This window comes from Micromonospora sp. NPDC048907 (assembly GCF_055586885.1).
The window spans coordinates 1-220,329 of the sequence record NZ_JBVJHI010000004.1 but is presented as its reverse complement, the minus strand read 5'-3'; the positions used below and the strand labels follow the sequence as shown (position 1 = coordinate 220,329).

Here is a 220,329-nt window from a genome sequence, read left to right as displayed (position 1 = left end):
GCGACGGCTGGTACCACACCGGTGACATCGCCTCCCGGGACGCCGACGGCTACCTCACCTACGTGGGGCGCACCGACGACGTGTTCAAGGCGTCGGACTACCGGGTGTCGCCGTTCGAGCTGGAGAGCGTGCTGCTGGAGCACGAGGCGGTGGTCGAGGCGGCGGTGGTGCCGTCGCCGGACCCGGTGCGGCTGGCCGTGCCGAAGGCGTACGTGGTCCTCGCGCCCGGCTGGGCGCCGGGACCGGAGACCGCGGCGGCGCTGTTCGCGCACTCGCGGGACCGGCTGGCCCCGTACCTGCGGGTGCGGCGGTTGGAGTTCGCCGACCTGCCGAAGACCATCTCCGGCAAGATCCGCCGGACCGAGCTGCGGGCCGCCGAGCGGGACAAGCACGGTGACGCGGAGGCGCGGCCGGCCGGCGAGTACCGCGAGGAGGACTTCCGATGAGCCTGCCGTCCTACGCGAGCGGGATCTCCGACGCGCCGCTGCTGGGCGACACCATCGGCGCCAACCTGGCCCGCGCCGTCGAGGCGTACCCGGACCGGGAGGCCCTGGTCGACTGCCCGAGCGGCCGGCGCTGGACGTACGCCGAACTCGGCCGCGCGGTGGGTGAGCTGGCCCGCGGCCTGCTGGCGGCGGGGGTGGCCAAGGGGGACCGGGTCGGCATCTGGGCGCCGAACTGCGCGGAGTGGGTCCTCGTGCAGTACGCCACCGCCGCGATCGGCGCGATCATGGTGAACATCAACCCCGCCTACCGGCGGCACGAGCTGGAGTACGTGCTGAACCAGTCGGGGGTGAGCCTGCTGGTCTCCTCGCCCGGCTACCGGAGCAGCGACTACCGGGGGATGGTCTCCGAGGTCCGCGACGCCTGCCCGGCGCTGGGCACGGTGGTCTTCGTCGGCGAGTCGAGCTGGGACGACCTGGTGGCCGGCGGGGCGGCGGTGCCCGTCGAGCGGCTGGCCGCGCGGGCGGCGGAGCTGAGCTGCGACGACCCGATCAACATCCAGTACACGTCGGGGACCACGGGGTTCCCGAAGGGCGCGACGCTGTCGCACCACAACATCCTGAACAACGGCTACTTCGTGGGCGAGCTGGTCCGCTACACCGAGCGGGACCGGATCTGCCTGCCGGTGCCGTTCTACCACTGCTTCGGCATGGTGATGGGCAACCTGGCGGCCACCAGCCACGGCGCGTGCGTGATCATCCCGGCGCCGACGTTCGACCCGGCCGCGACGCTGCGGGCGGTCGCCGCCGAGCGGGCCACCTCGCTGTACGGGGTGCCGACCATGTTCATCGCCGAGCTGGCCCTGCCGGACTTCGCCGACCACGACCTGTCCAGCCTGCGTACCGGCATCATGGCCGGCTCGCCGTGCCCGGTGGAGGTGATGAAGCGGGTCATCGACGGGATGCACATGGCCGAGGTGGCGATCTGCTACGGCATGACCGAGACGTCGCCGGTGTCCACCCAGACCCGCCACGACGACGACCTGGACCGGCGGACCGCCACGGTGGGGCGGGTGCTGCCGCACGTCGAGGTGAAGGTGGTCGACCCGGCGACCGGGGTGACCGTGCCGCGGGGCGAGCCGGGGGAGCTGTGCACCCGGGGCTACTCGGTGATGCTCGGCTACTGGGACGAGCCGGAGAAGACGGCCGAGGCGATCGACCCGGCACGCTGGATGCACACCGGCGACCTGGCGGTGATGCGCGACGACGGCTACCTGACCATCGTCGGCCGGATCAAGGACATGATCATCCGGGGCGGGGAGAACGTCTACCCGCGCGAGATCGAGGAGTTCCTCTACCGGCACCCGAAGATCTCCGACGTGCAGGTGGTCGGCGTCCCCGACGAGCGCTACGGCGAGGAGATCCTGGCCTGCGTCATCCTGCGCGACGGGCACGACACGCTCACCGTGGCGGAGATCGCCGAGTTCTGCCGGGACCGGCTGGCGCACTACAAGATCCCGCGGCAGGTACGGGTGATGGACGCCTTCCCCATGACGGTCAGCGGCAAGGTGCGCAAGGTCGAGCTGCGCCAGGCGGGCCCCGCCTGACCGTCACACCCCGGCGCGGCCCGGTTCCGGCCCCGATCCCGGGCGTATCCGGGCCACCCGTTCGTGCAGTGTCGCCAGCGCCGGGCTGACCGTCGCGGTCAGCGGCGTCGGGTCGGCCAGCCGGCGGGCCGGCTCCGGCAGCCAGGCGAGGTCGGCGTCGAAGCGGCCACGGGCGGCGCGAACCGCCTCGGCGGGGTCGACCGGGTCGAGCCGGCGGCCACCGCGCATGACCTGCACCAACAGCGGCTCCCGGCCAGCCGGTGGTGGCTCGTCGCGCAACCCCACCACATCTCCCGCCCCGCCGGTCGGATCACGGAAGACCTGCTTGGCGGCGGGCAGCGTGGCCTTGCCCGGGGACAGCTTCAGCACCGGCCGGTCGCCGTAGGCGACCAACTTGTAGGCGCTGTCCAGCGACGGCGCGTCGTACGAGACGCCCATCCTGGTGCCCACGCCGTACCCGTCGATCGGCGCGCCCTGCGCCACGAGCTCCGCGATGACGTTCTCGTCGAGGCTGCCGCTGGCGATGATCGTGGCCTGCGGCAGCCCGGCGTCGTCGAGGATGGCCCGGGTCTGCCGGGCCAGTGCCGCGAGGTCGCCGGAGTCGAGCCGTACGCCGAGCGGGCCGGTCAACCCGAGTTCGGTGACGACGTCGACGGCGGCCCGGACTCCGGCGGGCGTGTCGTAGGTGTCGACCAGGAAGATCGGGTTCGTGGGGAAGTCGGCGGCGAACGCACGGAACGCCGCCCGCTCGTCGGGGAACGCCTCCACGTACGAGTGGGCCATCGTCCCGGACGGGGTGAGCCCGTACCGCATGGCGGCCTCGACGTCGCTGGTCGCGGCGAAGCCGGCGATGGCCGACGCCCGGGCCACGCCCGCGCCGGCCTCGATGCCGTGGGTGCGGCGGAACGCGAAGTCGACCAGCTGCGCGCCGGCGGCGGCGAGCCGGCAGCGGGCCGCCTTGGTGGCCACCGTGGTGTGGAACGTGATCAGGTTCAGCACGCCGGTCTCCACCAGTTGCGCCTCCGCGATCGGCGCGGTGACCTCCAGCAGCGGCTCGTCGGCGAACACCACCCGGCCCTCCGGCACGGCCCACACGTCCCCGGTGAATCGCATCCCGGCCAGCGCCGTGAGGGCCGGCTGGTCGAAGCCGACGACGTCGCGCAGGTAGCTCAGCTCGGCGTCGTCGAAGGCGAAGCTCTCCAGGAACGCCAGCGCCTCGGCCAGCCCGGCGGCGACCAGGAAGCCGCGCCGGTCCGGCAGCCGGCGGACGAAGAGGCTGAACGTGGCGTGCTCCGTCATGTCCCGGCGCAGGTAGCTGGCCGCCATCCGCAGCTCGTACAGATCGGTACGCAGGCCCGTCATGCCACCTCCTCCACCACGCCCCCCACTGTGATCCATCCGGTGGCGGGGCGTACCGGAAACGGGAGATCCGGCACGGGCGGCGGCCGCCCGCCGCCGGCGGCTCAGCCGGGGCCGGCGGCCCGCCAGAACTGGCGGGGCGCGTAGCCCTCGCGGCGCAGCCAGTGCTCGGTGTAGACGATCCGCTCCGCCGGCACCACGACCAGCGGGCCGGCCGGGGGCTCGTCCAGCGACCGGGACCGTTCCACGTGGTCGGACTGCCACCGGTACGCCGGCCAGTGGTGGTCGAAGTCCGGGTCGCCGGGGTGCAGCACCCGGGCCCGGCCGAAGACCTGCGCGCCGCGGCTGCTGGCCTGGCCGACCAGGGGCGCGAAGATCCCGATCGAGACGCGCGGGTCGGCGGCGAGGTTGCGCATCTTCGGCGAGTCGGCGACGGCCGTGAACATCAGGGTGAGGTCCAGGTGGAAGTAGCGCACCGGGGTGGCCAGCGGGCCGTCCGGGCCGGTGGTGGCCAGCACGCACATGTTCTGCGTGGAGAGCAGGTGGAGGATGCGTTCCTGCAGGCGGTCGCGGTCGAGGCGGGCGGTGGGGGAGGGACCGGCGAGCCAGGGGTTGGTGACGGGCATGGGTGATCTTCTCATGCCCGGCGACCGGGTCGGCGCTGCGCCGTTGCCGGAGTTGATCACATGGCGTAGCGTCGTCGACCGTGAACACCGGACCGGCGCCACGCCACGCACGGATCGGCGACCCGGTGGACGGCTGATCGCCGGGCGGGTGCGGAAAAGGCACCCCCGCGGTCCGGCACGCGGGCCTCCCCGCGCCTTCGCGCGACAGGTCCCGTCCAGTGCCGAACAACAGCGAGGTCAGCCGAATGACAGTCACGTTCAACCACACCATCATCGCCGCCAAGGACCGCCACGAGTCGGCCCGATTCTTCCGGGAGCTGCTGGAAGTTCCCGAAGCCCCGTCCTGGGGCGTGTTCACCAACATCCAGCTCGACGGTGGCGTACTGCTTCAGTTCGCCGAGCCGCCGGTGGAGATCCAGATGCAGCACTACGCCTTCCTGGTCGACGAGGATCTGTTCGACCGGGCGTATCGGCGGCTGTGTGACCGCGGCATCACGCACTGGGCCGATCCGCAGATGCGCCGCCCCGGCGAGATCAACAATGAGCACGGTGGTCGCGGCGTCTACTTCAAGGATCCCGCGGGTCACGCGATCGAGTTGATCACCCGCCCGTACCTGTAGCCGGGATGCTCGCCGGCCGGGCCGACCGGGAACCCCGTCGGTCCGGCCGGTGGGTTCGCTCGCCGCACGGGGGCGACAGCCGGATCGCCGGGGCCCTCTGACGGGCACAGTGGACGCTAGGGTCTGGGTCCATGCGGTATCGACTCCTGGGCAACACCGGCCTGCGCGTGTCCGAGCTGTTCCTCGGAGCGATGACCTTCGGCGAGCAGGGTGGCGTGGGCGCACCGCTGGACGAGTGCCGCCGGATGCTCGACCGGTACGCCGACGCGGGCGGCAATGTGGTGGACACGGCGATCAACTATCGCGCGGGCGCCAGCGAGGAGTTCCTCGGCGAGCTGCTGACCGGCCGCCGGGACCGGTTCGTGCTGGCCACGAAATACACCGTCTCCCGCGACGGCGGTGACCCCAATGCCGCCGGCAACCACCGCAAGAACCTGGTGCTGTCCCTGGAGACCAGCCTGCGGCGGCTGCGTACCGACTACCTCGACCTGTACTGGGTGCACCTGTGGGACCGGCACACCCCGGTCGAGGAGACCATGCGGGCACTCGACGACGCGGTCCGCGCCGGCAAGATCCTCTACGTCGGCATCTCCGACACCCCCGCCTGGGTGGTGTCGCGGGCCAACGTGCTGGCCGAGTGGCGCGGGTGGACGCCGTTCGCCGGGCTCCAGGTGCCCTACAGCCTGCTCAACCGGGACGCCGAGCGGGAGCTGCTGCCGATGGCCGAGGCGAGCGGGATGACCGTGGCGGCGTGGAGCCCGCTCGCCGGTGGCATCCTCTCCGGCAAGTACACGCGGCGCGAGGCGGCCGACAGTGCTCGCCTGTCCACCGCCACTCTCACCGAGCGCGACCACGCGGCGGCCCGCGCCGTCCAGGAGGTCGCCGACGAGCTCGGCGCCACCCCGTCGCAGGTCGCCCTGGCCTGGGTACGTGCCCGCTCACGCGCCGTGCACCCGATCGTCGGCGCACGCTCCGTCGAGCAGCTCACCGACAATCTCGGGGCGCTCGACGTCGACCTTCCCGACGAGGCGGTCCGGCGCCTCAGCGCCACCACCGAGATCGAGCTGGGCTTCCCGGCCGACTTCATCGGGCAGACCAGCGGCTGGGTCTTCGGCGATGCCGGCGATCGGGTCGACGGCCGCCGCTGACCGGGGCGGGACGCGCGGAAACCCGGTTCGGCTAGCACTCGACCCCTGGTAGGTTCGCTCGCCGTGGCGGGGACGGCGGGGGATCGGCTCGACGGGCGGTTCGCCCGGCTCTGGACGGCGAGCACCATGTCGGCGCTGGGCAGCGGGATGGCCACGGTGGCCGCCCCGCTCTACGTGGCCTCGCAGACCGACGACCCGCTGACCGTGTCGGCCGGCGCCGCCGTGGCGTGGCTGCCGTGGCTGCTGTTCGCGCTGCCCGGCGGGGTGCTGGTGGACCGGGTGGACCGGCGCCGGCTCATGGTGGTCATCGACTGGGTGCGGGTGGCCGTGCTGGCCGTCCTGGCCGCCGCGCTGGTCACCGGCCGGGCCGGGGTGCCGCTGCTCTACGCGGTGCTGTTCGTGGTCAACACCGGCGAGGTGGTGTTCCGCACCGCCGCCCAGGCGGTCGTGCCGGCCGTGGTGCCCCGGTCCCGCCTGGAACGGGCCAACGGCTGGCTGGGCGGCGGCACGCAGATCATGCAGAACATGGTCGCCGGGCCGCTCGGCGGCTTCCTTTTCGTGCTGGCCGCGGCCATCCCGTTCGCCGTGAACGCCGGCACGTACGCGCTCAGCGCCGTCCTCGTCGGGCTGCTCGCCGGGTCGTACCGGGGCGCGCCGGGTGCGGGCGGGCGCCGCTCGGTCCGCGCGGAGGTCGCCGAGGGGTTTCGCTGGCTGCTGTCCCAGCGGCTGCTGCGCACCATGGCCCTGTTGATCGGGCTGCTGAACGTCACCCTGACCGCCGCCCTCGCGGTGCTGGTGCTGCTCGCCACCGACCGGCTCGGCCTCGGCTCGGTCGGCTACGGGGCGCTGTTCACCTGCATGGCCGTGGGCGGGCTGCTCGGGTCGGCGGTCGGCGACCGGCTGATCGCCGCCATCACCGCCACCTGGACCGTGCGGGTGGGCCTGCTGATCGAGGCCGGCCTGCACCTGGCCCTGGCCGCATCGCGCAGCGCCGTGGTGGTCGGGGTGGCGCTGTTCGCCTTCGGGGTGCACAGCGCGTTGTGGAACATCGTCGCCAACTCGCTGCGCCAGCGGCTCACCCCACCCGCGCTGATGGGCCGGGTGGGCAGCACCACCCTGTTCGTCGCGGCGGGCGGCAACTGTGTCGGGGCGCTGCTCGGCGGCCTGCTCGCCGACCGGTACGGGATCACCGCGCCGTACTGGGTGGGGCTCGTGGTGGCCGTCGCGGTGATCGGTACGACGTGGCGGGTGTTCGACCGGGCCACCGTGGCCGCCGCGTACGCCGACCCGGCCCCGGAGGGCCGGGACACCCCGGCGACCGTCGCCTGAGGGGCGACGCCTCAGGACGGTGGGGGCACCGGCAGGGTGACGCCCTGCACGGCCGCCTGGTGCGCCAGTTCGATCAGCTCGACCACCCCGACCGAGTCCATCGGGTCCACGGGCAGCGGGGCGCCGTCCCGCAGCGCCGCCACCAGCTGCGCGTAGAAGTCCTGGTAGCGGCCCGCGTCGGTGGGCACCGCCCGCAGTTCACCGTCGGCGCCGAGCCGGCCGTACCGGTCGGGGTCGACCTCGCCCCAGCCGGGCGTGCCGGGCCGGCCGCCGTCGCGCAGCGCCGCCTCCTGCGGGTCGAGGCCGTACGCGGTGTAGGCGGCGCGGTCGCCGAGCACCCGGAAGCGCGGGCCGAGCTGGGCGGTCACGGCACTCATCCACAGGTGGGAGCGGACCCCGCCGGCGTGGGTGAGCGCGACGAACGCGTCGTCGTCCACCTCGGCGCCCGGCCGGCGCCGGTCCACCTCGGCGTAGACCCGCTGCACCGGGCCGAACAGCCGCACCGCCTGGTCGACCAGGTGGGCGCCGAGGTCGAACAGGGCGCCGCCGGCCTCGCCGGGCGCGGCGCTCTCCCGCCAGCCGGGCTTGATGGCCGGCCGCCACCGCTCGAACCGGGACTCGAAGCGGGCCACCCGGCCCAGCTCGCCGGCCTCGACCAGCCGGCGCACGGTCAGGAAGTCGCCGTCCCAGCGGCGGTTCTGGAACGCGGTGAGCGGCACGCCGGCGGCGGCCGCCTCCGCGACCAGCGCGCGCCCCTCGGCGGCGGTCGGCGCGAGCGGCTTGTCGACCACCACCGGCAGCCCGGCCGCCACGGCGGCCCGGGCCATCGGCACGTGCAGCCGGTTCGGCGTGGCCACCACGACGAGGTCGAACGTGTCGGCGGCCTGCCAGAGCTGGTCGGCGTCGTCGAGCACCCGGGCGTCCGGGTGCTCGGCGTGGACCTGCGCGCGGCGCTCCGGGTCCCGGGTGACCACCGCGTCGAGCCGTAGGCCGGGCGTGGCGGCGACCAGCGGGGCATGGAACACCCGCCCCGCGATCCCGTATCCCAGCAAACCCACCCGCAGCGGCGCCTGCGCCATGCCGTCCCCCGTCCTCGATGATCCCCTGCGAATCTACGCGGCGCACCGGGCGCGGGACGGCGGGTCCCGGGCGGCGGCCCACCCGGGGGTGTGGCAGCGTGGGCGGGTGCATCCCATTCCGGTCGAGGTCGACGTCGCGCTGGTGGGCGGCGGTGGCGCCGCCTCCCTGGTGCTGGCCGCCCTGGACCGGCACGGCGTGACCGGCCTGCGGGTCGCCGTCGTCGACCCGGTCCGCAAGCGCGGCCAGGACCGCACCTGGGCGTTCTGGGGCGCCCCGGGCGGCGACCTCGACCCGCTGTTGAGCGCGAGCTGGTCGGAGGTCGACGTGGTCACGCCCGCCGCCCGCCGCGTCCTGCCGCTCACCCCGCTGCGGTACGCCATGCTCCGCTCCGCCCCGGTCTACGACCGGGCTGCCGCGGCCGAGGGGCGGCTGGGCGCGGTGCGGATCGGCGCGCCGGCCGGCGTGCTGGCCGACGACGGTCACCGGGTGACCGTCCACGACCCGGAGGGGCGGCCGCTGGTGCGGGCCGGCTGGGTGCTGGACTCCCGGCCCCGCCCGCCGGCCCGGCCCGGGCGGACGAGCTGGTTGCAGCACTTCCGCGGCTGGTGGCTGGCGGCCGACGGGCCCACCTTCGACCCGGGCCGGGCGGTGCTCATGGACTTCCGCACCCCGCAGCCCGCCCGGGGCGTCTCCTTCGGCTACGTGCTGCCGGTCGACGACCGGTACGCCCTGGTCGAGTACACCGAGTTCGGCCCGACCGTGCTCACCGACGCGGGCTACGACGCGGCGCTGCGCGGGTACGCCGGCCTGCTCGGCCTGGACCTGTCCGCGCTGCGGGTCCGGGAGGTGGAGAACGGGGTGATCCCGATGACCGACGGCCCGTTCGTGCCCCGCCCGTCGCCGCGGGTGGTCCGGCTCGGCACCGCCGGTGGCGCCACCCGCCCGTCCACCGGCTTCACGTTCTCCGCGATGCTCCGGCAGGCCGAGCAGGTGGCCCGGGCCCTGGCGGCGGGCCGGCCGCCGGTGCCGGCGCCCGCCTACCCGGGGCGGCACCGGTGGATGGACGCGGTGGCGCTGCGCGCCCTGGACCGGGGGCACGTCGGCGGGGTGGCGTTCTTCGAGCGGCTGTTCGACCGCAACCCGCCGGAGCGGGTGCTGCGTTTCCTCGACGGGACCACCTCGCCGACCGAGGACCTGGCGGTGATGCGGTCCAGCCCGCTGCTGCCGATGACCGGCGCGGTGCTCGGCGACGCGGCCGGCCGGCTGGGCGCCCGGTGGCGCCGCGGCCCGGCCTCCGCTCCCGTTCCGGAGGCCGGGCCGGGCGCCCCCGGTCAGGCCGGCTCGTAGCGGGCGATCACGACGCGCCCGGTGGTGGCGACGCTGTCGGTCAGCCGCAGCGCGCCCGGTTCGCCGTCCGGGCCGAACCGCCGCCGGGTCCGACAGCGGTCAGCGGCCGAGTTCCGCGGCGACGCGGTCGCGGACCAGCACCCGCAGCCGCTCCATCGGGTCGCCGTCACCGGCGCCCAGCCGGTTGCGCACCGCCGCCACGGTCAACCCCAGTGCCGGGTACGCGAACGCGAGGCTGCCGCCGCTGCCGGCCGTGCCGAACGACCCGTCGGCGTCGACCGCGTAGCCGAGGCCGAACGTCGCCTCCTGCCCGAACACCCACTCCTCGGCGCGCACCGCCGGCGCGGAAACCTCCCGGAGCCGTTCGGGCGAGATCAGCCGCACCCCGTCGACGGGTCCGAGCAGCGCCGCGTACATCCGGGCGACCGCGCGGGCGGACATCGTCCCCACCGCCGGCACGTCGGCGCGGAGCACCTCGGGGCGGCTGCCCGTCGTGGTGTCCGGCCGGACGTGCGGCGGGGCCACCGCGTCGAAGTTCGGCAGGTTCTCGCCCGCCCAGGCCATGAGGGCGGCCAGGCCGGCGTCCTCCAGCCGGGCCAGCCGGGGCAGGTCGGCCTCCGGCACGCCGAGGAACAGCTCGCCGGTCACGCCGAGCGGCCCGGACACCTCCTCGGCCAGCACCTGCGAGACCGGCTTGCCGGTGACCCGCCGGACCACCTCGCCGACCAGCCAGCCCCACGTCCAGGCGTGGTACGCCAGCCGCTCGCCGGGCGCCCAGATCGGCTCGGCGTCGGCGAGCAGCCCGCACATCCGGTCCCAGTCGGTGAAGTCCGCCGGGGTGATGTCGGCGGGCAGGGCCGGCAGCCCGGCCGTGTGGGTGAGGGCGTGCCGCAGGGTGATGCCGTCCTTGCCGTGCCGCGCGAACTCCGGCCACACCTCGGCGATGCGCAGGTCGTAGTCGAGCCGCCCGCGCTCGGCGAGCACGTGCACGACCGTGGCGGTGAGCCCCTTGCCGGTGGACACGGCGTGCACCGGCGTGCCGGCGGTCATGGGCCGGCCGGTGGTGGTGTCGGCCAGCCCGGCCTGCTCCTCGACGATCGGCGCGCCCGCGACGTACGCGGCCACCTGCACTCCGGCCTCCCGCCCGGAGGCGACCAGCTCGTCGACTGCCGCGCGTACCTCGGCCCGCAGGCCGTCCCAGCGTCCGTCCATGATCAGCGACCCTGCCAGACCGTCCCGCCGGTGTCCCGCGGTTTTCCGGCGCCGGCCGGCCGCCGGGCGGGTCGGGTGGTCCCGCGCCGGGGCGTACCGGGTAGGTTGCCGGCATGGTGGAGGCGGCGGCCGGCGGGGTCGTGGAGATCTGGACCGACGGTGCGTGCAGCGGCAACCCGGGCCCCGGCGGGTGGGGCGTCCTGCTGCGCTGGGGCGGGCACGAGCGCGAGCTGTGCGGGGGCGAGGCCACCCCGACCACCAACAACCGGATGGAGCTGACGGCCGCGATCCAGGCGCTGGAGAGCCTCACCCGCCCGGTCACCGTGCGGCTGCACACCGACAGCACGTACGTGCGCAACGGCATCACCGGCTGGCTGGCCTCCTGGAAGCGCAACGGCTGGCGGACCGCCGCGAAGCAGCCGGTGAAGAACGCCGACCTGTGGCAGCGGCTGGAGGCGGCCTGCGCCCGGCACGACGTGACCTGGCTCTGGGTGAAGGGCCACAACGGGCACCCGGAGAACGAGCGCGCCGACGCGCTGGCCAACCGGGGGATGACCGAGGCGCGGGCGGCGGCGGTGGTCGCTCGCTGAGCCGGGCGGGTTGTGTCGACCTCGGTCGATGGGTAACGTAGCGGATCGATGCCGTCACGGACAGTCGCCCTCCTGGAGGTGTCCGCGTGACCGTTGCTCCCCTCACCGACCTGCCGCTCTGGCCACCGACCAACCTCGACCGTGACCCGCTCGTCCCGCTCGACGCGGGGGAGCGGCGGCGGTTCGCCGGTCCGGTCACCCGGGTCCGGCTCCCCACCGACGCCACGGCCTGGCTGGTGACCCGGCACGCCGACGTCAGGCAGATGCTGCGCCACCCCGCGTTCAGCGCCGACCTGACCCGCCCCGGCTTCCCCCTGCTGCGCCGGGTCGCGCCCGGCGCGTTCGGCGACCGCCGGGGCGGGTTCATCCGGATGGACGGCGCCGAGCACGCCCGGCTGCGCCGGATGCTCACCGCCGAATTCATGATCAGGAACGTGCGGCGGATCGAGCCGCTGATCCGGCAGACGGTCGACCGGGCACTGGACGACCTGCACGCCGCCGGCCCACCCGCCGACCTGGTCACGCACGTCGCCCTGCCGGTGCCGTCGATGGTGATCTGCCACCTGCTCGGCGTCCCCTACGCCGATCACGAGTTCTTCCAGGAGCGCAGCCGCACGCTCATCGACCGCGACGCTCCGCCCGACCGGGTCCAGCGGCACGTGCGGGAGCTGCGCGACTACCTGCACCGGTTGGTCGAGGCGAAGCTGGCCGCCGGGGAGCGCGCCGACGACCTGCTCAGCCGGCTGGCCCGCGACCGGGTCGACACCGGGGAGCTGGCCGTCGACGAACTGGTCGGCATGGCGGTGCTGCTGCTCATCGCCGGCCACGAGACGACCGCCAACATGATCGGCCTGAGCACCCTGCTGCTGTTGCGCCACCCCGCCCGGTACGCCGCGCTGCGCGACGACGCCGGGCACGCCGAGGGCCTCGTCGACGAGCTGCTGCGCTACCTCAGCATCGTGCGCACCGGCCTGCCCCGCCTCGCCACCGAGGACGTCGAGATCGGCGGGCGGCTGATCCGGGCCGGCGAGGGGGCCATCGCGGTGCTGTCCCTGGCCAACCGCGATCGGACCGCCTTCGACCGGCCGGACGAGTTCGACCCCTACCGGGCCGCGCAGCAGCACGTCGCGTTCGGCTTCGGGGTGCACCAGTGCATCGGCCAGCCCCTCGCCCGCGCGGAGTTGCGGATCGCGCTGGTGGAGCTGGCCCGGCGGTTCCCCCGACTGCGGCCGGCCGCCACCGCGGGGCGGCTGCCGACCCGGGACAGCTCGGTCGTCTACGGCCTCGACGCGCTGCCGGTGACCTGGTGAGCGGGGCCGTGCGGGTCCGGGTGGACCGGGACCGCTGCTGCGGGGCCGGCAACTGCGTGGTGACCGCGCCGGAGGTGTTCGACCAGGACGACGCGGACGGCCTCGTGCTGCTGCGCCGGGCCGAACCGCCCGCCGACACGGCCGACCGGGTGCGGCTCGCCGTGGAGCTCTGCCCGGCCGGGGCGATCACCGTGGCGCCCCGGCCGGTGCCGGAGCGCTCCTCGACACCGTGAGGCGCCGGGCCGCTCACCGCTCGGGGCGGCCCTCCTCGATCTCCTCCGGCTCGTTCGCCGGGTCGGTGGTGCCGGAGACGTCGGCCACGTCGTAGCCGGCCCGGCTGATCTCCCGGGCGGAGCGGCGATCCTCGGCCGGCAGGTCGGCGAAGTCGTCGCCGGTGTCGTCGGTGCTGTGCATCGACTCACCCGGCGGGCGCAGCGACGCCTCGTACGCGGTCGCGCCGTCGGGCTCGTCGGTGGCGGCGCGGCCGAAGGACTCTTCACTCGTCATGTGGCACTTCTGCCCATCCCGGGCGGGGACAAACGCTCACCGGGCCGCGTCCGGGTGCGTCGGCATCGAGGAGCCGCCGGAGCTGCTGCCGGAGGACCCGCCGGCCACGCCGGAACCGTCGTCCTCGGTCACCTCGTCCGGTTTCGGCGCACCCGGCTCCGGCGCGGGCACGTCGGTGTCCGCCTCCACCTGGACGAGCCGGGCCTGGCCGGCCTCGTCCTCGGCGTGCGCCGGGTCGACCGGTTGCCTGCTTTGCCGTGTCTCGTATTTCACTGGCCGTGTCTCGGGCTTCACCGGTCGCCTCCCGTCCGTCGCGCGGTGACGCCGCCTACCCGGCGGGGTCGCCGCGAAACCCGGCCGCCCCGTCCCGGCGAACGGGGGTGCCGTCATCGGCGACGCCGGCCCCCGGAGCGGCCGCCCGCCGGGCGCCCGCCTCCCGCCCGCCCGCCGGACGACCGCGTGGCCCCGGGCGACCCGACCGGGGTGACGGTCAGGGACCAGTGCGCCGGACGGCGCAGGCCGCGCGGCAGGACCGTGCCGTGGTCGCCGCGGGCCGCGTCGAGCTGGGACTGGTGCACGAACAGGCAGTCGCCGAGGTCGGCGCCGCGCAGGTCCGCGCCGCGCAGGTCCGCCCCGGTCAGGTCGGCCGCGCCGAGGTCCGCGCCGCGCAGGTCCGCGCCGATGAGGCAGGCGCCGCGCAGGTTCGCGCCGGCCAGCCCGGCGCGCCGCAGGTCCACCCCGATCAGCACGGCGCCCCGCCGGTCCACGCCGGCCCGGCCGGCGCGGGCCTGTTCGCCGGCCCGGGACAGCAGCCGGTTGACCCGCTCCCGGTGCGCGTCGACGTCGACGGCGAGCAGCTCCTCCGGGGTGCCGTCGGTGAGCCGTCCCGTCTCGGTGAGGGCGGCGGCCAGCTCGTCGCGCAGCGGCCCGGCCGGGGTCAGCGCCACGGCCTCGGTCAGATACCAGAGCAGCTCGTGCAGCGGCCGCATCACCGCGAAGGTGTCGAACATCCGCCGCGCGGTCGCCGGGTCGTCCCGCCAGTCCCGCCCGCCGAAGGTGCCCTGGGCGACGTGCTGGCCGGCGCCGAAGCAGTCGAAGACGGTGCAGCCGGCGAAGCCGCGCCGGCGCAGGTCCCGGTGGATGCCGCAGCGGGAGTCGGCGCCCAGGTTCGGGCAGGGCCGCCCGGCGGGCTTGTCGATGGCGAAGTCGGCGGACGCGGCGAACGCCGGCGCGACGCAGCAGATCCCGAAGCAGCGCGCGCAGTCGGCGCGCAGCTCGCGGGCGCCGCCCGCCGCCCGCTGGTCCACCGCCTCCGACACCCGCCCGGCCTCCCGCCACTGTCCGGCGCGCCCCTCGCGCCCACCGCCATTCTCCGCCGGGTCCGCCGCGCCCGGCCGGCGGGGCGCGGCGGTGTGACGGACCCGGGCGCGGCGCCCGCGCGGGGCGGGCGCCGGCCCTCCGGCTCAGAAGTCGAACAGCACGTCGGTGCCGCGCAGCAGGTGGCACCGGTTGTCGAAGGTCCGGGTGTACGCGACCGGCCGGTCCTGCCAGAAGCCCACCGCGCGGGCGGTGACCGGGGCGTACTCCCGGGTGCAGGGGCCGGGCTGCACCTCGAGGGCGTCGAGGTGGCCGTCGACCCGGGCCACGAGCCGGCACGCGGTCGCCGGGTCGGGGTGCAGCCCGCCCTCGGGGCCGCAGGTCAGCACGGTGGCGCGGACGTCGCCGCCGCCGGCGTCGACGGTGAGCAGCAGCGCCGACGGGGTCTCGGGGCCGGGGCGGGGCGCCGCGGCGGCCGCCGTGGGCGCGGCGGTCAGGGCGAGGCCGCCGAGCACGGCGGCCAGGGCCAGCGCGGCGGTACGTGGGGCGAAGGGCATGTGTCGTCCTTCCGTCGGGGCCCCGGGGTGGGGGCCGGGCGTCGGCCCGGCCGTCGTGCGACCGGACCGACGAGAACCCTAAGTGGACGGTGTGAACGCACAGCGTCACGAAGTGTTACACCGTTTCACCCCCGGCCGTCGGTGGGTGTGACACGCAGCCTCACACCGACCGCCACCCGTCGTCGGGCAGGGACGACGCCTGGGGGCCCATCATGAGCATCCCGCCGTCCACCGGCCAGGACGCCCCGGTCACGTACGCGGCGGCCGGCGAGGCGAGCAGCGCCACCACGGCCGCCACCTCCCGGGCGTCCCCGGGCCGCCCCACCGGCACGCCCGGGCGCTCCTGGGTGAACGGGTCGACGTCCTCCTGCCCGGTCATGGGGGTCGCGATCTCGCCGGGGGCGACCGCGTTGACGGTGATCCCGTCGGCCGCCAGTTCCTGCGCCATCACCTTGGTGAGCAGTCCCAGCCCGCCCTTGGCCGCGCAGTACGCCGACGAGCCGACCCGCGGGGCGTGCTCGTGCACGCTGGTGATGCTGATGATCCGGCCGCCCCGGCCGGCCGCGCGCATGCGCCGGGCGGCCCGCTGGGAGCAGAGGAACGGCCCGTCCAGGTCCACGGCGAGCACCTCCCGCCACTGCTCCCAGGCCACGTCGACGAAGGGCGTGGCCAGCCCGGTGCCGGCGTTGTTGACGAGCACGCCGAGCCCGCCGAGCCGGTCGGCCAGTTCGTCGACGACCGCCGCGCCCTCGGGCAGCCGGGTCAGGTCCATCTCGGCCACCTCGCAGCGGCGGCCGGTGGCGCGTACCTCACCGGCGGTGCGCTCGGCGCCGTCCGGGTCGCCGTACCAGGTGATGCCGATGTCGAAGCCGGCCTCGGCGAGCGCCACGGCGCACGCCTTGCCGATGCCGGAGTCCGCGCCGGTCACGACGGCGATCCTGTCGTATTCCTCGTATCGCTGGGGCATGCTGCCGCACTACCCGGATCGGGCGGGCTGAATCGGACGGGGTGTAACCGCTCGCGACCGGGGTAGCCGGGCCGGATGGACCTGGTCGAGGAGTCGCCGTACCGGTTCCGGATCGACCGGCACGAGCCGATGCGGGTGCCGGGCGTGGTCTTCGCCTCCCGCGCGCTGCTGCCGGACGCCGGGGCGGACAGGTCGCTGGAGCAGGTGGCGAACGTGGCCACCCTGCCCGGCATCGTGGACGCCTCCTACGCCATGCCGGACGTGCACTGGGGCTACGGCTTCCCGATCGGCGGGGTCGCCGCCACGGCCGTCGAGGACGGGGGAGTGGTCTCGCCCGGCGGGGTCGGCTTCGACATCTCCTGCGGGGTGCGGCTGCTCACCGCCGACCTGGACCGGGCCGCGCTGCGCCCGCGGCTGGACGCCGTCATGGACGGGCTGAGCGAGTCCACCCCGCGCGGCATGGGCAAGGGCGCCGTGTGGCACCTGACCGACCGGGCCGAGCTGGACGCGGTGCTGCGCGGCGGCTCCCGGTACGCCGTCGAGCGCGGCTTCGGCGTCCAGCGGGACCTGGACCGCTGCGAGGACCAGGGCGCGGTGGGCGACGCGAACCCGGCCCAGGTGAGCGAGCGGGCGGTGGAGCGGGGCGCCCGCCAGGTGGGCAGCCTCGGCTCCGGCAACCACTTCCTGGAGGTGCAGGCGGTGGAGGAGGTCTACGACGAGGCCGTGGCGGAGGCCTTCGGGCTGCGCGCCGGCCAGGTCTGCGTCATGATCCACTGCGGGTCGCGGGGGCTGGGCCACCAGATCTGCACGGACTACGTGCGGGAGATGGAGAAGGTGATGCCCCGGCACGGCATCCACGTGCCCGACCGGCAGCTGGCCTGCGCGCCGGTCTCGTCCCACGAGGGCCGGGCCTACCTCGGGGCGATGGCCGCCGCGGCCAACTACGCCCGCGCCAACCGGCAGCTGCTCGCCCACGCCGCCCGGCAGGTGTTCGCCCGGGTCACCGGTTGCGACCTCGACCTCGTGTACGACATCTCGCACAACCTCGCCAAGATCGAGACGCACGACGTGGACGGGGCGCCGCGCCCGCTCTGCGTGCACCGCAAGGGCGCCACCCGGGCCCTCCCGCCGGGACACCCCGAGCTGCCCGACGACCTGCGCCCGGCCGGGCAGCCGGTCCTCATCCCCGGCTCCATGGGCACCGGCTCGTACGTGCTCACCGGCGTGGCCGGCTCGCCGGCCTGGGCGTCCACCTGCCACGGGGCGGGCCGGGTGCAGAGCCGCAAGCAGGCCACCAGGGCGGTCGCCGGGCACGACCCGCGCCGCGAGCTGGAGGCGCAGGACATCGCGGTGCGGGGCGCCAGCCGGCGCGGGCTGGCCGAGGAGATGCCGGCCGCGTACAAGGACGTCGCCGCCGTGGTGGCGGCGGCCGAGGGGGCCGGGCTGTGCCGGAAGGTGGCGCGGCTCGTGCCGCTCGGCGTGGTGAAGGGCTGAGCCGGCTCACACGTCCAGCGTCACCGCGCAGCGCCAACCGGTGGGCTCCGCCGCGAAGCGCAGCTCGTGCAGGGACACCGCCTTGGGAACCGCGCCCACCAGCTCCACCGCGTCGGTGCCGGTGGTCCGCCAGCGCACCGCCAGGCCGCCGTCGTCGGCCGGACGCACCTCGGTCTCCAGCGGCAGCTCGTCCGCCGTCTCCAGCCGGAAGATCACCTCGTCGAGGACGCCGACCAGCAGGTCCGCGTCGGCGCCCGGCGGCACCCGGAACCCGGTCTCCCCGTCGGCGACCGCCCCCGCGGTGTCCACGAAGGTGTCCACCAGCGCGGTGACCGCCTCGGCCACGCAACCCTCCCGGTCCGGCGCCCACGCCTCGATGCGCACGTCGGCGGTGTGCGGGATGTTCCGGTGCCCGCGGGCCGGTCGTCGCTCCATGCCCCGATCATGCCGCCGCCCGTCCGGCGCCCCACCGGTTTCGACGACCTGATGAGGACCGTTCCCCCGGCTGACCCGGCGGCGGGCGCGCCGCCGCGCACACCGGCCGGCGGCTAGCGGCCGGCGGCGGCCGCGCCGGTCCGCTCGGACACCACGAAGTCGGGCGCCCCGGCGGTGAGCACCGCCGTCCGGGTCGGTGCCGCCCAGTCCGCGGCCAGCGCGGCGGCCAGCTCCGCGAGCATCCGGGGCACGACCCGGGGCCCGTCGTCGTGCATCGCCTCGATCACGACCAGCACCTCGGTGGTTTCCGCGCGCACCGCCGACGCGCCGCTCTGCCGGTGGGTCCAGCGCCGGGAGTGGGCCCGGCCGGCCGCGTCGGCGAAGATCAGCTCACCCGGCTCCGGATGCTCCTCGTCCCCGCCGAGGGTCCGGTAGACCTCCGTGCCGAGAGCCGGGCGCACGGTCAGGTCACCGGTGATCCGGGCGAGATCCAGCACGGCCACCGGCACGGCGTGACCGAGGGAGAGGGCGTTGCCCAGGTCGACCAGCGGGTGCAGCCGGGGCAGCGTCCCCTCGCGGCGGAACCGGCGCAGCAGCGACTCGGCGGCGCACCGGTAGCGGGTCGGCGGCGAACCCGCCCGGGCGAAGGCCCGCCGCCAGGCCTGGATCTCGGGGAAGCCACCCTCCGTGCCGCCGGCGAGGCGGGCCCGGGCGGTGTCGGCGTACCGGGCGAGCCGCGGCGTGACGTCGACGCCGGGGGTGATGCCGGTGGCGTGCAGGACGCCGCAGGTCAGTTCGGGAAAGGTCGACCAGACCTGCGGGGAGTGCCGGAAGCGCACGGGAGGCTCCTATCGGGCGGTGAGGGCCAGGCCGAGGCCCAGGGCGAGGAAACTGCCGGCGAAGCCGTGCCGCAGCAGCGCGGTGAGCCGGGGCCGGGCCAGCACGCGGCGGCGCAGGGCGCCGGCCAGCAGCGCGTACCCGGCGAAGACCACCAGGGTGGCCGCCATGAACACCGCGCCGCAGGCCAGCATCCGGACCGGCGCGTCCGGCGCGTCCGGCGGGACGAACTGGGGCAGGAACGCCACGAAGAAGACGGTGACCTTGGGGTTGAGCAGGTTCATCAGCACCCCGTCGCGGAACAGCCGGCCGGCCGGGCGGGGCGGGCGGTCCTCGTCCACCGGCAGCGGGCCGCGGTCGCGCAGCGCTGCCCACGCCATCCAGAGCAGGTACGCCACGCCGAGCCAGGTGACCACCCGGAACGCCGGGGTGCCGGCGCGGAGCAGGGCCGCCAGCCCGGTCACCGCGGCGACCAGGTGCGGGACGAGGCTGAGGGTGCAGCCGGCGGCGGCCACCAGGCCGGCCCGCCGGCCCGCGGAGAGGCCGGTGGCGAGGGTGTAGACGACCCCGGTGCCCGGGGTGATCACCACGACGAGCGTGGTCAGCAGAAAGGCGATGCTCACGAGGTCCAGCCTGGGCCCATAATGGTCGGATGGACAGGGCCAAACCGTCGACGGTCGAGAGGTCCATAACGCCCGGTGCGGACTTCCTCCAGCTCGACGTCGGGGAGGCCCCGCCGGGCGGGCGTGCCGACTGGCTGGCCGCCCGGCTGCGGGCCGCGATCGCCGACGGCCGGGTCCCGGTGGGCGCCCGGCTGCCGGCCAGCCGGGTGCTCGCCGCCGAGCTGGGCGTGTCCCGGGGCGTGGTGACCGAGGCGTACCAGCGGCTGACCGAGGACGGGCACGTGCTCGGGCGGGGCCGGGCCGGCACCGTCGTGGTGGCCACCCCGGCCGCCGTGGTCACCCGGGCGCCGGCACCACGCCGCCCGCCGGAGGTGTTCGCCGCGCGGCCGGACACCACCGTCTTCGACGCGCTGCGCAACGCTCCGGCGGAGCTGGACCTGACGCCCGGCGTACCCGACCTGGCGGCCTTTCCCCGCGCGGCCTGGCTGCGCGCGGAACGCGCCGTGCTGCACCGCCTGGCGCCCGCCGCCTTCGGGTACGGCGACCCGACCGGCACCCCCGCGCTGCGGCTCGCCGTCGCCACCTGGCTGGCCCGCAACCGCGGCATCCGGGTGGACCCGGCCGAGGTGGTGGTCGTGGCCGGGGTGTCCCAGGCCCTCGGCCTGCTCGCCCAGGTGCTGCACACCCACGGGGTGCACACGGTGGCCGTGGAGGATCCCGGCTCGCTCGGCGTACGCCAGCACCTGAACAACTGGCGGCTGGACACCCCGCCGGTGCCGGTCGACGCCAACGGCCTGCGGGTCGACCGGCTGGAGTCCACCGGCGCCCCGGCCGTCATGCTCACGCCGGCGCACCAGTTCCCGACGGGGGTGGTGCTCGACGGCGACCGGCGCCGCCGGCTGCTGCGCTGGGCCCGGCGCGGCGGGCTGGTCATCGAGGACGACTACGACGCCGAGCACCGCTACGACCGCCCGCCGGTGCCGGCACTGCGCGGGATGCTGCCGGACCAGGTCTGCTACACCGGCAGCGTGTCCAAGCTGCTCGCCCCGGCGCTGCGGATCGGCTGGGTCCTGGTGCCGGCCCGCTGGCACGCCGACCTGGTGGCGGCCAAGCGGATGGCCGACCTCGGCAACGCCGCCCTGCCGCAGCTGGTGCTGGCCGAGCTGATGGACTCCGGCGCGCTCGAACGCCACCTGCGGCTGCTGCGCCGCCGGCACGTCCGCCGCCGGGACGCGATGATCCGGGCGGTCCGGGAGCACCTGCCCGGCGCAGTGGTGCACGGCGCCGCCGCCGGCCTGCACCTGCTGGTCACCCTGCCCGGCGAGGTCGACGACACGGCCCTCGCGGCGGCGGCGCTGCGCCGGGGCGTCAAGGTGCAGCCGCTGTCCTGGCACGGCCAGGGCCCGCAACCACCCGGCCTCGTCCTCGGCTACGCCGCCAATCCGCCCTCGGACATCGACCGCGCCCTGACCACCCTCGGCGCCGTCCTCCGCGGCCTCCGCTGACCCGGCTGCCCGCCCCGTCGACCGGGATCGGGCCGCCGGGGCAGATCGATCCGGACGCACACCTCGGGCGGGCACGCGTTCCGGAGGGGGCCGGAGGGGTAAGGAGTGGTGAGGCAGGCGGCCCTGACGGCGGGGAGGGCAGAGGGATGGTGCTGGAGCGGGCGCCCGCGATGCCGGATGTGGACGGTCGGTCGCGGGCGGTGCTCGGCCGCTACGCCACGGCCGCCGTGCTGGTCCGCCTGGCCGACGAGGGCGCCCGGGTCGCCCTGGTGCTGCTGGCGATCGAGCGGACCGGCAGCGCGGCGTACGGAGGGCTGCTGGTGGCGGCGCTCATGGTGCCGCACGTGGTGGCCGGCCCGGTGGTCGGCGCGGTCGCCGACGCGGTACGCCGGCGCCGCCTGTTCTACACCCTCGCGCTGCTCGGGTACGGCGGGGCGCTGGTCGCCGCCGTGGCGTCGGCGGCCGCGTCCCGGCCGCTGTCGATCGCCCTCGTCGTGCTGGCCGGGTGCCTCGCGCCGATCATGATCGGCGGGATGACGAGCCTGCTGGGCGACCTCGTGCCGGACCGGCTGGACACCGCCTTCGGCATCGACGCCACGTCGTACAACCTGGCCGGCATCGCCGGTCCGGCCATCGCGGCGGTCGTCGCCGGCGCGGCGGGCGCCACCGCGGCGACAGTGGTGCTGGCCGCGTTCGTGGCCCTGGGCGGCCTCGTGCTGTGGACGCTGCCGATCCGCGACCGCCCGGCGCGCGCCCGCCGCGACGCGGGACCCGGCCGGCGCAACCCGCTGGGCGGGGTGCCGCTGCTGTGGCGGCGGCCCCGGCTCGGCGCGGTGACCCTGGCCAGCAGCTTCGGGCAGCTCGGCGTCGGCGCCCTGCCGGTGGTCGCGGCACTGCTCGCCGGCCGGTTCCAGCACACCTCGTACACCGGGCTGTTCCTGGCGGCCGCGTCGGTCGGTGGGCTGGTGGGCTCGGTGTGGTCCGCGCGCCACCCGATCCGCTCGCACCCGCCCGAGCGGGTGGTCCTGGTCAGCCTGCTCGCCACGGCGGTGCCGTTCGCGCTGGTGCCGCTCGTGCCGTCGGTGTGGGCCACGCTGCCGCTGTTCGCCGCCGTCGGGCTGCTGAACGGACCGCTGTTCTGCGCGGTGCTGGCGGTGCGGGAGCGGGAGGCGCCGCCGGAGGCGCGCACCCAGGTGTTCACCGTCGGCGCCGGCCTGAAGTGCGGCGCGGCCGCCGCCGGCGCGGCGCTCGCCGGTGCCCTCACCGGCTCGGGGGTCGGCCTGCTGCTGCTCGGCGTGGCCGCCTGCCAGGCCCTCGGCGCTGCCACGGGGGCCGCCGTCCTGCGGCTGGCGGACCGCCCGTAGCGCGCGGTCAGGCCGGCGGCCGGTGGTAGAGGGCGGCCAGGGCGGTGGCGGTCTCGGCCAGCCGGTCGCGCAGCGCGGCGGGGGAGAGGACCTCCACCTCGGCGCCGAGCCGCAGCAGGTCGCCGTGCGCGTGGGTGAGCGACTCGATGGGTACGACCGCCCGCACCCAACCCGCCGCGTCGGGCGGCCCGGCGCCGGCGTCCACCGCCCCGACCACCGCGTCGCTGGCGATCTCGCGCAGCCGCGCCCGGCCCGCGGGCGAGAGCCGGATGGTCGCCTCGTCCCGGTGCAGCCCGGCGCGGAAGGCCGCCACGTGCGCCCGCCACCAGGCCGGTAGGTCGAACTCCGGCCGGTCGAACGGCTCGTCCAGCGGGGTCAGGTCGAGGATCTGGTTGACCCGGTAGGTGGCCGGCTCGGCCCGGTCCGGGCGGGCGGCCACCACGTACCAGCGGCCGCCCTTGAGCACCAGCCCGTACGGTTCGAGGACCCGGCTCACCTCGCCGCTCCAGCTCCGGTAGCGGACCCGGACCCGGTGCTCCCGCCACACCGCGTCGGCCGCGGCGGCCAGGTACGGCGACGGGTCGCCGTCGGAGTACCAGCCGGGGGTGTCCAGGTGGAACCGTTGCTCCAGCCGGGCGGCCCGGTCGGCGAGCGGCGGCGGCAGCGCGGCGCGCAGCTTCAGTTGCAGGGTGGCCACCACCGACTCGTAGCCCAGTTCGGCGGCCGGCCCGGGCAGCCCGGCGAAGAGCAGCCGGTCGGCCTCCTCGGCGGTGAGCCCGGTGAGCCGGGTCCGCCAGCCGTCCACGAGCTGGTAGCCGCCGGCGTGCCCGGCCTCGCCGTAGAGCGGGATGCCGGCGGCGTGCAGCGACTCGACGTCCCGGTAGACGGTGCGGACCGAGACCTCCAGCCGGCGGGCCAGTTCGGCGGCGGTCAGCCGGCCGTGGGCCTGGAGCAGCAGCAGGAGGGACAGGAGACGGCTGGCCCGCATTCCACTGACACTAGCTGTCAGGGGAGCGGGTCTACCGTCCGGGCATGGCTTTCCAGAACAAGGAACTGACCGTGCCCGGGACCGTCGAGGTCGCGGGCCGGCACGTCAAGCGCTACCACATCGACCAGCCGGACCGCCGCCTCGAACCGGAGGTCGTCGACGCCGCCTACGCGTACCTGCCGAAGCTGCTCCCCGATCCGGACGGCGCCACCCCGCCGGCGACCTGGGTGGTGCTGCACCGGGGCGCGGACACCGGCGCGTACCTGCTGGCGTACAGCTGGTTCTTCGACAACGTGGTGGAGTGCCGGATCGCGATCGCCGGTCAGCCCGCCCTGGACTGCCCCGACGACGACCCGACCCACTTCGTCCCGCTGGACCGGCCCGGCGTCGGCTGCGTCTGGGAACTGGGCGCCCTGGAGCACGAGCGGGCCGCCTGGGTCCGGCACGTCCTCGCCCCGGACCGGCCCGACCTGGCCGGCTACCTGGCCGACAGCCACGCCGAGGGGACGGTGGGTTTCTGATGGGCGACTTCGACTTCCTCGTGGGCACCTGGGACGTGGCCAACCGGCGGCTGCGCGAGCGGCACGTCGGCAGCGACGACTGGGACGAGTTCCCGGGCACCTCGGTGGCCCGGACGTTCTTCGACGGCGCCGGCAGCTTCGACGAGATGCGCTGCCCGACCCGCGGCTTCTCCGGCTCGACCGTCCGCATCCTCGACCCGGCCACCGGACTGTGGTCGATCTACTGGATGAACAGCAAGCGCGGGGTGCTGGAACTGCCGCCGATGGTCGGCCGGTTCGTCGACGGCGTGGGCACCTTCTACGCCGACGACACCGACGAGGGACGGCCGATCCGCTGCCGGTTCATCTGGTCGCGGAGCACGCCCACCTCCTGCCGCTGGGAGCAGGCGTTCTCCACCGACGGCGAGCGGACCTGGGAGACCAACTGGACCATGGACTTCACCCGGACGGGCTGACCGGTGGCGTGGTGGTCCGGTAGATAGCGGTCAGCCAGACGTCGAGCAGCACGTCGACCACGTCGCGCTCGGCGACCGCCGGCCCGTCCCCGGCGAAGGTCGCGTACCAGACCCGCTCGTTCATGGAGTTCAACGCGATGGCGAGGTCCCGGGCGGGCAACCCGTCCGGGGCCGCGCCGCGCGCGCGTTCCCCCTCGATGGCCGCCTCGACCGCACGTACCCAGCGTTCCAGGACCTCGGCCCAGAGCCGGCGCACCTCGGCGTTGGTGCCGCGCACCTGGGCGCAGGCCAGCACCACGTCCCGGTGGCCGCCGAAGGTGGCGTGGAACCGGGCGATCAGCTCCCGCCAGCGGGCCCGCGGGTCCTCGGCGAGCCGGACCAGCGCGTCACCCGCGGCCGCGTCCGCCTCCTCGGTCACCCGGTCGAGGAGGGTGAGCAGCACCGCGTCCTTGGACGGGAAGTAGAAGTAGAAGGTGGGCCGGGAGATGCCGGCGCCCCGGGCCAGGTCGTCGATGGAGATGTCGCCGAAGGGCCGCTGGCGCAGCAGCCGCTCGGCGGTGGCGAGGATGGCCACCTCGCGGTCGTCGCCGGTGGAGCGGCCGGGTCGCCGCCCGCGCGTCGGCGCGGTGCCGGTCGGCGTACGGGCGGGTGTCATGTCGGCCGATGTTACACCCGCTCAACACCCTGTCGATTCCACTCGACAGGGTGTTGACTGGTGTCGACGGTGGTGGATAGTGTCCGGTCCACTGCCGGCCGAACGGGAGATGTCATGGCCTCCGACCACGTCGACGTCCTCATCGTCGGCGCCGGGCTCTCCGGCGTCGGCGCCGCCGTCCACCTGCAACGCCGGTGCCCCGGCAAGACCTACGCGGTGCTGGAGGCGCGGGGCGCCGTCGGCGGCACCTGGGACCTGTTCCGCTACCCGGGCATCCGCTCCGACTCCGACATGTTCACCCTCGGCTACTCGTTCAAGCCGTGGACCAACCCCAAGGCGATCGCCGACGGCGACGCCATCCGGTCCTACGTCCGGGAGACCGCCCGCGAGCACGGGGTGCAGCGGCACATCCGCTTCCACCACCGGGTGCTGCGCGCCGAGTGGGACAGCGCCACGGCCCGCTGGACGGTGCGCGCCCGCCGCGACGACACCGGCGAGGACGTGGTCCTGACCTGCGGGTTCCTGTTCACCAACTCCGGCTACTACCGCTACGACGAGGGCTACACGCCCGAGTTCCCCGGCGTCGAGCGGTACGCCGGCCGGCTCGTGCACCCGCAGCACTGGCCCGAGGACCTGGACTACGCCGGCAAGCGGGTGGTGGTGATCGGCAGCGGCGCCACGGCGGTCACCCTGGTCCCGGCCATGGCCGAGCGGGCCGGCCACGTGACCATGCTCCAGCGCTCGCCCACGTACGTGATCTCGCTGCCCTCGCGCGACGTGTTCGCGGACGCGGCACGGCGCTGGCTCCCGGCGACGGCCGCGTACGCGGTGACCCGCTGGAAGAACGTCGCCCTCGGGGTGGCCAACTTCCAGCTCAGCCGGCGCGCCCCGGGCCTGGTGAAGAGGTTCCTCCGCCGGGCCGCCCGGGGCAAGCTCCCGGTCGGCTACGACCTCGACCGGCACTTCTCACCCCGCTACAACCCGTGGGACCAGCGGCTCTGCGTGGTGCCCGACGGGGACCTGTTCGCCGCGCTCCGCGCCGGGACGGCCTCGGTGGTCACCGACACCATCGACACCTTCACCGAGCGGGGCATCCGGCTCACCTCCGGCGAGGAGCTGCCCGCCGACGTCGTGGTCACCGCCACCGGCCTCAACCTGCTCGCCCTCGGCGGGATGACCCTGGCCGTGGACGGCGCCGAGGTCGACCTCGCCGCGACGGTCGCCTACAAGGGCATGATGCTCTCCGGCGTGCCGAACTTCGCCATGACCATCGGCTACACCAACGCCTCCTGGACGCTGAAGGCCGACCTGGTCGCCACGTACGTCTGCCGGCTGCTGCGCCACCTCGACGACACCGGCCAGCAGGTCGTCACCCCGCTCGCCCCGGACTCGGACGACCTCGTGCCGATCATCGACCTGCAGTCCGGTTACGTGCTGCGCGCCGTCGACCAGCTGCCCAAGCAGGGCCCGGCGGCGCCGTGGCGGCTGCACCAGAACTATCCCCGCGACGTGCTGCTGATGCGGCACGGCCGGCTCACCGACGCCGGTGTGCGGTTCTCCCGCGCGGGCACGCCCGCCACCGTCGCCGACCGGCCCGCGCCCGTCGCCTGACCCCTCAGGAGCGTTATGCGTGACTTCGTCTTCCCCGGCGGCACCGCGGTGCTCACCGGCGCGGCCAGCGGCATCGGCGAGGCCCTGGCGCACGGGCTGGCCCAGCGCGGCGCCGACCTGGTCCTGCTCGACCGGGACGCCGAGCGGCTGGACGCCGTGGCCGCCGCGATCCGCGCCGCGCATCCCGACCGGCGGATCGAGACCCACCTGGTCGACCTCGCCGACGCCGACGCCACCGACCGGGTCGCCGCCGAGATCCACCGCGCGCACCCGCGCATCCGGCTGCTGGTCAACAACGCCGGCGTGGCGCTGGGCGGCCGGTTCGACCAGGTCACCCTGGACGAGTTCCTCTGGGTCATCGAGATCAACTTCCGGGCCGTGGTGCGGCTGACCCACGCGCTGCTGCCCGCGCTCAAGGCCGAGCCCGGCGCGCACCTGGTCAACGTCTCCAGCCTCTTCGGGTTGATCGCGCCCGCCGGCCAGGCCGCCTACTCGGCCAGCAAGTTCGCGGTGCGCGGCTTCACCGAGGCGCTGCGGCACGAACTCGCCGACGACGGGGTCGGGGTCACCTCGGTGCACCCGGGCGGCATCCGCACCCGGATCGCGGCCAGCGCCCGGGTGGGCAGCGGCGTCCCGGTCGAGGAGTACGAGGCCGGCCGGAAGCAGTTCGAGAAGCTGCTCTCCATCGACCCGGCGAAGGCCGCCGAGGTGATCCTGCGCGGGGTCGAGCGCCGCCGCGGCCGGGTGCTCATCGGCTGGTCGGCGAAGCTGCCCGACCTGCTCGCCCGGGTCGCCCCCGCCGGGTACGGGAAGGTGCTGGCCCTGGGGATGCGGCCGCGCCCGGCCCGGGTGCCCACCCCGCGGCCCGCCGCGGAGGCCGCCCCGACGGAGACCGTTCGGACGGAGACCGTTCCGACGGAGACCGTTCGCACGGAGGCCGTTCGGACGGAGGCCGTTCCGACCGAGCCGGGACGGCCGGCGTGACCCTCGCCCTGCCGCCGGCCGACTCCCGGACCGTCGCCGGGCGCCGGATGCGTTACCGGATCGCCGGCGACGGCCCGCCGGTGGTGCTGCTGCACGGCATCGGCCGGACCATGGAGGACTTCTCCGCGGTGCAGGAGGCGCTGGCCCGCGATCACCGGGTGCTCGCCCTGGACCTGCCCGGGCACGGCGGCTCCGCGCCGCTGGACGACCGGCACACGCTGCCGACCCTGGCCACGGCCGTCGCCGAGTTCCTCGACGCCGCCGGGGTAACCGGCCCGGCGCACCTGGTCGGCAACTCGATGGGCGGGGCGGTGGCCATGCGGCTGGCCGCCGACGCGCCGGAGCGGGCGGCCAGCCTCGTGCTGGTCAACAGCGCCGGCTTCGGCCGGGAGGTGACCGCCGCGCTGCGGCTGCTCGCGGTGCGGCCCCTGGCCCGCCTGCTGCTGCGCCCGCACCCGGCGATCGCCCGCCGCACCGAGCGGGCCATCTTCCACGACCCGGCGTACGTCACCGAGGCGCGGATCGCCACCGCCCTGGCGGCGGCCCGGCAGCCGCACGCCCCCCGGGTGATGCTGGAGCTGGTCCGCAGCCTCGGCACTTGGCGCGGGGTACGCCCCGAGTGGCGAGCCGAACTGCTCGACGCGGTGGCCGCGCTCGACCTGCCCACCCTGGTCGTCTGGGGCGACCGGGACCTGATCCTGCCCGCCGCCCACCTCGCGTACGCGCGGTCGCGGCTGCCGCGGGCGCAGGGCCACCTGTTCCGCGACACCGGGCACATGCCCCAGATCGAGCGGGCCGCCGAGTTCGCGACCCTGGTCAGGCAGTTCTGGTCGCCGTCCGGTGCCGCACGACAAGCGTGACGGCCACGAGCACGACCAGCACCCCGGCGATCAGGTCGACCGGCGCGAACAGCCACGGCACCACCAGCACCAGCGCCGCCGCGCCGGGGAACAACGCCAGCCCGGCGCCGCGCTTGGCGGGCAGGTGCAGCGCCCAGAGGGCGACCAGGTAGACCGCGACCGGCACGGCGACCGCGTAGCCGGCCACCCGGCCGGAGATGTGCCCGGCGTGCAGGTCGTGGTCGACCGCCACGGCCAGCCCGGCGCCGACCGCCGCGATCGAACTGAAGGCGAAGTAGTGGCCGTAGCCCCAGAACAGCGCGCCGGGCACCGACCGGGGCGGCAGCGGGTCGGGCCGGTCGAAGTACAGCCACCAGATGGCGAAGACGATGAGCGTGCCGGACGCGGCCGCCGACCACAGCTGCCCGTTGCCCGCGTCCAGCCCGCGCTGGATCGCCACCGACGTGGAGAGCACCACCTCGCCGAGCACGATGAGGGTGAACAGCTGGTACCGCTCGGCGATGTGGTGCGGGTGCCACGTGGTCTGTCGGCGCCGTTCGCCGAGCACCGGCACCAGCAGGTCCGCGAGGACCAACAGCGCGAACGCGGGCGCCATCCAGGCGTGCGGCAGGAGGAGCCGGAACAGCCAACCGGCCTGCACCACGCCCACCCCGACCACGAACGTCAGGGCCGTGGCCCGGTGCGCCGGATCGCCGGCGGCCGCCCGCAGCCAGTTCACCATGGAGGCCAGCCGCATCACCACGTACCCGTAGGTGATCGTCGTGAAGTCCCCGACAGCGAAGGCGCGGGGCACGCCGGCGGCGAGGACCAGCGCCCCGGCGATCTGCACCAGCACGGTCAGCCGGTAGACGTCGTCGTCGGTGTCGTAGGCGGAGGCGAACCAGGTGAAGTTCACCCAGGCCCACCAGATCGCGAAGAACACGCTCAGGTACGAGAGCAGCCCGTGCCCGAGGTGCCCCGCCGCGACGTCGTGGTGCAGGCCCTCGGACGTCTGCGCGACCGCGACCACGAAGCAGAGGTCGAAGAAGAGCTCCAGCGGGGTTGCCGACCGGTGCTCCTCGTCGCGCCGGCGCGCCCGCATGGGCCGGTACCAGGCCCGGAAGGACGCGCTGTTCTTCACCCGGTGCTCCTCGCCGACGGCCGGTCAGCTGCGCCCACACGATAACCAGCTAAGCCGCCGCGGACCCGGCCGGCTGGGGAACTCCGGCGGAAAGGGGCGGCGCGGCGTCGGCGCGGGACAGCGTGACGAGCGCGGCCTCCACGTCCGCGGGCAGCCGACGCCGGTGCCGCAGCACCCAGCCGGCCTGCCGGGCCGCCTCACGCAGGCCGGCCCGTCCGGCCGGATCGCGCCAGGCGTCGGCGACCACCTCGCGGAGCACCGGCACCGGCCGGCGCAGCGCCGCCGTGAGCACCCGGTTGCGCGCCTCCACCCGGCGGCGGGCCCGCGGGTCCCGGCCGTCCGGCACCGGCAGGTGGTGGGCCACCAGCTCCGGCACGTACGCGAGGTTCCAGCCCGCGGCGGCCAGGTCCATGGCCAGCAGCGCCTCCTCGCCGTACGTCCCGAGCCGCTCGGCGAAACCGCCGACCTGCCGGTACGCGTCGCGGCGCAGCACCACGGCGCAGGCCAGGAAGCCGAGCACCGTGGGCCCCGGCGCGCCCGGCCCGGTGCCCAGCGGCGCCCGGGCCATGGCGGCCGAGACCGGGTCCCGCCGGGCCGCCGCGCCGACCCGCACCTCGCCGGTGAGCAGCGCGGTACGCGGGTGCCGGCGCAGCAGCGCGGCCGCCCGGTCGAGGGCGCCCGGCGCCCAGTACGAGTCGTCGTCGGCGAACGCCACGTACGGCGTGCGGGCCAGGCCCACCCCGACGTTGCGGGCCGCCCCGGCGCCCGCGTTGCGGCCCAGCTCCACCACCCGGACGCCGGGGAACTCGCGGGCCACGGCGGCAGGCGTGCCGTCGTCGGAGCCGTTGTCCACCACGATGACCGGGGCGGCGTGCCGGGGCAGCAGGGCCAGGAGCTGGTCGCGCCGGTTGCGGGTGGCCACCACGATCGTCACGTCCGTCGTCATGGCGGCCCTGGTACCCCCGCCGGCGGGTCTCACGCGTGGCGGGACGCGCGGCGGGAACACCCCGGGCATGGCCGAGGTGACGCTCTTCCTCGCCGGTGACGTGATGACCGGGCGGGGCGTGGACCAGATCCTGCCGCACCCCGGCTCGCCCGAGCTGCGGGAGGAACTGGTCACCGACGCCCGCCGGTACGTGGCGCTGGCCGAGTCCGTGGCCGGGCCGGTGCCGCGCCCGGCCCCGCCCGGGTGGCCGTGGGGCGACGCGCTGCGGCTGCTCGACGCGGAACGCCCGGACGCGCGGATCGTCAACCTCGAGACGGCGGTGACGGCGCGCGGCGCGCACGACCCCGGCAAGGGCATCCACTACCGGATGCACCCGGCGAACCTGCCCTGCCTCACCGCCGCCCGGCTCGACGTCTGCGCCCTCGGCAACAACCACGTGCTGGACTTCGGCCCCACCGGCCTGGCCGACACCCTGGACGCGCTGCGCGGCGCGGGGATCCGGACCGCCGGCGCCGGCCGGGACGCCGACGAGGCGTGGCGACCGGCGGTGGTGCCGCTGGCCGGTGACCGCCGGCTGCTGGTCTGGTCGGTGGGCGCGGTGTCCAGCGGGATCCTCCCGCAGTGGGCCGCGGCGGCCGGCCGGCCCGGCGTGGCGTACCTGCCGGAGGTGTCCGCCGCGGCGGCCGGCGCGCTCGCCGAGCGGATCGCCTGGACCGTGCGGCCGGCCGACCTCGTGGTGGTCTCGGTGCACTGGGGGAGCAACTGGGGCCACGAGGTGCCGGACGGGCACGTCGACTTCGCGCACGCCCTGATCGACGCCGGCGTGCACGTGGTGCACGGCCACTCGTCCCACCATCCCCGCGCCGTCGAGCGCTACCGGGGCCGGCTGGTCCTCTACGGCTGCGGCGACCTGATCGACGACTACGAGGGGATCGGCGGGCAGGAGGCGTACCGGCCGGAGCTGCGGCTGCTGTACCTGGCCACCCTCGACGCCGCCTCCGGCGAGCTGCGGGCGCTGCGCCTCGTCCCGCTGCGGATGCGCCGGATGCGCCTGCGACCGGCCACGCCCGCGGAGGCCGGCTGGCTCGCCGACCTCCTCGACAGCGTCGGCCGGGGCACCCGCTTCACCCGCACGGCCGACGGCGTGCTCACGCTGCGCTGACGTGGCCCGGGCCACGTTCGGGCCGGTCGACGGCGGTGCCGCGCCGACCGGGGCGCACCATAGATACATGACGCATCCCACCCCCGTGTCCGGGGCGCGGCCGGCCGCGCCGTCCGCCGCCGAGCGGGCGTACCGGCACCTCAAGCGGGCGATCCTGGAGCAGGTCTACCCGGGCGGGCTGCTGATCAGCGAGGGGGAGATCGCCGAGGCGACCGGGGTGTCCCGGACGCCGGTCCGGGAGGCGCTGCTGCGCCTGGAGGCCGAGGGCCTCGTGAAGCTCTACCCCAAGCGGGGGGCCCTGATCCGGCCGGTCTCCGCCCGGGAGATCGCCGACGTCGTCGAGGCCCGCCGCCTGGTCGAGCTGCACGCCGCCGAGCGGGTCTGGCCGCGCCGGGCCGCCATCCGCGACGACCTGGCCCGCCGGCTCGACGAGATGCGCCGGGCGCACGCCGCCGGCGACGTCACCGCGCTGATGGCCGCCGACCGGGCCTTCCACGCCACCGTCGTGGAAGCGGCCGGGAACGAGATCCTCGCCGAGCTGTACCACCGGCTGCGCGACCGGCAGCTGCGGATGGGCGAGGCCAGCTTCCGGCTCTCGCCGGGCTGGGCCGAGGTGGCCCTCACCGAGCACGCCGGCCAGCTCGCCGCCCTCGACGGCGACGACCCGCGGGCCTGGCTCGACGCGGTCGGCGCGCACATCGACAACGCCGCGACCGTCCTGCGGACGCTGCGGTGACCGCCGCCCTCCGTACGGTCGCGCCGCGCCGGCCCGCCGCCCTGGTCTTCGCGGTGGCCGTCACCGCGTACGTGACCGCGGTCTTCCACCGCAGCTCGCTCGGCGTCACCGGGGTCGACGCGGCGGACCGCTTCCACATCAACGCCGCCGCCCTGGCCACCTTCAGCGTCGCGCAGCTCGCCGTCTACGCGGCCATGCAGGTGCCGGTCGGGGTGCTGCTCGACCGGTTCGGCTCGCGGCGGCTTCTGCTCGCCGGCGGTGCGCTCATGGTGGCCGGGCAGCTCTGCTTCGCCGTGGCCACCGACGTCCGGCTCGCCGTCGCCGCCCGGGTGCTGGTCGGCCTGGGCGACGCGATGACCTTCATCAGCGTGCTGCGGATCGTGGCGTTCTGGTTCCCGGGCCGGCGCAACCCCCTGCTCGTCCAGCTCACCGGCACGATCGGGCAGCTCGGCGCGGTGCTCGGCGCCGTACCCCTGGTCGCGTTGCTGCACCACGCGGGCTGGACGCCGGCGTTCCTCACCGCGGCGGCGCTCGGCGCGACCGTGCTGCTGGTGGTGCTCGTCGCGGTCCGGGACACCCCGCACGCGGAGCACACCACCGCGCTCGCCCCCGACCTGACGACGGTACGCCGGCAGCTCGCCGACGCCTGGGCCCAGCCCGGCACCCGGCTGGGCCTCTGGACGCACTTCGTCACGCAGTTCTCCGGCTCGGTGTTCGCCCTGCTCTGGGGCTACCCGTTCCTGGTGCAGGGCCAGGGCTTCTCGCCCACCGCGGCGGCCGGCCTGCTCACCCTGATGACCGTGGTGACCCTGGTCTGCGGGCCGGTGATCGCGCACCTGTGCGCCCGGCACCCGTTCCACCGCTCGGCCGTGGTCTTCGCCATCACCGCCGGCACCGCCGCCGTCTGGGCGGTGGTGCTGGCCTGGCCCGGCCGCGCCCCGCACGGCCTGCTCGTGGCCCTCGTGGTCGTCCTCGCGGTCAACGGCCCCGGCTCGGTGATCGGCTTCGACTACGCGCGCACCTTCAACCCGGTGCACCGGATCGGCAGCGCCACCGGCATCGTCAACGTCGGCGGGTTCGTCGCCTCGATCCTGCTGATCCTGGCGGTCGGCGTGGTGCTCGACCTGGCCACCCCGGCCGGCCGGAGCACGCCGCCGCTGTCGGCGTTCCGCTGGGCGTTCGCCGTGCAGTACCTGCTCTGGGGGCTGGGCGCGGTGCAGGTGCTGCGCTACCGCAACGCCGCCCGCCGCCGCTACGCCGCCGACGCCCCGCGGGTGCCCGCCGGCGCGGTGGGGAGCCCGGTCACGTGAACCGGCGCTTGTGGGCCAGCGAGTCCAGGATCAGCGTCAGCCCGGCCGCCACCAGCCAGCTGTCCTTGGCCAGAGCGATGCCGGCCTGGGACGGCTTCAGGCTGTTCCCCTCCCGCATCCCGGGCGTCTTCAGGTAGAGCTGCACCAGGCCGGCCCCGAAGGCGGTCAGCCCGGCGCCGGCCAGCAGCGACGGCACGAACGGGGTGAGCAGCGCGGCGCCCAGCGCGATCTCGGAACCGGAGAGCAGCTTCGCGAACTGGTCCGGCGGGAACTGCCGCAGCTGGGGCATGGCGCCGACCGCCATGCCGTGCATGCCGGCGGCGGCCTCGCCCTCCAGGGACCGCTTGGACAGCCCGGAATTCAGGAAGAACGCGCCGATGATGATCCGTAGTGGCGCATGGGTCAACCTCATGATCACTCCCGTCGGTGCCGGACAACCGGGCCACCGCGTACCCGGCGACGCGCGGGGATAACCCGCCGGACGGCGGTGGGCCGCGCACCGTGATCGGCGGTAGGTTTCGACGCACAGCGAACGCACGGGGCGCCGTGAGCGCGAGGAGTGAGCCGGGTCTGCGAGCCCCGCAGTCGCGAACGAAGGAGGCGCCCGTGAGCGCGAGGAGTGAGCCGGGTCTGCGAGCCCCGCAGTCGCGAACGAAGGAGGCAGAGTGAGCCAGGAAGTCCGGGGAGTCGTTTCGCGGCGCAAGGGCGCGCCCGTGGAGGTCGCCACCGTCGTGGTGCCCGACCCGGGGCCGGGTGAGGCGGTGGTGCGCGTCCAGTCCTGCGGGGTGTGCCACACCGACCTGCACTACCGCGAGGGCGGCATCAACGACGACTACCCGTTCCTGCTCGGCCACGAGGCCGCCGGCGTCGTGGAGCAGGTGGGGGAGGGGGTCACCGACGTGGCCCCCGGCGACTTCGTGGTGCTCAACTGGCGGGCGGTCTGCGGGCAGTGCCGCGCGTGCCGGCGGGGCCGCCCCTGGTACTGCTTCAACACGCACAACGCCGCGCAGAGGATGACGCTCACCGACGGCACCGAGCTGGCACCCGCGCTGGGCATCGGCGCGTTCGCCGAGAAGACCCTGGTGCACGCCGGCCAGTGCACCAAGGTCGACCCGTCCGCCCGGCCCGCCGCCGTCGGCCTGCTCGGCTGCGGTGTGATGGCCGGCCTCGGCGCGGCCATGAACACCGGCAACGTGACCCGGGGCGACTCGGTCGCGGTGATCGGCTGCGGCGGGGTCGGCGACGCGGCGGTAGCCGGCGCGACCCTGGCCGGCGCGACCACCGTCATCGCCGTGGACACCGACTCGCGGAAGCTCGACTGGGCGCGGAAGTTCGGCGCCACGCACACCGTCAACGCCTCGGAGGAGGACCCGGTCGAGGCCATCCGCGCCGCGACCGGCGGGTTCGGCGCCGACGTGGTCATCGACGCGGTGGGCCGCCCGGAGACGTGGAAGCAGGCCTTCTACGCCCGCGACCTGGCCGGCACCGTGGTGCTGGTCGGCGTACCCACCCCGGAGATGCGGATCGAGCTGCCGCTGCTGGACGTCTTCGGCCGCGGCGGCGCCCTCAAGTCCAGCTGGTACGGCGACTGCCTGCCCAGCCGCGACTTCCCGATGCTCACCGAGCTGTACCGGCAGGGCCGCCTCGACCTGGACGCCTTCGTCACCGAGGAGATCGCCCTCGACCAGGTCGAGGAGGCGTTCACCCGGATGCACCACGGTGACGTGCTCCGGTCGGTGGTGGTCTTCCCGTGACCGCCCGCGTCGACCACACGGTCACGTCCGGCACGTTCTCCCTCGACGGGCAGACCTTCGACGTCGACAACAACGTCTGGGTGGTCGGCGACGACGAGGAGTGCGTGGTCGTCGACGCGCCGCACGACGTCGCCGCCATCCGCGCGGTGGTCGGCGAGCGCCGGGTGGTCGCCGTCCTGGCCACCCACGCGCACGACGACCACGTCCGGGTCGCGCCCGAGCTGGCCCGGGCCACCGGCGCACCGGTGCTGCTGCACCCGGCCGACCGGGTGCTCTGGGACCTGGTCCACCCGGACACCCCGCCCGACGGCGACCTCACCGACGGGCAGACCGTCGAGGTCGGCGGCACCACCCTCCGGGTGCTGCACACCCCGGGCCACAGCCCGGGCGCGTGCAGCCTCTACGCCCCCGACCTCGGCGCGGTCTTCACCGGCGACACCCTCTTCGCCGGCGGTCCCGGCGCCACCGGCCGCTCCTTCAGCGACTTCGGCACCATCGTGGAGTCGATCCGCACCCGCCTGCTCACCCTGCCGCCGCAGACCGTGGTCCACACCGGGCACGGCGACGACACCAGCATCGCGGCCGAGGCGCCCCACCTCGACGACTGGATCGCCCGGGGGCACTGAGCCGACCGCCCGGCCGGGTCGCGGCCCGGCCGGGCGCCGCCGGCCTCAGCGCTCGCCGTCGAGCACCGGCTTGACGTCGAGGACGGGCGTGCCGTCGAGCGCCTCCAGGTCGGCCACCCGCAGCCGTACGCCGTCCACGGCGAGCACCCGCACCCGGTGCAGGCCGATCGGGTTCGGCCGGTGCGGCGAGCGGGTGGCGAACACCCCCGTCTCCGGCCGGGACACGTCGCCGCGCGGGTGCACCGCGAGGACGTCCCGCCGGGCCCGGTCCAACCAGGTCAGCACGAGCACGTCCGCGCCGGGCCGCAACCCGTCCAGCGCCGGCGCGTACGCCTCGTCGAAGACCAGCCACGCCTCCGGGGCGCCCTCGTCGCCCTGCTTCGGCGCGGTGGCCGGATCGGTCAGGGGCGACTCGACCCGGCCGACCGGACGCAGTGTCTGTTCGCTTCCCGTCACGGGACCTCCCGGAGCATGTGCAGCCGGACCGTGGTGCCGACCGCGGTGGTGTGCAGCAGCACCAGGTCGCACAGGGCGTGCACGATGACCAGCCCCCGGCCGCCGATGCCGTCGTGCGCGGGGGTGAGCCGGCCGGCGAGCGGATCGGCCAGCCAGCCGTCGTCGTGGACCTCGCACACCAGGTGCCGGTCGGTGCGCCACGCCTGGAGAAGGCCGGCGCCGCCCGCGTGGACCACGCTGTTCGTGGCCACCTCGGTGACCGCGATCTGCAGGTCGGCCACCCGGTCGGCGGAGAGCCCGGCGGCCCGCCCGTGCTCGGCGACGAACCGGCGGACGTGCGGCAGCGTCGCCAGGTCGTAGCGGAGTACCGCGACCTGCTCGGCGGGGGTGGGCAGCGGCTTGTTGTGCCGCTCGGTGACCGCCGCCGGCGCGTAGCCGGCGATGCGGCGGCACCCACGGCCGTCGACCAGCAGCGGGTGCGTGCAGCGCGCCTCGGCGAGCACGCCGGGGTCGAGCCGGTTCGCGTCGTACGGGCAGAGGATGCTCGCCTCCCGGCCGGCGAAGGCCCAGTTGATGGCGGCCTCGTGCTGGGCGCAGGCCCGGTACTCCTCGGTGGTGCGTCCCGCCCAGACCGGCTCGCCGATGATCCGGACCCGCCGCTCGGGATGCCGGTCGGCGAACGCCTGGAGCACGCACGGGATGATCCGGCCCGGGTTGCGTCCCGCCTCGGTCATGTCGGCCCAGCCGACGGGGTCGCCGGTCGCGCCGAGCGCCGCGCGGATCAGCGCGAGCTGCGGGCCCGGCGTCGCCACCAGCACCGGCTCGCCCGCGGCCAGTCCCTCCTGGACGAACGGCACGGTGACCGCCAGGAGGCTCGGGGCGTCGGTGTAGAAGGCCAGTTCGTGGCGGAAGCCGGCCGGTGCCGACCCGGTGGGCGCGCTCACGCGGACCGCTCCGGGGTCGGCACGTCGGCGAGCAGGTGCAGCAGGCGGTGCAGCGCCGGCCGGCAGCCCACCAGCCGTACGCCGGTGGCGCTCGCCCGGTCCGCCGCCACGATGGCGGTGGCGGCGCCCACGTCGGCGAAGCTCAGGTCGGAGACGTCCAGCACCGGCGGGGGCCCCGCCGCCCGCTCGTCGGCCGTCACGTCGTCCAGCACCGCGGTGAACGCCTCCCGGTTGCTCCGGTCCACCTGCCCCACGAGCCGCAACCCCGGCGGGTCGGTCGTCCGGTACGCCCGCAGCAGCGGCGCCCAGGTCCGCGCGGTGTGCGGACCGGCCGTGCCCGGATGGGCGGCGGCCACGGCGCGCAGGCCGTCGGCCGGGAAGAGCCGCCGGTCGTACAGGCACAGGCCGGCGACCCGGGTGTCCAGGAAGAGCGGGTTGAGCGCGGTCTCGTACCGGCGCAGGTCGTCCAGGGTGATGCCGGCGCTCAGCACCCACGCCATGTCGCCGGCCAGCCGGATCCCCGGGTAACCCTCGTGCCGTGCGCGGTCGACCTCGTCGACCACGACGGCGACCATCGTCTCCGGGGCCGGCCTGCCACTGGTCGGGTAGGCGTCCACGGCCGGCAGGATGCGCAGCTGGCCGGCGGCCACGGCGGTTTCGGTCGGCACGCCGACGGCGTCGACGCGGGCGCGTACCGCCTGCGGCGGGGAGGTCTCGGTGAAGCAGACGACCTTGTGACCGAGCCGCAGGCCGGTGGCGGCGAAGCGGCCGACGACGTCGAGCGCGACGCTCTCGTCGTCGTGCGTCCAGCAGACGTGGTCACCCAGGTGGACCTGGTCGACCACGGTGGTAGCAGTCACGGTGCTGGCCTCCCGGTCGGCGCGCCCCTCACTGTAGCCCCGCCCCGGGCGCCGACGGAGCCGGCCGTGATCCGCTTGTCGACGGCGGCATTCCGGGGTAACCTGCCGATGGACCCGGATGCCGGCGCGTCGCGCCACCCGGGGTCCACTCCACCGAGCTGACAGCTCATCCGGCGACACGGCGCCGATCCTGCCGCTAGCCCGCCGCCACCGCGTCCTGGCTCGCCTGACTCGGGCCTCCGCGCGAGTGAACCCGGCCATCGGCTCCCGCGCCGCCCGGCGGCTCGCCCGCTGGGTGCGCCTCCGGGCCTCAGGCCGCAGAGTCGCTTCCCGCCGTCTCTGGCCGGCCGCTCCGGCAGAACGTTTCACCGGCGCACAGGTCAGTGCGGCCACTCCGGCCTGCGCCCTCGCCGCGCGTCCCGCGGTTCGCCCCGCCCGGTCCGGCCGACGACCCGGCCCACGCCGGTTCGAGGACACGTGGCGAGGCCCGCATGCCTCGCCTCGCGCACCGAACGAGCCGACGCTCGCTTCTCCTTCGCCCGTCCCGATCGGGACGGGCACGCCCCGAAAGGCACCCGATGACCGACACCTCCGCGCCGCTCCCGGTGAGCGGCATCGTCGACACCGTCGACGACCACGCACTGCTCCGGGTGGACGGCTATCTGCCGTCCACCGCGGACGCCCACCTCAGCGCCGGCCAGCTGCGCCGGTACGGCCTGCGCCGCGGTGACCTCGTCACCGGCGCGGTCGCCGCCACTCCCCAGCGGGGCCGGCACGCCCCGCTTCTCCGGGTCGACACCGTCAACGGGACGCCCCCGGAACAGGCTCGCCGCCGCCCGGACTTCCACCGCCTCACACCGGTCCACCCGCACCAGCGGTTGCGGCTGGAGACCGAGCCGCACATCCTGACCACCCGGGTGATCGACCTGGTGATGCCGATCGGCAAGGGTCAGCGGGCGTTGATCGTCTCGCCGCCGAAGGCGGGTAAGACGATGGTGCTGCAGGCGATCGCGAACGCGATCACCCGCAACAACCCGGAGTGCCACCTCATGGTGGTGTTGGTGGACGAGCGGCCGGAAGAGGTCACCGACATGCAGCGGTCGGTGAAGGGCGAGGTCATCGCGGCCACGTTCGACCGTCCGTCGCAGGACCACACCACGGTGGCGGAGCTGGCGATCGAGCGGGCGAAGCGCCTGGTCGAGCTGGGCCATGACGTGGTCGTGCTGCTCGACTCCCTGACCCGGTTGGGCCGCGCCTACAACCTGACCGTCCGCTCGGCCGGCCGCACCCTCTCCGGCGGCATCGACGTCGCCGCGCTCACCCCGCCCAAGCAGCTGCTCGCCGCCGCCCGGATGGTCGAGGAGGGCGGTTCGTTGACCGTCGTCGCGACCGCCCTGGTCGACACCGGGTCCGCCGCGGACAACCTCATCTTCGAGGAGTTCAAGAGCACCGGCAACGCCGAGCTGAGGCTGGACCGCGCGCTGGCCGAACGGCGCACCTTCCCCGCCGTCGACGTGCGGGCCTCCGGCACCCGCCGGGAGGACCTGCTGCTCACCGCCGTCGAGCGGGACCGCCTGCGGGCCCTGCGTTCCGCGTTGTCCACCCTGGACCGCCAGGCGGCGCTGGACCAGCTCCTCCACCAGCTCGCCGGCACCGGCGGCAACGCCCACTTCCTGGCCCGCCTCGGCGCCGCGACCCGCGGCTAGGATCGGTGCCCATGGACGCTCCCCGGGCCGACCGGCCGCCGACCGTACGCCAGTTGCGCCTGGTCGTCGAGGCCGAGGACTACGACACCGCGGTCGCCTTCTTCCGGGACGCGCTGGGCCTGCCGGAGCAGGCCGCGTACTCGGGTGGCGACGGTGCCCGGGTGGTGATCCTGGAGGCGGGCCGGGCCACCCTGGAGCTGGCGAATCCCGCGCAGAAGCGGCTGATCGACGAGGTGGAGGTCGGCCGGCAGGTCGCACCCCGCCTGCGGGTGGCGTTCGAGGTGGACGACAGCCGGGCCGCCGCCGAGCGTCTCGTCGCGGCGGGCGCCACCGAGGTCGCCCCTCCGACGGTCACCCCGTGGCAGTCGCTCAACGCCCGCCTCGACGGCCCGGCGGGCCTGCACCTCACCGTCTTCCAGGAGCTGCGCAGCCCCGCGGAGCGGGAGGCCCTGGAGGGGTTCGGCACCGACGGCTGAGAATCCGCGTGGCGTGCCGCCGGTGGCTGCGGCGATACTTCGGCGCGTGCCCGACGTGACGTTGACCCCCGCACAGGCCGCCGCCCTCCGGCACGTCCGCGAGGTCGCCCTCCGCGACCGGCCCGCGGCGCTCGCCGTCATCGCCCGGCACCTCGCCGGCTCCGGCGCCGCCTACCACGCGGAGGAGATCGTCGCCGCGGTCGCCGCCCACGGGCGGCTGACCCTCAACTTCCACCCCGACCGGCTGCTGCGCGACGGCCGGACGGTGGCCGAGGCGCTCGACCAGGAGGGCGTCTACCGCAGCCAGTTCGAGACGGGCGTCTCCAACGGCGGCCTGACCGCCTTCCCCGGCGGCGACCGGGACCGCTGGGAGGAGCGGCTGTTCGGCGGGGCGTACCAGCGGCCCGGTGTGCCCCCGGCCGAGCGCCCGAAGTACGGCGGCCTCAACCTGCTCGACCATCCGGACGGCGCCTGCCCCCGGTTCGGCTCCTGCCACCTGCGGCTGCGGCCCGCCGCGCTCGCCCGGGCCACCTTCAGCTTCGGGGACAGCCACACCGAGCCGAAGGACCTCGGCACCGTCACCGTGTTCGAGCCCGTGCTCGCCGCGCTGCTGGCGGCCACCGCCACGACCGGGACCAGCCTCGGCGTGGCCGGCATGGACACCGGCACCCTCCTGCGGACGCTGCTGCGCCGCCGGGAGCGGGCGTCCGACGCGGCCGGCCGGGCGCTGGACGACTACATCGAGGCGCAGGTGCACGGTGAGCTGAGCCTCGCCCGGGACGTCGAGGCCGTGGTGGTGGACCCGTCGTTCCGGGGCACGGCGGAGGGGCGGATCCTCGCCGAAGTGGCCCGGCGACACGGCTTCGCGCTGTGCTGGCACACCGGGTTCGAACTGCCGGTCGACGGCGTCGACGCCGAGTTCCGGGGGCCGGCCATTCCACCGCTCGCCGCCCGCGTGCACGCCGAGTTCGCCCGCCCGGGAGAGCCGGTGCATGCCGCGCTCATCGGCCGCGCCGCCGCGTCGGTGGTACGCGAGCCGCAGCGCTGGGCCGACCGCGGCCCGGCCGAGGTGACCCTGCAGCACCTCAAGCAGCTCTGGCACGTCCTGGTCCGGTTCGGGGCACCCGCGGCCGGCTAGACCGTTTCCGCCGGACCGTCCGGGCCGTCACGGGTGTCCGGAACCCCGCGTGACCTGGACCGCAGCAACGGCAGGCGCGGGCATTTCCGGAATGCCCGACAGGTCGAGCTGGTTGTGTCCCCCGTACCGCCGGAACCCAAACCCGTACCGGCGAGTAGTCCCCGAGGGGCGCTCACCCCGGAGCGCGTCGTGACGATCGAAAGGGCAACCATCGTGAAGCAGCACTTCACTCGATGGCTCCCCGCCATCGCGAAGACCGCCGTGGCAACGACCGCCATCGCCAAGACCGCCGCCGCGAGGACCGCCGGCCCCAACCGCCGCACCGCGCTGACCGTGGCCGGCGTGGCCTGCCTGGGCGGGCTGGCGTTCGGCCCCACCGCCGTCGCCGCCCCCGTGACCAGCGGCCCGCACGCCGGGGCCCTGGCCGCCATCGACCTGGCCACCGGCAAGAAGACCGGCACCGAGACGGTGAAGTCCGGCCTGACCACCGGCAGTGACAAGGTCCCGACGAAGGCCGACCGCCCCGACCGGGAGAAGCTCATCCCGCGCGGTGTCGAGGGCGCCCAGTCGCGCATCCCGCTCGACGACGCGCAACTCGACAACGCCAAGGCCATCGTGAAGGCGGCCAAGGAGACCGGCGTGGGGGAGCGGGGCGCCGTGATCGGCGTCGCCACCTCCCTGCAGGAGTCGAAGCTGTACAACCTCGGTCACCTCGGCACGTACAACGACCACGACTCGGAGGGCCTGTTCCAGCAGCGCCCGTCGTCCGGTTGGGGTACGCCCGACCAGGTCACCGACCCGGACTACGCCAGCAAGGCGTTCTTCAACGCGCTGAAGAACGTCGGCGGCTGGCAGGACCTGCCGCTGACCGCCGCGGCCCAGACGGTCCAGGTGTCCGCCTTCCCGTACGCGTACGCGCAGTGGGAGGAGCAGGCGGCGGACATCGTCCAGCAGCTCTGGTGACGACACCCGCGAAGCGGCCGGCCCTCGGACAGAGGGCCGGCCGCTCCCGTCTGCCCCCGATGATTCCGTCCCTCGACGTCCCCGACCCGGCTTCGGTTCGTGGGGCGAATGTCCGGTTGCGGCCGCCCTGGGGGCGGTGAGTGGAGCGCTATGGATGTCTCCGGCGCCCGGATACCTCCATGCCGCTCCACCGAGCGTGCTCGGGTGGGCGTCGTGTCCGTTTCGCGGGGCGACCGGCGGCATCCCGGCGGTGGAATGGCCGGCGGGTGGGGGTCGTTATACCTGGCGCACGACCGAGGACCGCGGCCCCGCCCGGCGGGGTGCCTGGCCCCCCGCGACCCGCCCGCCGACGCGGGCCCCAGCCGCCGGGAATGATGGTGGCTGGCCGGTCGTTGGACATGGTCCCGGCGCGACGAAGAGGCCTTCGCCCCGTGCGCCGGATGATCCCCCTAAGACTTTGTTGAGCGCCTGACGGTGCTTGCGCACAGCCGACCCCCGTCGGCGTGTGTGCCAACCCCCGAATGGAGCTACCCCCATGAACACGATGCTGCGTAAGAGCGTGCTGGGTATTGCTGGTCTGGCCTTCACCGGTGGTGTGTTCGCCGGTCCGGTCGCCGCCCACGCAGAGCCGGTGGACACCAAGCCGGCTGCGGTGGCGACGGTGCAGGGCGCCCAGTCGCACATCGACCTGAACGACGAGCAGACCGCCAACGCCAAGGCGATCATCGCGGCGACGAAGAAGGCCGGCCTGCCGGAGCGGGCCGCGGTCATCTCGATCGCCACGAGCCTGCAGGAGTCGAAGCTGGAGAACCTGGGCCACCTCGGCGACGCCAATGACCACGACTCGCTGGGCCTGTTCCAGCAGCGCCCGAGCTCGGGTTGGGGCACGCCGGAGCAGATCACCAACCCGGAGTACGCGACCCTGGCGTTCGAGAAGGGTCTGAAGCAGGTCGACGGCTGGGAGAAGATGCCGCTGACCGAGGCCGCGCAGACCGTGCAGGTGTCGGCCTACCCGGACGCCTACGCCCAGTGGGAGCAGCAGGCCACCGACATCGTCCACCAGCACTGGAACAGCTGACCCAACGCAAGCTGGCCGGCACCCCGGAACACGGGGTGCCGGCCAGCGGCGTCTTCACACCGGGGCGTTCTCGGCGCGCAGGCGGGACGAGCCCGTCCCCACCGACCAGCCCGCCACCCACCGGCTGCCGCTGGTGCCGCTGGTCCGGTCGGTCAGGTGGTACCAGTCCATCCGGCAGCGCTGCGGGGTCACGTCGAGCACCCCGTACCCGTGCCCGTCCAGCTCGGCCCAGCGCACGTGCGGGTTCGTGGAGCGGAGCAGCCCCGCGCCGAGCCGGCTCAGCGGGTTGCCGGCCGGCAGCCTGAGGAAGTCGTTGACGTTGTCGCTGGTCACCGACGGGACGACGAACTCCGCGGCGGTCGGGTCGAACAGTGTGGTCCGGGTGGTCACCTCGTTGGCCCACGAGGTGTGGATGTCCCCGGTCAGGAAGACCACGTCGCGGGTGCCGGTGGCCCGCAGGTGGTTGACCAGTTCGTTGCGGTCGGCGTTGTAACCGTCCCACTGGTCGGCGTTGAGCACCCCGCCGTTCTCCGGGATGCCGAGCAGCTTCCCGAGCGGGCCGAGCAGCCAGGACGGCAACGCCCCGACGTCCAGCCGGGCCATCATCACCGGGTTGCCGACCAGCTTCCAGCGGGCGGCGGAGCCGGACAGTCCCGCCTTCAGCCAGGCCATCTGCGCGTCGCCGGTGATCGTCCGGTCCGGGTCGTCGACGTCGTCGCCGGACGCCTGCGCCGACCGGTACGAGCGGAGGTCCAGCATGGACAGCTCGGCCAGCCGGCCGAACCGGAACCGCCGGTAGATCGCCCCGTCCGCGCCGACCCGCACGGGCATCCACTCCAGGTACGCCTGCCGGGCGGCGGCCAGCCGGTCGGCGAACGGGCCCTCGGTGCCCGGCGTGTGGTTCTCCGCCCCGCCGGACCACTCGTCGTTGGCCACCTCGTGGTCGTCCCAGGTGATCACCCAGGGCACGGCGGCGTGCAGCGCCTGGAGATCGGGGTCGGTCTTGTAGAGCGCGTGCCGGATCCGGTAGTCGGCCAGGGTGAGCACCTCGTGCGCCGGCTGCGTCGGCCGGACCACCCGGCCGGCGGCGGCGAACTCGCCGGTCCCGTACTCGTAGATGTAGTCGCCGAGGTGGACCACGAGGTTCAGGTCCCCCCGGTCGGCCAGCCGCCGGTAGGCGGCGAAGTAGCCGGCCTCCCAGTTCGCGCAGGACACCACGCCCATCCGCAGCCGGTCGACGGCGGCGTCCACGGGCGGGGCGGTCATCGTCCGGCCGGTCGGCGACCAGGCGCCGGCGTGGCCGAAGCGGTACCAGTAGGTGGTGGCGGGGGCCAGGCCGGAGGCGGCGATCTTCACCGTGTGGTCCCGGGCCGGACCGGTGGTGAGCGTGCCGGCGGCGACCGGAGACCCGAAGTCGGGGTCGGTGGCGACCTGCCAGGTCACCTCCACGTCCGGACCGGCGCCGGAGCCGGGCAGGGCGTCGGGGGTCGGGGTGACCCGGGTCCACAGCAGGATCCCGTCCGGCAGGGGGTCACCGGAGGCGACGCCGTGCCGGAACGCGGCGGTGGCCGCGCCCGCGGGGGAGGGGCCGGCGAGGGTGGTGCCGGCCAGTACGGCGGTGCCGGCGGAGGCGCCGGCGAGGCGCAGGAGGGTACGACGGTCGAGGGTGTTCGTCATGACCCATGTATCTACCGCCGTCTACGTGTCCGACGCACCCCTCGGGACCGCGAATTCGCAAGCTGTTCTGCGCCGGTTCTCAATTCGAGGGCGCGGCGGCACGGTGTGGCCGACGCGCCTCGGCACCCCCGGTCACGTGGTTCAGGAGGACGAGTCGGGGCGGTTCCGGCCGGCGACGACGTCGACGAGCGCGGCCACCAGCGCCAGCGCGATGATCGCGACGGCCAGCAGCAGGGAGTGCCGGTAGGCGACGGTGAAGTCGCCCCGGCTGTCGGCCAGCGTGGAGAAGAACAGCGCGCCGACCGCGGCGATGCCGGCCGCCGAACCGATGCGTTGCCCGGTCTGCAGCATGCCCGCGCCGCTGCCGGCCTGCGGCACCGGCACCTCGGAGAGGGTCAGGGTCTGGTTCGGCGCGATGACCAGGCCGCTGCCGAGCCCGGCGAGCAGGAACGGCACGGCGAGCAGCAGCGGCACGGAGTGCCGGGGCTCGTCGCGCAGCACCCACACGGTGGCGAGCAGGCCGAGGATCACCACCAGCAGGCCGGCGGCGACCAGCGGGCGGCCGTACCGGGTGACGATCCGGCCGCCCACCGCGGAGGCGGCCGCCGAGCCGAGGGCGAACGGGGTGATGGCCAGGCCGGCGACGAGTGCGCTGTAGCCGAGCCCGACCTGCAGGTAGAGCGTGAAGATGAAGAAGATCGCGGTGAACCCGGCGAAGTAGACCAGGCCGATGAGCGAGCCCAGGGTGTACGAGCGCATCCGGAACAGCCGCAGGTCGAACAGGGGCGGCCGGTGCCGGCCGTACCACAGTTCCCACAGGGCGAAGCCGGCCAGGAAGAGCAGCCCGGCGGGGATCAGCGCCCACTTGCCGGCGCCGTGCCACTGCTCCCGCTGGACGAGTGGCAGCAGCACCATGGTGACCCCGACGCCGAGCAGCACCACGCCGACCGGGTCGAGGCGGTGCCGGTCCGGCTGGCCGGCCGGGCGGGCCGGGATGAGTCGCCAGCCGAGCACCACGGCGAGGACGCCGACCGGGATGTTCACGAAGAACACCCAGCGCCAGCCGTGCTCCTCCCCGCCGAGCTGGATGAGCAGCCCGCCGAGCAGCGGGCCGACGGCGGTGGAGATGCCGATGGTGGCGCCGAGCAGGCCGAACGCCCGGCCCCGCTCGGCGCCCCGGAACAACTGCTGGATCATGCCGCTCACCTGGGGGTTGACCACCCCGGCGGCGGCGCCCTGGACCAGCCGGGCGACGACCAGCCACTCCGGCGAGCGGGCCAGGCCGGCCAGCGCGCTGGTCAGGGTGAACAGCGCCACCCCGACCACGAACGCGGTACGCCGGCCGCGGGCGTCCCCGAAACGCCCGGCCGGCACCAGCACCAGACCGAAGGTCAGCGCGTAACCGGAGAGCACCCACTGCAGGTCGCTGGGTGTGGCGTGAAGCGCCCGGTCGATCGACGGCACGGCGACGTTCACGATGCTGACGTCCAGCAGGGTCATGAACGCCGCGACCAGGCCGACGCTGAGGGCCTTCCAGCGGCGCCGGTCGTCGGATCCGCCGGTGTCCACCGGCGCCGACGACCGGTCCGTGCTCATCGTGCCTCCCGAAGACCGTCGATCATGCATCCCCGATCGCTACCCGGCCCCGGGTGGGGCAAACGACGATGTCACGCCGGCTGGCGCGCGCACCACCGCGGTCCGAAGTCCAGGCCGGCCATCGGGGAGTCCTCCCGGTGCAGCAGCCCCCGCTCGGTGAGCAGGTGCAGCGGCTCGCGGAGCTCCTCCTCGGTCATACCGGCCTCCTGGGCGATCAGGTCCGGGTAGGGGACGTGTCCCCGCACCTCGAGCGCGGTCACCGCCTGGTACACCCGTTCCTCGATAGCAGACAGCCGTACCTGCTGCATCGTTTCCCTCCTCGGCATGGACCGCCCGACCGGCGGGCGGTCTGCGCCCGGCGGTTACCCCGGCGGCGTCCGATGATGCCCACCCGATCGGGGGGTCGGAGCCGGCGCGTGCCGGGCGGCCGGTCGGCGCCGTGGCCTAGGCTGCTCCCGTGATCATCTGGGACCTTGTCGTGGTCGGTGGCGGCCCCGCCGGCCTCTCCGCCGCGCAGGCGGCGGCCCGGGCCGGCGTCCGCACCCTGGTGGTCGAGCGGGCCACCCATCCCCGGTACAAGACCTGTGGCGGCGGCCTCATCGGCACGTCGCTGACCGAGGTCGCCGACCGGATCGAGGTGCCGGCGCACGACCGCGTCGCCCGGATCACGTTCACCCGGGACGGGCGACGCGGCTTCACCCGCCGGCACTCCGCGCCGCTGGTGGCCATGGTCCGCCGGGAGGAGTTCGACGACCGGCTGCGCGCCGCCGCCGTCGCCGCCGGCGTCGAGGTCCGCGAGGGCGTCGCGGTCCGCGCCGTCGAGCAGGACCCCGACGAGGTACGCCTGCGGCTGGCCGACGGCGACACGGTCCGCGCCCGCGCGGTGATCGGGGCCGACGGCTCGTCGGGCGTGACCGCCCGGCACGTCGGGGTGACCTGGCGGCAGGTCGACCTGGGGCTGGAGCTGGAGCTGCCGGTCCCACCCGCCGAGGCGGACCGCTGGCGGGGGCGGGTGCTCATCGACTGGGGGCCGGTCCCCGGCTCGTACGCCTGGGTCTTCCCGAAGGGCGACCGGCTCACCGTCGGTGTCATCGCCGCCCGGGGCGAGGGTGAGCGCACCCGGGCGTACCTGCGCGACTTCGTGGCGCGACTGGGCCTGGCCGGGGTCACCCCGGAGCACGACTCGGGGCACCTGACCCGCTGCCGGGCGGAGGACTCGCCGCTGCGCCGCGGCCGCGTCCTGGTCGCCGGGGACGCGGCAGGCCTGCTGGAGCCGTGGAGCCGGGAGGGCATCAGCTTCGCCCTGCGGTCGGGCCGGCTGGCCGGCGAGGCGGTGGCCGGCGGCGACCTCGGCACCTACGAGCGGGAGGTCCGCCGCGGGCTGGTGCCGGAGATGCGGGCCGGGCACCGCCTCCTGGAGGTCTTCACGCGGCGGCCCGACGTGTTCCACGCCCTGCTGGCGACCCCGCCGGGCTGGCGGATGTTCGTCCGGTTCTGCCAGGGGCAGGCCAGCTTCGCGCGGGTGCTGGCTCGCCGCCCGGTGCGGGCCGGCCTGGCCCTGCTGGACCGGCTGCCGCCGCGGCAGCCGGGCGCCGCGGAGACCGCGCGGTAGTCAGGGCACGACGACCGCGCGGCCGTGGATCTCCCCGCGGCGCAGCAGCTCGTACGCCTCCGGCGCGTCCGCCAGCGGGAACGTCTGCACGTCGGCCCGCAGCTGCCCGGTCCCGGCCAGGGCGATGACCTCCTGCAGCTCCGCCCGCGTGCCCCAGAACGGCACCTCGACCGCCGTCTCCAGCGGGACGGTCGGTGGCTCGTCGGCGACCGGCCGTACCGGCAGGGTGCCGCCGGCCAGGCCGACCAGGAGGATCTGACCGCCGGTGGCGACCACCTGCCGGGCGGTGGTGACGGTGGGGTCCGCGCCGACGAAGTCGAGCACCACGTCCGCGCCGTCCGGCGGCGGGCCCACCAGCGCCCGGATCCGGTCCACGCCGTCCGGGCCGGCCTGCACGAGGTCGGTCGCGCCCACCCGGCCGGCCAGGTCCAGGGCCGCGACGCTGGTGTCCACCGCGATGATCCGCACCGCGGTGGTGGCGGCCAGGATCTGCACCGCCATGTGGCCCAGCCCGCCGATGCCGATCACCACGCAGGAGGTGCCGGGACGCAGCCGGTCCCGGGCCAGCTCGACGGCGTGGTACGGGGTCAGCCCGGCGTCGGTGAGCGGGGCCGCCTGGGTCAGGTCCAGGTCCCCGACGGGCAGCAGGCGCGAGGCGGGCACCACCACGTGGTCGGCCAGCCCTCCGTCGCGGCTGAGCCCGACGCCGCCGACCGGCACCACCCGGCACTGGTTCTCCGCGCCCCGCAGGCAGGCCCGGCAGCGGCCGCACCCGATGATCCCGTAGACCGCGGCCCGGTCCCCGGCGGACCACCCGGTGACGCCCGCACCGAGCTGGTCGACGGTGCCGGCGATCTCGTGCCCGAGGGTCATCGGGATCGGGAAGACCCCGGCCGGCGCGTCGAGGACGTGCAGGTCGGAGTGGCAGGCGCCGACCGCGCCGACGCGCAGCAGCACCTCGCCCGGCCCGGCCGTCGGCGTCGGCACCTCCACCTGCTCCAGCACCCCGGGTGCGGTCATCCGTACCGCGCGCATGGTCGCCCTCCACCCTGTCGCCGGACGGGTCGGGGCGGCTTACCCGGGCCGGATCGGTTGATGCGGCGGGTGGACGGGCTGGCGGACAATGCGGTCATGAGCGAGCCGCGCGAGTCGTTCACCGACGAGGAGTACGCGTTCCTACGGCACGTCCGCTTCGGCGAGCTGCCGCCCGGGGTGCGCCCCGAGGAGCGCTTGGAGTCGACCGAGAGCGAGACCGAGCCGCGCCGGGACCGGCCCGACCCGACGGGCGGTCAGCACGAGTGGGACCTGCGGGCCGGGGGCGGTTGAACGGCCGAGACGCCGGCGGGCCCCGGGTGCGACACCCGGGGCCCGCCGTGACCGGTACGGATCAGAAGACCGGCACGCCCTCGCGGACCAGCTTCCAGTTCGGCACGGAGAAGTCGGCCGGGCGGATGACGCCCTTGGCCTGCGCCCAGTCGATGAGCAGCTGGCGGATCTCCTGCTGCTGGTTGTAGACCTGGGTCTTCACGATGCCCGGGAAGTTGCCGCCACCGCTGCGCCGGTAGTTGTTGACCGCGACGACGAACTGCGCGTCCGCGGCGACCGGGGTGTCGGTGCCCGGCAGGACCAGGCGGGTGATCCGCTGGCCGACCGGCTTCGAGATGTCGATGTCGTAGTCGAGGCCGGAGATCACGTCGTAGTTGTAGTCCGGGACGGCCGGGTCGCTGATCGTCTCCGGGTTGACCGCCGCGCCCACCGGGACGGTGACGAAGTACTTCGCCGAGTACTCCAGGTACGCCTTCACCTCGGCGCCGGTCATGACGACCGCCTCCAGGGTGTTGTCGAAGACGTACAGCCCGGCGACGTCGCGGATCCGCACGTCCCCGGCGGGGAAGACCGCGGTCCGGCTGAACGGCGACGCCTGCGACAGCACCGGCAGGTTCGCGTACGCGGTGCCGGCCAGGGCCGCGGTGACGACCTCGGCCTGGACGTGGTTGATGAAGTCCAGGATCGGGGTGTCCTTGTACCGCGACTCGACGGTGGACAGCTCCACCTCCGACTGCGCCACGACCTGGTTGACGTACCCGACGGTCTTGGTGTGCTGGCCGCGGACGGCCGCGAGCACCGCCGGGTCCTCGACCACGGTGTTGGTGTTCAACATGGTCGAGCCCTTGCCGACGACCTTCCAGCGGCCCTTCTCCCGGGTCAGGGTGAAGTCCATCCGGGTGAGCCGCTGGCCCCACTTCGACGGCTCGGAGGTGAGCACCTGCGCGCCGGTGGCCTTGTTGGTGACGAACTTCTCCGGCACCTCGTTGTGGGCGTGGCCGAAGAGGATCGCGTCGATGCCCGGCACCTGCTCGGCGATGAGCGCGACCGGGTTCTCGTTCGGCAGCTCCGGACCGTAGCTGGAGGTGCCGCTGTCGCCGCCGTGGGCGGAGATGATGACGACGTCGGCGCCGCGTTCCCGCATCACCGGCACCCAGGTGGCGGCGGTGGCCACCATGTCGGCGAAGACCAGCTTGCCCTCGACGTTGCCCCTGTCCCAGATGGCCACGCCCGGGTTGGTCAGGCCGAGGATGCCGACCTTCAGCTTCGGCGCGCCGTGCCCGCCGAGGTCGACCTCCTTGATCACGTACGGCAGGAAGGCCGGCTTGCCGGTCTTCTCGTTGATCGCGTTCGCCGCCAGGGCGGGGAAGCCGAGCTGGCCGATCCAGGTGGCGAGCAGCGGCAGGCCGTAGTTGAACTCGTGGTTGCCCAGCGTGACGGCGTCGTACCTCAGCACGTTCATGGCGTTCGCCATCGGGTGCGTCTCACCGGTGCTGGTGATCGGCTCCTGCTTGGCGTAGTAGGTGGCCAGCGGGGTGCCCTGGATGGTGTCGCCGGCGTCCAGCACGAGGGTCGCCTTACCCTTCCGCTCCGCGCGGATCTGGTTGACCAGGGTGGCCAGCTTCGCGACGCCGACGTCGTTGTGCTTGCTGTCGTCGAACTCGGCGTCCCGGTAGTAGTCCCAGTTGTAGACGTTGCCGTGGGTGTCCGAGGTGCCGAGGACGGTGAGGTCCCAGGTCTTCGGCGGCTTCGGCTTGGCCTCGGCGGGAGCGCCGGCGATCAGGGGGGCGGTCGCGGCGGCGGCCGCGACGGCCAGCACCTGGCGGCGCGAGGCGCCGGAGGAGGAGGTCATGAGGTGCCCTTCCATGGGGGTGGACGCGCCTCGTGGGCGCCGTTGCGCACCATAACGACCTGCTGTCACAGACGCCACATCGCCCAGAGGTATCTCACACCAGCAGCGTCACGGGGCCTCGCGGCGTAACACCCACGGCCGCCGTTTCCGTCCGCGCTCCACGGGTAGGGCGGGAGGACGGATCGACGGCGCGAGGGAGACCCGGTGAGCGACGACCAGTACACCCAGCAGGACCCCACCCGCCAGTACGGTCAGCGGCAGGGCCAGCCCGGCCAGCAGCAGTCGGCACCCGGCACCGAACGCGAGATGGGCCCGAAGCCGGACCACGGCGAGGAGTCGTACCGGGGCAGCGACCGGCTCAGCGGCAAGCGGGCGGTGATCACCGGCGGTGACTCGGGGATCGGCCGGGCGGTCGCCATCGCCTACGCCCGCGAGGGCGCCGACGTGCTGATCTCCTACCTCGACGAGGAGGAGGAGGCGGACGCGCGGGAGACCGTGCGGCTCGTCGAGCAGGCCGGGCGCAGGGGCGTCGCCGTGCGGTGCGACGTACGGGAGGAGGCGAACTGCCGGAGCCTGATCGAGCGGGCCCTGTCCGACCTCGGCGGCATCGACATCCTCGTCAACAACGCCGCCTTCCAGATGTCGCAGGACCGGGGCCTGCTCGACATCACCACCGAGCAGTTCGACCGGGTCGTCAAGACCAACGTGTACGCCATGTTCTGGCTCTGCAAGCTGGCCGTGCCGCACCTGCCCGAGGGCTCGGCGATCATCAACACCTCGTCGATCCAGGCGTTCGACCCGTCGCCGCACCTGCTGGACTACGCCACCACCAAGGCGGCCATCGCCAACTTCACCAAGGCCCTCGCGCTGAACCTGGCCGGCCAGGGCATCCGGGTCAACGCGGTCGCGCCCGGCCCGGTCTGGACGCCCCTGATCCCGGCCACCATGCCCGCGGAGAAGGTGAAGCAGTTCGGCACCGACACGCCGATGGGGCGCCCCGGCCAGCCCGCCGAGCTGGCTCCCGCGTACGTCTTCTTCGCCTCCCAGGAGTCCAGCTACGTGACCGGGGAGATCCTCGGCGTGACCGGCGGCCGGCCCACCAAGTGACGCGGCCGCCCGACCGCGCCTGCGGTCAGCGCGGCCAGGCGGCCATCCGGCGGCGGACCTCGGCGACCTGGCCGGGGTCCAGGCCGTAGCGGGCGAACCGGCGGTCCGGCACCCGGTCCAGGTAGCGCCCGGCCGCCCGGACGTCGTCGTCGTCCAGCGCGGGGTCCACCTGCCGGGCCAGCTCCAGCAGCTCCGCCACCGCGTACCGGCCCAGCGCGGCCGACACGTCGATGTAGTCGCGGACCTCCCGGCGGTTGACCAGCGCGGCGGTCTTGTTGGCGATGAGGTCCCGGACGTCCATCACCGGGCCCAGGTCCATCACCACCGGGCTGCGGTACCGGTCGAGCCGGGCCAGGCTGAGCCGGATCTCCCGGCCGTCCCGGCTCACCACGAAGTCCCGCAGGTCCCGGTCGTAGCCGTCGAACAGCTCGCCCAGCTCGCTGTCCGGATCGGCGTCGGTTACCCGGTAGCCGGCCCGTTCCAGCGCGGCCCGCACCCCGGCGGCCGCCGCGGCGGCGGCGCCCTCCACGTCGGCGAACAGGTCCACGTCCTCGGTCGGGCGGGTGACCAGGCCGTGCGCGGCCCAGGCCACCCCGCCGCCCAGCACGAACCGGTGCGGGCCGGCGGCCGCGAGGGCCACCCGGGCCACCTCCCGGTAGAAGTCGTGCAGGTGGGTCACGCGGCGCGCAGGCCCCGGTGCCGGCTCTCCCACGCGAGGCGTACGCCCCGGGGCAGGTTCAACAGCGGCCACACCCGGCGCAGCGTGCCCCCGTGGATCAGCTCGCGCAGATCCTCGACGCGGCTCGTCTCGCGCAGCACGTTCTCGTACATCCAGAGCAGGTCGTCGGGGTCGGCCAGGTCGAAGGCGCGCTCGCTGCTCCACATCAGGCGCACCGGCAACTCCACGATGCCCCGGGTGGGGCCGGCGAGCTCGCCGAGGGTGCGCGCCACCACGGCGGGTCGCCCGGGACGGGCGAGGTACGCGGTGCTGGTGGCCGACATGGTGTCAGGGTAACCCCTGTCCGGCGTTTTCCCATCGCCCTGACCTGCCGCCCGCCGGCCACCGGACCCCCGAACCGACAGGCTCCGCGGTCCGCGCCGTCCCGCGCCGCCTGGGGCGGTTGTCCGGATCGGCGGTGATCGCCGGCACCCCGGTGGCGGAATGGCGGGTGGGTGGGCGTCGTTGAATCGGGGTGCGCGACCGAGGAGGGCGGCCCCCGTGGTGGGTGCCCCGGGCCTGGAATGTTGGTGGGCCGGCGGTCGTTGTACCTGGTCCCGGCGCCGCGACGAGGCTCCGCCCCGCGGGCCGGATGATCCCCCGGAAATGACGTTCTGAGCGCCGGACGGTGCTTGCGCACGGCCGACCCCCATCGGTCCTTGTGCGCCGACCCCCGAATGGAGCTTTCCCCATGAACACGATGCTGCGTAAGAGCGTGCTGGGTGTTGTCGGTCTGGCGGTTGCCGGTGGTCTGGCGGCGGGTCCGCTGCACCATGGTGAGGTGGCCCCGTCGGCGGGTCTGTCGGAGGCCGCGGTGGTGCAGGCCGACAAGCCGGATGCGGGCAAGCTGATCCCGCACGGCGTGCAGGGCGCCCAGTCGCGCATCGACCTGAACGACGAGCAGGTCGCCAACGCGAAGGCGATCATCGCGGCGACGAAGAAGGCCGGCCTGCCGGAGCGGGCCGCGGTCATCTCGATCGCCACGAGCCTGCAGGAGTCGAAACTGGAGAACCTGGGCCACCTGGGTGACCAGAACGACCACGACTCGCTGGGCCTGTTCCAGCAGCGCCCCTCCAGTGGTTGGGGCACGCCGGAGCAGATCACCGACCCCGAGTACTCCACCCTCGCGTTCCTCAAGGGCCTCAAGCAGGTCGACGGCTGGCAGGACATGCCGCTGACCGAGGCCGCGCAGACCGTGCAGGTGTCGGCCTACCCGGACGCGTACGCGCAGTGGGAGCAGCAGGCCGCCGACATCGTCGCCCAGTACTGGAACAGCTGACCCGACGACGACCGCCGGCCGGCACCCGAATCCGGGGGGCCGGCCGGCGGTGACCGCCGTCACCGACAACCGGCGGAAGAACGAGCGAGCCAGTACCGTTGTGCAGAGCGTCGGTGTGTCCAGTGTCCCCGGGCCTCACCTAAATTGCCTTCGCGGAATACCGTCCGGCTGGAGCCGCGTCGCGCCACTCGCCGAGAGGCGACCTGCACACCGACGCCCAGCGGCGCCCCGGCTGTCAGCCGGGGCGCCGCTGTTTTCCGCGTCCTGGGTCGCGAGCACCACTCGGCTGGCCTAATGTTCAAGAGGTCAGCTACCCGCCAGGCGGGAAGGGGGTGCGCCGCATGGGTGTGAAGACCTTCATCCAGGGGTGGCCGGTCTACCGGCAGCTCACCGGCACCGACCCGCTCGGCCGGGGCGCCGCGGCGCAGTCGGCCCGCTCGGCGGCGCTGACCGCCCGCACCGAGACCGCCGACAGCATGGCCCGCTCAATCTGCCCCTACTGCGCGGTGGGCTGCGGGCAGCGGGTCTTCGTCAAGGACGGGCAGGTCACCCAGATCGAGGGCGACCCGGACAGCCCGATCTCCCGCGGCCGGCTCTGCCCGAAGGGTTCGGCCAGCAAGAGCCTGGTGACCAGCCCGCTGCGGCAGACCAAGGTGCGCTACCGCCGGCCGTACGGCACGGAGTGGGAGGACCTGGATCTCGACGTCGCGCTCGACATGATCGCCGACCGGATCCTGGCCGCCCGCGACGAGACCTGGGAGGACGTCGACGACCAGGGCCGCCCGCTCAACCGGACGCTGGGCATCTCCAGCCTGGGCGGGGCGACCTTGGACAACGAGGAGAACTACCTCATCAAGAAGCTGTTCACGGCGATGGGGGCCCTCCAGATCGAGAACCAGGCCCGCATTTGACACTCCGCCACCGTCCCCGGTCTGGGGACCAGCTTCGGTCGCGGCGGCGCGACGGACTTCCAGCAGGACCTGGTCAACGCTGACGTCATCGTCATCCAGGGCTCCAACATGGCCGAGGCCCACCCGGTGGGCTTCCAGTGGGTGATGGAGGCCAAGAAGCGCGGCGCCAAGGTCTTCCACGTGGACCCCCGGTTCACCCGGACCAGCGCGCTCGCCGACACGTACCTGCCCATCCGGGCGGGCACCGACATCGCGCTGCTCGGCGGCGTGGTGCGGTACATCCTGGAGAACGAGCTGGACTTCCGGGAGTACGTGCTGGCGTACACGAACGCGGCCACCGTCGTGAGCGAGCGGTTCGCCGACACCGAGGACCTCGACGGGCTCTTCTCCGGCTACAACCCCAAGACCGGCTCGTACGACCAGACCACCTGGCAGTACGAGGGGCACGAGGGCGAGTCCGCGGAGCGGGGCACCGGCAAGGAGCGCGACAGCGCGGCCGGCCTGCGGCACGAGTCGCACGGCATGCCCGTGCCGGCGCAGACCGAACGCGACGAGACGTTGCAGCACCCGCGCTGCGTCTACCAGATCCTCAAGCGGCACTTCTCCCGCTACACCCCGGAGATGGTGGCCCGGGTCTGCGGCATCCCCGAGGAGAAGTTCCTGGAACTGGCCCGCGCCTGGACGGAGAACTCCGGCCGGGAGCGGACCGGCGCGCTGGTCTACTCGGTGGGCTGGACCCAGCACAGCGTCGGCGTGCAGTACATCCGGACCGGTGCCATCATCCAGACCCTGCTGGGCAACATGGGCCGGCCCGGCGGCGGCGTCCTGGCGCTGCGCGGGCACGCCAGCATCCAGGGCTCCACCGACATCCCGACCCTGTTCAACCTGCTGCCCGGCTACCTGCCGATGCCGCACCACGCCGACCACCCGACCTTCGACGAGTGGGTGGACAGCATCCGGCACCCCGGCCAGAAGGGCTTCTGGGGCAACTCGCGGGCCTTCGCGGCGAGCCTGCTGAAGGCGTACTGGGGGGACGCGGCGACGCCGGAGAACGACTTCTGCTACGGCTACCTGCCCCGGATGACCGGCGACCACGGCACCTACCAGCAGGTGCTCAACATGATCGACGGCAAGATCAAGGGCTACTTCCTGCTCGGCCAGAACCCGGCGGTCGGCTCGGCGCACGGCCGCGCCCAGCGGCTCGGCATGGCCAACCTGGACTGGCTGGTCGTCCGCGACCTGTTCATGATCGAGAGCGCCACCTTCTGGCGGAACAGCCCGGAGATCGCCACCGGCGAGATCGTGCCGGAGGAGTGCCGCACCGAGGTCTTCTTCCTGCCCGCCGCGTCGCACGTGGAGAAGGAGGGCACCTTCACCCAGACCCAGCGGCTGCTCCAGTGGCGGGAGAAGGCCGTCGACCCGCCGGGCGACTGCCGCTCCGAGCTGTGGTTCTTCTACCACCTCGGCCGGGTGCTGCGGGAGAAGCTGGCCGGCTCCACCAAGCCCCGCGACCGGGCGCTGCTCGACCTGGCGTGGGACTACCCGACGCACGGCCCGGACGCCGAGCCGAGCGCCGAGGCGGTGCTCAAGGAGATCAACGGCTACGAGGTGGCCACCGGCCGCCTGCTCGGCGGTTTCCCGGAGGCCAGGGACGACGGTTCCACCGCCGTCGGCTGCTGGATCTACACCGGCGTCTACGCCGACGGCGTCAACCAGGCGGCCCGCCGCAAGTCCCGGCACGAGCAGGACTGGGTGGCCGCGGAGTGGGGCTGGGCCTGGCCGGCCAACCGGCGCATCCTCTACAACCGCGCCTCGGCCGACCCGGACGGCCGGCCGTGGAGCGAGCGCAAGAAGTACGTCTGGTGGGACGCCGACAGGGGCGAGTGGACGGGCTACGACGTGCCGGACTTCGAGAAGACCAAACCGCCCAGCTACCGGCCCCCGGAGGGTGCCGCGGGTCCGGCGGCCCTCGCCGGGGACGACCCGTTCGTCATGCAGGGCGACGGCAAGGCCTGGCTGTACGCGCCCACCGGCGTGCTCGACGGGCCGCTGCCGACGCACTACGAGCCGGCCGAGTCCCCGATGCGCAACCCGCTCTACGGGCAGCAGGCCAACCCGACCCGCAAGGTCTACGAGCACCCGGTGAACTCGGTCAACCCGAGCCCGCCCGAGCCGCACAGCCAGGTCTTCCCGTACGTGTTCTCGGTCAGCCGGCTCACCGAGCACCACACGGCCGGCGGGATGAGCCGGACCGTGCCGCGCCTGGCCGAGCTGCAACCGGAGATGTTCGTCGAGGTGTCCCCGGAACTGGCCGCCGAGGTCGGGCTGACGCACCTGGGCTGGGCGCACCTGGTCAGCGGCCGCGCGGTGATCGAGGCGCGGGTGCTGGTCACCGACCGGCTCACCCCGCTGCGGGTCGACGGCCGGGTGATCCACCAGCTCTGGCTGCCGTACCACTTCGGCAGCGAGGGCCTGGTCACCGGTGACTCCGCCAACGACCTGTTCGGCATCACCCTGGACCCGAACGTGCTCATCCAGGAGAGCAAGGTGGGCACCTGCGACGTGCGGCCGGGCCGCCGGCCCACCGGGCCGGCCCTGCTCGACCTGGTCGCCGACTACCAGCGGCGGGCCGGGCTCACGCCGGGCCGGAAGGTGCCGCTCGTCACCACCGGCACGGCGGGCGGGGACGACGCCGCCGGCAGCACCGACGAGCGGTCCGCCGACGCGGCGCGGGACAGGGGCGGGGATGCCTGACGCCAACAGCCTCTACGGCCCGCTCGACCCGGCTCCGGACGCCGGCTGGGTCGAGACCGGCCCCCGGATGGGGTTCTTCACCGACACCAGCGTCTGCATCGGCTGCAAGGCGTGCGAGGTCGCCTGCAAGGAGTGGAACGGCGTCCCGGACTCGGGTTTCGACCTGCTCGGCATGTCCTACGACAACACCGGCGCGCTGACCGCCAACTCCTGGCGCCACGTCGCGTTCATCGAGCAGCCCCGCCCGGTCGGGCACGGCACCCCGCCGTTCGCGGACAACCCGACCGGGCCGCCGAGCAGCGCGGGCAGCGCGGCGACCGCCGCCGGCACGGCCACCGACACCGGCACCGACCCGGGGCTGCCGCCGGGCCGGCCGGAGGCGGCGGCGCGGATGGCCGCCGGCCCGGAGTTCCTCGGCATGCCCGGCGCCCAGCCGCCCGGGCGGGCCACCGGTGCCGACACCCGGACCGACTTCCGCTGGCTGATGATGTCGGACGTCTGCAAGCACTGCACGCACGCCGCCTGCCTGGACGTCTGCCCCACGGGGTCGCTGTTCCGCACGGAGTTCGGCACGGTGGTGGTGCAGGAGGACATCTGCAACGGCTGCGGCTACTGCATCTCCGCCTGCCCGTACGGGGTGATCGACCAGCGCAAGGACGACGGCCGGGCGTGGAAGTGCACGCTCTGCTACGACCGGCTGGGCGCCGGGCAGACGCCGGCCTGCGCGCAGGCCTGTCCCACCGAGTCGATCCAGTTCGGCCCGCTGGACGAGCTGCGGGAACGCGCCGCGCAGCGGGTCGCCAAGCTGCACGAGCACGGCGTGCCGGAGGCCCGCCTCTACGGCCACGACCCGACCGACGGCGTCGGCGGGGACGGCGCGTTCTTCCTGCTCCTCGACGAGCCCGAGGTGTACGGCCTGCCGCCGGACCCGGTGGTCACCACCCGGGACCTGCCGAGGATGTGGAAGCGCGCGGGGCTGGCCGCCCTGGCCATGGCGGCGGCGGCCGTCGCCGCGTTCGTCGGAGGTTCATCGTGAGTCCGGACCGCCCCGCCGTCGGTGACCTGTTCCGCCGGTTCCGCGAGCGGCTCGCCGCCGAGGGGCCGGTCCGCCCGGGCCAGCCGGGTGGCCACGCCCCGAAGACGGGAGCGAACGGGAGCCGGGCGACCGGCACCGGGGCCGGCGTGGCGCGCACCGACGCGGGGGCCGCCGACGCCCGGCTCGCGCCGCGGCCACCCCGCGACGTCCCGCCGACGGAACGGCGGCGGGGTCGCCGCGGGGGCGGCGGGGAGCAGCTCGCCGTGCCGCCCGCCGAGTTCACCTCGTACTACGGGCGGCCGATCCTGAAGGCGCCCGTGTGGAAGTGGGACATCGCCGCGTACCTGTTCACCGGCGGGCTCGCGGCCGGGTCGTCGCTGCTGGCCGCCGGTGGACAGCTCACCGACCGGCCGGCGCTGCGCCGGGCCGGTCGGGTCACCTCCCTCGCGGCGGTCAGCGCCAGCGCGTACTTCCTCATCCACGACCTGGGCCGGCCGGCCCGGTTCCACCACATGCTGCGGGTGGCGAAGCCGACCTCGCCGATGTCGATGGGCACCTGGATCCTCAGCGCCTTCGGTCCCGCGGCCGGTGTGGCGGCGGTCGCCGAGGCCGCCCGCTGGCTGCCGGAGCGGGGCGTGCTCGGGCTCGGCCGGAAGCTGCTGCCGCCCGCCGGGAACGCCGCCGGGCTGGCCGCCGCGGTCACCGCCCCGGCCCTGGCCACGTACACCGGGGTGCTGCTCGCCGACACGGCGGTGCCGTCCTGGCACGAGGCGTACCCGGAACTGCCGGTCATCTTCGCGGGCAGCGCGCTGGCCAGCGGGGCCGGCGTCGGGCTGCTGGCCGCGCCGACCCGGCAGGCCGGGCCGGCGCGGCGTCTCGCGGTCGCCGGCGCGGCGCTGGAGCTGTGGGCCGCGCACCGGGTGGAGACCCGGCTGGGCCTGCTCAGCGAGCCCTACGCGACCGGCACCGCCGGGAAGCTGCTGCGCGCCGGGCGGGCGCTCACCACCGCCGGGGTGCTCGGCGCGCTGGCCGGGCGCCGCAGCCGCGTGCTCTCCGGGCTGTCCGGCGGCGCGCTGCTCGCCGCGTCGGTGTGCACCCGGTTCGGCATCTTCCACGGCGGGGTCGCCTCGGCGCGGGACCCGAAGTACACCGTCGTGCCACAGCGGGAACGGGCCCGGCGACGGGAGAGCCCGGAAACAGACGTCAGCGGGCCGGGCGCCGGCCCGAACGGGGGATAGGCAGGACAGGCGCCGGCCCATGAGCCGATACGGGGGTACCGCTCATGGCCACAACAGCCGCGAGATCGCGGGGGGATCGACCACCGACACGAGGCCGCTGGGGTCTCGTCGTCGCCGCCGTGCTCGTCCAGCTCGCGCTGGGCGCGGTGTACGCCTGGAGCGTGTTCAACAAGCCGCTCCAGGCCGAGTTCGGGTGGAGCAAGGCCGAGGTGGTGCTGCCGTTCGAGGTGGCGATCGGGACCATCTTCATCGGCAGCCTGGTGGGCGGGCGCATCCAGGACCGGCGGGGGCCACGGCCGGTGGCGCTGGGCGGCGGGATCCTCTACGCCGTGGGCACCATGCTCGCGTCGCTGGTGTCGTCGAGCGACCAGCTGTGGCTGCTGCTGCTCACCTACGGCGTGCTGGGCGGCATCGGGCTCGGCGCCGCGTACATCACGCCGATCGCCATGCTCAGCAAGTGGTTCCCGGACCGGCGCGGGCTGATCACCGGGATCGCCGTCGCCGGCTTCGGTTTCGGTGCGGTGATCACCGCACCGGTGGCGAAGTCGCTGCTGAACGGCACCGACCACAAGACCAGCGTCTTCCTGCCGCTGGGCCTCGCGTACCTGGTCGCGGTGCTGCTGGGGGCGTCCTTCTTCCGGAATCCGCCGGCCGGCTACCAGGTCCCGGGCTTCACCCCGGCGGTCGGCGGCCGGGCCGTCGCCGGCACCCGGGTCTACACCTTCGGCGAGGCGCTGCGCACCCGGCAGTGGTACCTGCTCACGCTGATCCTCACACTCAACGTGACCTGCGGCATCGCGCTGATCTCCCAGGCCGCGGACGCCGCCCAGGCGGTCGCCGGGGTCAGCGCCGCCACCGCCGCCGGCATGGTCGGCGTGCTCGGCCTGTTCAACGGTGGCGGCCGGGTGGCCTGGGCGTGGCTGTCCGACCGGATCGGCCGGATGACGGCGTTCATCGGCATGCTCGCGTTGCAGGGCGTCTGCTTCCTGATCCTGCCGCACGCCTCCGCGTTCTGGCTCTTCGCGGTCCTCGCCGCGCTGGTCTACCTGGCCTACGGCGGCGGCTTCGGCACCATGCCCGCGACCGCGGCCGACTACTTCGGCACCCCGAACGCGGGCGCGATCTACGGCGCCATGATCGTGGCCTGGAGCATCGGCGGGGTGGTGGGTCCGCTGCTCACCTCGCTGCTCTACGAGGCCAGCGACAAGAGCTACACCCTGCCCTTCACGGTGATCGGCATCCTCGCCTTCGTCGCGCTGGTGCTTCCGCCCGTCACCCACCTGCCCACCACTCCCGGCAAGCCGCGGCCCCACTTCCAGACGCCGGGGCCCTGATCCGGTCCTCCCCGGGCGGCCCGAGATCAGGTGTGGTTAAGTGCTCGTGGAGGCGTTCAGGCGGCTGGTGCCCCTCCCGGTCTTCAAAACCGGTGTGGTCCGGGACCCGGGCCAGGCGGGTTCGATTCCCGTCCGTCTCCGCCAAGCCGTTCCCTGGGAGACCCGATGCGTGACGTCGACCCGCGGCGGCGCGTGCCGCGCACCGACGCGCTGCTCGCCGATCCGGCGTTGGCCGCCGCAGCCGTCACGTTCGGCCGCGACCGGGTCAAGGCCGCGATCGTCCGGGCGCAGCGGCGGGCGCGCGCCGGCGAGCTCACCCCCGGGCAGGTCCGCGACGCCGCGCTGGCCGACCTGCCCGCGCCGACGCCCCGGGCGGTGCTCAACGCCACCGGCGTCGTGCTGCACACCAACCTGGGCCGGGCCCCGCTGGCGGCCGCCGCCGTCGACGCCCTGGTGGCCGCCGCCGGGCACACCGACGTCGAACTGGACCTGCGCACCGGCCGGCGGGCCCGGCGCGGCCGGGAGGCGCTCGACGCGCTCGCCGCCGCCGTGCCCGACGCGGCGGCCGTGCACGTGGTCAACAACGGCGCGGCCGCCCTGGTGCTGGCCGCCACCGCGCTCGCCGCGGACGGGGAGATCGTGGTCAGTCGCGGGGAACTCGTCGAGATCGGCGACGGGTTCCGCTTGCCCGACCTGCTGGAGAGCACCGGCGCCCGGCTGCGCGAGGTGGGCACCACCAACCGCACCGCCCTCGCGGACTACGCCGCCGCCGTCGGGCCGCGCACCGGGTTCGTGCTCAAGGTGCACCCGTCGAACTTCCGGGTCACCGGCTTCACCTCGGCCGTGCCGGTCGCCGACCTGGCCACCCTCGGCGTGCCGGTGGTCGCCGACATCGGCTCCGGGCTGCTCGCCCCCGACCCGCTGCTGCCCGACGAGCCGGACGCCGCGACGACCCTGCGCGCCGGCGCGCACCTGGTCACGGCCAGCGGCGACAAGCTGCTCGGCGGGCCGCAGGCCGGGCTGCTGCTCGGCGCGGCGGACCTGGTCGAGCGGCTGCGCCGGCACCCCCTGGCCCGGGCGCTGCGGGTCGACAAGCTGACCCTGGCCGCGCTCGCCGCCACCCTGCACGCGCCGACCAACCCGACCCGGGAGGCGCTGCACGCGGAGCCGGGCGCGTTGCGCGCCCGCACCGAGCGGCTCCGCGACCGGCTCGGCGAGGACGGCTGCAAGGCCGAGGTGGTGCCCAGCGTGGCGGTGGTCGGCGGCGGCGGCGCCCCCGGGGTCGACCTCGACTCGTGGGCGTTGAGCCTGCCCGAGCGGTACGCCGAGCCGCTGCGCACCGGCGCGCCGCCGATCCTCGGCCGGGTGCTGCACGGCCGGCTCCTGCTCGACCTGCGCTGCGTGCCCGCCGCCGCAGACCCGGACGTGCGGGCGGCGATCCTGCGGGTCGGGGCCTGACCATGTGGGTGGTGGCCACCGCCGGGCACGTCGACCACGGCAAGTCCACGCTGGTCCGGGCGCTGACCGGGATGGAACCCGACAGGTGGGCGGAGGAACGCCGCCGGGGCATGACCATCGACCTCGGCTTCGCCTGGACGGCCCTGCCCTCCGGCGGCACCATGGCGTTCGTCGACGTGCCCGGGCACGAGCGGTTCGTGCCGAACATGCTGGCCGGCGTCGGGCCGGTCCCGGCCGCGCTCGTCGTGGTGGCCGCCGACGAGGGCTGGATGCCGCAGTCCGCCGAGCACCTGGCCGCGCTGGACGCGCTCGGGGTGTCGTACGGGCTGCTGGCGGTGACCCGCGCCGACCTGGCCGACCCCGGCCCGGCGCTGGCCCGGGCCCGCGCCGAGATCGCCGCGACCTCGCTCGGCGCGGTGGAGGCCGTGCCGGTCAGCGGGGTCACCGGCGCCGGCCTGCCCGAGCTGCGGGCCGCGCTGGACCGGCTGGCCGCCCGGCTGCCCGACCCGGCCCGCGACGCCCCGGTCCGGCTGTGGGTGGACCGCTCGTTCACCGTCCGGGGCAGCGGCACGGTGGTCACCGGCACCCTCGGCGGCGGCCGGCTGCGCGTCGGCGACACGCTCGAACTCGCCGCCACCGGGGAACCGGTCCGGGTCCGTGGCCTGCACGCGCTGAACACCGCCCACGCCCAGGTCGACGCGGTGGCCCGGGTGGCGGTGAACCTGCGCGGGCTGTCCCGCGACCGGGTGGCCCGCGGCGACGCCCTGCTCAGTCCCGGCCGGTTCCGGGCCACCGACCTGCTCGACGTGCGGCTCGCCGGTGATCCGGCGGCCGACCTGCCGCCCACCCTCACCCTGCACGTCGGCTCGGCCGCCGTGCCCGCCCGGGTCCGCCCGCTCGGCCCGGACACCGTCCGGCTCCGGCTGGCCCGCCCGCTGCCGCTGCTGATCGGCGACCGGGCGCTGCTGCGCGACCCGGGCCGGCACCAGGTGAGCGGCGGGGTGACCGTGCTGGACGTGGACCCGCCGGCGCTGCGCCGCCGGGGCGCGGCCGCCGCCCGGGCCACCGTGCTGGCCGGGCTGGACGGCCGGCCCGACCCGGCCGGGGAGCTGCGGCGGCGGCGCCTGGTCCGCGCCGGTGACCTGACCCGGATGGGCGTTCCGGCCGACGCCGCCCCGGTCGCCGGGGACTGGCTGGCCGACCCGGACCACTGGCGGGAGCTGGGCCGCCGGCTCGCCGAGGAGGTCGCCCGGTACGCCCGCGAGCAACCGCTGGCGGCCGGCGTGCCGGTGGACGTGCTCCGGCACCGGCTCGACCTGCCGGACCGGGCGCTCGTGGAGGCGCTGCTGCGCCCGCCGCTGCGGCTGCGGGCCGGCCGGGTCACCGCCGCTCCCGGCGACGCGTTGCCGGAACCGGTGGCCCGGGCGGTCGCGCGGGTCCGCGCCGAGTACGGCGACCGCCCGTTCCAGGCCCCCGAGGCGCACCGCCTCGCCGATCTGGGCCTCGGCCCCCGCGAGATCGGGGCGGCCGTGCGCGCCGGCGCCCTGCTCCGGCTCGCCGACAACGTGGTGCTGCTGCCCGGCGCCCTGGACGACGCGGTGCGGGTGCTCGCCGGGCTGCCGCAGCCGTTCACGCTCAGCGCCGCCCGGCAGGCGCTGGACACCACCCGCCGCGTGGCGGTGCCGCTGCTGGAACTGCTCGACCGGCGGGGCGCCACGCGGCGGCTGCCCGACGACGCCCGCGAGGTGGTCCGCCCGGGCGGGTGAGCCAAGCGGCACCGGCGGCCCCACCCGGTCACCTACCGTGACGCCATGGACCCCTCCGCGATCTGGCGGGACCGGAACCACCGGTGGCGCATCGAGGCGTACCGGGCACCGGACCTGCGGTTCGCCATCTTCGCCACGAACGGCACCACCGAGTCGGCGCCGCTGTGGCTGTTCGGGATGGGCGCGCTGGCCCGGTGGCTCATGACCCACGCGATCTCCCTGGACGACCTGGAGACCGACTGATGGCCGGTCAGCTCGTCCTGGTACTGGTCCTGGTGCTGGTCAACGCGGCGCTGTCCGGCAGCGAGATGGCCATCGTGACCCTGCGGGAGGCGCAGCTGCGGCGGCTGGGCCGGACCGGGCGCAGCGGGGCGCGGCTGACCCGGCTGGCCCGGGAGCCGAACCGCTACCTGGCCACCATCCAGCTGGGCATCACCCTGGCCGGGTTCCTCGCCTCGGCGGCCGCCGCGGTGTCCCTGGCCGAGCCGCTGGTCGGCCCGCTGGGCTTCCTGGGCCGGGCCGCCAACCCGGTGGCGGTGGTGCTGGTGACGGTGGCGCTGACCTTCGTGACGCTTGTCGTCGGTGAGCTGGCCCCGAAGCGGCTGGCCATGCAGTCGGCGGAACGCTGGGCGCTGCTCAGCGCCGCGCCGCTGGACCTGCTCGCCCGGGTGTCCCGCCCGGCGGTGTGGCTGCTCAGCCGGGCCACCGACCTGCTGGTCCGGCTGGCCGGTGGCGATCCCCGGGCCAACCGGCAGGAGGTGACTGAGGAGGAGCTGCGGGAGATGCTGGTCAGCCAGCGCGGGCTCTCCGCGCAGCAGCGGGAGATCCTGTCCGGGGCGTTCGACATCGCCGGCCGCACCCTGCGGGAGATCCTGGTGCCGCGCCGCGAGGTGACGATGCTGCCGGTGGAGCTGTCGGCCGTGGAGGCCATGCGCCGGCTGGCCGCCACCGGCCGCTCCCGGGCGCCGGTGACCGGCCCCGGCGGCCTGGACGACGTGCGCGGGGTGGTGCACATCCGGGACCTGGTCGACGCCGACGGGGCGGGGGTCGGGCAGCGCGCCCGGCCGCCGGTGCTGCTGCCCGGCACGCTGCCGGTCGCCGACGCCATGCGGCAGCTGCGCCAGCGCCACGAGCAGCTCGCCCTGGTCATCGACGAGTTCGGCGGGGTCGACGGCCTGGTCACGATGGAGGACCTGCTCGAGGAGGTGGTCGGCGAGCTGTACGACGAGACCGACCGGGACGTGCACCAGGCGGTCCGGGAGCCCGACGGCGCGCTGCTGCTTCCCGGCGACTTCCCGCTGCACGACCTGCCCGACGCCGGCGTGCAGGTGAGCTTTCCGCTGACCCGGGAGTACACCACCGTCGCCGGGCTGGTCCTCGCCGGGCTGGGGCACCTGCCCACCGGGCCGGGGGAGCGGATCCGGCTGCCCGGGCTCACCGTCGAGGTGGTCGAGGTGTCGGACCGGACGATCCGCCGGGTGCGCCTGCGTGGCCCGGCCGCCGGCTGCCGGGCCGAATGACCCGACCGGGGGACAGGCACGCCAAACCGGCCTTCCGTGGCGCCGGGGCGCCGTACCGTCCGGAGCGTGAAGGACCGAGGACTGCGGACGTTCATCACCGTGCTCGCCGGGCTGGCCGTGATCTACTTCGGCGCCACCGGGCACCGCAGCAGCGGTGAGGAGGGCGGGGGCATCTCCGGTGGCGTGGTGCTGCTGGCCCTGCTCGCCTCGGCGCTCGCCTGGAACCTGACCAAGCCGGGCCCGGCCAAGTGACGCGCGGCCGGCTCAGCGGGCCGCCGCGGTCCGGCTGATCTCGCCGGCCGACTCCTCGCCGAGCGCCACCCGCACCAGCGCCGACGCCAGCCGCCCGAAGTCGGCCTCGCCGACCAGCCCGGCCAGCCCGCCGGGGTTCGCCGGCAGGCCCAGCCGGCGGGCGCCGGCCAGGGTCCGCCGGTCGGCGTACGGGCGCACGTCCGGCCACACGGCCTGAGCCTCGCGGAGGAAGATGTCCGCCCCGGTCGGGCCGATGCCGGGGAACTCGGTGAGCAGCCGGCGCAGCACGGTCCGGTCGCCGTCGGCCTCCTTGTGCATCCGGCGCAGGTCCCCGTGCCACCGGTCCAGGCAGAGCCGGGCCCCGGTGCCGAGCATGGTGGCGGTCCGCTCGTCGTAACGGCGGTAGTGGCCCCGGCCGAGCGCGTCGACGCGGTCCTGCCAGCTCGCCGCCTCCATGGCCTGGGGGGTGCGCCAGCCGGCGGCGAAGAGTTCCCGCGCCGCGGCGATCGCCACGCACGCCCGGATCCGGGTGCTCAGCAGCGTGGTGAGCACCAGCAGCTGGTAGAGCGGGCCGGGCCGGTCGGCGAGCCCGATCCCGGCCTCCTCCGCGTAGGTCCGGGACTGCCGGTCCAGCAGCGCCCGCGCCACGCTCCGATCGTCTGGCATCCCTCGGTGATACCCGCCCGGCGGCCGACCAGACGCCCGCGGCCCAGCCCGAATGCGCCTCCCGGCGGCGGGTACCCAGCTCAGGTGCGCGGCCCAACCGTGCGCCGCCAGCGGAAGGAGAGACCTGTGGTCAAGCCGCAGCAGGAGGAACTGCGCCGCAACGACAAGGGCGCGACCAGCCAGGACAGCCGGGAACTCATTCCCCAGAGCGGGAGCAAGGGGCCGCACGGCAAGGGTGGCAGCTCCAACGCGGACGTGGGGCGACCGGTCCCGAAGGGACAGGTGTCGCCGTACGGGCCGGCGGGCCAGCCGGTGGCCGAGGACGAGAGCGACCGGCGGGGCTGAGTCAGCCCCGCCGTGCCGGCGGCCGCAGCCTCCGCCAGGTGGCTGCGGCCGCCGCTCCGTACGCCAGGTGCGGCACCAGGTCGGACAGCCAGTCGGCCCTGCCCCACGTCCGCGGGTCGCTGATGCGGAGCGCCGCGATGGAGCCGTCCGAGGTGGCCATGACGCCGCCGCCGAGCAGCCCCACCGCCACCGGCAGCGGGATCCGGCGGCGGGCGGCCAGGAGGCCGAACAGCGCGCCGGCCGCGATGCCGGTGCCGTACCCGATGACCGGCCCGAGGCCGGAACGGCGGTTCGCCGCCTTCGCCTCGGGCCCCAGGTCCACGTGCGCCGCGTCGGCCAGCTTGCCGGCGGTCTGCTCCGGGGTGCTGCTCGCCGGCCGCCCCCGCACCGCCATGTCCAGGTAGCTCACGACGTTCAACGCGGCGCTGCCGACGGCGCCCGCGATGGCGCCGTCGACCACGGGAGCGGCCCTCACTTCGGGTCGCCCGGTTCGCGCTCGCCCTTGGGCCCGAACGTCCGTTCGCCCCGCACCACGCCCCGCTGGCCGCGGTCGTCCTGGAGGATCCGGTTCGCGACCTGGTTCGCCTCCTGGTCGGCGGCACGCCCGGACTGCTCGATCACATCGCGCAGCCGCGCCCGTTCCTTGTCGTACGCGTTGCTGCCCGGCCGTGGTCCTGGCATCGCTGCCTCCTCCGGTCGCTGTGGCTGACCGTACGGTCTACCCGCCGTGGCCGGGGCCAACCGTTCAGCCGGGTGCGCGGACCACCGCCACCGGGCAGTCGGCGCGGTGCAGCACCCCCTGGCTCACCGAGCCGAGCAGCAGGCCGGTCAGCTCGCCCCGGCCGCGCCGGCCCACCACCAAAAGCTGGGCCTCCCGGGACGCGTCGACGAGCGCGGCGACCGGCCGGGCGTGCACCACGGCCCGGGTGACCGGCACCTCCGGCCGGCGCTCGGTGAGCCCGCCGAGCGACTCGGTCAGCACCCGCTCCTCCTCGTCGCGCAGGTCGCTCTCCTCGTACACCAGGGGTTGCATGTCGCCGGGACCGGCGGAGGCCGGGTGGGTGTAGGCGTGCACGGTGTGCAGCCGGGTGCCCCGGATCGCGGCCTCCTCGGCGGCGAACTCCACGGCCGCGCGGGACAGGGTGGAGCCGTCGACCCCGACCACCACCGGACCGGCCGGGCGCGCCGTGCCGCGGGCGACCAGCACCGGGCAGTCGGCGTACGAGGCGACCTGGATCGCGACCGAGCCGAGGACCAGCGCGGCGAATCCGCCGAGACCGCGGTCGCCCAGCACGATCATCGCGGCGGTCGGGGACTCGCCGAGCAGCACGGCGGAGGCCTCCCCGTCGATGATCTCGCCGGAGACCCGCAGCCCGGGCGCCGCCGCCTCGGCCTCGGCGACCGCCTCGGCGACCAGCTCCTCGGCCTGGTGCCGCAGGCCGCCGCCGGGTGGTCCCTCGGCCGGCGCCGACACGGGTACGCGCAGCAGCGGCCAGATGAACCCGTGCACCACCCGCAGCGGGCGCTGCCGCCGGGCCGCCTCCCGCGCCGCCAGGCGCACGGCGGCGCGGGCCGGCTCCGAGCCGTCGACCCCGACCACCACCGCCGCGCCGTTCGCCGAGTTCACGCGTACCTCCTCGCCGTGGGCGCCCGCGGCCAGTATCGCGGCACCCGGGCCGTCGCCGAGGCGATACCGCGCGAGCCGACCCGTGGGTACGCTGGCGACCGTCGCCGGAGAGAGGGAGCGTCGTCGATGGCCGAGCCCGACCAGCCGAGCACCGCCCGCATGATCGACTACTGGCTCGGCGGCGAGCACCACTACCCGGTCGACGTGGCCGCGGCGGGCGCCTTCGAGGGCGCGTACGGGCCGTGTGCGGAGATCTTCCGTTCGCTGCGCGCCTTCCTCGGCCGGGCGGTCCGGTCGATCGCCGACGCCGGGGTGGACAGCTTCCTGGTGTTCGGGGCGGGCGTGCCCACCCGGGGCAACGTGCACGAGGTGGCCCCGGACGCCACCGTGCTCTACACCGACGTCGACCCGGTGACGATCCGGCTGGGCCAGCGCCTGCTGGCCGACAGCGACCGGGCCGGCTACGGCTACGGCGACGCCACCGACATCGGCACCGTCGACCCGGCCCAGCTGCACCGGTTCGTGCCGGGGTGGGGGAGGCAGCCGGTCGGGGTGGTGTTCCTCGGGCTGGCCGCGTTCCTCGACGACGACACCCTCGCCCGCACCCTCGACGAGCTGTACGAGGCGGTCGCGCCGGGCAGCTTCCTGGCGATCGACTTCGACAGCGAGGAACTCGCCGCGTACCCGGAGGCGCTGGCCATGATGGGGCCGGCGTTCCGGATGCGGGCGCCCGCGCGGTTCGCGCCGCTGCTGGGCCGCTGGCAGCCGACGGCGGACGGCATCGTGCCGGTGGCGCGGTGGCGGCCGGCCGGCGCCCCGGAGCCGGTGCCGGACGCCTTCTACGGCGTGTTGGCCACCAGACCGGCCGGCTGACCGTCCACCCTCGAAAACGGCGCCGGCCGGAGCCGGGTCGTGCCGGTGTCGGCGGGCCTCCGTATGATGCTTGCCCTACAGCAATAGTCGTCATCGGAGGATGTCAGCATGCCGGACGCGTCCGGAGCGGTGTCGCGCGCACTGCGCGCCGCGCCCCCCGACCAGTTGGCGGAGGCCGCGGACGCGGCGGTCCGCCGGGTGTTCGGCGCGTCGCGGACCGAGGTGTTCGTGGCCGACTACCGGTTCACCGGGCTCTGGCCGGTGCTGGACCCGGACCTGCCCGAGGGCGGGTTCCTCGCCTGCCAGGGGGTCGCGCAGCGCTGCTTCAGCAGCCAGGAACCGGTGCTGGACACCGGCGAGGACGGCCGGTGCCGCGCGTACCTGCCGCTGTCGGCGTGGGGGGAGCGGCTCGGCGTGCTGATGGTCGAGCTGCCTGCCGCGCCGGACGCGGCGACGGTGGCGGCCGTCCGGGACGCCGCGGGGGAGCTGGCGGTGGCGCTGCGGGCGGCCGACCGGGAGACCGACCGCTACCGCCGCGCGCGCCGCCGGGAACGGCTCACCATGGCCGCCGAGATGCAGTGGGACCTGCTTCCCGGGCGCAGCGTCACCCACGGCGACTTCGTGCTGGCCGGGCAGCTCGAACCGGCGTACACGGTGGGCGGTGACCACTTCGACTGGTCGGTCGACGGCGACCGGCTCACCGTCACGGTGCTCAACGGCGCCGGCAGCGGCCTGGCCGCCTCGCTGCTCACCGCGGTGACGGTCAACGCGATGCGCAACGCGCGACGCTCCGGCGGCAGTCTGGTGGAGCAGGCCGAGCTGGCCTCGGACACCATCTTCTACCAGCACCGGGGGAGCCGGCACGTGGCCACGCTGCTGCTGGAGCTGGACAGCCGGCGGGGCGTCGTGCGGGCCGTGGACGCGGGCTCGCCGCACGTGCTGCGGCTGCGCGGCGGGACGGTCACGCCGATCACGCTGGATCAGCAACTGCCGTTGGGCATGTTCGCCGAGACCCGCTACGACGTGCAGGAGTTCACCGTGGAGCCGGGGGACCGGCTCTTCGTGGTCAGTGACGGGGTGTACGCGGCCGAGCCGGCCGGCCGGGAGCCGTACGGGGACCGGGCCATGGCACGCGCGATGCGGTCCACTCGGTTGCAGCCGGCGACCGAGGCAGTTGGTACGGTGATGCGCGAACTGCACGCGTACCACGTCGAGGCGGATCTCCGCGACGACGCGGTCGTCGTCTGCCTGGACTGGCGCGGTTCCGGCCCGCCGGACGGTGACGTCGGCGGGCGGTGACGGACCGGCGGAGCGAACACGAGCGGGACGATCGCAGGGGACACCGGGTGGAGCGACCTCCGAATCTTGCCGCGGCCATCGATGCGGCCGCCGAGGCGCTCATCGGTGTGCTCGACTCCGCCACCTCGCGGCACACCGTCAGCGTCTCGCCGACCCAGCTGCGGGTGCTGTCGCTGATCATGGCGCACCCGCGCACCAACGTGAACCGGCTGGCCGAGCTGCTCGACGTGGTGCCCTCGTCGGCGAGCCGGCTGTGCGACCGGCTGGAGGCCGTCGGCCTGCTGCGCCGCGTGGCCGACCCGCGCGACCGGCGCGAGGTGCGGCTGATCCCCACGGCCGCGGCGGAGACCCTGCTGCGTGAGCTCGCGGAGCGGCGGCACCGGGCGGTGCAGGCGGTGCTGGACCGCATGCCCCACCGGGCGCAGCACGAGCTGCTGCTGGCGCTTGTCGCGTTCGGCCAGGCGGCGTCGATGAACGCCCCCCAGGCGGCCGCCGACTCCACCGCCCGCACGGCCTGACCTCCCAACCGCGCGGCCTCGGTGCGCACCGTACCCCACTAGTGTCCTAGGATGCCCTAGCGGTGGTGTGGCGCCGCACACAGGCCGAACCTGAGCGCCGGCGCAACGCGGGGACCGGAGCGGGCCGGGGGAGCCCGATATAGTGGCAGCGCAACTGGCGGGCCCATGATCGACTCGTTCCTGGGCCGCGAGGGGGAGGTCCCAGCCCGGGATCGCAGAGAGGGCGCCGGCGTCTGACCGGCCGGCAACGCGCACGTTCCCGCGGCGGCCGTTCACTCGGCCGCCGGACCGTGCTGCGAAGGGAGGTTCGGTGTCGCGTCGGCCGGCTCCATCGGAGCACCCGGCTACCGGCGGTGCGGCGGAGGCCGTGGGGGACCGTGTCCTCACCGTGCCGAACCTGATCAGCTTCGTCCGGCTCGTCGGTGTGCCGCTCTTCCTCTACCTGTTCCTGGTGGTCAAGGCCGACGTGGCCGCCATCGTGGTGCTGGCCATCGGCGGCACCAGCGACTGGGTGGACGGCTGGATCGCCCGCCGCCTCCAGCAGGTCAGCCGCCTGGGCGAGCTGCTCGACCCGCTCGCCGACCGCCTCTACATCCTGGCCACGCTGCTGGCGTTCACCGCCCGCGAGGTGGTGCCGTGGCAGTTCACCGGGGCGCTGCTGGCCCGCGAGCTGCTGCTGCTCGGCTCGCTGGGGGTGCTGCGCCGCTACGGCTACGGTCCGCCGCCGGTGCACTACGTCGGCAAGACCGCCACGTTCCTGCTGCTGGCCGCGTTCCCGATCCTGCTGCTGGCGTCCGCCGCCGACAGTGTCGCCGGCGCGGCGGGGGCGATCGGTTGGGGGCTGGCCTGGTGGGGCCTGGTGCTCTACTGGGTGGCCGGCGCGATGTACGTGGTGCAGGCCAACCGCCTGGTCCGGGCGATGCGGGCGCGGCGCGCGGGAGCGGCGGCGTGACCGCGGTGCCGCCGCAGGACAAGGGCCGCGACCCGTCGGCGCGGGTGTACGCCCCGGACTTCCTCACCGAGCTGTTCCGCAACCCGCTCGATCCGGGTTACGCCGACGCGGCGGCCCGGCGGGCGGTGGCGCCGCCGTCGCGGCTGCGGCGGGTGCTCGCCCGGCCGGTGAGCGTGGTGGTGCTGCTGGTGATCGGGTTGCTGTTCGCGGTGGCCTACCGGGAGACGATGGCCGAGGAGCCGGGCCGGGCGAAGGCGCGGGCCGGGCTGATCGCCGAGATCAAGCAGCGTGAGGCGGAGACGGACCGGTTGACCGCGCGGGCGGAGCAGCTGCGCGAGGAGGTCGGCCGGCAGCGGGACGCGGCGTTGAGTGGTTCGCAGGCGTCGCGGTTGCGCACGCTGGAGGCGGGGACCGGTCTGGGCCGGGTGCGCGGTGACGGTGTGGTGGTGCGCCTGGCGGACGCGCCGAGGGACAAGGACGCGGTGACCGGGGCGGAGGCGGGGCCGTCGCAGGTGCTCTACTCCGACCTGCAGAAGGTGGCGAACGCGCTGTGGGCGGCGGGCGCGGAGGCGGTGGCGGTGAACGGCCAGCGGTTGACGGCCACGTCGACGATCCGTCAGGCGGGTGAGGCGATCCTGGTGGACTACCGGCCGGTGACGAGCCCGTACGAGGTGTCGGCGATCGGGCCGGGGTCGATGCGGGACCGGTTCGAGGACAGTCGGGCGGCGGACCTGATGCGGGACGTGGAGCGGACGACGGGCCTGTCGTTCCGGGTCAGGGACGCCGACGACCTCACCCTGCCGGCCGCTCCGCAGCCGCGGCTACGCTACGCCGAGCCTTCGGTGAGTCCGAGCCCGTCGGGTTCGGGTGTCGCCGGTTCGACCAGTCCCGGGCCGTCCGGCTCGGGTTCCTCTCCTCGCCCCTCCGGAGGTGGCCGATGATCGCGGTGCTGGCGTTGCTCGCCGGTGTGGTGCTCGGGGTGTATCTGGATCCCACGGTGCCCGCGGCGTTGCAGCCGTACCTGCCGATCGCCGTGGTGGCGGCGCTGGACGCGGTGTTCGGTGGGGTGCGGGCGAAGCTGGACCGGATCTTCGACGACAAGCAGTTCGTGGTGTCGTTCATCTCGAACGTGCTGGTGGCGGGCCTGATCGTCTACCTGGGTGACCAGTTGGGGGTGGGCGGTCAGTTGTCCACGGGTGTGGTGGTCGTGCTCGGGGTGCGCATCTTCGGAAACGTGGCGGCGATCCGCCGGCACCTGTTCCGGGCGTAGGTTTGTGGCGATGAGCGACGAGCACAGGGAGACGGGCACGGGTTGGCCGGAGCCGGCGGAGCCGGAGCGGCCGGCGGGTCCGGCCGGTGAGCCGGATCCGCGTCCGGACGCGCCCGATCCGGACGAGTTGAGCCCGTTGGCGCCGGCGGGGCCGGCGGGGCCGGTGGAGCAGGAGGACGTGCCGCCGCCGGCCGAGGAGCCGGGAGCGGTGGCCGGGGAGCCGGGGGCGGCGGAGGAGCCGTCGCCGGCCGGGGCGAAGCCCGTGTCGCGGCGGTTGACGTCGGCGGGCGCGATGATCGCGGTGTTGCTGGCGTTGCTGGGGTTCACCCTGGTGGTGCAGTTGAAGACGACGTCGACGGATCCGACCCTCGCGGCGACGCGGGAGGAGGACCTGGTCCGGATCTCGTCGGACCTGGATTCGCGGGAGCGGCGGCTTCGGCAGGACATCGAGACGCTGGAGGACAGCCAGCGGCAGTTGCGTTCGGGTGAGCAGGGTCGGCAGGCGGCGCTGGAGGAGGCGACGCGGCGGGCGGACGAGCTGGGCATCCTGGCGGGCACGTTGCCGGCGGTGGGGCCGGGCCTGTCGGTGCGGTTCGACGGCCCGGACAAGGCGATCTCGGCGGCGCGGATCCTGGACGCGGTGCAGGAGCTGCGGGGCGCTGGCGCGGAGGCGATGCAGATCGCGGGCGCGGACGGGACGGCGGTGCGGATCATCGCGTCGACGTATTTCGTGGACGGACCCGGTGGTGGCCTGGTGGTGGACGGGCGGCGGTTGAACGGCCCGTACACGATCCTGGTGATCGGTGATCCGGCGACGCTGCGTACGGCGTTGAACATTCCCGGCGGGGTGGTCGCATCGGTGGAGGAGGCCGGCGGTAACGTGACGCCGGAGGACAGTGAGGCTGTGGAGGTTTCGCAGCTGCACGCGCCGATCAAGCTGGAACACGCCCGGCCGGTCTCCTGACCGGTCGCGGCCGCGCCGGTTTCCCCCGGTGCACCGATGACGAAGGACGCAGCTGGTGATTCCTGAGGATCTGCGGTACACCGCCGAGCACGAGTGGGTGGCTGGTGGGGACGGCGGTGCCGTCCGGGTCGGTATCACGCACTTCGCGCAGGACGCCCTGGGTGACATCGTGTTCGTCCAGTTGCCGGACGAGGGCGCGGTGGTGGCGGCGGGTGAGTCGCTGGGCGAGATCGAGTCGACGAAGAGCGTGTCGGAGATCTACGCGCCGTTGAGCGGCACGGTGGCGGCGCGCAACGAGGCGTTGGCCGACACCCCTGAGGTGATCAACACGGATCCGTACGGTGCGGGGTGGTTGGTGGAGATCACCCCGGATGATCCGGCGGCGGTCGAGGGTTTGTTGACCGCTGGTGCGTACCGCGAGCTCACCGAGAGCTGAGTTCGTGCCGTTCCGGGCGGCGGGCTCCTGTCCGCGCGTCCGGTTGCCCTGTTTTTCGGCGCTGGCTAGGCTCGCCCAGTTGACCGAGAACCAATAGTTTGAGCGTTGCGGAATGCGCCTTCCCGGCACGGGGAGCCAGCCGCCGGGTGTGTTTCTGCCCGGCGGCCAGACCCGCCATTGCCCGACGCCGACCGAAACAGATCCGTGAGGTGGTCCCCATGACGCGCCCAGACGACGAGTTCCCCCCACTCGACGTCACTTCGACGCTCAATCTCGGTTCGCTCGACGAGGTGCTGGAGGGTCCGGACACCGATGTGGTGCCGAGCCGCATGTCCGGTTCGTTGCCGCCCGGGATGGCGTTGCTGGTGGTTCGCCGGGGTCCGAACGCGGGCGCCCGGTTCCTGTTGGACCACGATGTGACGACGAGTGGCCGGCACCCGGACAGTGACATCTTCCTCGACGACGTGACGGTGTCGCGGCGGCACGCGGAGTTCCACCGGGACGGTGGCACGTTCACGGTGCGGGACGTGGGCAGCCTGAACGGCACGTACGTGAACCGGGAGCGGGTCGAGGCGGCGACGCTGAGCAACGGCGACGAGGTGCAGATCGGCAAGTTCCGGGTGGTGTTCATCGCCGGTCCTCGTCCGGAGGAGGAGGCCGGCCGGGGGTGAGCGGGCCTGCGGCTTCGACGTCGCCCGGGGCGCCGGACGGTCCGCCGCGCTCGTCCGCGACGCCGCTGATGAGCATCGGCGAGGTGTTGGCGCAGTTGCGGGTGGAGTTTCCGGACGTCACGATCTCGAAGTTGCGGTTCCTGGAGGCCGAGGGCCTGGTGGAGCCGGAGCGGACGCCGGCGGGGTACCGGAAGTTCAGCTGGGACGATGTGGCGCGGTTGCGGTTCGTGCTGACCGCGCAGCGGGACCAGTACCTGCCGTTGCGGGTGATCCGGGACCAGTTGGCGGAGTGGGACTCGTCGGGTGCGGGGCCGGCGCGGCAGCGGCCGAATCTGGTGGCGGTGGGTCCGGGTGGTGAGGTGCCGGGCCGGGAGGCGGCGGAGTCCGCCGAGTCGTCGGAGGTGCGGCTGGGTCGGGCGGAGCTGATTTCCCGTAGCGGCGTCGACGAGTCGACGTTGGCGGAGTTGGAGCGGCTCGGTGTGCTGGTGTCGGATCCGCCGGGCTGGTACGACGCGGACGCGTTGATCATCGCGCGGGCGGTGGCGGGTCTGGCGGCGTACGGGTTGGAGCCGCGGCACCTGCGGGCGTACCGGACGGCGGCGGATCGGGAGGTCGGCCTGTTCGCGCAGTTGGTGGCGCCGTTGGCGCGGCAGTCGGATCCGGCGGCGCGGGCGCGGGCGGCGGAGACGGCGCGGGAGTTGGTGGCGTTGTCGCAGCAGTTGCACGCGGCGTTGGTGCGGGTGGGGTTGCGGTCGACGTTGGGTCGGTGAGGTTCGTGGGCCGGGTGCTGTGGGGGCGCCCGGCCTTCGCCGTGGGCGGTGGCGGCCGGGGTGCGCCGAGCGGGCGGGGCGCGGAAAGATCTGGGTCGGGAAGCGTGTCGTAGGCTTGCCGGGGTAACCCGTTGCGGCGAGGCGTGGTGCACGTAGCGGATGGGACTCCCGTGTCGCGGTCCGTGTACCGTGCAGGGAAGGGCGCGGTGCGGGCGTAGGTGACAACGACACGGAGGCGGCGGTGCGCGAGCTGAGCGTGGTCGGAGTTCGGGTGGAGCTGCCCAGCAACCAGCCGATCGTCCTGCTGCGGGAGGTCGAGGGGGACCGCTATCTGCCGATCTGGATCGGCGCGGTCGAGGCGACGGCGATCGCCTACGAGCAGCAGGGTGTCAAGCCGGCGCGGCCGTTGACGCATGATCTGTTGCGGGATGTGCTGGCGGCGTTGAAGGCGCCGTTGCACGCGGTGGAGATCACCGAGTTGAAGGAGAACGTCTTCTACGCCGATCTGTTGATCGGTGACGGCGTTCGGGTGTCGGCGCGGCCGAGCGATTCCATCGCGTTGGCGTTGCGGGTCGGTGCGCCGATTCGTTGTGCCGAGCAGGTCCTCTCCGAGGCGGGGATCGTGATCCCGGACGAGCAGGAGGACGAGGTGGAGAAGTTCCGCGAGTTCCTGGAGCAGGTGCGTCCGGAGGATTTCGCGGGCTGAGGTGGCCCGGCCGGTGGGCCGGTGTCGTGCGGCGGCGGTGGTCACGGTGGGTGACGGCTCGCCGCCGTCGGTGATCTTCCGGGTGGCGGTGCGGCGTGTCGCGGTGTCTCCTGCGGGGTAACTCCCGGTGTCGGGGCTAGGGTTGCGGTATCGAGGGGTGCGCGCACGGGGAGACGGCGTGACACCGCACGGGCGGGGAGGTTGTCCGGATGCACGAGCCGCGAGATCCTGGTCCGACGACGGAGCAGCAGCCCGACCCGGTCGTTGACGGTGAGGTGGGCTACCGGGGTGTGACCGCGTGTCACGCGGTGGGCATCAGTTACCGGCAGTTGGACTACTGGGCCCGGACGGGTCTGGTGGTGCCGAGCGTGCGGGACGCGTCCGGTTCGGGGACGTCCCGGTTGTACTCCTTCCGCGACCTGGTGGTGTTGAAGGTCGTGAAGCGGTTGTTGGACGCCGGGGTGTCGTTGCAGAACATCCGGAAGGCCATCGACGCGTTGCGGTCGCGTGGGGTGGAGGACCTGGCGGGCATCACGTTGATCTCGGACGGGACGACGGTGTACGAGTGCCGGTCGCCCGAGGAGGTCGTGGACCTGTTGCAGGGCGGCCAGGGTGTGTTCGGCATCGCGATCGGTGGCGCGTTCAAGGAGATCCAGGGTTCGCTGTCGCATCTGCCGGCGGAGCCGGTGGGTGGGCAGCCGGAGCCGGCCGCGCCGCCGGCGGAGTCGGAGTCGGAGTCGGTGGGTGACGAGTTGGCGGCTCGGCGTGCGCGTCGCCGGGCGGGCTGAGTCGCCGGTCAGTGTTCGCGGGACCACGCCACGCCCAGAACGGGCACGGCGTGGTCCTCTTTTTTGATCACCGTGCGTGTCGGGCGGCCGGCCGGGCGCCGGAGGGCTGCCCATGGCGGTGGCCGTCGCGGGGTCGGCGCCGGTGTGACGTGCGGAAACGACGGTCGGCTGGATCGCCGGCGGGCATTGTCCGAAGAGGACCGTCGACGCTGTCGGGTGCCGGAAGTATCCACCCAGTGTGTCGGTGTGCTCGCATGCCGCGAACGATCCGCCGCGGTTGTTGACTGTCCGTGGTCGACGGTTGTCGGGAATCGGATAGGGCAGGGCTGACCCGTTTCGGCGGGCACGCTATGGTCCGACACGGTCGCTTGCGCGTGACCGTTCGGTGGAGCCGGCGCGACGCGCGTGAGCTGCCGGCTGCCCCCTCCGCGGCGCTGGTCGCGTTGCCCCCCTCCCGGAAGGATCCGCCATGACGGTGACCGAAGAGACCACCCCGATCTCCCACTACGAGCGCATCGGCGGCGCGGCCGCGGTGAAGGCCGCGGTGGAGCTGTTCTACGACAAGGTGCTGGCCGACCCGGACCTGGCCGGCTACTTCACCACCGTGAACATGCCCGAGCAGCGGCGGCACCTGGCGTTGATGCTCGCCGTGGTGCTCGGCGGCCCGAACGAGTACGCGGGTCGGGGCCTGGCCGAGGCGCACCAGCCGCTGAACATCCCGGTGGCGCACTACGTGAAGGTCGGCGAGCACCTGACCGCGACGCTGGTCGAGCTGGGGGTGCCGGCCGACGTGATCGCCGACGTGCACGTCGTGCTGGGTCAGGTCCAGGACCAGGTCGTGTCGTCGGGGAACGCCTGAGCGTGGACGCAGGGCGGCTCAAGCAGAGCTGGTCCCTGGTCGCCGCGCACGGCGACCAGGTGCCGCTCTACTTCTATTCGACGCTGTTCCTGGCGCACCCGGAGACCCGGCAGATGTTCCCCACGAACATGGCCGGGCAGCGGGACCGCCTGGTGAACGCGCTGGGGCACATCGTGTCCCACGTGGACCAGGTGGACCGGCTCGTCGGGTTCCTCCAGGACCTCGGCGCGGACCACCGGAAGTTCGCGGTGCGCGCCGAGCACTACCCGGCCGTCGGTGAGGCGCTGCTGGCGACGCTGCGGCACTTCTCCGGCGAGGCGTGGACCGACGAGCTGGCGGCCGACTGGGCGGCCGCGTACGGGTTGGTCGCGCAGGTGATGATGGACGCCGCGCAGGCCGCGGAGGCGAAGTCCCCGCCGTGGTGGGTGGCGGAGATCCTCGGGCACGAGCGGCGCACGTTCGACGTGGCGGTGCTGACGCTGCGGCCGCAGTACCTGCTGCAGTTCACGCCGGGCCAGTCGATCGGGGTGTCCCACCCCGCGGTGCGGTCGTGGCGGTACTACTCGCCGGCGAACGCGCCCCGTCCCGACGGGACGCTGGAGCTGCACGTGCGGGCCGCGCCGGGTGGCGCGGTGTCGTCGCGGCTGGTGTACGGGTGCGCGGTGGGCGACCAGGTGCACCTGGCCGCGCCGGTGGGTGACCGGTTGACGTTGTGGCAGGCCGGGTCGTCGGATCTGCTGCTGCTGGCCGGTGGCACCGGCTGGGCGCCGGTGAAGTCCCTGCTGGAGCAGGTCGCCGCGGAGGGCGTGGGCCGCCGGGTCGACCTGTACGTGGGGGCCCGGTCCCGGTTGGAGTTCTACGACAGCGAGGCGATCGACAAGTTCGCCGCGTCGTACCCGTGGCTGCGGGTGACGTACGTGGCGGGCTCGGACCCGCGGCGCCCGGGTGAGTTCGTGCAGGTGGCCGATCAGGCCCTGGCCGACGGGGACTGGCGGTCCCGGCACGTGTACGTGTGCGGCTCCGACGAGATGGTGAGCCATTCGGTGGCGGCGCTGACCGGTGCCGGCTACCAGCCGGGTCAGCTGCACCACGAGGGTTTCGGCAAGCACTGGTACGGGCCGGCCTTCCGGACCATGACGGCCCCTGACGATTCCGGAGGTATCCGGTGAGCGCGAGCCCGATCAGCAGGTATGAGGGCCAGGTGACCGGCGGCGCGGTGCACGTGCGTCTCAGCGCCGACCGGGTGCGCCGGTGGGAGTTCGGGTCGGCGTCGTTCACCCGCCGCGGCTACGACCACGCCGACGTGGACCGGTTCCGGATGCAGGTGGCCGACGAGCTGGACCAGTTGGCCACGCAGCTGGCGAATCTGCGGGCGGAGAACGAGCGGCTCAACGACCATCTGGAGCTGCACCGGCACGGGGTGATCCCGAGCGCCGACAACGCGGCGGCGGTGCCGGCGGCGAAGGAGGTGAACCTGCTGTCGGCGGCCCAGCGGGAGGCCGAGCAGATCATCGCGCAGGCCCACGACTACGCCCGGCGGGTCGCCGAGTACGCCCGGATGCAGTACGAGAGCTACATGCAGGCCGCGGCGGAGGAGGCGAAGCAGGAGGCCGAGCGGGCGGTGACGGAGTACCGCAGCAGCGCCGGGGTGAACTTCGACGACTCGGTGGCCACCCGGGAGGCCCTGCGGATCTTCGGCGAGATGATGATCTCGCACATGCAGGCGGCGGCCCGGCACCTCGACGACGGCAGCGAGCAGCTGTCGCGGACGATGGAGCGGATCGCCCGGGAGGTGCCCGCGATGACCGGTGGGCAGCCGCAGGTGGCGCTGCCCCGCCACCAGCGCTGAGCGGCGGCCCGGCCCACCGGGGGTGACCCCGGTGGGCCGGGCGCCGGCGGCCACGAGGCGCCGCGAAAAATCCGGCCGGAAAAAGTCGCGGTGGGATGTCGAGAACCGGGTCGCGGCTCCGTCCCCGGAGCGAACACGGCAACAATGGCCGTACCGCACCGAGGAGACGATGATGGCCAAGTACCTGCTGCTCAAGCACTACCGGGGCGCGCCCGCGGCGGTCAACGACGTGCCGATGGACCAGTGGACGCCGGAGGAGGTCTCGGCCCACATGGGGTACATGCGGGACTTCGCCGCCCGGCTGGAGGGCACCGGCGAGTTCGTCGACGGGCAGGCGCTGTCGCCGGAGGGCACGTTCGTCCGCTACGACGGTGAGGGGCGGCCGCCGGTCACCGACGGCCCGTTCGCGGAGACCAAGGACCTCATCGCCGGCTGGATGGTGATCGACGTCGACACCTGGGAGCGGGCGGTCGAGCTGGCCGGGGAGCTGTCCGCGGCCCCGGGCGCGGGTGGGAAGCCGATCCACGAGTGGCTCGAGGTGCGCCCGTTCCTGGGCGAGCCCTCGACGATCACGGAGTGAGGCACGGTGGATGAGGCTCTGCTGCGGGCTCTCACCCCCACCGTGATCGGGATCCTCGTCCGCCGCGGAGCCGACTTCGCGGCGGCCGAGGACGCCGTCCAGGACGCCCTGATCGAGGCCGTGCGGGTGTGGCCGGTGGACCCGCCGCGCGACCCCCAGGGCTGGCTGGTCACGGCGGCCTGGCGGAAGTTCCTCGACGCGGTCCGCGCCGACGCGTCCCGGCGGCACCGGGAGGCCCGCGTCGAGGCCGAGCCCGCGCCCGGTCCGGGGGAGGCCGCCGACGACACGCTGCAGCTGTACTTCCTGTGCGCGCACCCGTCGCTCACGCCGGCGTCGGCCGTCGCGCTCACGCTGCGCGCGGTCGGCGGCCTGACCACGCGCCAGATCGCGCGGGCCTACCTGGTGCCGGAGGCGACCATGGCCCAGCGGATCAGCCGGGCCAAGCGGACCGTCTCGGATGTCCGGTTCGACCAGCCCGGTGACGTGGCCACCGTGCTGCGGGTGCTCTACCTGGCGTTCAACGAGGGCTACTCCGGTGACGTCGACCTCGCCGGGGAGGCGATCCGGCTCACCCGGCAGCTGGCGGCGCGGATCGACCACGAGGAGGTCGCGGGCCTGCTGGCGCTCATGCTGCTGCACCACGCGCGGCGGGCGGCGCGGACCGGCCCGGACGGGCGGCTCGTGCCGCTGGCCGAGCAGGACCGCGGCCGGTGGGACACCCGGCTGATCGCCGAGGGCGTCGACGTGCTCCAGGCGGCGCTGGCCCGGGACCGGCTGGGGGAGTTCCAGGCCCAGGCGGCCATCGCCGCGCTGCACGCCGACGCGCGGACGGTCGAGGAGACCGACTGGGTGCAGATCGTCGAGTGGTACGACGAACTGGTGCGCCTCACCGACAGCCCGGTGGCCCGCCTGAACCGGGCCGTGGCGGTCGGCGAGGCCGACGGCCCGCTCGCCGGGCTGGCCGCCCTCGCGGGGCTGGACCCGGGCCTGCCGCGGCACACCGCCGTCGCGGCGTACCTGCACGAGCGTGACGGTGACCCGGCCACGGCGGCGCGGCTGTACGCGGAGGCGGCCCGGTCGGCGCCCAGCCTCCCCGAACGCGACCACCTCACCCGGCAGGCGGCACGGCTCAACGCGGGGCTGCGCCGCTGACCGGGGCGGGACGCGCGCTTCAGGTGGCGGCGCGGACCGCCTCGGCGATCGGGGTCTCCCCGCCGACCAGTTCCAGGGTGAGCCCGGCGGTGTGCGGGGCGGACAGCAGGGCGAGCAGCACCCGGGCCACGTCGGCGCGGGTGACCGGCCCGGGGTCGACGTGCCGGCGCAGGGTGATCCGGCCGACCGGCGCGTCGTCGGTGAGCCGGCCGGGGCGCAGCACCGTCACGTCGAGGTCCCGGCCGGTGACCTCGTCCTCGGCGGCCTTCTTCGCCCGCAGGTACGCCGCCCACACCTCGTCGGTGCCGGCCGAGGGGGGCCGGTCCACGCCCATCGAGGAGACCAGCAGGTAGCGGCGGACCCCGGCGCGTTGCGCGGCGTCGGCGAGCAGCACCGCGGCGGCCCGGTCGACGGTGTCCTTGCGGGCCGCGCCGCTGCCCGGGCCCGCGCCGGCGGCGAAGACCACCGCGTCGGCGCCGGCCAGGTGCCCGGCGAGGGTGTCGACGTCGGTGTGTTCCAGGTCGCAGACCACCGGTTCGGCGCCGGCGGCGCGCAGCGCGGCCGCGTGCCCGGGGTTGCGGATCAGCCCGACGGCGGTGTCGCCGCGTCCGGCGAGTTCCCGCTCCAGCAGCTTGGCGATCTTCCCGTGGCCTCCGGCGATGACGACGCGCATGCCCTCAACCTAGCCCCGCGACCGGAGCCGCACCGGGTGAGCGGGCGGCCCGGGTTCGCCGGAGACGGGTCGGGCGAGGCAGCATGGACGCCGTGACCGAGACGTTCGACGCGTTGACCCGGCTGGTGGGCGCCGGGGACGTGGTGGTGCTCAGCGGCGCCGGCCTGTCCACCGAGTCGGGCATCCCCGACTACCGGGGGCCCTCCGGCGCGGCCCGCCGGCACACGCCGATGACCTACCAGGCGTTCACCCGGGACCCGGACGCGCGGCGGCGTTACTGGGCGCGCAGCCACCTGGGCTGGCGGCTGATCGCCCGGGCCGCCCCCAACGACGGGCACCGGTCGGTCGCCCGGCTGCAACGCGCCGGCCTGCTCGGCGGGATCATCACCCAGAACGTCGACGGCCTGCACACCGAGGCCGGCGCCACCGGCGTGATCGAGCTGCACGGCCGGCTCGACGAGGTGACCTGCCTGGACTGCGGCAACCTGACCTCCCGCGACGAGCTGGACCGGCGGCTCACCGAGGCCAACCCGGGTTTCGACGCGCACGTCGCGCACGTCAACCCCGACGGCGACGTGGACCTGCCCGACGAGGCGGTGGCCGCCTTCCGCACCGTCGACTGCGGCATCTGCGGCGCCGGCATGCTCAAGCCCGACGTGGTGTTCTTCGGCGAGACGGTGCCGGCGCCCCGGGTCGCGGACTGTTTCGCCCTGGTCGAGCGGGCCCGGGCGCTGCTGGTGCTCGGCTCCTCCCTGACCGTCATGTCGGGGCGGCGGTTCGTGCTGCGCGCCGCGAAGCTCGGCATCCCGGTGGCCATCGTCAACCAGGGCCCCACCCGCGGCGACGGGCACGCCACCCTCACCCTCGACGCGCCGCTGGGCGCGACGCTGACCGCGCTGGCCGACCGGGTCGCCGCCGGTCCGGTGCCCGCCGCCGTGTGACCGACCCCCGGCGGGGTACGACATGAGCCGGAAACATGGTCGCTGGTAGCGTTGACCATGCCGGTACCACCCACGTGGGAGAGACCGCCCGGGAACCACTCGGACGGCGCCGAAGGGGCAGATTCTCCCCGGAACCTCTCAGGCAAAAGGACCACGTGGGCAGGCGCTGTGGAGCGCGTCAGCGCGACTCAGGGGGAGGCCGACCCGTCGACCTCGCCCCCACAAGGAGCGCAGCGCATGACCGTAGAGCAGTTCGCCGACCGGCACATCGGCCCCGGCCCGGACGACGAGCGCCGGATGCTGGAGGCCGTCGGTCACAGCTCCATCGACGAGCTGATGGACGCCGCGATCCCCGAGGTGATCCGCTGGCACGGCGCCCTGGACCTGCCCGCCCCGGCCAGCGAGCGGGAGGCCATCGCCGAGCTGCGCGCCCTGGCCGCCCGCAACACCGTCGCGGTGTCGATGATCGGGCTGGGTTACCACGGCACGCACACCCCGGCGGTGATCCGCCGCAACGTGCTGGAGAACCCGGCCTGGTACACGGCGTACACGCCGTACCAGCCGGAGATCAGCCAGGGCCGCCTGGAGGCGCTGCTGAACTTCCAGACCATGGTCACCGACCTGACCGGGCTGGCCACCGCCAACGCGTCCATGCTCGACGAGGGCAGCGCCGCGGCCGAGGCCATGACCCTGGCCCGCCGCGCGTCGAAGACCAAGAGCCCGGTGTACGTGGTCGACGCCGACACCCTGCCGCAGACCATCGCGGTGATCACCAGCCGCGCGGAGCCGCTCGGCATCGACGTGCGGGTGCTCGACGTGGAGCGCGACGAGCTGCCCGCCGAGTTCTTCGGCCTGCACCTGCAGTACCCGGGCGCCTCCGGCGCGGTCCGCGACCACCGCGCGCTGGTCGAGGCCGCGCACGCCGCCGGCGCGCTGGTCACCGTCGCCGCGGACCTGCTGGCGCTGACCCTGCTGCGCCCGCCGGGCGAGATCGGCGCGGACATCGCCGCCGGCACCACCCAGCGCTTCGGCGTGCCGATGGGCTTCGGCGGCCCGCACGCCGGCTACCTGGCCGTCCGCTCCGGGCTGGAGCGGATGCTGCCCGGCCGCCTCGTCGGGGTGTCCCGGGACGCCGACGGCAACCCGGCGTACCGGCTGGCGTTGCAGACCCGCGAGCAGCACATCCGGCGGGAGAAGGCCACCAGCAACATCTGCACCGCCCAGGTGCTGCTCGCGGTGATGGCCGGCATGTACGCCGTCTACCACGGCCCGGACGGGTTGCGGGCCATCGCCCGGCGTACCCACGAGGCGGCGGCGCGGCTCGCGGCCGGGCTGCGTGCCGGCGGCGTGCAGGTCGCGGACGTCGCGTTCTTCGACACCGTCACCGCGACCGTGCCCGGGCGGGCCGCCGAGGTGGTGGCCGCCGCCGCGGCGCGCAACGTGAACCTGCGGCTGGTCGACGCCGACCGGGTCGGCGTCTCCTGCGACGAGACGACCACCGCCGCGCACCTGGCGGCCGTGTGGGCGGCGTTCGGCGTGGCCGGCGTCGACGGCGAGGTGGACGCGGCGCTGCCGGACGACCTGGCCCGCGGCAGCGACTTCCTCACCCACCCGGTGTTCCGCACCCACCACTCGGAGACGGCGATGCTGCGCTACCTGCGCCGGCTGTCGGACTTCGACTACGCCCTCGACCGGGGCATGATCCCGCTCGGGTCGTGCACCATGAAGCTGAACGCCACCACCGAGATGGAGCCGGTCAGCTGGCCGGAGTTCGCGCACCTGCACCCGTTCGCCCCGGCCGAGCAGACCGCCGGCTACCGGGAGCTGATCGCCCAGCTGGAGGGCTGGCTGGCCGAGGTGACCGGCTACGACGCGGTCAGCGTGCAGCCCAACGCCGGGTCGCAGGGGGAACTGGCCGGGCTGCTGGCCATCCGGGCCTACCACCGGGAGCGCGGCGAGGCGCACCGCGACGTGTGCCTCATCCCGTCGTCGGCGCACGGCACCAACGCCGCGTCGGCGGTGATGGCCGGCATGCGCGTGGTGGTGGTCGGCTGCGACGACGACGGCAACGTCGACCTGGTCGACCTCGACGCGAAGATCGACAAGCACCGGGACGCGCTCGCCGCGATCATGGTGACCTACCCGTCCACCCACGGCGTGTACGAGACGGGCATCGCGCAGCTGTGCGCGAAGGTCCACGACGCCGGCGGCCAGGTGTACGTCGACGGCGCCAACCTCAACGCGCTGGTCGGGTTCGCCAAGCCGGGCCGGTTCGGGGCGGACGTGTCGCACCTGAACCTGCACAAGACGTTCTGCATCCCGCACGGCGGCGGCGGGCCCGGCGTGGGCCCGGTGGCGGTGCGCGCGCACCTGGCGCCGTTCCTGCCCGGCGACCCCCTCGCCGCGCACGTCGACGGCCGGCCGGCGATCTCCGCGGCGAACCACGGGTCGGCGGGCATCCTGCCGATCCCGTGGGCGTACCTGCGGATGATGGGCGCCGAGGGGCTGGCCCGGGCCACCGGCGTGGCGGTCCTCGCCGCGAACTACGTGGCCGCGCGGCTGCGGCAGCACTACCCGGTGCTGTACGCCGGCAACAAGGGCCTCGTGGCGCACGAGTGCATCCTGGACCTGCGGCCGCTGACGAAGGCGACCGGCGTGACCGTGGACGACGTGGCGAAGCGGCTGATCGACTACGGCTTCCACGCGCCGACGATGTCGTTCCCGGTGGCCGGGACGCTGATGGTGGAGCCGACCGAGAGCGAGGACCTGGCCGAGCTGGACCGGTTCTGCGACGCGATGATCGCCATCCGCGCGGAGATCGACAAGGTGGGCTCGGGGGAGTGGCCGGCGGGAGACAACCCGCTCGCCAACGCGCCGCACACCGCGGCGATGGTGTCCGGTGACGAGTGGCCGCACCCCTACCCGCGGTCGGTGGGCGCGTACCCGGCCGGGACGGACCGGGCGGGGAAGTACTGGCCGCCGGTGCGGCGGATCGACGGCGCGTACGGCGACCGGAACCTGGTCTGCTCGTGTCCGGCGCCGGAGGCGTTCGAGAGCTGAGGCGCAGCTCGCCGGGGCGGTGCAATGCCGCCGCCCCGGCCGGCGCGTCGACCGGTCGGTCGGCGCGTACGCTCCCTGACGGAGCGTGATCGGTCAGGCGACGAGGGCGTGCCGGGCGGGGCCGCGGTGGGGGGCGATGGTGCTGCCGTCGGGGAGCAGCTCACCGGTGTCCTCGAAGACGATGACACCGTTGCAGAGCAGGCTCCAGCCCTGCTCAGGGAAGCAGGCGATGACGCGAGCGGCTTCGCGGTCGGTCGCCTCGGCGGAGGGGCAGTGGGGTAGGTGCTGGCACATCGGGTTCTCCGGACTGTGGGGGCACTGTGTCATGGTTCACATGACCAGTGACGCACAGTACCAAGCGCAAGCGCGCGCTATCGAGCAAGGATGCGGCTTGTTCACCCGAAATCGGCTGAACGGATGAGTGTGAACCGGCCGGACGGTGTGGAAGCGCTCCCAAAGATGGGTGTCGACGTGCCGGGGGCGCCGCCGGAATGCCGGGACCGGCTCGTGGAACGGGCCCGGCTGGAATGGTGGCTCGCCGACGGCGGCGACCCGGCGGCGCTGGCGGAGAACTTCCTGGCCGCACACGGTGTGGCCCTGGCCGACCTGGCCCGGCCGGCCGCGCACGACCCGGCCGGGGCCTGCGGCGCCGCGCTGTTCCTGTCCGCCGCGGCCGGTGCCCGCGCCGCCGGCGCCGCGGCGGGCGCGCCCACGCCGGTGCCGGCGCTGCCGGACCTGGCGGTGGTGGTCTACGGCCACGCCGACCGGCCCGCCCCGCCGGCCCGCCCCGCAGCCGGCGGCTGGTGGCTGGGCCCCTGGCGGGACAGCTGGACCGCCGCGGCGCACGCCGAGGCCGTCACGGCGGTCCGGGCGGCCATCGGGCGCGGCGACGTCTACCAGGTCAACGTCGTGGGCCACGCCGCCGCCGGGTACGCCGGCGACCCGCTGCCCGCCCTCGCGCGGCTGGGCGCGCTGCCCGGCGCCCGCTACGGCGGCACCCTGTCCGGGCTCGGCTGGGCGATCGGCTGCGCCTCCCCGGAGACCCTCGTCGCGGTGGAACACGGCCGCCTGGTCACCCGGCCGATCAAGGGCACCCGCCCGGCCACCCCGGCCGGCCGCCGGGAACTGCTCGCCTCGGCCAAGGAACGCGCCGAGCACGTCATGATCGTCGACCTGGAGCGCAACGACCTGGCCCGGGTGGCCCGCACCGGCTCGGTGCGGGTCGACGAGCTGTTCGCCGTCCGCCGGTGGTGCGACCTGTGGCAGGCCGAGTCGACGGTGTCCGCGGCACCCGCCGACGGGCTGGGCCTGGCCGGCCTGCTGCGCGCGGTGTGCCCCGGCGGGTCGGTGACCGGGGCCCCGAAGCTCGCCGCCCTCGACGAGATCGCCGCCCTGGAGCCGGTCGGCCGCGGCGCGAGCATGGGCGCGTTCGGCTGGGTCGGGCCGGGCCGCGTCGACCTGGGGTTGACCATCCGCACCGCCGCCGCGGACGCCGAACGGCTGCACCTGTGGGCCGGCGGTGGCATCACCTGGGACAGCGACCCGGCCGCGGAGGTGGCCGAGGCCGCCGCGAAGGCCGCCCCGGTCCGCGCGCTGCTCGCCGCCGCCTGACCCCGCCGGCTCAGCGCCGCGGGCAAAGGCGGGTCAGGCGGCGACCACCGCCGCCACCCACCCACCGGCTCAGGCTCGGGCGAAGGCGTCCAGGGCGGCCACCACCCGCTCACCCACCCCGTGGCCGCTGCCGTGGCCGCCGGACTCGACGATCTCCAGCCGGGCGTCGGGCCACGCCTGGGTCAGCTGCCAGGCGATGTCCGGCGGGCCGCTGACGTCCAGCCGGCCCTGCACCAGCACCCCCGGGATCCCGGCCAGCTTGCCGGCGTCGCGCAGCAGCTGCCCGTCGGGCAGGAACCCCAGGTTGCTGAAGTAGTGGGTGACCACCCGGGTGAAGCCGGCCCGGAACACCGGGTCGGCGTAGCGGGGGCTGGGCTTGAACCCGCCGGCCAGCGAGACGTGCACGTCCTCCCAGGCGCACCAGTCCCGGGCGGCCCGGTCGCGCACCCGCGGGTCCGGGTCGTTGACGAGGCGGGCGTACGCGGCGGACAGGTCCCCGTCGCGCTCGGCCGGCGGTACGCCGTCGCGGAACCGGGCCCACTCCTCGGGGAAGATCCGGCCCATGTCCCGGGTCACCCAGTCGATCTCCCGGCGGGTGTTGGCGACCACGCTGAACAGCACCAGCGCGGTGACCCGCTCCGGGTGGCGCTGGGCGTACGCCAGGGACAGCGAGGAGCCCCAGGAGGCGCCGCAGAGCAGCCACCGGTCGACGCCCAGGTGCGCGCGCAGCAGTTCCATGTCGGACAGCAGGTGCGCGGTGGTGTTGACCGACAGGTCGGTGTCCGGGTCGCTCGCCGGCGGGGTGCTGCGGCCGCAGCCGCGCTGGTCGAACAGGATGATCCGGTAGGCGGCCGGGTCGAACAGCCGCCGCCAGGAGGCGCCCGCGCCGGAGCCCGGGCCGCCGTGCACCACCAGCGCCGGCCGGCCGTCGGGGTTGCCGCAGGTCTCCCAGTGAATCCGCTGGCCGTCGCCCACGTCGAGCTGGCCCTGCGCGTACGGCTCGATCGGTGGATACATCGGGTTCCCCTCCCACGGCCCGGATACAACGGCGCTGTTACATTAGCGGACGTGACCGGCACCCCCGACCGTGAGGCCCTCGGCACCCTGCTGCGCCACGTCTTGGAGGTGCTCGACGGCGACGTGGCCGCCGTCTACGCCGACCTCGACCTGGCCGACTACCGGCCGCGCTTCTCACCGCTGGTGCGGGTGCTCGTCGCCGACGGTCCCCTCGCGATCCGTGACCTGGCGGCCCGGGTCGGCGTCACCCACTCCGCGGCCAGCCAGACCGTCGCCCAGATGGCCCGCGCCGGCCTGGTCGTCCTGGCTTCCGGCGCGGACGCCCGGCAGCGCATCGTGACCCTCACCGACCGGGCGCGCGCCCTGCTGCCGGTGATCGAGGCCGAGTGGGCGGCCACCACCACCGCCATGCGGGGGCTCGACGCCGAGCTGCCCGTACCCCTGGCCGACGAGCTGGCCGCGGTGCTCGCGGCGCTGCGCCGCCGCCCGCTGCGCGACCGGATCGCCGACACCGGCCTGGCGCCGGCCCGACCGCCGGCCTGAGCCGCCCGACCGCCGGCCCGCGGGCCTCAGCGGCCCAGGCGTTGCCAGCGGCGCACGGACAGCGGCAGGAACACCGCGACCAGCAGCAGCGGCCAGAGCACCGCGAGGGCCACCGCGTGCTCGGCGGGCCAGGAACCGGCGCCCCAACCGGGGTTGCCGAACAGGCCCCGGGTGGCCGCGACGGTGGCCGACAGCGGGTTCCACGCGGCGACCGCGGCCAGCCACCCCGGCATGGTGGCCGGCGCGACGAACGCGTTGGAGGCGAAACCCAGCGGCCAGACCAGGATCTGCAGGACGGCGACCGTCTCGGGGCGGCGCAGCAGCAGCGCCAGGTACACCCCGAGCCAGATCATCGCGAAGCGCAGGAGCAGCAGCAGCGCCACCGCGGCCAGCGCCGCGAGGGGACCGCGGTGCGGCTGCCACCCGACGAGGGCGCCGCAGGCGAGCACCACCGCGAGGGCCACCGCCGAGTGCAGCAGGTCGGCCACGGCCCGGCCGGTGACCACCGCGGCGCGGCTCATGGGCAACGACCGGAACCGGTCGGTCACGCCCCGGGCGGTGTCCACCGCCACGGCCGTGTAGGTGGTCTCCACGCCGAAGAGCATGGTCATGGCCACCATGCCGGGCAGCAGGAACTCCCGGTAGTCGGCGCCGTCGGACGGCGTCCCGGTCCCGCCGGCGGGCAGTGCCATGGCGCCGCCGAACAGGTAGCCGAACATCAGCAGCAGCAGGACGGGGAACAGCAGGCCGAACAGCACCTCGCCGGGGCGGCGTGCCCAGTGGGCGAGGGTTCGGCGGGTCAGGACGGCGGTGTCGGCGGCGGCCCAGCGGGCCCGGGACAGCGGCAGGACGGTCACGCCGGCACCTCCGTGCGCGAGTCGGTGAGGCGCAGGAACACCTCGTCGAGGGTGGGGCGGCGCACCGCCACGTCGCCGGCGCGCAGGCCGGCGGCCTCCACGGCGCGCAGCACCGCGGCGAGCGCGGCGACCCGGTCGGTGACCGGGAGGCTGAGCCGCAGCGCGGCGCGGTCGACGGTGGGCGACACGCCGGTGGCGGCGGTGACCGCCGCGGCGGCCGGGGCCAGGTCGTCGGGGTGGTCGAGCACCACGTCGATCCGGTCGCCGCCGAGGGTCGACTTCAGCTCCTCCGGGGTGCCGGCCGCGGTCACCCGCCCGTGGTGCAGCACCCGCACGCTGTCGGCGAGCCGGTCGGCCTCCTCCAGGTACTGGGTGGTCAGCAGGACGGTGGTCCCGGCGCCGACCAGGCCGCGCACGGCGTCCCAGACGTCGCTGCGGGCGCGCGGGTCCAGGCCGGTGGTGGGTTCGTCGAGGAACAGCACCGGCGGGTCGACGATCAGCGCGGCGGCCAGGTCGAGCCGGCGGCGCATCCCGCCGGACCAGCCGGCCACCGGCCGCCCGGCGGCCCCGGCCAGGTCGAACCGGTCCAGCAGGTCGTCGGCGCGGGCCGCCGCGCGGGCCGGGGAGAGGTGGTGCAGCCGGCCGAACAGCACCAGGTTCTGCCGGCCGCCGAGGATCTCGTCGACCGCCGCGTGCTGGCCGACCAGGCCCAGGTGCGCGCGGGCCCGGTCGGCCTGCCGCCGCACGTCGAACCCGGCCACCCGGGCCGCACCGGAGTCGGCGCGCAGCAGGGTGGTGAGGATGCGGACCAGGGTGCTCTTGCCGGCCCCGTTCACCCCGAGCACCGCGCACACGGTGCCCGCGGGCACCGTGAGGTCGACGCCGTCCAGGGCGACCTGGTCGCCGTAGCGCTTGCGCAGGCCCTCCGCCTCGATCGCCGGTCCGTGCCGTCGCATGGCCCCTCCGCTCCTCGTCCGGTACGCCGTACCGTACACCATACGACAACGGGGTCGGTACAGTCGGCGAGTGACCACCGAGTACAGCGGCACCGGCGACCCGGCGCGCAGCCTCGCCCTGCTCTGGCGCACCCGGGAGAAGGCCAGCCGCAAGGGCGGCGACCTCTCCGTGGAGCGGATCGTGCGCGCGGCCATCGAGGTCGCCGACGCCGAAGGGCTCGCCGCCCTGTCGATGCGCCGGGTCGCCGAGCGGCTCGGGGTGGGCACCATGACCCTCTACACGCACGTGCCCGGCAAGGGCGAACTGCTCGACGTCATGCTCGACACCGTCTACGGCGAGACCGACCGCCCCGAGCAGGTGCCGGGCGGCTGGCGGGGCCGGCTGGCGCAGATCGCCCGGGAGAACTTCGCCCTCTACCTGCGCCACCCGTGGCTGCTGCAGGTCGCCACCACCCGCCCGCCGCTGGGCCCGAACCTGATCGCCAAGTACGAGTACGAGCTGCGCGCCGTCGACGGCATCGGCCTGACCGACCTGGAGATGGACGCCGTCGTCACCCTGGTGACCGGGTACGTGCACGGCGCCGCCCGCCCGGCCGTGGAGGCGGCCCAGGCCAGCCGGGACACCGGGATGACCGAGCAGCAATGGTGGCACGCGCACGCCCCGTACCTGGAGAAGGTCCTGGACCCGAACCGGTTCCCCCTCGCCGCCCGGGTCGGCACCACCGCCGGGCAGGAGTACCAGGCCACCGGCGACCCGGCCCGCGCCTTCGAGTTCGGGCTGGCCCGCCTGCTCGACGGCGTCGAGGTCCTGGTCCGCGACCGGGCGGGTGCCGCACCCGCCGGGGTAACGGGCGGCTAGCCTTCCGGGCATGACTATGCGCCCGATCCGGATCATCGGCGACCCCGTGCTGCGCACCCCGTCCGAGCCGGTGACCAGTTTCGACGCCGAGCTGCGCGCGCTCGTGCAGGACCTCATGGACACGCTGCTCGGCGCGCCCGGCCGGGCCGGCGTGGCAGCCCCGCAGATCGGGGTGAACGCGCAGGTGTTCGTCTACGACGCCGACGGGCACCGCGGCCACCTCGTCAACCCCACCCTGGAGCTGTCCGAGGAGCGCCAGGACGACGACGAGGGCTGCCTGTCCATCCCCGGCCTGTACTTCCCGACACCGCGGGCCATGCACGCCACCGCCCGCGGCTTCGACCAGCACGGCCAGCCGCTCACCATCGCCGGCAGCGGATTCCTGGCCCGAGCCCTCCAACACGAGACCGACCACCTGCACGGCCGCCTGTACGTGGACACGCTGCGCGGCGACGCCCGCCGCCGGGCCCTGCGGGAGATCCGCGCCGGCCGGTTCGACTCGCCCAGCCGGGGCCGCTGACCCCGGCCGGGAACACCGGGCACCGGTTAGCCGCTCACGGCAGGCGCCGGTCAGCCGGTCACGGCAGGCGGCGCAGCGCGCACTCGGTGAAATCAGCCACCCGGGTGAAGCCGAGCCCCTCGTAGAGGCGCACGGCCGGGGTGTTGTCCGCCTGCACGTTGAGCGTGACGTGGTCGACGGTGGCCCGCAGCCCCGCGCAGACCGCGGCCACCGCCGCCCCGGCCAGACCCCGCCCCCGCACGTCCGGGTGGGTGGTCACGTTGCCCAGCGCGGCCACCCGCCACGTCGGCGACCACACGTGCACCCCGGCCACCGCGACGAGGCGGCCGCCCTCCCGCACCCCGACGTACCGGCCGGTGTCCAGCATCCGCGGGTCGAACCAGTTGCCCGGGTACGCGGCCGCGTACAACTCCCGCAGTTCCGGCAGGTCGGCGCGGCCCAGCGGCTCCCCGGCCGGGGCCACCGCGGCCAGCCGGGCCGGGTCGGTCAACGCCATCCGGTGGTGCGCGGCGGCGTCGGACACCGCGTACCAGCGGGACACCGTCGCGGCCAGGCCGGGGGAGAGGTGCGCCCACAGCCGGGCCGGCAGCACCGGCGCCGCCTCGGCCAGCAGCGCCGCCAGGTCCCCGGCCCGCTCCGGCGGCGCGAACGCCAGCAGCGTGGGCAGCTCGACACCGTGGTACAGCAGCACCACCTCGTCACCCCGCCGGAACCACGACGTGTACGGCCAGAAGAAGTCGTCCAGGTCGCCCAACTGGTACGCGTGCAACACCGGATCCCGGCCCAACAGCTCGGCGAGGACGGCACGGTCGTGTTCGGCGCGGACAGGCACCCGCCGATGATCACACGCCGCCGGTCAGCGCCTCACGCCGCCACCCACTGGTCGTAGCCCAGCTTGCCCACCAACGCCAGCACCACCACCAGCAGCACCACCCGCACGAAACCCGACCCGCGCCGCAACGCCATCCGCGCGCCCACCGCCGCCCCGGCGACGTTGCACACCGCCATCGCCGCGCCCAGCAGCCACCACACGTGCCCGGTCGCGGCGAACACCACGAGCGCCCCCAGGTTCGTGCCCGCGTTCACCACCTTCGCCATCGCCGAGGCGTGCACGAAATCCGCCCCCACCAGCGCCGTGAACGCCAACACCAGGAACGTCCCCGTGCCCGGGCCGATCAACCCGTCGTACAGGGCGATGCCCAGACCCGCCACCGCCACCGCCGTGGCCACCCGCACCGGCGTACGCCGCCCCGGATACGACACCACCCCCAGCCGCGGCCGGGTCAGCACGAACACCGCCACCGACACCAGCACCGCCAGCACCACCGGCCGGTACGCCCCCGCCGGCACCGCACCCGCCAGCGCCGCGCCCACCCCGGCCGTCAGCACCGCCAACCCCGCCGCCGGCCCCGCCACCGCCCAGTCCAGCTTCGTCCGCCGCGCGTACGTCACCGCCGCCGTCGAAGTACCGAAGATCGCGGCCAGCTTGTTCGTGCCCAACGCCGTCGCCACCGGCACCCCCGGCGCGCCCAGCAGCAACGCCGGCAACAGCAACAGGCCACCGCCGCCCACCACGGCGTCCACCCAGCCCGCCAGAGCCGACGCGGTCAACAGGGTCGTCAGCGACACAGGATCCACGGGCCGCCATTCTGCCCACCCCCGGCACCCCGACGGGTGGGCGTGTGGCCAGCCTCACCGCAGCTCAACGCCCCCGCAGCCGCCGCAACCACAACCCCAACGACGCCACCGCCACGAACACCAGCATCGAACACAGCAACGCCTTCAGCACCGGGCAAGCCTGCCACGCGGACGTAGGGTGTGCAGGTGCGCCTGGCCACCTTCAACCTGCTGCACGGCCGGTCCCTCACCGACGGACTCGTCGACCCCGACCGGCTCGCCGCCGCCGTCACCGCACTCGACGCCGACGTCCTCGCCCTGCAGGAGGTCGACCGCGACCAGACCCGCAGCGGCCGCCTCGACCTCACCGCCATCGCCGCCCGCGCCCTCGACGCCCCCGAACACCACTTCGCCGCCGCCGTCGTCGGCACCCCCGGCGAACAGTTCCGCCCCCTCACCCACGACGACGACGGCCACGGCGAACCCCTCTACGGCGTCGGCCTCGTCAGCCGCCACCCGGTCCGCTCCTGGCAGGTCACCCGACTGCGACCCGCCCCCGTCCGCTCACCCATCTACGTCCCCGGCCCCGGCGGCGGGCTCGTCCTGCTCCGCGACGAACCCCGCGTCGTCCTCGCCGCCGTCCTGGACACCCCGCACGGGCCGCTCACCGTCGCCGCCACCCACCTGTCCTTCGTACCCGGCTGGAACATGCTGCAACTGCGCCGCGTCGTGCGCGCCCTCCGCGCGCTGCCCGCCCCGCGGATCCTCCTCGGCGACCTCAACCTGCCCGCCGGACCCGCCGCCCTGCTCACCCGCTGGCGGCCCCTGGGCCGGCTGCCCACCTACCCGGCCGGGCAACCCCGGGTGCAGCTCGACCACATCCTCGCCGACCGGCGCGGCCTCGACCGGCTGCCCCCAGTTACCGCCGTGGACACCCCCCTGTCCACCATCTCCGACCACCGGCCGCTCATCGTCGACCTCGGCTGACCGGCCCGGCCGTCAGCCCAGCCCGGACGCCCGCTCCGCCGCGCGCACCGCGTTGCGGAACAACATCGCCACCGTCGTCGGACCCACCCCGCCGACCCGCGGCGTGATCGCCCCCGCCACCTCGGCACACGACTCGTCCACGTCCGGCAGCAGCCGCCGCCCCTCGTACCGCACGCCACCGCCGACCACCACACCACCCGGGCGCACGTGCTCCGGCTGGATGATCCCCGGCACCCCGGCCGCCGCCACCAGAATGTCCGCCCGCCGCGTGTACCGCGACCAGTCCGGCACACCCGTGTGCACCACCGTCACCGCCGCGTTCGCCGTCGGCCGCTTCTGCGCCAGCAACATCGCCAACGGCCGGCCCAGCGTGGCGCCCCGACCCAGGATCACCACCTCCCGGCCCGCCACCGGCACCCCGTGGAACGCCAGCAACGCCTCGATCCCCGCCGGCGTGCACGGCAACGGACCCGGCAACCCCAACGCCAACCGGCCCATGTTCACCGGATGCATCCCGTCCACGTCCTTGTCCGGGTCCAGCTCCGCCAGCGCCCGGTCATAGTCCAGGTGACCCGGAATCGGATACTGCACCAGCACCCCGTGCACGGCCTTGTCCGCGTTGAAATCCGCCAGCACCGCATGCAGATCCGCCTGCGACGCCGACGCCCGCAGATGCACGTGCGGCGACACGAAACCCAGCTCCGCCGCCTGCCGCTGCTTGATCCGGATGTAACCCGCGCTCGCGTCGTCGTCACCCACCAGCACCGTCGCCAACGCCGGCGTCACCCCCGCCGCGCGCAACGCCACCACCGACTCGGCGACCGCCGCCAACACCTGCGCCGCCACCGGCGCACCCGGCAGCAACCGCGCCGTCGTCGTACCCGAAGAAGACATGCCGCACCCCGCCCACGGAGGCCCAGGCGGTCGACCCCCGCGCCGAGCTCCCCGATGGTTGCCCATCCCCGTGCCGCCAGTCGCGTTCACCCCTCAGCCTGCCACAGCCCGCTCCACGACCGCATCCGCCACCGCCTGCCACCGCGGCAACGACCCCACCAGCGCCGCCGCCCGCCGCCGCCGCTCCGCCACCGACCCCACCCGAAGATCCGCCAACACCGCCTCGAACGCCGGCCGCCGCACCCGCTCCCGCCCCGGCGCGTCCACCGCCAGCACCGCATGACACCGCGCGTACGTCACCACCACCCAGAACATCGCCTCCCGATGCGCGCCCGCCGCCACCAGCTCCGCGCTCCCGTCCAGCACCACCGGCCGCCCCGCCGCCGACAGATCCGCCACGAACGGAAACGGGGTACGCGCCACCCGCGCCGCCTCGTCGAACGTCACCGCCAACCCCGCCAGGTGCTCCCGCACCCGACCCGGACCCACCCCACCGCCGTCCAACGACGCCAGCAACTCCTCGTACCGGTCGGCGAACCCGTACCCGGCCAACACCTCCCGCGCCCGCACGTACCGCCGCCGCACCGTCGGATCCCGCAACCCCGCCACCGCCGGCAACACCGCCAGCAGCGACGTCGGAAACACCCACGCCAGCACCTGCTCCGGCACCGACGCCCGCCCGTCCAGCCGCGCCAACCCGCCCTCGATCCGCCGCCGCACCCCGGCACACCGACGACGCACCCACACCGGATCCGCGAACCCCGCCGCCACCCGCTCCCGGATCACCGCCAGCCGCCCCGACGGGTCCGCGATCACCGCGTCCGCCCGGAACATCGGCGCGAACACCCACGACCCCAGCACGTCCGCCGGCGACCCCAACTCCGCCCACGTCAGCGACGACACCTCCAACAGCACCCCCCGGTGAACGAACTTGCCCACCTTCGCCGCCGGGACGTCCCGCACCAGCAGCACGTCCACATCCGACGACGGCGCCAGCACCGCCTCATCCGGCAGACCCACCGTCGACCCCGAGAAGAACGCACCCCCGATCGACGCGTCCCGGCGCATCTCCGCCCGCACCCAGTCGACCGCCACCGCCCGCGCGCCACCAACCCGCACCGCCCGGATCCTGCCACCACGGCCCGCGCCCGGCGCGCCCCTCACACCCCGACGGCCAGCCGCCCCAACCGGCCCGGCTCCGCCACCACCTCGACCGCCACGATCACGTCACCGGCCACCTGGAACGTCAGGACCGTCAGCAGCCGCCCCCGCGGCGCCACCACGATCGCCGCCGCCCCGTCGACCAGCCCCACCCGGGCATCGGGCGCCCGCTGCGAGAACAGCAGCGCCTGCCGGGCGACGACACCGGCACCGCGCAGCCGCACCGGGCCGGGGGATCCGGCCGCGACGGCGTCCGCGCTCACCGTCACCTCCGGATGCAGCACCGCGAGCAGCGCTCCGAAATCACCGGCGCGCGCCGCCGCGAGGAACGCCTCGACCAGCTCACGCTGCCGAACCGGATCCCCGTCCGGCAGCTCCGCCGCACGAACCCGGCGGCGCCCGCGACTGGCCAGCATCTTCGTCGCGTCGCTCGACCGGCCGAGGATCGACGCGATCTCCGGATACGACACACCGAACAGATCGTGCAGCACGAACGCCAGCCGCTCGGCCGGCGTCAACGTGTCCAGCACCACCAGCAGCGCCAGAAGCGATGCGCCTCGAAGTCCTCCACCGTTACCCTCCCGCCGCGCCGTCCGTCATAACCCTGACGGAACAGACCCGCCGTCCGTAACAGAGGAGCAACCATGGCCGCGGTGGAATCCACCATCGAGATCGCCCGCCCCCCGCACCACGTCTTCGCCTACGCCACCGACCCGTCCCGGTTCGCCGAGTGGCAGGACGACGTGGTCCGCGTACAGGTCGGCGACGACGCCGAATTCACCACCACCCGCCGCATCAACGGCACCGACCGCGCCATGCGTCAACGGATCACCCGCAACGACCCCCCGCACCGCTGGGCCGCCCAGGGAATCGACGGGCCGGTCCGCGCACACGCCACCATCACCGTCGAACCCCTCGACGACGGCACCCGGTCCCGCGTCACCTTCACCCTCGACTTCGAAGGTCACGGCATCGGCGTCGCCCTGCTGCCCCTGGTACGCCGGCAGTCCCGACGCGCTGCGCCGGTCAGCTACCAGAAGCTGAGGCGGGTGCTCGAAAGCCGCCACTGACCGCCTCCGCCCGGATCAGCCACCGCCCCCCGCGGGCCCGTCCACCAGCGCCGCGACCGCCCGGTTGGTCCGGTTCGCATGCACCGCCGCGCGCTGCTGACCCGCCGTCACCTCGATGTACGTCTGCGACGACGCCAACGACGCGTGCCCCAGCAACCGCATGATCTCCGCCGCGCTCGCCCCGTCCTCCGCCAACCGCGTCGCGAAAGTGTGCCGCAACGCGTGCAACCGGGCGCCCCGCGGCACCCGGTCACCGATGCCCGCCCGCCGGTAACAGGACTCCACCAGGTACTGCAGGCCGCCCCGGCGCAGCGGCTCGCCCCGCCGGTCCACCAGCAGCGGCGCGTCCGGCCGGACGGTACGCGCCCCGAACCGCCGCCGCCGGCTGTCCAGGTAGTCCGCCAGCACCCCGTCCACGCCCGCCTCGATCGGCACCGTCCGCGGCCGGCCGCCCTTGCCCGCCACGTCCACCCGGCGCTCACCGGTCCGGCCGGCCACCGACGCCACCCGCAGCGCCAGCAGCTCCGACAGGCGCAGGCCCGCGCAGAGCGCCAGTACCAGCACCGCCAGGTCCCGCTCCGGCCACGGGTCGCGCTGCCGGCCGTCCTCCCGGGCCACCGCGGCCAGCAGCTCCTCCGGTGTGTCCTCGCCCCGCAGCGGCTTGGGCTGGGGGAGCGGGGTCCGGGGACGCCCCACCGCGGGCATCGGATTTCCGGGTACGACACCCTCGGCCACCAGGAACGTGAAGAAGCTGTTCCACGTGGACCAGGCACGGTGGACCGACGCGGCGGCGCGGGGAGCGGCGAAGCGGGCGAACGCGGCGCGCATGACCCGGGGGGACAGGGCGGTGACCGGGAGCCGGTCGAGGGGGAGGGGAGTGGTCCCGTCCTGGACTGCCACCAGGCCGGCCACCGTGGTCAGGTCCCTGCGGTACGCGGCCAGGGTGTGCGGGGAGGGCTTCCGCGTGGCCCGGGCGGTCAGGAACTCCTCGATCAACCGGCCCACCGGTTCGTCCGGTTTGTCATGCATAAGGCATATTATGCATGATTTTCGCGTTCCCGCCAGTGCTCGGCACGGGGGAGCGAAACCCACTTGTCACGGCACCCAGACTGGGGTCCGTGATCGACGAACAACTCGTACGCCGGCTCGTCGCCGCGCAGTTCCCGCACTGGGCGCACCTGCCGGTCGCCGCGGTCGACCGGCAGGGATGGGACAACCGGACGTTCCGCCTCGGGGACGACCTCGTCGTGCGGCTGCCCAGCGCCGAGGGCTACGTGCCGGGCATCGCCAAGGAGGACCGCTGCCTGCCGGCGCTGGCCCGACACCTGCCGCTGCCCGTACCCGAACCGGTCGCCACCGGCCGGCCCGGCTCCGGCTACCCGTACCCCTGGTCGGTGCGGCGCTGGCTGCCCGGCGAGACGGTGGAGGCCGCCGCGCAGGTCGACCGGCCGGGCCTGGCGCGTGACCTCGGGGCGTTCCTGGCCGCGCTGCGACGGGCGCCGGCGGCCGGCGGCCCGGTGGCCGGTCGGCACTCGTGCTTCCGGGGCTGCCATCCGAGCGTCTACGGCGACGAGGTGGAGGACGCCCTGGACGTGCTGCGGGGGCGGGTGGACACGGCGGCGTGCCGGGACGTCTGGGCGCGGGCCCTGGTGTCGGCGTGGCCGGGGCCGCCGGTCTGGTTCCACGGTGATGTCGCCGTCGGCAACCTGCTCGTCTCCGGCGGGCGGCTGTCCGCGGTCATCGACTTCGGCACCTGCGGCGTCGGGGATCCGGCCTGCGACCTGGTGCCGGCGTGGACGTGGTTCGCCGGTCCCGAGCGGCAACTGTTCCGGGAGGCGGCCGGCCTGCCCGACGACGCGTGGCGACGCGCCCGCGGCTGGGCGCTGTGGAAGGCGCTCATCCAGCTGGCGCGTCCGGGAGGCCGGCACGAGGAGCAGGCGCGGGTCCTGGCGTCGGTCCTCGCCGATCCGGTCGTGGACTGACGCCGGGGAGGCCCGGACCCTGCTTACTTGACATAATGTGCATTATCGAATCCGCGTCGGCCTCGGCTAACGGGTCAGGGCTGGAGGTCGACCACCCCCTTGCCGGTGCGGATGTCGAGCGGCACGGAGACCTGGTCGTGCGCGATGAGCCAGGTGCCGTCGACCTTCTCGAAGCAGAAGGTGGCCCGGACCCACATGCCGTTCGTCGCCGTCCCGTCCCTCAGCGTGCCGCTGAGCCGGCCGAACGCGTGTCCGAATGCCACGTCGTCGCCGACGGTCAGGGTCAGATCCCGGACCTCGTAGGACACGGTGTCGAAGAACGCGAAGACGTTCGCCCAGTTCTTGAGTTTGGCGTCGATCCCGACGTGTTGCAGTGGCGGTTCGACGTCGAAGGACACCACGTCGATCGTGTAGAGCCTTCGCAGGCCGTCGAGGTCCTTGTTCCGCAGTCCTTCGATGATCCCGTCGATCTGCTGGCGGATGCTGGTCTCGTCTGTGTCGTGTCGCCCCGGCATGTTCTCCTGCCTCTCCTTCGGATGAAACTTTCCGTGCCCAGCCGCGTTCAGCGGCTCAGGCTTGTTCCTCACTCCATGTGTGACAGCTTGTGCGTTCTGGGTACGGCGTGGAGCTCGGTGGACAGCCCTGCCGGACTCCCCCGCCGTCGCCAAGGAGGACGACGCCCGGGGCGAGGATGTCGAGCAGGCCCTGCAGGTCGCCCGTCTGGCGGCTTTGGGAGCCTGTCCCCGCGCTGCGTGACGGGCATGATTGGTCATCCGCCCCCGCAGCCGCTCGGAACTGGTGGCTGGAGGACGACTGCACCCCTGGCGCCCGTCCGATCGCGCACGTAGTCGGAGAGCCTCCGGTGCGGCCCGACACGGGCCACGCGAGGGATACCGAACCCGGCCGGTTGCCGATAGCGTCAACAACTCGCACCGTCCGTTCATCCGGAGGGCTCCGTCATGAGGTTCGGACTTCCGTGGCTGCCCCGAACGGTGGCCACCGTGCTGCTTCTTCTCGGAGGGGTCGGCGTGCCCGCCGCATCTGCGTCGGCGGCGCCGGCGGGTACGGACGTCACCGTCGACCTGGCCGGCGGGACGATTCCGTTGGGGGTCACGAAGAAGACGCTTCACCTGAAGATCAGCAACCAGGGCGACGCTACCCCGACCCGGGTCGTCGTCCGGGTCGACGCGTCGGAGCTGGATCCGTCGAGTTTCAAGATCATGCTTTGGCCGACCGGCGGGCTGGCCGAGTGCGACGGCGACTTCTCCGGCTGGTACTGCGACCTGCTGCCGGATCAGCTTCCGGGGCCGGGCGAGACGCTGGAGCTTCCCGTCCTCGCCACCGTCCAGACCGGAGAGCCCTTCGCGGGCCGGATCAAGGTGACGGTCGAGGTCGAACCGGTCGACACGGATCCGGCCGACAACATCAGGTGGTTCCCGATCGAGGTGGTGGATCACCCCGAAGCCGACCTTTCGGTGGTCGCGCCGGACGTGACGCAGTCGGTGCGGATCGCTGCCGACGGCAGCCTCACATCCACCGGCACCTTGAATCCGGGCGAGACGGGCGCGGTGCGCTACACGATCGTCAACCAGGGGCGGCGGCCGGTCGACGGCGTCAAGGTCGAGCTTCGCCTGCCCAGGGGCGCCACGTTCACCAGGCCGCCCGGTGAATGCGTCCTCGGTGCCGCCGGACGTGCGGCGGTCTGCACCTACGACCGACTGGCCCTCGTTCCGGCCGACCAGGACACCGACCCGAACGACCAGCTCCACTCCGCCGTGGAGCTGCACCATCTGGTGACGGTGTCGGCCGCCACGAAGGCGCCGGTCACGTTGCGAAACGGGACCGTCCGGGTCGAGGGCCTGAGCGGCCCTCAATCGGACCGTTCCGGCCCGGCGTGGAGCGTCCTTCCCAGGAACGCCGTCGCCGTACGAGCGGTCGACGTGGACGACAGCGACAACCAGGACGGGTTCGCGGTCGTGGTGGTCGCGAACAGCAGCGGCGGAGGTGGTGGCGGCGGCGACCCCGGTGACGGTGGTGGTGGCGGCGGCCACCCTGGTGACGGGGGTGGCGCTGGTGGTGGCGGCAGCTTGCCGATCACCGGGTCCCGGGCGGGGGTGACCGCCGGGACCGGCCTCGCCCTGGTGGTGGGTGGCGGCGTGCTGCTGCTCCTGACCCGACGGCGCCGGGCCGTCCGGTGACCATCGAGGGGTGACCGGTGGCGGTGCGCAACTGACGGAACTGGTAGTCACGGCAGGCGAGTTCAGCGGCTGAGGCTGATCTCGCGCTCCATGTGCGACAGCTTGTGCGGATTGCGGACGGCGTAGAGCCCGGTGACGAGCCCGTCGTCGATGCGTACCGCGAGCACGGTGTCGATCTCGTCGCCCTGCTCCATGATCAGCGCCGGGAAGCCGTTGACCTGTGCCGGCCGCAGCGACATCAGTTCGGCGATCCGGCCCAGCCCGACGGCCAGGAGTCGGGCGACCTTCTCGGCGCCCACGACGGGCCGCGCGACCGCCTGCTTGACTCCCCCGCCGTCACCCAGGAAGACCACGTCGGGCGCGAGGATGTCGAGCAGGCCCTGCAGGTCGCCCGTCTCGGTGGCCCGCTGGAACGCCGCGAGCGCGTCGCGGCTCTCGGCGGCGGACACGGCCCCGCGGGGCCGGCGCGCGGCGACGTGTCCCCGGGCCCGGTGGGCGATCTGGCGGACCGTGGCCGGGTTCTTGTCGACGGCTTCGGCGATCTCGTCGTAGTCGAGGTCGAACACCTCGCGCAGCACGAACACGGCGCGCTCGGTGGGCGTGAGCGTCTCCAGGACGAGCAGCATCGCCATGGAGACGCTGTCGGCCAGTTCGACGTCCTCGGCGACGTCGGGTGCGGTGAGCAGCGGCTCGGGCAGCCAGGAGCCGACGTAGGACTCCTTGCGGCGGCCGAGCGTGCGTAGCCGCGCGAGCGCCTGGCGGGTGGTGATCCGGACCAGGTACGCGCGGTGTTCCCGCACCGTGTCGAGGTCGACGTCCACCCAGCGCAGCCAGGTCTCCTGGAGGACGTCCTCGGCGTCGGCGGCCGAGCCGAGCATCTCGTAGGCGACGGTGAACAGCAGGTTGCGGTGGGTGAGGAACACCTCGGTGGCGGGGTCCGGGCGGTCGTCGGGTGCGCTCTGCGCCGTGCCGGCCATGGGTGGCTCCTGTTCGGTGTCGATGGTGTCCCCCATCAGATGCCGGTCCGGGCCGTGGTGTGACATTGGGGAGGGTGTGCGGTGCGTCACGTGGCCGCCCTGTCACGGGGACGGGCTGGCCGGCATCTCGTGGTCGTCCGATGTGACACCACGAGGGAGGCCGAGCCATGGATGCTCGATTCGACATGTTCGCCAACGAGATCGCCGTGAAGTTCGCCAAGCGGTTCGCCAACGCCGCTCTGGTGATCCATCAGTCGCCGCTGCCGAGCTCCACGCAGGAGCTGGTGTCGCTGCGCGCCAGCCAGATCAACGGCTGCGGGTGGTGCATCGACATGCACACCAAGGAGGCGGCGGCCGCGGGTGAGACGGCGGTGCGGCTCAACCTGGTGGCCGCGTGGCGGGAGTCCACCGTGTTCACGGAGGCGGAGCGGGCGGCGCTGGCGCTCGCCGAGGAGGGCACCCGGCTGGCCGACGCCCACCAGGGGGTGTCGGACGAGACGTGGGAGGCGGTGCGCAAGCACTACGACGACGACCAGATCGCCGCGCTGGTGGCGCTGGTCTCGCTGATCAACGCGGCGAACCGGATGTCGGTGATCGTGCACCAGCGGGGCGGTTCGTACGAGCCGGGCAGTTTCGCCGCCGCGGTGCGCTGAGCGCCCGGCGGGTGTGGGGCCCGCCGGGGGGCGCTCCCCCGGCGGGCCCGGGCGTCGGGACGGGGTGGCTCGGTTGCCGTCCCGTCCCGATGCCAACGGGTCAGGCGCCGACGTAGGCCGCGAGGTGTTCTCCGGTGAGGGTGGAGGGGGCCTTGACGAGGTCGGCGGGGGTGCCCTCGAAGACGATGCGGCCGCCGTCGTGGCCGGCGCCGGGACCGAGGTCGATGATCCAGTCGGCGTGGGCCATGACCGCCTGGTGGTGCTCGATGACGATGACCGACTTGCCGGAGTCGACGAGCCGGTCGAGCAGGGCGAGCAGGTGCTCGACGTCGGCGAGGTGCAGGCCGGTGGTCGGCTCGTCGAGGACGTAGACGCCGCCGCTGTCGGCCATGCGGGTGGCCAGCTTGAGGCGTTGCCGTTCGCCGCCGGACAGGGTGGTGAGTGGCTGGCCGAGGGTGAGGTAGCCGAGGCCGACGTCGGCGAGCCGGCCGAGGATCTTGTGGGCGGCCGGGGTGCGGGCCTCGCCGGCGCCGAAGAACTCCTCGGCCTCGGTGACGGACATGGCGAGGACCTCGCTGATGTCGCGGCCGCCGAGGTGGTATTCCAGGACGGATGCCTGGAACCGCTTGCCCTCGCACTCCTCGCAGGTGGTGGCGACGCCGGCCATCATGGCGAGGTCGGTGTAGATGACGCCGGCGCCGTTGCAGGTGGGGCAGGCGCCCTCGGAGTTGGCGCTGAACAGCGCGGGTTTGACGCCGTTGGCCTTGGCGAAGGCCTTGCGGATCGGGTCGAGCAGGCCGGTGTAGGTGGCGGGGTTGCTGCGGCGTGAGCCGCGGATGCCGCTCTGGTCGACGGACACGACGCCGTCGCGCCCGGACACGGAGCCGTGGATGAGTGAGCTCTTGCCGGAGCCGGCCACGCCGGTGACGACGACGAGTACGCCGAGCGGGATGTCGACGTCGACGTTCTGGAGGTTGTGGGTGTTGGCGCCGCGCACCTCCAGCACCCCGGAGGGGGTGCGTACGGAGGGCTTGAGGTGGGCCCGGTCGTCGAGGTGCCGCCCGGTGAGGGTGCCGCTGGCCCGCAGCCCGGCGAGGGTGCCCTGGAAGACGACCTCGCCGCCGGCGGTGCCGGCGCCGGGGCCGAGGTCGACGACGTGGTCGGCGATGGCGATGGTCTCGGGTTTGTGCTCGACGACGAGGACGGTGTTGCCCTTGTTGCGCAGTTGCAGCAGCAGGTCGTTCATCCGCTGGATGTCGTGCGGGTGCAGCCCGATGGTGGGTTCGTCGAAGACGTAGGTCACGTCGGTGAGCGAGGAGCCGAGGTGGCGGATCATCTTGGTGCGCTGCGCCTCGCCGCCGGACAGCGTGCCGGACGGCCGGTTGAGCGACAGGTAGCCCAGCCCGATGCGTACGAACGAGTCGAGGGTGGCGCCCAGTGCGGTGAGCAGTGGCGCCACGGAGGGTTCGTCGAGGCCGCGCACCCACTCGGCCAGGTCGTTGATCTGCATGGCGCAGGCGTCGGCGATGCTGATGCCGGCGATCTTGGAGGAGCGGGCGGCCGCGCTGAGCCGGGTGCCGTCGCAGTCCGGGCAGGTGGTGAACGTGACCACCCGTTCCACGAAGGCGCGGATGTGCGGCTGCATCGAGTCGACGTCCTTGGACAGCATCGACTTCTGGATCTTCGGGATCAGGCCCTCGTACGTGAGGTTGATGCCGTCGACCTTGATCTTGACCGGCTCCTTGTAGAGCAGGTCGTGCAGCTCCCGTTTGGTGAACTTCCGGATGGGCTTGTCCGGGTCGAAGAAGCCGCAGCCGCTGAAGATGCGGCCGTACCAGCCGTCCATGCTGTAGCCGGGGACGGTGAGCGCACCCTCGTTGAGTGACTTGCTGTCGTCGTACAGCTGGGTCAGGTCGAAGTCGGTGACCGAGCCCATGCCCTCGCAGCGCGGGCACATGCCGCCGGTGATGCTGAAGCTGCGCCGCTCCTTGGTGGTCTGACCGCCGCGTTCGAGGGTGACCGCGCCCGCGCCGCTGATGGAGGCGACGTTGAAGGAGAACGCCTGGGGCCCGCCGATGTGCGGCTGGCCGAGCCGGCTGAACAGGATGCGCAGCATGGCGTTGGCGTCGGTGACGGTGCCGACGGTCGAGCGGGGGTTGCCGCCCATCCGCTCCTGGTCGACGATGATCGCGGTGGTCAGGCCCTCGAGGACGTCGACCTCGGGCCGCGCGAGGGTCGGCATGAAGCCCTGCAGGAAGGCGCTGTAGGTCTCGTTGATCAGCCGCTGTGACTCGGCGGCGATGGTGCCGAACACCAGCGAGCTCTTGCCGGAGCCGGAGACGCCGGTGAACACGGTCAGCCGGCGCTTCGGGATCTCGATGCTGACGTCCTTGAGGTTGTTCTCGCGCGCGCCCTGCACGCGGATCAGCTCATGGGCGTCGGCGGCGTGCTGCGCGGGTGGCGGGCTGTCCGTCCTCGGGGCCGTGCTCATCGTGTCTCCATCTGTCCGTGGGCCGCGGTCGCGGCCCCGTCCGGCGTCGGCTGGCTCGATCTGATCAGGTCCGTACGACAGATCAGCGCAGCTCCTTGATGCGGATGAGGTTGCCCGCGGGGTCGCGGAACGCGCAGTCGCGGACGCCGTAGGGCTGCTCGATCGGCTCCTGGACCACCTCGGCGTCGCCGGCCTGGAGCTTGTCGAAGGTGCCGTCGAGGTCGTGGGTGGCCAGCAGGATCCACCCGTAGGTGCCCTTGGCCATCATCTCCACGATGGTACGGCGTTCCTCGTCGGTGATCCCGGGGTCGACGGCCGGCGGCGCCAGCAGGATGGAGGTGTCGGGCTGCCCGGGTGGGCCGACCGTGATCCAGCGCATCCGGCCCTGCCCCACGTCGCCGCGGACCTCGAAACCGAGGACGTCGCGGTAGAAGGCCAGGGAGGCGTCCGGGTCGTCGTGCGGGAGGACTGTGGTGTCGATGGTGAGGTCCATGGCAGTCAGGCTAGGTGCGGCGTGACGGCCGGCGCTTCTCGATTCCTGATCGGTCTGGTGACCTGCTTGGCCACGCACGGGGGCAGTTCGCCGGCGCCGCCGGCCGCCGCCCGGGCCCGGTAGGTGCTCGGCGGGATGCCGACCAGTTCGGTGAAGCGGGTGCTGAAGGTGCCGAGCGAGGAGCAGCCGACCGCGAAACAGACGTCGGTGACGCTGAGGTCGCCACGGCGCAGCAGCGCCATGGCCCGCTCGATGCGCCGGGTCATGAGGTATGCGTACGGGGACTCGCCGTAGGCGTGCCGGAACTGGCGGCTGAGGTGGCCGGCCGACATGTGCGCGCCGCGGGCGAGCGCCTCGACGTCCAGCGGCTGGGCGTACTCGCGGTCGATGCGGTCGCGGACGCGGCGCAGCCGGGCGAGGTCGCGCAGGTGCTGCGCCGGGTCGGAACTGCTGGTCACGTGCCAGATGGTGCCACGCGGCGCGCGGGTTGCCCACCGCGTTGCGGGTCGTGTCGACGCGTGCCGCGGCCGGTCAGCGGGCCCGGGCGTCCCGGCGGGCGGCCACCACGCTCCAGCCGATGGCGGTGGCGAGCGTCAGCACCACCACGGCGAGGGTGAGCCAGACCGGCAGCTTGCCCACCGGGGTCTCGGCGAGGATCAACTTCACCCCGGCGAACGCGAGCAGCACCGCGAGCCCGTAGCGCAGGTAGCCGAAGTGCCGCAGCAGGCCGGCCAGGCAGAAGTACAGGCTGCGCAGCCCGAGCACGGCGAAGGCGTTCGCCGTCCAGACCAGGAACGTGTTGGTGGTGATGGCCAGGATCGCCGCGACCGAGTCGATCGCGAACACGACGTCGGTGGCCTCGATCGCCACCAGCGCGACCAGCAGCACGGTGCCCTTGCGGCGGCCGTCGACGCGGGCGGTGAAGCGGCCGTCGTGGTAGCGGGACTCGGTGGGCACCAGCCGGCGGAAGAGCCGGACGGCGACGTTGCGGTCGGGGTCGACGTCCGGCTCGCCGCGGACGGCGAGGCGCCAGCCGGTCCAGATCAGGAAGGCGCCGAGCACGAGACCGGCCCAGGTCAGCCGGTCCAGCAGTTCGGCGCCGGCGAAGATGAACACGAGCCGGAAGCCGAGCGCGCCGAGCACCCCCCAGAAGAGCACCTTGTGCTGGTACGCGGGGGGCACCCGGAAGTATCCGAACAGCAGTGCGAAGACGAACACGTTGTCGACCGACAGCGCCTTCTCCAGCAGGTAGCCGGAGTAGTAGGCGACCGCCGGCCCGCTGCCGCGCCACAGCCAGATCACCAGCCCGAAGCTGATCCCGGCGGTGATCCACACTGCGCTCCAGAGCAGCGCCTCGCGCAGTTCGACGACGTGGTGGTCGCGGTGGGAGAACACGTCGACGGCGAGCATGGCGGCGATGACCGCGCCCACGGCCAGCCAGGCCCAGGCCGGTGCCGCGAAGGTGGTTCCCTCCATCCGGCGTCCTCCGCGTCGGGCCCGCAGGCGCGGCGGCGGACTGCGTCGCCTCCGAGCGTAGGCCGAGCCGCCGGCCGGGGTGCGGAGCTCCGGTGAAGTCCCCCGGCCGGCGCGGCGGGGGCGGCTCAGCGCAGCCGGCGGGCGCCGAACCGGGTGGGCGGGTCGGCGATGGCGTCCTGGGCGGCGACGAGCTGCAGCTCCCGGGTGCCGGCGGCGAGGGTGGCCTCGAGGACCGCGTAGATGGAGTTGGTGGTGCGCTCCAGCGCCGTCTGCGGTGACCCGGTGCTCGCGAGGTGGGCGAGGTAGAGCGCGGCGGTGACGTCGCCGCCGCCGTTGGGGGTGATCGGCAGCAGCGGCGTGGTGACCGCCCACGCGCCGTCGTCGGAGACGGCCACGACCTCCAGGGAACCGGTGGGGAGGTCGCCGTGCAGCACGCTGGTGACCAGCACGTGCCGGGGTCCGGTGGCGCGGACGACGTCGACGGCGGCGAGCAGGTCGTCGAGGGTGTCGGTGCGGCGGCCGGCGAGGAACTCCAGCTCGAACTGGTTGGGGGTGACGATGTCCGCGCGGGGCACGACGGTGTCCCGCAGGTACTCGGGGATGCCCGGCCGGACGAACATGCCGCGGCCGACGTCGCCCATCACCGGGTCGCAGCAGTACCGGGCGTCCGGGTTGGCGGCCTTCACCCGCGCGACCGCGTCGAGGATCACCGCGCCCATCGCCGGGTCGCCCTGGTAGCCGGAGAGCACCGCGTCGGCCGTGCCGAGCACGCCGCGGTCCTCGATGCCGGCGATCACCTCGGCGACGTCGGCCGGGGGCAGCAGCGGGCCGCGCCAGGCCCCGTAGCCGGTGTGGTTGGAGAAGTGCACGGTCAGGACCGGCCAGACCTCGTGGCCGAGCCGTTGCAGCGGGAACACGGCGGCGGAGTTGCCGACGTGCCCGTAGGCGACCGACGACTGGATGGACAGGATCTTCACGGGCTCATCGTCGCATCCGTGGCGGCGGCGCCGGTCAGGTGTCGGTGCGCAGGCGGGCGTGCACGTGCATGTCGTGCCAGCCGTCGGTGTGGCGGGCGGCGCCGCGGTGGGTGCCCTCGGCGGCGAGGCCGGCGCGTGCGGCCACCCGGCAGGAGGCCGGGTTGGCGGTGGAGTGTTGCAGCCAGACGCGGTGCAGGCCGAGCCGGTCGAAGCCGAAGGCGGTGAGCGCGGTCAGGGCGCGGGCGGCGACGCGCCGGCCCCGGGCGGCGGGCAGCACCCAGTACGACACCTCGGCCTGGGCCTCGGGCAGGTCGACGGCGCGGAGGCTGATCTGGCCGAGCACCCCGGTGTGGTCGGTGACCGCCCAGCCGACGCCGGTCTCGTGCCGCCAGCGGCGCGGCCAGGAGTCGATCCAGTCGCGGGCCTCGTCGTCGGTCAGGGCGCGGCAGTGCCAGCGGCGGACGGCGGGATCGGCGTACGCGGCGAGCACGGCGGGCCGGTCGTCGGGGCGCCACGGACGCAGGAGCAGGTCGCCGGCGTGCAGGTCGGGTTGGGGCTGGCCGGCGAGGGCGCCCGGGCGCAGGGCGGGGGTGGTGAGCAGCGGCATGCGCCCATGATCGGCCAGGACGGGCGGTGACGGTGGGGCGACGCCCGGTGCGGGGCCCCGGGCCGGGGTGACCGTTCGGCTCAGGGTTTCGACCGTCCGGCGCGTGGCGGGTTTCGGCGCGGCGTGCGGCGGGGGCATGAACGGGTGGGATTCTCGCCATTCTCCGGAGAGGAAGCAGGCATGCTTTCCGCACTCGATCGTCGGCACACCGTCGCGCCGCCGGGCTACAGCCGCTGGCTGATACCGCCCGCGGCGCTGGCGATTCATCTCTGCATCGGGCAGGTCTACGCGACGAGCGTGTACAAGAACTCCCTGATCGCGCACTTCGACACGGGCCAGACGGCGATCGGGGTGATCTTCAGCATCGCGATCGTGATGCTGGGGTTGTCCGCCGCGGTGGCGGGCACGTGGGTGGAGGCGAACGGGCCGCGCAAGGCGATGTTCGTCTCGGCCTGCTTCTGGGCGGCCGGCTTCCTGGTCGGCGCGCTGGGCATCGCCACGAAGCAGCTGTGGCTGCTGTACCTGGGCTACGGGGTGCTGGGCGGCATCGGGCTGGGGATCGGGTACATCTCCCCCGTCTCCACGTTGATCAAGTGGTTCCCGGACCGGCCGGGCCTGGCGACCGGGCTGGCGATCATGGGCTTCGGTGGTGGCGCCATGGTCGCCTCTCCCCTGTCCCGGCAGCTCCTGTCGTTCTACGACCGGGGGTACGACCCGGCGAACGCGGGCTCGACGGCGTCGGGCAGCGCCCTGGTCTGGCTGTTCCTGACCCTCGGCGTCGGCTACTTCGTGATCATGATGTTCGGGGTGTTCAACGTGCGGGTGCCCGCCCCCGACTGGCGGCCGGCCGGGTTCGACCCGGCGCGGGTGGCGGCGAAGCCGCTGGTGACCACGGCGAACGTGTCGGCGGCGAACGCCGTGAAGACCCGGTCGTTCTGGCTGCTGTGGGTGGTGCTGTTCTGCAACGTGACGGCGGGCATCGGGATCCTGGAGCAGGCCAGCCCGATGATCCAGGACTTCTTCCGGGACAACGGGACCTCGGCGGTGTCGGTGGCGGCGGCCGGCGGGTTCGTGGGCCTGCTGTCGCTGTTCAACATGGCCGGCCGGTTCGCCTGGTCGTCGACGTCGGACGTGATCGGCCGCAAGCCGATCTACCTGCTGTATCTCGGCGTCGGGATGGTGCTGTACGTGCTGCTGGCCCTGTTCGGGCAGGCGGCCACGGCGCTGTTCGTGCTGTTCGCGTGCGTGATCCTGTCGTTCTACGGCGGCGGGTTCGCCACGGTGCCGGCGTACCTGCGGGATCTGTTCGGCACGTTCGAGGTGGGCGCGATCCACGGCCGGCTGCTGACCGCGTGGTCGGCGGCCGGGGTGGCCGGCCCGCTGATCGTGAACGCCTTCCTCGACGCGCAGGGCAAGCCGGGCACGTTGACGGCGGCGGCGTACCGGCCGGCGCTGTTCACGATGGTCGGGGTGCTGGCGGTCGGGTTCGTGGCGAACCTGCTGATCCGGCCGGTGCCGGAGCGGTTCCACGAGCCGGCGCCGGGTCCGGACGGTGTCGAGGGTGCGCAGCCGGTGACGGCGGAGAGGAGCGGGTCGTGAACGAGCAGGCCGGTGGCGGGCAGCGGGTCCGCCTGGTGGTGTCGTGGGTGGTGGTGTCGGCGCTGCTGGGGTACGGGGTGGTGCAGACGGTGATCACGGCGGCGAAGCTGTTCACCCACTAGCGCGAGCGGCGGGGGGGGGGGGGGGGGGGCCCCCCCCCGCCGCCCCCCCGGGGGGGGGGGGGCGGGGGCCCCCCGGGGGGGGGGGGGGGGGGGGGGGGGGGGGGGGGGGGGGGGGGGCGGGGGGGGGCGGGGGGGGGGGGGGGGGGGGGGGGGGGGGGCCGCGGGCGGTCCCGCGCCGGCGCCGGGCCCCCCCCCGCCGGCCCCGGCCCGCCGCGGCGGCCCGGGCCCCCCCCCCCCGGGCCCGCCGCCGTGTCAGAGGCCGCCGGCGACGCGCAGGACGGCGCCGGTGGTGTAGGAGGCGTCCGGGCCGAGGAGGAACGCGACGGCGCCGGCGACCTCGTCGGGTTCCCCCGCGCGGCCCAGCGGGACACGGCCCGCCGCGGTGTCGGGACGGTCCGGCGCGCCGGACAGGGCGTGGATGTCGGTGCGGATGATGCCCGGGGCGACCGCGTTGACCCGGATGCCGCGCGGGGCGAGTTCCTTGGCGAGACCGACGGTGAGGGTGTCGGTGGCGGCCTTGACGGCGGCGTAGTGGATGTACTCGCCGGGGCTGCCGAGGGTGGCCGCGGCGGACGAGACGTTGACGATGGCGCCACCGCGGGTCATCGTGCGGGCGGCCTGCTGGGCGCAGAGGACGTACCCGACGAGGTTGACGTCGACGACCTGGCGCAGGTCGTCGACGTGCAGGTCGGTGAAGGGCCCGATCGGGCTGGTGATCCCGGCGTTGTTGACCAGGCCGGTGAGCGGGCCCAGCGTCGCCGCGGCGGCGAAGAGGCGCTCGACCTGGTCCGGGTCGGCGGTGTCGGCCGCGACGGCGACGCCGCGGCGGCCGGCGGCGCGCACGTCGGCGAGGACACCCTCGGCTGCCGCGTGGTCGCTGCGGTAGCCGATGACCACGTCGTGGCCGGCGGCGGCGAGACGGCGGACGGTGGCCGCGCCGATGCCGCGCCCCCCACCGGTGACGATGGTGACGGAGGTCAATGTTCTCTCCCCTGCCCTGGCGGTGCCGGTGACGTTACCGTGATCGGCGCGGGTCCCGGTGGAGAGGACGGTCACACATGACGCGGGCGTTGGTGCTGGGTGGCGGCGGGGTGACCGGGGTGGCCTGGGAGTTGGGGCTGCTGGCCGGGCTCGCCGCGCGAGGGCTGGACGTGACCGGGGCGGAGCTGGTCGTGGGCACCTCGGCCGGTTCGATGGTGGGCGCGCAGGTGTGCTCCGGCACACCCGTCGAGGACCTGTACGCGGCGCAGCTGCGCCCGGGCCGGGGCGAGCTGCCGGCCCGGCTGGGGGTCGCGGTGCTGGCCCGCTGGGCGTGGGCGGGTGCGCGGGGCCGCGACGAGGTGCGGGCGCGGGCCCGGGTCGGCGCGATGGCCCTGGCGGCGCGTACCCCGTCGGAGGAGTCGCGGCGGGCGGTCATCGCGGCGCGGTTGCCGGTGCGGGACTGGCCGGCGCGGCGGCTGCTGGTGACGGCCGTGGACGCGGCCTCCGGCGAGTTCGTGGTCTTCGACGCCGGCGCGGACGTGCCGCTGGCGGACGCGGTGGGGGCCAGCTGCGCGGTGCCGGGGGTGTGGCCGCCGGTGACCATCGGCGGCCGGCGGTACGTCGACGGTGGGGTGCGCTCCCCGGTGAACGCGGACCTGGCCGCCGGCGCGCGGGCGGTGGTGGTGCTGGCGCCGACGCGGGCCGGGTTCGGGCCGATGCCGCGGCTGTCGGCGCAGGTGGCGCAGGTGCGGTCGGCGGGCGCGGAGGTGGCGGTGGTGTCGCCGGACCGGGCGGCGCGGGCGGCGATCGGGCGCAACGTGCTGGACCCGGCGCGCAGGCCGGCGTCGGCGCGGGCCGGGTTCGCGCAGGCCGCCGCGGTGGCCGAGGAGGTGGCCGCCGTCTGGACGGCCGGGGGTTGATCTTCCGGGTGTCGGTGCCGGCTGGTATCAAGGCAGGCATCAGACACAGGTACGGGAGAGGGCTGTGATGGCGGGCCAGGGTTTGTCCACTGACGAGGTACAGGGCATCCGGGAGGCGCTGGCGGCCGGCCGCAGGCCCAGGGTGGTGTTCACGGCGGCGGCCGGGCAGGTGGCCGGCCAGCTCGGGCAGGTGGTGGAGCTGACCGACCCGGAGGTGTCCGAGGAGTTCGTGGTGGTGCGGTTCGGCCGCGACGAGCTGCCCTTCTCCCCCGCCGACGTGGCGATCGCGCCGAAGGGGGCCGGGCGGCGGCCGGCGGAGCCGAAGCCGGAGCCCCCGGCCGAGGCGGCGCCGGCGGAGCCGGAGTTCGTGTTGGACGCGCCGCCGGTGCCGGCGCCGCGGCGGGAGGAGACGAGGGTGGAGCAGCAGGCGGAGCCGAAGCCGGCGCGGCGGGCCGTGAAGGCGGTCAAGCCGAAGAGCCCGGCCGGGTTGACGGTGACGCTGGCCTACGCCGAGGGCGAGTGGACGGTCGCGGCGCAGCAGGGCGCGAAGGCCCTCGCCAGGCCGTACGTGGTGAAGCCGGCGGAGGCGCTGCGGATGGTGGCGCTCGTCGACGTGCCCGGCGTGCAGGAGGCGGTGGAGCAGATCCTGGCCGCCGAGCGGGCCGAGGCGGAGCAGCAGGCGGAGAAGCTGCGCGCCGAGCTGGCCGAGATCGAGGCCCGGCTGGCGGAGCTGCGCGAGGCCCGCTGAGCCGCGCCCCGCGCCCGGCCGGGTGAACGCCTCGGCCGGGGCGCGGGGTGCCTGGTATGGTTCCGCCGCGTCCTCGACGAGGCCGGAGGGAGGTGAGCGCCATGGCACGCACGACTGTCACGCGCTCCCGTCCGGCCGCGAGGACGCCGGGTTCCTGAACCGGGGAGCGCACCGCTTTCCGGAAGGACCTTCATGACCGATCTGGTCATCCGCCCGCTGGTCGCGGGCGAGGAACATCTCTTCGACTCCCTGCCCGACCCGGGGCTGGTCGGGCGCGCCGTGCTCGGCGAGACGTACGCCGGCGGCGGTTTCCGCCCGGAGTGGACCTGGGTGGCCCTGCGCGACGGGGTGGTGGTCGCCCGGGCCGCCTGGTGGGCCGGGCCGGACGACCCGGCGCCGCTGGCGCTGGACTGGTTCGACTTCACCGACGCGCAGGCGGCCGTGGAGTTGCTGCGCGCGGCGCCGCTGCGCACCGAGTACTCGATCCTGCTCCCCCACGGCTGGCGGGCGGACCCCGCGGTCCGCGCGCAGGCGCAGGCCCGCATCGACGCCGCGACGGCGGCCGGCATGCGGGTGCTGGTCGAGCGGTACCGCTACCACTGGACGCCCGGGTGCGGCCTGCCGGCCCGGCCGGGCCGGCTGGAGTTCCGGCCCGAGCCGGACGACGCGGTGATCCTGGACGTGCTGTGCCGCATCGGCGAGGGCAGCCTGGACGCCCACTTCCGGGCCGCGGCAGCCGCGCACGGGCCGCTCGCCGCGGCGCGGGAGGACCTGGACCTGCTGCGGTGGATGCCCAGCCCCCGCGACTGGTGGCGGATGGCGTTCACCCCGGGTGGGGAGCCGGTCGGGCTGGTGGTGCCGGCCCGCAACCCGACGCACCACGTCGTCGGTTTCGTCGGCGTGCTGCCCGCCCAGCGCGGCCACGGCTACGCCTACGACCTGCTCGTCGAGGGCACCCACCTGCTGGTCGAGGCGGGCGCCGAGGAGATCGTGGCCGCCACCGACCAGGGCAACACGCCGATGGCCGCCACGTTCGCCCGCGCCGGCTACCCGGTCGAGTGGCAGCGGATCGACCTGGTGTGAGACGCCCCGCGGGGCCGGTGCGACCCCCTCGCACCGGCCCCGCGTCACCCGCGCCCACAGGTCCCTCAGTGTTGCGGGATGTTCTGTACCCCGATCCGCTTGCGGAACACCCAGTAGGTCCAGCCCTGGTAGGCCAGCACGATCGGGGTGAACACCACCGCCACCCAGGTCATGATCTTCAGGGTGTAGGGGGTGGAGGCCGCGTTGGTGGCCGTCAGCGTGCCGGCGGCGTCCAGCGTGGACGGCAGCACGTTCGGGAACAGCGCGGCGAACAGGGTCGCCACGGCCAGGGCGATGGCCACGGCCGTGCCGGTGAACGCCCAGCCCTCCCGGCGTACCCGGGCGGCGGCGACACCGGCGAGCAGGGCAAGGGCCGCGCCGACGGCGAGCACGACGGCGGCCGCGCTGGAGCGGATGCTCAGCGTCCAGGCCAGGAAGACCACCGCCACCACGGCGGTGCCGGCACCGAGCTTGACGGCCAGCGCGCCGGCCCGCGCCCGGATGTCACCGACGGTCTTCAGGGCGAGGAACACCGCACCGTGGGTGAGGAACAGGCCCAGGGTGGTCACCCCGCCGAGCAGCGCGTACGGGTGGAGCAGGTCGAGCAGGCCGCCGGCGTACTCGTGGTCGGCGCTCAGCGGCACGCCGCGCAGGATGTTGGCGAAGGCGACGCCCCACAGCACCGCGGGCAGGGCCGAACCCCAGAAGATGGCCCGGTCCCAGCGGCGCTTCCAGACCGCCTCGGGGCGCTTGTGCCGGTACTCGAAGGCCACCCCGCGCGCGATGAGGGCGAGCAGGATCAGCAGCAGCGGCAGGTAGAAGCCGGAGAAGAGGGTGGCGTACCACTCGGGGAAGGCGGCGAACATGGCGCCGCCGGCGGTGATCAGCCAGACCTCGTTGCCGTCCCAGACCGGGCCGATGGTGTTGATCAGGACGCGGCGTTCCCGGTCGTCGCGGCCGAGCACGGGCAGCAGCATGCCGACGCCGAAGTCGAAGCCTTCGAGGACGAAGTAGCCGGTGAAGAGCACGGCGACGAGGAGAAACCAGATGGTCGTGAGTTCCACGGTGGGCTCCGGGGTCAGTAGGCGAACGCCAGCGGGCGCTCGGCGTCGTCGGTGTCGTCCTCGGCGGGCTGCGGGGTGACGTCGGGCACGCCGGCCTTCGCGTAGCGGACCAGCAGCTTGAACTCGATCACCGCGAGGGTGGCGTAGATCAGGGTGAAGGCGGTGAACGAGGTGAGCACCTCGGCCAGCGAGACGCTGCGGGACACGCCGTTGCGGGTGAGCATCTCGCCGAAGACGATCCACGGCTGGCGGCCCATCTCGGTGAAGATCCAGCCGAAGGAGTTGGCCAGCAGCGGCAGGGCCGGCATGACCAGGCCGGCGCGCAGCAGCCACCGGTTGGTCGGGGTGCGGCCCTTGCGCTGGGTCCAGAGCACCAGCAGGGCGATCGCGGCGGCGGCCATCCCGAGGCCGATCATGAACCGGAAGCTCCAGTAGGTGACCGGGATGATCGGGGTGTAGCTGCCGGCGCCGTACTGGCTGGCGTACTGGGCCTGGAGGTCGTTGATGCCGTGCACGGTGCCGTTCGGGTCGCCGGTGCCCAGGTACGACAGCAGGTGCGGGATCTTGATGGCGAAGATCTCCCGGCTGCCGTCGAGGCTGCCGACGGTGAGCACGGAGAACGAGGCGGGGCTCTCGGTGGTGTAGAGGCCCTCGGCGGCGGCCATCTTCATCGGCTGCACCTGGGTCATGATCTTGCCCTGGATGTCCCCGGTGAACAGCACCAGCGCCGCGGAGACCAGCACCACCCAGGAGCCGAACCTCGTGGCGAAACGGTAGGCGTCGGTGTCGGCGCCGGAGCCGCGGATGAGGTGCCACAGCCCGACGGCCACGATGAGGGACCCGGCGACCAGGAACGCGCCGGCCAGGGTGTGCGGGAACGTGATCAGGGCGACCTTGTTGGTGAGCACGGCGACGAAGTCGGTCAGCTCGGCCCGCCCGGTGTCCGGGTTGATCCGGTAGCCGACCGGGTTCTGCATGAACGAGTTCGCGGCGAGGATGAAGTAGGCGGACAGGTTGGTGCCGATCGCCGCGGCCCAGATGGCGGCCAGGTGCAGCCGCTGGGGCAGCCGGTCCCAGCCGAAGATCCACAGGCCGATGAAGGTGGACTCCAGGAAGAACGCGACAAGCGCCTCGATGGCGAGGGGCGCGCCGAAGATGTCGCCGACGAAGCGTGAGTAGTCCGACCAGTTCATGCCGAACTGGAACTCCTGCACGATGCCGGTGACCACGCCCATCGCGAAGTTGATCAGGAAGAGCTTGCCGTAGAACTTGGTGAGCTTGAGGTACCGCGGGTTGCCGGTGCGGTGCCACAGGGTCTGCAGGATGGCCACCAGCACGGACAGGCCGATGGTCAAGGGCACGAAGAGAAAGTGGTAGACGGTGGTGACACCGAACTGCCAGCGGGCGACGTCCAACGCGTCCACCTGAAACCCCCAGCTGTGCATACTACGAGACGTAGTAAATACTACCCGGCGTCGTAGCTGGCGGTGCAGGGCCACGGGGCCCGATCAGGTCCGGGACCAATGACCCTGATCACCCCCGGAAACCGGTCAGGATTCAAGAAGCACCGGGCCGCGGCCGCTCCGTAGCGTGACCGGCGTGCACCTGACCAGCAGGTACGGAGAAGGAGACAACGCATGAAGGCCCACGTCAGCTCGATCCTCCTCGGCGTCAAGGACATGGAGCGCGCCAAGCGGTTCTACACCGAGGGTCTCGGCTGGAAGATCGCGCAGGACTACGGCGTCTCGGTGTTCTTCGCGCCGGACGGCGGCTCGCCCGTCGGCTTCTACGGCCGCGACGGCCTGGCCGAGCAGGTGGGCGCCAGCCCGGAGGGCGGCGGCTTCAGCGGCCTCGTCCTCACCTACGTGGTCCGCAGCGAGGGGCGGATCGACGAGGTCATGGCGGAGGCCGAGAAGGCCGGCGCCACGATCCTCAAGCCCGCCGGTCCCCTGCCCTGGGGCGGGTACGGCGGCACCTTCGCCGACCCGGACGGCTACGTCTGGAGCCTCGGCTACAGCGCCCAGGGCGAGAACCAGCCCTACGCCGAATAGCGCGGACCGCCGGTGTCCTCCGCCGCCGTGGAGGACACCGGCCGCCGGCGGCGTACCCGGGATCGGTCGCCCCGCTCACCCCGGCGCGTGCGACCATCCAGCACTGATGGACACCCCGACCACCCACTGGCGGGCGCCCCTGCTGTGGCGCGCCGCGCAACTGGCCGCCCGCGGCCTCGTCGGCCTGCTCGGCCGCCTCGAGGTCACCGGCGACGTGCCGGAGGAGCTGCGGCGCGGGCCGCTGATCCTGGCCGCCAACCACATCAGCCCCTTCGACCCCGTGGTGCTCGCCGCGGCCTGCCAGGTCCGCCGCATCCGCCCACGGATCATGGCCACCGGTGGGCTGTTCCGCGCCCCGGTGATCGGCGCTCTGATGCGCCGCGCCGGGCACATCCGGGTCGACCGCGGCACCAGCTCCGTGCACCACTCGCTGGAGATGGCCGCCGGCGCGGTGGCCGGCGGCTCGGTGGTGCTGGTCTACCCGGAGGGACGCATCGGCCTGGACCCCGGCATGTGGCCCGAACGGGGCAAGACCGGCGCCGCCCGGCTCGCCTTCGCCAGCGGCGCCCCCGTCGTCCCGGTCGCCCAGTGGGGCTCCCACGAGGTGCTGCCCTACCGGGCGCCGAAGGGCATGCTGCGCGGCCTCGCCCGGGCGGTGCTGCGGCGGCCGGTCATCCGGGTGTGCTTCGGCGCACCGGTGCTGCTGCGTGACCTGCATCCCGGCACACCGGGCGCGGCGCGGCGCGCCACCGACCGGATCATCGACGCGATCACCGACGACCTCGCGCCGCTACGCCCCGACGAGCCGGACCGCCCCCGCCACGTCGACCCGGGCCGGCCGCTGGACACCAGCCGGTCACACCGCCGCCGGCTCGCCGGATGACCCCGCCGCGCCCCGGCGCCGCCCGCCGTCGCGGGGGCCCGGGCGCGCCGACGGGGACGGCCGGACCGACCGGAGCTGATGCCGCCGAATCGCCACCCCGCCCGCCCGGGCGGTGAGACCGTGGCGGCAGGAGGCACCCGTGAGCGCACCCACCGTGCTGATCACCGGCACGTCCACCGGCATCGGCCTGGAGACCGCCGTGGGCGCGGCCCGTGCCGGCTGGCGCACCGTCGCCACCCTGCGCGATCCCGCCCGCGCCGGCCGGCTGCGCGCCGCCGCCGACGCCGCCGGGGTCGGTGACCTGCTGGAGGTACGCCGGCTCGACGTCGTCGACCAGGCCGAGGCCGCCGCCTGCGTGGCCGAGGTGGTCGCCCGCCACGGGCGGCTCGACGCGGTGATCAACAACGCCGGCGCCGGGCACGTCGGCACCCTCGAACGGGAGACCGTCGACGACGTCCGCGCCGTCATGGAGGTCAACTTCTTCGGCGTCCTGCACGTCACCCGTGCCGCGCTGCCGCACCTGCGCGCCACCCGGGGACGGCTGATCACCGTGACCAGCGTCGGCGGGGTCGTCGGGCAGCCGTTCAACGAGGCGTACTGCGCGGCGAAGTTCGCCGTCGAGGGCTTCATGGAGAGCCTCGCCCCGGTCGCCGCCACCCTCGGGGTCAGCGTCACCGTGATCGAGCCCGGCGCCGTGGCCAGCGAGTTCGTCACCAACGTCGGCCTCGACGCCGAGGCCGCGGTCGCCGCCGCCGGCGTGTACGGGCCGGCGCTGCGCGCGTACCTGGATCGCACCGCCGCCGCGTTCGCCGCCGCCCAGTCGCCCGCGGACGCCGCCGCCGCGGTGGTGGCGACGCTCATCGACCCGGAGCCGGCGCCCCGGGTGCAGACCTCCGCCGCCGCCCGGCAGTTCGTCGGGGTCAAGCTGGCCGACCCCGACGGGCTCGGCGTGACCGCGCTGACCGCCGGGTGGGTGCGCTGAGTCTCAGCCGACGGCGGCCAGCCGGGCGTCCAGAGCGGCCAGGTCGGGCACGAACCAGATGTGGTCGTGACGGTTGGACTCGGCCACCAGGGCCCGCAGCGCGCCGCTGGCCGCCAGGTGCGCGGAGATGTCGCCCACGACGACCAGCCGCAGCCGGTAGTTGACGAACTTCTGCATGACCTCCCCGGCGAAGCGGGTGCCCAGCGAGAAGAAGCTCGGGTCGAGCCGGCCGGCGGGTACGGCGACCACCTCGGCGCCGCCGAAGGCCGCGCCGATCAGGTCCAGGGCCGCCTCGGTGGTGGCCACCGGCGGGCCGGCCGGGTCGCAGACCAGCACCGGCACCCCGGCCCGCTCCTCCAGCACGTCAGGCATCGCCGGTCTCCTTCCTCACGACCAGGTCGTTGTCGCCGGCCAGCACGGCGTCGACCAGGCGCAGCAGGTCGGCGGTGGCGGCGGCGTCGCCCAGGATCACGATCTTCATACGGTGGCGCTCCTCGTCGTGAACGGTCTGCACGCGCAGCGGGCGGGCGGGATCGTGGTGGGTGTTGACGCCGGCCAGCACCAGCGTGGCCAGGCGGTCGGCGGCGGCCCGGTCGACCCCGTCGACCTGCACGATGCTCGACACCTCCACCGCGGGCGGGCCGGCCGCCGGGGCGGGTCGGCCGGTCAGCGCGTCCAGGTCGGCGCGGGCGATCCGGTACTGCCTGCCGATCCGCACGGCGCGCAGCCGGCCGTCGCGGATGTAGCCCCGCACGGTGCGCACGTGCAGCCCGAGCAGCTCCGCCACCTGCTCGACCGAGTACATGTCATTCCCCATCGTTCCCCATGCTAGCGCGAACAGGTAACGATAGGGAACGTCGTTACCGCGACGCCGGCCGGTCACCTGCCCGCCACCCACGCCCGGCATACTTCCGGCGTGCAGCCCCGTCACGGCTACCTCGACGCCCCCGCGCCACTGGCCTTCGCCCACCGCGGCGGGGCGGCCGAGGGCGACGAGAACACCGCCGCCGCGTTCGCCCGCGCCATCGCCCTGGGCTACCGCTACGTGGAGACCGACGTGCACGCCACCGCCGACGGCGTACCGGTGATCTTCCACGACCCCACCCTGCGCCGGGTCACCGGCGAGCCCGGCCGCATCGCCGACCTGCGCTGGGCCGACCTGGCCTCGGTACGCGTCGGTGGCGCCGCCGTGGTGCCCCGCCTCGACGAGGTGCTCGGCGCGTGGCCCGAGGTCCGCTTCAACGTCGACGTCAAGTCCGACGGCGGTGTCGTGCCGACCGTCGACACGGTGGCCCGCACCGGGGCCGGCGACCGGGTGCTGCTCGCCTCGTTCAGCGACGCCCGGCTGACCCGGCTGCGGGCGCTGGCCGGGTCGAAGGTCGCCACCAGCCTCGGCATGCGCGGGGTGGCCCGGCTGCGGATGGCCTCCCTGCACGGGCGACCCATGCGGCTGCCCCCGTCGGTCGTCGCCGCCCAGGTCCCCGTCCGGTACGGGCGCCTGCCCGTGGTCGACAGGCGGTTCCTCGACTACTGCCACCGCCTCGGGCTGCAGGTGCACGTCTGGACGATCGACGAACCCGCCGAGATGCACGACTTACTTGACCTTGGTGTGGATGGCATCATGACCGATCACGTCGGCGTGCTGCGCGACGTCTACCGCAGCCGCGGCCACTGGGCCGCCTGAACCTCGAGGACCCCGATGGCCGATACGGTCGCCCCCGCCGTCGCCGAACCCGCCCACCCGGGCAGCACCCGCCGCGAGCGCACCGGCTGGTACTTCTACGACTGGGCGAACTCCGCCTTCCAGACCACGGTGATCACGGTCTTCCTCGGCCCGTTCCTCACCACCGTCACCGAGCTCGCCGCCGGCTGCGAGCTGGGCGCGGACAGCTGCGACGGCGTCGTGCACCCGCTGGGCATCCGGGTCGCCGCGGGCTCCTACTACCCGTACCTGATCTCGCTGTCGGTGTTCCTCACCGTGTTCGTGCTGCCGGTCGTCGGGGCGATCGCCGACCGGTCCGCGCACAAGAAGCGGCTGCTCGCCCTCGCCGCGTTCACCGGCGCCGCCGCGACCATCGCGTTCGCCTTCGTCACCGGCGACCGCTACCTGCTCGGCGGGGCGCTGTTCCTGGTCGCCAACATCTCCTTCGGCGCCGCCGTGGTGGTCTACAACTCGTTCCTGCCGCAACTCGGCGGCCCCGACGACCGCGACGCCATCTCCAGCCGCGGCTGGGCCATCGGCTACCTCGGCGGCGGGCTGCTGCTCGCGGTGAACCTCGTCGCGGTCACCCTGCTCAGCGAGGAGGGCAACCCGCAGCGCACCCTCGACCTGGCCCGCTGGTCGATCGTGTCCGCCGGCGTCTGGTGGGCGGCGTTCACCCTGCTGCCGCTGCGCTGGCTGCGAGAACACCCCGCCGCCGCGGCGGCGGCCCGGGTCGGCCGCGGCAACGTTCTCACCGACGGGTTCCGGCAGCTCGGCCACACCCTGCGCAACATCAAGGCCTACCCGCTGACGCTGTTCTTCCTGCTCGCCTTCCTGGTCTACAACGACGGCATCCAGACCGTCATCACCCTGGCCAGCCAGTACGGCACCGAGGAACTGAAGCTGGAGCAGGGCACCCTGATCGTGACGATCCTGCTGGTGCAGTTCCTGGCCTTCGGCGGCGCGCTCGCCCTCGGCGCGCTGGCCCGGCGCATCGGGGCCTGGAAGACCGTGCTGCTGTCCCTGGTGCTCTGGACCGGGGTGATCATCGCGGCGTTCCGGCTGCCCGCCGAGGCGCCGGTGCCGTTCATGGTGCTCGGCGGGTGCATCGGCCTGGTGCTCGGCGGCAGCCAGGCGCTGAGCCGGTCGCTGTTCAGCCAGCTCATCCCCACCGGCAAGGAGGGCGAGTACTACGGCTTCTACGAGATCAGCGACAAGGGCACCAGCTGGCTCGGGCCGCTCGCCTTCGGCCTGGTGTTCCAGCTGACCTCCTCCTACCGGGTGGGCCTGGTCTCGCTGCTGATCTTCTTCGTGGTCGGGTTCGCGCTGCTGGCCGCCGTGCCGATCCGCCGGGCCATCGTCGCCGCCGGAAACACCCCGCCCCGGGTGCTGTGAGGTTCGCCCGCGCCGTGCGCGGTCAAGATCCTTCCGGGTCGATGGGCTAGGCTGCCCCGACGTGACCGACGACGCCGCTGCCGCCCCGATCTGCCTGGCCCTCCCGCTCCCGGGGCCCGGCGACGACCGTGCCGGCGGCTGCGCCGCCGCCCGCGCCGTGAACGGCCGGCCCCTGCACGCCGCCGCGCTGAAGTTCTTCTGGGGGCCGATGGACTGCGGCAAGTCCACGATGGCCCTGCAGATGAACTACAACCACGCCCGGCAGGGCCGGCGCGGCCTGGTGACCACCCGCATCGACCGCTCGCTGGGCCCGCAGGTCACCACCCGCATCGGGCTGGCCCACTCCGCCGTCGAGGTGACCGACGACCTGGACCTGCGCGACCTGGTCCGCGACGCCTGGGCCGAGGGCGTCCGCGTCGACTACCTGATCTGCGACGAGGCGTCCTTCTACGACCTGGCCCACATCGAGCAGATGGCCGACCTGGTCGACAACTTCGACGTCGACGTGTACGCCTTCGGCCTGGCCACCGACTTCCGGTCCTGCCTGTTCCCCGCCGCGCAGCGGCTGTTCGAACTCGCCGACGAGGTGGCCCGCATCCAGGTCGAGGTGCTCTGCTGGTGCGGCCGCGAAGGGCGGCTCAACGCCCGGGTCGTCGAGGGCCGGGTGGTGCGCGAGGGCGAACAGGTCGTCATCGGCGACACCGTGGACACCGCCGACGTGCGCTACCAGGTGCTGTGCCGGCGCCACTACCGCTCCGGCGACCTCGGCCCGCGCGCCTGACGGGCGCGCGCCTGATACAAACGGCGCGTGCGAACCGAGGTCATCACCACGGCACCGGACGAGGGCCGACGCGCGCGCCTGCTGCCGCAGGGCGTCGGCGTGGTCGCCGACGTGGCGGCGGTGGCCGCACTGCTGGCCGGCGGCGGCCGGCCCCTCGTCCTGGCGGCCAGCGCCGGCGCCGTCCTGGCCGGCGGCTACCTCCTGGTACGCCGCCTGGGGCAGCCGGTCGACCGGACCGCGCTGCTCGGCCTGGCCGTCGCGGTCGCCGGCGCGGCGATCTTCGGCTACGCCGCGCGGCCCGCTCCGGACCCCGCACCCCGCCCGGCGGCGCCGGACCGCGCGGCCCTGGACACCTCCCGCACGGGCGCGCCCGCGCCTCCCGCCGACGGCGAGACCTGGTTGTTCGACCTGCCGCCCGTCGAGGGCGGCCAGGGCTGGCGGCTCCGCCCGGCGACCGTCGCCGGGAAGCGGTACGACCAGAGCCTCGTCGCCTCGACCTGCTTCGCCACCAACGACGAGACGGAGTCGTTCAACCTCGGCAAGCGCTTCACCAGGTTCCAGGCCACGATCGGCGTCGCCGACTCCGCACCGGGCGACTATCGCACCCGGTTCACCGTCCAGGCCGACGGCGAGACGGTCTTCCAGCGCGAGCTGGCACTCGGGGACACCGCCAGGGTGGACGTGCCGGTCAGCGGCAAGCTCCGACTGGTGCTGAAGGTCGAGAGCGTCGGCCTCACGTCCTGCGACGACGCCGCCGTGTGGGTCGAGCCGAGACTGCGGTGACCCGCGGTCAGAACGGGTCGCCGCAGACCCGCCACTTCCCGTCCTCCTGCACGATCGGCAGCTCCCGCTCCTCGCTGCCGCCGCCGTCGCGGGTCAGCCGCACCGTCACCGTGCCGCGGGGCCGGCCGCCCCGGGTCTGCACCGCCACGTCGACGATCTCGTAGCCGCTGACCTGCGGCGGGGTGCGCACCCAACTGCCGAAGCCGACCTGGCTCCACTTCCCGCGTGCCTCCCGGCACAGCTTGTCGTACGCCTGGTCGGTCTCCCCCGCGGCGACCTCCCGGAAGAACGCCTCGGCGGTGTCCCGGACCGGGCCGTTGGCCTGCAGCACCACCTGCACGTTCCAGACGCCGAGCCCGGCCACCCCGACCAGGCAGGTGCCCAGCCCGAGGACGGCGACCAGCACACCGGCGCGTACCGGCCGGCGGCCGCGCCGGGCCGGCCGGCTTCCCGCCCGTTCCCTGCCCATCACCACCGACGGTAAAGACTGGCGGGCCGGCCCGCAGGAAGTTGCGGCCGCCCGGCCCGACCGACCGCTCGGGGCGATCCGCCGGACGAACCTGACAGAAGATGGCAGGTACCTTCGGCAGACTGTCGGCATGACAGAGCACGCCGACCTCGCGATGGTCAACCTCGACAGTTCCGACCCGGCCGCCCACGCCGCGTTCTACTCCCGTGCCCTCGGCTGGGAGGTCACCCACAGCCAGGCCGAATACGCCATGATCAGCAAGGACGGCACCTCGATCGGCTTCGGCCTGGTGCCCGGATACGCCCCGCCGGCCTGGCCGGACGACACGGCCAGGAAGCGCTACCACCTCGACCTCTACGTCGACGACGTGGCCCTGGCCGAGAAGGACCTCGTGGGGGCCGGCGCGACCCGGCCGGACTTCCAGCCGGGGGGCGAGCGGTGGACCGTGCTGCTCGACCCGATCGGGCAGCCGTTCTGCCTCTGCCCCCGGCCGCAGGGCTGAGCACCCTCGCCGGCCCGCCGGGGTTTCCCGGCGGGCCGGCGGGCCGTCAGCGGAAGTCGGCGACGTGCCGCGCCGCCCAGTCGGCGAAGCCGCGGGGCGGCCGGCCGAGCAGCCGCGCGACATCGGGGCTGACCCGCTGCTCGGCCGGTGCGGGCGCGCCCAGGATGCCCAGGGTCGCCGCCACCACCGGCTCCGGCATGAACGCCAGCAGCTGCTCCCGCGCCTCCTGCGGGGTCTGCTCGACGAACCGGACCGGCTCGCCGAGCGCCGCCGCGAGCGCCGCCACCCGCTCCCGGGGCGAGACCGCCGCGGGGCCGGTCAGCTCGTAGGTGCCGTCGGCGTGGCGGCTGTCGCGCAGCGCGATCGCCGCCACCTCGGCGATGTCGGCCGGGTCGACGCTCGGCAGCGCCACGTCGCCGAAGGGCGCGTGCACGACTCGCCCGGAACGCACCCCCGGCGCCCAGGCGAGGGCGTTGGAGTGGAAGCCGGCCGGCCGCAGCACCGTCCACTCCAGCCCGGACGCGCGGACCGCCTCCTCCTGCTCGGGTGGGTGGCGCTTCGTGGCGACGCCCTGCGAGGACAGCAGGACCACCCGACGCACGCCCGCCTGCCGCGCGGTGTCGAGGATGGCGCCCGGGTCGGCGCCGCCGGTCAACTGCTCGCCGGTGAACAGCAGGAACAACGCCTCGGCGCCGTCGAACGCCGCCGTCAGCCCGGCCGGGTCGGCCAGGTCGGCGCGGACCGCCCGAACGCCCGGTGGCAGGTCGGTCGCCGAGACGCGCCGGGACACGGCCGTCACCGGTTCACCCGCCCCGGCCAGCGCCCGCACCAGCGGCCGTCCGACGTTACCCGTCGCGCCGGTAACCACGATCATGAGATGCCCCTCTCGGTGTCTGATGTGAACACCGAGCACGTTAATCTCCTGCGTATAGTAGGTACCTAGAGGAAAGTAACGGCTCCGGGAGGAACTGTGAGCAGCACCACCTGGCCGTCCCGGACCGGCGATGACCCGGAACAGGCCTGCCCGATCGCCCCGGTGGTCGACCTCGTGTTCAGTCGCTGGACCACGCCGATCCTCTGGGCCCTGCACGAATACGGCCGGCAGCGCTTCGTCGAGCTGGAACGGCGGCTCGCCACCATCACGCCAAAGGTGCTCACCCAGCGGCTGCGGCAACTCGAACGCGACGGCCTCGTGCGGCGCACCTATCACGCCGAGGTCCCACCCCGGGTGGAATACGAGATCACCGAGCTGGGGAGCAGCCTGGCCCCGCTCTTCGCCCACCTGGCGCAGTGGTCGGCCGGCCACCTCGACCGGGTCGAGCAGGCCCGCCAGGACTACGACGCCCGCCAGCGGCCCTCGCGCGGGCGCTGAACGGTCAGCGCAGGGCCCAGGGCGACCGCCGCTCTGGTCGCCGGCAGCGCGGCGACCAGGTCCCGCACCTCCTCGGGAGTGACGTCGGACCAGCCGGCCGTGTCGGTCAGCGTGGCACGATGCGGTTATCCGCGCCGCCGGGCGCGGGCGGCCCAGATCGCGTACGCCGGGTCGCGGTCCAGGTTGTGCCGGTCCCGGTCGTAGCGGCGGGTGGTGCGGGGGTCCGCATGCCCCATGGCGTCCTGCACGTCCTCCAGCGGCACCCCCTCGGCGCGGGCCGTCGTGGCGAACGCGTGCCGCAACGAGTGCGGGGACAGCTTCGCCCACGCGGGGATCCCGGCGGCCCGGGCGAGCCGGCGCACCAGCCGGAACACCGCGTGCCGGTCCAGCCGACCGCCGGTCGCGGTGGCCAGCAGCGGACCGGTCAGCTCCGGCACGCTCACCCCCTCGGCCGCGGCGCGCGCCGTCAGGTAGGCGTCGATGGCGTACGCGGTGCCGGGGGTGAGGGCGCGGCGGCGGACCTTACCGCCCTTGCCGACGAACCGGACGCTGCGGTGCCCGCGCTCGGCGCCCAGGTCGGCGAGGTCCAGCGACACCAGCTCGCCGACCCGTAGCCCGAGGTCGGCCAGGAGCGCGATGGCGGCCCGGTTGCGGGCGGCCGTCGGACCCGTGTCCGCGTCGGCGGCGGCCAGCAGCGCGTCGACCTCGTCGGGGGTGAGCCCGATCGTGGCCGAGTGGTCCCGGTCGACCCGGGGACGGTCCGCGGCGGCGACCGGATTGGCCTCCAGGGCGCGCAGCTTGACCAGGAAGTCGTACCAGCTCGACAGGGCCGACAGGCGGCGGGCCACGGTGGCCGGGGTGAGCGGCCGGCCGCCCCGCCCGCGCGGCGTGGACTCCAGCTCGCGCCCGTAGGCGTTGACGTCGAGGAAGCTCGCGCGCAGCGGGTCCAGGCCCCGGCCGGCGCACCAGGTCAGCCAGCCGGCGACGTCCCGCCGGTACGCGTCCCGGGTGTGTTCGGACAGCCTCCGGTTGCGCAGCCACGCCTCGGTGAAGTCGGTCGGCCCGCCTTCCAGGGCGGGGACCGACCCGCGGGGCAGCACCTCGGGACGCAGCATGTGAGAAAGGCTCTCAGCCCGCCGGGCGATTCGCGACGAGGCGCGCCCGACGATCTCCCGCCGCCTCCCCCGGCCGGCCCCGCCGGGGCGATCCGGGCGGCTCCGGCCGGCCGGACCTCCGGGAGTCCACCGCGGCGGGATACCGTCACGGCGTGCGTGCCAGCCGCCTGGTCTCCCTGCTGCTGCTCCTGCAGACGCGGGGCCGGATGACCGCCCAGGAGCTCGCCGACGCCCTGGAGGTGTCGGTCCGGACCGTCTACCGCGACGTCGAGTCGCTCGGCGCCGCCGGCGTCCCGGTGTACGCCGACCGGGGCCCGGCCGGCGGCTACCGGCTGCTGGAGGGCTACCGGACCCGCCTGACCGGGCTGACCGCGCCGGAGGCCGAGGCGCTGTTTCTGGCCGGCATGCCCGGTCCGGCCGCCGACCTGGGCCTCGGGCCGGTGGTGGCGGCCGCCGAGCTGAAGGTGCTCGCCGCGCTCCCCGACGAGCTGGCCGACCGGGGTGGCCGGGTCCGGCAGCGGTTCCACCTGGACGCGCCCGGCTGGTTCCGGCACCCCGAACCGACCCCGCACCTGGCCGCGTTGGCCCGGGCCGTGTGGGAGGACCGGCTGGTGGAGATGCGCTACCGGCGCTGGCGCGCGCCGCGCGAGGTGACCCGGGTGGTCGCCCCGCTGGGTGTGGTGCTCAAGGCGGGGCGGTGGTATCTGGTGGCCCGCTGTGACGAGCAGTTGCGCACGTACCGGGTCGGCGCGGTCCTCGACGTGGTGATCCGCGACGAGCGTTACGAGCGGCCCGCCGACTTCGACCTGGCCGACTACTGGCGGGAGTGGACCGAGCGCTACGAGCGGGACGTCTACCGCGACCAGGCCCGGATCCGGCTGACCGTGGCCGCGCTGGAGTTCATGCCGTACGTCTTCCCACCGGAGATGAGCCGGGCGGCCCGCGCGGCGGCCGGCGAGCCCGGACCGGACGGCTGGCTGGAGACCACCGTGCCGATCGAGTCGGTGCGGCACGCGCACACCGAGCTGCTGAAGCTCGGCGCCGAGGTGGAGGTGCTGGCGCCGGCCGAGCTGCGCGAGCGCCTCACCGCCACGGCGCACGCCCTGGCCCGGCTCTACCCGGCGGTCCCGCACACGCCGGCGGGGGCGGCCGTGTCTCCGGCCACCCCCGCTCCGACCGCACCCTGACGGCCTCGCGCCCTCGCCTTCCCCGGCGCGCTCCGCCAGGCCCTTCGTCTACCGGTGGGGTGCCTCATCGGGCTGCCGCCTCCCGGCGGGGGCCCCGTCAGGCGCTGATCTCGCGGCGGCCGTTGGCCGCCGTGGTGACCGCGATCCGGCGCGGCTTGGCCCGCTCGGAGATCGGGATGCGCAGGGTCAGCACGCCGTTCTCGTAGCCGGCCTCCAGCCTGTCGGTGTCGAGGGTGTCGCCGAGGAAGAGCTGGCGGGTGAAGGTTCCCATCGGCCGCTCGGCCGCGACCAGCTCGACGTTGTCGCCGCCGGCCCGGCGCCGCTCGGCGCGGACGGTCAGCACGTTGCGCTCCACGGTGCAGTCGATGCTGTCCGGGTCGACGCCGGGCAGGTCGAACGCGGCGTAGAAGAATTCGCCGTCGCGGTAGGCGTCGAGGCGCATGACCGCCGGCCGGGCCGTGGTGCCGAAGAACTGCTCGGTGAGCCGGTCGATCTCGCGGAACGGGTCGGTACGCATCAACATGGTCGTGCCTCCTCGGTTCTCCTGGCCGAAGGTGTCAAGTTGAGTCGGGGTGACTCAAGTCCTCGATTCCTGTTTTAGCGCGACCCGGCGGCGTCGTCAACCCGGGCTCGACGGTCACGGTCGCCAGTAGACGCCGTGCTCGCGGGTGAGCAGCAGGTCGTCGACCAGGTACCGGCGCAGGCTCACGTGGTCGGCCTCGCCGCCCTCGCACCACCGGCGCAGCGCGTCGTCCACGGCCCGTTCCGGATAGCGCACACCCGGCTCGAAGGAGCGCTCGGTGATGTGCTCCAGCAGCACCCGGCGGCGGCCCCGCTGGGCGGGCAGCCGGGTCAGCGTGCCGTCCCGCAGGAAGGTGCGCAGGATCGTCTCGCGGGGGTCCGCGGCCGGCGCCGGAGCGGGCGGGCCGCCGGCACGGGCGAAGTCCCGCAGCCGCTCGCCGTCGACCCGCAGCCCGGCCCCGTCGCCGGCCAGCACGCCGACGTCGGTGAGCCGGCGGACGGCGGTGGCGGCGTCCCGGGCGGACAGCCCGGTCCGGGACACGACGGCGGGGATGTCGGCGGCGCCGAGCACGATCGCGGCGAAGACGGCGCGGCGGCGCTCGTCGGCGAGCGCCCCCGCGAGGGCCTGTGCACTCATGACGGGCAGCCTGCCAGCGCCCGCCCCCGACCGGCCACGGGTTTTCCGCCGGTCCGCGGGGTCCACCGGGGCGGCGGGGCGGCTCGGGTCAGGCGCGGACCGGCGCGACGAAGTCGACGTCGGCGGTGTCGACCGTGCCGGCGGTGCGGCCGGGCGCGGAGTGGAAGCGCCAGTAGAGGTTGGTGTGGGCGATGACCTGCTCCGGCGGCGGGGCGCCGTAGGCGGAGAGGTCCTCGGTGGTGTGCGCGTCGGCGACCAGCGTCGCGTCGTAGCCGCGGGTGATCGCGCCGTGCAGCGTGGACCGGATGCACGCGTCGGTCTGCGCGCCGGCCACGACGAGCCGGCCGACGCCGCGCGTGGCGAGGACGGACTCCAGGTCGGTCTCCTCGAAGGAGTCGCCCCAGGCTTTGTGCACCAGCGCCTCGCCGTCGCGGCGCACCAGCTCGGGCACGTACTGCCACTGCTCGCTGCCGGTGGGCAGGTCCTCGCTGCGGTGCTGCACCCAGACCACCTCGACCCCGGCGGCGCGGGCCCGGTCGACGAGGGCGGCGATGTTGCCGACCACCCGGTCGCGGTCGTGGGCGTGCCGCACGACGCCGTTCTGCACGTCGATGACGAGCAGGGCGGTGTGCGGTCGGTCGACGAGCGTGCTCATGGCGCCTCCCGGACGGGTGTCGGCTGGTGGTGACCAACCTAGCCCCGGCCACCGACACTCCGGCCGGGGTCAGATCCGGCCCGGCGGCGGCTCGGCCGCCAGGGTGACCCGGCGGAGCAGGCCGGACAGGGTCCGCCGCTCGTCCGGGGTCAGCGCGCCGAAGACCCGGTGCTCCTCGTCGCCGACCACCCCGATGGCCCGCCGCCAGGTGGCCCGGCCGGCGTCGGTGAGTTCCACGTCGATGCGGCGGCGGTCCACCTCGGACGGGATCCGCCGGACGAAGCCCCGGCGGACCAGCGCGTCCACCCGCGCGGTGATGGAGGCGGGCGCCATCCGCAGGTCGCCGGCGATCTCCGAGGGCGCCGCCCGGCCGCCCCGGCCGGCGAGGGCGTGCAGGGTGCCGTACTCCTTCTCCTGGAGGTCCAGCTCGGCCAGCGCCCGGTCCTTCACCTCGCGCAGGTGCCGGCTGAGCAGCAGCATCCGGACGACCGCCCCCTCCACGTCGGGGTCCAGGTCGGGCAGCACGGGCAGCCAGCGTTCGATGTGCTGGTCGACGGGATCGCGGTCGGTCACGCGAGCAACGGTACGCCGACGACGAAATATTCGCTGTCGAAATATTAGACGTCGAAGTACCCTGCCGGAATGACGCATCCCCTCCGGCTGCCGGCCTTCCGCCTGCTGTTCCTCGGCCGCACCGTCTCCGCGGTCGGCGACGCCGTGGTCCCCACCGCGCTCGCCCTGGCCGTGCTCCGCGCCACCGGCTCGACCGCCGCCCTCGCCGTGGTGCTCGGCTGCGCGATGGTGCCCCGGCTGCTGCTGCTCCCCCTCGGCGGGGTCGTCGCCGACCGCTTCGACGCCCGCCGCGTCGCCCTCGGCACCGACCTCGTGCGCTGCGTCGCCCAACTGGTCGTCGGCCTCGAACTGCTGGGCGGAGCCCCCACCCTGGCCCACCTCGCGGTGGCCTCCGCCGTCGGCGGCGCGGCCTCCGCGTTCGCCATGCCGACCTCGTCCCCGCTGGTCGCCGGCACCGTCGACGCCGACGGCCGGCAGCGGGCCAACGCGCTGATGGGCGCCACCGGCAACGCCAGCCGGCTGGCCGGCCCCGCCCTCGCCGGGCTGCTGGTCTGGACCGCCGGACCAGGCTGGGCGTTCGTGCTGGACGCCGCCTCGTTCGCGCTCAGCGCCGCGCTGCTGGCCGTCATCCGGGTGCGACACGTGCCAGTCCCGCACCGGTCGCTGCGCGCCGACCTGCTGTTCGGGTGGCGCGAGGTCCGCTCCCGCGACTGGTACTGGAGCAGCCTGCTCGCCCACGGCGTCTGGAACGGCGCCGCCGCGGTGCTGCTCACCCTCGGCCCGGTCGTCGCCGTGGACCGCCTCGGCGGCGAGGGCGTCTGGGTGCTGCTCCAGCAGGCCGGCGCCATCGGCCTGCTCGCCGGGTCGGTGCTCGCCGCCCGCGCCCGCCCCCGCCGCCCGGTGCTGCTCGGCAACCTGGCACTGGCCGCGTACGCGGCGCCGTTGCTGCTGCTCGCCGCCGCCGCGCCCGCCCCGGTGACCATCACCGCCTACTGCCTCGCGCTGATCGCCCTCGGCTTCCTCAACCCGATCTGGGAGACCGTCGTGCAGGGCCAGTTCCCGCCCGAGGTGCTCGCGCGCGTCACCTCGTACGACTGGCTCATGTCGCTGGGCGCCATGCCGCTCGGGTACGCCCTCGCCCCGCTCGCCGCCGGCGCCTGGGGCGCCCCCGTCCCGCTCGCCGTGGCCGGGGTGCTGGTCCTGGTCGCCTGCGTCGGGACGGCCGCCGTCCCCGGCGTACGCCGGCTGGGCTGGCCGGCCCCGACCCCGCCGGCCGTCGCGGAGCCCGCGCCGGCGGGGCGTTGAGGCGGGCCGCTCAGAGCCGGTGCCCCGTGGTGGCGTCCACGTGCCCGGGCACCTCGTCGTGCCGCTCCCCGACGCTCGACGTGCCGGACGGCTCGAACATCAGGATCGACGCGCCGTCCGGCGCGGACGGCCGGTGCTCCACCCCGCGCGGCACCACGAACACCGCGCCGCGCGGCAGCACCACCTCGCGTACCGCGCCGCCCGCCCCGTCGCGCAGGGCGATGCGCAGCTCGCCGTCGAGGACCAGGAAGAACTCGTCGGTGTGGTCGTGGGCGTGCCAGACGTGCTCGCCGGCCACCTTGGCGATCCGGACGTCGTAGTCGTTGACGGTGGTGACGATGCGGGGACTCCACAGCTGGTCGAAGCGCGCCAGGGCGGCGGCCAGCTCGATCGGCTCAGAACTCATCGGCCCATCCTCGCGCAGCGCCGCCGCTCAGAGGGGACGGTGCATGACGTGCAGCCCGACCCGCCCGAGCGTGGGGTGCGCGAAGGACTCCGGCACGGTGCCGACCACCGTGAAGCCGAGCCGCCGGTACAGCGCGACGGCCGCCGTGTTGGTCTCGACCACCGCGTTGAACTGCATCGCGGCGAAGCCCTGCCGCCGGGCCCAGTCCAGGGCGTGCTCGCACAGCGCCCGGCCGACGCCGCGGCCGCGGGCGCCGGCGGCCACCATGAAGCTGGCGGTGGCCACGTGCGCGCCCGGCCCCGGCCGGTTGGCGCCCATCTTGGCGGTACCGAGCACCGTGCCGTCCTCCTCGGCGACCACCGTGCGGCCCGGCGGCCGCTCCACCCACACCTCGTGGACCACCTCGGCCGGCCACGCCGGGTCGTAGGGGAAGGTCTCCTGGGCGGCGATGACGTCCTCGACGATCGGCCGGACCTGGTCCCAGTCGGTCTCGGCGTACTCCCGGATGCGCATCCCGCGCACGCTAGCCGGGCGGCCGGCGGCCGGACACCGATTTCCGTCCGGCGGCGCGGGGCAGCGCGAGACGGCGCGGCGGGACCATCATGGACGGGTGGCCGAACCCGTCACCGACCTCGACCGCCCCGACGCCGGGGCGTCCGCCGCGCCGACGACCCCGCCACCCGGGCCGCGCACCGCCGCGCCCTGGCTGGTCGGCGGGGCCGTCACCGCCGTGCTGCTGCTGCTCGCCGGCCGCTACGGCTACCACCGCGACGAGCTCTACTTCCTGCTCTGCGGCCGGCACCTCGACTGGGGCTACGTCGACCAGGGGCCGCTCGTGCCCGCCCTCGCCCGGCTGGCCGACACCCTCGCGCCCGGCAACCTGGTGCTCCTGCGCACCCCGTCGGCGCTGATCGCCGGCGCGGCCGTGGTGCTGGTCGCGGCGATCGCCCGGGAGTTCGGCGCGGGCCGCGGCACCCAGCTGGCCGCCGCCGTGCTCGCCGCCGCGGCCGGGGTGGTGCTGGCCGCCGGTCACCTGCTCAGCACGACCACTGTCGACCTGCTGGTCTGGCTCGTCGCGGCCTGGTGCGCGGTGCGGATGCTGCGGACCGGCGACACCCGCTGGGCGCTCGGCATCGGCCTGGCGCTCGGCGTGGGCATGCTCAACAAGCTGCTGCCCGGGCTGCTCGCCGTCGGTCTGCTGGCCGGGGTGCTCATCGCCGGGCCGCGCCGGCTGCTGCGCGACCGGTGGGTGCTGGCCGGCGCCGGCGTCGCCGTCCTGCTCGCCGTGCCCTACCTCGCCTGGCAGGCCGCGCACGGCTTCCCCCAGCTCTCGGTGGCCTCGTCGATCGCCGGCGGGGACAGTTCCTACAGCGGCCGGGTCGACGCGATCGTGCTCCAGATGCTCATCATCAGCCCGTTCGCCACCCCGGTGTGGATCGCCGGCCTCGTGGCGCTGCTGCGCCGGCCCGGCTGGGCGGCGTACCGGGCGGTCGGCTGGGCCTGGCTCGTGGTGTTCGCGATCGTCGTGCTCGCCGGCGGCAAGGGCTACTACGACGCCCCGCTGCTGCTGGTGCTCACCGCGGCCGGCGCGGTGGTCACCGCCGAGTGGGCGCGGCGCGGCGCGGCCCGGGCCCGGCAGGCGCTGCTCGCCACGGCCGCCGTCCTGATGGTCGCCGGCAGCGCGATCCTGCTGCTGCCCACCCTGCCCGCCGACCGGCTGCCCGGGTTCGTGGTCGAGGTCAACTACGACGCGGGCGAGACCATCGGCTGGCCGGCGTTCGCCGACTCGGTCGCCGCCGTGCACCGGAGCCTGCCGCCCGAGGAGCGGGACCGGGCGGTCGTGCTCACCGGCAACTACGGCGAGGCCGGCGCGCTGGCCCGCTACGGCCCGGCCCGCGGCCTGCCCCGGGCCTACTCCGGGCACAACAACATGGCCGGGTTCGGCCGGCCGGCCGACGACGCCGACGTGGTGATCGTCGTCGGCTGGGAGCGCCCCGACCCGCTGCGCGCCTGGTTCACCGAGGTCACCGAGGCCGGCCGGGTCGACCAGCGCGTCGACGTGGACAACGACGAGAACGGCGGGCCGATCTTCGTCTGCCGCGGCCTGCGCCGCCCCTGGTCGCAGATCTGGGACAGCGAGGTGACGCACGCCTCCTGAGCGCCGGGCCACCGGTGCGGCCGGGCCATACTTGTCGCCATGCTCTGGGGTGTCAGCGGTCCGCTCTTCCTCCTCGACTACCTGGGGGCGGTCGCCGTGGCCGTCGCCGTCGCGCTGGCGGCGCGGGAGCTGACCGGCCGGCGGGCCCGGGGCGACCTCCCGGACGCGGTCGAGCTGGCCTACCTCACCGACCGTGCCCTGCTGGCCTGCCAGGTGGGCGTGGCCGCGCTGCACCGCGCCGGCGTGGTACGCCTCGGCGAGCTGGCCACCCTGTCGGTGGACGGCCCGCCGCCGCCCCGGTCGCCCGCGCTGGTCCGCGCCCTGCACGCCGCGCTGCGCCGGCCGCAGACCTGGGCCGCGGTGCTCGCCGACCCCGGTGTCGGCCGGGCGCTGCGCCGGCTGGTCGGCCGGCTCGTCCGGGACGGCTGGCTGCTCACCCCGGCGCAGCGGCGACGCATCGCCCTGGGCACCCTGCCGCTGTTCGCGGTCGCCGCGGTCGGGGTGACCCGGCTGGTGGAGAGCGCCGTCGAGGGGCGGGACGCGGGCGGGCCCGCCTCGGTGGTGGGCCTGCTGCTGTGCTGCCTGGCCACCGCGCTGGGCGGCTGGTGGCTGTGCGAGGTGCCGGAGACCGGCGCGGCGGCCCGCCGGCTGCTGCGCCGGCAGCGCCGGGAGCACGCCGAACTGGACCCGCAGCGGCGGCCGACCTGGCGGGAGCGGGGCACCGACCAGCTGCTGACCGCGATGGCGCTGTTCGGGCCGCGCCCGCTGCTCGCCGTCGACCCGGCCTTCGCCGTGCAGGTCGGCGTCGACCCGGACCGCAACCGCCCCGCCCCGGAGCCGAAACCCGCCCGCCGCTGAGCCGGCGGGGCCGGCGCCTCCCCTGCCCCTGGCGCCGGCCCTTGACGCAGGGCGACGACGCGGCGGATCCCGCCGTGGCCGAGCCGATACCCACGCGCGACCCTCGTGACCGATCCGTGCGCGGGCCGTTACCCGGCCGGCCCGGCGGGCGGCCGCGCCGTCCATGGGGCAGAGTGGGCGCACGGCCGGCGGTGGCCGGTGCGAGCAGGAGGTGAGCCGTGGACGGCCCGACCGGGGTGGTGTTCCCCGCGACCGGCGACGGCCGGCGCAGCACGACCGCGCTGGGGCGGGCGGTGGTAGCCGACGCCCTGCGGGCGGTGGACCCGGTCGGCGCCCGCTCCGCCGAGCACGAGACCGACTGGCGGCACGGCTACCTCGGTCACTTCCGCCGGCTCGTCGAGGCCGGCCTGCTCTCCCGGGAGGCCGCGCTCACCGTCGCCCGGGACGGGCTCGCCGGCCTGCACGCCCGGATGCGCTACGTTCCCGCCGACGGCGGCGAGGTCACGCTGGACGAGGCGTTCGCGCTGCCCGACCGGGAGCCGCCGCTGGAGACGGCCACGGTGACCGGCGCCGGCCCGGTCGAGCGTGAGCTGTCCGTGCCGTACCGCGGGCAGCGCCTGCGCGGCGACGACCTGAGCCGCCGGCTCGACGCCTGGGTGGACGCGGGCGTCGTCGAGCCCAGCTTCGCCGAGGCCGTCCGTGCCGTACAGGCCAACCCGGACTGGTTGGACCTGCGCGACCTGCGCATCGTGGTGCTCGGCGCGGGCGCCGAGATGGGCCCGCTGCCGTCGGTGCTGCGCTGGGGCGGCGACGTGGCCGCCGTCGACCTGCCCCGCCCGGAGATCTGGCGCCGCCTGCTGCGCACCGCCCAGCGGCACGGCGGCCGGCTGCGCCTGCCGGTGCGGCCCGGCACCGGCGACGGCGACGCCGCCCTCGCCGCCGGCGCCGGCGCCGACCTGCTGCACCGCCTGCCGCAGGCCGCCCGCTGGCTCGACGGCCTGGACGGCCGGCTCGTGCTCGGCAACTACGTGTACGCCGACGGCGCGACGAACGTCCGGGTCGCCACCGCTGTCGACGCGCTCACCGTCCACCTGGGACGCCGCCGCCCGGACACCGCGCTGGCCTTCCTGGCCACGCCCACCGACGTGTACGCCGTGCCCGCCGAGGCCGTGGCCCACGCCGAACGCGGGTACGCCGCCCGCGGACTGGCACGCCGGTCGCTGCGGCTGCTCTCCGGCGGCCGGCTGCTGCACCGCAACTACCCGCCCGGCGCCGACCCGGGGATCAACGACAGTCTGGTGCCGCAGCAGGGGCCGAACTACGCGCTGGCCAAGCGGCTGCAGCGCTGGCGGGCGGCCGTGGCGCGGGACGCGGGCGCCACCGTGTCGTTCACCGTGGCCCCGCCCACCCGGACCCGCTCGGTGCTGCGCAACCGGGCTCTCGCGGCCGCGTACGCCGGGGCGCACCGGTTCGGCATCGAGGTGTTCGAGCCGGCCACCAGCAACACCCTGATGGCCGCGCTGCTCGTGCACGACCTGCGCACCGGCGGCGGTCCGGTCCAGGACCACCCGTGGCGGGACGAGGCGTACGCGGCGGCGCACGGCGGCCTGTGGCGGGTGCCGTACGCCCCGCGCAGCGCGCTCGGCCTGGCCGTGCTGCTGGGACTGGGCGGCGCACGGGCCTGACAGGTTTCCTTCTCTGGGGCGCCGGGAAGGCACCGGCATGGCCGAGACCTTCGCAGATCAGGACCTGACCACCCTGCGGTCCATCGCGCGCGGGGCCGGAATAACGGACACCGAGCGCATGCCGCACGACGAGCTGGTCGACATGTTGCGCCGCGCGGGGCTGGCCGACCCGGACGCCCGGCCGGTCGACACGAGCCTGGCCGATCCGGGTGACCCCGGTGTGCCCGGCGCGTACCACGCGCAGGGCGTCGGACGGCGGGAGTCCGCCGGCGGCGCGGGCGGGCAGACCGCCGACTGGCCGGACCAGCCGACCGAGGATCCGGCCGGGCTGTCGGGGCTTCCCCGCAGCAGCCTGAGCCTGGGTGACGAGAGCACCGGCGGGCGTGCCGCCGAGGAGGCGATCGGCGCCCGGCCCGGGGAATCCGGCACCGAGATCGACGACCGCACCGAGGACGACCGGGGCGTACGGGGCGACAGCCAGGATCCGGCCGGGCTGTCGGGGCTTCCCCGCAGCAGCCTGGATCTGGGTGACGAGAGCACCGGCGGGCGTGCCGCCGAGGAGGCGATCGGCGCCCGGCCCGGGGAATCCGGCACCGAGATCGACGACCGCACCCAGCCCTGATCGACGGGAACCGCGAGCCACCCCCGCCGGTGGGGGTGGCTCGCGGAGCATTGTGGACCTTCATCCTGTTTCGCCGCTCAATGCCCGTCTGCTCCGTCTGAGACGAGCATGCCTCTTCTTCCGGATACGCGAATGGTGAAAATTCGGCGCGCATCCTCACTTTAGAATCTGGACATAAGCTCACAAGCTCCCCAATAGCCTCAGCCGGTGGCTTCTCGCATCTCGTTCGACCGGCTCCCCGGCGGCCCGCACCCTCCGGCGACGACAGTTCCGCCCCGTCCCGCCCGCCCGGTCTTCGTCGACGCGACCGGCGCCCGCCGGCAACGGATCCGGCGCGCGGGCGTCCTCGTCGCGGTGGCCTCGCTGGCCTACCTGCCGATGGCCGCCGCCGCCCTGCTTCCGGGCCCGGCGACGCCGATGCTGCCCGGCCCGGTCTCGGTCGGCGGCGGGGACGCCCGTCCACCCGCCCTCGTCCCCTCGCCCGCGACCACGGCGCCGCGCCCGGTTCCGCCGCGGACGCGAGCCGCCGACACACCACCGGCGCCGGCCGCCGCGCGACGCCCGGCCCGCGACGCGCGACCGGCGCCCCGGCAGGTCGGCCCCACCCGGGACGCGGCGCCGCCGCCGGACACCGCCCCGTCGCCGACCCCGCCACCGGCGGACCCGACGCCGCCGGTCACCCCGACACCCGCGGCGACCACCGACCCCGGCACGACGCCGCCGACCCTGCCCCTGATCGATCCGGAGGTCGTCGGATGACGCTGCCCACCCGTCGCACCGCCGGCCGGTTCGTCGTCGCCTCGCTGGCCCTGGTGGTCGGATCCGTGCTGCTGGTCGATGCGTACGCGAACGCGCGCTTCCGCCCCGACCACGTCCGCGACGCCGAGGACCAGGTCACCGTGCCCACGGAGATCCTGGACGGCGGGCCGGTGCTCGACGCCCGCGGCGCGCAGCCCCGCACCTACCGGCTGCCCGCGCGGACCATCGCCCTCACCTTCGACGACGGGCCGGATCCGACCTGGACCCCCCGGGTCCTCGATGTGCTGCGCCGGCACCACGCCCCGGCCACCTTCTTCGTCGTCGGGTCGGAGGTGGCCCGCCATCCGGACCTGGCCCGCCGAGCGGTGGCCGAGGGACACGAGCTGGGGGTGCACACATTCACCCACCCCGACGTCAGCCTGCTGCCCGCCTGGCGGCAGCGGATGGAGTACGCGCAGACCCAGATGGCGATCGTGCACGCCACCGGGGTCCGCACCAGCCTGCTGCGCTTCCCGTACTCGTCGGTGCCCAGCGCCGTCGACGACGCCACCTGGCCGGTGATCCGGCAGGCCGCCGGGCAGGGCTACCTGACCGTGGTCAACGACCTCGACGGCGAGGACTGGGCCCGCCCCGGCGTGGACGCCGTCGTGCGGAACCTGACGCCGGCCGGCGACGCGGGCGCCGTGGTGCTGCTGCACGACGCCGGCGGGGACCGCTCGCAGACCGTCGCGGCCCTGGACCGGTTCATCCCGCTGATGCGGGCCCGCGGCTACACCTTCACCACGGTCAGCGCGGGGATGAGCCGGGCGCGGCCCGAGGCGGCCACGTTCGCCGGTAACGTCCCGGCGTCCACCTGGGACCGGTGGCGGGCCGCCCCGCTCTGCTGGGCGATCCGGCTCGCCGACGGGATCCTGCGTGGCCTCGCCCTGCTCTTCGTCGCCGTCGGGCTGCTCATGCTGACCCGGACACTGCTCCTGCTCCTGCTGGCCCGCCGGCTGGCCCGGAGCCGGCGCGCGCACCGCTGGCCCTGGGGGGTGACCAACGCCCCGGTGTCGGTCATCGTGCCGGCCTACAACGAGCGGGCCGGCATCGTCGCCACCGTCCGGTCCCTGGTCGCCAACGACCACCCCGGGATCGAGGTGATCGTGGTCGACGACGGCTCGACCGACGGCACCGCCGACCTCGTCGACTCCCTCGGCCTGCCCGGAGTCCGGGTGATCCGCAGACCCAACGGCGGCAAGGCCACCGCCCTCAACACCGGACTCCTGTACGCCTCGCACGACATCATCGTCACCGTCGACGCGGACACCGTCTTCGAGCCGGACGCGATCCGGCGGCTCGTCGAGCCGTTCACCGACCCACGTATCGGGGCGGTGGCCGGCAACGTCAAGGTCGCCAACCGGCACCGGCTGCTCGGCCAGTGGCAGCACATCGAGTACGTCATCGGCTTCAGCCTGGACCGCCGGTTCTACGAGAAGCTGGGCTGCATCCCCACCGTGCCCGGCGCGATCGGCGCCTTCCGCCGGCGCGCGCTGACCGGGGTGGGCGGGATGAGCGGCGACACCCTGGCCGAGGACACCGACGTCACCATGGCGGTCCTGCGCGCGGGTTGGCGCGTGGTGTACCAGGACCGCGCCCGGGCCTGGACGGAGGCGCCCGCGTCGGTGGGCGACCTGTGGCGGCAGCGCTATCGCTGGAGTTACGGCACCCTCCAGTCGATGTGGAAGCACCGGGGCGCCCTGCGCGACCGGGGTGCGGGCGCCCGCTTCGGCCGGTTCGGCCTGCCGATGCTCGCCCTGTTCGGCGTGCTGCTTCCCCTGCTCGGGCCGGTGCTCGACCTGCTCGCCGTCTACGGACTGTTCTTCCTGGACACCACGAAGACGGCGGTCGCCTGGCTGGTCATGCTGGCCGTGCAGATGCTCACCGCGGCGGTGGCCTTCAAACTGGACCGGGAGCCGCTGCGCCCGCTGCTCACCCTGCCCATCCAGCAGTTCGCCTACCGCCAGCTGATGTACCTGGTGCTGGCCCGGTCGGTGGTCACCGCGCTGACCGGCGCGCGGCTGGGCTGGCGGCGGGTCAAACGGGCCGGCGAGGCGGTCGAGCAGACACCAGCGCCACGGGGGGCCGGGACGCGGCCGGGCCGGGACCGCTGGTTCGACACCCTGCGCGCCCTCGCGCTGGGCCGGGTCATCGCGTACCACATGTTCGGGGCCGCCTGGCTCAGCTTCGCCTTCCCCGCCATGGGGGTGATGTTCGCCCTCGGCGGCTCGCTGATGGCCCGCTCGCTGGACCGTACGCCGGAGCGGGCGGTCAGCGGCCGGCTGCGTCGCCTGCTGCCGGGGCTGTGGGCGCTGGCCCTGGTGCTCGTGCCGCTCATGCTCTGGCACGGCTGGGCCGGCCGGCCCGCCTGGCCGGCGCTGCTGAGCTGGGCGGTGCCCCTGGTGCAGCCGCCGGGCAGCGCGTGGGCGGCGGACGTGACCGGAGTGCTCTGGTACCTGGTGACGTACCTCTGGCTGGTGCTGCTCTCCCCCGCGATGCTGGCGCTGCACCGGCGGTGGCCGCTGTGGTCGGTGCTCGTGCCGTTGGCCGGCGTGGTGCTGCTCCAGACCGCGGCGCCCGGGTTCGACGGGCCGGTGGAGTCGGTGCTGACCGACCTCGTCACGTTCGCCGCCTGCTGGCTCGTGGGCTTCGCGCACCAGGACCGGCGGTTGCGGCGGCTCCCCGTGCCGGCGCTGCTGGGCCTGGCGGTGCTCTGCCTGGGCGCGGCGGTCGGCTGGCTGGCCACCCATCCCGACGCGGGGCGCGACCTCAACGACGTCCCGGTGGCGCAGGCGTTCTGGTCGCTCGGGTTCGTGCTGCTGCTGCTGCGCGCCGCGCCGCCGATGGGCTGGCTGTCCCGGCTCCGGTCGCTGGACCGGCTGGTGACCGCGCTGAACAGCCGGGCGCTGACCATCTACCTGTGGCACAACGCCGCCATCGCGGTCTGCTTCGCCGTGGGCGACTCGATCGGTCTCTGGCGGGTCGGTCAGGTGGGTTACCTCGCGGTCGCCCTCATGCTGCTCGCCGGCGTGGTGGTGGTCCTCGGCTGGATCGAGGACCTCAGCGCCCGGCGGCCACCACGACTGCTGCCCTGGCCCCGTCCCGCGAGCGGCCGGCACGCCGTGAAACCTCCGGTCGCGGGCCCGACCACGGTGCACCGCGAGGCGACGCCGATGAGGACGTGAACACGTGCAACACGAACGTTCAAATCGTCACAACCAGGCGAATGTGACTGATACTTGACTCAGGTTGGCGGGCGCAACCGACCCGCCTCACCTCGGAGACGACGTCACCGCGGGGCGGCAGCCCACGGCGGCGCCAAAGCGGTGATTGGGGTGATCACCGCGGCCGGCACGGGTCTCGCCCTCCTACGGGCCCGTGCCGGCCACCCCCGACCCGGGCGGCGCACCGGCCGCCCCGAACTCTGGACGCCCCTCGCAGGTCAGAAGCGGAGCGAAGATGGCGATGCGGCACCCGCCGACCCCGGCGGAGCAGGAGCTGTGGAACGCGGTCGCGGCCGGGGTGCGGGCCGCCGACGGGTCGGACCCGGCCGGCGTCGACGCCGCGGTGGACCGGCTGGCGCGGCTGCCCCACCCGTGGGCGTACCACGTGCTCGGGGACACCGCCGCGTTGCTCGTCGAGGAACTCGACCCGGACGGCCAGGACGTGTGGCCGCTGCTCGCGGCGCAACTCGACGACGACGCTCCCGCCGCCACGGCGACCCGGCGCCGGGCGTCGCCGTACCCGGGTGGCCGGCGACCGACGCGGTACGGGGCCGGCGAGCCGGAGGCGCTGCGGCGGCGACTGCTGCTCATCGCCCGGCTCGCCGACGTCACCGAGGTCGGGGTCGGTGCGTTCCTCGACGTCGCGCTCGCCACCAACGCGGGGTGGGCCAGGCGAGCGCCGGCCCACGCGCTCCCGCACTGTCGCCTGGGGCAGTGACGGGCACCTGATACACCAAAAGCGTCATTATGGTGTGGTGGCGTTCCGTCCCTTTTGTGGCGAGTAATTATCGCAATACCGTTAACGGTAATTCGATAATGAGGCTGCACGCGGGCGCGGCTCGACGAGAGCGTGAACCGGCTGGGGGTGGCGGCCCCCCGCCCGTGGATCAGCGGCGGCGCCAGGGCCACCACGAGCGACGCCGTGGCGGGGCCGGGACGGCCATCGGGTCCGTGGCCACGGGCATCCGCTCGCCCGCGGCCCGCTCCCGGGCGGCCCGCCAGTCGCGGACCACGTCGTCGGCGTTGACCGGGCGCACCACCACGCGCGGCCCGGTGGGCGCGCGCAGCCAGGCCACCACCTCGGTGTTGAGGGCGGACACGTACGCCCGCACCGACTCCTCGGTGGGCAGGTCGCGGACCTCCTCGGGGAGCTGCTCGATGCGCCGGCGCAGTTGCAGGGGGGTGGGCAGGAGCAGGTCGCTGGGGAGCTGTTCGCGCTCCAGGAAGCTCCGGATCCACCAGCCCTCGTCGTAGGGCAGGTCACGGCCGGGGATCGGCTTGCCGGCCCCGGGCAGGTTGTCGAACTCGCCGCGCTCCTGGGCCGAGCGGATCTGCGCCTCGACCGCGGCCTCCCAGCCTGTCGTCACCGCCGTCACCTCCCGTTCCCACCGTATCCGCCGGTCACCGACCCGGTTCAGCGCCGGCCGCGACCGGGCTGTTCCCCGCCCGGGCGGCCCCCGCGGGGTACGGGGTGAGACACCGGCCACAGCCGCGGCGCGGATCCGGGGAGGGCTGGCCGCGCTGCCGCCCCGGGACGGACATCTCGCCGGGCCGGCGAGGAGCGCACCGTTCCGGTCGATCGGCGCCGCCCGGGCTCGACGGCGTACATTCCGGGTGGGTCGGCGGGCGGCCCGTACCCCGGCAGGGAGGGACCACCGGCGTGCGCGACTGGCTCATCGGCCTCGGCGTCGCGGTGGCCTGCCTCCTGGCCAGTTGGGCGCTGCTGGTGCTGCTGGCCCGGCGGCTGCCGCCGGGGATCCTGCGCGACCTGGCCGCCTTCATCCCGGACTGCCTGACCACCGTGCGCCGGTTGCGCCGCGACCCCCGGGTGCCGCGGCGGGCCCGGGTGGCGATCGTGTTCGCCGGGCTCTGGCTGGCCAGCCCGATCGACCTGATCCCGGAGTTCCTGCCGGTCATCGGCCCGCTGGACGACATCGTGGTGGTGGCGCTCGCCCTGCGGTACGCCGGCCGGCAGGTCCCCCGGCAGGTGCTGCTCGACGCCTGGCCGGGCGAGCCCCGGCTGCTGCTGCGCCTGCTCGGCCCGGAGCCCACCGGCCACGCGGCCGGCCCCGAACCGGCCGAGCGCTGAGCGCGGCCGCGGGTCAGGGCCGCAGGCGGACGTGCCGGTGGCCGTCGCGCGGGAACGGCGGCCGGGCGGGCAGCACCTCCGCGAAGACGTAACCGCTCTTCTCGGCCACCCGGCAGGAGGCCGGGTTGTCGACCTGGTGCAGCAGTTCCAGGCGGGTCAGGCCGCCCGCGGCGAACCGGGCGAACGCCCAGCAGGTGACCGCGTCCACGGCCCGTGGCGCGACCCCGCGGCCCCGGGCCGGCGCGGCCGTCCAGTAGCCCACCTCGGCGGCCGGGCGCCCGGGGGTGACGTCCTTGAGCACCACGTTGGCCACCAGCCGTTCCCCCTCGCCGGTGGTCTCCAGCACGGCGAAGCTGAACCGGCGGCCGGACGCCCAGCCCTGCCGGCTGCGGCGCAGGAAGGTCCGGGCGTCGGCGGGAGTCGTCACCGGGAACCGGGTCCAACTGCGCAGCACCGGGTCCCGGTACGCGGCCAGCAGCGCCTCGGCGTCGTCGTCGCGCCACGGTCGCAGCAGCAGGCCGGGAGCGGAGGGGGTGGCGGCGGCGTGGAGCACGATCGGCATCCCGGTAGTGTCGCCCGTCACGCCGCCGCGCGGCGAGCCCACCCACCCGGCGTCGTGGTCCGGGCGTATGGTCCGGGCAGGACGGACGGCGGGGAGGTCGCGTGGTCACGGTCGGCGCGCTTGTGGGAATCGCCCTGGTGGCGTTGGGTCTGGTGCTCACGCCCGGCCCGAACATGGTCTATCTGGTGTCCCGCTCGGTCACCCAGGGGCGGCGGGCCGGGCTGGTGTCGCTGCTCGGTGTGGCCGTCGGCTTCCTGATCTACCTGGCCGCCGCGGTGGCCGGCATCGCCACGGTCTTCGTGCTGGTCCCGCCGCTGTACACGGCGGTGAAGCTGGCCGGCGCGGCGTACCTGCTGTGGCTGGCCTGGAAGACGCTGCGCCCGGGTGGGCGGTCGGCGTTCACCCCGGCGCCGCTGCCACCGGACCGCCCGCGACGGCTGTTCACCATGGGCCTGGTCACGAACCTGCTGAACCCGAAGATCGCCATCCTCTACGTGTCGTTGCTGCCGCAGTTCGTCGACCCGGCGCGCGGGCACGTGGCGGTGCAGAGCCTGCTGCTGGGGCTGACCCAGATCGGCATCGCGCTGACGGTGAACGGGCTGATCGTGCTCACCGCCGGCACGGTGTCGGCGTTCCTCACCCGGCGGCCCGCCTGGGCGCGGGCCCAGCGCTACGTGATGGGCACCGTGCTGGCCGGCCTCGCGGTGCGCATCGCCGCCGACCGCTCGCGCGCCGCCGTCGCCACCCCCTGACCGGCACGCCGCCGGGTGGCGGGGGTCAGAGGTTGTCCGGCTGGTGCAGGGCGGGGTGGTGCTCGCCGGGCGCGGCGTACCAGGGTCGCGGGTCCTCGCGCAGCGCGGTGGTGATCCGCAGGCGGGACCATTCGTCCAGTTCGGGCAGCTCGTCGGGGGCGAACCAGCCGACCGCGAGGGACTCGTCGCCGTCGGCCGTGGGCACGCCGCCGACGGCCCGGCAGCGGAACCAGACGTTGAGGTACTCGCAGGCGTCCCGGTTGGGGTAGACGACCGGGTGGGTGGCCACCCCGCCGACCCGCTCGATCTCGACCTCGATGCCGGTCTCCTCGCGGACCTCGCGGACCAGCGCGTCGGCGGGCTGCTCACCGGGGTCGACGGTGCCGGCCGGCACCGACCAGCGGCCGTTGTCGCCGCGCCGGGCCAGCAGCACCCGCCCCGCCTCGTCGGTTACCACGGCGCTGACCCCGTACAACATGAGCAGGTCGTGTCCGATGTGCCGGCGCATCCGCGCGATGTAGGGCGAGACAGCCATGGCGGCACCCTACCGGCGGGCCTCCCGGTGCCGCCGCACCAGGCCGGCGGCCAGGGGCGCGGCGTCCAGGTCCCCGGCGGCGACCCGCCCGGCGACGGTACGCCGCACCATCCGGTCGGCCAGCGCGGGCGCGTGCCGGGCCAGGGCCAGCTCCAACCGGCCCCGGGCCGTGGTGGCCACGTCCCGGGGCGCCCGGCGGGCGGCGGCGGCGCGCAGGATCGCCGCCACGACCCCCTTGACGGGTTCCAGCCGGGACACCCCGCTCAGCGACAGCCCGGCCTCGGCGGTGCTGTCGTGGATCGGGGAGGCGACCATGCTCGGGTAGACCACGCTGACCCCGACGTGCGTGCCGACCTCGTGACGCAGCGCGTCGGCGTACGCGACGAGGGCCCGTTTGCTCACCCCGTAGGCGGCCGCGAGGGGCAGCGGCAGCACGGCCATCCGGCTGGCCACGAAGACCACCCGGCCGCGCGCTGCCTCCAGGGCGGGCAGCGCCGCCGCCGTGGTGCGCCAGGCGGCGAGCAGGTTGACCTCCAGTTGCCGGCGGACCACCTCGTCGGGTGGCAGCTCGGCCGGGGCGGGTCCGCCGACGCCGGCGTTGTTGACCAGCAGGTCCAGGCCGCCGAGCCGGTTCACGGCGGCGGCCACCGCGGCCGGCACGGCGGCCGGGTCGGTCAGGTCGCAGCCGAGCACCGGCGTCGCGCCGTCCTCGTCCGGGTGCAGGTCCAGCCCGACGACGCGGGCGCCGGCCGCGGTCAGCGCGGCACACAGGTGCCGGCCGAAGGTGCCCCGCGCGCCGGTGACCAGCACCCGCCGTCCCGCCAGCCCGCTCACCGCCGTACCCCCGCCCGGCGGCGCCCGGCGGCCAGCTCCCGCTCCAGCTCGTTCAGGTACGCGTCGAAGTCGACCCGCATGTGCGGCCGGCGCTGCCCCCACCGGGTGGTGGCGGCGCGCAGTTCCGCGCGGGCGGCCGCGGCCTGCCGGGCCGGGTCCGGTGGGGTCCAGGTGCCGGCGAGCCAGCCGGCGACCAGCCGGGCCTGGGCCTCGACCAGCGGGAACGCCGCACCGGTGGACTGCATGAGGCCGACGAAAGCCAGCCCGGGAGCGTCGAGGTGGAACACGTGCCGGTACAGCGGCAGCCGGTCGGCGCCGTCGCCGAGCAGCTCGGGGTCGAGGAAGGGGACCTCCACCCGGTAGCCGGTGCACCAGACCACGAGGTCCACCTCGTCGGCGCGGCCGTCGGTGAACTCGACCCGGTCGCCGGCGAACCGGGCGATCCCGGGGCGGGCCTGGATGTCGCCGTGGGTGAGCCGGGACAGCAGCCCGTCGGAGAGGGTGGGGTGGTCCTGGAGGAACCCGTGGGCGGGGGCGGGCAGCCCGTACCGGGCGGGTGGACCGACGGTGGCCGTGAGCATGGTCTGGCTGATCCGCTGCCGCAGCCGCCAGGGCAGCCGGCGGGCGAGCGCCCCGTTGAGGGTGTCGGAGGGGCGGCCGAGCAGGTACTTGGGCACCACCCATACCCCGCGGCGCAGCGACAGCAGGGTGCGCGCGGCGGCGTACGACGCGTCGACGGCGATGTCCATCGCGGAGTTGCCGCCGCCGACGACCAGCACCCGCCGGCCGGCCAGCTGCTCCGGGCCCCGGTAGTCGTGGCTGTGCACCTGCTCCGCGGTGCATCCGCCCGGGTACGGATCGGGCCACTTCGGCGCCCGGTTGTGCCCGTTGGCGACCACCACCGCCTCGACGTCGACGCGGGCCGGTCCGTCGGGTCCGGTGGCCTGCACGGTCCAGCCGCCGCCGGCGGCCCGGGTGACCCGCTCGACGGTGTGCCGCTGCCGCACGGCGTCGCGCAGCCCGAACCGGTCGGCGTAGTCGGCGAGGTAGCCGGCGACGCGGCTGTGGTCGGGGTAGTCGGGCCAGTGCGCCGGCATCGGGTGGTCGGCGAACTGGGTGCGCCCCTTGCTGGTGTTCAGGTGCAGTGTCCGGTACGCGGGCGAGCCGGGTGACCCGTACACCCAGAGGCCGCCGACGGTGTCGGTGGCCTCGAACGCGACCGCCGGCACGCCGGCGTCGGCGAGTGCCTTGAGGGTGGCCAGTCCGGCCGCGCCGGCGCCGACGACCGCGACCCGGGGTGGTGCCGCCATGCCCGCCTCCTTAATCCAACGACCGCTGGATAATCCCCGGCGGGCGGCGACCCGTCAAGGGCCGGCCGGCGGGTACAGCCCGTCGAGGAAGCGGTGCACGAAGCCGCGGAACTCGCGCCGCTCCCGGGCGCCGGAGCCGGTGCCGGCGGCGAGGGCCACCACGTGACCGTGCACCGCCCAGACCAGGCTGCGCACGGTCACGTGCGGGGTCGGCTCGACCAGGGCGCCGCCCTCGGCGGCCGCGGCCAGCAACTCCTCGACCAGCGCGTAGAGCGGTGCCGCGTAGCGCTGGTCCAGGTCGGCGTGCCGGTGCGGCTCCAGCCAGCGCCGCAGCCACAGGGCGGTCGTCTCCGGCCGGTCCTCCAGGAAGTCGACGAACACGTCGACCAGGTCGTGCAGCGTCCGCAGCGCGTCGGCCCGCCCGGCCGCCAGGGCCGTCCGGGCGCGCTCCCCGGCCACCTCGAGGACCTCCCGCTCGGCGGCGAAGACCCGGGCGAAGCAGGCGTCGTAGAGCTCCGCCTTCGTACCGGTGTGGTGGGCGACGGTGGCCACGTCGACGCCCGCCGCGGCGGCCACGTCGCGCAGGCCGACCGCGTCGAAGCCACGCTCGGCGAAGAGCGCGGTGGCGGCGGCGAGCACCAGCTCCCGGGTGGGCCGCTCGTCGCCACGGCGGGGCCGGCCCGGTCGCCGGCGGGGCATGGTCATCCCGCCATTGTTCCCCCTACAATCCAGCATCCGTTGGATTGGGGTCGGCGTGCCCCGAGGAGGAGGCGGCGATGACGCTCGACCAGCGACGGCGGGCCGCCGCCGTCCTGCCGCGCGGCCCGCTGGCCGGCTTCGCCGCCGGCTCGCTCGGCATGGGCGTCTGGGTCACCGTGCCCGGGCTCCTGCTGCTGTACTTCCTCACCGACGTCCTCGCCGTCGCCCCGTGGCTGGCGGGGCTGACCCTGCTGGTGCCGAAGATCGCCGACGTGCTGCTGCACCCCTGGATCGGGCACCGCTGCGACGTCGAGCAGGCCCGGCGCGGCCACCGGCGGCGCCTGCTGTTGGCCGGTTGCGCCCTGCCGCTGGCCTTCGCCGCGCTGTTCGCGGTGCCCGGCGAGCTGAGCGGCGCGCGGGCCGCGGCCTGGGTGGCGCTGTTCTTCGTCGCCGGGAACCTGCTCTTCGCCGCGTACCAGGTGCCCTACCTGGCCACCCCGGCGGACCTGCGGATCGGCTACCACGAGCGCACCCGGCTGATGGCCTTCCGGATGGTGGTCCTCACCCTCGGCATCCTGGTCTCCGGGCTGCTGGCGCCGCTGCTGGCCGGCGGTGACACCGCCACCCGCGCCGGGTACCTGCGGATGGCGGTGCTGCTCGCGGTGGGGATGCTCGCGGCGATGGTGGTCGGCGTCGCCGGGATCGACCGGCTGCGCCGTGCCGCCGCGGCGCCGTCGCCGCCGCACCGGGCGGGCGGCTGGGCGACCCTGGCGGCGAGCCTGCGCGACCGGCAGTTCCGCTGGCTGGTGGGCGCGTATCTGGCCATGTCGACCACCACCCACCTGGTGCTCGCCGGGGTGCCCTACTACGCCGAGTACGAGCTGGGCCGCCCGAAACTGACCACCGTGCTGGTCGCCGCGTTCGTCGCGCCGGCGCTGCTGGTCACCCCGGCCTGGCTGGCGGTGGCCCGGCGGGTCGGCAAGCAGTCGGCGCTGCTCGCCGGCCAGGTGGCCTTCGCCGTCGGCGCGCTGGTGCTGGCCGTCGGCCGGCCGGCCGGGCTGCCGGTGCTGGTCGGGGCGGTGGCGGTGCTCGGGGTGGCGTTCGCCGGGATGCAGTTGCTGCCCTTCTCGATGCTGCCCGACGTGATCCGGGCCGCCGACGCCGACCGGGCCGGCACCTACACCGGGGTGTGGACCGCCACCGAGGCCACCGGCGCGGCGTTGGGCCCCTACGCCTACGCGCTCTGCCTGGCCGCCGGGGGCTTCGTGGCCTCCGCCGCCGGACAGGCGGTCACCCAGTCGGCGGGCGCGCTCACCGCGATCCGGTACGGCTTCGGCCTGCTGCCGGCCGCGCTCATGGTGGTCGCGGTGCTGCTGCAACGCCGCTACACCCTCGACCGGGCGGCCCGCGCCGACGCCGGCGACGGCGCCGCCTGACGGGCGGCGCGGGCCACGACGAAGAGGAACAGGCCACAGGCGGCGACGAGGAACCACCCCGGGCGGGACGCGCGCGCCAGGCCCGCCGGTCCGACCCCGGCGACGAGGCCGCCGGCGACGGCGATGCCGATGGCCGATCCGAGCTGCCGGGCGGTGGAGGTGATCGCCCCGGCGACGCCGGCCCGCGCCGGCGGCAGGCCGCTCACCGCGGTGTTGGTGATCGGCGCGTTGGCGAAGCCGAAGCCGACCCCGATGAGCAGGTAGGCCGGCAGGAGCTGCCGGAGATCCGGCTCGGGACCCAGGTCGACCAGGCTGAGCCCGCCGGCGGTGAGGAACGCGCCGGCGAGCAGGAGTGGCCGCCGCGCACCGTACCGCCCGGCGAGCCGGCCGGACAGCGGCGCGCAGAGGGTCGCGCCGAGCGCCAGGGGCAGGGTCGCGGTCCCCGCGGCGAGTGGGGTCCAGCCGTGGCCGTGCTGCAGGTACAGCGTGGTGAGCAGCAGGCTGACGGTCAGCGCGACGAACACGGCCACCGCGCCCAGCACCGCCGTGGCGAAGGCCGGCCGCCGGAACAGCCCCAGCTCCATGAGGGGTTCGCGGCGACGTCGCTCGACCGCCACGAAGCCTCCGGCGGCCGCGGCGGCGACCACGTACGCGGCCCAGGCCGGCGGTGACGCCCAGCCGATGCGCGGGCCCTCGATGAGCACGGCGACGCAGAGGCTCACCACGACGGTGAGGAGGACCTGGCCCGGCAGGTCGAGCCTCCGGGCCCGCGGCGCGCGGGACTCCGGCACGAACCGCGCGCTCAGCACGAGCGCGGCGACGACGACCGGGGCGTTGACCCAGAACACCGACCGCCAGCCGAACGCCGCGATGAGCGCGCCGCCGGCGACCGGCCCGGCCGCCATGCTGAGCCCGAAGACCGAGGCCCAGATCCCGATGGCCTGGGCCCGTTCCCGTGGGTCGGGCATCGCGTTCACCACGATGGCCAGGGCCACGGGGCTGAGCATCGACGCACCGACGCCCTGGACGGCCCGCGCCGCGACGAGCGCGCCGAGCGACGGCGCCACCGCGCAGGCCACCGACGCGACGCCGAAGACGACCAGCCCCCACCGGAAGACCCGGCGGCGGCCCAGCCGGTCGGCCAGCGCGCCCGCGGAGATCAGCAGGCTGGCCAGGATCACGGTGTAGGCGTCCACGACCCATTCCAGGCTCCGGGTGCCCACCCGCAGCCCGCGCCCGATGGCGGGCAGGCCCACGTTGACGATGGTGGTGTCCAGCCCGACGAGCAGCATGCTCAGCGCGCAGATCGCCAGCACCGCCCACCGCCGGCGCGTACTGAGCTCGGACCGTACGGTCAGGGATGTCGCGGCCACGCGCTCACCTCCGGGTCGGGGAACCTGCCCCGCCATGCTCGGACCGGGTGACCCCGCGGACCCAACCTTCTTGCGGAAACCGCAAAATGGCAGGTGTGGAAGACGACCTCGCGGAACTGCTCGACGGCATCGGGCCGCGGCTGCGCGCGCTGCGCCGCGACCGCGGCCTGACGCTGGAGACCCTCGCGGCGCAGACCGGCATCTCGGTGACCAAGCTCTCCCGTCTCGAGTCGGGCAAGCGGCGCCCCACCCTGGAGCTGCTCATCCCGCTGGCCCGCGCCCACCGCGTCGCGCTGGACCAGCTGGTGGCGGCGCCGGCCACCGGCGACCCCCGCGTCCACCTGCGTCCGCACCGGCGGCGGCGCGGCGGAGTGGTGGTGCCCCTGACCCAGTACCCGGGGCGGGTCCAGGTCTTCAAGCAGGTCCTCGCGCCCCGGGAGCCGGCACTGGTCACCCACGCCGGCTACGAGTGGCTCTACGTCCTCGCCGGCCGGCTCCGCCTCGTCCTCGGCGACCGTGAGTTCCTCCTCCACCCCGGTGAGGTGGCCGAGTTCGACACCGGCGAACCGCACTGGTTCGGCCCGGCCGACACGGACAGCGAGATCCTGCACCTGTTCGGACCGCACGGCGACCAGGCCGTCGTGCGCACCGGGCCGTCGACACCGTCGTGACCCGCGGCAACTAGACTTCGCCGCCGATGGACGCCCCGCCCGCCCCCGAGACCCGTCCCTGCGCCCACTGCGGACGGGAGGTGCCGCAGCGCGCCGGCGCGGGCCGGCCGTTCCGGTACTGCCGGGACAACGACGGCGCCTGCCAGCGCGCCTCGCGCAACTCCCGGATGCGCCACCGCAACTCCCCCGGTCTGCCCGGCCAGGTGGCCCGCACCTGGGAGGCGGTGGACCGGCTCGACCAGATCGTGGACACCCTCACCGAGGCGCTGCACGCCGAGCTGTCCCCGGCCGGGGTGGAGCGGCAGCTCGCCGAGGTCCGCGCCGAGACGGCCGCCCAGGTGGCGGCGGCGCACACCGAACGCGACGAGGCCCGGCGGGACGCCGAGGACGCCGCCGCGGCCGCCGCCCGGGCCCGCCAGGAAGCGCAGGCGGCGCTGGCCGACCGCGACGCCGCCCGGGAGCGGGCCGAGCGCGCCGAGGCCGCGTCGACCGCGGCCGCCGACCGCGCCCGGCAGGCCGAGGCGGCCCGGGACGAGGCGCGCGGCGAGGCCGGCGCCGCGCAGGCGCTGCGGGTGCAGGCCGAGCGGGACCGCGACGCCGCCCGCCACGAGCTGCGTACCGTGCGGGCCGAACGCGACGCCGAGCGCCGGCGGGTCACCGACCTGACCGCCGAGCGGGACGCCGCCCGGGTCGACGCCGAGCGGGCCACCCGCTCGGCCGGCGAGGCCCTCGACCGGGCCGAGCGGCTGGGCGCCGAGGCCGGTCGGGCCCGCGCCGACGCCGAGGCCGCCCGGAGTTCGGCCGAGCACGCCCGCGCCGAGGCGGCCGAGGCACGACGGACCCTGCAGACCGAGGCCGACCGGGCCCGCGCGGAAGCTGCCGAGGCGCGGCGGACCGGGCAGGAGGCGCAGGTCGCCCGGGACCGGGCCGAGGCCGCGCGGGCGGAGGCCGTCGCGGCGGCCGCGGCCGCCCGGGAGGAGCTGGCGGCCGTCGCCGCCGAGCGGGACGCCCTCGCCGCCGAGCGGGACGCCCTCGCCGCCGACCTGGCCGCCGCGCGGCAGGCCGCCGCCGCCGTCGAGGCCCGGCTGGCCGAGCTGACCGTACGGGTGGCCGCCGCCGAGACCGACCGCGACGCCGCCCAGCGGCGGGCCGGTCAGCTCGCCGACCAGGTCAGCGATCTGGCCAGCGCCCTGGCCCGGCTCGGCTCCCGCACCGGCTGACACCGCCCGCCACGGGCTGGGACGGGGCAGCGGAGGGTGGCGGCCGGCGAGGATGATCAGGGCGTGGGCAAGACGTACGAACGTATCGACGGGCGGCTGCGGACCTTCATCGAGGCGCAGCCGATGTTCTTCACGGCCACCGCTCCGCTGGCCGGCGACGGGACGATCAACCTCTCCCCCAAGGGTCTGCGCGGCTCCTTCGCGGTGCTCGACGAGCTGACGGTCGCGTACCTGGACTTCGCCGGCAGCAACGCCGAGACCGTCGCGCACCTGCGGGAGAACGGCCGCATCACCCTGATGTGGTGCGCCTTCGCCGGCCCGCCGAACATCGTCCGGGTGCACGGGCGGGGCGAGCCGGTGTTCCGCGACGATCCCCGCTGGCCGGAGCTGCTGGGCCACTTCCCCGACATCGACCCGAGCCTGCACGGCCTGCGGGCGATCGTGGTGGTCCGTGCCGAGCTGATCCGCGACACCTGCGGCTACGCGGTTCCACTGATGACCTACGAGGCCGACCGGGACCTGCACGGGCGCCGGTTCGCCCGCGAGGACGACGCGTCGCTGAGCGCGTACTTCGCCGGCAAGGACCATGTGGCGACCAGCATCGACGGGCTGCCGGGCCTGCCGCTGCCGCTGCCGCCGACCCCGGCCCGGTGACGCCCGGGCCGGTCAGTGGATGCCGGCCATCAGCTGGCGGATCTGCCGGGTGAACATCACGGCGGCCAGCCCGAGCACCACCGAGGCCAGGCCGAAGGTCAGGAAGTACGTGGGCTCGGACCAGCTGTCGGCGAGCCGGGCGACCTGACCGCCGATCGCGTCGCCGACCGCGGTGGCGAGGAACCACAGGCCGAGCATCTGGCTGGCGTACTTGACCGGGGCGAGCTTCGTGGTGGCCGACAGCCCCACCGGGCTCAGCGCCAGCTCGCCGGCGACCTGGATCGCGTACACGGCGACCAGCCACCACGGGGAGACCAGGTCGCCGCCGACGGCGGCCTGCGCGGCGGCGGCCATCAGCACGAACGACAGGCCGTTGAGCACCAGGCCGACGGCGAACTTCATGGGCGTGGACACCCGGTGGCCGAGCCTCAGCCACAGCCAGGCGGCCCGGGGCGCCCCGATGATGATCAGGATGGGGTTCACCGACTGCAGCCACGACGCCGGGAAGGTGAAGCCGGCCACGTTCCGGTCGGTCTGGTCCTCGGCGAAGATGTTCAGCACCGACCCGGCCTGGTCGTAGATCAGCCAGAACGCCGCGGCGAAGACGAACAGCCACAGGTAGGCCTTCATCCGGCTGCGCTCGGTGGCGCTGATCTCCCGGTCGGTCAGGATCCGGGCGAAGTAGGCGATGGTGACCAGCACGGTGACGAGGGTGAGCAGGTTGACCACCGTGTCGACGGTGAACAGGCCGATCACGGCCAGCACGGCCAGCACCACGAGCACCACCACGGCCACCACGGCGATGCGGGTCAGCGCCCGCCGCCGGTCGGCGCCGAGCAGCGGGTCGGCCGGTCGCGCGCCGGCGTCACCGAGGTTGCGCCGGCCCAGCACGTACTGGATCACGCCGAAGGTCATGCCGATCGCGGCCGCCCCGAAGCCCAGATGCCAGTTGATCTTCTCGCCGAGGAAGCCGGTGATCAGCGGGGCGATGAACGCGCCCAGGTTGATGCCCATGTAGAAGATCGAGAAGCCGGCGTCGCGGCGCGGGGAGTCCCGGTCGTAGAGGTCCCCGACCATGGTGGAGATGTTGGGCTTGAGCAGGCCGGTGCCGAGCACGATCAGCGTCATGCCGGCGAAGACGCTCCACCGCGCCGGGACGGCCATCACGTAGTGCCCGGCCGCGATCACCACGCCGCCCCAGAGCACGCTGCGCCGCGCGCCGATCAGCCGGTCGGCCACCCACCCGCCGGGCAGCGCCATGAGGTAGACCATGGCGTTGTAGGTGCCGTAGACGGCGTTGGCGGTGGACTCCCCGATGCCCAGCCCCTCGTCGGCGACCGACGCGGTCAGGTACAGCACGAGGATGGCCCGCATGCCGTAGAAGCTGAACCGCTCCCACATCTCGGTGAGGAACAGCGTCGACAGCGCCCGCGGGTGGCCGAAGAAGGTCTTCCCGCCGGGCACCCGGGCCTCGGCCGGCGCGTCACCGGTCATCGTCACCTCCGCACACGTGATGGCGGATAACATCCCCGTTGACAGTCGAAACACTCCACCGATTCGGCCCGGCCGGGGACGACCCCGCCGGGCAGCTGTCATGACCGGCTACTCTTGAGGATCCCGACCCCCGTGCCGGGCCGTCAGCGTGGCCGGGAATGGGGCGGCGGTGATGGGCCGTTACACCTGAAGACCAGCACCACGAACGAGGGGAAGTCGATCATGGGCGAGCGTATGCTGCGCGGTAGCCGACTGGGAGCAGTCAGCTACGAATCCGACCGCAACACGGAGCTCGCGCCGCGTCAGACCCGCGAGTACCTCTGCGCGAAGGGGCACCAGTTCGAGGTGCCGTTCGCCGTCGACGCCGAGGTCCCGACGACCTGGGAGTGCAAGTTCGACGGCAGCGTCGCCCGCCTGGTCGACGGCAGCGAGCCGGAGCAGAAGAAGGCCAAGCCGCCGCGCACCCACTGGGACATGCTGCTCGAGCGGCGTTCGATCGCCGAACTGGAGGACATCCTGGCCGAGCGGCTGCAGGAGGTCCGAACCCGCCGCGGTCGCGCCTGAGCACCCGAAACGACCGAAGCGCCCCCGGGATCACCTCGGGGGCGCTTCGTCATGTCTGTCCGTTTCACCGGCCGGGTTCGACGATCTCCCCCTCGATGGCGCGGCCCGGCTCGGTCACCGGCGGCGGCTGCGGCGCCGGGGCCGGCTGGGGAGCGCCGCGGCGCACCCGGACCCGGCGCGGACCGAACAGGTCACCGGCGACCATCGACGACACCCGGCGCTCGGTGGCCCGGCGCACCCCGGCGCGGGCCAGCCGCCGCACCGGCGGCACGAGCAGCAGCAACCCCACCAGGCCGCTGACCAGGCCGGGCAGCGCCAGCAGCAGGGCACCCAGCAGGCCCACCAGGCCGTCGGTGACCTGCTGACCCGGCGGCTGCCGGGACTCCACGGCGGCCCGGAAGCCGCGCCAGGCCCGCATGCCCTCCCGACGCAGCAGCGCCAGGCCCAGCAGCGAGGCCGCGAACACGAGCAGCACCGCGAACCCGAACCCGATGCCCCGGCCGACCAGGACGAACACGGCCAGCTCCAGCAGCGCCAGCAGCAGCAGGGCCGGTGGCACGTACCTCAGTCCTCGGCGCATCTCACCTCATCCGCCCGGTGGTGTCATCACGCCCCTCCAGCATGACACGCCCGCGCTCACGGCCAGCGGGCCAGCGCGTCCGGGCGGCGCGCCGCCGCCCGCCGGTCCCGCAGCCCCCAGGTGGTGATCCGCCACAGCGCCTCGGCCACGATGAGCGGGCTCATCTTGCTGTCGCCGTGCTCCCGCTCGGCGAACGTGATCGGCACCTCGACCATGCGCACCCCGGCGCGGTGCGCCAGCCGGGACAGCTCCACCTGGAACGCGTACCCCTGGGAGCGCACCGAGGCCAGGTCGATGGCGTCCAGCGCGGCCGACCGGTACACCCGGTAGCCGCCGGTGGCGTCGGAGACCGGCACACCCAGCGCGAGGCGCGCGTACAGGTTGCCGGCGCGGGACAGCAGCAGCCGCCGCAGCGGCCAGTTCAGCACCCGCGCGCCGCGGGTCCACCGCGACCCGATCACCACGTCGGCGTCGCGGGCGGCGTCCAGCAGCGCCGGCAGGTCCTCCGGGGCGTGTGAGCCGTCGGCGTCCATCTCCACCACGGCGTCGTAGCCGCGCTGCCGGGCCCAGGCGAAACCGGCCAGGTAGGCCGCGCCCAGCCCGTCCTTGCCGGGGCGGTGCAGCACGTGCACGTGCGGGTCGGCGCCGGCCAGGCCGTCGGCGATGGCGCCGGTGCCGTCGGGGCTGTTGTCGTCGGCGACGAGGACGTCGACCCCCGGCGCCGCCTTCCGCACCCGGGCGACGATCCGGTCGACGTTGTCGGCCTCGTTGTAGGTGGGAATGACCACGAGGACCCGTCCCACCCCGGGATGGCCGACCGTGCGCCTGTCGGCTACCACGCCCACCGTGTACCGCCTCCCGCTCGTCGTCCTAGCCCGGGTCGACCTCCCGGCGCCGGCGCAGGACCGTCGCGCCGGCCAGGGCCGCGACGGCGAGCGCCGCGAGGGCCACCTCCGGCCACACCCCCGCCGTGGTGGCCGGGGTACGCCCGTCGCCGAGCCGCATCTGCCGCACCACCACCGCGGCGGTGTTGAACCCGGTCGCACCGTCTACCCGCCCGTCCGGGGAAACGAACCCGGACACCCCGACCGTGGAGGCCATCAGGGCGGCGCGACCGTGCTCGACGGCGCGAAGCCGGACCATGGCCAGCTGCTGGCGGGCCTCGGCCGCGTCGAAGGTGGCGTTGTTGGTCTGCACGACCAGCAGCTGCGCGCCGCCGGTCACGGTGTCCCGGACGATGCCGTCGTAGGCGACCTCGAAGCAGATCACGTCGCCGAGGGTGGCCACGCCGGTGTCGAGCACGCCGGGGGTGCTGCCGGGGACGAAGTCGGAGCGGACCCGGTCGACCTCGGAGCTGACCATCCGGGCGATCTCGCGCAGCGGCACGTACTCGGCGAACGGCACGGGGTGCCGCTTGGTGTAGAGCTGGTCCAGGTCGGCGCCGCTGCCCGGGCGCCACAGCAGCCCGGCGTTGCGCACCTCGCCCTCGCCGGGGCCGAGCAGCACGGCGCCGACCAGGATCGGCGCGCCGATCGTGTCGGCGGCCTGGGAGATCCGCTCACCGGCGCCGGGGTTGCGCAGCGGGTCGATGTCACTGGAGTTCTCCGGCCACACCACCAGGTCGGGGTGGCGTTGTGTGCCCGCGGCGACCTGTTCGGCCAGTTTCAGGGTGGCGTCGACGTGGTTGTTCAGCACCGCCTGCCGTTGGGCGTTGAAGTCCAGCCCGAGGCGGGGCACGTTGCCCTGGACGATGGCCACCGTGACGGTGTCGCCGCCGCCGCGTACCCCGGCCGGCACGGCGGGACCGGCGGCCACCACCGCGGCCAGCGCGGCGGCGAGCCCGGCCACGGGCCGCCACAGCCCGGCGGGTTGGCGCCAGTTCCGCCAGGCGAGGGTGAGCAGGATCCCGCCCGCCAGCGCCACGGCGAAGGTGACCAGCGGGGCGCCGCCGAGCGCGGCCAGCCGCAGCAGCGGGGAGGTGTCCTGGCTGAACGCCAGCCGCCCCCACGGGAACCCGCCGAACGGGGTGCGGTCGCGCAGCGCCTCCTGCCCCACCCACAGCACCCCGGTGACCAGCGGCCACGCCGCGCGGTGCCGGTCGACCAGCGGGGACACCCAGGCGGTCGCGGCGCCGAGCAGCGCCAGGTAGCCGGCCTGCAGCAGGGACAGCAGCAGCCACGGCAGGTAGCCGGTGTGCAGGTTCGTCCATTCCAGCAGCGGCGCGAACAGCGCCACCCCGGCGAGGAAGCCCAGCCCGGCGCCGGCGCGCGCCCGCCGCCGGTGCGCCGCGGCGGCGAGCAGCCCCACACCGGCCGGGGCGAGGGGCCACAGCCCGTACGGGGGGAATGCGGCAAGCAGCGCCAGACCGGCCAGCAGGGCCGCCGGGACGGCCAGTTTCAGCGGCAGCGGTCCCCCGCCGGCGCCCGGGCGTGCCCCGCCGGTGGCCTGCGTCTCTTCCCGGTCGAGCGTCGTCACCGGCACCTCACCACGATCACGGGCCGAAGGCTACCCGGCGGACCCGCCCGCCGGCCCGTCCGGGCCGATCACTCGGGCAGCCGGATGACCGGCAGCTCGTCGGTGCCGTAGCGGCCCTCGCCGGTGAGGATCGGGGCGTCGTGGTCGAGGCAGGCCAGCACGGTGGCGGCCAGGTCGACCCGCCCGGTGAAGGCCCGCCAGTACGCGAGTTCCTGCCAGGCTGCGCCGTCGGTGGGCAGGACGGCGCAGGCGTCGAGGGCGAGCAGCCGCCGGAGCGCCGCCCGGTCCTTCGGGTCGTCCACGGCCGCGTACGCCTCGGCGGCGGCGACGGCCGTCACCCCGAAGCGCACCCCGTCGGCGATCACCTCGTGCAGCGTCTCCCCCACGTGCACCGACCCGGCCAGGTACGCCAGCAGCGTCGAGCGGTCGAGGACCAGCCGCACGGGCGGGCCGTCGTCGGGGTCGCTCACGCGGCGGTGACTCGGGAGGTGCGGTCCTCGCCGTCGGAGGCGGCCCGCCGCGCCCGCTCCCGGATCTCCTGGTAGCGCTCGGCCGGCCAGGCCACGTCCACGGCGGCGCGCGCCGCCCGCGCCCGGGCGACGCCCTCCTCGGTGACGGTGACGCCCTGGTGGGCCAGCTCGGCGTCGAGGGCTTCGCGGCGCATCAGCGACCGTGCGGCGTGCACGAGGAAGGCGCTGGCGTTGGGTTCCCGTTCGAGGCGTTCGGCGACGTCCGGCGGGACCGAGATCGACAGTTTCCGCACCGCTCCGGTCATACCGCACAGCATAACCGGTCGCACCGCCCGGGTCGGGGCGTGAAGCGGGCACGAAAATCGGGGCGCGGCTCGCGCCGCGCCCCGATGCTCCCAGGCCCTTCCCGGCCGGTGGGGCGAGGACGATCGGCGCCGACCTTCGGACCGACCCGACGTGGACTGGCTGCCCCCGCCTGGCCGTTGTCTACTGGCCGTGCCTTTCACCCCTGCCCGTACACCGGTAACCGCGGCCGGTTCGCGCCGCCCCGCCGACCCCCGCCCGCTGGACCTGGCCGCCGCAACCATTCCGGTCGCTCGGCCAGCGGACGAAGGGACGAAGCGAACAACAGCCGCTTCCCGTGGTAGGACTCAAAGACGGTACGGCGTGCACCCCCGCCGCTGTCAACCCACCCGGGCCTGTCGTGTGTTGCGACACGGCGTGTCGCGTCGGCGCGTCTCGATGCGAACGCCGGTTTCCCGACGACGCTTCGGGACGGGCCGGGCGCGGAGCTGTCAGGTGTCGCGCTGGTGCGCGGCCCGGTACTGCTCGTCGGGGAGCGATTCCCGCCAGGTGGTGGGGTCCTGCCCGCCGGGCAGCGCCTCCAGCATGGCCAGGTGGCTCATGAACGTGTCGGCGGTGGCGCCGTGCCAGTGCTCCTCACCGGGCGGGCAGACGACGGTGTCGCCGGCCCGCACGCGCAGCACCGTCCCGTCGCGGGTGCCGACCAGACCCACCCCCTCGGTGACGTGCAGGGTCTGCCCGACGGCGTGGGAGTGCCAGTGGGTCCGGGCGCCCGGGGTGAAGCGCACGAGGGCCACGGTCATCCGCGACGGCTCCGTGCCGGTGTGGACGGGGGTGAGGTAGACGTCCCCGGTGAAGGTGCTGGCGGGCGTCTTGACGGTGGGGTTGACGGGCCGGAGTTCCATCGAGGCTCCTTCAGGGTCGCAGCAGGGTCTTGATCGCGCGGCGTTCGTCCATGGCCCGGTAACCCTCGGCGGCCTGGTCGAGGGGCAGGTCGAGGTCGAAGACCCGCCCCGGGTTGATCGTGCCGTCGCCGACGAGGCGCAGCAGTTCCGGCAGGAAACGCCGTACGGGCGCCGGGCCGCCGTGCAGGTGTGCCAGGGACCAGAACAGCTCCATGCCGGGCACGGCCACGTCGTGGGTGACGCCGACGAACCCGACGTGCCCGCCGGCACGTGTCGCGTGGAGGGCCTGCATCATCGACTCCTGGGTACCGACCGCCTCCACCACCGAGTGCGCGCCGAGACCGCCGGTCAGGTCCTTGATCCGGGCCACGCCCTCGTCGCCGCGTTCGGTGACGATGTCGGTGGCGCCGAACTCGCGGGCGAGCCTCTGCCGTGGCTCGTGCCGGCTCATCGCGATGATCCGTTCGGCGCCGAGTTGCCGGGCGGCGAGGACGGCGAGCAGGCCGACGGCGCCGTCGCCGACGACCGCGACGGTCCGGCCGGGGCCGGCCTGGGCGGCGACCGCGGCGAACCAGCCGGTGCCGAGCACGTCGGAGGCGGCCAGGTAGCTGGGGATCAGGTCGGCCGGCGGCACCTCGGGTGTGGCGACCAGGGTGCCGTCGGCGAGGGGCACCCGCAGGTACTGCGCCTGCGAACCGAGCATGCCCATCGGGACCCGGTGCACGCAGGCGGACTGGTAGCCGGCCCGGCAGATCTCGCAGGTGTTGTCGGAGGCCCAGAACGAGCCGACCACGAACTGGCCGGGCGTGAGGCTGGTGACGTCGGCGCCGACCTCTTCGACGACGCCGACGTACTCGTGGCCCATCGGTGTGGGGCCCTCCACCTTCTGCACCCCGCGGTACGGCCACAGGTCCGAGCCGCACACGCAGGTCGCCGACACGCGGATGATCGCGTCGGTGGGTTGCTCGATCCGCGGATCCGGGCGGTCCTCCACCCGGACGTCGCCGGGTGCGTGCATGACGACGCCACGCATGATGTTCTCCCTTGCGATGGTGTTTCCCGTGGGTGCGGCGGTGTGCCGGCTCACGGATTGCCCCGGTGGCGGGCGCCTAGTCCCGCTCGGAAACCAGCTAACTGCCTTTCGGTGCCGGCAGGGAGTGCCTGGTGAGGGGTGTACCGGCAGTACATGGCTGCCGCGGTCGGCGCCGCGTACGGTCGACGGCGTGGACAACCATGACCAGGTCCGCGACTTCCTCGTCTCGCGGCGCGCCAAGATCACCCCGGCGCGGGTGGGCCTGCCGGCCGGCGCCCGCCGCCGGGTGAAGGGGCTGCGCCGCAGTGAGGTCGCCGCGCTCGCCGACGTCAGCGTCGAGTACTACGCGAAGCTCGAACGCGGCCACCTCGCCGGGGTCTCCCCCGGCGTCCTGGAAGCCGTCGCCCGCGCCCTGCAGCTCGACGACGCCGAACGTGCCCACCTGCTCCACCTGGCCCAGGCCGCCGAGGGCTCGGACGCGCTCGCCCGGCCACGCCGGCGGGCGGGCCGGCACACCCCGCTGCACCGCAGCCTGCAGTGGACCCTGGACGCCATCACGGCCGGCCCCGCCTATGTCAGCAACGGCCGCCTGGACCTGCTCGCCACCAACCAGCTCGCCCGGGGCTTCTTCAGCGACATCTACGCCGGTGGCGGCTCGCCGCCGCCGAACCTGGCCCGCTACCAGTTCCTCGACCCCGCGGCCCGCCGCTTCTACCCGGACTGGGAGCTGATGGCCGACGTCACCGTCGACGTGCTGCGCACCGAGGCGGGCCGCGACCCGCACGACAAGGACCTCCACGACCTGGTGGGCGAGCTGTCCACCCGCAGCGACGCGTTCCGCACCCGCTGGGGCGCGCACAACGTGCGGCGGCACGGGACCGGCACGAAACGCTTCCACCATCCGGCCGTCGGGGACCTCACCCTGGCCTTCGAGACCCTCGCGATGACCGCCGAACCCGGCCTCTCCCTGGTGATCTACACCGCGGAGCCCGGCTCCGCCGCGGAGGACAACCTCCGGGTGCTGGCCTCCTGGGCCGCGTCGCAGGAGGCCGACGCCCGCGGCGCGAAGCTCGCCGCCGGGTAGCGCTCAGACCCCGGAGAGGTGGCGGCGCAGCAGCGCGGCCGCCGCGCCGGGGTGGTCGGCGGCGAGCAGCCCACCGGCGGCCAGGACGTAGTCGACGTCGACGACGGGGCGGGCGGCGCGGGGCAGCGGCCACCCGCCGGCGTGGTCGCCGAGGACCGCGGCGAGCACCTCGGCGGCGTCGCCGGGCGCGGCGTGCCGCAGCACCCCGCCGGAGCCGACCATCAGCTTGACGTCGCGCAGGTCCCGGCCGGCGCGTTCCCCGGTGGCGGCGCCGCGGGCGTGCCGGCGCAGCGCCACCGTGGCGGCGAGCGCGGCGATGCGCCGGTCGGCGGCCCGGTCGGCGTCGCCGGCGGGCAGGAAGCCGGGGTCGGCGGCCCGCACCACGGCCGCGGCCGCCAGGTCGTCCTCCTCGCCGGGCGCGAGCAGGCGTTCCTCGGCGGCGGCGCGGACCACGCCGGGGGCGCTCCACCGCATGCCGAGGTCCCCCTCGACGGTGCGGGCCCGCCACAGGGTGCCGGCGACCTCCTGGCTGGGGCCGGTGTCGCGTTCGTCGGGGGTGAGCACCGAGTAGACGTCGGTGGTGGCGCCGCCGACGTCGACGACGGCCAGGTCCCCGCCGAGGGCGTCGGCGAGGACCTCCACCCCGGTGAGCACCGCGTCGGGCGTGGCGGCCCGCACCAGGCGGGCGAACCGGCCGCCGCGGGACAGTTTCTTGCCGCCGATGACGTGCCGCAGGAACACCTGCCGGATCGCGGCGCGGGCGGGCGCGGGGGCGAGCACCCCGATGCGGGGCAGCACGTTGTCGGCGGCGGTGACCGGCACTCCCGCCGCGGCGAGCAGGGCGTGCAGGTCGTCGCGGACGTCGGCGTTGCCGGCGAGGACCACGGGCACCCGCCAGCGGGCCCGGGCCAGCCGGGTGGCGTTGTGGGTGAGGGTGTCGGCGTCGCCGCCGTCGGTGCCGCCGACGAGCAGCACCACGTCGGGGCGGGCGGCGCGCAGCGCGGTCAGCTCGGCCGCGCCGAGCCGGCCGGCGGCCACGTGCACCACGTTCGCCCCGGCGGACAGGCCGACCCGCCGGCCGGCCTGCGCGGTGACGAGCGGCTCGTAGCCGATGACGGCCAGCCGCAGGCCGCCGCCGGCCGACGAGCACACGTACCAGGGCAGGGCACCGGCGGCGAGCCCGGCGGTGGCGGCGCCGACCGCGGTGTCCAGGCCGTGCAGCACGTCGGTGCCGACGGTGGTCGGCGCGGCCGCCGCGGCGACGAGCCGGCCGCCGTCGAGGTCGACCACCGCCGCCTTGGTGTACGTCGACCCGACGTCGGCGCAGACGGCGAGGTTCACGCCGGGTTGTCCTTCGTTCGCGACCGCGGGGCTCGCAAACCCGGCTCCGCGCTCATGCCGCCGGGGGTACGACCACCGTGCCGGTGGCGGTGACCGCGACGATCGGCTCGGCGAGGACCTCGGCGGCGGACTCGGACCTGTCGGGGCGGCCCCGGCACACCACGTGGGCGGCGAAGTCGATGGTGCGGCTGCGGGTGCCCACCCGGGTGACCGTGGCGGTCACCTCCAGCACGTCACCGGCCTTCATGGGGGCCTTGAACTGCACGTCGGAGTAGGAGGCGAACAGCCCCTCGTCGCCGTCGGTGCGGATGCACACCTCGGTGGCGACGTCGCCGAACAGGCCCAGCGCGTACGCCCCGTCGACGAGGTTGCCGGCGTAGTGGGCGTGGGAGTACGGCACGTACCGGCGGTGGGTGACGGTCAGGCCGACCCGGGGGTCACTCATGCTCTCGCCTTCTTGTCGGTGATCAGGGCGTGGACCAGGTAGCTGGCGACCTCGCCGGGGGTGGTGCCGCGGCCGAAGATCCGGTCGACGCCCAGCTCCGCGGTCATGGTCTCGTCGAAGCGGGGGCCGCCGACGATGAGCAGGGGCCGCTTCCCGGCGGGCAGGGCCTCCCGGAACGCGGCGGACATCTCCCGGGTGTTGTGCAGGTGCGCGTCGCGTTGGGTGACGACCTGGGAGACGAGCACGGCGTCGGCCTTCTCCTGCCGGGCGGCCTCGACCAGCTCGGGGACGCTGACCTGCGCGCCCAGGTTGGTGACCTTGAGTTCGCGGTAGTACTCCAGGCCCTTCTCCCCGGCGATGCCCTTGACGTTGAGGATGGCGTCGATGCCGACGGTGTGCGCGTCGGTGCCGATGCAGGCGCCGACCACGGACAGCTTGCGCCGCAGCCGCTGCTTCACCACCGTGTTGACCTCCTTGGCCGACAGCAGCGGGAAGTCCCGTTCCACCACCTGCACCTTGTCCAGGTCCACGAGGTGGTTCACCCGGCCGTAGACGACGAAGAAGGTGAACCCGTCGCCCATCTGCTTGGCGTGCACCAGCATGGCCGGGTCCATGCCCATCTTGTTGGCCAGTTGCACGGCGGCGCCCTCGGCGCGCTTGTCGTGCGGCACCGGCAGCGTGAAGGACACCTGCACCATGCCGTCGCCGGTGGTGTCCCCGTACGGCCGGACGATCTTCTTCTCCGTCATGCCGCGCTGGCCGGGCATGCCCGCACGGCCCTCGCTTCGCTCGGTGCGTTCGCTCATGCCGCCTGCTCCAGGATGTCCGTGGCGGGGTTGTAGTAGTCGGCCTCGTGCTTCGCGACGCCGTCGAGGCCCTTGCCCCGGTCGGCGGGCCGCTTCATGATCCCGAAGGTGCCCTCGGCGATCGCGGTGAGCAGCGACTGGTCGCCGATGCGCTCCAGCAGGTCGACGGCCTCGCCGAGCACCCGGTGGGCGCGCTGCTGGATGAACCCGCCCGGCGCGGGCACGAAGTCCTCGTGCAGCCCGCCGGCGGCGCCCAGCACGTAGCGGACGTTCTGCAGGGCGATGTCGCGGTCGGACAGCCACGGGGTGACCACCGCCTCGGTCATCATGCCGACCAGCAGGATGCCCTGCCCGGTCATGGTGCCGACCAGGTTGAAGAACCCGTCGAGCAGGTTGCCGCGGAACACGTCGCCGGTCATGTGCTTGGTCGGCGGCATCCACTTCAGCGGCGCGTCGGGGAACAGTTCCCGGGCCAGCAGCGCGTGCGCCAGCTCCAGCCGGAACGACTCCGGCAGGTCCGGGTTGATCTCGAACGCGTGGCCCAGGCCGAGCTGCCAGTCGGCCAGCCCCGCCTCGTGCGCGAAGTACTCGTTGAGCAGCTGCGACACCGTCACCGTGTGCGCCTCGTCGACCGCGTCGGCGGTGGTGAGGTAGTTGTCCTCGCCGGTGTTGATGATGATGCCGGCGCGGGCGTGCACCTGCCGGGAGAACCGCTGGTCGACGAACGTGCGGATCGGGTTGATGTCGCGGAACAGGATCCCGTACATCGAGTCGTTGAGCATCATGTCGAGCCGTTCCAGGCCGGCCAGGGCGGCCATCTCCGGCATGCACAGGCCCGACGCGTAGTTCGTCAGCCGCACGTACCGGCCCAGTTCCCGCGACGACTCGTCCAGCGCGGCCCGCATGAGCCGGAAGTTCTCCTGCGTGGCGTAGGTGCCGGCGAAGCCCTCCCGGGTGGCGCCCTCGGGCACGTAGTCCAGCAGCGACTGCCCGGTGGAGCGGATCACCGCGATGATGTCCGCCCCGGCCCGCGCGGCGGCCTGCGCCTGCGGGATGTCCTCGTAGATGTCGCCGGTCGCCACGATCAGGTAGATCCACGGTCGCTGCTTCGGGTCCCCGTACCGCTTCACCAGCCGCTCCCGTTCGGCGCGGCGCCTGTCGATCTGCCGCACGCCCGCGGCGACCGCCTTCCGGGCGGCCTTCCGGGCGGCGGTGGCGGCCTTGCCGGTGGGCTGGGTGAACCGCACCGACCCGGCGGCGGCCTTCTGCGCCAGCAGCGTCACGTCGGCGATCTGCTCCCGGGCCAGGGCGTCGAACACCGGCGCGGCCACCCCGTGGCCGAGACCGACGTCGGCGACGACCGCGTCGACGAGGCGGTTCACCCACGGGATGCCGTCGGGGTCGGCGCCGGTCACCCCGGCCAGCCGCAGCACCGCCCGCTCCACGGACACGGTGGTGTGGCTGCGCGCCAGATCCACCACCGGCTGCCCGGCGCGGCGCGCCAACTCCCGCGCCCGCGCCACCAGCGCCGGATCCAGCCCAAGCTTGCCTGTCACTGAGAAGAGCCTTCCTGATAGATCACGTCACCGCGCAGGACCGTGGTCCGGCACACCGGCAGCGGCGTCGGGTCGTCCGCGCCGCGCGCCTCCGGGTCCGCGGCCTGCAGCACCGGCAGGCCCCGCTCCACCCCGGCCGGGGTGTCCCAGACCGCGAACGTCGCCGGCGCGCCCAGCGCGAGGACCCCCTCGTTGTCCAGGTGCACGGCCCGCCACCCGCCGCGGGTGTGCGCGGCGAACGCCGCCCGCACGCTCATCCGTTGCGCCGGGTTGTGGTGCGCCGCCGCGGCCCGCACCGACCCCCACGGGTCCAGCGGTGTCACCGGCGAGTCCGACCCGAACGCCAGCGCCACCCCGACCCCGTGCATGGCGCCCATCGGGTTGGACTCCAGCGACCGGGACAGGCCCAGCCGCGACTCGTACATCCGGCCGGCGCCGCCCCACAGCCGGTCGAACGCCGGCTGCATCGACGCCACGATGCCGTACTCCACGAACCCGGCGATGAGCCGCTTGCTCATGATCTCGGCGTGTTCGACCCGGTGCCGGGCCGCCCGCAGCCGGTCCACGCCCACCTTCCGCGCGGCCTGCGCGAACCCGTCCAGCACCGTGCCGATGGCCGCGTCGCCGATCGCGTGGAAGCCGCCCTGCAGCCCGTGGGCCGCGCAGTCGAGCAGGTGGTCGCGTACCTGCTCGGCGGTGACGTAGCCGTGCCCGCAGGCGCCGGGCTCCCCGTCCAGGTACGCCGCCGACACGTGCGCGGTGCGGGACCCGAGCGCCCCGTCGGCGTACAGGTCACCGCCGGCGCCGACCGCGCCCAGCTCCCGGGCCTTCGCCGCGCCCAGCAGCTCACCCCAGTACCCGTACACCTCGGGCACGCCGTCGCCGGAGATCGCCAGCAGGCCGGTGAAGTCGCTCTCGTCGGAGGTGCCCGGGCCGCCGCACTCGTGCACCGCGGCGATCCCCAGCGACGCGGCGTGCCGCAGCGCCGTGCGCTGGGCGGCCACCCGCTGCGCCGTCGTCACCGAGCCCAGCGCCGCCGCCCGCACCACGTGGTGGGCGTCGCGGCGCAGCCAGCCCGACGGGTCGTAGCCGGCGGCGGCCGCCGCGTCCGGGCAGGCCGCCAGCAGCGCCGCCGACACCAGCGCCGAGTGGATCGACGCCTGCGACAGGTACACCTTGCGGCCCCCGGCGGCCCGGTCCAGCGCCGCCGCGTCGGGCAGGGCCGGCTCCGCCCAGGACGACTCGTCCCAGCCGTGGCCCAGCACCACCGCGTCCGGCGGCAGGGCGGCGGCGAACGCGGACACGGCCTCCAGCAGCCCGGTCGCGGACCGCACCGCCGACAGGTCCAGCCCCGACAGGGCCAGCCCCGTGTCGGTGGCGTGCACGTGCGCGTCGACGAACGCCGGCGTCACCAGCGCTCCGCCCAGCTCCACCACCCGGTCGGCGGCCGGCGCGTCGGCGTCGGCGCCCAGCCAGGCGATCCGCCCGTCACGCACCAGCAACGCCGTCGCGCTCGGGTCGGCCGGACAGTGCAGCGCTCCGCCGCGGTACAGGGTCGAGGGGTTCGTCATGACGCTCAGTCTGCCGCCAGCCGGGCCTCGAACAGACGACGCACCCCCGGCTCGCCGCGCAGCAGGTCCAGCGCCAGGGCGGCGTGCCCGGGCACGTACCCGTTGCCGACCAGCATGGTCACGTCCGCGGCCAGGCCCTCGGCGCCCAGCGCGGCGGCCGCGAAGCTCGTCGCCATCGAGAAGAAGATCACCGTGCCGCCGTCGGAGGTGGCGAGGACCGCCCCGTGCTCGCAGCCCGGCACGTCCACGCAGACCACCGTGACGTCCGCGGGGGCGCCCAGCGCCGTGGTCACCGCCGTGGACAGGCCGACCGGGTCGCGGGCGTCGGCCAGCGCGACCACGTCGGCCAGGCCGGCCGCGTCGAGCGCGTCGCGCTCCGCCGCCACCGGCACCACCCCGACGGTACGGCCGGCGCCGGCCCGCCGCGCGGCGGCCAGGGACAGCGAGCCGCTCTTGCCGGCGCCGCCGATCACCGCCACGGTCACCGGGCGGGGGTCCTCCTCGCGGCGGCGCCGCGCCACCTGCTCGGCGACCACCCGCGCGGTCAGCGCCGGCGCCCCGCACACGTCGAGCACGGCCAGGGACAGCTCCGGGTGCAGGTCCTCCGGGAGGACCGCGGCGATCGACCGGGCGAACAGGATCGCGTAGCCGTCGCAGGGCACCTGCTCGCTGCGCCCGTCCCAGCGGGCCAGCCCGTCGAGGATCGTCAGCGGGGTCAGCGTCAGCGACACCAGGGTGGCCACCCGGTCGCCCGGCCGCAGCCCGAGCGGGGACCGCTTCCCGGCCTCCTCCACCGTGCCGATGAGCATGCCGCCGGAGCCGGTGACCGGGTTCTGCATCTTCCCCCGGGTCGAGATGATCTCCAGCACCTCGGCGCGGACCTTCTCCCCGTCGCCGCCGTGCGTCTCCGACAGCTGCCGGAAGCTCGCCGCGTCCAGGTTCAGCCGCTCGACCCGGATCCGCACCTCGTTGGCGGCGATCCGGGGATCGGCGTCCAGCCGCCACGCCGCCTGCGGCAGCACCCCCGCCGGTTCCACGACTCGGTGCAGACCCACCGGTGACGTCACGCCGACCCCCTATGTCCAACCGCCCGAAACCCCGGCCAGGGCTCGCGTCGCGGGAAAACTTACGGCAGACTAATTTCTTCACCGGATATTTTCCAGTAGCCTTCGGGATCGTTGATCACCCGCACCACATGTCAGGAGGGGCCGTGACCCAGACCCAACCGGTTGAGACCATCCCTCAACCCCGTCACGCCCGGGTCGCCGTTCCGACCGCCGGGCAGCCGTACGAGTACCGCCGCAGCCCCCTGGTCGAACCCGACTGGACCCGCTTCCCCGGCTGGCGCCACGTCACCCGCGAGCAGTGGGAGAACGCCCAGTGGCAGCGGGTCAACTGCGTCAAGAACATCAAGCAGCTGCGCACCGTCCTGGGCGACCTCGTCGACGAGAGCTTCTACGCCGACCTCGAGGCCGACCAGAAGGCCCTGGCCACCATGTCGATGCTGGTGCCCCCGCAGATGGTCAACACCATGGTGCCGTTCGAGTCCATGACCACCGAGGCGTTCCTCGCCGACCCGATCCGCCGCTACATGATCCCCGTCGCCTCCGACCGGCGCACCGACTGGCCCTCCCACCCCTACGCCAGCCGCGACAGCCTCCACGAGCACGACATGTGGGTCGCCGAAGGCCTCACCCACCGCTACCCCACCAAGGTCCTCGCCGAGCTGCTGTCCACCTGCCCGCAGTACTGCGGGCACTGCACCCGGATGGACCTGGTCGGCAACTCCACGCCGGCCGTCGACAAGCTGAAGCTCACCCTGAAGCCCGTCGACCGCTACGACGCCCACATCGCCTACCTCAAGGCCCACCCCGGCGTCCGCGACGTGGTGGTCTCCGGTGGCGACGTGGCCAACGTGCCGTGGAAGAACCTCGAGTCCTACCTCATGCGGCTGCTCGAGATCGAAACCATTCGCGACGTCCGCCTCGCCACCAAGGCCCTCATGGGCCTGCCCCAGCACTGGCTCCAGGGCGACGTCGTCGAGGGCCTCGAACGGGTCGCCCGCACCGCCGCCCGGCGGGGCGTCAACCTCGCCATCCACACCCACGTCAACCACCGGCAGTCGATCACCCCGCTGGTCGCCCGGGCCGCCCAGACCGCCCTCGACGTCGGCGTCCGCGACGTCCGCAACCAGGGCGTGCTCATGCGCGGGGTCAACGCCACCAGCGCCGACCTGCTCGACCTCTGCTTCGCGCTGCAGGGCGAGGCCGGCATCCTGCCGTACTACTTCTACATGTGCGACATGATCCCCAACGCCGAGCACTGGCGGGTCCCCGTCTGGCACGCCCAGCAGCTCCAGCACGACATCATGGGCTACCTGCCCGGCTACGCCACCCCGCGCATCGTCTGCGACGTCCCCTTCGTCGGCAAGCGCTGGGTGCACATGCTCACCGAGTACGACCGCGAGCGCGGCATCTCCTACTGGACCAAGAACTACCGCACCTCGATCGAGTCCGCCGACCTCGAAGCGCTCAACAAGCGCTACGCCTACTACGACCCGATCGACACCCTGCCCGAGACCGGCCAGGCGTGGTGGACCGCCCACCGCGACGACTGACCCGCGCGCACCCCGCCGCCCCCGCGAGCCACCCGGCCGCGGGGGCGGCGGTCTGTCCGGGCCCGGCCGGAGGGCGGCGCCGGATCAACCGGCGCCGCGATCCGACCGCGGTGCGGCGGCGCCGCCCGGGGCGGGCTCGGGCTTCGTGTAGAGGATCTCGCGGGCCTGCTCCGCGGCGCGGGTGAGGCTCTCGGCGATGAAGTCGACGAACCGCGCGATGCTCTCCAGACGGGTGGCGGCCGGGGTGCCCGGACCCAGGACGCTCACGCCCTGCCGTGCCACCTCCGCGAGCTGGGCGTTGGACTGTGCGCCGGCGATCGTGCTCTGGTAGAACACGTCGTCGTCGACGACGTAGCGCTCGCGGCGGCGCTCGTCGCGTTCCCGGCGGATCAGGCCCTGGCCCTCCAGGAACGTGATCGCCTTGGAGACCGACGCCGGGCTGACCTGGAGACGCCCGACGAGTTCGGACGCGGTGAGGCTGCCCGCGTCGGCCGTGTAGAGACACGTCAGCACCCGGGACATCATCTTGGGCAGGCCCTGCTGCATGAGCAGGGTCGTGAACAGCTCCTCGTACTCGCGCACCGCCTCGGCGTCGCGCCCGTGCGCCTGCGCCGGCGCCTGCGGCCCTCGCGCGGTGGTCTGCCTGCGCCGGTGCGCACGACGTTCGGTGGCGCGGTGGGCCAGGTCCGCCCGGTAGGCGGTGGGGCCGCCGTTGCGCATCACCTCACGCGTGATCGTCGACGTGGGGCGGTCGAGACGCCGGGCGATCTCCGCGTAGGCGAGGCCGTCGGCCACCCCCAGCGCGATCTGCTGGCGTTCCTGCTGGGTGAGCCTGCCTCCCGGCATCGCGATATCCCCCTCCACTGTCGTTCGACACCGCCAGCATAGCGTTCACTGCCCATCCAATGCAACGACCCCGCGCGGCGGTGTTGCGTTAGATTCAGGACGGTTGCAACGAATATCGGCCCTCTACCTCTTGAAATAGCCATTTCGCGCAACGAACATGTTGCCGGATTCTCGAACGCAACGTAGCGTTTCTCGCGTCAGAAACAACACGGTCAGCAGGAGAACGCCATGCGGACCTTCGACACCCCCACCCCGATCACCGCCCACCTCGACATCCCCGCCGGGAGCATCCAGCTCATCGCCACCGACCGGGCCGACACCACCGTCGACGTCCGGCCCGCCGACCCCGCCAGGAGCCGCGACGTGAAGGTCGCCGAACAGACCAGAATCCAGTACGCCGACGGCACCCTCCGCATCGAGGCCACCGCCCGGAACCAGATCCTCGGCAGCTCCGGATTCATCGAGGTGACCGTCCACCTGCCCACCGGCTCCCACGTCCAGGCGAAGGCCGCCGGCGCCGACCTCCGGACCGTGGGCCGGCTCGGCGACGTCACCTTCGAGGGCGCCCACGGCGCCATCACGATCGACGAGGCTGCCAGCGCCCACCTCACCACCGCGGCCGGCGACGTCACCGTCGGCCGCCTCAACGGCCCCGCCGAGATCACCACCGCCAAGGGCGACATCCGCATCGCCGAAGCCGCACCCGGCACCGTCGTACTCCGCACCCAGGCCGGCGACATCTCCGTCGCCGCCGCCCCCGGCGTCCCCGCCTCCCTCGACGCCGGCACCACCCACGGCCGGATCCACAACTCCCTGACCAACACCGGCGGCGCCGGCCTGACCATCCATGCCACCACCGCCGTCGGCGACATCCACGCCCGCAGCCTGTAGCAAGGAGCACCCACCATGACCAACCTGGCCATCGCGGCGAACGGACTCCGCAAGTCCTACGGCGACAAGGTCGTGCTCGACGGCATCGACCTGGCCGTCCCGCAGGGAACGATCTTCTCCCTGCTCGGCCCCAACGGCGCCGGCAAGACCACCGCCGTCAAGATCCTCTCCACCCTCATCTCCCCCGACCCCACCTCCGGACCCCTCCGCGTCGGCGGCCACGACCTCACCACCGACCCCCGGGCCGTCCGCGAAGCGATAGGCGTCACCGGCCAGTTCTCCGCCGTCGACGGCCTGATCACCGGCGCGGAGAACATGCTCCTCATGGCCGACCTGCACCACCTGTCCAAGCGCGACGGCCAGCGCACCGCCACCGAACTGCTGGAACGCTTCGACCTCACCGACGCCGCCGGCAAGCCCGCCTCCACCTACTCCGGCGGCATGAAACGCCGCCTCGACCTCGCCATGACCCTCGTCGGCAACCCGCGGATCATCTTCCTCGACGAACCCACCACCGGCCTCGACCCCCGCAGCCGCCACAACATGTGGCAGATCATCCGCGAACTCGTCGCCGACGGCGTCACCGTCTTCCTCACCACCCAGTACCTCGAGGAGGCCGACCAGCTCGCCGACCGCATCGCCGTGCTCCACGACGGCAGGATCGCCGCCGAAGGCACCGCCGCGGAACTCAAACGGCTCATCCCCGGCGGACACGTCCAACTGCGCTTCGAGGACCCCGCCGCCTACCAGCGGGCCGCCGGCGCGCTGCGCGACACCGTCCGCGACGACCAGGCCCTCACCCTCCAGATCCCCAGCGGCGGCACCCAGCGCGAACTGCGCGCCATCCTCGACCGCCTGGACGACGCCGACGTGTACGCCGACACCCTCACCGTCCACACCCCCGACCTCGACGACGTGTTCTTCGCCCTCACCGGCGGCGCCCGCATCCCCGCCCAGCCCAAGGAGGCCCTCCGATGAGCTCCCTCTCCCTCGCCGTACGCGACTCGACCACGATGCTGCGCCGCAACCTCCTGCACGCCCGGCGCTACCCGTCCCTCACCCTCAACCTGCTGCTCACCCCGATCATGCTGCTGCTGCTCTTCGTCTACGTCTTCGGCGACACGATGAGCGCGGGCATCGACGGCGGCCCGGACCGCTCCCGGTACATCGCCTACCTCGTCCCCGGCCTCCTGCTGATGACCATCGGCAGCACCGTGATCGGGACCGCCGTGTCCGTCTCGACCGACATGACCGAGGGCATCATCGCCCGCTTCCGCACCATGGCCATCCACCGCGGCTCGGTCCTCGTCGGGCACGTCGTCGGCAGCGTGCTGCAGTCGGTCCTGAGCGTGGTCCTCGTGGGCGCCGTCGCCGTGGCCATCGGCTTCCGGTCCACCGGCGCCGGCGTCCTGGAGTGGCTCGCGGCGCTCGGGCTGCTCATGCTCTTCGCCACCGCGCTCACCTGGATCGCGGTCGGCATGGGCCTGGTCAGCCCGAACGCCGAGGCCGCCAGCAACAACGCCATGCCGCTGATCCTGCTGCCGCTGCTGTCCAGCGCCTTCGTCCCGGTCGACGCCATGCCCGGCTGGCTCCAGCCGGTCGCCGAGTACCAGCCGTTCACGCCCGCCATCGAAACCCTGCGCGGCCTGCTGCTCGGCAGCGGGATCGGCCACAACGGATGGCTCGCGGTCCTCTGGTGCGTGGCGCTCGCCGTGCTCGGCTACTTCTGGTCCACGTCCACGTTTCACCGCGACCCGAGGTAACCCGCGCGGCCCGGAGTCCGGGCGGCGCACGCCGACACCCCGTCGGCGTGCGCCGCCCTGTGGCGCGGGCGGCGACGACCGTCAGCCCCGCGGCGCGTACATGATCACCGCGACCCCGGCCAGGCAGATCACCGCGCCCGTGAGGTCCCACCGGTCCGGCCGGAACCCGTCGACCAGCACACCCCACGCCAGCGACCCGGCCACGAACACGCCCCCGTACGCCGCCAGGATCCGGCCGAAGTTCGGATCGGGTTGGAACGTCGCCGTGAACCCGTACGCCCCCAGGGCCAGCACACCGGCCGCCACCCACCACAGCCCCCGGTGCTCCCGCCAGCCCTGCCAGACCAGCCACGCGCCGCCGATCTCCGCCACCGCGGCCAGCACGAACAACACCAGGGAACGCAGGACCGTCACCCCGCGACCCTAACCAGCCCCGACCCCCGGACAGCACGCGTACGGCGGCGGGCCCCCGGATCAGCCGGGGGCCCGCCGCCCTACCAGGTCACTTGTCGAAGGCGTCCCGGACGTTGCGTCCGGCCTCCTTGACGTTCTGCCCGGCCTGCCGCGCCCGGGCGGCACTCTGCTCGTTGGCGCCCTCGGCCCGCAACCGCTCGTTGTCGGTGGCGTCGCCGATCCGCTCCTTGGCCGCGCCAGCCAGTTCCTGGGCCCGGCTCTTGGCCTTGTCGGTGAAGCTCATTCCGCCTCCTCGGCTCGTTCGGGCTTCCGGCCCGTTGCGTCCCCGGTGCCGGTGTCGGCAAACGCTGTGCCCCGGCGCACGTCGTGTAAGGCATCCTAGGAAGATAGGTTGAGACCGCCAGGGCAGCGCGCCGGCGACGTGCTCTTCGTCGCCGGCAGCGACCTCTCCACCGCCGAACCGGGCAGCCCCGACACCGAGCGCCTCACCGTGCTCGGTACCCAGTCGTTGCGCGGGTGACCTCCCGGCGACCGGCCCGGACCGCCCGGCCGTGGTTGACTGGGCTGGTGAGCGAGATTCTGCTGATCCGGCACGGCGAGACCACCTGGAGCGCCAGCCGCCGGCACACCTCGTACACCGATCTGGAGCTGACCCCCGACGGCGAGCGGCAGTCCCAGGCGCTCGCCGTGGCGCTCGCCGGCCGGCGCTTCGTCCGGGTGCTGTCCTCCCCCCGGCAGCGCGCGACCCGCACCGCGCACCTGGCCGGGCTCACCGTCGACGCCACCGACCCCGACCTGGCCGAGTGGAACTACGGCGCCTACGAGGGGCGCACCACCGTGGACATCCACGAGGAGAACCCCCGGTGGAACATCTGGACCGACGGCTGCCCCGACGGGGAGTCACCCGCCGAGGTCGGCGCCCGGCTCGACCGGGTGCTCGACCGGGTGGCCCCGCTGCTGGAGCGGGGCAGCGTCGCGCTGGTCGGCCACGCGCACAGCCTGCGGGTGCTCGGCGCGCGCTGGATCGGCCTCCCCCCGTCCGCGGGCGGGCTGCTGCGGCTGGACACCGCCACCGTCAGCGTGCTCGGCCACGAGCACGGCCGGCGGGTCATCCTGCGCTGGAACCAGCCGGTTCCGCAGACCGCGGACGCCGACCGGGCCGCACGGCACTGATCCGCCGCGGCCGTGGACGCCACCCGCGGCGGGGAAGCGCGCCGGGGCCGGACGACATCGGCTCCGGTTCGGCAGGGACGCCGAACCGGAGCCGATCGTGGGCCGATGCCCCTCGTGGTCAGAGGTAGCGCGCGGCCTCGTCGAGGAAGCGCTGCGCGTACCGGTCCGCCGGGATGTCCCCGAGGTAGTACTTCTTCAGGTCGCGGCGGGCCGCGGCCAGCGGGTCGTCGCCGAGGAAGTCGTCGAGGACGGCGTCGAGCCCCTGCAGCCGGCCGCCGTGGGCGTCGATCACGTAGGCCGCCCGCGCGAGCGGGAACGCCTCCGGGAACCGGGCCGCCGGCACCGAGACGGCGACCATGACGAAGGGCTTCTCCGAGTACAGGTAGTCGGCCACCACGCTCGACACGTCCGACACCATCGCGTCCGAGGCGTTGAAGCAGTCCGCGACCGACATCGACACCTCGGCCTCGGCGCCGAACACGTGCGGCCGCCCGTTCGTCCGCCGGTCGTCGGCCAGCAGCGTCCGGATCCGGTCGCACTCCCGCGACAGCGCCGGGGACCGCCGGCTGTACGGATGCGGCCGGAAGACGACGCTGCACCCGCGGGCGACGAGCGCCTTCACGATGTCGTAGCCGACCAGCAGCGACGAATAGTTGGAGTCGGCGTAGAAGCCGGCCCACGTCGGGGCGTACAGGACCCGAGGGTTGGCGATCGAGGCGATCGGCTGGGCGGCGATCGCGACGTTCTCCACCTGGGGGCGCCCCACGATGGTGAACATCTCCGCCGGCATGTGCACGCCGTTGGCCGCGAACCGGTCGATAGCGGCCTGGCCGGCGACGAAGTTCTTGTCGTAGATCCGGAAGACCGGGTTGTGGCTCGGCACCTTGTCGCTGTCGCCGTGGTTGAGCTGGATGTGCTTCAGGTTCGTGTACCGGATGACGTGGTTGTTCATCGTCGCGGTGTTGACGTAGAAGGCCGCCCGCAGCGACGGGGCGATGACGTCGTCGATCTGGTTCAGCCCCATCCGCAGCACCACCGGCGCCTTGGTGAGACCCACCACCTCCTGGAAGTTGGTCTGGTTGCGCACCAGCACGAAGAACTTCCGCCCGAGGCGTTCCAGGTACGGCAGCCACATCGCGAGCTGGTACGCGGTGCCCGCGGGCGCGTTCCAGTGCACGAGGAAGACCGGCTCGTAGGCGGTCAGCGCGGCGAGGAGCTTCGCCTCCCGGCTGCGCCGCGCCCGCACCGCGCGCAGCGCCCGCACCGTGGTGAACAGGGTCAACCCCAGCGCCACGGCCCCCACGGCCAGCGCGATCCACCCGACGAGGTCGGTGAAGGCGCAGACCAGTGCCGCGAGCACGGCAGCGCCGTTGACGAGCGCCACCCGGGCGGAGTTGGGGCTGCGGTCCGGCCGCGCGCCCAAGCCGGGCAGGTTGGCCGCGACGGGGTAGACCGCCTCGGACACGGAGGCCAGCAACGGTTCGCTGAGGATCGCCAGGCCGGCGACGGCCACACCGACGGCCAGGGCCGGGTCGAGACTGCCGTGCACCGCGCCGATCAGGTAAGCGCAGGCGAGCAGGAGGACCCGGCCCACCACGCCGGTCCCGGCGGCCGCCGCACCGCCGCGCCACGTCCAGGCCAGCAGCGCGAACGCGAGAACAGCCGGGGGCAGCGCCCAGAGGCGGGAGTCCCCCACCGCCGCCAGCAGCAGCGCGGCCAGGGCCATCACCTCGACCGCCGCGGCGGGCAGCCGCGTGCCGACGGCCGACGCCCGCGCCTGCGCGAGCAGTCCGCTGATCCGGGACGGGCCCGGCCTCGAGGCCGTCATCGCCCGCCCCCCGCCGACCAGGCGCCGGTCCACCGCAGTCGCCTCGCCCCACCCCGGCAGGTCGCCAGGAACTTCTGTCGCAACGCCAACTCCTTTTCCCACTTGCTCACCCGTTCACCGGGCCCTCGCGGCTCGGCGAACGATGGTTCAAAGCGTAGGCGGACGGCCGTGGATCGCCCCGATCCTTGCCGCCCACCGGCGCACGCGCGCATTCATCCGCCGTGGCCCGCCCGAGGTCCGGGCCGGGCCGGGGCAAAAGGTGATCTTCGCGCGCTCGGGTGTGTCAACCCGGCTGAGAGCCCGCCGACCCGGCCGGCACGCCACGGAGCCGCTGCTGGTCCACCGGATCCGGGCCGACCTTCGGCGGCCGATGCTCGTACGGTGTGGAGAGCACCACGGTCGTCCGGGTGGTGACGTTCGCCGCCGTCCGGATCTCCTGGAGCACCCGCTCCAGGTCCGCCGGGCTGGCCACCCGCACCAGCAGCAGGTAGAAGTCCTCGCCGGCCACCGAGTAGCACGAGTCGATCTCCGGCAGGTGGGCGAGCCGCTCCGGGGCGTCGTCCGGCTGCGAGGGGTCGAACGGCCGGATCGCCACGAACGCGGTCAGCGGCAGGTCCAGCGCCTCGAACGAGACCCGGGCCGCGTACCCCTTGATGACGCCGCGCTGCTCCAGCCGGCGGACCCGCTGGTGGACGGCCGACACGGACAGCCCCACCTTCTCGGCCAGGTCCGTGTACGACAGCCGACCGTCTCCGGTCAGTGCGGCGACGATGGCGCGGTCGATCTCCTCCACGCGGTGCAACCTACCTGGAAAAGCGCTCCCACGCCGCACCCGGCCCGCCGCCGTGACGCTGCGCGGGCCGGGCGTCGCGCACCGCGTCGATCAGCCCTTCGCGAGGGACCGGGAGATGACCAGCCGCTGGATCTGGTTGGTGCCCTCCACGATCTGCAGCACCTTCGCCTCGCGCATGTACCGCTCGACCGGGTGGTCGGCGACGTAGCCGGCGCCGCCGAGCACCTGCACCGCGTCGGTGGTCACCCGCATGGCCATGTCGGTGGCGAACAGCTTCGCCTTCGCCGCCTCGATCGAGTACGGCCGGCCGGCGTCGCGCAGCCGGGCCGCGGCCAGGGTCAGGGCGCGGGCCGCGGAGATCTGGGTGGCGTGGTCGGCCAGGGCGAACCCGAGCCCCTGGAAGTCGATGATCGACCGGCCGAACTGCCGGCGCTCCCGCGCGTAGCCGATGGCGTAGTCCAGGGCGGCCTGCGCCAGGCCGACCGCGCACGCGGCGATGCCGAGCCGGCCCGAGTCCAGCGCCGACATGGCGATGGTGAAGCCGGCCCCCTCGCCGCCGATGAGCCGCTCGGCCGGCACCCGGGCCTCGTCGAAGGCGATCTGGGCGATCGGGGAGGCGTGCAGGCCCATCGTGCGCTCGGCGGCCTGCGGGTGGATGCCGGGGGTGTTCCGGTCGGCCAGCAGGCAGGAGATGCCCTTCGGGCCCGGGCCGCCGGTGCGGCAGAAGATGTTGTAGAAGTCGGCGACCCGGGCGTGGGTGATCCACGCCTTGGTGCCGGAGACCACGTAGTGGTCGCCGTCGCGGACCGCCTTCGTGGTCAGCGCCGCGGCGTCGGAGCCACCCTGCGGCTCGGAGAGGCAGTACGCCCCCAGCAGCTCGCCGCCGATCATGTCCGGCAGCAGCTTGCGCTGCGCGTCGGTGCCGAACTGGGCGACCGGGTAGCAGGACAGGGTGTGCACGCTGACCGCCTCGGCGACCGCGAGCCAGCGGCTGGCCAGGATCTCCAGCACCTGGAGGTAGACCTCGTACGGCTGGGCGGCACCGCCGTGCTCCTCCGCGTACGGCAGGCCGAGCAGGCCGGACCGGCCCAGCGTGCGCAGCACGTCACGGGGGAACTCACCGCGCTCCTCGAAGCCGGCGGCCCTGGGGGCGAGCTCCCGGTCGGCGAGTTCGGTGGCGAGGTCCAGCAGGTCGTGGGCCTCGTCGGTGGGGAGGATCCGGTCGACAGTCATAGCGCGATGAGCTCCGTGGGGGTGGTGTTGAGCCGCTGCCCGCCGTCCGTCGTGCAGACGACGATGTCCTCGATCCGGGCGCCGTGCCGCCCGGCCAGGTAGATCCCGGGTTCGACCGAGAACGCCATGCCGGCCTCGAGGGGCCGGGGGTTGCCGGCCACGACGTACGGGTCCTCGTGGGTGTCGAGGCCGATGCCGTGGCCGGTGCGGTGCAGGAACGCGTCGCCGTGACCGGCGGCCGTGATGATGTCCCGAGCGACCGCGTCGAGCGCCTCGGCGGTCACCCCCGGGCGGACGGCCGCCACGGCGGCGCGCTGCGCCTCGTGCAGGACCGCGTAGTAGTCGACGAAGTCGGCCGGGGCGGGGCCGCCGGCGACGTAGGTGCGGGTGCAGTCGGACCGGAAGCCCGACGGCATGGTGCCGCCGATGTCGACCACCACCGGCTCGCCCGCCCGGATCGGCCGGTCCCCGGTCAGGTGGTGGGGGCTGGCGCCGTTCGGGCCGGCGGCCACGATGACGAAGTCGACGCGGACGTGACCGGCGCTCCGGATCGCCGCGGCGATGTCGGCGGCCACCTCGGCCTCGGTCCGGCCGGGGCGCAGCCACTCCCCCATCCGCCGGTGCACCGCGTCGATGGCGGCGCCCGCCTCGGCCAGGGCGGCCACCTCGGCGGGCGACTTGCGGATGCGCAGCTCGCGCAGCACCTCGGAGGCGAGCCGCTGGGTGGCGTCGGGCAGCGCGGCGCGCAGGGCGAGCACCTGCTCGGCCCACATCCGGTCGGCCAGCCCGACGGCGGCGGCCGGGCCGGGCAGCGCGGCCCGCACCAGCGGCCAGGGGTCGGTGCCGTCGGCGTGGTCGACGATCCGGTAGCCCGCGCCGGGCGCGGCCTCGGCGCCGGGGCGCTCCAGCACCGGCACGATCAGGGTCGGCTCGCCCTCGGCGGGGAGCACCAGGCAGGTGAGCCGCTCCCCCTCGTGGGCGTCGTAGCCGGTCAGGTAGCGCAGGTCGGAGCCGGGGGTGAGCAGCAGCGCGTCCAGCCCCGCGGCGGCGGTGGCGCGCTGGGCGGCGGCCAGCCGCTCGGCCGGGTACAGATCGTCGGTTCCCACCCCCAGAGCTTAACGGTCGTTTGGGCGGTGGCGGGAGCCCGGTCGCCGCTCAGACCCCGGCCATCCGGTCCGCCTCGGGCTTGGTCAGCCCGGACGCCTGGAGCAGCTCGCCGACCACGATGAAGACCTGCGAGGCGACGATCGCGCCGGAGAAGCCGAGCTGCCCGCCCCGCGCCCGGCGGGCCGCCGCGGCGGCGTGCAGCGCCCGGGACCGGGCGATCTCGGGGGTCCGCCCGGCCAGGAAATCCCGGTGCAGCAGCCGCAGGGACTGCCCGAACGTCTCGATGGCGGCCGGCAGGTCCGGCGGCACCGGCTCCCGGGCGTCGAGCAGGGCGACCACCCGGCGGACCATGTTGCGGCTGTTGGTGAAGGCCAGTTCCAGGTGGTTGGCGGCGTGCTCGTAGCGGCGCAGCTGGGACCGGCGCCGCCACCGCCAGGGGGACAGCGACGCCACCTCCGCGGCGGCGGCGACGACCTCGGTGGTCTGTCTTCGTTCGGCCTCGGCGGCCTGGAGCCGCTGCAACGCCGCGTCCGCCTGCACCGAGTCACCGGCGGCGAGCGCCCGAGCGGTCACGGTGAGCTGGTGGGCGAACAGATCCAGCGTCGGGCCGGCGGCGCGGTGCACCACCCGCACCGGGTTCAGCGGCAGCAGGAGCAGCGCCACGATCACGGCCATCCCGCCACCGACCAGCGCGTTGGCGGTCCGCGGCACGGCGAGGTCGGGTCCGGCGGGCTCGACGGTGCCCAGCAGGACGGCGGTGCTGCCCGCCTGCACCATCACCGCCCCGCTGCCGCGGAACACCACCGCCGCCGAGATGGCCAGCGCGACGACCAGCCCGGTCTGCACGGGCCCGTTGCCGATCACCTGGATGATCAGGTCGCCGACGAGCACGCCCAGGATGACCCCGGCGAGCAGTTCGGCGGTGCGGCGTACCCGGTTGCCGATCGCCGCGGCGATGGTGCCGACCGCGGCGGCCGGCGCGAACAGCGGCTGCGGGTTGTGCAGCAGGGTGTTCGCGACGTACCAGGACAACCCGGCCGCCAGCCCGGCCTGCAGGGCCACGATGAAGTACCGGCGCAGCCGCTCGTACGCCTCCTGCGCGTGCCGCCGGGCGACGGCCACCACGGTGGTCACGGCGCGTCCCGGTGGTCCGGGCGCCACCGGCGGTACGGCCCGGGCGTGGTCACGCTCCCCTCTACCCCGGCGGCGCTCCGGTAGTCCCGCCGGGCCGCTCAGGCGCTCGCGGCCTCGGCCCGGAGGTCCTCCTCCGACGCGCCGCGGCGCCAGTAGCCGGCGAAGGTGACCCGGCGGCGGTCCAGGCCGCGCTCGCCCACCAGGTGCCGGCGGACCGCCCGGACCATGCCGGCCTCGCCGGCGATCCACGCGTACGGGGCGGCGCCGGGCAGCCGGGCAGCGCGCAGCGTGTCGGCCAGCAGGCTGCCGCCCGGTGCGGTGGCGCCCCGGACCAGCCAGGTCACCTCGGCGCGGGCGGCGCTGGGCAGCGGCTGGATGTCGCCGGCCGTGGGAACCTCGACGAAGGCCCGGACCGGGGTGCCGGCGGGCAGCCAGTCGAGGATCCCGCCGACGGCCGGCAGGGCGGTCTCGTCGGCGACCAGCAGCACGGAGTCGGCGCCGGTGGGCGGCTGGAAACGCACGGTGCGCTCGTCGGGCACGGCCGGGCCGAGCAGCAGCACCCGGTCGCCCGGGCGGGCCCGGCCGGCCCAGCGGGTGGCCGGTCCGGTGTCGCCGTGCCGGACGAAGTCGATGTCCAGCTCGCCGAGTTCGGGGCGCTGCGCCCGGATCGTGTAGGAGCGCATCACGGCGCGGACGGCCGGGTCCAGGGCGCGCCAGGTCGCGTACCAGTCCTCGCCCGCCTCGACCGGGACGACCGGGGCGTCCTGGCCGGGGTGCGGCAGGAAGACCGAGACGCTCTGGTCCCGGCCGCCACCGGCGAACTCGCCGAGGTCGTCGCCGGCGAGGGTGACCCGGACCAGGCAGTCGCCCACCGCCCGGGTGGCGACCACCCGGGCGGCGTAGAACCGGTACCGCAGGGCGACGGCGGTGGTCACGCCGTGACCTTCTTCGCGCCCCGGATGGCGGTGGCCAGGTTCTCCAGCAGCGGGGCGGCGCCGGCGTACGAGAAGCGGGGCACCGCGTCCCACGGCGTGACCTGGTTGGCCTTGACCGCGGGCAGCTGCGCCCAGGTGGGCTTGGCGGCGAGGTCCTTCGGCTGCAGGGCGGTCGGGCGGTTGTCGAGCAGGATCAGGTCGGCCGGGAACTTGCCGGTGTTCTCCCAGCTCAGCGCCTCGAAGTAGTCGCCCTGTTCGAGCTTGGTCGGCACCACGATGTCGACGCCGAGTTCGGCGAAGTACATGAGGTCGGTGCTGACCTTGGGGTTGGAGACGTAGAATAGGTCGGGGCTGCCGGAGGCCGCCATCACCTTGATTCCCGGATTCGCCTTGACCGCCTGGCGCACCGCGTCGGCGGCGGCCGTGAACCGGGCCTTCGCGTCGGTGACCTTTTTTGCGCCGAGGTCCGCGCCGAGGGAGCCGGCGAGTTCGGCGTACCGCTCGATCGGCTTGGTCATCGGCACCCGGGCGGTGGTGATGGCGACGCTCGGCGCCAGCGGGAGGATCTTCGCCTTGCTCTCGTCCGGGACGTACCAGAGCGCGCCCGGGTCGTACATGTGGGTGACCAGCAGGTCCGGGCGCAGCCCCGCGTACTTCTCCAGGTTGAACTCGCCCCAGGCGTTGCCGAGGATCTCGACCTGCTCGACGTTCAGGTCGCCGGCCTGCGGCTCCTTGCTGCCGTCGGCCTTCCTGGTCTCGCCGAACACACCGACGATCTGCTTGTCGAGTCCGAAGTCGACCAGGGCGGCGGCCACCCCGGTGAAGGCGACGATCCGGGACGGTCGGGCGGCGGCGTCGACCTTCTGCGGCCGGTCGTCGGTGAACGACCAAGGGCCGCCGGTCGGGCCGGCGCCGGTGGCGGCGTCGCCGCCGTCCTTGCCGCAGCCGGCGAGAAGGGCGCCGAGGCCGGCGGCACCGGCGGCGGCGAGGAGGCCACGGCGGGAGAGCCCGCGGCTGGACACGATGTCGGGCATGGCGAAGTCTTTCGATACGGGTCGGCGAACGACCATGGGCAGCGAGGTTAGGCTAACCTAACCGACGTTCCCGTCAAGGTTCTTCCTGCCCCCGGAGCCCACGCTGCCCGTCATCACCCCACCCCGAAGCGGCGCCGTCGCCGCCCCCGCGCCCGGACGCCGCCGGCTCCGGGCCGGCGGGCTCGCCCTCGGCGTGCTGCTGCTCGCCGCGGTGGCCGTGCTCAGCCTCGCCCTCGGCGCGAAGCCGCTCTCCCTCGCCGACGTGTGGCACGGCCTCACCGACCCGGCCTCCCCCGAGTACGCCGTGGTGCGCCAGGGACGGCTGCCCCGCACGCTGCTCGGCCTCGCCGCGGGCGCGGCGCTCGGCGTCGCCGGCGCGGCCATGCAGACGCTGACCCGCAACCCGCTGGCCGACCCCGGCCTGCTCGGCATCAACGCGGGCGCGTCGGCCGCGGTGGCCACCGCCACCGTGCTGCTCGGCGTCGCCGACCTCGACCACCAGGTCTGGTACGCGCTGCTCGGCGCCGCCGCCGTCACCGTGGCCGTGCACACGATCGCCGGCGGCCGGCAGGCCACCCCGGCCCGGCTGGCCCTGGCCGGGGCGGCGCTCAACGCGGCCCTCTACTCCTACGTCAGCGCCGTCATGCTCATCGACAGCACCTCGCTGGAGCGGATGCGGTTCTGGACCGTCGGGTCCCTCGCCGGGGCGCGCACCGACACCGTGCCGAGCCTGCTGCCGTTCGTCCTGGCCGGGCTGCTGGTCGCCCTGCTGGTGACCCGCCCGCTGGCCGCCCTGGCCCTCGGCGACGACTCCGCCCGGGCACTCGGCGCCCGGCCCGGCCTGGTGCGGGGCGCGGTGATCGTCGCCGTCACGCTGCTGTGCGGCGCCGCCACCGCCGCCTGCGGGCCGATCGTCTTCGTGGGGTTGCTCGCCCCCCACCTCGTACGCGCCCTCACCGGGCCCGACCCGCGCCGGCTGCTGCCCTGGTGCGCGGTGTTCGCGCCGGTGCTGCTGCTCACCGCCGACGTGGCCGGCCGGCTGCTGGGCCGTCCCGGCGAACTCCAGGTCGGCCTGGTCACCGCCGTGCTCGGCGGGCCGCTGTTCCTGCACCTGGTCCGGCGCGGACGGGTGGGCCGGCTGTGATCGTGCTGCGCCTCCCCGGCGGGCTGTCGCTGCGCCTGCGCCCCCGTGCCCTCGTCGTCGGCCTGGCCGGCACGCTGCTCGCCCTCGCCCTCGCCGTGCTGGCCGTCGGCGCCGGCGACTACCCGATCGCCCCCGCCGACGTGCTGCGCGTGCTGGCCGGCGGCGGCACTCCCGCGGACCGGTTCATCGTCACCGAGCTGCGGCTGCCCCGGCTCGCCACGGCCCTGGCGGCCGGCGCCGCCCTCGGGCTGGCCGGCGCGGTCTTCCAGTCGCTGACCCGCAACCCGCTGGGCAGCCCGGACGTGCTCGGGGTCACCTCCGGCGCGGCCACCGGCGCGCTGACCGTGGTGGTGGTCGGCGGCGGCAGCGCCGCGCTGGCCGGAGCCGCGGCCGCCGGCGGACTGGCCACCGGCCTGCTGCTCTACGCGCTGGCCGGCCGGCACGGCGTCGGCGGGCACCGGCTGGTGCTCGTGGGCATCGGCGTCACCGCCGTCCTCACCGGCGTCAACGGCTGGCTGCTCACCCGCGCCCCGCTCATGGACGCCGCCCGCGCCGCCCTCTGGATCACCGGCAGCCTGGACGGCCGGGGCTGGGCCAACGCGCTGCCGGTGCTCGGCTCGCTGGCGGTGCTGCTGCCCGCCGTGCTGCTCACCCGCGCCCCCGCGCTGCGGCTGCTGGAGATGGGCGACGACTCCGCGGCCGGCCTCGGCGTGCCGGTACGCCGGGTCCGGGCGGCCGCTCTCGGCTCGGCCGTCCTGCTCGTGTCGGTCGCCGCGGCGGCCGCCGGGCCGGTGTCGTTCCTGGCGCTCACCGCGCCGCACCTGGCCCGGCGGCTCACCCGCGCGCCCGGGCCGAACCTGCTGCCGTCGGCCGTCGTCGGCGCGGCCCTGCTGCTCGCCGCCGACCAGCTCGCCCAGCACGCGGTGGCCGGGCGGCAACTGCCCGTCGGCGTGGTCACCGGCGTGCTCGGCGGCGGCTACCTGGCCTGGCTGCTCGCCGGCGAACGAGGGGGCCGGCGATGACCGGCCCCGACGAGAAGGGAACCCTGATGCGGCCCGACACCCCCCGGCTGGTCGGCGAGGCGCTGACCCTCGGCTACGACCGGCGCACCGTCGCCGAGGACCTCACGGTCGCCGTCCCCGACGGGTCCTTCACGGTGATCATCGGGCCGAACGCGTGCGGCAAGTCGACGCTGCTGCGCGCCCTGGCCCGGCTGCTGCGCCCGGCCCGGGGCACCGTGCTGCTCGACGGCGCCGACATCCACCGCCGGCCGGCCCGCCAGGTGGCCCGTACCCTCGGGCTGCTCCCGCAGTCGGCGGTCGCCCCGGACGGGCTGACGGTGGCCGAGCTGGTGTCCCGGGGCCGCTACCCGCACCAGGGCCTGCTGCGGCAGTGGTCCCGCGAGGACGAACGGGTGGTCGACCGGGCCATGGCCGACACCGGCGTCGCGGAGCTGGCCGACCGGCCGGTCGACGAGCTGTCCGGCGGGCAGCGGCAGCGGGTCTGGATCGCCATGGCGCTGGCCCAGCAGACGCCGCTGCTGCTGCTCGACGAGCCGACCACCTACCTGGACATCGCCCACCAGGTGGAGGTGCTGGACCTCTGCGCCCGGCTGCACGAGGAGCAGGGCCGCACCCTGGTGGCGGTGCTGCACGACCTGCACCAGGCCGCCCGGTACGCCACCCACCTGGTGGCCATGCGCGACGGGCGGGTCGTCGCCGCCGGCGACCCGCGGCGGATCGTCACCACCGAGCTGGTCGAGGAGGTGTTCGGCCTGCCCTGTCGGATCATCGAGGACCCGGAGACCGGCACGCCGCTGGTCCTCCCGACGGCACGCCGCCGGTCCGTGCCGGCGGCGTGACGCGGAGACTCCGGGCCTAGTCGACCGCGGCCGCGGCGGCCCGGCCGGCGGTGCGGCCGGAGAAGACGCAGCCGCCCAGGAAGGTGCCCTCCAGGGCGTTGTAGCCGTGCATGCCGCCGCCTCCGAAGCCGGCGACCTCACCGGCCGCGTACACGCCGGCGAGGGGCTCGCCGTCGGGGCGCAGCACCCGGCCGGACAGGTCGGTGTGCAGGCCGCCGAGGGTCTTGCGGGTCAGCACGTGCAGCTGCACGGCGATCAGCGGGCCGGCGGCCGGGTCGAGCAGCCGGTGCGGGGTGGCCACCCGGATCAGCCGGTCGCCCCGGTAGCGGCGGGCCCCCCGGATGGCGTGCAGCTGCGCGTCCTTGCCGAACGGATGGGCGATCTCCCGGTCCCGCGCCTCGACGAGCCGGCGCAGCGCCGCGGCGTCGAGCTGCGGGCCGCCGCTCTCGGCGGCCAGCTTGTTCATCCCGTCGATTAGCTCCGGCAGGTCGTCGGCGACGACGAAGTCCGCGCCGTGCCGCTTGAACGCCTCCACCGGCCCGGGTGCGCCGGGGCGGACGCGCTGGAGCACCTGCCGCACGCTGCGGTTGGTCAGGTCGGGGTTCTGCTCCGAGCCGGAGAGCGCGAACTCCTTCTCCAGGATCTTCTGGGTGAGCACGAACCAGCTGTAGTCGTGGCCGGTGGCCCGCAGGTGGCGCAGCGTGGCCAGGGTGTCGAAGCCGGGGAACAGCGGTGCCGGCAGCCGCTCGCCGGTCGCGTCGAGCCACAGCGACGACGGCCCGGGCAGGATGCGGATGCCGTGCCCCGGCCAGACCGGGTCCCAGTTGCGCAGCCCCTCGGTGTAGTGCCACATCCGGTCGGGGTTGATCACCTGGCCGCCGGCCGTCTCGGTGACGGCGAGCATCCGGCCGTCGACGTACGCCGGCACCCCGGTGACCATCCGGGCCGGTGGGGTGCCCAGCCGCGCCGGCCAGGCCCGCCGGACCAGGTCGTGGTCGCCGCCGATGCCGCCCGAGGTGATGATCACGGCCTGCGCCGCGTACGCGAAGTCGCCGACCACCGTCCGGGAGGTGGGTCGCCCGCGCGGGGCGTCGTCGGGGGCGAGGATCGCGCCGCGCACGCCGGTGACCGCGCCGCCGCTGGTGACCAACTCGTCGACGCGGTGCCGGAACAGCAGCCGGATCCGGCCCTCCGCGGCGGCGGCGCGCACCCGCCGGGCGAACGGCTCGACCACGCCCGGGCCGGTGCCCCAGGTGACGTGGAACCGGGGCACCGAGTTGCCGTGGCCGTGCGCCGCGCCCCCGCCCCGCTCGGCCCAGCTCACCACCGGGAAGACCCGGTGCCCCATGCCGCGCAGCCAGGCGCGCTTCTCCCCGGCCGCGAAGTGCACGTACGCCTCGGCCCACCGGCGCGGCCAGTGGTCCTCCGGGCGGTCGAAGGCGGCGCTGCCGGTCCAGTCCTGCCAGGCCAGCTCGACGGAGTCCCGGATGCCCATCCGGCGCTGCTCCGGCGAGTCGACCAGGAACAGCCCGCCGAACGACCACCACGCCTGCCCGCCGAGGTTCTGCTCCGGCTCCTGGTCCAGCAGCAGCACCCGGCGGCCCGCGTCCGCGGCCTCGGCGGCGGCGACCAGGCCGGCCAGCCCGGCCCCGATCACGATCACATCGGTATCCACGGCACCGACGGTACGTAGCCGGATGCCAAAATCCTTGGTCGGGGTGTGCGCGATCCGCCACCGCCTTTATCACCGGGATGACAAAAACGGGAGGCGACGATGGCGGACACGCTGCTCGACATCGAGCCCGGCCTGGCGCACCTCGCCCCGGCGGTCGGCGCGCAGCTGCGCGGCCTGCGCGCCCCGCTGCACGAGCGGATCCTGGAGACCGTCCGCGCCGCCATGCGCGCGCAGGGCCGCTCGCTGACCGGCGGGCAGGGGCGCGGCCTGGCCCTCGGCGTGCGTACCGCGGTGGACGCGTTCGTCGACGCGGTCGCCGACCCGGCCCGCGACCTGGCCGCCACCCGGGCCGTCTTCCACGCGCTGGGCCGCACCGAATACCGGGAGGGGCACCGGGTCGACGCGCTGCGCGCCGTGCTCACCCTCGGCGGGCGGGAGATCTGGGCCTTCCTCGTCGCGCACACCACCCCCGCGGGCCCCGCCCCGGCGGACCTGTACGTGGTCGCCGGGGCGCTCTTCGGCTACGTCGACGCCCTCGCGGGCGCCGCCGCCGAGGGCTACCTGGACGAGCAGCGCGACGCCGCGCAGGACTGGGCCATCACCCGGCGGCGGCTGATCACCCTGCTCGTGCAGCCCCAACCGCCCGCCGAGGCCGCGCTGCGCGCCGCCGCCGACGCGGCCCGCTGGCCGCTGCCCCGCACGGTCGCCGTGCTCAGCGTCGACGGCGACGACGCCGAGCACCTGGGCCGCACCATCGGCGGCGGCGCGATCGCCACGGTCATCGACGACGTGGTACGCATCGTGGTGCCCGACCCGGCCACGCCCGGGCGGCTCGACCGGGCCCGGCAGGCCCTGGCGGGGCGGCGGGCCGGGCTCGGCCCGAGCGTGCCGCTCGGGCGCGCGCGGCTGTCGTACCGGATCTCCGGGCGGGCCCTGGCGCTGCGCCGCGACGGGGTGCTGCGGGCCGACCCGGTCGCCGGGGACGAGCACCCGCTCACCCTGCTGCTGCACTGGGAGCCGGGCCTGGCCGACCACCTCGCCGACGCCTGTCTCGCGCCGCTGGCCGGCCTCCGGCCGGCCGCCCGGCGGGCCCTGGCCGAGACCCTGCACGGCTGGCTGCGCCGGCAGGGGCAGGTGATCGCGGTGGCCGAGGACCTGCGCACCCACCCGCAGACCGTGCGCTACCGGATGCGCCGGCTGCGGGAACTGTTCGGCGCGACCCTCGACGACCCCGACCGGCGGCTGGTGCTCCACCTCGCGCTGCACCACCGGCTCGGCGGTCCCTGATGGCGTACCGGCGGTCCGGGATCCTCGCCGTCACGGCGGCGCCGGTGCGGACCGGTGACCGCACCCCTGCGTGCCCGGCGCGCCGAGGGCGCGGCGGCCGGCGCGTGGGCGACGGGCCGTTGCGGGGGGTCGCCACGATGGGAGCGTGATTCGCTTTCTGCTCAACCTGTTGTGGCTCGTCTTCGGTGGCGGCCTCGTCCTGGCCCTGGGCTACGGGGTGGCCGCCCTGATCTGCTTCGCACTGGTGATCACCATCCCGTTCGGGGTGGCCTCCCTCCGCCTCGCCTCGTACGCGCTGTGGCCCTTCGGCCGCACTCTCGTGCCGAAGCCCGGCGCCGGCGTCGCGTCCGGCCTGGCGAACGTGCTCTGGGTGCTGCTCGCGGGCTGGTGGCTGGCCCTGTCGCACATCCTCGCCGGCGTCGCGCTCTGCGTGACGATCATCGGCATCCCGTTCGGTGTGGCGAACTTCAAGCTCGTCCCCGCGGCGCTGTGGCCCCTCGGCCAGGAGGTCGTCGAAGCGCCGTGAGTCCGTCCGGCCCGCGCCGGACGGATGCTGGCCACGCGCCGCCACGCCTCGGCGCGGCGGAAGCCCTCACTCCCGGCCGGCGCCAACCCACCGCGGTTGTCGGACCCCGCATAGCCGAATCAGCTCACTCCCCCTACGGCATCCTAGGAGGCTGGGTAACGGGACCTGGCGGGGACACCCGAAAGGGGCTCATGAACGGGTGGGCGCGGCTAGCGTCGGCATGGTGGGCGGTCATATCGGGGTGATCGAGGCACTCAAGGCAGACCCCACCATGTCGGGCCTGCGCCGGTCCCTGGAGGCGTACTACGGGGACCCGGCCCGCGAGGCGGCGATGGACGCCTTCTACGCCGCCCTGGTCCGCCCCGGGGATTTGGTGTTCGACGTCGGCGCGCACGTCGGCGACCGGCTCGGCAGCTTCCGCCGCCTCGGCGCCCGCGTGGTCGCCGTGGAGCCCCAGCCGCTGTGCACCCGCGCCCTGCGCGCGCTGTACGCGGACGACGAACGGGTGACCGTGGTCGAGGCGGCGTGCGGGGCGCGTACCGGGCCGGTGCGGCTGCACGTGAACTCGGCGAACCCGACGATCTCCACCGCGTCCGCGGGATTCCTGCGGGCCGCGCACGGAGCCGGCGGCTGGGCGCACGAGGTCTGGGACGCCGAGATCGAGGTGGCCGGCACGACGCTGGACAGCCTGGTCGCAACGCACGGCGTACCCGCCTTCGTGAAGATCGACGTGGAGGGCTTCGAGGACGCCGTGCTGGCCGGGCTGAGCCGGCCGCTGCCGGCGCTGTCGTTCGAGTTCACCACCATCGAACGCGACCTGGCCGCGCGGTGCCTGGACCGGCTCACCGGGCTGGGCTTCACCTCGTTCACCGCGGCGCTCGGCGACGAGATGGCGTTCGCCCTGCCCGGCTGGCGGCCGGCGGACGAGGTCGCGGCGTACCTGCGGGCCCTGCCGCACGAGACCAACTCGGGCGACGTCTACGCCCGCGCCCGCCGCTGAGCCGGCTCCCACCCAGACCCCGGGCCACGCCACGACCAGAACAGGCACATCGACGCTGCTCACACCCTTGATCGACCCGGTCGGTCAGGGCCGCTTTTTTCAGGTTTCGAACTTAGCCATGTTTCGTTACCCGGCCGTTATTGACGTGACCGCCGCCACTTCGGTTGACTGCGACGGAACCGCTTCCGCAACCGGTTCCGAAACATCCCCCTCACCCCTGCGACCCGGGAGCGTCACGTGCCGATCACCATCGCCGACGTCGCCACCCGCGCCGGCGTGAGCAAGACGACGGTGTCGCGGGTGCTCAACGGCAAGGGCGAGGTGCACGTCCGCACCGCCGACCGGGTCCGCGCCGTCATCAACGCCCTGGGCTACGTGCCGAGCGCCCGCGCGGTCGGCCTGGCCCGCGGGCGTACCCGGGTGGTCGGCATGCTGGTGCCCGCCCTGACCTGGCCCTGGATGGGCGAGGTGCTCCAGGGCGCGGCCGACGTGGTCGAGGCCGAGGGCTACGGCATGCTGCTGTTCACCTGCACCCAGGGCGACGAGTCGATGCGGCGGTTCGCCTCCCAGGTCTCCGCGAAGTCCTTCGACGGCCTGCTGGTGGTCGAGCCGGAGGGCACCCTCGACTACATCACCGAGCTGCACGAGCGCGGCCTGCCCGTCATCCTCATCGACGACCGCGGCCACCAGCCGGGCTTCCCGTCGGTGCGGACCACCAACGAGTCCGGCGCGCGGGCCGCCGCCGAGCACCTGCTGGCGCACGGCCGGAAGCGGCCGCTGGTCGTCACCGGCCTGCGCCGCTTCGGCTGCACCCGGGAACGGCTCGCCGGTTTCGCGGGCGGCTACGCCGACGCGGGCCTGCCCATCGACCCCGCCCTCGTCGTGGAGGGCGACTTCACCTTCGAGTGCGGGCGGGCCGCCGTGGAAGGCCTGCTCGCCGACGGCGTGCCGTTCGACGCCGTCTTCGCCCACAACGACCTCTCCGCCGCCGGGGCGCTCCAGGCGCTGCGGGACGCCGGCCGGCGGGTCCCGGAGGACGTGGCGGTGGTGGGCTTCGACGACCTGCCGTTGGCCGGGCACACCCACCCGCCGCTGAGCTCGGTCCGCCAGCCGTTGCGGGAGATGGGTGCGGTCGCCGCCCGTACCCTCATCGCCCACCTCGCCGGCACGCCGCTGCCCCACGCACCAACCGTCATCCCCACCAGCTTCACCGTCCGCGCCTCGACCGGCATCACCTGACCTCGCCACCGATGTAGCTCCACCCGGACCGGCGGGCGTCCCGTCCGCCGGTGGTAACACCGCACACCCTCCATCCATCACATCCCGCTCCAGGACTGCGGGAGCACCGAGGGAGACCTCCATGAGAAGAAGGCAACTCCTCGCCGTCGCGCTGGCCGGCGCGATGGCCACCGGCGTCGCCGCGTGCGGCGACAGCCCGAACGCCAACAAGAAGAACGGCCAGGCGGCCACGGTGCTCAACGTGGGCATGCCGAACGGGCCGCAGGCCGAGAACAACAACCCGTTCCTCACCACGTCCGCCGCCGCGTCGCTGGGCTACCGCTGGCAGATCTACGAGCCGCTGATGATGTGGAACCCGGTGAAGCCGGCCGACCCGTTCAAGCCGTGGCTGGCCACCAAGGCCGAGTGGTCGTCGGACTACACCTCGGTGAAGGTCACCATCCGGGACAACGCCACCTGGTCCGACGGGCAGAAGGTCACCGCCGAGGACGTCGCCTTCACCTACAACCTCGTGAAGAAGTACCCGGCGCTGAACGACCAGGGCGTGCCCTACACGGACGCCACGGCCAGCGGCAACGAGGTCACCATCAAGATGGCGAGCCCGCAGTTCGTCAACCAGCAGAAGGTGCTGTGGCGGGTGCCGATCGTGCCCAAGCACATCTGGGAGAAGATCAGCGACCCGACCACCGACACCGTCAAGCAGCCGGTCGGCAGCGGCCCGTACACCCTGAAGTCCTTCACCCCGGCCAGCATGACGCTGTCGGTGCGCGACAAGGGCTACTGGCAGGACCTGCCGAAGGTCAAGGAGCTGCGCTACACCTCCTACACGGACAACAGCGCGCAGACCACCGCCCTGGCCAACGGCGAGTCGGAGTGGAGCTTCGTCTTCATCCCCAACTACCAGGCCGTCTTCGTGGCCAAGGACCAGGAGCACCACAAGGTGTGGGCCCCGGCGATCCTGGGCATCCACGGCCTCTACCTCAACACGACGAAGAAGCCGTTCGACGACCCGGCGCTGCGCCGCGCCATGAACATGGTCATCGACCGCGCCGACATCTTCACCACGGCCGAGGCCGGCTACTTCCACCCGCAGGTGAAGAGCGTCACAGGCCTGCCCAGCCCGGCCGGTGACTCGTTCGTCGCGCCCGAGTTCAAGGGCCAGGAGCACAAGGTCGACGTCGAGGGCGCCAAGGCGCTGCTCACCGGCGCCGGCTACAAGCTCGAGGGCAACACCCTCAAGGACAAGACCGGCAAGGCCGTCACGCTGAAGCTGACCGACCCGGCCGGCTGGTCGGACTACCAGACCAGCCTGGAGATCGTGAAGGACAACCTGTCGAAGATTGGCATCACCGCCACCGTCGACAAGGCCAACCAGGACGCCTGGTTCCGCAACGTCGAGCAGGGCAACTTCGAGGCGACCTTCCGGTGGACCGAGGGCGGCGCCACGCCGTACGACATCTACCGCACCATCATGGACGGCCGGCAGCTCAAGCCGATCGGCACCGCCTCCCCCGCCGGCAACTTCGGCCGCTTCAACAACAAGGAGGCGACCGACGCCCTGGTCGCCTACGCCAACGCGACCGACGAGGCCGCGCGCACCACCGCCATGAACACGCTGCAGAAGATCTTCGTCGACCAGATGCCGATGATCCCGGTCGGCGCGGACAACATCGGCGGCGCGTACAGCACGAAGAACTGGACCGGCTGGCCGGACGACTCGAACCCGTACGGCGCCATGCAGCCCACCCAGCCCAACGCGCTGGACGTGGTCCTGCACCTCAAGCCGGCCAACGGCTGACCTCGCCAACCGCCTCCCCGGCCGGCTCGCGGCCGGCCGGGGAGGCGCACCCCACGCTCAGACAGGAACTCGGCATGACGTTGAGCGAGAGCGCGGCGGCGCCGGCCGACGAGGTGGTGCTGGAGGCCGTCGGCCTGACCAAGCACTTCCCCGTCCGCAGGCGGCTGCGTGACCTCTTCTCCCGGACGCCGGCCGTCGTGCACGCCGTCGACGACGTATCGATCGCGCTGCGTCGCGGCCGGGTGACCGCGCTGGTCGGGGAGTCCGGCTCCGGCAAGTCCACGGTGGCCCGGCTGCTGGCCCAGATCTACCCCCGCACGGCCGGCGACCTCCGCCTGCACGGCACGTCGACCAGGGTGCGCGGCGGCCGGCCGTTCCGGTCGTACGTGCGGCGGGTCCAACTGATCCTTCAGGACCCGTTCGCCTCGTTGAACCCGGTGCACACCGTCCGCTACCACCTCACCCGGTCGCTGCGGATCCACGGCAACGCCGGGCGCGGCGCCGAGGACCTGGACCGGGCCCTCGCCAAGCTGCTCACCCGGGTCAGCCTCACCCCGCCCGAGCGCTACCTGGACGCCTTCCCGCACGAGCTCTCCGGCGGCCAGCGGCAGCGCGTCGCCATCGCCCGGGCGCTCGGGGCCGACCCGGAGGTGCTCCTGGCCGACGAGCCGGTCTCCATGCTCGACGTCTCGATCCGCCTCGGCGTGCTCAACCTCCTGCAGGACCTCAAGGACCGGCTGAACATCGCCATCCTCTACATCACGCACGACATCGCCTCGGCCCGGTACTTCGCCGACGAGACGATCGTCATGTACGCCGGCCGGATGGTCGAGGGCGGCGACAGCGAAACCGTCACCCAGAACCCGGCCCACCCGTACACCCGGCTGCTCACCGACTCGGCGCCGGACCCGGAGCGGATCACCGGCGGCGGGGCCGCCGTCGACGCGGCCGCCGGGAAGGACCGCGGCCAGGGCGAGCCGCCGAGCCTGATCGCCCCGCCCACCGGCTGCCGGTTCCACCCCCGGTGCCCGCACGCCATGCGGCGCTGCACGGTGGACCTGCCACCGCCGCTGACCATCGGCGACCGGCCCGACCACTGGGCGGCCTGCTGGCTGTACGACCCGGACACCGTGGCCGCCGACGCCCCCGGCTCGGCCGCGCCCGACGCCGACCCGGCCGTGCCACCGCCCCCGGCGGCGGCCGACCGGACGGACACCGCCACCCTGGGGGAGCCACGATGAGATTCCTCCTGCAGCGCACGGCCTTCTACCTGTTCACGGCGTGGGCGGCCATCACCCTCAACTTCTTCATCCCGCGGCTGGTGCCCGGTGACCCGGTGCAGTCGCTCATCTCGCGCAACCAGGGCCGGATCAGCGCGGACGCCATCGAGTCGCTGCGCGTGCTGTTCGGGCTGGACGCGCACGAGAACATCTGGCAGCAGTACCTCGACTACTGGCGGCAGCTGCTCCACGGTGACCTGGGGTTGTCGTTCACCTTCTTCCCCACGCCGGTGGCCACGGTGATCGGCGACAGCCTGCCGTGGACGGTCGGCCTGGTCGGCATCACCACGATCATCAGCTTCCTCGTCGGCACCGGGCTCGGCGTCGGCGCCGGCTGGCGGCGCGGCTCCTGGGTCGACGGGCTGCTGCCGGCCACGACGTTCCTGTCCTCGATCCCGTACTTCTGGCTGGGTCTCGTCGCCATCGCCGTGTTCACCGGGCCGGGCAGCTTCTTCCCGTCCTCCGGCGGCTACGAGGCGGGCCTCGTGCCGGCGTTCGACGGCTACTTCATCCCGAGCGCGATCAAGCACAGCGTCCTGCCCGCCGCCACCATCCTGGTCTCCTCGATGAGCGGGTGGATCCTGAGCATGCGCAACATGATGGTGACCGTCTCCTCGGAGGACTACATCACCGTCGCCCACGCGAAGGGCCTGTCGGAGCGCCGGGTGGCCCTGAGCTACGCGGCCCGCAACGCGCTGCTGCCGAACGTCTCGGGCTTCGCGCTGTCGCTCGGGTTCATCGTCGGCGGCACGCTGCTCGTCGAGATCGTGTTCTCCTACCCGGGCCTCGGCTACCAGCTCTTCCAGGCGGTCGGCTACAAGGACTACCCGCTGATGCAGGGGATCTTCCTGATCATCACGATCTCCGTGCTGGTGGCGAACCTGCTCGCCGACGTCGCGTACCTGCTTCTCGACCCGCGGACCCGAAAGAGCTGAGCGATGACCATCTCACCGTCGAGCATCGAGCAGGTCATCCCCGGTCAGGGTGCGATGGCCCAGCCCTCGGCCGCGCCGGGCCGCGCCAAGCGGCGCCGGTTCCGGTTCGTCGCCAACGCCAAGGCCGCCACCGGCCTGACCATCCTGGCCGTCTACTGCCTGTTCGCGGTCATCGGGCCCTGGGTGGCGCCGTACAACCCGGACGCGCGCAGCGCCGACGTGCTCCAGGCGCCGTCGACCCGGCACTGGTTCGGCACCACCCACCTCGGTCAGGACATCTTCAGCCAGATCCTGGTCGGCGCGCGCAGCGTCATGGTGGTGGGCCTGCTCGCCGGCGTGCTGGCGACGATCCTGTCCATCCTCATCGGCGTGACGGCCGGCTACATCGGCGGAGCGGCCGACGAGGGCCTGTCGGCGCTGTCCAACGTGTTCCTGGTCATCCCCGCGCTGCCGCTGATCATCATCGTGACGTCGATCGTCGAGCAGGCCAGCGACACGCTCGTGGCGCTCATCATCGGCCTCACCTCGTGGGCGTGGGGGGCGCGGGTGCTGCGCGCCCAGACACTGTCGCTGCGGCGCCGTGACTACGTCGAGGCGGCCCGGGCCACCGGCGAGCGGACCTGGCGCATCATCCTGTTCGAGATCCTGCCCAACCTCACCGCGATCATCGCGTCCGGCTTCGTCGGCACGGTCATCTTCGCGGTCATGTCGGAGATCACGCTGGCCTTCATCGGCATCTCGTCGATCTCGTCGTGGAACTGGGGCACCATCCTGTTCTGGGCGCAGGGCCAGCAGGCCCTCGCGCAGGGCGCCTGGTGGTGGTTCGTCCCGGCCGGGCTGGCCATCGCGCTGCTCGGCACCGCCCTCGCCCTGATCAACTTCGGCATCGACGAGTTCGTCAGCCCCCGGCTGCGCAGCGCCGGCAAGACCCGGATCCGTACCGCCGACGGTCGCAGCGTGCGGATGCGGGTCGGCTTCACCCCCGTGCTGGCCCCGACCCCGCGTACGGTGCCGGTCCCCCGAGAGGAGGTCACACCGTGAGCGCGAGGAGTGCAGCGAAGCGGAGCCCCGCAGTCGCGAACGAAGGAGGGCTCAAGCGAGCGCGAGGAGTGCAGCGAAGCGGAGCCCCGCAGTCGCGAACGAAGGAGAGCTCAAGCGAGCGCGAGGAGTGCAGCGAAGCGGAGCCCCGCAGTCGCGAACGAAGGGAGGCTCAAGTGAGTGATCCGGTGCTGGAGATCCGCGGGCTGCGGGTCGACTACGGGCTCGGCGACGCGGCGGTGCACGCCGTACGCGATGTGGACCTGACCCTGCACCGCGGTGAGGTGCTGGGGCTGGCCGGCGAGAGCGGCAGCGGCAAGTCCACGCTGGCGTACGGGCTGACCCGGCTGCTGCCGCCGCCCGGCGTGGTCAGCGGCGGCCAGGTGATCTACCACCCGGCCGACGGCCCGCCGGTCGACGTGCTGACCCTCAGCCCGGCGCAGCTGCGCAGGTTCCGCTGGGCGGAGACCTCGATCGTCTTCCAGGGCGCCATGAACTCGCTGAACCCGGTGCACAAGGTCTCCACCCAGCTCCTCGACGTGATCAAGGCGCACGAGCCGACGAGCACGGCGGCGGGCCGGCTGGCCCGGGCCCGGGACCTGCTCCGCCTGGTCGGCATCGCCGCCGACCGGCTGGACAGCTACCCGCACCAGCTCTCCGGCGGCATGCGGCAGCGCGTGATGATCGCCATGGCGCTGGCGCTGGAGCCGCAGGTGGTCATCATGGACGAGCCGACCACCGCGCTGGACGTCGTGATGCAGCGGCAGATCCTCGGCCAGCTCGCCGAGCTGCGGGAACGCCTCGGCTTCGCGGTGCTGTTCATCACCCACGACCTGTCGCTGCTTGTCGAGTTCTCCGACCGGATCGCCATCATGTACGGCGGCCGGATCGTCGAGGAGGCACCCGCCGCCCAGCTGTACCGGCAGGCGCTGCACCCGTACACCGAGGGGTTGCTGCACTCCTTCCCGGCGCTGCGCGGACCGCGCCGGGAGCTGACCGGCATCCCCGGCTCCCCGCCGGACCTGCGGGCCATGCCGGCCGGCTGCGCGTTCCATCCGCGCTGTCCGAAAGCCTTCGACCCGTGCGACAAGAAGGTGCCGGCCCTGGGCGCCGCCGAACCGGGCCGGGACGTCGCCTGCTGGCTGCACCCGGTCGCCGCCGCGGCCCCCCGCTGACCCCCGCTCCCGTCCGACCGAACGACCCGCTACCGCGAGGAGAACCATGGACACCCACCTCACCCAACCCGCCGCCACCGACGGCTCCAGGTCGTCGCGCGGCGACAGACGCGCCGAGCTGGAGTCGTCGCAAGGGCAGGCCGACCCGATCGACACCCTTCCGCCGACCTTCCGGTGGGGGGTGGCGACCTCGTCGTACCAGATCGAGGGTGCGGTGGCCGAGGACGGCCGGACGCCGTCGATCTGGGACACCTTCTGCCGCGTCCCCGGCGCGGTGGCCAACGGCGACCACGGCGACGTGGCCTGCGACCACTACCACCGGATGCCGCAGGACGTCGCGCTCATCGCCGACCTGGGCCTGGACACCTACCGCTTCTCGGTGGCGTGGCCGCGGGTGCAGCCGGGCGGGCGCGGGCCGGCGAACCCGGCCGGGCTGGCCTTCTACGACCGCCTCGTGGACGAGCTGCTGGGCCGCGGGGTCGACCCGTGGGTGACGCTCTACCACTGGGACCTGCCGCAGGAGCTGGAGGACGCGGGCGGCTGGCCGAACCGGGACACCGCCCACCGGTTCGCCGACTACGCGGAGCTGGTCTTCGCCGCGCTCGGCGACCGGGTGAAGACGTGGACCACGCTCAACGAGCCGTGGTGCTCGGCCATGCTCGGGTACGCGTACGGCAACCACGCCCCGGGCCGGCGGAACCTGGGCGACGGGATCGCCGCCGCCCACCACCTGCTGCTCGGGCACGGGCTGGCGGCGCAGCGGCTGCGGGCCGCGGCGGCCACCCCGATCGAGCTGGGCCTGACCGTCAACCTGTCCACCGCCGACCCGGCCACCGACAGCGCGGCCGACCGGGACGCGGCGCGGGCCGCCGACGGGTTGGGCAACCGGCTCTACCTCGACCCGGTGCTCCGCGGCACCTACCCGGAGGACGTGGTGGCCGACCTGGCCGCCGAGGGCGTGCGCATCCCGGTGCAGGAGGGCGACCTGGAGGTCATCTCGTCGCCGATCGACGTGCTCGGGGTGAACTTCTACTTCGGGCAGGTGCACTCCGGGGTGGACGAGCAGGGCCGCGAGCGGGACGACGACGGCCGGCCGGTGCGCCGGGTGATCCGCCGGGACCTGCCGCGCACCGCGATGGACTGGGAGATCGTGCCGGACTCGTTCACCGAGCTGCTGGTCCGGCTGCACCGGGACTACCCGGGCGTGCCCATGGTGATCACCGAGAACGGGGCGGCCTTCGACGACAAGCCGGACGCCGACGGGTTCGTGGCCGACGACGACCGGGTGGCGTACCTGACCGAGCACCTGCGGGCGGTGGCCCGGGCCCGGCAGGCCGGCGCGGACGTGCGCGGCTACTTCGCCTGGTCGCTGCTGGACAACTTCGAGTGGGCGTACGGCTACGACAAGCGGTTCGGCATCGTGCGGGTGGACTACGACACCCAGCGGCGCACGCCGAAGCGCAGCGCGCACTGGTACCGCGACACCATCCGGCGGGTGCGCGGGGAGCACTGAACCGGCGGCTCGGGGCGGCTGCCCGGGATCCCTCCCGGGCGGCCGCTCCGCCGTGCCCGGGCACCCGCCCGGGCGCTTATTTCATGCCTTGACATAAGCAGGTGTGAGGGGTTTTCTCATTCGCGGATGTCGATTTATCCGGAAGGAGCATCCGTGTCCCCCACCACCGTTCCCCGACTCGCCGGCCGCGCCGCCCTGGCGCTCTGCCTCACCGCCGGCGCGCTCGCCCTGGCCCCGCCGCCGGCCGCGCAGGCCGCCGGCGAGACCGTCAACCTGTGGCTGACCACCACCTCCGACTCCGGCGGGCGGACGGTCACCCGGGGCCTGCAACAGCAGAGCCCCCTGGCCTTCACCGCCACCAGCCCGGCCGCCACGCACACGATCACCATCGACGAGAACACCCGCTACCAGCCGTTCGACGGCGCCGGGGCGTCCATCACCGACACCACCGCGTACCTGCTGCGCGGCGGTCCGGTCAGCGCCGCCACGCGGGACGAGGTGATGCGCAAGCTGTTCAGCCCCACCGACGGCATCGGCCTGTCCTTCGTGCGCAACCCGATCGGCGCCTCCGACCTGTCCCGGCCCGGCAACGTCTCGCTCGACGACACCTGCTGCGACCTGAACGACTTCGGCGCGAACGGGTACGACACCAACGTCGAACTGCTCACCGCGCAGGCCCGGCAGCTCAACCCTTCGCTGCGGGTCATGGTCGTGCCGTGGAGCGCGCCCGGCTGGATGAAGGACAACGGCCGGATGGACCAGATGGGCTGGCTCAAGTGGGAGTACTACGCCACCTACGCCCAGTACTTCGTGAAGACCATCCAGGCGTACGCGGCCCGGGGCGTGAAGGTCGACTACCTCTCGGTGCAGAACGAGCCGAACTGCTGCCAGTCCGGCAACCCCACGGCCATGGACTACCCGGGGATGAGCTGGAACTCCTCCGGCCTCGTGGAGCTGACCAAGAACTTCGTCTACCCGGCGTTCCGCGCCGCCGGCATCACCACGAAGGTGCTGGTGCACGACTGGAACTACGGCGACTACGGCACCATCGGCGCGGGGCTGCTCGCCGACGGCGCGGTGCGCACCGACCCGCTCTTCGGCGGCATCGCCTGGCACGGCTACTGGGGTGACCCGGCGGTCGGCACCCAGGTGCACGGCCAGTACCCGGCCGTGCCGCAGTTCAGCACCGAGCACTCCGGCGGCACCTGGATCGGCAACCAGCACAACGAGGACATGGCCGACATCGTGAACTACGCCCGGAACTGGAGCCGGAGCGTGGTGAAGTGGAGCCTCGCCGTCAACCAGTTCATGGGCCCGCACAACGGCGGCTGCGGCACCTGCACCGGCCTCATCACCGTGCAGGAGGGCGGCGTCCGCGCCGGCCAGGTCGACTACACGATCGAGTACTACACCACCGGGCACCTCACGAAGTTCGTCCGGCCCGGCGCCGTCCGCATCGACTCCACCGCCAACGGCACGGTGCAGAACGTCGCGTACCGGAACCCGGACGGGACCAAGGCGCTGCTCGCGCACAACGGCGGCGGCTCCGCCCAGTCGGTCAAGGTGGTCTGGGGCGGGCAGTCCTTCACCTACACCCTGCCGGCCCGCACCACCGCCACGTTCACCTGGGCCGGCGCCCAGTCCGGCGGCGGCGGAGGTGGCACCTCGACCGGCCCGATCACCGGCCTCGGCGGCAAGTGCCTCGACGTCACCGACAACAACAGCGCCGACGGCACGCCGGCGCAGATCTGGAGCTGTACCGGCGGCGCCAACCAGCAGTGGACCCGGGCCGCCGACGGCACCATCCGGGCGCTGGGCAAGTGCCTCGACGTGGCCGGCGGCGGCACCGCCGACGGCACGAAGGTGCAGCTGTGGACCTGCAACGGCAGCGCCGCGCAGCGGTGGACCTGGACGGCCGGGCGGGACCTGGTGAACCCGCAGGCCGACAAGTGCCTGGACGTCACCGGCAACACCTCCGCCGACGGCACGAAGACGCAGATCTGGAGTTGCACGGGCGCGGTCAACCAGAAGTGGACGCTCCCGTCCTGAGCCGGGGCCGGGCCGGCGGCGCCCCCGCCGCCGGCCCGGTTGCTCAGCGGGTGCGCGACCGGGGCCGCCGCGCCGGCCGCGCGGGCGCCGGCACCAGCCGGGCGGCCGGTTCGCGCGGCACCCCGCCGTCGCGCAGCAGCCGGGCCATCGGCAGGGTGGCCGCGCCCATCGCGACCGCGTCCGGTCCGAGCCGGCACAGCTCGATCGAGGTCTGGGCGTACGGCTGGCGCAGCGCGTGCCGCGCGGTGGCCTCGCGGATCTGCGGCAGGTACCGCTCGCCCAGGGCCAGGCCGGCCCAGCCGCCCAGCACCACCCGCTCGGGGTTGAACAGGTTCACCAGGTTCGCCACCCCGGCGCCGAGGTAGCCCACCGTCTCGTCGAGCACCTTCGCGGCGGTGCGGCTGCTGGCGCGCAGCAGCTCGCCGAAGGCGCTCTCCTCGTCGCCACCGGCCGCCGGGCGACCCCGGTTGGCCTGCCGGAACCGGTCGAGCACCCCTTCCGCCCCGACGTACGCCTCCAGGCAGCCGAGGTTGCCGCAGCGGCAGCGGCGTCCCCCGTACACGATGGTGGTGTGCCCCCACTCGCCGGCGCTGCTGTGCGCGCCGCGGTAGCCCACGCCGTCGGCGACCACGCAGGCCCCGACGCCGGAGCCGACCAGGGCGACGACCGCGTGCCGGACGCCGCGGCCGGCCCCGAACCACATCTCGGCCTGGCCGAGGGTCTTCGCGCCGTTGTCGATGTGCACGGGGATGTCCGTGCCGGCGCGGAGCATGGCGCCGAGCGGGACGCCGTCCCAGCCGAGGGTCTGCGCGTGCACGACCGCGTCGGCGGCACGCTCGACGGTGCCGGAGACGGCGACGCCGAAGCCGAGCACCGCCTTCGGGTCGACGCCGGCCTGCTCGACGACCGCGCCGAGGCCGTGCAGCAGGTGGTCGGTGACCTGCCGGGGGTCGGGCTCGGCGCCGGCGATCGGGTACTCCGCCTTGGCCAGGGCGGTCATCGCCAGGTCGAACAGTTCGACCTGCACGCGGGTCTCGCCGACGTCGGCGCCGACCAGGTAGCCGTAGGCGGGCGCGACGCGCAGCAGGACCCGGGGGCGGCCGCCGTCGGACTCGACCGAGCCGGCCTCCTCGACCAGGCCCTCGGCGATCATCTCGCCGACCAGGTTGCTCACGCTGGCCAGGCTGAGCGCGGTGGACTGCCCCAGCTCGTGCCGGCTCAGCGGGCCGTCCAGCCAGATCCGGGTGAGCAGGACCGACCGGTTGGCACGTCGCATGTCGCGCACGGTGGTGCGTCTGGCGTCCATGTCCGCCTACCTTCCCTGTCACCACCCGCGGCGGCTCACCCCGGATACGTCACCCAAGGTTAATGCGATGAACCAAGCAGTGAAGGAGGCGGGCCGCCCGCCCGCCACGCCCCGGGTTCCGCGTTCGGCCGGTGAGCGCGGTGGGCGTCGGATAGCTTGGGCCCACGGGGCGCGCCGCGAAGATCGAGAAGGCCAGCTGTGACGGATGGCAGACACCGGCCGATAACGCGGGCCACGATGCCGGGATCCCGATCGGATCTGCTGGAGCTGTTCTTCGATCTCGCCCTCGTCGCCAGCCTGACCCTGGCGTCGGACAAGATGGCGACCGGGGGCTGGACGGGGATGGCGCAGGCCCTGCTGACCCTGTCGACGCTGTGGGCGGTCTGGGTGACGACCACCTCGTTCACCGATCTCTACAGCCCGCAGGAGCGCCGCATCCAGCTGGTGGTGCTCTGCATCATGTTCGGCGGCATGCTGATGTCGGCCGCGCTGCCGACCGCGTTCGGCAGCCACGGCCTGATCTTCGGCGGCACCTGGGCCGCCATCAACTGGATCCGGGCCCTGGTGCTCATTCCCGCCCTGCGCGGCCGTCCCGAGCGGGAGCGGCCGGTCCGGGTCCTGTTCTGGACGACCGTCTCGGGCTGCCTGTGGATCGCCGGGGGCCTGGTCGCCCACCCCACCGCCCGCTTCGCGGTGTGGCTGGCCGCGCTGGCCGTCGACTACGTCGCGTTCGGCCTCCGGTTCCCGATCCCGGGACGGCCCCCGCTGCCCCAGTACACCGTGGTCCCGGAGCACCTGGCCGAGCGGTACCAGCAGATCTACGTCCTCACCCTGGGCGAGCTGATCCTCGTCACGGTCCTCGCCCTGAGCCACAATCCGTTCAGCCTGGACCGCCTCAGCGCCTTCGCCACGGCGTTCGTCGCGGCCGTGCTGCTGTGGTGGAGCTACGCGCGCGGCGCCGGCGCCCGGCTGCGCGGTGCGATCGAGAGCTCGCCGCACCGCCACCGGCTGGTGCAGACCAACCCGTACGCCCACTGGCTCATGGTGGTCGGCGTGGTGGGCCTCGCGGCCGGCTTCAGCCGGGTCATCGCGCACCCCGACGCGCGGCCGGAGACGAACCAGGCCGCGCTCGTGCTGGGCGGGGTCGCGCTGTTCCTGGTCGGCCGGGCCACCCTCGACCACGAGGTTCTCGGGCGCATCCCGCGCTCCCACGTGCTCGGCGCCCTCGCCGCCATCGCTGTCCTGCCGGCGGCCCCACGCCTGCCCAACCTGGCCCTGAGCCTCCTCGCCGCCCTCGTCCTGTTCGGCGTCGCCGCGGCCGAGTTCGTCCGCCGGCAGCACGAGGGCGCGCCGGCGACGTCCTGAGCCGGCCGGGCATTTACATTTAACAAAGTTAATTGATAACCTCCGGCGCATCGATGAGGAGGTATGTCATGCGACTTCGACGCGGGCTGACCGCACTGCTCGGCGGCGCCGCCCTGCTCGCCGCCACCGCCGCCCTGCCGGCGGCCACCGGGATCGCCGCCACCGCCGGCGAGACCGCGCTGGTGGCCTGCACCGGCGTCCCGGCCTGGGCCGAGGGGGTGAGCTGGAGCGCGGGCAGCCGCGCCACCTACGCCGGCCGGCTCTACCAGGCGCTGGTCACCCACACCCCGCCGGCCGGCGCCGGCTGGACCCCGCCGGCCACCCCGGCGCTCTGGTCCGATCTCGGCGCCTGCGGCGGCGGCACCCCGACCCCCAGCCCCACCACCAAGCCGCCCTCCCCCACCCCCACCCCCACGTCGTCCCCGTCGCCCACCGCGACGCCGACGCCCACCCCCACCACGCCGCCGCCCGGCGGCACCACCTGCGCGCTGAAGTCCCGGCCCACCGGCAAGGTGCTCCAGGGCTACTGGGAGAACTGGGACGGCGCGGCCAACGGCGTGCACCCCGGCATGGGGTGGATCCCGGTCACCGACACCCGGATCACCGCCCACGGCTACAACGTGATCACCGCCGCGTTCCCGGTGATCCGCGCCGACGGCACGGTGCTCTGGGAGAACGGCATGGACGCCGGCGTGAAGGTGCCCACCCCCGCCGAGGTGTGCCAGGCCAAGGCCGCCGGGCTCACCGTCCTGCTGTCGATCGGCGGTGCGACCGCCGGCATCGACCTCGGCTCCAGCGCGGTCGCCGACCGGTTCGTCGCCACCGTCGTGCCGATCCTCAAGCGGTACAACTTCGACGGCATCGACATCGACATCGAGACCGGGCTGACCGGCAGCGGCAGCATCAACCAGCTCTCCACCTCGCAGGCCAACCTCGTGCGGATCATCGACGGGGTGCTGGCCCAGATGCCCGCCGGTTTCGGGCTCACCATGGCACCGGAGACCGCGTACGTCACCGGCGGCAGCGTCACCTACGGCTCGATCTGGGGCGCCTACCTGCCCATCGTCAAGCGGTACGCCGACAACGGCCGGCTCTGGTGGTTGAACATGCAGTACTACAACGGCTCGATGTACGGCTGCGCCGGCGACTCGTACCCGGCCGGGACCGTGCAAGGCTTCGTCGTCCAGACCGACTGCCTCAACACCGGCCTGGTCGTGCAGGGCACCACCATCCGCGTCCCGTACGACAAGCAGGTCCCCGGGCTGCCCGCCCAGACCGGGGCCGGCGGCGGCTACCTGAGCCCGGCGCTGGTGGCGCAGGCGTGGAACACCTACCGGGGCGGCCTCAAGGGGCTCATGACCTGGTCGGTCAACTGGGACGGGTCGAAGGGCTGGACCTTCGGCGACAACGTCAAGGCACTCCAGGGCCGCTGAGGCCGCGCGGGGCCCCGCAGGCGCGCGGGGCCCCGCGTCGGGTGCGGGCACCGTGCACGATCGGGCGCGCACCCCGAGGCCGCTGGGCTAACCTCTGACCGAGGGCCGCGGGTCTCCCCCAACGCCCCGAGCCGCTCTTCGCACGCTCCCGCCCGCCGCCGACCGGCGGGCCGGTGGCCGGCTCCCCCGCGGCGGTCTCCGCCGACGGTCCGCCTCCACCCCGCCGTCCCGGCACGGCGACCCGTACGCGCCGTCCCCGCCCCGCGGCCGGTCGACGCCCGGATCGCCGCCGCGGACGGGCCGGGGGTCACCGCACGTGCGAGGGCACAGATGACAGTTCGACCTCCGGGCCCGCCCGGGCGGTCCGCCGACTTCCGGCTGCTCGTCGCCGGCCAGACGGCCACCCAACTGGGCACCGACGTCACGGCGATCGCGTTCCCGCTGATCGCCGTGCTGCTCCTGCACGCCACACCCGTGCAGCTCGGTGTCCTGGTGGCCGTGCAGAACGGCGCGTTCCTGCTGCTCGGGGTGCCGGCCGGCGTCTGGTTGGACCGCCGCCGGCTCCGGCCGGTGCTGATCATGACCGACCTGGTCCGCTGCGCGGCGCTCGTGACAGTCACCGTGACGGCCGCGCTGGGCCGGCTCACCCTGCCGCTACTGATCGCGGCGGCCGCGGTCATGGCCGTCATGCGGGTGCTGTTCGACATCGGCCACCAGTCATACCTGCCGAAGCTCCTCCACCGGGCGGACCTGCTGCGGGGCAACTGCACGCTGGAGACCGTCCGCTCCTCCGGGCAGGTCGCCGGCCCCAGCCTCGGCGGCTGGCTCACCCAGCTGGTGGGCGCGACGAACACCCTGCTGGTCGACGCGGTGAGCTTCCTGGTCAGTGCCGTGTGCCTGGCCCGGATCCGGGCCCCGGAGCCGGCGCCCCGGCGTCCCGCCGCGGTGGGCACGGCGCACGAGGCCCGGGAGGGCCTGGCCTACGTCCTCAAGGATCCCGTGCTGCGCGCCATCGCGGCCACGAGCGGCCTGGTCAACCTGCTGTTCACCGCCGCCACCGCCCTGATCATCCTGTTCCTGGTCGACACCGTGGGTGTCACCCCCGGCGCCGTCGGCGTGCTGCTGTCCGCCGCCCCCGCCGCGGCACTGCTGGGCGCCGTCACGGCGGGCCGGCTCGCCCGTCGCATCGGCCTGGCCCGCGCCATCTGGCTGGCCCCCGTGGCCAGCAGTCCGTTCAACCTGCTGGTCCCCCTGACCGGCCGCGGCTGGGGCCTGGCCTTCTTCGTCGTCGGCCTCCTCGGCAGCGGCATCGGCCAGATCGTCTACGGCATCGCGCAGACCACCTACCGGCAGGCCACCGTGCCCACGCGACTCCAGTGCCGGGTCAACGCCACCATGCGGTTCCTGGTCATGGGCGCGCTGCCGCTCGGCGGCCTGCTCGGCGGCGCGCTCGGGGAGGTCATCGGCGTCCGCTCGACCCTGCTGGTCATCGGCGCCGGCCTCACCCTCGCGCCCGTCCCGCTCCTGCTGTCGCCGCTGCGGCACGCGCGCCACGTGCACGACCTGGCAGCGCGGACGGTTCCGGCCGGCCCGCCGGCGGCGGCCCCGGCCCGGACGGCCCCCATCACCGCCGCCGGCCGTCGGCGCGCCCGCCGGGCGAACCTCGGCGCGTCCGGATCGGGCACCACCTGCCGGGCGCGCGGGACGGAGCGGCCGAGCCCGGGCCCCACGGGCCACGGTGCCCTGGGACGGCGGGGCCCGGGAGGACCACCGCACCTGCGGCGACCGCTGACCCACCGGGGAGGCGGCGGACGCGAGCCCGGAGACCGGCCGTCGTGAACCTCCAGCGGCGACGGCCACGCCGGTCGCCCCCGGGGCGCGACCTGACCCCTCGCGAGGTGGGACGGCACGCCTTCGGGACCGCCAACTTCAGCGCCGGGGAGGGTGATCATTGGCCTATGCTCGCCGCCATGATCGGACGCTTGCCCGCATCGGTGGCCCTCCTCGCCGTCCTCGCCTCAACCGCCGCCTGTGCCCCGGCTCCGGCCACAGGTGAGTCGACGCCGACAGCGTCCGCGCCGCCCCTGGTCGCTCCCTCGCCCACCGACGGCGGCACCGCCCAGGCGCTCCGGGACCGGTACGCCGCCACCGGAAGTCTGATCGGGCTGGCCGAGGATCCGGCCTACCGGGACGAGAAGCTCGACTCGGACGGGGTGGCCTGCGGCCGGCCACTGCCGCTGCTGGACCGGCGTTTGGCCGCGGTGGCGCACGTCTTCGGCACCCCGGACGGCACCGCGCCCGAGGAGTTCGTCGAGGTCACCCAGGAGACCGTGGTCTACCCGACCGAAGCGGTGGCGGCCGAGGCCGTACGCCGGCTCTTCGACCTCTTCGAGACGTGCGACCGGGACGTGGAGGCAGGCCAGGTGACCGACGGGCACGCCGCCGCCGAGCTGCAGGCCGGGACCGGCGTGCCCGGCCGGGCGGTGAGCGCCACCATGACACTCCCCGACGGGACGCAGTTCCCCCACCGCTACGGCTGCGTGCGCCACACCCGGGTCGTGCAGTGCATCGCCGTCTGGACCCGCTCCACAGGAGATACCTCGACGTGGTTCGAGAAGGCGATCATCGCCACCGGGCAGGGCCTGCGCGCGTGAGGGCGTCCCTGCGGCGCACCACGGGCTCGCCTCGCGCCCGCGGGGCCGGCGCGTCGACCGGGTGCACCACCCGGTCGTCGCCGCGGCGCCCTGGCTGCTGGCCGGAGGGGTCGCCTCCCTGGCCGTCCGGCGGGTCCTCGGACGCGGACGCCGGTAGGGCGACGGTCGCGCCGCCACCTCAACCGGGGCTGTCCCGGATCGCGAGTGCCGCCTGGACGAGCGCGGCGTGGGTCAGCGTCTGCGGATAGTTCCCGAGGTGGGCGCCGGTCGCGGGATCGAGTTCCTCGGCGTAGAGGCCCAGCGGGCTGGCGTGGTCGCGCAGCGCCCGGAACAGCTCCTCGGCCTCGTGGCGTCGCCCGGTGCTGGCGAGGGCCTGGACGAGCCAGAACGAGCAGGGCAGGAAGGCGCCCTCGACGCCGGGGAGACCGTCGTGTCCCGGCGGGTAGCGGTAGAGCAGCGGACCGCCGGCGGAGAGCCGTTCGCGGATGGCGTCGATGGTGCCGCGCACGCGGGCGGAGTCGATGCCGTCGATGCCGAGCAGTGGAAGGACGAGCAGCGAGGAGTCCAGGTCCTCGGCGCCGTAGCTGCGGACGTAGCTGGCCTGCGCCGGGTCGAAGCCGCGCGCCCGCACGTCGTCGGCGATGGCGTCCCGGGCCCGCTGCCAGCGTCGCCGTTGCCGGGCGGAAAGCCGGTGCGTCTCGGCGATGCGCAGAGCCCGGTCGAGGGCGAGCCAGCCCATGAGCTTGGAGTGCACGTGCTGGCCGGCCTCGCGGACCTCCCAGATGCCGGCGTCGGGCTCCCCCCACCTGCCGGCGACGACGTCGGCGAAGCCGCGCACGGCCCGCCACGTCTCGGAGTAGAGGCGGTGCCCGGCCTGGACGAACACCCAGGCGGCGTCGACCACCCAGCCGTAGCCGTCGAGCTGGTGCTGGTCGGCGGCGGCGTTGCCGAACCGCACCGGCACGCTGTCGAGATAGCCGGGCCAGCCGGCCAGCTCCCGTTCCGGTGGCACGCGACGGCCGGTCAGCGTGAACAGCGCCGGCAGGCGTGGCCGGTCCAGCCGGCTGGCGTGCAGCAGCCACGCGAGGAAACCGTGGGCCTCGTCGAGCTTGCCGACGCCGAGGAACGCGTTGACGCCGATGCTGGCGTCCCGCGGCCAGACGTAGCGGTAGTCCCAGTTCCGTACCCCTCCGGGATCCTCGGGCAGCGACGTGGTCGGCGCCGCGACCGGGGCCTGCGACGGGGAGTAGGTCAACAGCCGCAGGGTCAGCAGGCTGCGGACGACGTCCTCACGGAACGGCAGCGAGCCGTCGATCCCGGCCGTCCAGGCCCGCCAGCGGGCCTCGTCGCGCAGGACGGCGTCCCAGGCCGCCCCGGGCTCGACGTTGACCAGCGGCTCGCGGTTGGCCACGGCGAGGACGAGGGTGACCGGCCGGTCGGGCGCCACCGCGACGGTGGTGGGCCGGCCCGGCTCGACCGCGATGTCGGGCGCGCAGCCCAGGGACACGGCCAGCGCGCCCCACTCACACACCAGCACTCCGCCGCGCTGGCGGACGCGGGGCGGCCGGTGTCGTTCGCCGAGGCGGGGGTCGAACTCGACGACGGCGTCGACCGCTCCGCCCTCGGCCGAGAGTCGGCGCACGAGCAGCGTGGCGGGCAGCAGCCGCCCGGTCACCTCGGCGACCATGGACTCGGTGAGGGTGAGCCGGCGGTCGCCCACCGCCCACGTCGTCCGGATCGTCGCGGTGTCCTGCCGGTAGTGCCGCTCGACGACCGGGGCGGGCGGGGCCGGGCCGACCCGGAACGTTCCCGCCGCCGGGCCGCCCACGAGGCGTCCGAACAGGGGCTCACCGTCGAACCGGGGTACGCAGAGCCAGTCGATCGCGCCGTCGCCGCTCACGAGGGCGGCGGTGCGGGTGTCGCCCAGCAGCCCGTAGTCGCTGAGGGGCGCCGGAGGACGGGGCCCGGTCACGGCCGGCCCGCCGGTCGCGCCTCACGCCGAGGGCCGGTGCGGCTCAACCGGCCCGCAGGAGCAGTCCGAGGACGACCCCGTAGATGACGTGAACGACGGCCGCGACGGCGGGCGTCTGCACGCCGTAGTTGAGGGCGAACAGGCCGGGTGGCTCCAGTACGGCCGTGCTGGACGGGCCGGCCCGCTGCGAGGCCATCCGCGGATGGACACCCGGCAGGAGCGGGAGGAGCACCGTCAGCGCGATGGCGACGTGCAGCCCGCCGAACAGCGCGCCGATCCACCAGGTGGCACGGTGCAGCACGGCGAACGCCGCCGCGTACCCCAGGGCGAAGCCCTGACCGGCGAGCAGGTGGATGAAGAAGCCGACGACCCGGGCCCGGTCGGGGTCGTCGGTGACGACGGTCCCCAGCACCAGGGGAAGGTCCAGGCGGGTGAACCCGGCCATCTGCGCCGTGATCATCGCCGCGGTGAGCGCCGCGGTGGCCACCAACCCGAACACTGCCCATCCGGCCCAGTCCATTTCAGCGGTGGCCGCCGGGGCACGCCCTGGCGTTCCGTACGCGGCCCGGCGCGGTTGTCTCGGCCATCGATGCCTTCCGGCTGTCCCCACGAGGTCGTGTGCGGCCCGGACCGGAGCCCGCCGCGCAACGGTCTCCACCGTAGGCCCACCGGGTCCCGGCTCCGGGTCGCTTGGGGGAACACAGCGCGCAAGTAGACCGACCGGGTGAGCCGCGGCGCCGGCGGGTGGGGTCACCCGGTGGAGCGGTCCTCCGTCGGCCGGTCACCGGGCGGGGCCGCTCGGCATTCGAGGTAGGCGTCCAGCGCGGCGGCGCCGGTGAGCATGGCGCGGCTCCGGGCCGTGAGTCGGGCGCGCCAGTCGCCCAGCATCGACTCGAGCGGCGCGACGCCTCCGGCGGCGCGGACCTGGTCGATCAGCGGGGCGATCTGCTCCAGCAGGTAGCCGCCCCGTCTGAGCTGGTGGGCCAGCCGGGCGTCGCGCACGTCGGCGGCGCGGTAGACCCGGTAGCCCGTCCGCGGGTCACGGCGCGGCCGGACCACGCCGGCGCGTTCCCACTTGCGGAGGGTGGCGGGCCGGAGGTGGAGGCTTCTCGCCAGGGGGCCGACGAACGTGTCGCCGCGTTCGGGCGGCACCGGCTCCAGGTCGCGCAGCGCGGCCTCCACGGCCCGCAGCGTACGGCGGTCGTCGAGCAGCTGGGCGTGGCTCTCGTCGATGAGCCGGAACGCGTCCTCGGTGGCGTCCCGATTGACCGCCTGCATGATCGACGCGGCCGTCCGGTGGCCGTGCCCGGGCACGAGGGCGAGGAACGCGCGCAGCGCCCGCACGTGCCGCGGCGTGTAGGTGCGGTAACCGTGCAGGGTGCGATCGGCCTCCGGAAGGATGCCGGCGGCCTCGTAGTTCCTGACCGCCTGCGTCGACAGACCGTGCCCGCGCGCCAGGTCAACCGGCCGGAGCCGTCCACCGCTTTGAAGGTTTCGCCTCATCGCCCCGCTCAACTCGCGCAAAAGTCTCCACCGATGGTTCAACGATAGCGTTGACATCATGACTGCTGGTATCAGAGACACCGCCCATGCCGCCGACGCCGCTGCCGCCATGCGGCTGCTCCGGGCCAGGCCGCGGCTGCTCGCGCTCGGCGAACCCACCCACGGCGAGCACGTGCTGCTCGACCTGCGCAACGACCTGTTCCGGCAACTCGTCGAGCAGGAGGGCTACCGGACCATCGCGATCGAGAGCGACTGCCTGATGGGCCTGGTCGTGGACGACCACGTCACCTCCGGTGCCGGGGCCCTCGACGAGGTCATGGAGCGCGGCTTCAGCCACGAGTGGGGCGCCTTCCCGGGCAACCGTGAGCTGGTGCGGTGGATGCGTGCGTACAACGACGGTCGGCCCGCGTCCGAGCAGCTCCGCTTCGCCGGGTTCGACGGACCGCTGGAGATCACCGGCGCGGCGAGCCCCCGGCAGGCACTCACCGCGCTCCACGACTACCTCGCCGCCCGGGTCGACCCCGGCCTGCTCCCCTGCGACGCCGCGACGCTCGACCACCTGATCGGGGCCGACGACCGCTGGACGAACCCCGCCGCCATGATGGACCCCAGCCGGTCCGTGGGGCGAACGCCCGAGGCCGGGCAGCTGCGGCTGCTCGCCGACGAGCTGGCGGCCCTCCTCGAGGCGCAGACACCACACCTGATCGCGGCCTCCTCGCGGGAGGAGTGGGACCGGGCCCGCCTGTACGCGCGCACCGCCGGCGGCCTGCTGCGCTATCACTTCGCGATGGCCGACCCGTCACCGAGCCGCCTGGCGCGGCTGCTCGGCGTGCGGGACTCGATGATGGCTGCCAACCTGCTCGCCCTCGCCGAACGCGGGCCGACGCTGGTGAACGCCCACAACAGCCACCTCCAGCGGGACAGGAGTTCCATGCGGATGGGCGGACGCCCGGTCGAATGGTGGAGCGCCGGCGCGATCGTCGACTCCCACCTGGGCGACGCGTACGCCTTCCTCGCCACGGCCCTCGGCACGATCCGCCACCAGGGGGTGGACACCCCGCCCCCGGACACCGTCGAGGGCCTGCTGTACGCGCTCCCGGAGGACCGGCACCTCGTCGACGCCCGCCGACTCGCCACCGTCCTCGCCGACGTGGCGCCCGCCGCCCGGGTGTCCCAGTGGTTCGGTTACGCCCCGCTCGATCCGGCCCACGTGGCCAGCACCGACGGGATCCTGTTCGTCAAGGACGCCCGGGGCGACGACACGGCGTGAGCCCGACGGGCCCGCCGGGCGCGAGAATAAGGGATCTCGTTCCGGCGGGCTCAGCGGCGACCGGTGGTGGCGCCGGGCGCGGTGTGCCAGTAGAGCGTCGGGCCGGAAACATCTCGTTCATCGCACAGCTGACGGATCGCCGCTGCCGCCTTGGCCGTGTACACCGGGTCCGCGACCAGCCCGGCCTGTTCCCGGAGCCACACCGCGGCCGCGACACTCGGCCCGGACGGTTTCCCGTACCCGGGACCGAGCCACTCGCGGCGCAGGTCGAACGGCGCGAAGGGCACCGTGCCGGGCACCGGCGCGCCGTGGCGGCGCAGCAGTCGCGCGGTCCCCGTGGCCAGGCGGTGGACCTGGGCCGGACCCACCCGGGTCCGGTCGTTGACGAGAATTCCGACCACCTCGCTGTCGAGCCCGGCGAGGGCCAGCCCGAGGACCAACCCGGCGGCCGTGCCACCCGAGCCGACCGGGACGACGATCCGCCGGGGCGGGGGCAGCTCGCCGGCGGCGACCTGCTCGGCGAGTTCGAGGGCCGCCTCGACGAAGCCCAGGCAGCCGTGCGCGTTCGACCCGCCGACCGGCAGCAGGCCGGGACGCCGCCCGCGCAGGGCCGCGCCGACCAGCAGCCGGCCCGCGGTCGCGTACGCCCCGGCCACGGTGTCCACCCGGTGCATTGTCGCGCCGGCCGCCCGAACGGCGGCCATCTGCTCCTCGACATGCTCGTCGGACGGCTGCTCGACGGCGACGACGTGGGCCCGGATCCCGGTGTCCGCGGCGTAGCGGGCCACCGCCACCGCGTGGTGACTTCCCGTGCCGCCCCCGGTCACCACGACACCGCACCGCCGCCGGAGCAGGTCCGCCAGGCTCCACTCGAGTTTGCGGACCTTGTTGCCGCCGTACCGGTCGCCGTACCGGCTGTCGTCCTTGATCCACAACTCGTGTCGGTCGATCCGGCGGACCGGGGTCGGGCCCGTGCCCAGCGGCAGGAACGGCAGTCGGGGCGCGACCGAGGGATAGCGGGAGTGCAGGCGGGGTGCCGGCATACCGTCCGTCCTCGCTCCACAGGGGATCGACATCCGTTCACAAGGCGCGCCTAGCATAGACGTGAGCCGATCGGGTCGGAGGTCGGCACGGCGGGAGGCTGCGGTGTTCGGACGTCGCGAACGGGGCGTGGTCCTGGTGGTCCTGGCCTGCCTCGCCGGCACGGGCACACCAGCCCGGGCGGGCGCCGCCACCGTGCCGGACGGGACGTACTACCTGCAGAGCGTCCGCACCGGCCTGAACGCGGCGGAGCGCGGCGGCGTGATCGTCCAGCGGTCCCCGCGCGGCGACGAGGACCGGCAGCAGTGGTGGCTGCGCGCCGACGGCGACGGGCACCTGCTGGAGAACACGGTGACGCCGGGGTGGTGCCTGGGCCGGCGCGGCGACGCCGTGGTGCCGGTGGGCTGCGCCGAACCGGCGGCCCGGTGGGTCGTCACCGCGGCCGGGCCGGAGCGGTTCGCCCTCGCCGAGCCCGGCACCGGCCGCGTCCTCACCGCCGTGCCCGGGCGGGCGGAGCTGAGCCTGGAGCCGGCCGGGGCGAGTTGGTATCTCACCCCCGTCGACCCGGTGACCCGCCCGCTGCCACCCGAGGACGAGCGCCGCCTCGACCAGGTGACCTTCCTGACCGCGCACAACGCCTACGCCAACGGCGTCGACGGGGGCTTCGCCCCGCCGGTGCTCAATCTCCTCCCGAACCAGGCGCGGGGCGTCGACCGGCAGCTCGCCGACGGGGTACGCGGCTTCCAGCTGGACATCCACGAAACCCGCGACGGCGCCGTCCTGTGCCACAACAGCTGCTTCCTGGTGTTCCGTCCGGTGGCGCTCGCGGTCGACCTGCAACGGATCGTGGACTTCCTGCGGGGCAACCCGCGCGAGTTCGTGACCGTCTTCCTCGAGGACTACGTCAGCGCGCCGGTGCTCCGCGCCGAACTGGCCCGCGTCCGGGGCCTCACCGACCTGCTGTACCGGCCGGACCTCGACGGGGTGCCGGCCACCGGCTGGCCCCGTCTGCGCGAGCTGCGCGCACGCGACCGGCGGCTGCTGATCTTCACGGACCGCCGCCGCGAGGACGACCAGGCCGGCGGGCTCACCCGGGACACCTTCGGGGTGCTCTACCAGCGTGAGTGGACGGTGGAGAACTACTGGTCGATGGGCCCGGGCGTCGGCGAGAGCGACTGGACGTGCGTGAGCCGGTGGCCGGACCGGCCGCTCACCGACGGCGGCGAGTCCGCGTTCCGGCCACTGTTCGTGATGAACCACTTCCGGGACGCCCCGGTGCCGGTGACCGCCGCGACAGACAACGCCCGCCTGCTCAACCGGGCCGGCCGGTTCTGCCAACCGGCCGCCCGGAAGAAGCCGAACTACGTCGCGGTCGACAGGTACGACCTCGGCGGACCCGCCGCCGCGGTGGCCACGCTCAACACCTACTGGTACTAGCGGTCCGTCCTTCCTCAGAGGGTGGTTTCGCCGGGTAGGCCGAAGAAGTCGTGCCATTTGGTGGCGCCGGTGAAGGTGGTGCCGGTGGACAGGCCGACGTAGACGTCGT

226 protein-coding genes, 1 tRNA gene, 1 pseudogene and 2 riboswitches (1 of these 230 only partly in view) are annotated in these 220,329 nt (G+C 74.6%); of the genes and pseudogenes, 127 read left to right on the top strand and 101 right to left on the bottom strand.

The genetic code is table 11. The features are described from left to right. On the top strand, positions 1-446 hold the end of the coding sequence (locus ACZ6PY_RS15045; RefSeq protein WP_466072483.1) for an AMP-binding protein. 1,246 nt of this gene lie to the left of the window's left edge; 446 of the gene's 1,692 nt are visible here — the last part of the coding sequence; its start codon lies off the left edge, out of view; the stop codon is at positions 444-446. Continuing rightward, a complete protein-coding gene (locus ACZ6PY_RS15040) occupies positions 443-2,050 on the top strand; it encodes an AMP-binding protein (RefSeq protein ID WP_466072481.1) in 1,608 nt (535 codons plus the stop codon). The genes ACZ6PY_RS15045 and ACZ6PY_RS15040 overlap by 4 nt, the downstream gene beginning before the upstream one ends. 3 nt (positions 2,051-2,053) lie before the next feature. Here ACZ6PY_RS15040 and ACZ6PY_RS15035 read toward each other — a convergent pair whose 3' ends face one another. After that, entirely contained in the window at positions 2,054-3,412 is a 1,359-nt protein-coding gene (locus tag ACZ6PY_RS15035) for a nicotinate phosphoribosyltransferase (RefSeq protein WP_466072480.1), read from the bottom strand. Between the two features lie 101 nt (positions 3,413-3,513). Beyond that, positions 3,514-4,035 carry a pyridoxamine 5'-phosphate oxidase family protein gene (locus ACZ6PY_RS15030; protein ID WP_466072478.1) on the bottom strand — a complete coding sequence of 174 codons (522 nt, stop codon included), beginning with the start codon at positions 4,033-4,035 and terminating at the stop codon, positions 3,514-3,516. A 218-nt stretch (positions 4,036-4,253) separates the two neighbouring features. Between ACZ6PY_RS15030 and ACZ6PY_RS15025 the strand changes: the two genes are divergently transcribed. The 3 genes from ACZ6PY_RS15025 (at position 4,254) to ACZ6PY_RS15015 (ending at position 7,132) form a co-directional block, all read left to right on the top strand. Then, a complete protein-coding gene (locus ACZ6PY_RS15025; protein WP_466072477.1) occupies positions 4,254-4,655 on the top strand; it encodes a VOC family protein in 402 nt (133 codons plus the stop codon). A 131-nt stretch (positions 4,656-4,786) separates the two neighbouring features. Next, a complete protein-coding gene (locus tag ACZ6PY_RS15020; protein WP_466072475.1) occupies positions 4,787-5,803 on the top strand; it encodes an aldo/keto reductase in 1,017 nt (338 codons plus the stop codon). A 63-nt stretch (positions 5,804-5,866) separates the two neighbouring features. Continuing rightward, positions 5,867-7,132 carry an MFS transporter gene (locus ACZ6PY_RS15015; protein ID WP_466072473.1) on the top strand — a complete coding sequence of 422 codons (1,266 nt, stop codon included), beginning with the start codon at positions 5,867-5,869 and terminating at the stop codon, positions 7,130-7,132. 11 nt (positions 7,133-7,143) lie between these two features. Here ACZ6PY_RS15015 and ACZ6PY_RS15010 read toward each other — a convergent pair whose 3' ends face one another. Continuing rightward, positions 7,144-8,211, bottom strand: a complete 1,068-nt coding sequence (locus ACZ6PY_RS15010) for a Gfo/Idh/MocA family protein (RefSeq protein WP_466072471.1) — start codon at positions 8,209-8,211, stop codon at positions 7,144-7,146. A gap of 88 nt (positions 8,212-8,299) precedes the next feature. Between ACZ6PY_RS15010 and ACZ6PY_RS15005 the strand changes: the two genes are divergently transcribed. Beyond that, the gene (locus ACZ6PY_RS15005) at positions 8,300-9,559 is read left to right on the top strand and encodes a lycopene cyclase family protein (RefSeq protein ID WP_466073548.1); all 1,260 of its coding nucleotides are present in this window, start codon (positions 8,300-8,302) and stop codon (positions 9,557-9,559) included. A 99-nt stretch (positions 9,560-9,658) separates the two neighbouring features. Here the strand turns inward: ACZ6PY_RS15005 and ACZ6PY_RS15000 are convergent, their stop codons facing one another. Continuing rightward, positions 9,659-10,771: a serine hydrolase domain-containing protein gene (locus ACZ6PY_RS15000; RefSeq protein WP_466072469.1), complete on the bottom strand. Its 1,113-nt coding sequence runs from the start codon at positions 10,769-10,771 to the stop codon at positions 9,659-9,661. Positions 10,772-10,884: 113 nt separating this feature from the next. Between ACZ6PY_RS15000 and rnhA the strand changes: the two genes are divergently transcribed. The 3 genes from rnhA (at position 10,885) to ACZ6PY_RS14985 (ending at position 12,904) form a co-directional block, all read left to right on the top strand. After that, complete coding sequence (rnhA, locus tag ACZ6PY_RS14995; RefSeq protein ID WP_466072467.1) at positions 10,885-11,361, top strand: ribonuclease HI; 477 nt, start codon at positions 10,885-10,887, stop codon at positions 11,359-11,361. Between the two features lie 86 nt (positions 11,362-11,447). Beyond that, the gene (locus ACZ6PY_RS14990; protein WP_466072465.1) at positions 11,448-12,671 is read left to right on the top strand and encodes a cytochrome P450; all 1,224 of its coding nucleotides are present in this window, start codon (positions 11,448-11,450) and stop codon (positions 12,669-12,671) included. Beyond that, positions 12,668-12,904 carry a ferredoxin gene (locus tag ACZ6PY_RS14985; protein ID WP_466072464.1) on the top strand — a complete coding sequence of 79 codons (237 nt, stop codon included), beginning with the start codon at positions 12,668-12,670 and terminating at the stop codon, positions 12,902-12,904. Before ACZ6PY_RS14990 ends, ACZ6PY_RS14985 begins: the two co-directional genes overlap by 4 nt. A gap of 13 nt (positions 12,905-12,917) precedes the next feature. On the opposite strand, the gene ACZ6PY_RS14980 is transcribed toward ACZ6PY_RS14985, so the two are convergent. From ACZ6PY_RS14980 to ACZ6PY_RS14960, 5 genes are all read right to left on the bottom strand, one after another. After that, on the bottom strand, positions 12,918-13,178 hold the full coding sequence (locus ACZ6PY_RS14980; protein WP_466072462.1) for a hypothetical protein: 261 nt from the start codon (positions 13,176-13,178) through the stop codon (positions 12,918-12,920). 36 nt (positions 13,179-13,214) lie between these two features. After that, positions 13,215-13,451: a preprotein translocase YidC gene (locus ACZ6PY_RS14975; protein WP_313720304.1), complete on the bottom strand. Its 237-nt coding sequence runs from the start codon at positions 13,449-13,451 to the stop codon at positions 13,215-13,217. Positions 13,452-13,564: 113 nt separating this feature from the next. Continuing rightward, the gene (locus ACZ6PY_RS14970; RefSeq protein ID WP_466072460.1) at positions 13,565-14,497 is read right to left on the bottom strand and encodes a pentapeptide repeat-containing protein; all 933 of its coding nucleotides are present in this window, start codon (positions 14,495-14,497) and stop codon (positions 13,565-13,567) included. A 144-nt stretch (positions 14,498-14,641) separates the two neighbouring features. Further along, on the bottom strand, positions 14,642-15,052 hold the full coding sequence (locus ACZ6PY_RS14965; protein ID WP_466072458.1) for an SSI family serine proteinase inhibitor: 411 nt from the start codon (positions 15,050-15,052) through the stop codon (positions 14,642-14,644). Positions 15,053-15,212: 160 nt separating this feature from the next. Then, positions 15,213-16,019 (bottom strand): SDR family oxidoreductase, encoded by an 807-nt coding sequence (locus ACZ6PY_RS14960; RefSeq protein ID WP_466072457.1) that lies wholly within the window; start codon positions 16,017-16,019, stop codon positions 15,213-15,215. A gap of 75 nt (positions 16,020-16,094) precedes the next feature. Between ACZ6PY_RS14960 and ACZ6PY_RS14955 the strand changes: the two genes are divergently transcribed. Continuing rightward, positions 16,095-17,513: an RtcB family protein gene (locus ACZ6PY_RS14955; protein ID WP_466072456.1), complete on the top strand. Its 1,419-nt coding sequence runs from the start codon at positions 16,095-16,097 to the stop codon at positions 17,511-17,513. 6 nt (positions 17,514-17,519) lie between these two features. Here the strand turns inward: ACZ6PY_RS14955 and ACZ6PY_RS14950 are convergent, their stop codons facing one another. From ACZ6PY_RS14950 to ACZ6PY_RS14940, 3 genes are all read right to left on the bottom strand, one after another. Next, the gene (locus tag ACZ6PY_RS14950; protein WP_466072454.1) at positions 17,520-17,948 is read right to left on the bottom strand and encodes an archease; all 429 of its coding nucleotides are present in this window, start codon (positions 17,946-17,948) and stop codon (positions 17,520-17,522) included. A 113-nt stretch (positions 17,949-18,061) separates the two neighbouring features. Next, the gene (locus ACZ6PY_RS14945; protein ID WP_466072452.1) at positions 18,062-18,787 is read right to left on the bottom strand and encodes a B3/B4 domain-containing protein; all 726 of its coding nucleotides are present in this window, start codon (positions 18,785-18,787) and stop codon (positions 18,062-18,064) included. Between the two features lie 9 nt (positions 18,788-18,796). Continuing rightward, positions 18,797-19,408: a LysE family translocator gene (locus ACZ6PY_RS14940; RefSeq protein WP_466072450.1), complete on the bottom strand. Its 612-nt coding sequence runs from the start codon at positions 19,406-19,408 to the stop codon at positions 18,797-18,799. Between the two features lie 29 nt (positions 19,409-19,437). On the opposite strand from ACZ6PY_RS14940, the gene pdxR reads away from it, so the two are divergent. Both pdxR and ACZ6PY_RS14930 read left to right on the top strand, forming a co-directional pair. Beyond that, on the top strand, positions 19,438-20,913 hold the full coding sequence (gene pdxR, locus ACZ6PY_RS14935) for a MocR-like pyridoxine biosynthesis transcription factor PdxR (RefSeq protein ID WP_466072448.1): 1,476 nt from the start codon (positions 19,438-19,440) through the stop codon (positions 20,911-20,913). Between the two features lie 146 nt (positions 20,914-21,059). After that, complete coding sequence (locus ACZ6PY_RS14930) at positions 21,060-22,277, top strand: MFS transporter (protein WP_466072447.1); 1,218 nt, start codon at positions 21,060-21,062, stop codon at positions 22,275-22,277. Between the two features lie 7 nt (positions 22,278-22,284). On the opposite strand, the gene ACZ6PY_RS14925 is transcribed toward ACZ6PY_RS14930, so the two are convergent. Further along, the gene (locus tag ACZ6PY_RS14925; RefSeq protein ID WP_466072445.1) at positions 22,285-23,265 is read right to left on the bottom strand and encodes a helix-turn-helix transcriptional regulator; all 981 of its coding nucleotides are present in this window, start codon (positions 23,263-23,265) and stop codon (positions 22,285-22,287) included. Between the two features lie 44 nt (positions 23,266-23,309). On the opposite strand from ACZ6PY_RS14925, the gene ACZ6PY_RS14920 reads away from it, so the two are divergent. Beyond that, positions 23,310-23,786: a hypothetical protein gene (locus ACZ6PY_RS14920; protein WP_466072443.1), complete on the top strand. Its 477-nt coding sequence runs from the start codon at positions 23,310-23,312 to the stop codon at positions 23,784-23,786. Next, positions 23,786-24,241, top strand: a complete 456-nt coding sequence (locus ACZ6PY_RS14915; RefSeq protein ID WP_466072442.1) for a hypothetical protein — start codon at positions 23,786-23,788, stop codon at positions 24,239-24,241. The genes ACZ6PY_RS14920 and ACZ6PY_RS14915 overlap by 1 nt, the downstream gene beginning before the upstream one ends. On the opposite strand, the gene ACZ6PY_RS14910 is transcribed toward ACZ6PY_RS14915, so the two are convergent. Further along, positions 24,225-24,896, bottom strand: coding sequence for a TetR/AcrR family transcriptional regulator (locus ACZ6PY_RS14910; protein ID WP_466072441.1), 672 nt, complete (start codon positions 24,894-24,896; stop codon positions 24,225-24,227). The two genes, ACZ6PY_RS14915 and ACZ6PY_RS14910, sit on opposite strands and share 17 nt — an antisense overlap. Before the next feature lie 114 nt (positions 24,897-25,010). Between ACZ6PY_RS14910 and ACZ6PY_RS14905 the strand changes: the two genes are divergently transcribed. Genes ACZ6PY_RS14905 through ACZ6PY_RS14895 form a run of 3 tightly spaced genes read left to right on the top strand, consistent with a single transcriptional unit; the run spans position 25,011 to position 28,351 of the window. Then, a complete protein-coding gene (locus ACZ6PY_RS14905) occupies positions 25,011-26,507 on the top strand; it encodes a flavin-containing monooxygenase (RefSeq protein WP_466072439.1) in 1,497 nt (498 codons plus the stop codon). 15 nt (positions 26,508-26,522) lie between these two features. Continuing rightward, positions 26,523-27,491, top strand: coding sequence for an SDR family NAD(P)-dependent oxidoreductase (locus ACZ6PY_RS14900; protein ID WP_466072437.1), 969 nt, complete (start codon positions 26,523-26,525; stop codon positions 27,489-27,491). Then, on the top strand, positions 27,488-28,351 hold the full coding sequence (locus ACZ6PY_RS14895) for an alpha/beta fold hydrolase (RefSeq protein WP_466072436.1): 864 nt from the start codon (positions 27,488-27,490) through the stop codon (positions 28,349-28,351). The genes ACZ6PY_RS14900 and ACZ6PY_RS14895 overlap by 4 nt, the downstream gene beginning before the upstream one ends. On the opposite strand, the gene ACZ6PY_RS14890 is transcribed toward ACZ6PY_RS14895, so the two are convergent. Both ACZ6PY_RS14890 and ACZ6PY_RS14885 read right to left on the bottom strand, forming a co-directional pair. Next, positions 28,308-29,471, bottom strand: coding sequence for a low temperature requirement protein A (locus tag ACZ6PY_RS14890; RefSeq protein WP_466072434.1), 1,164 nt, complete (start codon positions 29,469-29,471; stop codon positions 28,308-28,310). The two genes, ACZ6PY_RS14895 and ACZ6PY_RS14890, sit on opposite strands and share 44 nt — an antisense overlap. Before the next feature lie 49 nt (positions 29,472-29,520). Continuing rightward, positions 29,521-30,417 carry a glycosyltransferase family 2 protein gene (locus tag ACZ6PY_RS14885; RefSeq protein ID WP_466072432.1) on the bottom strand — a complete coding sequence of 299 codons (897 nt, stop codon included), beginning with the start codon at positions 30,415-30,417 and terminating at the stop codon, positions 29,521-29,523. A gap of 67 nt (positions 30,418-30,484) precedes the next feature. Here ACZ6PY_RS14885 and ACZ6PY_RS14880 point away from each other — a divergent pair, with 67 nt between their 5' ends. The 3 genes from ACZ6PY_RS14880 (at position 30,485) to ACZ6PY_RS14870 (ending at position 33,625) form a co-directional block, all read left to right on the top strand. Next, positions 30,485-31,579 carry a CapA family protein gene (locus tag ACZ6PY_RS14880; protein ID WP_466072430.1) on the top strand — a complete coding sequence of 365 codons (1,095 nt, stop codon included), beginning with the start codon at positions 30,485-30,487 and terminating at the stop codon, positions 31,577-31,579. Between the two features lie 67 nt (positions 31,580-31,646). Next, on the top strand, positions 31,647-32,315 hold the full coding sequence (locus ACZ6PY_RS14875; protein ID WP_466072428.1) for a GntR family transcriptional regulator: 669 nt from the start codon (positions 31,647-31,649) through the stop codon (positions 32,313-32,315). Then, positions 32,312-33,625 (top strand): MFS transporter, encoded by a 1,314-nt coding sequence (locus ACZ6PY_RS14870; protein ID WP_466072426.1) that lies wholly within the window; start codon positions 32,312-32,314, stop codon positions 33,623-33,625. Before ACZ6PY_RS14875 ends, ACZ6PY_RS14870 begins: the two co-directional genes overlap by 4 nt. Here the strand turns inward: ACZ6PY_RS14870 and ACZ6PY_RS14865 are convergent. Further along, the gene (locus ACZ6PY_RS14865; RefSeq protein WP_466072424.1) at positions 33,618-34,037 is read right to left on the bottom strand and encodes a hypothetical protein; all 420 of its coding nucleotides are present in this window, start codon (positions 34,035-34,037) and stop codon (positions 33,618-33,620) included. The genes ACZ6PY_RS14870 and ACZ6PY_RS14865 overlap by 8 nt on opposite strands. Positions 34,038-34,290: 253 nt before the next feature. Here ACZ6PY_RS14865 and ACZ6PY_RS14860 point away from each other — a divergent pair, with 253 nt between their 5' ends. Next, the gene (locus tag ACZ6PY_RS14860; protein WP_466072422.1) at positions 34,291-35,379 is read left to right on the top strand and encodes an S-(hydroxymethyl)mycothiol dehydrogenase; all 1,089 of its coding nucleotides are present in this window, start codon (positions 34,291-34,293) and stop codon (positions 35,377-35,379) included. Beyond that, positions 35,376-36,005 (top strand): MBL fold metallo-hydrolase, encoded by a 630-nt coding sequence (locus tag ACZ6PY_RS14855; protein ID WP_466072420.1) that lies wholly within the window; start codon positions 35,376-35,378, stop codon positions 36,003-36,005. Before ACZ6PY_RS14860 ends, ACZ6PY_RS14855 begins: the two co-directional genes overlap by 4 nt. 45 nt (positions 36,006-36,050) lie before the next feature. Here the strand turns inward: ACZ6PY_RS14855 and tsaA are convergent, their stop codons facing one another. The 3 genes from tsaA to ACZ6PY_RS14840 are packed head-to-tail and all read right to left on the bottom strand — an operon-like array spanning position 36,051 to position 38,265. Then, a complete protein-coding gene (gene tsaA, locus ACZ6PY_RS14850; protein ID WP_466072418.1) occupies positions 36,051-36,461 on the bottom strand; it encodes a tRNA (N6-threonylcarbamoyladenosine(37)-N6)-methyltransferase TrmO in 411 nt (136 codons plus the stop codon). Continuing rightward, on the bottom strand, positions 36,458-37,405 hold the full coding sequence (locus ACZ6PY_RS14845; RefSeq protein ID WP_466072416.1) for an anti-sigma factor RsbA family regulatory protein: 948 nt from the start codon (positions 37,403-37,405) through the stop codon (positions 36,458-36,460). The genes tsaA and ACZ6PY_RS14845 overlap by 4 nt, the downstream gene beginning before the upstream one ends. Continuing rightward, a complete protein-coding gene (locus ACZ6PY_RS14840; protein WP_466072414.1) occupies positions 37,402-38,265 on the bottom strand; it encodes an MEDS domain-containing protein in 864 nt (287 codons plus the stop codon). The genes ACZ6PY_RS14845 and ACZ6PY_RS14840 overlap by 4 nt, the downstream gene beginning before the upstream one ends. A 509-nt stretch (positions 38,266-38,774) precedes the next feature. Between ACZ6PY_RS14840 and rho the strand changes: the two are divergent. The 5 genes and pseudogenes from rho to ACZ6PY_RS14815 form a co-directional block, all read left to right on the top strand. Continuing rightward, positions 38,775-39,971, top strand: a pseudogene (rho, locus tag ACZ6PY_RS14835) (transcription termination factor Rho); the annotation flags it as partial. 11 nt (positions 39,972-39,982) lie between these two features. Further along, a complete protein-coding gene (locus tag ACZ6PY_RS14830) occupies positions 39,983-40,447 on the top strand; it encodes a VOC family protein (protein ID WP_466072412.1) in 465 nt (154 codons plus the stop codon). Positions 40,448-40,493: 46 nt separating this feature from the next. Then, positions 40,494-41,585: a DUF3626 domain-containing protein gene (locus ACZ6PY_RS14825; RefSeq protein ID WP_466072410.1), complete on the top strand. Its 1,092-nt coding sequence runs from the start codon at positions 40,494-40,496 to the stop codon at positions 41,583-41,585. 213 nt (positions 41,586-41,798) lie between these two features. Then, the gene (locus ACZ6PY_RS14820) at positions 41,799-42,548 is read left to right on the top strand and encodes a hypothetical protein (protein ID WP_466073546.1); all 750 of its coding nucleotides are present in this window, start codon (positions 41,799-41,801) and stop codon (positions 42,546-42,548) included. Positions 42,549-43,083: 535 nt separating this feature from the next. Continuing rightward, positions 43,084-43,626, top strand: coding sequence for a hypothetical protein (locus tag ACZ6PY_RS14815; protein ID WP_466072408.1), 543 nt, complete (start codon positions 43,084-43,086; stop codon positions 43,624-43,626). Positions 43,627-43,680: 54 nt separating this feature from the next. Here the strand turns inward: ACZ6PY_RS14815 and ACZ6PY_RS14810 are convergent, their stop codons facing one another. The 3 genes from ACZ6PY_RS14810 to ACZ6PY_RS14800 form a co-directional block, all read right to left on the bottom strand. Continuing rightward, positions 43,681-45,303 (bottom strand): alkaline phosphatase D family protein, encoded by a 1,623-nt coding sequence (locus ACZ6PY_RS14810; protein ID WP_466072406.1) that lies wholly within the window; start codon positions 45,301-45,303, stop codon positions 43,681-43,683. Between the two features lie 141 nt (positions 45,304-45,444). Continuing rightward, positions 45,445-46,899, bottom strand: a complete 1,455-nt coding sequence (locus ACZ6PY_RS14805; RefSeq protein WP_466072404.1) for an MFS transporter — start codon at positions 46,897-46,899, stop codon at positions 45,445-45,447. 71 nt (positions 46,900-46,970) lie between these two features. After that, complete coding sequence (locus tag ACZ6PY_RS14800) at positions 46,971-47,207, bottom strand: hypothetical protein (protein WP_466072402.1); 237 nt, start codon at positions 47,205-47,207, stop codon at positions 46,971-46,973. A gap of 149 nt (positions 47,208-47,356) precedes the next feature. Between ACZ6PY_RS14800 and ACZ6PY_RS14795 the strand changes: the two genes are divergently transcribed. Further along, positions 47,357-48,511: a geranylgeranyl reductase family protein gene (locus ACZ6PY_RS14795; protein WP_466072400.1), complete on the top strand. Its 1,155-nt coding sequence runs from the start codon at positions 47,357-47,359 to the stop codon at positions 48,509-48,511. Here ACZ6PY_RS14795 and ACZ6PY_RS14790 read toward each other — a convergent pair whose 3' ends face one another. Then, complete coding sequence (locus tag ACZ6PY_RS14790) at positions 48,512-49,546, bottom strand: NAD(P)-dependent alcohol dehydrogenase (protein ID WP_466072398.1); 1,035 nt, start codon at positions 49,544-49,546, stop codon at positions 48,512-48,514. Positions 49,547-49,642: 96 nt separating this feature from the next. Between ACZ6PY_RS14790 and ACZ6PY_RS14785 the strand changes: the two genes are divergently transcribed. Next, the gene (locus ACZ6PY_RS14785; RefSeq protein WP_262284275.1) at positions 49,643-49,837 is read left to right on the top strand and encodes a hypothetical protein; all 195 of its coding nucleotides are present in this window, start codon (positions 49,643-49,645) and stop codon (positions 49,835-49,837) included. Between the two features lie 61 nt (positions 49,838-49,898). Here ACZ6PY_RS14785 and ACZ6PY_RS14780 read toward each other — a convergent pair whose 3' ends face one another. Beyond that, a complete protein-coding gene (locus tag ACZ6PY_RS14780) occupies positions 49,899-51,689 on the bottom strand; it encodes a bifunctional metallophosphatase/5'-nucleotidase (RefSeq protein WP_466072396.1) in 1,791 nt (596 codons plus the stop codon). A gap of 204 nt (positions 51,690-51,893) precedes the next feature. On the opposite strand from ACZ6PY_RS14780, the gene ACZ6PY_RS14775 reads away from it, so the two are divergent. Next, entirely contained in the window at positions 51,894-52,796 is a 903-nt protein-coding gene (locus ACZ6PY_RS14775) for an SDR family oxidoreductase (protein WP_466072395.1), read from the top strand. A gap of 25 nt (positions 52,797-52,821) precedes the next feature. On the opposite strand, the gene ACZ6PY_RS14770 is transcribed toward ACZ6PY_RS14775, so the two are convergent. Next, positions 52,822-53,475, bottom strand: a complete 654-nt coding sequence (locus ACZ6PY_RS14770) for a nucleotidyl transferase AbiEii/AbiGii toxin family protein (RefSeq protein WP_466072394.1) — start codon at positions 53,473-53,475, stop codon at positions 52,822-52,824. Further along, positions 53,472-53,798, bottom strand: coding sequence for a hypothetical protein (locus ACZ6PY_RS14765; protein ID WP_151461508.1), 327 nt, complete (start codon positions 53,796-53,798; stop codon positions 53,472-53,474). Before ACZ6PY_RS14765 ends, ACZ6PY_RS14770 begins: the two co-directional genes overlap by 4 nt. Positions 53,799-54,205: 407 nt before the next feature. Here ACZ6PY_RS14765 and ACZ6PY_RS14760 point away from each other — a divergent pair, with 407 nt between their 5' ends. The 11 genes from ACZ6PY_RS14760 to ACZ6PY_RS14710 all read left to right on the top strand — a co-directional run bounded on the left by ACZ6PY_RS14760 (position 54,206) and on the right by ACZ6PY_RS14710 (position 67,062). After that, on the top strand, positions 54,206-54,793 hold the full coding sequence (locus tag ACZ6PY_RS14760) for a hypothetical protein (protein ID WP_466072392.1): 588 nt from the start codon (positions 54,206-54,208) through the stop codon (positions 54,791-54,793). A gap of 341 nt (positions 54,794-55,134) precedes the next feature. Next, a complete protein-coding gene (gene fdh, locus ACZ6PY_RS14755; protein ID WP_466072390.1) occupies positions 55,135-58,458 on the top strand; it encodes a formate dehydrogenase in 3,324 nt (1,107 codons plus the stop codon). After that, on the top strand, positions 58,451-59,494 hold the full coding sequence (locus ACZ6PY_RS14750; protein WP_466072389.1) for a 4Fe-4S dicluster domain-containing protein: 1,044 nt from the start codon (positions 58,451-58,453) through the stop codon (positions 59,492-59,494). Before fdh ends, ACZ6PY_RS14750 begins: the two co-directional genes overlap by 8 nt. Beyond that, positions 59,491-60,732, top strand: coding sequence for an NrfD/PsrC family molybdoenzyme membrane anchor subunit (nrfD, locus tag ACZ6PY_RS14745; protein WP_466072388.1), 1,242 nt, complete (start codon positions 59,491-59,493; stop codon positions 60,730-60,732). Before ACZ6PY_RS14750 ends, nrfD begins: the two co-directional genes overlap by 4 nt. 44 nt (positions 60,733-60,776) lie before the next feature. Further along, on the top strand, positions 60,777-62,066 hold the full coding sequence (locus ACZ6PY_RS14740) for an L-lactate MFS transporter (RefSeq protein WP_466072386.1): 1,290 nt from the start codon (positions 60,777-60,779) through the stop codon (positions 62,064-62,066). 48 nt (positions 62,067-62,114) lie between these two features. Continuing rightward, a tRNA-Sec gene (locus ACZ6PY_RS14735) sits at positions 62,115-62,210 on the top strand. A 21-nt stretch (positions 62,211-62,231) separates the two neighbouring features. Further along, positions 62,232-63,524 (top strand): L-seryl-tRNA(Sec) selenium transferase, encoded by a 1,293-nt coding sequence (selA, locus tag ACZ6PY_RS14730; RefSeq protein WP_466072384.1) that lies wholly within the window; start codon positions 62,232-62,234, stop codon positions 63,522-63,524. A 2-nt stretch (positions 63,525-63,526) separates the two neighbouring features. Next, positions 63,527-65,290, top strand: coding sequence for a selenocysteine-specific translation elongation factor (gene selB / locus ACZ6PY_RS14725; protein WP_466072382.1), 1,764 nt, complete (start codon positions 63,527-63,529; stop codon positions 65,288-65,290). Positions 65,291-65,335: 45 nt separating this feature from the next. Next, complete coding sequence (locus tag ACZ6PY_RS14720) at positions 65,336-65,533, top strand: hypothetical protein (protein ID WP_466072380.1); 198 nt, start codon at positions 65,336-65,338, stop codon at positions 65,531-65,533. Next, positions 65,533-66,810: a hemolysin family protein gene (locus ACZ6PY_RS14715; RefSeq protein WP_466072378.1), complete on the top strand. Its 1,278-nt coding sequence runs from the start codon at positions 65,533-65,535 to the stop codon at positions 66,808-66,810. Before ACZ6PY_RS14720 ends, ACZ6PY_RS14715 begins: the two co-directional genes overlap by 1 nt. A gap of 66 nt (positions 66,811-66,876) precedes the next feature. Continuing rightward, positions 66,877-67,062 (top strand): hypothetical protein, encoded by a 186-nt coding sequence (locus ACZ6PY_RS14710; protein ID WP_151461500.1) that lies wholly within the window; start codon positions 66,877-66,879, stop codon positions 67,060-67,062. Between the two features lie 12 nt (positions 67,063-67,074). On the opposite strand, the gene ACZ6PY_RS14705 is transcribed toward ACZ6PY_RS14710, so the two are convergent. Further along, complete coding sequence (locus ACZ6PY_RS14705) at positions 67,075-67,728, bottom strand: HhH-GDP family DNA glycosylase (protein WP_466072376.1); 654 nt, start codon at positions 67,726-67,728, stop codon at positions 67,075-67,077. A 126-nt stretch (positions 67,729-67,854) separates the two neighbouring features. On the opposite strand from ACZ6PY_RS14705, the gene ACZ6PY_RS14700 reads away from it, so the two are divergent. Then, positions 67,855-68,073, top strand: coding sequence for a hypothetical protein (locus ACZ6PY_RS14700; RefSeq protein ID WP_262284253.1), 219 nt, complete (start codon positions 67,855-67,857; stop codon positions 68,071-68,073). Position 68,074: 1 nt separating this feature from the next. Here ACZ6PY_RS14700 and ACZ6PY_RS14695 read toward each other — a convergent pair whose 3' ends face one another. The 3 genes from ACZ6PY_RS14695 to ACZ6PY_RS14685 form a co-directional block, all read right to left on the bottom strand. Beyond that, positions 68,075-68,548 carry a hypothetical protein gene (locus ACZ6PY_RS14695; RefSeq protein ID WP_466072374.1) on the bottom strand — a complete coding sequence of 158 codons (474 nt, stop codon included), beginning with the start codon at positions 68,546-68,548 and terminating at the stop codon, positions 68,075-68,077. After that, entirely contained in the window at positions 68,545-68,754 is a 210-nt protein-coding gene (locus ACZ6PY_RS14690; protein WP_091258078.1) for a phosphatidylethanolamine-binding protein, read from the bottom strand. Before ACZ6PY_RS14690 ends, ACZ6PY_RS14695 begins: the two co-directional genes overlap by 4 nt. A 64-nt stretch (positions 68,755-68,818) precedes the next feature. Beyond that, on the bottom strand, positions 68,819-69,700 hold the full coding sequence (locus tag ACZ6PY_RS14685) for a universal stress protein (protein ID WP_466072372.1): 882 nt from the start codon (positions 69,698-69,700) through the stop codon (positions 68,819-68,821). Between the two features lie 126 nt (positions 69,701-69,826). Here ACZ6PY_RS14685 and ACZ6PY_RS14680 point away from each other — a divergent pair, with 126 nt between their 5' ends. The 17 genes from ACZ6PY_RS14680 (at position 69,827) to ACZ6PY_RS14600 (ending at position 83,387) form a co-directional block, all read left to right on the top strand. Beyond that, on the top strand, positions 69,827-70,573 hold the full coding sequence (locus tag ACZ6PY_RS14680) for an SAM-dependent methyltransferase (protein ID WP_466072370.1): 747 nt from the start codon (positions 69,827-69,829) through the stop codon (positions 70,571-70,573). A 108-nt stretch (positions 70,574-70,681) separates the two neighbouring features. Then, positions 70,682-71,872, top strand: a complete 1,191-nt coding sequence (locus ACZ6PY_RS14675; RefSeq protein WP_466072368.1) for a PP2C family protein-serine/threonine phosphatase — start codon at positions 70,682-70,684, stop codon at positions 71,870-71,872. A gap of 47 nt (positions 71,873-71,919) precedes the next feature. Next, positions 71,920-72,390 (top strand): MarR family transcriptional regulator, encoded by a 471-nt coding sequence (locus ACZ6PY_RS14670; protein ID WP_466072366.1) that lies wholly within the window; start codon positions 71,920-71,922, stop codon positions 72,388-72,390. Between the two features lie 310 nt (positions 72,391-72,700). Then, positions 72,701-73,342, top strand: a complete 642-nt coding sequence (locus ACZ6PY_RS14665; protein WP_466072364.1) for a CDP-alcohol phosphatidyltransferase family protein — start codon at positions 72,701-72,703, stop codon at positions 73,340-73,342. After that, positions 73,339-74,283, top strand: coding sequence for a DUF881 domain-containing protein (locus ACZ6PY_RS14660; RefSeq protein ID WP_466072362.1), 945 nt, complete (start codon positions 73,339-73,341; stop codon positions 74,281-74,283). The genes ACZ6PY_RS14665 and ACZ6PY_RS14660 overlap by 4 nt, the downstream gene beginning before the upstream one ends. Beyond that, positions 74,280-74,612 (top strand): small basic family protein, encoded by a 333-nt coding sequence (locus tag ACZ6PY_RS14655; RefSeq protein WP_007071104.1) that lies wholly within the window; start codon positions 74,280-74,282, stop codon positions 74,610-74,612. Before ACZ6PY_RS14660 ends, ACZ6PY_RS14655 begins: the two co-directional genes overlap by 4 nt. Before the next feature lie 10 nt (positions 74,613-74,622). Next, positions 74,623-75,576 carry a DUF881 domain-containing protein gene (locus tag ACZ6PY_RS14650; protein ID WP_466072360.1) on the top strand — a complete coding sequence of 318 codons (954 nt, stop codon included), beginning with the start codon at positions 74,623-74,625 and terminating at the stop codon, positions 75,574-75,576. 55 nt (positions 75,577-75,631) lie between these two features. Next, positions 75,632-76,012: a glycine cleavage system protein GcvH gene (gene gcvH / locus ACZ6PY_RS14645; protein WP_148425731.1), complete on the top strand. Its 381-nt coding sequence runs from the start codon at positions 75,632-75,634 to the stop codon at positions 76,010-76,012. A gap of 218 nt (positions 76,013-76,230) precedes the next feature. Beyond that, on the top strand, positions 76,231-76,683 hold the full coding sequence (gene odhI / locus ACZ6PY_RS14640) for an oxoglutarate dehydrogenase inhibitor Odhl (protein ID WP_007071101.1): 453 nt from the start codon (positions 76,231-76,233) through the stop codon (positions 76,681-76,683). After that, entirely contained in the window at positions 76,680-77,453 is a 774-nt protein-coding gene (gene ftsR, locus ACZ6PY_RS14635; RefSeq protein ID WP_466072358.1) for a transcriptional regulator FtsR, read from the top strand. The genes odhI and ftsR overlap by 4 nt, the downstream gene beginning before the upstream one ends. 241 nt (positions 77,454-77,694) lie before the next feature. Then, positions 77,695-78,159 carry a bifunctional nuclease family protein gene (locus tag ACZ6PY_RS14630; RefSeq protein WP_091258060.1) on the top strand — a complete coding sequence of 155 codons (465 nt, stop codon included), beginning with the start codon at positions 77,695-77,697 and terminating at the stop codon, positions 78,157-78,159. 209 nt (positions 78,160-78,368) lie between these two features. Next, positions 78,369-78,947 (top strand): MerR family transcriptional regulator, encoded by a 579-nt coding sequence (locus tag ACZ6PY_RS14625; RefSeq protein ID WP_466072355.1) that lies wholly within the window; start codon positions 78,369-78,371, stop codon positions 78,945-78,947. A 469-nt stretch (positions 78,948-79,416) separates the two neighbouring features. Then, on the top strand, positions 79,417-79,806 hold the full coding sequence (locus tag ACZ6PY_RS14620; RefSeq protein WP_466072353.1) for a group I truncated hemoglobin: 390 nt from the start codon (positions 79,417-79,419) through the stop codon (positions 79,804-79,806). A 2-nt stretch (positions 79,807-79,808) separates the two neighbouring features. Then, the gene (locus ACZ6PY_RS14615) at positions 79,809-80,975 is read left to right on the top strand and encodes a globin domain-containing protein (protein WP_466072351.1); all 1,167 of its coding nucleotides are present in this window, start codon (positions 79,809-79,811) and stop codon (positions 80,973-80,975) included. Then, positions 80,972-81,655 carry a DivIVA domain-containing protein gene (locus ACZ6PY_RS14610; protein ID WP_466072349.1) on the top strand — a complete coding sequence of 228 codons (684 nt, stop codon included), beginning with the start codon at positions 80,972-80,974 and terminating at the stop codon, positions 81,653-81,655. Before ACZ6PY_RS14615 ends, ACZ6PY_RS14610 begins: the two co-directional genes overlap by 4 nt. Before the next feature lie 172 nt (positions 81,656-81,827). After that, positions 81,828-82,235, top strand: coding sequence for a YciI family protein (locus tag ACZ6PY_RS14605; RefSeq protein WP_466072347.1), 408 nt, complete (start codon positions 81,828-81,830; stop codon positions 82,233-82,235). 6 nt (positions 82,236-82,241) lie between these two features. Next, positions 82,242-83,387 (top strand): RNA polymerase sigma factor, encoded by a 1,146-nt coding sequence (locus ACZ6PY_RS14600; protein WP_466072345.1) that lies wholly within the window; start codon positions 82,242-82,244, stop codon positions 83,385-83,387. 19 nt (positions 83,388-83,406) lie between these two features. Here the strand turns inward: ACZ6PY_RS14600 and ACZ6PY_RS14595 are convergent, their stop codons facing one another. Beyond that, positions 83,407-84,060, bottom strand: coding sequence for an NAD(P)H-binding protein (locus ACZ6PY_RS14595; protein WP_466072343.1), 654 nt, complete (start codon positions 84,058-84,060; stop codon positions 83,407-83,409). 83 nt (positions 84,061-84,143) lie between these two features. Here ACZ6PY_RS14595 and ACZ6PY_RS14590 point away from each other — a divergent pair, with 83 nt between their 5' ends. Both ACZ6PY_RS14590 and gcvP read left to right on the top strand, forming a co-directional pair. Further along, positions 84,144-85,001 carry an NAD-dependent protein deacetylase gene (locus ACZ6PY_RS14590; protein WP_466072342.1) on the top strand — a complete coding sequence of 286 codons (858 nt, stop codon included), beginning with the start codon at positions 84,144-84,146 and terminating at the stop codon, positions 84,999-85,001. Positions 85,002-85,066: 65 nt separating this feature from the next. Further along, a riboswitch (glycine riboswitch) is annotated at positions 85,067-85,165 on the top strand. Between the two features lie 73 nt (positions 85,166-85,238). Beyond that, a complete protein-coding gene (gene gcvP, locus ACZ6PY_RS14585) occupies positions 85,239-88,061 on the top strand; it encodes an aminomethyl-transferring glycine dehydrogenase (RefSeq protein WP_466072340.1) in 2,823 nt (940 codons plus the stop codon). A gap of 93 nt (positions 88,062-88,154) precedes the next feature. Here the strand turns inward: gcvP and ACZ6PY_RS14580 are convergent, their stop codons facing one another. Next, positions 88,155-88,355, bottom strand: a complete 201-nt coding sequence (locus tag ACZ6PY_RS14580; RefSeq protein ID WP_262284233.1) for a DUF5999 family protein — start codon at positions 88,353-88,355, stop codon at positions 88,155-88,157. A 123-nt stretch (positions 88,356-88,478) separates the two neighbouring features. Here ACZ6PY_RS14580 and ACZ6PY_RS14575 point away from each other — a divergent pair, with 123 nt between their 5' ends. Continuing rightward, complete coding sequence (locus ACZ6PY_RS14575; protein WP_466072338.1) at positions 88,479-89,672, top strand: chorismate-binding protein; 1,194 nt, start codon at positions 88,479-88,481, stop codon at positions 89,670-89,672. A 69-nt stretch (positions 89,673-89,741) separates the two neighbouring features. Here the strand turns inward: ACZ6PY_RS14575 and pip are convergent, their stop codons facing one another. Next, on the bottom strand, positions 89,742-90,689 hold the full coding sequence (gene pip / locus ACZ6PY_RS14570) for a prolyl aminopeptidase (RefSeq protein WP_466072336.1): 948 nt from the start codon (positions 90,687-90,689) through the stop codon (positions 89,742-89,744). A gap of 51 nt (positions 90,690-90,740) precedes the next feature. On the opposite strand from pip, the gene ACZ6PY_RS14565 reads away from it, so the two are divergent. Next, the gene (locus ACZ6PY_RS14565) at positions 90,741-91,232 is read left to right on the top strand and encodes a MarR family winged helix-turn-helix transcriptional regulator (protein ID WP_466072335.1); all 492 of its coding nucleotides are present in this window, start codon (positions 90,741-90,743) and stop codon (positions 91,230-91,232) included. Positions 91,233-91,258: 26 nt separating this feature from the next. Here the strand turns inward: ACZ6PY_RS14565 and ACZ6PY_RS14560 are convergent, their stop codons facing one another. Together ACZ6PY_RS14560 and ACZ6PY_RS14555 are read right to left on the bottom strand one after the other, a co-directional pair. Next, positions 91,259-92,089 carry an ABC transporter permease gene (locus tag ACZ6PY_RS14560; RefSeq protein WP_466072333.1) on the bottom strand — a complete coding sequence of 277 codons (831 nt, stop codon included), beginning with the start codon at positions 92,087-92,089 and terminating at the stop codon, positions 91,259-91,261. Next, the gene (locus ACZ6PY_RS14555) at positions 92,086-93,045 is read right to left on the bottom strand and encodes an ATP-binding cassette domain-containing protein (RefSeq protein WP_466072331.1); all 960 of its coding nucleotides are present in this window, start codon (positions 93,043-93,045) and stop codon (positions 92,086-92,088) included. The genes ACZ6PY_RS14560 and ACZ6PY_RS14555 overlap by 4 nt, the downstream gene beginning before the upstream one ends. Positions 93,046-93,115: 70 nt before the next feature. Here ACZ6PY_RS14555 and ACZ6PY_RS14550 point away from each other — a divergent pair, with 70 nt between their 5' ends. After that, positions 93,116-93,904, top strand: a complete 789-nt coding sequence (locus ACZ6PY_RS14550; RefSeq protein WP_466072329.1) for a TetR/AcrR family transcriptional regulator — start codon at positions 93,116-93,118, stop codon at positions 93,902-93,904. 10 nt (positions 93,905-93,914) lie between these two features. Continuing rightward, entirely contained in the window at positions 93,915-94,424 is a 510-nt protein-coding gene (gene def, locus ACZ6PY_RS14545; protein WP_466072327.1) for a peptide deformylase, read from the top strand. 58 nt (positions 94,425-94,482) lie between these two features. On the opposite strand, the gene ACZ6PY_RS14540 is transcribed toward def, so the two are convergent. Further along, positions 94,483-95,256 carry a GNAT family N-acetyltransferase gene (locus ACZ6PY_RS14540; RefSeq protein ID WP_466072325.1) on the bottom strand — a complete coding sequence of 258 codons (774 nt, stop codon included), beginning with the start codon at positions 95,254-95,256 and terminating at the stop codon, positions 94,483-94,485. A 32-nt stretch (positions 95,257-95,288) separates the two neighbouring features. Then, complete coding sequence (locus tag ACZ6PY_RS14535; protein WP_466072323.1) at positions 95,289-96,062, bottom strand: sulfite exporter TauE/SafE family protein; 774 nt, start codon at positions 96,060-96,062, stop codon at positions 95,289-95,291. 186 nt (positions 96,063-96,248) lie between these two features. On the opposite strand from ACZ6PY_RS14535, the gene ACZ6PY_RS14530 reads away from it, so the two are divergent. After that, a complete protein-coding gene (locus ACZ6PY_RS14530; RefSeq protein ID WP_466072321.1) occupies positions 96,249-97,028 on the top strand; it encodes an endonuclease/exonuclease/phosphatase family protein in 780 nt (259 codons plus the stop codon). A 12-nt stretch (positions 97,029-97,040) separates the two neighbouring features. On the opposite strand, the gene ACZ6PY_RS14525 is transcribed toward ACZ6PY_RS14530, so the two are convergent. The 3 genes from ACZ6PY_RS14525 to ACZ6PY_RS14515 all read right to left on the bottom strand — a co-directional run bounded on the left by ACZ6PY_RS14525 (position 97,041) and on the right by ACZ6PY_RS14515 (position 99,616). Next, complete coding sequence (locus tag ACZ6PY_RS14525) at positions 97,041-97,922, bottom strand: bifunctional 5,10-methylenetetrahydrofolate dehydrogenase/5,10-methenyltetrahydrofolate cyclohydrolase (protein ID WP_466072319.1); 882 nt, start codon at positions 97,920-97,922, stop codon at positions 97,041-97,043. A 13-nt stretch (positions 97,923-97,935) separates the two neighbouring features. After that, positions 97,936-98,016, bottom strand: a riboswitch (ZMP/ZTP riboswitch). After that, positions 98,016-99,041, bottom strand: a complete 1,026-nt coding sequence (locus tag ACZ6PY_RS14520) for a hypothetical protein (RefSeq protein WP_466072317.1) — start codon at positions 99,039-99,041, stop codon at positions 98,016-98,018. (Overlaps the previous riboswitch by 1 nt.) A 41-nt stretch (positions 99,042-99,082) precedes the next feature. Continuing rightward, on the bottom strand, positions 99,083-99,616 hold the full coding sequence (locus ACZ6PY_RS14515; RefSeq protein ID WP_466072315.1) for a sigma factor-like helix-turn-helix DNA-binding protein: 534 nt from the start codon (positions 99,614-99,616) through the stop codon (positions 99,083-99,085). A gap of 111 nt (positions 99,617-99,727) precedes the next feature. On the opposite strand from ACZ6PY_RS14515, the gene ACZ6PY_RS14510 reads away from it, so the two are divergent. Then, a complete protein-coding gene (locus tag ACZ6PY_RS14510) occupies positions 99,728-100,153 on the top strand; it encodes an SRPBCC family protein (protein ID WP_466072313.1) in 426 nt (141 codons plus the stop codon). Between the two features lie 15 nt (positions 100,154-100,168). Here the strand turns inward: ACZ6PY_RS14510 and ACZ6PY_RS14505 are convergent, their stop codons facing one another. Further along, entirely contained in the window at positions 100,169-101,182 is a 1,014-nt protein-coding gene (locus tag ACZ6PY_RS14505; RefSeq protein ID WP_466072311.1) for a tyrosine-type recombinase/integrase, read from the bottom strand. An 89-nt stretch (positions 101,183-101,271) separates the two neighbouring features. Between ACZ6PY_RS14505 and ACZ6PY_RS14500 the strand changes: the two genes are divergently transcribed. Then, positions 101,272-102,135, top strand: coding sequence for an aminoglycoside phosphotransferase family protein (locus ACZ6PY_RS14500; RefSeq protein WP_466072309.1), 864 nt, complete (start codon positions 101,272-101,274; stop codon positions 102,133-102,135). Positions 102,136-102,209: 74 nt separating this feature from the next. Here ACZ6PY_RS14500 and ACZ6PY_RS14495 read toward each other — a convergent pair whose 3' ends face one another. Beyond that, positions 102,210-102,650, bottom strand: a complete 441-nt coding sequence (locus ACZ6PY_RS14495; RefSeq protein WP_466072308.1) for a YybH family protein — start codon at positions 102,648-102,650, stop codon at positions 102,210-102,212. Between the two features lie 444 nt (positions 102,651-103,094). Here ACZ6PY_RS14495 and ACZ6PY_RS14490 point away from each other — a divergent pair, with 444 nt between their 5' ends. Continuing rightward, entirely contained in the window at positions 103,095-104,333 is a 1,239-nt protein-coding gene (locus tag ACZ6PY_RS14490) for a hypothetical protein (protein ID WP_466072306.1), read from the top strand. Between the two features lie 62 nt (positions 104,334-104,395). Here the strand turns inward: ACZ6PY_RS14490 and ACZ6PY_RS14485 are convergent, their stop codons facing one another. Further along, positions 104,396-105,310, bottom strand: coding sequence for an RNA polymerase sigma-70 factor (locus ACZ6PY_RS14485; RefSeq protein ID WP_466073544.1), 915 nt, complete (start codon positions 105,308-105,310; stop codon positions 104,396-104,398). 167 nt (positions 105,311-105,477) lie between these two features. Between ACZ6PY_RS14485 and ACZ6PY_RS14480 the strand changes: the two genes are divergently transcribed. Further along, positions 105,478-105,963 carry a carboxymuconolactone decarboxylase family protein gene (locus ACZ6PY_RS14480; protein ID WP_466072304.1) on the top strand — a complete coding sequence of 162 codons (486 nt, stop codon included), beginning with the start codon at positions 105,478-105,480 and terminating at the stop codon, positions 105,961-105,963. Positions 105,964-106,063: 100 nt separating this feature from the next. Here ACZ6PY_RS14480 and ACZ6PY_RS14475 read toward each other — a convergent pair whose 3' ends face one another. The 6 genes from ACZ6PY_RS14475 to ACZ6PY_RS14450 form a co-directional block, all read right to left on the bottom strand. Continuing rightward, entirely contained in the window at positions 106,064-108,454 is a 2,391-nt protein-coding gene (locus ACZ6PY_RS14475) for an ATP-binding cassette domain-containing protein (RefSeq protein WP_466072302.1), read from the bottom strand. Between the two features lie 82 nt (positions 108,455-108,536). Beyond that, positions 108,537-108,947 (bottom strand): VOC family protein, encoded by a 411-nt coding sequence (locus ACZ6PY_RS14470; RefSeq protein ID WP_466072300.1) that lies wholly within the window; start codon positions 108,945-108,947, stop codon positions 108,537-108,539. 5 nt (positions 108,948-108,952) lie between these two features. After that, positions 108,953-109,405 (bottom strand): helix-turn-helix transcriptional regulator, encoded by a 453-nt coding sequence (locus tag ACZ6PY_RS14465; RefSeq protein WP_466072298.1) that lies wholly within the window; start codon positions 109,403-109,405, stop codon positions 108,953-108,955. Positions 109,406-109,478: 73 nt separating this feature from the next. Next, positions 109,479-110,423 (bottom strand): TerC family protein, encoded by a 945-nt coding sequence (locus tag ACZ6PY_RS14460; protein WP_466072296.1) that lies wholly within the window; start codon positions 110,421-110,423, stop codon positions 109,479-109,481. 125 nt (positions 110,424-110,548) lie between these two features. After that, entirely contained in the window at positions 110,549-111,400 is an 852-nt protein-coding gene (pdxY, locus tag ACZ6PY_RS14455; protein WP_466072294.1) for a pyridoxal kinase PdxY, read from the bottom strand. Positions 111,401-111,434: 34 nt separating this feature from the next. Further along, a complete protein-coding gene (locus ACZ6PY_RS14450) occupies positions 111,435-112,007 on the bottom strand; it encodes a GNAT family N-acetyltransferase (RefSeq protein WP_466072292.1) in 573 nt (190 codons plus the stop codon). 180 nt (positions 112,008-112,187) lie between these two features. On the opposite strand from ACZ6PY_RS14450, the gene ACZ6PY_RS14445 reads away from it, so the two are divergent. Both ACZ6PY_RS14445 and ACZ6PY_RS14440 read left to right on the top strand, forming a co-directional pair. Next, on the top strand, positions 112,188-113,606 hold the full coding sequence (locus ACZ6PY_RS14445) for an OFA family MFS transporter (RefSeq protein WP_466072290.1): 1,419 nt from the start codon (positions 112,188-112,190) through the stop codon (positions 113,604-113,606). Further along, positions 113,603-113,728 (top strand): MFS transporter small subunit, encoded by a 126-nt coding sequence (locus ACZ6PY_RS14440; RefSeq protein ID WP_262284204.1) that lies wholly within the window; start codon positions 113,603-113,605, stop codon positions 113,726-113,728. Before ACZ6PY_RS14445 ends, ACZ6PY_RS14440 begins: the two co-directional genes overlap by 4 nt. 252 nt (positions 113,729-113,980) lie before the next feature. On the opposite strand, the gene ACZ6PY_RS14435 is transcribed toward ACZ6PY_RS14440, so the two are convergent. Beyond that, a complete protein-coding gene (locus tag ACZ6PY_RS14435; protein WP_466072288.1) occupies positions 113,981-114,709 on the bottom strand; it encodes an SDR family NAD(P)-dependent oxidoreductase in 729 nt (242 codons plus the stop codon). A 77-nt stretch (positions 114,710-114,786) separates the two neighbouring features. Here ACZ6PY_RS14435 and ACZ6PY_RS14430 point away from each other — a divergent pair, with 77 nt between their 5' ends. From ACZ6PY_RS14430 to ACZ6PY_RS14420, 3 genes are all read left to right on the top strand, one after another. Further along, positions 114,787-115,629, top strand: coding sequence for a patatin-like phospholipase family protein (locus ACZ6PY_RS14430; RefSeq protein ID WP_466072286.1), 843 nt, complete (start codon positions 114,787-114,789; stop codon positions 115,627-115,629). Positions 115,630-115,696: 67 nt separating this feature from the next. After that, complete coding sequence (locus ACZ6PY_RS14425; RefSeq protein WP_466072284.1) at positions 115,697-116,377, top strand: hypothetical protein; 681 nt, start codon at positions 115,697-115,699, stop codon at positions 116,375-116,377. Positions 116,378-116,569: 192 nt separating this feature from the next. Next, a complete protein-coding gene (locus ACZ6PY_RS14420; RefSeq protein WP_466072283.1) occupies positions 116,570-117,460 on the top strand; it encodes a GNAT family N-acetyltransferase in 891 nt (296 codons plus the stop codon). Between the two features lie 65 nt (positions 117,461-117,525). On the opposite strand, the gene cydB is transcribed toward ACZ6PY_RS14420, so the two are convergent. Together cydB and ACZ6PY_RS14410 are read right to left on the bottom strand one after the other, a co-directional pair. Further along, positions 117,526-118,524, bottom strand: a complete 999-nt coding sequence (cydB, locus tag ACZ6PY_RS14415) for a cytochrome d ubiquinol oxidase subunit II (RefSeq protein WP_466072281.1) — start codon at positions 118,522-118,524, stop codon at positions 117,526-117,528. A 14-nt stretch (positions 118,525-118,538) separates the two neighbouring features. Further along, entirely contained in the window at positions 118,539-119,948 is a 1,410-nt protein-coding gene (locus ACZ6PY_RS14410; RefSeq protein WP_466072279.1) for a cytochrome ubiquinol oxidase subunit I, read from the bottom strand. 213 nt (positions 119,949-120,161) lie between these two features. Here ACZ6PY_RS14410 and ACZ6PY_RS14405 point away from each other — a divergent pair, with 213 nt between their 5' ends. The 3 genes from ACZ6PY_RS14405 to ACZ6PY_RS14395 all read left to right on the top strand — a co-directional run bounded on the left by ACZ6PY_RS14405 (position 120,162) and on the right by ACZ6PY_RS14395 (position 122,440). Beyond that, entirely contained in the window at positions 120,162-120,575 is a 414-nt protein-coding gene (locus ACZ6PY_RS14405; RefSeq protein WP_466072277.1) for a VOC family protein, read from the top strand. Between the two features lie 106 nt (positions 120,576-120,681). Then, positions 120,682-121,458, top strand: coding sequence for a lysophospholipid acyltransferase family protein (locus ACZ6PY_RS14400; protein ID WP_466072275.1), 777 nt, complete (start codon positions 120,682-120,684; stop codon positions 121,456-121,458). Positions 121,459-121,597: 139 nt separating this feature from the next. Next, positions 121,598-122,440 carry an SDR family NAD(P)-dependent oxidoreductase gene (locus ACZ6PY_RS14395; protein WP_466072273.1) on the top strand — a complete coding sequence of 281 codons (843 nt, stop codon included), beginning with the start codon at positions 121,598-121,600 and terminating at the stop codon, positions 122,438-122,440. Positions 122,441-122,443: 3 nt separating this feature from the next. Here the strand turns inward: ACZ6PY_RS14395 and ACZ6PY_RS14390 are convergent, their stop codons facing one another. After that, positions 122,444-122,812, bottom strand: coding sequence for a DUF4180 domain-containing protein (locus ACZ6PY_RS14390; RefSeq protein ID WP_466072271.1), 369 nt, complete (start codon positions 122,810-122,812; stop codon positions 122,444-122,446). Next, positions 122,805-123,257 (bottom strand): helix-turn-helix domain-containing protein, encoded by a 453-nt coding sequence (locus ACZ6PY_RS14385; protein WP_466072269.1) that lies wholly within the window; start codon positions 123,255-123,257, stop codon positions 122,805-122,807. The genes ACZ6PY_RS14390 and ACZ6PY_RS14385 overlap by 8 nt, the downstream gene beginning before the upstream one ends. A gap of 99 nt (positions 123,258-123,356) precedes the next feature. Here ACZ6PY_RS14385 and ACZ6PY_RS14380 point away from each other — a divergent pair, with 99 nt between their 5' ends. The 4 genes from ACZ6PY_RS14380 (at position 123,357) to ACZ6PY_RS14365 (ending at position 127,101) form a co-directional block, all read left to right on the top strand. Then, positions 123,357-124,124: a glycerophosphodiester phosphodiesterase gene (locus ACZ6PY_RS14380; protein WP_466072267.1), complete on the top strand. Its 768-nt coding sequence runs from the start codon at positions 123,357-123,359 to the stop codon at positions 124,122-124,124. A 15-nt stretch (positions 124,125-124,139) separates the two neighbouring features. Continuing rightward, the gene (locus tag ACZ6PY_RS14375; RefSeq protein ID WP_466072265.1) at positions 124,140-125,537 is read left to right on the top strand and encodes an MFS transporter; all 1,398 of its coding nucleotides are present in this window, start codon (positions 124,140-124,142) and stop codon (positions 125,535-125,537) included. Between the two features lie 61 nt (positions 125,538-125,598). Next, positions 125,599-126,318 (top strand): thymidine kinase, encoded by a 720-nt coding sequence (locus ACZ6PY_RS14370; protein ID WP_466072263.1) that lies wholly within the window; start codon positions 125,599-125,601, stop codon positions 126,316-126,318. A gap of 27 nt (positions 126,319-126,345) precedes the next feature. After that, positions 126,346-127,101: an NPCBM/NEW2 domain-containing protein gene (locus ACZ6PY_RS14365; RefSeq protein WP_466072261.1), complete on the top strand. Its 756-nt coding sequence runs from the start codon at positions 126,346-126,348 to the stop codon at positions 127,099-127,101. A 7-nt stretch (positions 127,102-127,108) separates the two neighbouring features. On the opposite strand, the gene ACZ6PY_RS14360 is transcribed toward ACZ6PY_RS14365, so the two are convergent. Then, a complete protein-coding gene (locus ACZ6PY_RS14360) occupies positions 127,109-127,570 on the bottom strand; it encodes an Rv0361 family membrane protein (RefSeq protein WP_466072260.1) in 462 nt (153 codons plus the stop codon). Positions 127,571-127,700: 130 nt separating this feature from the next. Between ACZ6PY_RS14360 and ACZ6PY_RS14355 the strand changes: the two genes are divergently transcribed. Continuing rightward, entirely contained in the window at positions 127,701-128,072 is a 372-nt protein-coding gene (locus ACZ6PY_RS14355) for a VOC family protein (protein WP_466072258.1), read from the top strand. A 46-nt stretch (positions 128,073-128,118) separates the two neighbouring features. Here the strand turns inward: ACZ6PY_RS14355 and ACZ6PY_RS14350 are convergent, their stop codons facing one another. Continuing rightward, positions 128,119-128,946: an NAD(P)H-binding protein gene (locus tag ACZ6PY_RS14350; protein WP_466072257.1), complete on the bottom strand. Its 828-nt coding sequence runs from the start codon at positions 128,944-128,946 to the stop codon at positions 128,119-128,121. Positions 128,947-129,042: 96 nt separating this feature from the next. On the opposite strand from ACZ6PY_RS14350, the gene ACZ6PY_RS14345 reads away from it, so the two are divergent. Next, positions 129,043-129,444 carry a winged helix-turn-helix transcriptional regulator gene (locus tag ACZ6PY_RS14345; protein WP_466072255.1) on the top strand — a complete coding sequence of 134 codons (402 nt, stop codon included), beginning with the start codon at positions 129,043-129,045 and terminating at the stop codon, positions 129,442-129,444. A gap of 125 nt (positions 129,445-129,569) precedes the next feature. Here ACZ6PY_RS14345 and ACZ6PY_RS14340 read toward each other — a convergent pair whose 3' ends face one another. Continuing rightward, complete coding sequence (locus ACZ6PY_RS14340) at positions 129,570-130,559, bottom strand: tyrosine-type recombinase/integrase (protein WP_466072253.1); 990 nt, start codon at positions 130,557-130,559, stop codon at positions 129,570-129,572. A 152-nt stretch (positions 130,560-130,711) separates the two neighbouring features. Here ACZ6PY_RS14340 and ACZ6PY_RS14335 point away from each other — a divergent pair, with 152 nt between their 5' ends. Continuing rightward, entirely contained in the window at positions 130,712-131,746 is a 1,035-nt protein-coding gene (locus ACZ6PY_RS14335; RefSeq protein WP_466072251.1) for a helix-turn-helix transcriptional regulator, read from the top strand. Positions 131,747-131,843: 97 nt separating this feature from the next. Here the strand turns inward: ACZ6PY_RS14335 and ACZ6PY_RS14330 are convergent, their stop codons facing one another. From ACZ6PY_RS14330 to ACZ6PY_RS14315, 4 genes are all read right to left on the bottom strand, one after another. Continuing rightward, positions 131,844-132,269 (bottom strand): Hsp20/alpha crystallin family protein, encoded by a 426-nt coding sequence (locus ACZ6PY_RS14330; RefSeq protein ID WP_466072249.1) that lies wholly within the window; start codon positions 132,267-132,269, stop codon positions 131,844-131,846. Between the two features lie 114 nt (positions 132,270-132,383). Beyond that, positions 132,384-132,905: a DUF2087 domain-containing protein gene (locus tag ACZ6PY_RS14325; RefSeq protein ID WP_466072247.1), complete on the bottom strand. Its 522-nt coding sequence runs from the start codon at positions 132,903-132,905 to the stop codon at positions 132,384-132,386. Positions 132,906-132,993: 88 nt separating this feature from the next. Then, positions 132,994-133,560, bottom strand: a complete 567-nt coding sequence (locus tag ACZ6PY_RS14320) for an isochorismatase family protein (RefSeq protein WP_466072245.1) — start codon at positions 133,558-133,560, stop codon at positions 132,994-132,996. Positions 133,561-133,629: 69 nt separating this feature from the next. Further along, positions 133,630-134,133: a MarR family winged helix-turn-helix transcriptional regulator gene (locus ACZ6PY_RS14315; protein WP_466072243.1), complete on the bottom strand. Its 504-nt coding sequence runs from the start codon at positions 134,131-134,133 to the stop codon at positions 133,630-133,632. 69 nt (positions 134,134-134,202) lie between these two features. Between ACZ6PY_RS14315 and ACZ6PY_RS14310 the strand changes: the two genes are divergently transcribed. After that, positions 134,203-135,438, top strand: coding sequence for an MFS transporter (locus ACZ6PY_RS14310; RefSeq protein WP_466072241.1), 1,236 nt, complete (start codon positions 134,203-134,205; stop codon positions 135,436-135,438). A gap of 10 nt (positions 135,439-135,448) precedes the next feature. On the opposite strand, the gene ACZ6PY_RS14305 is transcribed toward ACZ6PY_RS14310, so the two are convergent. Both ACZ6PY_RS14305 and ACZ6PY_RS14300 read right to left on the bottom strand, forming a co-directional pair. Further along, positions 135,449-135,844, bottom strand: a complete 396-nt coding sequence (locus ACZ6PY_RS14305) for a cupin domain-containing protein (RefSeq protein ID WP_466072239.1) — start codon at positions 135,842-135,844, stop codon at positions 135,449-135,451. A 27-nt stretch (positions 135,845-135,871) separates the two neighbouring features. Next, complete coding sequence (locus ACZ6PY_RS14300) at positions 135,872-136,357, bottom strand: GNAT family N-acetyltransferase (RefSeq protein ID WP_466072237.1); 486 nt, start codon at positions 136,355-136,357, stop codon at positions 135,872-135,874. 97 nt (positions 136,358-136,454) lie between these two features. Between ACZ6PY_RS14300 and ACZ6PY_RS14295 the strand changes: the two genes are divergently transcribed. The 7 genes from ACZ6PY_RS14295 to ACZ6PY_RS14265 all read left to right on the top strand — a co-directional run bounded on the left by ACZ6PY_RS14295 (position 136,455) and on the right by ACZ6PY_RS14265 (position 145,907). Next, positions 136,455-138,002 carry an ArnT family glycosyltransferase gene (locus ACZ6PY_RS14295; RefSeq protein WP_466072235.1) on the top strand — a complete coding sequence of 516 codons (1,548 nt, stop codon included), beginning with the start codon at positions 136,455-136,457 and terminating at the stop codon, positions 138,000-138,002. 39 nt (positions 138,003-138,041) lie between these two features. Continuing rightward, entirely contained in the window at positions 138,042-138,860 is an 819-nt protein-coding gene (locus ACZ6PY_RS14290; RefSeq protein WP_466072233.1) for a TIGR04222 domain-containing membrane protein, read from the top strand. Between the two features lie 218 nt (positions 138,861-139,078). Continuing rightward, on the top strand, positions 139,079-140,545 hold the full coding sequence (locus tag ACZ6PY_RS14285; RefSeq protein ID WP_466072231.1) for a hypothetical protein: 1,467 nt from the start codon (positions 139,079-139,081) through the stop codon (positions 140,543-140,545). A gap of 37 nt (positions 140,546-140,582) precedes the next feature. After that, positions 140,583-141,167, top strand: coding sequence for a hypothetical protein (locus ACZ6PY_RS14280; protein ID WP_466073577.1), 585 nt, complete (start codon positions 140,583-140,585; stop codon positions 141,165-141,167). A gap of 207 nt (positions 141,168-141,374) precedes the next feature. Beyond that, positions 141,375-141,926: a hypothetical protein gene (locus tag ACZ6PY_RS14275; RefSeq protein ID WP_466072230.1), complete on the top strand. Its 552-nt coding sequence runs from the start codon at positions 141,375-141,377 to the stop codon at positions 141,924-141,926. After that, on the top strand, positions 141,923-145,150 hold the full coding sequence (locus ACZ6PY_RS14270; protein ID WP_466072228.1) for a glycosyltransferase: 3,228 nt from the start codon (positions 141,923-141,925) through the stop codon (positions 145,148-145,150). The genes ACZ6PY_RS14275 and ACZ6PY_RS14270 overlap by 4 nt, the downstream gene beginning before the upstream one ends. Before the next feature lie 274 nt (positions 145,151-145,424). After that, positions 145,425-145,907 carry a hypothetical protein gene (locus ACZ6PY_RS14265; RefSeq protein WP_466072226.1) on the top strand — a complete coding sequence of 161 codons (483 nt, stop codon included), beginning with the start codon at positions 145,425-145,427 and terminating at the stop codon, positions 145,905-145,907. 169 nt (positions 145,908-146,076) lie between these two features. Here the strand turns inward: ACZ6PY_RS14265 and ACZ6PY_RS14260 are convergent, their stop codons facing one another. Next, on the bottom strand, positions 146,077-146,556 hold the full coding sequence (locus ACZ6PY_RS14260; protein ID WP_466072224.1) for a DnaJ family domain-containing protein: 480 nt from the start codon (positions 146,554-146,556) through the stop codon (positions 146,077-146,079). 293 nt (positions 146,557-146,849) lie between these two features. Here ACZ6PY_RS14260 and ACZ6PY_RS14255 point away from each other — a divergent pair, with 293 nt between their 5' ends. Continuing rightward, positions 146,850-147,278: a YkvA family protein gene (locus ACZ6PY_RS14255; protein WP_466072222.1), complete on the top strand. Its 429-nt coding sequence runs from the start codon at positions 146,850-146,852 to the stop codon at positions 147,276-147,278. Positions 147,279-147,291: 13 nt separating this feature from the next. Here the strand turns inward: ACZ6PY_RS14255 and ACZ6PY_RS14250 are convergent, their stop codons facing one another. Continuing rightward, a complete protein-coding gene (locus ACZ6PY_RS14250; protein WP_466072220.1) occupies positions 147,292-147,840 on the bottom strand; it encodes a GNAT family N-acetyltransferase in 549 nt (182 codons plus the stop codon). A 101-nt stretch (positions 147,841-147,941) separates the two neighbouring features. Here ACZ6PY_RS14250 and ACZ6PY_RS14245 point away from each other — a divergent pair, with 101 nt between their 5' ends. Beyond that, positions 147,942-148,592, top strand: coding sequence for a LysE family translocator (locus tag ACZ6PY_RS14245; protein ID WP_466072218.1), 651 nt, complete (start codon positions 147,942-147,944; stop codon positions 148,590-148,592). A gap of 25 nt (positions 148,593-148,617) precedes the next feature. Here ACZ6PY_RS14245 and ACZ6PY_RS14240 read toward each other — a convergent pair whose 3' ends face one another. The 4 genes from ACZ6PY_RS14240 to ACZ6PY_RS14225 are packed head-to-tail and all read right to left on the bottom strand — an operon-like array spanning position 148,618 to position 151,976. Beyond that, positions 148,618-149,127: an NUDIX hydrolase gene (locus ACZ6PY_RS14240; RefSeq protein ID WP_466072216.1), complete on the bottom strand. Its 510-nt coding sequence runs from the start codon at positions 149,125-149,127 to the stop codon at positions 148,618-148,620. 9 nt (positions 149,128-149,136) lie between these two features. After that, on the bottom strand, positions 149,137-149,961 hold the full coding sequence (locus tag ACZ6PY_RS14235) for an SDR family NAD(P)-dependent oxidoreductase (RefSeq protein WP_466072214.1): 825 nt from the start codon (positions 149,959-149,961) through the stop codon (positions 149,137-149,139). Continuing rightward, positions 149,958-151,271: a flavin-containing monooxygenase gene (locus tag ACZ6PY_RS14230; RefSeq protein WP_466072212.1), complete on the bottom strand. Its 1,314-nt coding sequence runs from the start codon at positions 151,269-151,271 to the stop codon at positions 149,958-149,960. The genes ACZ6PY_RS14235 and ACZ6PY_RS14230 overlap by 4 nt, the downstream gene beginning before the upstream one ends. 54 nt (positions 151,272-151,325) lie before the next feature. Then, complete coding sequence (locus ACZ6PY_RS14225) at positions 151,326-151,976, bottom strand: TetR/AcrR family transcriptional regulator (protein WP_466072210.1); 651 nt, start codon at positions 151,974-151,976, stop codon at positions 151,326-151,328. 71 nt (positions 151,977-152,047) lie between these two features. On the opposite strand from ACZ6PY_RS14225, the gene ACZ6PY_RS14220 reads away from it, so the two are divergent. Then, positions 152,048-153,406 (top strand): MFS transporter, encoded by a 1,359-nt coding sequence (locus ACZ6PY_RS14220; protein ID WP_466072208.1) that lies wholly within the window; start codon positions 152,048-152,050, stop codon positions 153,404-153,406. Here ACZ6PY_RS14220 and ACZ6PY_RS14215 read toward each other — a convergent pair. Continuing rightward, positions 153,355-154,779 (bottom strand): MFS transporter, encoded by a 1,425-nt coding sequence (locus tag ACZ6PY_RS14215; protein WP_466072206.1) that lies wholly within the window; start codon positions 154,777-154,779, stop codon positions 153,355-153,357. The genes ACZ6PY_RS14220 and ACZ6PY_RS14215 overlap by 52 nt on opposite strands. A gap of 95 nt (positions 154,780-154,874) precedes the next feature. Here ACZ6PY_RS14215 and ACZ6PY_RS14210 point away from each other — a divergent pair, with 95 nt between their 5' ends. The 3 genes from ACZ6PY_RS14210 to ACZ6PY_RS14200 all read left to right on the top strand — a co-directional run bounded on the left by ACZ6PY_RS14210 (position 154,875) and on the right by ACZ6PY_RS14200 (position 157,324). Then, positions 154,875-155,450: a helix-turn-helix domain-containing protein gene (locus ACZ6PY_RS14210; protein WP_466072204.1), complete on the top strand. Its 576-nt coding sequence runs from the start codon at positions 154,875-154,877 to the stop codon at positions 155,448-155,450. Positions 155,451-155,476: 26 nt separating this feature from the next. Continuing rightward, positions 155,477-156,670, top strand: coding sequence for a hypothetical protein (locus ACZ6PY_RS14205; RefSeq protein ID WP_466072202.1), 1,194 nt, complete (start codon positions 155,477-155,479; stop codon positions 156,668-156,670). Between the two features lie 63 nt (positions 156,671-156,733). Next, positions 156,734-157,324 (top strand): pyridoxamine 5'-phosphate oxidase family protein, encoded by a 591-nt coding sequence (locus ACZ6PY_RS14200; protein WP_466072200.1) that lies wholly within the window; start codon positions 156,734-156,736, stop codon positions 157,322-157,324. 12 nt (positions 157,325-157,336) lie between these two features. Here the strand turns inward: ACZ6PY_RS14200 and ACZ6PY_RS14195 are convergent, their stop codons facing one another. Next, positions 157,337-158,818, bottom strand: a complete 1,482-nt coding sequence (locus ACZ6PY_RS14195; protein ID WP_466072198.1) for a peptide MFS transporter — start codon at positions 158,816-158,818, stop codon at positions 157,337-157,339. Positions 158,819-159,040: 222 nt separating this feature from the next. Here ACZ6PY_RS14195 and ACZ6PY_RS14190 point away from each other — a divergent pair, with 222 nt between their 5' ends. Continuing rightward, positions 159,041-159,382 (top strand): RNA polymerase-binding protein RbpA, encoded by a 342-nt coding sequence (locus tag ACZ6PY_RS14190; RefSeq protein WP_046564157.1) that lies wholly within the window; start codon positions 159,041-159,043, stop codon positions 159,380-159,382. A 64-nt stretch (positions 159,383-159,446) separates the two neighbouring features. Here ACZ6PY_RS14190 and ACZ6PY_RS14185 read toward each other — a convergent pair whose 3' ends face one another. The 7 genes from ACZ6PY_RS14185 to ACZ6PY_RS14155 form a co-directional block, all read right to left on the bottom strand. Continuing rightward, positions 159,447-159,962 (bottom strand): FxsA family protein, encoded by a 516-nt coding sequence (locus tag ACZ6PY_RS14185; RefSeq protein ID WP_466072197.1) that lies wholly within the window; start codon positions 159,960-159,962, stop codon positions 159,447-159,449. Between the two features lie 56 nt (positions 159,963-160,018). Then, entirely contained in the window at positions 160,019-160,807 is a 789-nt protein-coding gene (locus tag ACZ6PY_RS14180; protein WP_466072195.1) for a polyprenol monophosphomannose synthase, read from the bottom strand. Between the two features lie 25 nt (positions 160,808-160,832). Then, a complete protein-coding gene (gene lnt / locus ACZ6PY_RS14175; protein WP_466072193.1) occupies positions 160,833-162,437 on the bottom strand; it encodes an apolipoprotein N-acyltransferase in 1,605 nt (534 codons plus the stop codon). A gap of 68 nt (positions 162,438-162,505) precedes the next feature. Further along, positions 162,506-162,907, bottom strand: a complete 402-nt coding sequence (locus ACZ6PY_RS14170; RefSeq protein WP_466072191.1) for a hypothetical protein — start codon at positions 162,905-162,907, stop codon at positions 162,506-162,508. Then, positions 162,904-163,212, bottom strand: a complete 309-nt coding sequence (locus ACZ6PY_RS14165) for a hypothetical protein (RefSeq protein WP_466072189.1) — start codon at positions 163,210-163,212, stop codon at positions 162,904-162,906. The genes ACZ6PY_RS14170 and ACZ6PY_RS14165 overlap by 4 nt, the downstream gene beginning before the upstream one ends. 489 nt (positions 163,213-163,701) lie before the next feature. Next, positions 163,702-164,115, bottom strand: a complete 414-nt coding sequence (locus ACZ6PY_RS14160) for a (R)-mandelonitrile lyase (protein WP_466072187.1) — start codon at positions 164,113-164,115, stop codon at positions 163,702-163,704. A 10-nt stretch (positions 164,116-164,125) separates the two neighbouring features. Beyond that, positions 164,126-165,148: a zinc-dependent alcohol dehydrogenase family protein gene (locus ACZ6PY_RS14155; RefSeq protein WP_466072185.1), complete on the bottom strand. Its 1,023-nt coding sequence runs from the start codon at positions 165,146-165,148 to the stop codon at positions 164,126-164,128. A 190-nt stretch (positions 165,149-165,338) separates the two neighbouring features. Here ACZ6PY_RS14155 and ACZ6PY_RS14150 point away from each other — a divergent pair, with 190 nt between their 5' ends. After that, a complete protein-coding gene (locus ACZ6PY_RS14150; protein ID WP_466072183.1) occupies positions 165,339-166,232 on the top strand; it encodes a helix-turn-helix domain-containing protein in 894 nt (297 codons plus the stop codon). A gap of 3 nt (positions 166,233-166,235) precedes the next feature. Here ACZ6PY_RS14150 and ACZ6PY_RS14145 read toward each other — a convergent pair whose 3' ends face one another. Genes ACZ6PY_RS14145 through kdd form a run of 6 tightly spaced genes read right to left on the bottom strand, consistent with a single transcriptional unit; the run spans position 166,236 to position 173,018 of the window. Further along, positions 166,236-167,573, bottom strand: a complete 1,338-nt coding sequence (locus tag ACZ6PY_RS14145) for a glutamate mutase L (RefSeq protein ID WP_466072181.1) — start codon at positions 167,571-167,573, stop codon at positions 166,236-166,238. Positions 167,574-167,625: 52 nt separating this feature from the next. Then, a complete protein-coding gene (gene kal, locus ACZ6PY_RS14140; RefSeq protein WP_466072179.1) occupies positions 167,626-168,018 on the bottom strand; it encodes a 3-aminobutyryl-CoA ammonia lyase in 393 nt (130 codons plus the stop codon). Beyond that, positions 168,015-168,767, bottom strand: coding sequence for a lysine 5,6-aminomutase subunit beta (gene kamE / locus ACZ6PY_RS14135; RefSeq protein ID WP_466073542.1), 753 nt, complete (start codon positions 168,765-168,767; stop codon positions 168,015-168,017). Before kamE ends, kal begins: the two co-directional genes overlap by 4 nt. A 53-nt stretch (positions 168,768-168,820) precedes the next feature. After that, the gene (gene kamD / locus ACZ6PY_RS14130; protein WP_466072177.1) at positions 168,821-170,380 is read right to left on the bottom strand and encodes a lysine 5,6-aminomutase subunit alpha; all 1,560 of its coding nucleotides are present in this window, start codon (positions 170,378-170,380) and stop codon (positions 168,821-168,823) included. Continuing rightward, complete coding sequence (locus tag ACZ6PY_RS14125; protein ID WP_466072175.1) at positions 170,377-171,951, bottom strand: amidohydrolase; 1,575 nt, start codon at positions 171,949-171,951, stop codon at positions 170,377-170,379. Before ACZ6PY_RS14125 ends, kamD begins: the two co-directional genes overlap by 4 nt. A 5-nt stretch (positions 171,952-171,956) precedes the next feature. Next, entirely contained in the window at positions 171,957-173,018 is a 1,062-nt protein-coding gene (gene kdd, locus ACZ6PY_RS14120) for an L-erythro-3,5-diaminohexanoate dehydrogenase (RefSeq protein WP_466072173.1), read from the bottom strand. 143 nt (positions 173,019-173,161) lie between these two features. Between kdd and ACZ6PY_RS14115 the strand changes: the two genes are divergently transcribed. After that, positions 173,162-174,568 (top strand): KamA family radical SAM protein, encoded by a 1,407-nt coding sequence (locus ACZ6PY_RS14115; protein WP_466072171.1) that lies wholly within the window; start codon positions 173,162-173,164, stop codon positions 174,566-174,568. An 84-nt stretch (positions 174,569-174,652) separates the two neighbouring features. Here the strand turns inward: ACZ6PY_RS14115 and ACZ6PY_RS14110 are convergent, their stop codons facing one another. Next, a complete protein-coding gene (locus ACZ6PY_RS14110) occupies positions 174,653-175,414 on the bottom strand; it encodes a helix-turn-helix domain-containing protein (RefSeq protein WP_466072169.1) in 762 nt (253 codons plus the stop codon). 228 nt (positions 175,415-175,642) lie between these two features. Between ACZ6PY_RS14110 and ACZ6PY_RS14105 the strand changes: the two genes are divergently transcribed. The 3 genes from ACZ6PY_RS14105 to ACZ6PY_RS14095 are packed head-to-tail and all read left to right on the top strand — an operon-like array spanning position 175,643 to position 178,068. Further along, on the top strand, positions 175,643-176,305 hold the full coding sequence (locus tag ACZ6PY_RS14105) for a DUF4097 family beta strand repeat-containing protein (protein WP_466072167.1): 663 nt from the start codon (positions 175,643-175,645) through the stop codon (positions 176,303-176,305). Between the two features lie 15 nt (positions 176,306-176,320). Beyond that, complete coding sequence (locus ACZ6PY_RS14100) at positions 176,321-177,283, top strand: ATP-binding cassette domain-containing protein (protein WP_466072165.1); 963 nt, start codon at positions 176,321-176,323, stop codon at positions 177,281-177,283. Then, a complete protein-coding gene (locus ACZ6PY_RS14095) occupies positions 177,280-178,068 on the top strand; it encodes an ABC transporter permease (RefSeq protein ID WP_466072163.1) in 789 nt (262 codons plus the stop codon). The genes ACZ6PY_RS14100 and ACZ6PY_RS14095 overlap by 4 nt, the downstream gene beginning before the upstream one ends. Before the next feature lie 81 nt (positions 178,069-178,149). Here the strand turns inward: ACZ6PY_RS14095 and ACZ6PY_RS14090 are convergent, their stop codons facing one another. Next, positions 178,150-178,482, bottom strand: a complete 333-nt coding sequence (locus ACZ6PY_RS14090; protein WP_466072161.1) for a YnfA family protein — start codon at positions 178,480-178,482, stop codon at positions 178,150-178,152. A gap of 88 nt (positions 178,483-178,570) precedes the next feature. Then, a complete protein-coding gene (locus tag ACZ6PY_RS14085) occupies positions 178,571-178,765 on the bottom strand; it encodes a CsbD family protein (RefSeq protein WP_107076192.1) in 195 nt (64 codons plus the stop codon). 108 nt (positions 178,766-178,873) lie between these two features. Between ACZ6PY_RS14085 and ACZ6PY_RS14080 the strand changes: the two genes are divergently transcribed. Continuing rightward, positions 178,874-179,002 (top strand): hypothetical protein, encoded by a 129-nt coding sequence (locus tag ACZ6PY_RS14080; protein ID WP_466072159.1) that lies wholly within the window; start codon positions 178,874-178,876, stop codon positions 179,000-179,002. Between the two features lie 47 nt (positions 179,003-179,049). Further along, a complete protein-coding gene (locus ACZ6PY_RS14075; protein WP_466072157.1) occupies positions 179,050-179,655 on the top strand; it encodes a histidine phosphatase family protein in 606 nt (201 codons plus the stop codon). A 118-nt stretch (positions 179,656-179,773) separates the two neighbouring features. Here the strand turns inward: ACZ6PY_RS14075 and ACZ6PY_RS14070 are convergent, their stop codons facing one another. The 7 genes from ACZ6PY_RS14070 to ACZ6PY_RS14040 all read right to left on the bottom strand — a co-directional run bounded on the left by ACZ6PY_RS14070 (position 179,774) and on the right by ACZ6PY_RS14040 (position 187,719). After that, positions 179,774-181,483 carry a CDP-glycerol glycerophosphotransferase family protein gene (locus tag ACZ6PY_RS14070; protein ID WP_466072155.1) on the bottom strand — a complete coding sequence of 570 codons (1,710 nt, stop codon included), beginning with the start codon at positions 181,481-181,483 and terminating at the stop codon, positions 179,774-179,776. Between the two features lie 283 nt (positions 181,484-181,766). After that, positions 181,767-182,276 (bottom strand): Lrp/AsnC family transcriptional regulator, encoded by a 510-nt coding sequence (locus tag ACZ6PY_RS14065; RefSeq protein ID WP_466072154.1) that lies wholly within the window; start codon positions 182,274-182,276, stop codon positions 181,767-181,769. Positions 182,277-182,366: 90 nt separating this feature from the next. Next, on the bottom strand, positions 182,367-183,509 hold the full coding sequence (locus tag ACZ6PY_RS14060) for an acyl-CoA dehydrogenase family protein (protein ID WP_466072152.1): 1,143 nt from the start codon (positions 183,507-183,509) through the stop codon (positions 182,367-182,369). Further along, positions 183,506-184,621 carry a M24 family metallopeptidase gene (locus ACZ6PY_RS14055; protein ID WP_466073540.1) on the bottom strand — a complete coding sequence of 372 codons (1,116 nt, stop codon included), beginning with the start codon at positions 184,619-184,621 and terminating at the stop codon, positions 183,506-183,508. Before ACZ6PY_RS14055 ends, ACZ6PY_RS14060 begins: the two co-directional genes overlap by 4 nt. 43 nt (positions 184,622-184,664) lie before the next feature. Beyond that, complete coding sequence (locus ACZ6PY_RS14050) at positions 184,665-185,750, bottom strand: FUSC family protein (protein ID WP_466072150.1); 1,086 nt, start codon at positions 185,748-185,750, stop codon at positions 184,665-184,667. A 98-nt stretch (positions 185,751-185,848) separates the two neighbouring features. Continuing rightward, on the bottom strand, positions 185,849-186,685 hold the full coding sequence (locus tag ACZ6PY_RS14045) for a siderophore-interacting protein (RefSeq protein ID WP_466072148.1): 837 nt from the start codon (positions 186,683-186,685) through the stop codon (positions 185,849-185,851). Then, positions 186,682-187,719, bottom strand: a complete 1,038-nt coding sequence (locus tag ACZ6PY_RS14040) for an ABC transporter substrate-binding protein (protein WP_466072146.1) — start codon at positions 187,717-187,719, stop codon at positions 186,682-186,684. The genes ACZ6PY_RS14045 and ACZ6PY_RS14040 overlap by 4 nt, the downstream gene beginning before the upstream one ends. Positions 187,720-187,804: 85 nt before the next feature. On the opposite strand from ACZ6PY_RS14040, the gene ACZ6PY_RS14035 reads away from it, so the two are divergent. From ACZ6PY_RS14035 to ACZ6PY_RS14025, 3 genes are read left to right on the top strand one after another with little or no spacing between them, the layout of a single operon-like run. Beyond that, positions 187,805-188,863, top strand: a complete 1,059-nt coding sequence (locus tag ACZ6PY_RS14035) for a FecCD family ABC transporter permease (RefSeq protein ID WP_466073538.1) — start codon at positions 187,805-187,807, stop codon at positions 188,861-188,863. Beyond that, positions 188,860-189,885 (top strand): FecCD family ABC transporter permease, encoded by a 1,026-nt coding sequence (locus tag ACZ6PY_RS14030; RefSeq protein ID WP_466072144.1) that lies wholly within the window; start codon positions 188,860-188,862, stop codon positions 189,883-189,885. Before ACZ6PY_RS14035 ends, ACZ6PY_RS14030 begins: the two co-directional genes overlap by 4 nt. Before the next feature lie 26 nt (positions 189,886-189,911). Continuing rightward, positions 189,912-190,724, top strand: coding sequence for an ABC transporter ATP-binding protein (locus ACZ6PY_RS14025; protein WP_466073536.1), 813 nt, complete (start codon positions 189,912-189,914; stop codon positions 190,722-190,724). Positions 190,725-190,740: 16 nt separating this feature from the next. On the opposite strand, the gene ACZ6PY_RS14020 is transcribed toward ACZ6PY_RS14025, so the two are convergent. Next, positions 190,741-192,399, bottom strand: a complete 1,659-nt coding sequence (locus ACZ6PY_RS14020) for an FAD-binding dehydrogenase (protein WP_466072142.1) — start codon at positions 192,397-192,399, stop codon at positions 190,741-190,743. Between the two features lie 99 nt (positions 192,400-192,498). Between ACZ6PY_RS14020 and ACZ6PY_RS14015 the strand changes: the two genes are divergently transcribed. The 11 genes from ACZ6PY_RS14015 to ACZ6PY_RS13965 all read left to right on the top strand — a co-directional run bounded on the left by ACZ6PY_RS14015 (position 192,499) and on the right by ACZ6PY_RS13965 (position 206,239). Then, positions 192,499-193,686, top strand: coding sequence for a PucR family transcriptional regulator (locus ACZ6PY_RS14015; RefSeq protein WP_466072140.1), 1,188 nt, complete (start codon positions 192,499-192,501; stop codon positions 193,684-193,686). A 145-nt stretch (positions 193,687-193,831) separates the two neighbouring features. Continuing rightward, positions 193,832-194,212 (top strand): YccF domain-containing protein, encoded by a 381-nt coding sequence (locus tag ACZ6PY_RS14010; RefSeq protein ID WP_466072138.1) that lies wholly within the window; start codon positions 193,832-193,834, stop codon positions 194,210-194,212. 220 nt (positions 194,213-194,432) lie between these two features. Beyond that, positions 194,433-195,212, top strand: coding sequence for an FkbM family methyltransferase (locus ACZ6PY_RS14005; protein WP_466072137.1), 780 nt, complete (start codon positions 194,433-194,435; stop codon positions 195,210-195,212). Between the two features lie 237 nt (positions 195,213-195,449). Next, complete coding sequence (locus ACZ6PY_RS14000; RefSeq protein ID WP_466072136.1) at positions 195,450-196,451, top strand: LacI family DNA-binding transcriptional regulator; 1,002 nt, start codon at positions 195,450-195,452, stop codon at positions 196,449-196,451. Positions 196,452-196,572: 121 nt separating this feature from the next. Continuing rightward, on the top strand, positions 196,573-198,249 hold the full coding sequence (locus ACZ6PY_RS13995) for an ABC transporter substrate-binding protein (RefSeq protein ID WP_466072134.1): 1,677 nt from the start codon (positions 196,573-196,575) through the stop codon (positions 198,247-198,249). A 74-nt stretch (positions 198,250-198,323) separates the two neighbouring features. Continuing rightward, positions 198,324-199,490, top strand: a complete 1,167-nt coding sequence (locus ACZ6PY_RS13990) for an ABC transporter ATP-binding protein (protein WP_466072132.1) — start codon at positions 198,324-198,326, stop codon at positions 199,488-199,490. Next, positions 199,487-200,464 carry an ABC transporter permease gene (locus ACZ6PY_RS13985; RefSeq protein ID WP_466072130.1) on the top strand — a complete coding sequence of 326 codons (978 nt, stop codon included), beginning with the start codon at positions 199,487-199,489 and terminating at the stop codon, positions 200,462-200,464. The genes ACZ6PY_RS13990 and ACZ6PY_RS13985 overlap by 4 nt, the downstream gene beginning before the upstream one ends. Positions 200,465-200,467: 3 nt before the next feature. Further along, entirely contained in the window at positions 200,468-201,505 is a 1,038-nt protein-coding gene (locus ACZ6PY_RS13980) for an ABC transporter permease (RefSeq protein ID WP_466072128.1), read from the top strand. 173 nt (positions 201,506-201,678) lie between these two features. Then, positions 201,679-202,677: an ABC transporter ATP-binding protein gene (locus tag ACZ6PY_RS13975; RefSeq protein ID WP_466072126.1), complete on the top strand. Its 999-nt coding sequence runs from the start codon at positions 201,679-201,681 to the stop codon at positions 202,675-202,677. A gap of 46 nt (positions 202,678-202,723) precedes the next feature. Continuing rightward, positions 202,724-204,190, top strand: coding sequence for a GH1 family beta-glucosidase (locus tag ACZ6PY_RS13970; RefSeq protein ID WP_466072124.1), 1,467 nt, complete (start codon positions 202,724-202,726; stop codon positions 204,188-204,190). A gap of 153 nt (positions 204,191-204,343) precedes the next feature. Beyond that, a complete protein-coding gene (locus ACZ6PY_RS13965) occupies positions 204,344-206,239 on the top strand; it encodes a ricin-type beta-trefoil lectin domain protein (RefSeq protein ID WP_466072122.1) in 1,896 nt (631 codons plus the stop codon). A 43-nt stretch (positions 206,240-206,282) separates the two neighbouring features. Here ACZ6PY_RS13965 and ACZ6PY_RS13960 read toward each other — a convergent pair whose 3' ends face one another. Beyond that, positions 206,283-207,545, bottom strand: a complete 1,263-nt coding sequence (locus ACZ6PY_RS13960; RefSeq protein ID WP_466072120.1) for an ROK family transcriptional regulator — start codon at positions 207,543-207,545, stop codon at positions 206,283-206,285. Positions 207,546-207,782: 237 nt separating this feature from the next. On the opposite strand from ACZ6PY_RS13960, the gene ACZ6PY_RS13955 reads away from it, so the two are divergent. The 4 genes from ACZ6PY_RS13955 (at position 207,783) to ACZ6PY_RS13940 (ending at position 212,997) form a co-directional block, all read left to right on the top strand. Beyond that, positions 207,783-208,910 carry a low temperature requirement protein A gene (locus ACZ6PY_RS13955; RefSeq protein WP_466072118.1) on the top strand — a complete coding sequence of 376 codons (1,128 nt, stop codon included), beginning with the start codon at positions 207,783-207,785 and terminating at the stop codon, positions 208,908-208,910. A 68-nt stretch (positions 208,911-208,978) separates the two neighbouring features. Beyond that, the gene (locus tag ACZ6PY_RS13950) at positions 208,979-210,343 is read left to right on the top strand and encodes a glycosyl hydrolase family 18 protein (protein ID WP_466072116.1); all 1,365 of its coding nucleotides are present in this window, start codon (positions 208,979-208,981) and stop codon (positions 210,341-210,343) included. A 330-nt stretch (positions 210,344-210,673) separates the two neighbouring features. Then, positions 210,674-212,182 carry an MFS transporter gene (locus tag ACZ6PY_RS13945; protein WP_466072115.1) on the top strand — a complete coding sequence of 503 codons (1,509 nt, stop codon included), beginning with the start codon at positions 210,674-210,676 and terminating at the stop codon, positions 212,180-212,182. Between the two features lie 131 nt (positions 212,183-212,313). Next, complete coding sequence (locus ACZ6PY_RS13940) at positions 212,314-212,997, top strand: hypothetical protein (RefSeq protein WP_466072113.1); 684 nt, start codon at positions 212,314-212,316, stop codon at positions 212,995-212,997. 178 nt (positions 212,998-213,175) lie between these two features. Here the strand turns inward: ACZ6PY_RS13940 and ACZ6PY_RS13935 are convergent, their stop codons facing one another. The 3 genes from ACZ6PY_RS13935 to ACZ6PY_RS13925 form a co-directional block, all read right to left on the bottom strand. Next, the gene (locus ACZ6PY_RS13935; RefSeq protein ID WP_466072111.1) at positions 213,176-214,969 is read right to left on the bottom strand and encodes a glycoside hydrolase family 15 protein; all 1,794 of its coding nucleotides are present in this window, start codon (positions 214,967-214,969) and stop codon (positions 213,176-213,178) included. Between the two features lie 43 nt (positions 214,970-215,012). Continuing rightward, on the bottom strand, positions 215,013-215,468 hold the full coding sequence (locus ACZ6PY_RS13930) for a hypothetical protein (RefSeq protein ID WP_466072110.1): 456 nt from the start codon (positions 215,466-215,468) through the stop codon (positions 215,013-215,015). A gap of 251 nt (positions 215,469-215,719) precedes the next feature. Beyond that, positions 215,720-216,472 carry a TioE family transcriptional regulator gene (locus ACZ6PY_RS13925; RefSeq protein WP_466072109.1) on the bottom strand — a complete coding sequence of 251 codons (753 nt, stop codon included), beginning with the start codon at positions 216,470-216,472 and terminating at the stop codon, positions 215,720-215,722. Positions 216,473-216,530: 58 nt separating this feature from the next. Between ACZ6PY_RS13925 and ACZ6PY_RS13920 the strand changes: the two genes are divergently transcribed. Continuing rightward, positions 216,531-217,742 (top strand): erythromycin esterase family protein, encoded by a 1,212-nt coding sequence (locus tag ACZ6PY_RS13920; RefSeq protein ID WP_466072107.1) that lies wholly within the window; start codon positions 216,531-216,533, stop codon positions 217,740-217,742. Positions 217,743-217,792: 50 nt separating this feature from the next. On the opposite strand, the gene ACZ6PY_RS13915 is transcribed toward ACZ6PY_RS13920, so the two are convergent. Next, a complete protein-coding gene (locus tag ACZ6PY_RS13915; RefSeq protein ID WP_466072105.1) occupies positions 217,793-218,785 on the bottom strand; it encodes a 1-aminocyclopropane-1-carboxylate deaminase/D-cysteine desulfhydrase in 993 nt (330 codons plus the stop codon). Between the two features lie 103 nt (positions 218,786-218,888). Here ACZ6PY_RS13915 and ACZ6PY_RS13910 point away from each other — a divergent pair, with 103 nt between their 5' ends. Beyond that, complete coding sequence (locus tag ACZ6PY_RS13910; protein WP_466072103.1) at positions 218,889-220,220, top strand: phospholipase; 1,332 nt, start codon at positions 218,889-218,891, stop codon at positions 220,218-220,220. The last annotated feature ends 109 nt before the right edge of the window (positions 220,221-220,329 follow it).

Coding starts and splice junctions, on each gene's coding strand:
- ACZ6PY_RS15040 (WP_466072481.1), top strand. CDS start 443: ATGAGCCTGCCGTCCTACGCGAGCGGGATCTCCGACGCGCCGCTGCTG.
- ACZ6PY_RS15035 (WP_466072480.1), bottom strand. CDS start 3,412: ATGACGGGCCTGCGTACCGATCTGTACGAGCTGCGGATGGCGGCCAGC.
- ACZ6PY_RS15030 (WP_466072478.1), bottom strand. CDS start 4,035: ATGCCCGTCACCAACCCCTGGCTCGCCGGTCCCTCCCCCACCGCCCGC.
- ACZ6PY_RS15020 (WP_466072475.1), top strand. CDS start 4,787: ATGCGGTATCGACTCCTGGGCAACACCGGCCTGCGCGTGTCCGAGCTG.
- ACZ6PY_RS15010 (WP_466072471.1), bottom strand. CDS start 8,211: ATGGCGCAGGCGCCGCTGCGGGTGGGTTTGCTGGGATACGGGATCGCG.
- ACZ6PY_RS15000 (WP_466072469.1), bottom strand. CDS start 10,771: ATGGACGGACGCTGGGACGGCCTGCGGGCCGAGGTACGCGCGGCAGTC.
- rnhA (WP_466072467.1), top strand. CDS start 10,885: ATGGTGGAGGCGGCGGCCGGCGGGGTCGTGGAGATCTGGACCGACGGT.
- ACZ6PY_RS14980 (WP_466072462.1), bottom strand. CDS start 13,178: ATGACGAGTGAAGAGTCCTTCGGCCGCGCCGCCACCGACGAGCCCGAC.
- ACZ6PY_RS14965 (WP_466072458.1), bottom strand. CDS start 15,052: ATGCCCTTCGCCCCACGTACCGCCGCGCTGGCCCTGGCCGCCGTGCTC.
- ACZ6PY_RS14960 (WP_466072457.1), bottom strand. CDS start 16,019: ATGCCCCAGCGATACGAGGAATACGACAGGATCGCCGTCGTGACCGGC.
- ACZ6PY_RS14955 (WP_466072456.1), top strand. CDS start 16,095: ATGGACCTGGTCGAGGAGTCGCCGTACCGGTTCCGGATCGACCGGCAC.
- ACZ6PY_RS14950 (WP_466072454.1), bottom strand. CDS start 17,948: ATGGAGCGACGACCGGCCCGCGGGCACCGGAACATCCCGCACACCGCC.
- pdxR (WP_466072448.1), top strand. CDS start 19,438: ATGGACAGGGCCAAACCGTCGACGGTCGAGAGGTCCATAACGCCCGGT.
- ACZ6PY_RS14930 (WP_466072447.1), top strand. CDS start 21,060: ATGGTGCTGGAGCGGGCGCCCGCGATGCCGGATGTGGACGGTCGGTCG.
- ACZ6PY_RS14925 (WP_466072445.1), bottom strand. CDS start 23,265: ATGCGGGCCAGCCGTCTCCTGTCCCTCCTGCTGCTGCTCCAGGCCCAC.
- ACZ6PY_RS14920 (WP_466072443.1), top strand. CDS start 23,310: ATGGCTTTCCAGAACAAGGAACTGACCGTGCCCGGGACCGTCGAGGTC.
- ACZ6PY_RS14915 (WP_466072442.1), top strand. CDS start 23,786: ATGGGCGACTTCGACTTCCTCGTGGGCACCTGGGACGTGGCCAACCGG.
- ACZ6PY_RS14910 (WP_466072441.1), bottom strand. CDS start 24,896: ATGACACCCGCCCGTACGCCGACCGGCACCGCGCCGACGCGCGGGCGG.
- ACZ6PY_RS14905 (WP_466072439.1), top strand. CDS start 25,011: ATGGCCTCCGACCACGTCGACGTCCTCATCGTCGGCGCCGGGCTCTCC.
- ACZ6PY_RS14900 (WP_466072437.1), top strand. CDS start 26,523: ATGCGTGACTTCGTCTTCCCCGGCGGCACCGCGGTGCTCACCGGCGCG.
- ACZ6PY_RS14885 (WP_466072432.1), bottom strand. CDS start 30,417: ATGACGACGGACGTGACGATCGTGGTGGCCACCCGCAACCGGCGCGAC.
- ACZ6PY_RS14880 (WP_466072430.1), top strand. CDS start 30,485: ATGGCCGAGGTGACGCTCTTCCTCGCCGGTGACGTGATGACCGGGCGG.
- ACZ6PY_RS14875 (WP_466072428.1), top strand. CDS start 31,647: ATGACGCATCCCACCCCCGTGTCCGGGGCGCGGCCGGCCGCGCCGTCC.
- ACZ6PY_RS14865 (WP_466072424.1), bottom strand. CDS start 34,037: ATGAGGTTGACCCATGCGCCACTACGGATCATCATCGGCGCGTTCTTC.
- ACZ6PY_RS14830 (WP_466072412.1), top strand. CDS start 39,983: ATGGACGCTCCCCGGGCCGACCGGCCGCCGACCGTACGCCAGTTGCGC.
- ACZ6PY_RS14815 (WP_466072408.1), top strand. CDS start 43,084: ATGAACACGATGCTGCGTAAGAGCGTGCTGGGTATTGCTGGTCTGGCC.
- ACZ6PY_RS14810 (WP_466072406.1), bottom strand. CDS start 45,303: ATGACGAACACCCTCGACCGTCGTACCCTCCTGCGCCTCGCCGGCGCC.
- ACZ6PY_RS14805 (WP_466072404.1), bottom strand. CDS start 46,899: ATGAGCACGGACCGGTCGTCGGCGCCGGTGGACACCGGCGGATCCGAC.
- ACZ6PY_RS14800 (WP_466072402.1), bottom strand. CDS start 47,207: ATGCAGCAGGTACGGCTGTCTGCTATCGAGGAACGGGTGTACCAGGCG.
- ACZ6PY_RS14790 (WP_466072398.1), bottom strand. CDS start 49,546: ATGCGCGCGGTACGGATGACCGCACCCGGGGTGCTGGAGCAGGTGGAG.
- ACZ6PY_RS14785 (WP_262284275.1), top strand. CDS start 49,643: ATGAGCGAGCCGCGCGAGTCGTTCACCGACGAGGAGTACGCGTTCCTA.
- ACZ6PY_RS14780 (WP_466072396.1), bottom strand. CDS start 51,689: ATGACCTCCTCCTCCGGCGCCTCGCGCCGCCAGGTGCTGGCCGTCGCG.
- ACZ6PY_RS14765 (WP_151461508.1), bottom strand. CDS start 53,798: ATGTCGGCCACCAGCACCGCGTACCTCGCCCGTCCCGGGCGACCCGCC.
- ACZ6PY_RS14760 (WP_466072392.1), top strand. CDS start 54,206: ATGAACACGATGCTGCGTAAGAGCGTGCTGGGTGTTGTCGGTCTGGCG.
- ACZ6PY_RS14750 (WP_466072389.1), top strand. CDS start 58,451: ATGCCTGACGCCAACAGCCTCTACGGCCCGCTCGACCCGGCTCCGGAC.
- ACZ6PY_RS14740 (WP_466072386.1), top strand. CDS start 60,777: ATGGCCACAACAGCCGCGAGATCGCGGGGGGATCGACCACCGACACGA.
- selA (WP_466072384.1), top strand. CDS start 62,232: ATGCGTGACGTCGACCCGCGGCGGCGCGTGCCGCGCACCGACGCGCTG.
- selB (WP_466072382.1), top strand. CDS start 63,527: ATGTGGGTGGTGGCCACCGCCGGGCACGTCGACCACGGCAAGTCCACG.
- ACZ6PY_RS14720 (WP_466072380.1), top strand. CDS start 65,336: ATGGACCCCTCCGCGATCTGGCGGGACCGGAACCACCGGTGGCGCATC.
- ACZ6PY_RS14715 (WP_466072378.1), top strand. CDS start 65,533: ATGGCCGGTCAGCTCGTCCTGGTACTGGTCCTGGTGCTGGTCAACGCG.
- ACZ6PY_RS14705 (WP_466072376.1), bottom strand. CDS start 67,728: ATGCCAGACGATCGGAGCGTGGCGCGGGCGCTGCTGGACCGGCAGTCC.
- ACZ6PY_RS14690 (WP_091258078.1), bottom strand. CDS start 68,754: ATGCCAGGACCACGGCCGGGCAGCAACGCGTACGACAAGGAACGGGCG.
- ACZ6PY_RS14680 (WP_466072370.1), top strand. CDS start 69,827: ATGGCCGAGCCCGACCAGCCGAGCACCGCCCGCATGATCGACTACTGG.
- ACZ6PY_RS14675 (WP_466072368.1), top strand. CDS start 70,682: ATGCCGGACGCGTCCGGAGCGGTGTCGCGCGCACTGCGCGCCGCGCCC.
- ACZ6PY_RS14655 (WP_007071104.1), top strand. CDS start 74,280: ATGATCGCGGTGCTGGCGTTGCTCGCCGGTGTGGTGCTCGGGGTGTAT.
- ACZ6PY_RS14650 (WP_466072360.1), top strand. CDS start 74,623: ATGAGCGACGAGCACAGGGAGACGGGCACGGGTTGGCCGGAGCCGGCG.
- odhI (WP_007071101.1), top strand. CDS start 76,231: ATGACGCGCCCAGACGACGAGTTCCCCCCACTCGACGTCACTTCGACG.
- ACZ6PY_RS14625 (WP_466072355.1), top strand. CDS start 78,369: ATGCACGAGCCGCGAGATCCTGGTCCGACGACGGAGCAGCAGCCCGAC.
- ACZ6PY_RS14620 (WP_466072353.1), top strand. CDS start 79,417: ATGACGGTGACCGAAGAGACCACCCCGATCTCCCACTACGAGCGCATC.
- ACZ6PY_RS14605 (WP_466072347.1), top strand. CDS start 81,828: ATGGCCAAGTACCTGCTGCTCAAGCACTACCGGGGCGCGCCCGCGGCG.
- ACZ6PY_RS14595 (WP_466072343.1), bottom strand. CDS start 84,060: ATGCGCGTCGTCATCGCCGGAGGCCACGGGAAGATCGCCAAGCTGCTG.
- ACZ6PY_RS14590 (WP_466072342.1), top strand. CDS start 84,144: ATGGACGCCGTGACCGAGACGTTCGACGCGTTGACCCGGCTGGTGGGC.
- gcvP (WP_466072340.1), top strand. CDS start 85,239: ATGACCGTAGAGCAGTTCGCCGACCGGCACATCGGCCCCGGCCCGGAC.
- ACZ6PY_RS14580 (WP_262284233.1), bottom strand. CDS start 88,355: ATGTGCCAGCACCTACCCCACTGCCCCTCCGCCGAGGCGACCGACCGC.
- ACZ6PY_RS14575 (WP_466072338.1), top strand. CDS start 88,479: ATGAGTGTGAACCGGCCGGACGGTGTGGAAGCGCTCCCAAAGATGGGT.
- pip (WP_466072336.1), bottom strand. CDS start 90,689: ATGTATCCACCGATCGAGCCGTACGCGCAGGGCCAGCTCGACGTGGGC.
- ACZ6PY_RS14555 (WP_466072331.1), bottom strand. CDS start 93,045: ATGCGACGGCACGGACCGGCGATCGAGGCGGAGGGCCTGCGCAAGCGC.
- def (WP_466072327.1), top strand. CDS start 93,915: ATGACTATGCGCCCGATCCGGATCATCGGCGACCCCGTGCTGCGCACC.
- ACZ6PY_RS14525 (WP_466072319.1), bottom strand. CDS start 97,922: ATGTCTTCTTCGGGTACGACGACGGCGCGGTTGCTGCCGGGTGCGCCG.
- ACZ6PY_RS14510 (WP_466072313.1), top strand. CDS start 99,728: ATGGCCGCGGTGGAATCCACCATCGAGATCGCCCGCCCCCCGCACCAC.
- ACZ6PY_RS14505 (WP_466072311.1), bottom strand. CDS start 101,182: ATGCATGACAAACCGGACGAACCGGTGGGCCGGTTGATCGAGGAGTTC.
- ACZ6PY_RS14495 (WP_466072308.1), bottom strand. CDS start 102,650: ATGCCGGGGCGACACGACACAGACGAGACCAGCATCCGCCAGCAGATC.
- ACZ6PY_RS14490 (WP_466072306.1), top strand. CDS start 103,095: ATGAGGTTCGGACTTCCGTGGCTGCCCCGAACGGTGGCCACCGTGCTG.
- ACZ6PY_RS14485 (WP_466073544.1), bottom strand. CDS start 105,310: ATGGCCGGCACGGCGCAGAGCGCACCCGACGACCGCCCGGACCCCGCC.
- ACZ6PY_RS14480 (WP_466072304.1), top strand. CDS start 105,478: ATGGATGCTCGATTCGACATGTTCGCCAACGAGATCGCCGTGAAGTTC.
- ACZ6PY_RS14475 (WP_466072302.1), bottom strand. CDS start 108,454: ATGAGCACGGCCCCGAGGACGGACAGCCCGCCACCCGCGCAGCACGCC.
- ACZ6PY_RS14470 (WP_466072300.1), bottom strand. CDS start 108,947: ATGGACCTCACCATCGACACCACAGTCCTCCCGCACGACGACCCGGAC.
- ACZ6PY_RS14460 (WP_466072296.1), bottom strand. CDS start 110,423: ATGGAGGGAACCACCTTCGCGGCACCGGCCTGGGCCTGGCTGGCCGTG.
- ACZ6PY_RS14450 (WP_466072292.1), bottom strand. CDS start 112,007: ATGCCGCTGCTCACCACCCCCGCCCTGCGCCCGGGCGCCCTCGCCGGC.
- ACZ6PY_RS14445 (WP_466072290.1), top strand. CDS start 112,188: ATGCTTTCCGCACTCGATCGTCGGCACACCGTCGCGCCGCCGGGCTAC.
- ACZ6PY_RS14430 (WP_466072286.1), top strand. CDS start 114,787: ATGACGCGGGCGTTGGTGCTGGGTGGCGGCGGGGTGACCGGGGTGGCC.
- ACZ6PY_RS14425 (WP_466072284.1), top strand. CDS start 115,697: ATGGCGGGCCAGGGTTTGTCCACTGACGAGGTACAGGGCATCCGGGAG.
- ACZ6PY_RS14420 (WP_466072283.1), top strand. CDS start 116,570: ATGACCGATCTGGTCATCCGCCCGCTGGTCGCGGGCGAGGAACATCTC.
- ACZ6PY_RS14405 (WP_466072277.1), top strand. CDS start 120,162: ATGAAGGCCCACGTCAGCTCGATCCTCCTCGGCGTCAAGGACATGGAG.
- ACZ6PY_RS14400 (WP_466072275.1), top strand. CDS start 120,682: ATGGACACCCCGACCACCCACTGGCGGGCGCCCCTGCTGTGGCGCGCC.
- ACZ6PY_RS14390 (WP_466072271.1), bottom strand. CDS start 122,812: ATGCCTGACGTGCTGGAGGAGCGGGCCGGGGTGCCGGTGCTGGTCTGC.
- ACZ6PY_RS14385 (WP_466072269.1), bottom strand. CDS start 123,257: ATGGGGAATGACATGTACTCGGTCGAGCAGGTGGCGGAGCTGCTCGGG.
- ACZ6PY_RS14375 (WP_466072265.1), top strand. CDS start 124,140: ATGGCCGATACGGTCGCCCCCGCCGTCGCCGAACCCGCCCACCCGGGC.
- ACZ6PY_RS14360 (WP_466072260.1), bottom strand. CDS start 127,570: ATGGGCAGGGAACGGGCGGGAAGCCGGCCGGCCCGGCGCGGCCGCCGG.
- ACZ6PY_RS14355 (WP_466072258.1), top strand. CDS start 127,701: ATGACAGAGCACGCCGACCTCGCGATGGTCAACCTCGACAGTTCCGAC.
- ACZ6PY_RS14350 (WP_466072257.1), bottom strand. CDS start 128,946: ATGATCGTGGTTACCGGCGCGACGGGTAACGTCGGACGGCCGCTGGTG.
- ACZ6PY_RS14340 (WP_466072253.1), bottom strand. CDS start 130,559: ATGCTGCGTCCCGAGGTGCTGCCCCGCGGGTCGGTCCCCGCCCTGGAA.
- ACZ6PY_RS14330 (WP_466072249.1), bottom strand. CDS start 132,269: ATGTTGATGCGTACCGACCCGTTCCGCGAGATCGACCGGCTCACCGAG.
- ACZ6PY_RS14325 (WP_466072247.1), bottom strand. CDS start 132,905: ATGAGTGCACAGGCCCTCGCGGGGGCGCTCGCCGACGAGCGCCGCCGC.
- ACZ6PY_RS14320 (WP_466072245.1), bottom strand. CDS start 133,560: ATGAGCACGCTCGTCGACCGACCGCACACCGCCCTGCTCGTCATCGAC.
- ACZ6PY_RS14310 (WP_466072241.1), top strand. CDS start 134,203: ATGACGCATCCCCTCCGGCTGCCGGCCTTCCGCCTGCTGTTCCTCGGC.
- ACZ6PY_RS14305 (WP_466072239.1), bottom strand. CDS start 135,844: ATGAGTTCTGAGCCGATCGAGCTGGCCGCCGCCCTGGCGCGCTTCGAC.
- ACZ6PY_RS14300 (WP_466072237.1), bottom strand. CDS start 136,357: ATGCGCATCCGGGAGTACGCCGAGACCGACTGGGACCAGGTCCGGCCG.
- ACZ6PY_RS14290 (WP_466072233.1), top strand. CDS start 138,042: ATGCTCTGGGGTGTCAGCGGTCCGCTCTTCCTCCTCGACTACCTGGGG.
- ACZ6PY_RS14280 (WP_466073577.1), top strand. CDS start 140,583: ATGGCCGAGACCTTCGCAGATCAGGACCTGACCACCCTGCGGTCCATC.
- ACZ6PY_RS14270 (WP_466072228.1), top strand. CDS start 141,923: ATGACGCTGCCCACCCGTCGCACCGCCGGCCGGTTCGTCGTCGCCTCG.
- ACZ6PY_RS14265 (WP_466072226.1), top strand. CDS start 145,425: ATGGCGATGCGGCACCCGCCGACCCCGGCGGAGCAGGAGCTGTGGAAC.
- ACZ6PY_RS14250 (WP_466072220.1), bottom strand. CDS start 147,840: ATGCCGATCGTGCTCCACGCCGCCGCCACCCCCTCCGCTCCCGGCCTG.
- ACZ6PY_RS14240 (WP_466072216.1), bottom strand. CDS start 149,127: ATGGCTGTCTCGCCCTACATCGCGCGGATGCGCCGGCACATCGGACAC.
- ACZ6PY_RS14230 (WP_466072212.1), bottom strand. CDS start 151,271: ATGGCGGCACCACCCCGGGTCGCGGTCGTCGGCGCCGGCGCGGCCGGA.
- ACZ6PY_RS14225 (WP_466072210.1), bottom strand. CDS start 151,976: ATGACCATGCCCCGCCGGCGACCGGGCCGGCCCCGCCGTGGCGACGAG.
- ACZ6PY_RS14220 (WP_466072208.1), top strand. CDS start 152,048: ATGACGCTCGACCAGCGACGGCGGGCCGCCGCCGTCCTGCCGCGCGGC.
- ACZ6PY_RS14205 (WP_466072202.1), top strand. CDS start 155,477: ATGGACGCCCCGCCCGCCCCCGAGACCCGTCCCTGCGCCCACTGCGGA.
- ACZ6PY_RS14195 (WP_466072198.1), bottom strand. CDS start 158,818: ATGACCGGTGACGCGCCGGCCGAGGCCCGGGTGCCCGGCGGGAAGACC.
- ACZ6PY_RS14190 (WP_046564157.1), top strand. CDS start 159,041: ATGGGCGAGCGTATGCTGCGCGGTAGCCGACTGGGAGCAGTCAGCTAC.
- ACZ6PY_RS14185 (WP_466072197.1), bottom strand. CDS start 159,962: ATGCGCCGAGGACTGAGGTACGTGCCACCGGCCCTGCTGCTGCTGGCG.
- ACZ6PY_RS14165 (WP_466072189.1), bottom strand. CDS start 163,212: ATGACCGGAGCGGTGCGGAAACTGTCGATCTCGGTCCCGCCGGACGTC.
- ACZ6PY_RS14160 (WP_466072187.1), bottom strand. CDS start 164,115: ATGGAACTCCGGCCCGTCAACCCCACCGTCAAGACGCCCGCCAGCACC.
- ACZ6PY_RS14155 (WP_466072185.1), bottom strand. CDS start 165,148: ATGCGTGGCGTCGTCATGCACGCACCCGGCGACGTCCGGGTGGAGGAC.
- kal (WP_466072179.1), bottom strand. CDS start 168,018: ATGAGTGACCCCCGGGTCGGCCTGACCGTCACCCACCGCCGGTACGTG.
- kamE (WP_466073542.1), bottom strand. CDS start 168,767: ATGACGGAGAAGAAGATCGTCCGGCCGTACGGGGACACCACCGGCGAC.
- ACZ6PY_RS14125 (WP_466072175.1), bottom strand. CDS start 171,951: ATGACGAACCCCTCGACCCTGTACCGCGGCGGAGCGCTGCACTGTCCG.
- ACZ6PY_RS14110 (WP_466072169.1), bottom strand. CDS start 175,414: ATGCCGGGAGGCAGGCTCACCCAGCAGGAACGCCAGCAGATCGCGCTG.
- ACZ6PY_RS14105 (WP_466072167.1), top strand. CDS start 175,643: ATGCGGACCTTCGACACCCCCACCCCGATCACCGCCCACCTCGACATC.
- ACZ6PY_RS14100 (WP_466072165.1), top strand. CDS start 176,321: ATGACCAACCTGGCCATCGCGGCGAACGGACTCCGCAAGTCCTACGGC.
- ACZ6PY_RS14095 (WP_466072163.1), top strand. CDS start 177,280: ATGAGCTCCCTCTCCCTCGCCGTACGCGACTCGACCACGATGCTGCGC.
- ACZ6PY_RS14085 (WP_107076192.1), bottom strand. CDS start 178,765: ATGAGCTTCACCGACAAGGCCAAGAGCCGGGCCCAGGAACTGGCTGGC.
- ACZ6PY_RS14070 (WP_466072155.1), bottom strand. CDS start 181,483: ATGACGGCCTCGAGGCCGGGCCCGTCCCGGATCAGCGGACTGCTCGCG.
- ACZ6PY_RS14060 (WP_466072152.1), bottom strand. CDS start 183,509: ATGACTGTCGACCGGATCCTCCCCACCGACGAGGCCCACGACCTGCTG.
- ACZ6PY_RS14040 (WP_466072146.1), bottom strand. CDS start 187,719: ATGCCCGACATCGTGTCCAGCCGCGGGCTCTCCCGCCGTGGCCTCCTC.
- ACZ6PY_RS14025 (WP_466073536.1), top strand. CDS start 189,912: ATGCGGCCCGACACCCCCCGGCTGGTCGGCGAGGCGCTGACCCTCGGC.
- ACZ6PY_RS14015 (WP_466072140.1), top strand. CDS start 192,499: ATGGCGGACACGCTGCTCGACATCGAGCCCGGCCTGGCGCACCTCGCC.
- ACZ6PY_RS14005 (WP_466072137.1), top strand. CDS start 194,433: ATGGTGGGCGGTCATATCGGGGTGATCGAGGCACTCAAGGCAGACCCC.
- ACZ6PY_RS13995 (WP_466072134.1), top strand. CDS start 196,573: ATGAGAAGAAGGCAACTCCTCGCCGTCGCGCTGGCCGGCGCGATGGCC.
- ACZ6PY_RS13990 (WP_466072132.1), top strand. CDS start 198,324: ATGACGTTGAGCGAGAGCGCGGCGGCGCCGGCCGACGAGGTGGTGCTG.
- ACZ6PY_RS13985 (WP_466072130.1), top strand. CDS start 199,487: ATGAGATTCCTCCTGCAGCGCACGGCCTTCTACCTGTTCACGGCGTGG.
- ACZ6PY_RS13980 (WP_466072128.1), top strand. CDS start 200,468: ATGACCATCTCACCGTCGAGCATCGAGCAGGTCATCCCCGGTCAGGGT.
- ACZ6PY_RS13970 (WP_466072124.1), top strand. CDS start 202,724: ATGGACACCCACCTCACCCAACCCGCCGCCACCGACGGCTCCAGGTCG.
- ACZ6PY_RS13960 (WP_466072120.1), bottom strand. CDS start 207,545: ATGGACGCCAGACGCACCACCGTGCGCGACATGCGACGTGCCAACCGG.
- ACZ6PY_RS13955 (WP_466072118.1), top strand. CDS start 207,783: ATGCCGGGATCCCGATCGGATCTGCTGGAGCTGTTCTTCGATCTCGCC.
- ACZ6PY_RS13950 (WP_466072116.1), top strand. CDS start 208,979: ATGCGACTTCGACGCGGGCTGACCGCACTGCTCGGCGGCGCCGCCCTG.
- ACZ6PY_RS13945 (WP_466072115.1), top strand. CDS start 210,674: ATGACAGTTCGACCTCCGGGCCCGCCCGGGCGGTCCGCCGACTTCCGG.
- ACZ6PY_RS13940 (WP_466072113.1), top strand. CDS start 212,314: ATGATCGGACGCTTGCCCGCATCGGTGGCCCTCCTCGCCGTCCTCGCC.
- ACZ6PY_RS13925 (WP_466072109.1), bottom strand. CDS start 216,472: ATGAGGCGAAACCTTCAAAGCGGTGGACGGCTCCGGCCGGTTGACCTG.
- ACZ6PY_RS13920 (WP_466072107.1), top strand. CDS start 216,531: ATGACTGCTGGTATCAGAGACACCGCCCATGCCGCCGACGCCGCTGCC.
- ACZ6PY_RS13915 (WP_466072105.1), bottom strand. CDS start 218,785: ATGCCGGCACCCCGCCTGCACTCCCGCTATCCCTCGGTCGCGCCCCGA.